The sequence below is a fragment of the Alteromonas sp. LMIT006 genome (assembly GCF_024300645.1).
In the GTDB taxonomy this organism is placed as follows: Bacteria; Pseudomonadota; Gammaproteobacteria; order Enterobacterales; family Alteromonadaceae; genus Opacimonas; species Opacimonas immobilis.
The window spans coordinates 634,386-865,071 of sequence record NZ_CP101291.1; the positions used below are offsets into that span (position 1 = coordinate 634,386).

213 protein-coding genes, 1 tRNA gene, 3 rRNA genes and 3 pseudogenes (1 of these 220 running past the window's edge) are annotated in these 230,686 nt (G+C 44.3%); 108 read left to right on the forward strand and 112 right to left on the reverse strand.

Annotated features, from left to right (window positions below; genetic code table 11):
- From NLG07_RS02965 to NLG07_RS03000, 8 genes are all read left to right on the forward strand, one after another.
- A complete protein-coding gene (locus tag NLG07_RS02965) occupies positions 1-840 on the forward strand; it encodes an ABC transporter ATP-binding protein (protein ID WP_254856220.1) in 840 nt (279 codons plus the stop codon).
- A gap of 64 nt (positions 841-904) precedes the next feature.
- Positions 905-1,564: a molybdate ABC transporter substrate-binding protein gene (modA, locus tag NLG07_RS02970; protein WP_254856221.1), complete on the forward strand. Its 660-nt coding sequence runs from the start codon at positions 905-907 to the stop codon at positions 1,562-1,564.
- Between the two features lie 9 nt (positions 1,565-1,573).
- On the forward strand, positions 1,574-2,248 hold the full coding sequence (modB, locus tag NLG07_RS02975) for a molybdate ABC transporter permease subunit (RefSeq protein WP_254856222.1): 675 nt from the start codon (positions 1,574-1,576) through the stop codon (positions 2,246-2,248).
- Positions 2,200-3,252: an ATP-binding cassette domain-containing protein gene (locus NLG07_RS02980; RefSeq protein ID WP_254856223.1), complete on the forward strand. Its 1,053-nt coding sequence runs from the start codon at positions 2,200-2,202 to the stop codon at positions 3,250-3,252. The genes modB and NLG07_RS02980 overlap by 49 nt, the downstream gene beginning before the upstream one ends.
- A 31-nt stretch (positions 3,253-3,283) precedes the next feature.
- Positions 3,284-3,814, forward strand: a complete 531-nt coding sequence (gene moaB / locus NLG07_RS02985) for a molybdenum cofactor biosynthesis protein B (RefSeq protein WP_254856224.1) — start codon at positions 3,284-3,286, stop codon at positions 3,812-3,814.
- A 5-nt stretch (positions 3,815-3,819) separates the two neighbouring features.
- Positions 3,820-4,296: a cyclic pyranopterin monophosphate synthase MoaC gene (gene moaC, locus NLG07_RS02990; RefSeq protein WP_254856225.1), complete on the forward strand. Its 477-nt coding sequence runs from the start codon at positions 3,820-3,822 to the stop codon at positions 4,294-4,296.
- Between the two features lie 9 nt (positions 4,297-4,305).
- Entirely contained in the window at positions 4,306-4,554 is a 249-nt protein-coding gene (gene moaD / locus NLG07_RS02995) for a molybdopterin converting factor subunit 1 (RefSeq protein ID WP_254856226.1), read from the forward strand.
- Positions 4,555-4,974, forward strand: coding sequence for a molybdenum cofactor biosynthesis protein MoaE (locus NLG07_RS03000; RefSeq protein ID WP_254856227.1), 420 nt, complete (start codon positions 4,555-4,557; stop codon positions 4,972-4,974).
- On the opposite strand, the gene NLG07_RS03005 is transcribed toward NLG07_RS03000, so the two are convergent.
- The 3 genes from NLG07_RS03005 to NLG07_RS03015 are packed head-to-tail and all read right to left on the reverse strand — an operon-like array spanning position 4,909 to position 9,264.
- The gene (locus tag NLG07_RS03005; RefSeq protein ID WP_254856228.1) at positions 4,909-5,943 is read right to left on the reverse strand and encodes a glycosyl transferase family protein; all 1,035 of its coding nucleotides are present in this window, start codon (positions 5,941-5,943) and stop codon (positions 4,909-4,911) included. The genes NLG07_RS03000 and NLG07_RS03005 overlap by 66 nt on opposite strands.
- Positions 5,944-5,946: 3 nt before the next feature.
- Positions 5,947-8,655, reverse strand: a complete 2,709-nt coding sequence (locus NLG07_RS03010; protein ID WP_254856229.1) for a nitrate reductase — start codon at positions 8,653-8,655, stop codon at positions 5,947-5,949.
- A gap of 3 nt (positions 8,656-8,658) precedes the next feature.
- A complete protein-coding gene (locus NLG07_RS03015; RefSeq protein ID WP_254856230.1) occupies positions 8,659-9,264 on the reverse strand; it encodes an ANTAR domain-containing response regulator in 606 nt (201 codons plus the stop codon).
- Positions 9,265-9,576: 312 nt separating this feature from the next.
- Between NLG07_RS03015 and moaA the strand changes: the two genes are divergently transcribed.
- Together moaA and NLG07_RS03025 are read left to right on the forward strand one after the other, a co-directional pair.
- On the forward strand, positions 9,577-10,575 hold the full coding sequence (gene moaA, locus NLG07_RS03020; protein WP_254856231.1) for a GTP 3',8-cyclase MoaA: 999 nt from the start codon (positions 9,577-9,579) through the stop codon (positions 10,573-10,575).
- 35 nt (positions 10,576-10,610) lie between these two features.
- Entirely contained in the window at positions 10,611-11,192 is a 582-nt protein-coding gene (locus NLG07_RS03025) for a molybdenum cofactor guanylyltransferase (protein WP_254856232.1), read from the forward strand.
- 6 nt (positions 11,193-11,198) lie between these two features.
- On the opposite strand, the gene NLG07_RS03030 is transcribed toward NLG07_RS03025, so the two are convergent.
- The 5 genes from NLG07_RS03030 to NLG07_RS03050 all read right to left on the reverse strand — a co-directional run bounded on the left by NLG07_RS03030 (position 11,199) and on the right by NLG07_RS03050 (position 18,594).
- The gene (locus NLG07_RS03030) at positions 11,199-11,948 is read right to left on the reverse strand and encodes a molybdopterin-synthase adenylyltransferase MoeB (protein ID WP_254856233.1); all 750 of its coding nucleotides are present in this window, start codon (positions 11,946-11,948) and stop codon (positions 11,199-11,201) included.
- A complete protein-coding gene (gene glp / locus NLG07_RS03035; RefSeq protein ID WP_254856234.1) occupies positions 11,948-13,201 on the reverse strand; it encodes a gephyrin-like molybdotransferase Glp in 1,254 nt (417 codons plus the stop codon). The genes NLG07_RS03030 and glp overlap by 1 nt, the downstream gene beginning before the upstream one ends.
- 84 nt (positions 13,202-13,285) lie before the next feature.
- Positions 13,286-14,830, reverse strand: coding sequence for an AbgT family transporter (locus NLG07_RS03040; protein WP_254856235.1), 1,545 nt, complete (start codon positions 14,828-14,830; stop codon positions 13,286-13,288).
- 58 nt (positions 14,831-14,888) lie between these two features.
- Positions 14,889-17,609 carry a UvrD-helicase domain-containing protein gene (locus NLG07_RS03045; protein ID WP_254856236.1) on the reverse strand — a complete coding sequence of 907 codons (2,721 nt, stop codon included), beginning with the start codon at positions 17,607-17,609 and terminating at the stop codon, positions 14,889-14,891.
- A 52-nt stretch (positions 17,610-17,661) separates the two neighbouring features.
- Positions 17,662-18,594 (reverse strand): universal stress protein, encoded by a 933-nt coding sequence (locus NLG07_RS03050; protein WP_254856237.1) that lies wholly within the window; start codon positions 18,592-18,594, stop codon positions 17,662-17,664.
- Positions 18,595-18,816: 222 nt separating this feature from the next.
- Here NLG07_RS03050 and NLG07_RS03055 point away from each other — a divergent pair, with 222 nt between their 5' ends.
- Complete coding sequence (locus NLG07_RS03055; protein WP_254856238.1) at positions 18,817-19,206, forward strand: cytochrome c5 family protein; 390 nt, start codon at positions 18,817-18,819, stop codon at positions 19,204-19,206.
- A 248-nt stretch (positions 19,207-19,454) separates the two neighbouring features.
- A complete protein-coding gene (locus tag NLG07_RS03060) occupies positions 19,455-20,723 on the forward strand; it encodes an MFS transporter (RefSeq protein WP_254856239.1) in 1,269 nt (422 codons plus the stop codon).
- A gap of 16 nt (positions 20,724-20,739) precedes the next feature.
- Here the strand turns inward: NLG07_RS03060 and glpQ are convergent, their stop codons facing one another.
- Positions 20,740-21,711: a glycerophosphodiester phosphodiesterase gene (gene glpQ, locus NLG07_RS03065; protein ID WP_368501275.1), complete on the reverse strand. Its 972-nt coding sequence runs from the start codon at positions 21,709-21,711 to the stop codon at positions 20,740-20,742.
- A 104-nt stretch (positions 21,712-21,815) separates the two neighbouring features.
- On the opposite strand from glpQ, the gene NLG07_RS03070 reads away from it, so the two are divergent.
- Genes NLG07_RS03070 through NLG07_RS03090 form a run of 5 tightly spaced genes read left to right on the forward strand, consistent with a single transcriptional unit; the run spans position 21,816 to position 25,029 of the window.
- Positions 21,816-22,493 carry a HEPN domain-containing protein gene (locus tag NLG07_RS03070; protein ID WP_254856240.1) on the forward strand — a complete coding sequence of 226 codons (678 nt, stop codon included), beginning with the start codon at positions 21,816-21,818 and terminating at the stop codon, positions 22,491-22,493.
- 12 nt (positions 22,494-22,505) lie between these two features.
- On the forward strand, positions 22,506-23,018 hold the full coding sequence (locus tag NLG07_RS03075) for a DUF2058 domain-containing protein (RefSeq protein WP_254856241.1): 513 nt from the start codon (positions 22,506-22,508) through the stop codon (positions 23,016-23,018).
- A gap of 36 nt (positions 23,019-23,054) precedes the next feature.
- A complete protein-coding gene (locus tag NLG07_RS03080) occupies positions 23,055-23,714 on the forward strand; it encodes a nitroreductase (RefSeq protein ID WP_254856242.1) in 660 nt (219 codons plus the stop codon).
- 54 nt (positions 23,715-23,768) lie between these two features.
- The gene (locus NLG07_RS03085) at positions 23,769-24,137 is read left to right on the forward strand and encodes a glutathione S-transferase N-terminal domain-containing protein (RefSeq protein ID WP_254856243.1); all 369 of its coding nucleotides are present in this window, start codon (positions 23,769-23,771) and stop codon (positions 24,135-24,137) included.
- A 10-nt stretch (positions 24,138-24,147) separates the two neighbouring features.
- Positions 24,148-25,029 (forward strand): DMT family transporter, encoded by an 882-nt coding sequence (locus NLG07_RS03090; protein ID WP_254856244.1) that lies wholly within the window; start codon positions 24,148-24,150, stop codon positions 25,027-25,029.
- Between the two features lie 208 nt (positions 25,030-25,237).
- On the opposite strand, the gene NLG07_RS03095 is transcribed toward NLG07_RS03090, so the two are convergent.
- Entirely contained in the window at positions 25,238-25,393 is a 156-nt protein-coding gene (locus NLG07_RS03095) for a hypothetical protein (protein ID WP_254856245.1), read from the reverse strand.
- A 12-nt stretch (positions 25,394-25,405) separates the two neighbouring features.
- Positions 25,406-25,729, reverse strand: a complete 324-nt coding sequence (locus NLG07_RS03100) for a hypothetical protein (protein ID WP_254856246.1) — start codon at positions 25,727-25,729, stop codon at positions 25,406-25,408.
- A 221-nt stretch (positions 25,730-25,950) separates the two neighbouring features.
- On the opposite strand from NLG07_RS03100, the gene NLG07_RS03105 reads away from it, so the two are divergent.
- The 5 genes from NLG07_RS03105 to NLG07_RS03125 all read left to right on the forward strand — a co-directional run bounded on the left by NLG07_RS03105 (position 25,951) and on the right by NLG07_RS03125 (position 31,199).
- On the forward strand, positions 25,951-26,202 hold the full coding sequence (locus NLG07_RS03105; protein ID WP_254856247.1) for a hypothetical protein: 252 nt from the start codon (positions 25,951-25,953) through the stop codon (positions 26,200-26,202).
- A 110-nt stretch (positions 26,203-26,312) separates the two neighbouring features.
- On the forward strand, positions 26,313-27,509 hold the full coding sequence (locus tag NLG07_RS03110; protein WP_254856248.1) for an exonuclease SbcCD subunit D: 1,197 nt from the start codon (positions 26,313-26,315) through the stop codon (positions 27,507-27,509).
- The gene (locus tag NLG07_RS03115; protein WP_254856249.1) at positions 27,506-30,553 is read left to right on the forward strand and encodes an AAA family ATPase; all 3,048 of its coding nucleotides are present in this window, start codon (positions 27,506-27,508) and stop codon (positions 30,551-30,553) included. The genes NLG07_RS03110 and NLG07_RS03115 overlap by 4 nt, the downstream gene beginning before the upstream one ends.
- A 124-nt stretch (positions 30,554-30,677) precedes the next feature.
- Positions 30,678-30,908: a CopG family transcriptional regulator gene (locus tag NLG07_RS03120; RefSeq protein ID WP_254856250.1), complete on the forward strand. Its 231-nt coding sequence runs from the start codon at positions 30,678-30,680 to the stop codon at positions 30,906-30,908.
- On the forward strand, positions 30,909-31,199 hold the full coding sequence (locus tag NLG07_RS03125; RefSeq protein ID WP_254856251.1) for a type II toxin-antitoxin system RelE/ParE family toxin: 291 nt from the start codon (positions 30,909-30,911) through the stop codon (positions 31,197-31,199).
- A gap of 38 nt (positions 31,200-31,237) precedes the next feature.
- Here the strand turns inward: NLG07_RS03125 and NLG07_RS03130 are convergent, their stop codons facing one another.
- On the reverse strand, positions 31,238-31,492 hold the full coding sequence (locus NLG07_RS03130) for a hypothetical protein (protein ID WP_254856252.1): 255 nt from the start codon (positions 31,490-31,492) through the stop codon (positions 31,238-31,240).
- Positions 31,493-31,577: 85 nt separating this feature from the next.
- Between NLG07_RS03130 and NLG07_RS03135 the strand changes: the two genes are divergently transcribed.
- Complete coding sequence (locus tag NLG07_RS03135; RefSeq protein ID WP_254856253.1) at positions 31,578-32,480, forward strand: YafY family protein; 903 nt, start codon at positions 31,578-31,580, stop codon at positions 32,478-32,480.
- Here the strand turns inward: NLG07_RS03135 and NLG07_RS03140 are convergent.
- Positions 32,462-32,818 carry a hypothetical protein gene (locus NLG07_RS03140; protein ID WP_254856254.1) on the reverse strand — a complete coding sequence of 119 codons (357 nt, stop codon included), beginning with the start codon at positions 32,816-32,818 and terminating at the stop codon, positions 32,462-32,464. The genes NLG07_RS03135 and NLG07_RS03140 overlap by 19 nt on opposite strands.
- Positions 32,819-33,039: 221 nt before the next feature.
- Here NLG07_RS03140 and NLG07_RS03145 point away from each other — a divergent pair, with 221 nt between their 5' ends.
- The 3 genes from NLG07_RS03145 (at position 33,040) to NLG07_RS03155 (ending at position 34,560) form a co-directional block, all read left to right on the forward strand.
- Complete coding sequence (locus tag NLG07_RS03145; protein ID WP_254856255.1) at positions 33,040-33,414, forward strand: DUF3127 domain-containing protein; 375 nt, start codon at positions 33,040-33,042, stop codon at positions 33,412-33,414.
- A 96-nt stretch (positions 33,415-33,510) separates the two neighbouring features.
- Positions 33,511-33,942, forward strand: coding sequence for a carbohydrate porin (locus tag NLG07_RS03150; RefSeq protein WP_254856256.1), 432 nt, complete (start codon positions 33,511-33,513; stop codon positions 33,940-33,942).
- Between the two features lie 66 nt (positions 33,943-34,008).
- On the forward strand, positions 34,009-34,560 hold the full coding sequence (locus NLG07_RS03155) for a CIA30 family protein (RefSeq protein WP_254856257.1): 552 nt from the start codon (positions 34,009-34,011) through the stop codon (positions 34,558-34,560).
- Here NLG07_RS03155 and hrpB read toward each other — a convergent pair.
- From hrpB to rpmH, 26 genes are all read right to left on the reverse strand, one after another.
- Entirely contained in the window at positions 34,547-37,030 is a 2,484-nt protein-coding gene (hrpB, locus tag NLG07_RS03160; RefSeq protein ID WP_254856258.1) for an ATP-dependent helicase HrpB, read from the reverse strand. The two genes, NLG07_RS03155 and hrpB, sit on opposite strands and share 14 nt — an antisense overlap.
- 113 nt (positions 37,031-37,143) lie before the next feature.
- Entirely contained in the window at positions 37,144-38,703 is a 1,560-nt protein-coding gene (locus NLG07_RS03165; protein ID WP_254856259.1) for a histidine kinase, read from the reverse strand.
- Between the two features lie 29 nt (positions 38,704-38,732).
- Positions 38,733-39,374: a response regulator transcription factor gene (locus tag NLG07_RS03170; protein WP_254856260.1), complete on the reverse strand. Its 642-nt coding sequence runs from the start codon at positions 39,372-39,374 to the stop codon at positions 38,733-38,735.
- A gap of 97 nt (positions 39,375-39,471) precedes the next feature.
- Positions 39,472-39,807, reverse strand: a complete 336-nt coding sequence (locus tag NLG07_RS03175) for an Ig-like domain-containing protein (RefSeq protein WP_303049218.1) — start codon at positions 39,805-39,807, stop codon at positions 39,472-39,474.
- 145 nt (positions 39,808-39,952) lie between these two features.
- Positions 39,953-40,375, reverse strand: a complete 423-nt coding sequence (locus tag NLG07_RS03180) for a F0F1 ATP synthase subunit epsilon (protein ID WP_254856262.1) — start codon at positions 40,373-40,375, stop codon at positions 39,953-39,955.
- A 41-nt stretch (positions 40,376-40,416) separates the two neighbouring features.
- Positions 40,417-41,799 carry a F0F1 ATP synthase subunit beta gene (atpD, locus tag NLG07_RS03185; RefSeq protein ID WP_254856263.1) on the reverse strand — a complete coding sequence of 461 codons (1,383 nt, stop codon included), beginning with the start codon at positions 41,797-41,799 and terminating at the stop codon, positions 40,417-40,419.
- 33 nt (positions 41,800-41,832) lie between these two features.
- Entirely contained in the window at positions 41,833-42,693 is an 861-nt protein-coding gene (gene atpG, locus NLG07_RS03190) for a F0F1 ATP synthase subunit gamma (RefSeq protein WP_254856264.1), read from the reverse strand.
- A 60-nt stretch (positions 42,694-42,753) separates the two neighbouring features.
- Complete coding sequence (gene atpA / locus NLG07_RS03195; RefSeq protein ID WP_254856265.1) at positions 42,754-44,295, reverse strand: F0F1 ATP synthase subunit alpha; 1,542 nt, start codon at positions 44,293-44,295, stop codon at positions 42,754-42,756.
- A 13-nt stretch (positions 44,296-44,308) separates the two neighbouring features.
- Positions 44,309-44,842 (reverse strand): F0F1 ATP synthase subunit delta, encoded by a 534-nt coding sequence (gene atpH / locus NLG07_RS03200; RefSeq protein ID WP_254856266.1) that lies wholly within the window; start codon positions 44,840-44,842, stop codon positions 44,309-44,311.
- Positions 44,843-44,855: 13 nt separating this feature from the next.
- On the reverse strand, positions 44,856-45,326 hold the full coding sequence (gene atpF / locus NLG07_RS03205; RefSeq protein ID WP_254856267.1) for a F0F1 ATP synthase subunit B: 471 nt from the start codon (positions 45,324-45,326) through the stop codon (positions 44,856-44,858).
- A 47-nt stretch (positions 45,327-45,373) separates the two neighbouring features.
- Positions 45,374-45,595, reverse strand: a complete 222-nt coding sequence (gene atpE, locus NLG07_RS03210; RefSeq protein WP_026376053.1) for a F0F1 ATP synthase subunit C — start codon at positions 45,593-45,595, stop codon at positions 45,374-45,376.
- Positions 45,596-45,643: 48 nt separating this feature from the next.
- Entirely contained in the window at positions 45,644-46,477 is an 834-nt protein-coding gene (gene atpB / locus NLG07_RS03215; RefSeq protein WP_254856268.1) for a F0F1 ATP synthase subunit A, read from the reverse strand.
- A 26-nt stretch (positions 46,478-46,503) separates the two neighbouring features.
- Positions 46,504-46,890: an ATP synthase subunit I gene (locus NLG07_RS03220; RefSeq protein WP_254856269.1), complete on the reverse strand. Its 387-nt coding sequence runs from the start codon at positions 46,888-46,890 to the stop codon at positions 46,504-46,506.
- A 264-nt stretch (positions 46,891-47,154) separates the two neighbouring features.
- Complete coding sequence (locus NLG07_RS03225) at positions 47,155-48,027, reverse strand: ParB/RepB/Spo0J family partition protein (protein ID WP_254856270.1); 873 nt, start codon at positions 48,025-48,027, stop codon at positions 47,155-47,157.
- A gap of 17 nt (positions 48,028-48,044) precedes the next feature.
- Positions 48,045-48,830, reverse strand: a complete 786-nt coding sequence (locus NLG07_RS03230; protein WP_254856271.1) for a ParA family protein — start codon at positions 48,828-48,830, stop codon at positions 48,045-48,047.
- 27 nt (positions 48,831-48,857) lie between these two features.
- The gene (gene rsmG, locus NLG07_RS03235) at positions 48,858-49,490 is read right to left on the reverse strand and encodes a 16S rRNA (guanine(527)-N(7))-methyltransferase RsmG (protein ID WP_254856272.1); all 633 of its coding nucleotides are present in this window, start codon (positions 49,488-49,490) and stop codon (positions 48,858-48,860) included.
- A gap of 2 nt (positions 49,491-49,492) precedes the next feature.
- A complete protein-coding gene (gene mnmG / locus NLG07_RS03240; protein ID WP_254856273.1) occupies positions 49,493-51,382 on the reverse strand; it encodes a tRNA uridine-5-carboxymethylaminomethyl(34) synthesis enzyme MnmG in 1,890 nt (629 codons plus the stop codon).
- A 525-nt stretch (positions 51,383-51,907) separates the two neighbouring features.
- On the reverse strand, positions 51,908-52,723 hold the full coding sequence (locus tag NLG07_RS03245; protein ID WP_254856274.1) for an ATP-binding protein: 816 nt from the start codon (positions 52,721-52,723) through the stop codon (positions 51,908-51,910).
- Positions 52,724-52,734: 11 nt separating this feature from the next.
- Positions 52,735-53,388, reverse strand: a complete 654-nt coding sequence (locus NLG07_RS03250; RefSeq protein WP_254856275.1) for a DnaT-like ssDNA-binding domain-containing protein — start codon at positions 53,386-53,388, stop codon at positions 52,735-52,737.
- Positions 53,388-53,825, reverse strand: coding sequence for a flavodoxin domain-containing protein (locus NLG07_RS03255; RefSeq protein ID WP_254856276.1), 438 nt, complete (start codon positions 53,823-53,825; stop codon positions 53,388-53,390). Before NLG07_RS03255 ends, NLG07_RS03250 begins: the two co-directional genes overlap by 1 nt.
- A 10-nt stretch (positions 53,826-53,835) precedes the next feature.
- Positions 53,836-55,212, reverse strand: a complete 1,377-nt coding sequence (gene mnmE / locus NLG07_RS03260) for a tRNA uridine-5-carboxymethylaminomethyl(34) synthesis GTPase MnmE (protein WP_254856277.1) — start codon at positions 55,210-55,212, stop codon at positions 53,836-53,838.
- A gap of 6 nt (positions 55,213-55,218) precedes the next feature.
- On the reverse strand, positions 55,219-55,701 hold the full coding sequence (locus NLG07_RS03265) for a YajQ family cyclic di-GMP-binding protein (protein ID WP_254856278.1): 483 nt from the start codon (positions 55,699-55,701) through the stop codon (positions 55,219-55,221).
- Positions 55,702-55,732: 31 nt separating this feature from the next.
- Positions 55,733-57,421 (reverse strand): membrane protein insertase YidC, encoded by a 1,689-nt coding sequence (yidC, locus tag NLG07_RS03270; protein WP_254856279.1) that lies wholly within the window; start codon positions 57,419-57,421, stop codon positions 55,733-55,735.
- Between the two features lie 8 nt (positions 57,422-57,429).
- Positions 57,430-57,711, reverse strand: a complete 282-nt coding sequence (gene yidD / locus NLG07_RS03275) for a membrane protein insertion efficiency factor YidD (protein WP_254856280.1) — start codon at positions 57,709-57,711, stop codon at positions 57,430-57,432.
- Positions 57,666-58,037 carry a ribonuclease P protein component gene (rnpA, locus tag NLG07_RS03280; protein WP_254856281.1) on the reverse strand — a complete coding sequence of 124 codons (372 nt, stop codon included), beginning with the start codon at positions 58,035-58,037 and terminating at the stop codon, positions 57,666-57,668. The genes yidD and rnpA overlap by 46 nt, the downstream gene beginning before the upstream one ends.
- Before the next feature lie 24 nt (positions 58,038-58,061).
- Positions 58,062-58,196, reverse strand: coding sequence for a 50S ribosomal protein L34 (gene rpmH, locus NLG07_RS03285; RefSeq protein WP_014290886.1), 135 nt, complete (start codon positions 58,194-58,196; stop codon positions 58,062-58,064).
- A gap of 397 nt (positions 58,197-58,593) precedes the next feature.
- Between rpmH and dnaA the strand changes: the two genes are divergently transcribed.
- From dnaA to arfB, 5 genes are all read left to right on the forward strand, one after another.
- Positions 58,594-60,003: a chromosomal replication initiator protein DnaA gene (gene dnaA, locus NLG07_RS03290; RefSeq protein WP_254856282.1), complete on the forward strand. Its 1,410-nt coding sequence runs from the start codon at positions 58,594-58,596 to the stop codon at positions 60,001-60,003.
- 36 nt (positions 60,004-60,039) lie between these two features.
- Entirely contained in the window at positions 60,040-61,143 is a 1,104-nt protein-coding gene (gene dnaN / locus NLG07_RS03295) for a DNA polymerase III subunit beta (protein ID WP_254856283.1), read from the forward strand.
- 70 nt (positions 61,144-61,213) lie between these two features.
- Positions 61,214-62,314: a DNA replication/repair protein RecF gene (recF, locus tag NLG07_RS03300; RefSeq protein WP_254856284.1), complete on the forward strand. Its 1,101-nt coding sequence runs from the start codon at positions 61,214-61,216 to the stop codon at positions 62,312-62,314.
- 3 nt (positions 62,315-62,317) lie between these two features.
- Positions 62,318-64,744: a DNA topoisomerase (ATP-hydrolyzing) subunit B gene (gene gyrB / locus NLG07_RS03305; protein ID WP_254856285.1), complete on the forward strand. Its 2,427-nt coding sequence runs from the start codon at positions 62,318-62,320 to the stop codon at positions 64,742-64,744.
- A 90-nt stretch (positions 64,745-64,834) separates the two neighbouring features.
- On the forward strand, positions 64,835-65,248 hold the full coding sequence (gene arfB, locus NLG07_RS03310) for an alternative ribosome rescue aminoacyl-tRNA hydrolase ArfB (protein ID WP_254856286.1): 414 nt from the start codon (positions 64,835-64,837) through the stop codon (positions 65,246-65,248).
- Between the two features lie 3 nt (positions 65,249-65,251).
- Here arfB and NLG07_RS03315 read toward each other — a convergent pair whose 3' ends face one another.
- From NLG07_RS03315 to NLG07_RS03345, 7 genes are all read right to left on the reverse strand, one after another.
- On the reverse strand, positions 65,252-65,707 hold the full coding sequence (locus tag NLG07_RS03315) for a hypothetical protein (protein WP_254856287.1): 456 nt from the start codon (positions 65,705-65,707) through the stop codon (positions 65,252-65,254).
- A 12-nt stretch (positions 65,708-65,719) separates the two neighbouring features.
- A complete protein-coding gene (gene glyS, locus NLG07_RS03320) occupies positions 65,720-67,780 on the reverse strand; it encodes a glycine--tRNA ligase subunit beta (protein ID WP_254856288.1) in 2,061 nt (686 codons plus the stop codon).
- The gene (gene glyQ, locus NLG07_RS03325) at positions 67,780-68,688 is read right to left on the reverse strand and encodes a glycine--tRNA ligase subunit alpha (protein WP_254856289.1); all 909 of its coding nucleotides are present in this window, start codon (positions 68,686-68,688) and stop codon (positions 67,780-67,782) included. The genes glyS and glyQ overlap by 1 nt, the downstream gene beginning before the upstream one ends.
- Positions 68,689-68,796: 108 nt before the next feature.
- A complete protein-coding gene (locus NLG07_RS03330) occupies positions 68,797-69,243 on the reverse strand; it encodes a DUF2489 domain-containing protein (protein ID WP_254856290.1) in 447 nt (148 codons plus the stop codon).
- Positions 69,244-69,254: 11 nt separating this feature from the next.
- On the reverse strand, positions 69,255-69,755 hold the full coding sequence (gene yihI, locus NLG07_RS03335; RefSeq protein ID WP_254856291.1) for a Der GTPase-activating protein YihI: 501 nt from the start codon (positions 69,753-69,755) through the stop codon (positions 69,255-69,257).
- 63 nt (positions 69,756-69,818) lie between these two features.
- Positions 69,819-70,424 carry a methyltransferase domain-containing protein gene (locus NLG07_RS03340; protein WP_254856292.1) on the reverse strand — a complete coding sequence of 202 codons (606 nt, stop codon included), beginning with the start codon at positions 70,422-70,424 and terminating at the stop codon, positions 69,819-69,821.
- 409 nt (positions 70,425-70,833) lie between these two features.
- Positions 70,834-71,466 (reverse strand): cytochrome c, encoded by a 633-nt coding sequence (locus NLG07_RS03345; protein ID WP_254856293.1) that lies wholly within the window; start codon positions 71,464-71,466, stop codon positions 70,834-70,836.
- Positions 71,467-71,666: 200 nt separating this feature from the next.
- Between NLG07_RS03345 and yihA the strand changes: the two genes are divergently transcribed.
- Both yihA and NLG07_RS03355 read left to right on the forward strand, forming a co-directional pair.
- Entirely contained in the window at positions 71,667-72,296 is a 630-nt protein-coding gene (gene yihA, locus NLG07_RS03350; RefSeq protein ID WP_254856294.1) for a ribosome biogenesis GTP-binding protein YihA/YsxC, read from the forward strand.
- 110 nt (positions 72,297-72,406) lie between these two features.
- Positions 72,407-73,075, forward strand: a complete 669-nt coding sequence (locus NLG07_RS03355) for a LysE family translocator (RefSeq protein ID WP_254856295.1) — start codon at positions 72,407-72,409, stop codon at positions 73,073-73,075.
- Positions 73,076-73,305: 230 nt separating this feature from the next.
- Here the strand turns inward: NLG07_RS03355 and polA are convergent, their stop codons facing one another.
- Positions 73,306-76,104, reverse strand: a complete 2,799-nt coding sequence (gene polA / locus NLG07_RS03360) for a DNA polymerase I (RefSeq protein ID WP_254856296.1) — start codon at positions 76,102-76,104, stop codon at positions 73,306-73,308.
- 442 nt (positions 76,105-76,546) lie between these two features.
- On the opposite strand from polA, the gene NLG07_RS03365 reads away from it, so the two are divergent.
- Positions 76,547-77,998, forward strand: coding sequence for a TrkH family potassium uptake protein (locus NLG07_RS03365; RefSeq protein ID WP_254856297.1), 1,452 nt, complete (start codon positions 76,547-76,549; stop codon positions 77,996-77,998).
- A gap of 26 nt (positions 77,999-78,024) precedes the next feature.
- Here the strand turns inward: NLG07_RS03365 and trkA are convergent, their stop codons facing one another.
- The 4 genes from trkA to def are packed head-to-tail and all read right to left on the reverse strand — an operon-like array spanning position 78,025 to position 82,222.
- Positions 78,025-79,401 carry a Trk system potassium transporter TrkA gene (gene trkA / locus NLG07_RS03370; protein WP_254856298.1) on the reverse strand — a complete coding sequence of 459 codons (1,377 nt, stop codon included), beginning with the start codon at positions 79,399-79,401 and terminating at the stop codon, positions 78,025-78,027.
- 25 nt (positions 79,402-79,426) lie between these two features.
- Entirely contained in the window at positions 79,427-80,755 is a 1,329-nt protein-coding gene (rsmB, locus tag NLG07_RS03375) for a 16S rRNA (cytosine(967)-C(5))-methyltransferase RsmB (RefSeq protein WP_254856299.1), read from the reverse strand.
- On the reverse strand, positions 80,752-81,687 hold the full coding sequence (gene fmt, locus NLG07_RS03380) for a methionyl-tRNA formyltransferase (protein ID WP_254856300.1): 936 nt from the start codon (positions 81,685-81,687) through the stop codon (positions 80,752-80,754). Before fmt ends, rsmB begins: the two co-directional genes overlap by 4 nt.
- Positions 81,688-81,706: 19 nt before the next feature.
- On the reverse strand, positions 81,707-82,222 hold the full coding sequence (def, locus tag NLG07_RS03385; protein WP_254856301.1) for a peptide deformylase: 516 nt from the start codon (positions 82,220-82,222) through the stop codon (positions 81,707-81,709).
- A 202-nt stretch (positions 82,223-82,424) separates the two neighbouring features.
- Here def and NLG07_RS03390 point away from each other — a divergent pair, with 202 nt between their 5' ends.
- The 8 genes from NLG07_RS03390 (at position 82,425) to aroE (ending at position 88,772) form a co-directional block, all read left to right on the forward strand.
- Positions 82,425-83,444 (forward strand): LysM peptidoglycan-binding domain-containing protein, encoded by a 1,020-nt coding sequence (locus NLG07_RS03390; protein WP_254856302.1) that lies wholly within the window; start codon positions 82,425-82,427, stop codon positions 83,442-83,444.
- A gap of 59 nt (positions 83,445-83,503) precedes the next feature.
- Complete coding sequence (gene dprA, locus NLG07_RS03395) at positions 83,504-84,628, forward strand: DNA-processing protein DprA (RefSeq protein ID WP_254856303.1); 1,125 nt, start codon at positions 83,504-83,506, stop codon at positions 84,626-84,628.
- Entirely contained in the window at positions 84,621-85,097 is a 477-nt protein-coding gene (locus NLG07_RS03400; protein ID WP_254856304.1) for a DUF494 family protein, read from the forward strand. The genes dprA and NLG07_RS03400 overlap by 8 nt, the downstream gene beginning before the upstream one ends.
- Positions 85,098-85,127: 30 nt before the next feature.
- Positions 85,128-85,589 (forward strand): topoisomerase DNA-binding C4 zinc finger domain-containing protein, encoded by a 462-nt coding sequence (locus NLG07_RS03405; RefSeq protein WP_254856305.1) that lies wholly within the window; start codon positions 85,128-85,130, stop codon positions 85,587-85,589.
- A 5-nt stretch (positions 85,590-85,594) separates the two neighbouring features.
- Positions 85,595-86,152, forward strand: coding sequence for a Sua5/YciO/YrdC/YwlC family protein (locus NLG07_RS03410; RefSeq protein WP_254856306.1), 558 nt, complete (start codon positions 85,595-85,597; stop codon positions 86,150-86,152).
- 20 nt (positions 86,153-86,172) lie between these two features.
- Positions 86,173-87,102, forward strand: a complete 930-nt coding sequence (hemF, locus tag NLG07_RS03415; protein ID WP_254856307.1) for an oxygen-dependent coproporphyrinogen oxidase — start codon at positions 86,173-86,175, stop codon at positions 87,100-87,102.
- A 123-nt stretch (positions 87,103-87,225) separates the two neighbouring features.
- On the forward strand, positions 87,226-87,882 hold the full coding sequence (locus NLG07_RS03420) for an OmpW family protein (protein WP_254856308.1): 657 nt from the start codon (positions 87,226-87,228) through the stop codon (positions 87,880-87,882).
- A 71-nt stretch (positions 87,883-87,953) separates the two neighbouring features.
- The gene (gene aroE / locus NLG07_RS03425; RefSeq protein WP_254856309.1) at positions 87,954-88,772 is read left to right on the forward strand and encodes a shikimate dehydrogenase; all 819 of its coding nucleotides are present in this window, start codon (positions 87,954-87,956) and stop codon (positions 88,770-88,772) included.
- Here aroE and NLG07_RS03430 read toward each other — a convergent pair.
- On the reverse strand, positions 88,762-89,298 hold the full coding sequence (locus NLG07_RS03430) for a gamma carbonic anhydrase family protein (protein WP_254856310.1): 537 nt from the start codon (positions 89,296-89,298) through the stop codon (positions 88,762-88,764). The two genes, aroE and NLG07_RS03430, sit on opposite strands and share 11 nt — an antisense overlap.
- A gap of 449 nt (positions 89,299-89,747) precedes the next feature.
- On the opposite strand from NLG07_RS03430, the gene NLG07_RS03435 reads away from it, so the two are divergent.
- The 3 genes from NLG07_RS03435 to rrf all read left to right on the forward strand — a co-directional run bounded on the left by NLG07_RS03435 (position 89,748) and on the right by rrf (position 94,761).
- Positions 89,748-91,284: ribosomal RNA gene (locus tag NLG07_RS03435) — 16S ribosomal RNA — on the forward strand.
- A gap of 324 nt (positions 91,285-91,608) precedes the next feature.
- Positions 91,609-94,483, forward strand: a 23S ribosomal RNA gene (locus tag NLG07_RS03440).
- A gap of 162 nt (positions 94,484-94,645) precedes the next feature.
- Positions 94,646-94,761 (forward strand): 5S ribosomal RNA (gene rrf, locus NLG07_RS03445).
- The 16S, 23S and 5S rRNA genes sit together here, the layout of an rRNA operon.
- Before the next feature lie 418 nt (positions 94,762-95,179).
- Here the strand turns inward: rrf and NLG07_RS03450 are convergent.
- Positions 95,180-96,160, reverse strand: a complete 981-nt coding sequence (locus NLG07_RS03450) for a LysR family transcriptional regulator (RefSeq protein WP_254856311.1) — start codon at positions 96,158-96,160, stop codon at positions 95,180-95,182.
- Positions 96,161-96,321: 161 nt separating this feature from the next.
- Between NLG07_RS03450 and NLG07_RS03455 the strand changes: the two genes are divergently transcribed.
- Positions 96,322-96,861 (forward strand): hypothetical protein, encoded by a 540-nt coding sequence (locus NLG07_RS03455; protein ID WP_254856312.1) that lies wholly within the window; start codon positions 96,322-96,324, stop codon positions 96,859-96,861.
- Positions 96,861-97,802, forward strand: a complete 942-nt coding sequence (locus NLG07_RS03460) for an NmrA/HSCARG family protein (RefSeq protein WP_254856313.1) — start codon at positions 96,861-96,863, stop codon at positions 97,800-97,802. Before NLG07_RS03455 ends, NLG07_RS03460 begins: the two co-directional genes overlap by 1 nt.
- On the opposite strand, the gene NLG07_RS03465 is transcribed toward NLG07_RS03460, so the two are convergent.
- Both NLG07_RS03465 and NLG07_RS03470 read right to left on the reverse strand, forming a co-directional pair.
- Complete coding sequence (locus NLG07_RS03465; RefSeq protein ID WP_254856314.1) at positions 97,799-98,335, reverse strand: hypothetical protein; 537 nt, start codon at positions 98,333-98,335, stop codon at positions 97,799-97,801. The genes NLG07_RS03460 and NLG07_RS03465 overlap by 4 nt on opposite strands.
- 92 nt (positions 98,336-98,427) lie before the next feature.
- Positions 98,428-99,189 carry a glycosyltransferase family 25 protein gene (locus NLG07_RS03470; protein WP_254856315.1) on the reverse strand — a complete coding sequence of 254 codons (762 nt, stop codon included), beginning with the start codon at positions 99,187-99,189 and terminating at the stop codon, positions 98,428-98,430.
- A gap of 143 nt (positions 99,190-99,332) precedes the next feature.
- Here NLG07_RS03470 and NLG07_RS03475 point away from each other — a divergent pair, with 143 nt between their 5' ends.
- Positions 99,333-101,396, forward strand: coding sequence for a glycoside hydrolase family 97 protein (locus NLG07_RS03475; RefSeq protein ID WP_254856316.1), 2,064 nt, complete (start codon positions 99,333-99,335; stop codon positions 101,394-101,396).
- Between the two features lie 60 nt (positions 101,397-101,456).
- Here the strand turns inward: NLG07_RS03475 and NLG07_RS03480 are convergent, their stop codons facing one another.
- From NLG07_RS03480 to NLG07_RS03505, 6 genes are all read right to left on the reverse strand, one after another.
- On the reverse strand, positions 101,457-102,956 hold the full coding sequence (locus NLG07_RS03480; RefSeq protein ID WP_254856317.1) for a tryptophan halogenase family protein: 1,500 nt from the start codon (positions 102,954-102,956) through the stop codon (positions 101,457-101,459).
- Complete coding sequence (locus NLG07_RS03485; RefSeq protein ID WP_254856318.1) at positions 102,956-104,446, reverse strand: tryptophan halogenase family protein; 1,491 nt, start codon at positions 104,444-104,446, stop codon at positions 102,956-102,958. The genes NLG07_RS03480 and NLG07_RS03485 overlap by 1 nt, the downstream gene beginning before the upstream one ends.
- 128 nt (positions 104,447-104,574) lie before the next feature.
- Positions 104,575-107,526 (reverse strand): TonB-dependent receptor, encoded by a 2,952-nt coding sequence (locus tag NLG07_RS03490; protein ID WP_254856319.1) that lies wholly within the window; start codon positions 107,524-107,526, stop codon positions 104,575-104,577.
- 277 nt (positions 107,527-107,803) lie between these two features.
- A complete protein-coding gene (locus NLG07_RS03495) occupies positions 107,804-108,784 on the reverse strand; it encodes an alpha/beta hydrolase (protein WP_254856320.1) in 981 nt (326 codons plus the stop codon).
- Positions 108,785-108,806: 22 nt separating this feature from the next.
- Positions 108,807-110,540, reverse strand: coding sequence for a DUF885 family protein (locus NLG07_RS03500; protein ID WP_254856321.1), 1,734 nt, complete (start codon positions 110,538-110,540; stop codon positions 108,807-108,809).
- 62 nt (positions 110,541-110,602) lie between these two features.
- Positions 110,603-110,926, reverse strand: coding sequence for a DUF1820 family protein (locus NLG07_RS03505; protein WP_254856793.1), 324 nt, complete (start codon positions 110,924-110,926; stop codon positions 110,603-110,605).
- Between the two features lie 127 nt (positions 110,927-111,053).
- Between NLG07_RS03505 and NLG07_RS03510 the strand changes: the two genes are divergently transcribed.
- Positions 111,054-112,730, forward strand: a complete 1,677-nt coding sequence (locus tag NLG07_RS03510) for a M28 family metallopeptidase (RefSeq protein WP_254856322.1) — start codon at positions 111,054-111,056, stop codon at positions 112,728-112,730.
- Between the two features lie 73 nt (positions 112,731-112,803).
- Here NLG07_RS03510 and slmA read toward each other — a convergent pair whose 3' ends face one another.
- Together slmA and coaBC are read right to left on the reverse strand one after the other, a co-directional pair.
- A complete protein-coding gene (gene slmA, locus NLG07_RS03515; protein WP_254856323.1) occupies positions 112,804-113,397 on the reverse strand; it encodes a nucleoid occlusion factor SlmA in 594 nt (197 codons plus the stop codon).
- Between the two features lie 15 nt (positions 113,398-113,412).
- Positions 113,413-114,648: a bifunctional phosphopantothenoylcysteine decarboxylase/phosphopantothenate--cysteine ligase CoaBC gene (coaBC, locus tag NLG07_RS03520; RefSeq protein WP_254856324.1), complete on the reverse strand. Its 1,236-nt coding sequence runs from the start codon at positions 114,646-114,648 to the stop codon at positions 113,413-113,415.
- Between the two features lie 104 nt (positions 114,649-114,752).
- Between coaBC and radC the strand changes: the two genes are divergently transcribed.
- The 4 genes from radC (at position 114,753) to mutM (ending at position 116,915) form a co-directional block, all read left to right on the forward strand.
- The gene (radC, locus tag NLG07_RS03525; protein WP_254856325.1) at positions 114,753-115,403 is read left to right on the forward strand and encodes a DNA repair protein RadC; all 651 of its coding nucleotides are present in this window, start codon (positions 114,753-114,755) and stop codon (positions 115,401-115,403) included.
- 179 nt (positions 115,404-115,582) lie between these two features.
- Positions 115,583-115,819 carry a 50S ribosomal protein L28 gene (gene rpmB, locus NLG07_RS03530; protein WP_254856326.1) on the forward strand — a complete coding sequence of 79 codons (237 nt, stop codon included), beginning with the start codon at positions 115,583-115,585 and terminating at the stop codon, positions 115,817-115,819.
- Between the two features lie 12 nt (positions 115,820-115,831).
- The gene (rpmG, locus tag NLG07_RS03535; RefSeq protein WP_254856327.1) at positions 115,832-115,987 is read left to right on the forward strand and encodes a 50S ribosomal protein L33; all 156 of its coding nucleotides are present in this window, start codon (positions 115,832-115,834) and stop codon (positions 115,985-115,987) included.
- A gap of 115 nt (positions 115,988-116,102) precedes the next feature.
- Positions 116,103-116,915, forward strand: coding sequence for a bifunctional DNA-formamidopyrimidine glycosylase/DNA-(apurinic or apyrimidinic site) lyase (gene mutM, locus NLG07_RS03540; protein ID WP_254856328.1), 813 nt, complete (start codon positions 116,103-116,105; stop codon positions 116,913-116,915).
- A 21-nt stretch (positions 116,916-116,936) separates the two neighbouring features.
- Here mutM and coaD read toward each other — a convergent pair whose 3' ends face one another.
- Both coaD and NLG07_RS03550 read right to left on the reverse strand, forming a co-directional pair.
- Positions 116,937-117,422: a pantetheine-phosphate adenylyltransferase gene (gene coaD, locus NLG07_RS03545; RefSeq protein ID WP_254856329.1), complete on the reverse strand. Its 486-nt coding sequence runs from the start codon at positions 117,420-117,422 to the stop codon at positions 116,937-116,939.
- A gap of 78 nt (positions 117,423-117,500) precedes the next feature.
- The gene (locus NLG07_RS03550; protein ID WP_254856330.1) at positions 117,501-118,262 is read right to left on the reverse strand and encodes a 3-deoxy-D-manno-octulosonic acid kinase; all 762 of its coding nucleotides are present in this window, start codon (positions 118,260-118,262) and stop codon (positions 117,501-117,503) included.
- Positions 118,263-118,405: 143 nt separating this feature from the next.
- Between NLG07_RS03550 and NLG07_RS03555 the strand changes: the two genes are divergently transcribed.
- From NLG07_RS03555 to ubiA, 8 genes are all read left to right on the forward strand, one after another.
- Entirely contained in the window at positions 118,406-119,407 is a 1,002-nt protein-coding gene (locus tag NLG07_RS03555; protein ID WP_254856331.1) for a glycosyltransferase family 9 protein, read from the forward strand.
- Positions 119,408-119,509: 102 nt separating this feature from the next.
- Positions 119,510-121,987, forward strand: coding sequence for a bifunctional diguanylate cyclase/phosphodiesterase (locus NLG07_RS03560; protein WP_254856332.1), 2,478 nt, complete (start codon positions 119,510-119,512; stop codon positions 121,985-121,987).
- Positions 121,988-122,083: 96 nt separating this feature from the next.
- Positions 122,084-123,277 carry a glycine C-acetyltransferase gene (locus tag NLG07_RS03565; protein ID WP_254856333.1) on the forward strand — a complete coding sequence of 398 codons (1,194 nt, stop codon included), beginning with the start codon at positions 122,084-122,086 and terminating at the stop codon, positions 123,275-123,277.
- Positions 123,274-124,302 carry an L-threonine 3-dehydrogenase gene (gene tdh, locus NLG07_RS03570; protein WP_254856334.1) on the forward strand — a complete coding sequence of 343 codons (1,029 nt, stop codon included), beginning with the start codon at positions 123,274-123,276 and terminating at the stop codon, positions 124,300-124,302. The genes NLG07_RS03565 and tdh overlap by 4 nt, the downstream gene beginning before the upstream one ends.
- 23 nt (positions 124,303-124,325) lie before the next feature.
- On the forward strand, positions 124,326-124,655 hold the full coding sequence (gene glpE, locus NLG07_RS03575; protein ID WP_254856335.1) for a thiosulfate sulfurtransferase GlpE: 330 nt from the start codon (positions 124,326-124,328) through the stop codon (positions 124,653-124,655).
- Positions 124,656-124,658: 3 nt separating this feature from the next.
- A complete protein-coding gene (gene glpG / locus NLG07_RS03580; RefSeq protein ID WP_254856336.1) occupies positions 124,659-125,507 on the forward strand; it encodes a rhomboid family intramembrane serine protease GlpG in 849 nt (282 codons plus the stop codon).
- A 213-nt stretch (positions 125,508-125,720) separates the two neighbouring features.
- Positions 125,721-126,263, forward strand: a complete 543-nt coding sequence (locus NLG07_RS03585; protein WP_254856337.1) for a chorismate lyase — start codon at positions 125,721-125,723, stop codon at positions 126,261-126,263.
- The gene (gene ubiA / locus NLG07_RS03590; RefSeq protein WP_254856338.1) at positions 126,260-127,117 is read left to right on the forward strand and encodes a 4-hydroxybenzoate octaprenyltransferase; all 858 of its coding nucleotides are present in this window, start codon (positions 126,260-126,262) and stop codon (positions 127,115-127,117) included. Before NLG07_RS03585 ends, ubiA begins: the two co-directional genes overlap by 4 nt.
- Here the strand turns inward: ubiA and NLG07_RS03595 are convergent.
- On the reverse strand, positions 127,103-127,354 hold the full coding sequence (locus NLG07_RS03595; protein ID WP_254856339.1) for an accessory factor UbiK family protein: 252 nt from the start codon (positions 127,352-127,354) through the stop codon (positions 127,103-127,105). The genes ubiA and NLG07_RS03595 overlap by 15 nt on opposite strands.
- An 89-nt stretch (positions 127,355-127,443) precedes the next feature.
- Between NLG07_RS03595 and rep the strand changes: the two genes are divergently transcribed.
- Positions 127,444-129,468 carry a DNA helicase Rep gene (gene rep, locus NLG07_RS03600; RefSeq protein ID WP_254856340.1) on the forward strand — a complete coding sequence of 675 codons (2,025 nt, stop codon included), beginning with the start codon at positions 127,444-127,446 and terminating at the stop codon, positions 129,466-129,468.
- Positions 129,469-129,488: 20 nt separating this feature from the next.
- Here rep and nfsB read toward each other — a convergent pair whose 3' ends face one another.
- From nfsB to cyaY, 7 genes are all read right to left on the reverse strand, one after another.
- The gene (gene nfsB, locus NLG07_RS03605; RefSeq protein ID WP_254856341.1) at positions 129,489-130,145 is read right to left on the reverse strand and encodes an oxygen-insensitive NAD(P)H nitroreductase; all 657 of its coding nucleotides are present in this window, start codon (positions 130,143-130,145) and stop codon (positions 129,489-129,491) included.
- Positions 130,146-130,217: 72 nt separating this feature from the next.
- Positions 130,218-131,378, reverse strand: coding sequence for a heme biosynthesis HemY N-terminal domain-containing protein (locus NLG07_RS03610; protein ID WP_254856342.1), 1,161 nt, complete (start codon positions 131,376-131,378; stop codon positions 130,218-130,220).
- A gap of 2 nt (positions 131,379-131,380) precedes the next feature.
- The gene (locus tag NLG07_RS03615; RefSeq protein WP_254856343.1) at positions 131,381-132,622 is read right to left on the reverse strand and encodes a uroporphyrinogen-III C-methyltransferase; all 1,242 of its coding nucleotides are present in this window, start codon (positions 132,620-132,622) and stop codon (positions 131,381-131,383) included.
- 12 nt (positions 132,623-132,634) lie between these two features.
- Positions 132,635-133,375: a uroporphyrinogen-III synthase gene (locus tag NLG07_RS03620; protein ID WP_254856344.1), complete on the reverse strand. Its 741-nt coding sequence runs from the start codon at positions 133,373-133,375 to the stop codon at positions 132,635-132,637.
- A gap of 1 nt (position 133,376) precedes the next feature.
- On the reverse strand, positions 133,377-134,330 hold the full coding sequence (gene hemC / locus NLG07_RS03625; protein ID WP_254856345.1) for a hydroxymethylbilane synthase: 954 nt from the start codon (positions 134,328-134,330) through the stop codon (positions 133,377-133,379).
- Between the two features lie 36 nt (positions 134,331-134,366).
- On the reverse strand, positions 134,367-135,038 hold the full coding sequence (locus tag NLG07_RS03630; protein ID WP_254856346.1) for an alpha/beta hydrolase: 672 nt from the start codon (positions 135,036-135,038) through the stop codon (positions 134,367-134,369).
- Entirely contained in the window at positions 135,031-135,369 is a 339-nt protein-coding gene (cyaY, locus tag NLG07_RS03635) for an iron donor protein CyaY (protein ID WP_254856347.1), read from the reverse strand. Before cyaY ends, NLG07_RS03630 begins: the two co-directional genes overlap by 8 nt.
- Before the next feature lie 100 nt (positions 135,370-135,469).
- Here cyaY and gmk point away from each other — a divergent pair, with 100 nt between their 5' ends.
- The 7 genes from gmk (at position 135,470) to NLG07_RS03670 (ending at position 142,722) form a co-directional block, all read left to right on the forward strand.
- Complete coding sequence (gmk, locus tag NLG07_RS03640; protein ID WP_254856794.1) at positions 135,470-136,120, forward strand: guanylate kinase; 651 nt, start codon at positions 135,470-135,472, stop codon at positions 136,118-136,120.
- A gap of 89 nt (positions 136,121-136,209) precedes the next feature.
- Positions 136,210-136,479, forward strand: a complete 270-nt coding sequence (gene rpoZ / locus NLG07_RS03645) for a DNA-directed RNA polymerase subunit omega (RefSeq protein ID WP_254856348.1) — start codon at positions 136,210-136,212, stop codon at positions 136,477-136,479.
- 86 nt (positions 136,480-136,565) lie between these two features.
- Positions 136,566-138,686, forward strand: a complete 2,121-nt coding sequence (spoT, locus tag NLG07_RS03650; protein ID WP_254856349.1) for a bifunctional GTP diphosphokinase/guanosine-3',5'-bis pyrophosphate 3'-pyrophosphohydrolase — start codon at positions 136,566-136,568, stop codon at positions 138,684-138,686.
- Between the two features lie 9 nt (positions 138,687-138,695).
- The gene (locus NLG07_RS03655; protein WP_254856350.1) at positions 138,696-139,079 is read left to right on the forward strand and encodes a RidA family protein; all 384 of its coding nucleotides are present in this window, start codon (positions 138,696-138,698) and stop codon (positions 139,077-139,079) included.
- 4 nt (positions 139,080-139,083) lie between these two features.
- On the forward strand, positions 139,084-139,764 hold the full coding sequence (gene trmH, locus NLG07_RS03660) for a tRNA (guanosine(18)-2'-O)-methyltransferase TrmH (protein WP_254856351.1): 681 nt from the start codon (positions 139,084-139,086) through the stop codon (positions 139,762-139,764).
- 65 nt (positions 139,765-139,829) lie between these two features.
- Positions 139,830-141,887 (forward strand): ATP-dependent DNA helicase RecG, encoded by a 2,058-nt coding sequence (gene recG / locus NLG07_RS03665; protein ID WP_254856795.1) that lies wholly within the window; start codon positions 139,830-139,832, stop codon positions 141,885-141,887.
- Positions 141,880-142,722 carry a class I SAM-dependent methyltransferase gene (locus tag NLG07_RS03670; RefSeq protein WP_254856352.1) on the forward strand — a complete coding sequence of 281 codons (843 nt, stop codon included), beginning with the start codon at positions 141,880-141,882 and terminating at the stop codon, positions 142,720-142,722. Before recG ends, NLG07_RS03670 begins: the two co-directional genes overlap by 8 nt.
- Before the next feature lie 18 nt (positions 142,723-142,740).
- On the opposite strand, the gene pmbA is transcribed toward NLG07_RS03670, so the two are convergent.
- Positions 142,741-144,075, reverse strand: a complete 1,335-nt coding sequence (gene pmbA / locus NLG07_RS03675) for a metalloprotease PmbA (protein WP_254856353.1) — start codon at positions 144,073-144,075, stop codon at positions 142,741-142,743.
- A gap of 83 nt (positions 144,076-144,158) precedes the next feature.
- Here pmbA and yjgA point away from each other — a divergent pair, with 83 nt between their 5' ends.
- Positions 144,159-144,677 carry a ribosome biogenesis factor YjgA gene (gene yjgA / locus NLG07_RS03680; protein ID WP_254856354.1) on the forward strand — a complete coding sequence of 173 codons (519 nt, stop codon included), beginning with the start codon at positions 144,159-144,161 and terminating at the stop codon, positions 144,675-144,677.
- Here yjgA and tldD read toward each other — a convergent pair whose 3' ends face one another.
- From tldD to NLG07_RS03730, 10 genes are all read right to left on the reverse strand, one after another.
- Positions 144,678-146,126: a metalloprotease TldD gene (tldD, locus tag NLG07_RS03685; protein WP_254856355.1), complete on the reverse strand. Its 1,449-nt coding sequence runs from the start codon at positions 146,124-146,126 to the stop codon at positions 144,678-144,680. It lies immediately after the preceding gene.
- An 8-nt stretch (positions 146,127-146,134) separates the two neighbouring features.
- Complete coding sequence (locus NLG07_RS03690; protein ID WP_254856356.1) at positions 146,135-146,968, reverse strand: carbon-nitrogen hydrolase family protein; 834 nt, start codon at positions 146,966-146,968, stop codon at positions 146,135-146,137.
- Positions 146,961-150,821 carry a YhdP family protein gene (locus NLG07_RS03695; protein ID WP_254856357.1) on the reverse strand — a complete coding sequence of 1,287 codons (3,861 nt, stop codon included), beginning with the start codon at positions 150,819-150,821 and terminating at the stop codon, positions 146,961-146,963. The genes NLG07_RS03690 and NLG07_RS03695 overlap by 8 nt, the downstream gene beginning before the upstream one ends.
- A gap of 33 nt (positions 150,822-150,854) precedes the next feature.
- A complete protein-coding gene (rng, locus tag NLG07_RS03700; protein ID WP_254856358.1) occupies positions 150,855-152,321 on the reverse strand; it encodes a ribonuclease G in 1,467 nt (488 codons plus the stop codon).
- Complete coding sequence (locus tag NLG07_RS03705) at positions 152,311-152,907, reverse strand: nucleoside triphosphate pyrophosphatase (protein ID WP_254856359.1); 597 nt, start codon at positions 152,905-152,907, stop codon at positions 152,311-152,313. Before NLG07_RS03705 ends, rng begins: the two co-directional genes overlap by 11 nt.
- Before the next feature lie 9 nt (positions 152,908-152,916).
- Entirely contained in the window at positions 152,917-153,390 is a 474-nt protein-coding gene (mreD, locus tag NLG07_RS03710) for a rod shape-determining protein MreD (protein WP_254856360.1), read from the reverse strand.
- Complete coding sequence (mreC, locus tag NLG07_RS03715) at positions 153,387-154,244, reverse strand: rod shape-determining protein MreC (protein ID WP_254856361.1); 858 nt, start codon at positions 154,242-154,244, stop codon at positions 153,387-153,389. Before mreC ends, mreD begins: the two co-directional genes overlap by 4 nt.
- 58 nt (positions 154,245-154,302) lie before the next feature.
- Positions 154,303-155,346 carry a rod shape-determining protein gene (locus tag NLG07_RS03720; protein WP_254856362.1) on the reverse strand — a complete coding sequence of 348 codons (1,044 nt, stop codon included), beginning with the start codon at positions 155,344-155,346 and terminating at the stop codon, positions 154,303-154,305.
- A 306-nt stretch (positions 155,347-155,652) separates the two neighbouring features.
- Positions 155,653-156,165, reverse strand: a complete 513-nt coding sequence (gene ssb, locus NLG07_RS03725) for a single-stranded DNA-binding protein (RefSeq protein WP_254856363.1) — start codon at positions 156,163-156,165, stop codon at positions 155,653-155,655.
- 14 nt (positions 156,166-156,179) lie between these two features.
- The gene (locus NLG07_RS03730; RefSeq protein WP_254856796.1) at positions 156,180-157,529 is read right to left on the reverse strand and encodes an MFS transporter; all 1,350 of its coding nucleotides are present in this window, start codon (positions 157,527-157,529) and stop codon (positions 156,180-156,182) included.
- Between the two features lie 148 nt (positions 157,530-157,677).
- Between NLG07_RS03730 and uvrA the strand changes: the two genes are divergently transcribed.
- Entirely contained in the window at positions 157,678-160,503 is a 2,826-nt protein-coding gene (gene uvrA / locus NLG07_RS03735; RefSeq protein ID WP_254856364.1) for an excinuclease ABC subunit UvrA, read from the forward strand.
- A 24-nt stretch (positions 160,504-160,527) separates the two neighbouring features.
- Here the strand turns inward: uvrA and NLG07_RS03740 are convergent, their stop codons facing one another.
- Together NLG07_RS03740 and NLG07_RS03745 are read right to left on the reverse strand one after the other, a co-directional pair.
- On the reverse strand, positions 160,528-160,986 hold the full coding sequence (locus NLG07_RS03740; RefSeq protein WP_254856365.1) for a DUF3299 domain-containing protein: 459 nt from the start codon (positions 160,984-160,986) through the stop codon (positions 160,528-160,530).
- A 65-nt stretch (positions 160,987-161,051) separates the two neighbouring features.
- Entirely contained in the window at positions 161,052-162,023 is a 972-nt protein-coding gene (locus tag NLG07_RS03745) for a class 1 fructose-bisphosphatase (protein ID WP_254856366.1), read from the reverse strand.
- A gap of 151 nt (positions 162,024-162,174) precedes the next feature.
- Between NLG07_RS03745 and mpl the strand changes: the two genes are divergently transcribed.
- The 11 genes from mpl (at position 162,175) to uvrD (ending at position 172,601) form a co-directional block, all read left to right on the forward strand.
- Complete coding sequence (mpl, locus tag NLG07_RS03750; protein WP_254856367.1) at positions 162,175-163,533, forward strand: UDP-N-acetylmuramate:L-alanyl-gamma-D-glutamyl-meso-diaminopimelate ligase; 1,359 nt, start codon at positions 162,175-162,177, stop codon at positions 163,531-163,533.
- 4 nt (positions 163,534-163,537) lie between these two features.
- On the forward strand, positions 163,538-164,164 hold the full coding sequence (locus NLG07_RS03755; RefSeq protein WP_254856368.1) for a flavin prenyltransferase UbiX: 627 nt from the start codon (positions 163,538-163,540) through the stop codon (positions 164,162-164,164).
- Positions 164,165-164,201: 37 nt separating this feature from the next.
- Positions 164,202-165,026, forward strand: a complete 825-nt coding sequence (locus NLG07_RS03760; protein WP_254856369.1) for a S1/P1 nuclease — start codon at positions 164,202-164,204, stop codon at positions 165,024-165,026.
- 86 nt (positions 165,027-165,112) lie between these two features.
- A complete protein-coding gene (locus NLG07_RS03765; protein WP_254856370.1) occupies positions 165,113-165,628 on the forward strand; it encodes a phosphatase PAP2 family protein in 516 nt (171 codons plus the stop codon).
- Positions 165,629-165,635: 7 nt separating this feature from the next.
- Positions 165,636-166,703: an MJ1255/VC2487 family glycosyltransferase gene (locus NLG07_RS03770; RefSeq protein WP_254856371.1), complete on the forward strand. Its 1,068-nt coding sequence runs from the start codon at positions 165,636-165,638 to the stop codon at positions 166,701-166,703.
- A 90-nt stretch (positions 166,704-166,793) separates the two neighbouring features.
- Positions 166,794-166,949: a lipoprotein gene (locus NLG07_RS03775; protein ID WP_254856372.1), complete on the forward strand. Its 156-nt coding sequence runs from the start codon at positions 166,794-166,796 to the stop codon at positions 166,947-166,949.
- A 1-nt stretch (position 166,950) separates the two neighbouring features.
- Positions 166,951-168,210 carry a diaminopimelate decarboxylase gene (lysA, locus tag NLG07_RS03780; RefSeq protein WP_254856373.1) on the forward strand — a complete coding sequence of 420 codons (1,260 nt, stop codon included), beginning with the start codon at positions 166,951-166,953 and terminating at the stop codon, positions 168,208-168,210.
- Between the two features lie 46 nt (positions 168,211-168,256).
- Entirely contained in the window at positions 168,257-169,066 is an 810-nt protein-coding gene (gene dapF / locus NLG07_RS03785) for a diaminopimelate epimerase (RefSeq protein ID WP_254856797.1), read from the forward strand.
- Positions 169,063-169,704 carry a DUF484 family protein gene (locus NLG07_RS03790; protein WP_254856374.1) on the forward strand — a complete coding sequence of 214 codons (642 nt, stop codon included), beginning with the start codon at positions 169,063-169,065 and terminating at the stop codon, positions 169,702-169,704. The genes dapF and NLG07_RS03790 overlap by 4 nt, the downstream gene beginning before the upstream one ends.
- 47 nt (positions 169,705-169,751) lie before the next feature.
- The gene (locus NLG07_RS03795; protein WP_254856375.1) at positions 169,752-170,432 is read left to right on the forward strand and encodes an HAD-IA family hydrolase; all 681 of its coding nucleotides are present in this window, start codon (positions 169,752-169,754) and stop codon (positions 170,430-170,432) included.
- Positions 170,433-170,435: 3 nt separating this feature from the next.
- Positions 170,436-172,601 carry a DNA helicase II gene (uvrD, locus tag NLG07_RS03800; protein WP_254856376.1) on the forward strand — a complete coding sequence of 722 codons (2,166 nt, stop codon included), beginning with the start codon at positions 170,436-170,438 and terminating at the stop codon, positions 172,599-172,601.
- Here the strand turns inward: uvrD and NLG07_RS03805 are convergent, their stop codons facing one another.
- The 3 genes from NLG07_RS03805 to rarD all read right to left on the reverse strand — a co-directional run bounded on the left by NLG07_RS03805 (position 172,602) and on the right by rarD (position 174,145).
- Entirely contained in the window at positions 172,602-172,925 is a 324-nt protein-coding gene (locus tag NLG07_RS03805; protein WP_254856377.1) for a type II toxin-antitoxin system RelE/ParE family toxin, read from the reverse strand.
- Positions 172,915-173,169, reverse strand: a complete 255-nt coding sequence (locus NLG07_RS03810; protein ID WP_254856378.1) for a type II toxin-antitoxin system Phd/YefM family antitoxin — start codon at positions 173,167-173,169, stop codon at positions 172,915-172,917. The genes NLG07_RS03805 and NLG07_RS03810 overlap by 11 nt, the downstream gene beginning before the upstream one ends.
- Before the next feature lie 67 nt (positions 173,170-173,236).
- Positions 173,237-174,145 (reverse strand): EamA family transporter RarD, encoded by a 909-nt coding sequence (gene rarD / locus NLG07_RS03815; protein ID WP_254856379.1) that lies wholly within the window; start codon positions 174,143-174,145, stop codon positions 173,237-173,239.
- 124 nt (positions 174,146-174,269) lie between these two features.
- Here rarD and recQ point away from each other — a divergent pair, with 124 nt between their 5' ends.
- On the forward strand, positions 174,270-176,060 hold the full coding sequence (gene recQ, locus NLG07_RS03820) for a DNA helicase RecQ (protein ID WP_254856380.1): 1,791 nt from the start codon (positions 174,270-174,272) through the stop codon (positions 176,058-176,060).
- Between the two features lie 5 nt (positions 176,061-176,065).
- Here recQ and NLG07_RS03825 read toward each other — a convergent pair whose 3' ends face one another.
- Positions 176,066-176,776, reverse strand: coding sequence for a glutathione S-transferase N-terminal domain-containing protein (locus NLG07_RS03825; RefSeq protein WP_254856381.1), 711 nt, complete (start codon positions 176,774-176,776; stop codon positions 176,066-176,068).
- 76 nt (positions 176,777-176,852) lie between these two features.
- Between NLG07_RS03825 and NLG07_RS03830 the strand changes: the two genes are divergently transcribed.
- A complete protein-coding gene (locus tag NLG07_RS03830) occupies positions 176,853-178,292 on the forward strand; it encodes a YdiU family protein (RefSeq protein ID WP_254856382.1) in 1,440 nt (479 codons plus the stop codon).
- Between the two features lie 67 nt (positions 178,293-178,359).
- Entirely contained in the window at positions 178,360-178,965 is a 606-nt protein-coding gene (gene ribA / locus NLG07_RS03835) for a GTP cyclohydrolase II (protein WP_254856383.1), read from the forward strand.
- Positions 178,966-178,968: 3 nt separating this feature from the next.
- Here the strand turns inward: ribA and NLG07_RS03840 are convergent, their stop codons facing one another.
- Positions 178,969-179,835 carry a RimK family alpha-L-glutamate ligase gene (locus tag NLG07_RS03840; RefSeq protein ID WP_254856384.1) on the reverse strand — a complete coding sequence of 289 codons (867 nt, stop codon included), beginning with the start codon at positions 179,833-179,835 and terminating at the stop codon, positions 178,969-178,971.
- Positions 179,836-180,143: 308 nt separating this feature from the next.
- On the opposite strand from NLG07_RS03840, the gene NLG07_RS03845 reads away from it, so the two are divergent.
- Positions 180,144-181,358: an ammonium transporter gene (locus NLG07_RS03845; protein WP_254856385.1), complete on the forward strand. Its 1,215-nt coding sequence runs from the start codon at positions 180,144-180,146 to the stop codon at positions 181,356-181,358.
- A 144-nt stretch (positions 181,359-181,502) separates the two neighbouring features.
- Here NLG07_RS03845 and NLG07_RS03850 read toward each other — a convergent pair whose 3' ends face one another.
- From NLG07_RS03850 to trmB, 5 genes are all read right to left on the reverse strand, one after another.
- Complete coding sequence (locus NLG07_RS03850) at positions 181,503-182,699, reverse strand: NAD(P)/FAD-dependent oxidoreductase (protein ID WP_254856386.1); 1,197 nt, start codon at positions 182,697-182,699, stop codon at positions 181,503-181,505.
- A 71-nt stretch (positions 182,700-182,770) separates the two neighbouring features.
- Positions 182,771-183,478 carry a two-component system response regulator ArcA gene (gene arcA, locus NLG07_RS03855; protein ID WP_254856387.1) on the reverse strand — a complete coding sequence of 236 codons (708 nt, stop codon included), beginning with the start codon at positions 183,476-183,478 and terminating at the stop codon, positions 182,771-182,773.
- 105 nt (positions 183,479-183,583) lie between these two features.
- Complete coding sequence (glgA, locus tag NLG07_RS03860; RefSeq protein WP_254856388.1) at positions 183,584-185,023, reverse strand: glycogen synthase GlgA; 1,440 nt, start codon at positions 185,021-185,023, stop codon at positions 183,584-183,586.
- Positions 185,024-185,050: 27 nt separating this feature from the next.
- On the reverse strand, positions 185,051-186,064 hold the full coding sequence (gene rsmC, locus NLG07_RS03865) for a 16S rRNA (guanine(1207)-N(2))-methyltransferase RsmC (RefSeq protein ID WP_254856389.1): 1,014 nt from the start codon (positions 186,062-186,064) through the stop codon (positions 185,051-185,053).
- A complete protein-coding gene (trmB, locus tag NLG07_RS03870) occupies positions 186,065-186,781 on the reverse strand; it encodes a tRNA (guanosine(46)-N7)-methyltransferase TrmB (protein ID WP_254856390.1) in 717 nt (238 codons plus the stop codon). It abuts the gene before it with no gap.
- 85 nt (positions 186,782-186,866) lie between these two features.
- Here trmB and mutY point away from each other — a divergent pair, with 85 nt between their 5' ends.
- From mutY to NLG07_RS03890, 4 genes are all read left to right on the forward strand, one after another.
- Entirely contained in the window at positions 186,867-187,937 is a 1,071-nt protein-coding gene (mutY, locus tag NLG07_RS03875; RefSeq protein ID WP_254856391.1) for an A/G-specific adenine glycosylase, read from the forward strand.
- Between the two features lie 34 nt (positions 187,938-187,971).
- Positions 187,972-188,244, forward strand: coding sequence for an oxidative damage protection protein (locus tag NLG07_RS03880; RefSeq protein ID WP_254856392.1), 273 nt, complete (start codon positions 187,972-187,974; stop codon positions 188,242-188,244).
- 156 nt (positions 188,245-188,400) lie between these two features.
- Positions 188,401-188,476, forward strand: a tRNA-Phe gene (locus NLG07_RS03885).
- Positions 188,477-188,744: 268 nt separating this feature from the next.
- A complete protein-coding gene (locus NLG07_RS03890) occupies positions 188,745-189,395 on the forward strand; it encodes a hypothetical protein (protein ID WP_254856393.1) in 651 nt (216 codons plus the stop codon).
- 139 nt (positions 189,396-189,534) lie between these two features.
- Here NLG07_RS03890 and NLG07_RS03895 read toward each other — a convergent pair whose 3' ends face one another.
- On the reverse strand, positions 189,535-190,830 hold the full coding sequence (locus NLG07_RS03895) for a primase-helicase family protein (protein WP_254856394.1): 1,296 nt from the start codon (positions 190,828-190,830) through the stop codon (positions 189,535-189,537).
- 490 nt (positions 190,831-191,320) lie between these two features.
- On the opposite strand from NLG07_RS03895, the gene NLG07_RS03900 reads away from it, so the two are divergent.
- Both NLG07_RS03900 and NLG07_RS11900 read left to right on the forward strand, forming a co-directional pair.
- Positions 191,321-196,264 carry a M4 family metallopeptidase gene (locus NLG07_RS03900; protein ID WP_254856395.1) on the forward strand — a complete coding sequence of 1,648 codons (4,944 nt, stop codon included), beginning with the start codon at positions 191,321-191,323 and terminating at the stop codon, positions 196,262-196,264.
- Positions 196,265-196,598: 334 nt separating this feature from the next.
- A pseudogene (locus NLG07_RS11900) lies at positions 196,599-196,796 on the forward strand (hypothetical protein); the annotation flags it as partial.
- 29 nt (positions 196,797-196,825) lie between these two features.
- Here the strand turns inward: NLG07_RS11900 and NLG07_RS03905 are convergent.
- From NLG07_RS03905 to NLG07_RS03915, 3 genes and pseudogenes are all read right to left on the reverse strand, one after another.
- Positions 196,826-198,307: a hypothetical protein gene (locus NLG07_RS03905; protein WP_254856396.1), complete on the reverse strand. Its 1,482-nt coding sequence runs from the start codon at positions 198,305-198,307 to the stop codon at positions 196,826-196,828.
- 423 nt (positions 198,308-198,730) lie between these two features.
- Positions 198,731-199,330 (reverse strand): annotated as a pseudogene (locus NLG07_RS03910) (IS3 family transposase); the annotation flags it as partial.
- Positions 199,331-199,388: 58 nt separating this feature from the next.
- Positions 199,389-200,009, reverse strand: coding sequence for a TetR/AcrR family transcriptional regulator (locus tag NLG07_RS03915; RefSeq protein WP_136249857.1), 621 nt, complete (start codon positions 200,007-200,009; stop codon positions 199,389-199,391).
- A gap of 208 nt (positions 200,010-200,217) precedes the next feature.
- Between NLG07_RS03915 and NLG07_RS03920 the strand changes: the two genes are divergently transcribed.
- Both NLG07_RS03920 and NLG07_RS03925 read left to right on the forward strand, forming a co-directional pair.
- Complete coding sequence (locus NLG07_RS03920; RefSeq protein ID WP_254856798.1) at positions 200,218-201,291, forward strand: efflux RND transporter periplasmic adaptor subunit; 1,074 nt, start codon at positions 200,218-200,220, stop codon at positions 201,289-201,291.
- 3 nt (positions 201,292-201,294) lie between these two features.
- Positions 201,295-204,336 carry an efflux RND transporter permease subunit gene (locus NLG07_RS03925; RefSeq protein ID WP_116369200.1) on the forward strand — a complete coding sequence of 1,014 codons (3,042 nt, stop codon included), beginning with the start codon at positions 201,295-201,297 and terminating at the stop codon, positions 204,334-204,336.
- Between the two features lie 92 nt (positions 204,337-204,428).
- Here NLG07_RS03925 and NLG07_RS03930 read toward each other — a convergent pair whose 3' ends face one another.
- Entirely contained in the window at positions 204,429-204,608 is a 180-nt protein-coding gene (locus NLG07_RS03930) for an HPP family protein (RefSeq protein WP_254856799.1), read from the reverse strand.
- Positions 204,609-204,987: 379 nt separating this feature from the next.
- Here NLG07_RS03930 and NLG07_RS03935 point away from each other — a divergent pair, with 379 nt between their 5' ends.
- Positions 204,988-205,251 carry a hypothetical protein gene (locus NLG07_RS03935; RefSeq protein ID WP_254856397.1) on the forward strand — a complete coding sequence of 88 codons (264 nt, stop codon included), beginning with the start codon at positions 204,988-204,990 and terminating at the stop codon, positions 205,249-205,251.
- Positions 205,252-205,337: 86 nt separating this feature from the next.
- Here the strand turns inward: NLG07_RS03935 and NLG07_RS03940 are convergent, their stop codons facing one another.
- Positions 205,338-205,736, reverse strand: coding sequence for a hypothetical protein (locus tag NLG07_RS03940; RefSeq protein WP_254856877.1), 399 nt, complete (start codon positions 205,734-205,736; stop codon positions 205,338-205,340).
- A gap of 82 nt (positions 205,737-205,818) precedes the next feature.
- A protein-coding gene (locus NLG07_RS03945) for an IS3 family transposase (protein ID WP_254856061.1) occupies positions 205,819-206,972 on the reverse strand; the annotation gives its coding sequence in 2 pieces (ribosomal slippage) (positions 205,819-206,732 and positions 206,732-206,972; 1,155 coding nt in all).
- A 42-nt stretch (positions 206,973-207,014) separates the two neighbouring features.
- Between NLG07_RS03945 and NLG07_RS03950 the strand changes: the two genes are divergently transcribed.
- Entirely contained in the window at positions 207,015-207,551 is a 537-nt protein-coding gene (locus tag NLG07_RS03950) for an HNH endonuclease domain-containing protein (protein WP_254856398.1), read from the forward strand.
- Positions 207,552-207,572: 21 nt separating this feature from the next.
- Here the strand turns inward: NLG07_RS03950 and NLG07_RS03955 are convergent, their stop codons facing one another.
- Entirely contained in the window at positions 207,573-208,301 is a 729-nt protein-coding gene (locus NLG07_RS03955; protein ID WP_254856399.1) for a hypothetical protein, read from the reverse strand.
- A 156-nt stretch (positions 208,302-208,457) separates the two neighbouring features.
- On the opposite strand from NLG07_RS03955, the gene NLG07_RS03960 reads away from it, so the two are divergent.
- Entirely contained in the window at positions 208,458-208,949 is a 492-nt protein-coding gene (locus NLG07_RS03960; RefSeq protein WP_254856400.1) for a hypothetical protein, read from the forward strand.
- 24 nt (positions 208,950-208,973) lie between these two features.
- On the opposite strand, the gene NLG07_RS03965 is transcribed toward NLG07_RS03960, so the two are convergent.
- A protein-coding gene (locus NLG07_RS03965) for an IS3 family transposase (RefSeq protein ID WP_254856401.1) occupies positions 208,974-210,058 on the reverse strand; the annotation gives its coding sequence in 2 pieces (ribosomal slippage) (positions 208,974-209,797 and positions 209,797-210,058; 1,086 coding nt in all).
- Positions 210,059-210,576: 518 nt separating this feature from the next.
- Here NLG07_RS03965 and NLG07_RS03970 point away from each other — a divergent pair.
- Both NLG07_RS03970 and NLG07_RS03975 read left to right on the forward strand, forming a co-directional pair.
- Positions 210,577-212,547, forward strand: a complete 1,971-nt coding sequence (locus NLG07_RS03970) for an LTA synthase family protein (RefSeq protein ID WP_254856402.1) — start codon at positions 210,577-210,579, stop codon at positions 212,545-212,547.
- 34 nt (positions 212,548-212,581) lie between these two features.
- Positions 212,582-213,406: a hypothetical protein gene (locus NLG07_RS03975; RefSeq protein ID WP_254856403.1), complete on the forward strand. Its 825-nt coding sequence runs from the start codon at positions 212,582-212,584 to the stop codon at positions 213,404-213,406.
- Positions 213,407-213,451: 45 nt separating this feature from the next.
- Here the strand turns inward: NLG07_RS03975 and NLG07_RS11905 are convergent.
- The 4 genes and pseudogenes from NLG07_RS11905 to NLG07_RS03990 form a co-directional block, all read right to left on the reverse strand.
- Positions 213,452-213,592, reverse strand: a pseudogene (locus tag NLG07_RS11905) (MvaI/BcnI family restriction endonuclease); the annotation flags it as partial.
- A 39-nt stretch (positions 213,593-213,631) separates the two neighbouring features.
- Positions 213,632-213,997, reverse strand: a complete 366-nt coding sequence (locus NLG07_RS03980) for a diacylglycerol kinase (protein WP_254856404.1) — start codon at positions 213,995-213,997, stop codon at positions 213,632-213,634.
- Positions 213,998-214,000: 3 nt separating this feature from the next.
- Positions 214,001-215,683, reverse strand: a complete 1,683-nt coding sequence (locus NLG07_RS03985; RefSeq protein ID WP_254856405.1) for a phosphoethanolamine transferase — start codon at positions 215,681-215,683, stop codon at positions 214,001-214,003.
- 9 nt (positions 215,684-215,692) lie between these two features.
- Positions 215,693-216,202 carry a hypothetical protein gene (locus NLG07_RS03990; RefSeq protein ID WP_254856406.1) on the reverse strand — a complete coding sequence of 170 codons (510 nt, stop codon included), beginning with the start codon at positions 216,200-216,202 and terminating at the stop codon, positions 215,693-215,695.
- Between the two features lie 249 nt (positions 216,203-216,451).
- Between NLG07_RS03990 and NLG07_RS03995 the strand changes: the two genes are divergently transcribed.
- The 3 genes from NLG07_RS03995 to NLG07_RS04005 all read left to right on the forward strand — a co-directional run bounded on the left by NLG07_RS03995 (position 216,452) and on the right by NLG07_RS04005 (position 219,451).
- Positions 216,452-218,257: a DUF5666 domain-containing protein gene (locus tag NLG07_RS03995; RefSeq protein WP_254856407.1), complete on the forward strand. Its 1,806-nt coding sequence runs from the start codon at positions 216,452-216,454 to the stop codon at positions 218,255-218,257.
- A gap of 50 nt (positions 218,258-218,307) precedes the next feature.
- Positions 218,308-218,802 carry a LuxR C-terminal-related transcriptional regulator gene (locus NLG07_RS04000; RefSeq protein ID WP_254856408.1) on the forward strand — a complete coding sequence of 165 codons (495 nt, stop codon included), beginning with the start codon at positions 218,308-218,310 and terminating at the stop codon, positions 218,800-218,802.
- 106 nt (positions 218,803-218,908) lie between these two features.
- Positions 218,909-219,451, forward strand: coding sequence for a cytochrome b (locus NLG07_RS04005; RefSeq protein WP_254856409.1), 543 nt, complete (start codon positions 218,909-218,911; stop codon positions 219,449-219,451).
- Between the two features lie 12 nt (positions 219,452-219,463).
- Here the strand turns inward: NLG07_RS04005 and NLG07_RS04010 are convergent, their stop codons facing one another.
- Both NLG07_RS04010 and NLG07_RS04015 read right to left on the reverse strand, forming a co-directional pair.
- Complete coding sequence (locus tag NLG07_RS04010) at positions 219,464-220,051, reverse strand: hypothetical protein (RefSeq protein ID WP_254856410.1); 588 nt, start codon at positions 220,049-220,051, stop codon at positions 219,464-219,466.
- Between the two features lie 507 nt (positions 220,052-220,558).
- On the reverse strand, positions 220,559-224,494 hold the full coding sequence (locus tag NLG07_RS04015) for a response regulator (RefSeq protein ID WP_254856411.1): 3,936 nt from the start codon (positions 224,492-224,494) through the stop codon (positions 220,559-220,561).
- Between the two features lie 330 nt (positions 224,495-224,824).
- On the opposite strand from NLG07_RS04015, the gene NLG07_RS04020 reads away from it, so the two are divergent.
- The 4 genes from NLG07_RS04020 (at position 224,825) to rplI (ending at position 228,363) form a co-directional block, all read left to right on the forward strand.
- Entirely contained in the window at positions 224,825-227,113 is a 2,289-nt protein-coding gene (locus NLG07_RS04020) for a carbohydrate binding family 9 domain-containing protein (protein WP_254856412.1), read from the forward strand.
- A 154-nt stretch (positions 227,114-227,267) separates the two neighbouring features.
- Positions 227,268-227,657, forward strand: coding sequence for a 30S ribosomal protein S6 (gene rpsF / locus NLG07_RS04025; RefSeq protein ID WP_254856413.1), 390 nt, complete (start codon positions 227,268-227,270; stop codon positions 227,655-227,657).
- Between the two features lie 11 nt (positions 227,658-227,668).
- Positions 227,669-227,896, forward strand: a complete 228-nt coding sequence (rpsR, locus tag NLG07_RS04030) for a 30S ribosomal protein S18 (RefSeq protein WP_254856414.1) — start codon at positions 227,669-227,671, stop codon at positions 227,894-227,896.
- A 14-nt stretch (positions 227,897-227,910) separates the two neighbouring features.
- Entirely contained in the window at positions 227,911-228,363 is a 453-nt protein-coding gene (gene rplI / locus NLG07_RS04035; protein ID WP_254856415.1) for a 50S ribosomal protein L9, read from the forward strand.
- A gap of 345 nt (positions 228,364-228,708) precedes the next feature.
- Here the strand turns inward: rplI and NLG07_RS04040 are convergent, their stop codons facing one another.
- Positions 228,709-228,924, reverse strand: a complete 216-nt coding sequence (locus NLG07_RS04040; protein ID WP_254856416.1) for a hypothetical protein — start codon at positions 228,922-228,924, stop codon at positions 228,709-228,711.
- Positions 228,925-229,122: 198 nt separating this feature from the next.
- On the opposite strand from NLG07_RS04040, the gene NLG07_RS04045 reads away from it, so the two are divergent.
- Both NLG07_RS04045 and dnaB read left to right on the forward strand, forming a co-directional pair.
- The gene (locus NLG07_RS04045) at positions 229,123-229,362 is read left to right on the forward strand and encodes a hypothetical protein (protein ID WP_254856417.1); all 240 of its coding nucleotides are present in this window, start codon (positions 229,123-229,125) and stop codon (positions 229,360-229,362) included.
- Positions 229,363-229,442: 80 nt separating this feature from the next.
- Positions 229,443-230,686, forward strand: partial view of a replicative DNA helicase gene (gene dnaB, locus NLG07_RS04050; protein WP_303049219.1) — the start only. The gene runs 1,642 nt beyond the window's last position; 1,244 of the gene's 2,886 nt are visible here — the first part of the coding sequence; the start codon lies at positions 229,443-229,445; its stop codon lies off the right edge, out of view.

Consider the following 230,686-nt stretch of genomic DNA (forward strand, 5'->3'; position numbering starts at 1 on the left):
ATGGAACCATTATTAAACATCAGCAAAATCGACATGGTATTTCCCACACCTAAAGGCAATTTTACCGCGCTAAAAGACGTTGACTTACAAATCCAAAAAGGCGAGTTCATCTCGTTAATTGGTCACTCAGGGTGCGGTAAATCCACTGTGCTCAATGTGGTGGCAGGTCTCTATAACGCGACCAAGGGTGGCGTCATTTTGAGTGGTCGGGAAGTGCTTGAGCCCGGCCCCGACCGAGCTGTGGTGTTTCAAAACCACTCTTTGTTGCCATGGCTGACCGCTTATCAGAATGTCGAACTTGCCGTGGACCAAGTGTTTGCTAACAGCAAAACCCCAGCTGAGAAAAAAGACTGGATCGAACACAATCTTAAGCTAGTGCACATGGATCATGCGATGCACAAACGTCCCGATGAGATCTCAGGCGGGATGAAACAACGTGTGGGTATTGCCCGTGCTTTGGCCATGCAACCCGAAGTGTTACTCATGGACGAACCGTTTGGCGCACTCGATGCGTTAACCCGGGCGCACATGCAAGACTCGTTAATGGAAATTCAAGAAGAACTGAACAATACCGTGATCATGATCACACACGACGTGGATGAGGCCGTGTTACTTTCAGATCGCATCGTGATGATGACGAATGGTCCAGCGGCGACTATAGGTGAAATTCTCCATGTGGATTTACCCAGACCGCGTGAGCGATTAGCGCTGGCAGAAGATCCACAATACAACCACTATCGCTCTGAGGTATTAACCTTTTTGTATGAAAAACAGCGTAAAGTGGAGCCTATTGCTTCGAAAATAAAGTCAACGGACGCGAAAAAGGCTGATGTGGCATAACCTTTATATTGGCTTATTCCTCAGTTTCCTTTTGGCAGGGAATGCTTGCGGTCGATCACTCAAAGTGGCGGTCGCAAGCAATTTTCAACAAGCTGCACATATCATCGGTGAAGAATTTACCCGTCAACACGGGATTGACGTTGACCTGATACCAGGTGCAAGCGGTGTGTTGTATGCTCAGATCCAACAAGGCGCGCCCTATGACGTGTTTTTGTCCGCGGATATGGCCTATCCTCAGGCATTGAGTGATAGACAGCTTGCTTCAACCCCTCAGATCTACGCCGTTGGGCAACTGGTGTTGTGGACACCAAAGCGTCCACCCGTTGTAAATCATCAACAAACCAAAACCTTGGTGATTGCCGATCCTCAACTCGCTCCTTATGGGCGCGCGGGGCAAGCCATTATTACTGCTCAAGATCATTCCAATATCCGCATTGTCCACGCACACAATATCAACCATGCGTTTAAGTTAATTGAAGGCGGGCATGCTGATGGTGGCTATATCGCTTTAAGTCAGCTGCGTTTCGCCCAAGCCCAAGGTAATACAACCAGCACCACCGAGTATTTCAGCGTGATCGCAGCAGAGCATCACCCCTCTCTTGAACAAGGTGCGACCATTGTCGCAAACAGCAAACAGCCAAAACTGGCACAAAAATTTCTTACTTTTCTACTCGCGCCTGAACAACAGGCATATTTGTATCGCATGGGATACGCACAACAGTAGAGAAATATCATGGTAACCCCGCATTCTGCCTTACTTGTGAGCCTCACGCTTGCTGTTTGCACGGTGGTGATTTTGTTGATCATCTGCCTACCCGCTGCGTGGTGGCTTGCACAATATCGGGGCAAAGCCAAATCTCTATTGCAAACATTGATTACATTACCTTTGGTCTTGCCACCAACGGTATTGGGATTTTATCTATTGGTATTATTAGCACCCAACAGTTATTTGGGTCAATTTTGGCAAACTCTGACTGGCTCAACTTTGGCGTTTAGTTTCAGTGGGATATTATTAGGCTCGCTCATTTACTCTTTGCCCTTTGTCATGCAACCCTTAATTCAAGCATTACAACAAACGGGGTTGGCTTATTATCAGGTAATGCAAAGTCTAGGGGTGCCTCGTTGGCGTTGCATCTTATTCCACGTACTGCCTGTCTGCAAAGCCAGCATTATCACCGCTGCTACTTTAGGTTTTGCTCACACCATGGGCGAGTTTGGCCTCATTTTATTAATTGGGGGCAATATCCCCGGTGAAACGCGTGTGTTATCCGTTGAGCTATATAACCAAATTATGGTGCTAGATTATGCCAGTGCGCATCAAAGTGCCCTATTACTGCTGGTGACCAGCGCCTTGAGCTTATGGCTATTGTATTGGTTAAACCCCCAACATTCGATGGTCAAGCTATGATGATACGAGCTCGATTAGCCATAACCAGCAACGAAGGGATCAGTCTTGAGTGGGATTTGGAACCTGGGATCATGGGGGTGTTCGGTACGACAGGTGCAGGTAAATCGACCTTACTCAAAGCCATTGCAGGACTCAGCAAAGGCCAATTAATTCATTTAAGCGTCGGACACAAAAGCCATTCCCCAGCCGACATAGTACATAACCCTTGTGTGTATTTATCACAACAGATCACCATGTTGCCGCATTTAACCGTGCTAGAAAACTTAACCACTGTGATGCGTCACACACAATGGCCAAATAACCTGAGCCTAGAACAGATTATTTCCCTGATAGGCATTGCACATCTTAAACATCGAACCTATGACCAACTCTCTGGCGGTGAATTACAGCTATTTGCTTTAGCTCGCACACTGGCTAGCGGTAAGCCTATCTTGCTGTTGGATGAGCCCTTTACCGCGTTAGACCATCCTCAACGCCAACGCTTGTTGTGCACATTACATGAATTGCAACACACCCATCGTCGGCGCATTGTCATGGTCAGCCATCAGCTCAGTGATATTGTGCAGTTCTGCGCCACGGTGTTGTTTTTAGATCGTCATCGCATATTGGCTTATGGGCCAACGCATAAACACTTGGCAAAAATTCAAACTCACATGCAATTGCCCCGCAGCAACAGCTTGTTGTTAACAAAAGACGAGGAACGAAGAGAAATCACTCTGCAACATTCAAGCACTGGCCTTTATGTCAGCTCGACAATTGCCATACAAACTGGTCGAGCAGAACTTGCTGCTGACAAAATCACCTTGAGCAACCAAGATTTATCAGCTTGCTTTCCCAACCGCCTAAGTACGACTGTGAGCCAAATACAACAAGAAGACCATTGTGCCTATGTCACTTTAACCCATCAGACTAGCTATTTTGTCGCATCGATCACGACAAAACAGTTAGCAGCGTTAGAGCTGAATGTGCAAAGTGACATTGATGCCTATTTTGGCCCCCTTTAACCAGATACAGACACCTAATGAGATAAACAATATGTCCGCCACCAAAACATTTATACCATTACACATCGCCATTTTAACCATTAGCGATACCCGCAATGACGACACAGACACCTCGGGTAACACCTTGGTGGATTTGGTGCTCAATTCAGGTCACCATTGTGCAACCAAAGTCATCGTGCCCGATGATATTTATCAAATTCGCGCAGTGAGTTCGCAGTGGATAGCGGATCCCGATATCGATGTGATCATCACCACCGGTGGCACAGGGTTTGCCGGTCGAGACTCGACGCCAGAGGCCATGCAAGTGTTGTTTGATAAAACCATAGAAGGGTTTGGTGAACTGTTTCGTCAGCAGTCTTTTGCCGAAATTGGCACCAGTACTATTCAATCTCGCTGTTTAGCGGGGCTTGCCAATCACACGGTAATCTTTTGTTTACCTGGCAGCACTGGTGCGTGCCGTACCGGTTGGTCATTGGTCGCGCCACAACTCGATGCCACCCATCGCCCGTGTAATTTTGTGGCGCATTTACGCCCTGTAGACCAGTGTACTAGTCGAGGATAGAACGAATGAGCTTAACCCATCTCAACGCCCAATCTGAAGTGAATATGGTCGATGTCAGTGACAAATCCAGTACCTTGCGAACCGCGACAGCCGAAGGCTTTATTTACCTCAATGCCACCGCATTAGAGGATGTCATGCAAGCCAATCATCGCAAAGGCGATGTGCTCACCATTGCCAAAATTGCCGGTATTCAAGGCGCCAAACAATGCGCGAGCTTGATCCCATTATGCCATCCATTGGCCTTATCCAAAGTGGAAGTCAACATCACTTGTGAGCCCGAACAAGGACGCATTAAGGTCGATAGCTTATGTAAGTTACAGGGCGTCACCGGCGTCGAAATGGAAGCGCTCACTGCCGTTAACGTCGCCTTATTGACCTTATTTGATATGGTCAAAGCCGCTGACCCTGCCATGGTCATGCGAGACATTAAAGTCATCAGTAAAACCGGTGGCAAAACCGGCGCTTGGCGCCACTCTCAATAGGAATCGATTATGCTTACTGTATTATTTTTTGGCCAACTAGCTGATATCTTAAAATGCCGCTCGCTGAGCATGCCATCGCAACGTATCACTACGCTCGAAGATTTATTGTCTATACTACAAGACAGGGATCCAAAATGGGCCGATGCCTTTAGCGATGACAAACTAATGATGGCGGTGAACCAAACCCTTGTTCAAGCAAAACATCCGGTGCGCGCCGGAGATGAAGTGGCTTTTTTTCCACCCGTAACAGGAGGTTAAATGCTCAATATTGCCGTGCAACAAAAAGATTTTGATACTTTAGCTTTGTATCAACAACTCACTCAAGACAATATTCAAGACGGAGCGATTGTGACCTTTGTTGGCCGAGTCAGGGAGTTCAATCAAGGGCACGATATCAAAGCGATGGCGCTAGAACATTACCCTGGCATGACTGAGGCAGTGCTACATGAACTGGCTGAAACCGCGGTTGAGCGGTTTGCAGTTAATCACATTACTATTGTGCATCGCGTCGGTGAGTTGCGCTTAGCCGATCAAATCGTGTTTGTCGGAGTCTCAAGCCCTCATAGACAAGACGCGTTTGCCGCGTGCCAATGGATCATGGACACGCTCAAATCAAGCGCGCCGTTCTGGAAAAAAGAAATCACCGCGCAAGGTACTCGTTGGGTGACAGCCGACTAAATGGCGTTGACGCGCATGCCACATGGCCTTAGCCCGCAACGCCGCTTCATCAAATTCAAGGTTGTGTAGACACATGAGATACTGAGCCAAAGTTGCAAGTACCGCGGCATTGCCATAGAGATTGCTCTCTTCACCCTGCCACACATCTAGTAGGCTCTCTACCTCCATGTGTCGTGGCTTGATTTGCCATTGACTTAGCGTTTCTGGCACATCGGTTTGAGTGATTTTTCCAGCACAAAACTGATGCAGTTCCGTCACCCGCTCAGGATTGACTTCCGGCTCACCACCTTCGCCACGAATACACGCCACATGAGCATCATTGAGAAGTTGGGCCGTCGCTACATGCCGTGCATCAAAGTGTCGGTGATGTACCCCATGAAAACTAACGGGCGCCTGACAAGGGTTCAGCATCCGCGCAATCGTATTAGCACTTGAGCGCAAACCTAACTCATCGCGCATGCTGATGACCTCACACAGTTCGGGCAATATCGTTCCCAAAGGCATATAACAAAATCCACTGACATCAAGCTGGCGTTGTGCTTCCATCGCATTATTAGCAATCGGCAAGCCCAACTGCGCCAATACTGACTCAACATACAAGCGCTGTGATGCTGATTCAGTATGACCATGCAAAAATATTCGATAGCCATTTTGCGCCAAACACCATACCGCCAGTAAATACCATGGCAGGTGACGCCTTTTACCCGCATAACCTCCCAAATCTAACGACACCTCTAGACAGCTGAGTTTTGGACTCACCATTGCCCGAGCCGCGGACACAAATCCAGCGAGTTCAGTCTCACTCTCCTCTCGCATTCGTAATAACATCAAAAACGCGCCCCCTTGAGCCTGTGTGGCCTGTCCCGAGAGCAGTAATGCATAAGCATCGTGCGCCTCTTGCATCGTCAGATAACGTCCCGCGCGTTGCCCACGGCCGATGATTTTGATGTATTGAGTAAAGGGATTCATACGTTATACCAAAGTGTTTGTGGTGTGGATAATGTGTTCAAGGCTGACTTTAGGTGCCTGTACACGTTCAATAATTTGTTTGAGCTCAGGACGGCACGAGCCACAGTTGGTACCGCATTGTAGCGCTTTGCCCAAGTCTTCTAAGGTGGCATTGGGGTGTTGTGATAGATGCGAGGTGATGGTGTTTTCGCCCACTTTAAAACAGGAACAAATGGTTTGACCCTGACTGAATTCCAGCGGCACATCGCGCAACAATAAAACTCCTATTGCCTCTTTTGCTGATATCCCTGCTTGCCCTAACGAGGAGAGCCATGGCCATGGCACAAGTTCTTTATTGGGTTGCCCAAATACCATCATTTGGATCTGTCCGTCTTTGAGCAACACGGCACTAAACTGACCCTTGGGCTGATTTGATAGATGCACCCATTCGCCATCGCTCGATAAAGTATTCATAAAAGACACCGGTTCGACCGCCTCGATTGATACAGCGACATAGCCAATACCCGACTCCGCAACTGGCAATTTTGCCCAATAAGGCAAATCTAAACTGATTTCATGGCGTGAGAATATTTGCCAATGCTGAGTGGGAGTGACTGGCGCAATGCTCACCCTGACATATTTGCTGTCGGGTTGCCCAGAGATCGCATCTTTTCGAGGGCTATAGCAACGCGCCACATTGGCACTCGGCGCCGTTTGTGCTGTCCAGTGGATCGGAGCAAAACACGTTCCTTCTCGTTGTCCTTTGGCCTCGGTAAATGGCATTAATATCTTCCCATAAGGGCTCTTAACCTCTGCCAAATCGCCTTCGACTAACCCTAACTCAGCAATATCTTTAGGTGCTAATGCAAGCATTGGCTCAGTTTGATTCGCCGCTAGTGTGGCACTTCGGCCAGTGCGGGTCATCGTATGCCATTGGTCGCGATACCGACCACTATTTAAGATCCAAGGATATGCCTTATCTGCTGGTTCTTGATGTTGTTGCAACGTCACTGGGATGAATCTGGCTTTGCCAGTCTCGGTAAAAAAACGCTTATCGGCAAACATGCGTTGTGTGCCATAGGGATGCTCTTGATTCACTGGCCATTGAATGGGCGCTAAGGCATCATACTGAGCTCGAGTTAGCTCAGCCAAACCTGAAATATCAAAATCCCTACGTGGATAATCATCTCCATTACACCACCCAGATAAGCGAGCATGTTCAACAAAAATGCCGTGCGGGTGGGTATAATTAAATCCTTCGGTAAAGCCCATCGCTTGTGCAACCTGAGTCAGCCATTGCCAATCGTGTTGGGCCTGACCAGGAGGTGCAATCAATCCGCGTTGACGCGAAATACATCGTTCTGAATTGGTCACTGTGCCGTTTTTTTCACCCCAGGTAGACGCAGGCAATATAATATCGGCGTATGCTAGAGTATCGTTTTGGGTAAAACACTCAGACACCACCACGCATTCACATGAGGCCAAAGCCTGTTCGATGGCGTTGCGATTGGGCAGACTCACCACAGGGTTGGTTGCCATAATCCATACGGCTTTGACTCGTCCTGAGCCGATGGCTTCGAACAAATCCACCGCTTTTAATCCCGAGGTGTGACACATAGTCGGAGATTGCCAAAAATCCTGTACCCAATCTCGATGTTGCTTGGTCTCGATATTCATATGTGCGGCGAGCATATTTGCGAGTCCGCCGACCTCTCGTCCCCCCATCGCGTTGGGCTGGCCAGTGATTGAGAAAGGCCCCGCACCGGGCTTGCCGATTTGCCCTATCGCAAGGTGGCAATTGATAATGGCATTGCATTTGTCCACGCCTTGTACGGACTGATTAACGCCTTGGGAGTAAAAAGACAATGCACTTGGAGCTTCCACAAACCATAGATAAAATTGTCTTATCGCCTTTTGACTGACTCCACATATCGCACTGACTTCGGCCAGTGAGTAAGCTGAGGCAGACACTGCAGCCTGCGTGAACTGCTCGGTGTGATGCGCAACAAACACATCATCCACAGCACCATTTTCAATTATAAAATTCAGCAAACCATTAAATAAGGCAATGTCACTACCTGGCTTGATCGGGAGATGCAAATCAGCGATGTCACACGTGGCGCTCTCGCGAGGATCGATAATGACAATTTTGAAAGAAGGATTGTTCGCCTTGGCTTGTTGCATGCGCTGGAACAAGATCGGATGCGTCCACGCGGCGTTTGAGCCCACGAGCACCAGCATTTGTGTGAGATCGATATCTTCATAGCATGTAGGCACCGTATCACTGCCAAAACTGCGCTTATAGGCGGCCACGGCAGATGACATACACAAACGAGAATTGGTATCGATGTTAGCTGAGCCTATGTATCCTTTCATCAGCTTATTGGCGACATAATAGTCTTCTGTCAGGATTTGCCCAGAGACATAAAAGGCCACAGCATCTGGACCGTGCTCTTGAATGATTTGATTAAATCGCTCAGCAACCGCAGCGCTCGCAAGTTCGTTCGAAACTGGTTCGCCATCGACAACCGCATTTAATAATCGGCCGTCTCTACCCACAGTATCGGCCAGATGCGTGCCTTTCACACACAGTTTGCCATGATTAGCAGGATGGTGTTGCGTGCCTTTAACGGCCGTAATTTTGTCATTTATGACGGTTGCATCGACCCCGCAGCCAACGCCACAATAAGGACATGTGGTGCATTCTACCGATTGCTTAAAGTGCGTCTTCATGGGTTAACCCAAACGCTTAGATTGATTGAGCCAAAGGTGCGACATGTCGATGATGGTTTTGGCTACTTCTTCCATCTTTTGTCCCTTATCCATGGCCATCTTCCGAATGGTTTTGTACGCCTCTGCTTCAATCATCCCTCTTTGCTCAATTAAAATGGCTTTGGCTTGCTCAACAAATTTTCGCGACGCTAGAGCGGCCTTCGTATCTGCAAGTTCCTTGTGCAAGCTTTGAGCGTGATCAAACCGAGCGATGGCGGTGGCTAACACATCAGGTGCGCGGTGCCATTCGGCATCGCCTGTCACATAGGCGCTGATATCAAGCGCGATAAGCTTTTCCATCAGCACGGCGTTGTATTGTCGTGCAAATATCACCACAGGAATAGGGTGTAACTCACGTAAGATGTGCAAAGCATCTAATGCACTGCCCAGGTCAGTATCCGAAGCAATCATCAAAGCGTCTGGCGATTCTATCTGTATTGCCTTTAACATCTCAGCACTGGCTCCTGCAAAGGTTTTTACGCGATAAGGTGAAGTGGTTAATGCTTCAGATAATTGGGTCAAACTCAGCTCATCTTCGGCGCATACCAGTACGCATGTGGGTTGACTCATTAGGCATCCTGTCTGATTAAATAAAATAGGGTGTCTTAATAAATCAAGTATCATACCAATAAGGCAATTCATTGATTTTATTGATATTAAACAATGTGTTTACAAAATATATTGTTGGTTTTCGTGCAGATTGAAACAAAATGGAGCAGATTTTTCATTGAATGCACTCTATTAGGTCATTTCTTGTAAATACACTAAAAAAATTCATATTGTGCTTAATTATCTTATTGTTTTATATGGCTTTACTACATTGGTATGGTTATTGAAAGGCCAATCAGATGAATACGAACAACCTTATTTAAGAAGCCCTTTATGCTTGTTGATGGCTATCAGCGCAAATTTGCTTACGTGCGATTATCAATCACCGATGTATGTAATTTTAAATGCAATTACTGCTTACCGGATGGCTACGACTGCAGTGATAATAAAGTCCAGGGCAATGGTTGTGCACAGCAAGCTGATTTAAGTGTGGCCGAGATAAAGCGTTTGGTGAGTGCTTTAGCTGCTGAAGGCGTCAGTAAAATTCGTATCACAGGTGGAGAGCCGGGATTACGCAAAGATCTGACAAAGATCATAGAAGTCATCGCGCAGACTCCAGGGATAAAAGAAATCGCCTTAACCACCAACGGCTTTAACCTAAAACGCAATATCGAAACTTGGCAACGTGCCGGATTGACCCAACTCAACGTCAGCATTGATAGTCTCATACCAGAGCAGTTTCAGCTCATTACCGGCTCTCGTCAATTTACACGCGTCATGGATGGATTACAAAAAGCCATTGCGTTGGGCATACCCTGTAAAGTGAACACCGTCATGTTGGCTCAATATAATTTAGGTCAGTGGCATCAGTTTTTGCAATGGATCAAAACAACGCCGGTTTCTTTGCGTTTTATCGAACTGATGCAAACCGGCGACAATACAAAATATTTTCATGAGAACCATGTTAATGCAGAGCATTTTTATCGGCGTTTACAAGCACGTGGCTGGTCACTGCAAGCCAAATCCGACACAACGGGGCCAGCCCTGACCCTGACGCATCCAGATTACGTGGGATCCATCGGCTTTATCATGCCATATAGCAAAGATTTTTGTGCAAGTTGTAATCGCTTACGAGTTACTTCGCGTGGCGCCATGCATCCCTGTTTGTTTGCGGATGAAGGACATTCTCTGAGACACCTGTTGCAAGACGATTCACAACAAATGCTGTTGCAACATTGGCTCAGACAACAACTGCTCACTAAAGCAAAAGCCCACCAGTTACACGAACAACAAGTGGGTGCAACCAAACATCTCGCCATGCTCGGTGGCTAGCAAGAAAAGGTATTAAGTCAAATTAGGGAGCACAGATGCACATTACAGGCGTTATATTAGCGGGCGGTTTAAGCCAACGCATGGGACAGGATAAGGCGACCTTACAGCGCAACGGACAATCCATGTTGGCCTTTGGCTGTGAATTATTACAAGCACTGCCTATTCAAGATATTGTGATCAATGCCAATGTGTCACACCACACCCCCTATGAGGTGATAGGTGACGACTATCCCAAGTGCGGTCCGCTATCAGGCTTGCATACGGTGATGAAAGCATTACAGCACCGCACAGATGCCCTATTATGTATTCCAATCGATCAGCCGCTAATGACCACTGAGCCTTTGTTAGAGCTGATAAAAGCAGGTCAGTCGTCACACCATGTCGTGCATTTTGATCAGCAACCTTTACCTATCTGGTTGCCGATGCAAATTGCCGTACTGTCCGAATTAGAATCAAGACTCACCCAACCACAGCAAAGCAAAGGTCAGTATCGTCTCGGGGATTTTTGTCGCTGGGCCAAGGCAATGATTTTACCAGTTTTAGACCCTAGCATTTGGCTCAATACCAATACCCCAAAACAGTGGCAAGAGGCTCTGAATGCGGCACCTAAAAATTAAAGCGTGTCACTTCGAGCACACCTGACAATCAGGGTGGTGTGATATATCAAAAATGCGACTTTGCATGGTCGCCCCATCAAATAACAACCATTGATTGTGTAGTGGTATAGCACATTGACTGATGATCTTGAGCGCCTCCGTAGCTTGCATCGAGCCGATGATCCCAACCATTGGAGATAAGACACCGGCTTCACTGCAACTCATCTCTGGTGCACGAAAGTGGCTCGATATACAGGCATAACACGCCGAATCATCACGGGTAAAAAAAGTACCTAATTGCCCTTCATAACGGATGACCGCGCCACACACCAATGGCACCTGCGCTTGATAACAAGCTGCGTTGATCGCGTTGCGCGTCACCAAATTATCAGTGCAATCCACCACACAATCATACTCTTTCACGTCGTGCCCAGAAACAAATGGCATATGCATAGCCTTGATGTGACAACTTGGCGCGAGCGCCTTGAGCGTATTTTTGGCAGAATCTACTTTAGCTTGTCCAACCGAATCGGGCTGATGCAAAATTTGTCTGGGTAAGTTACTCGCTTCAACGTCATCCAAATCTTGCAACGTCAACTGGCCCACACCTGAGGTCGCCAAAAACTGTGCAACGGTGCAGCCTAGTCCGCCTAAGCCAACAATTAATATATGTGCTTGTAACAGTCGCTCTTGCCCTTCGAGATCAAACGATGGCAGCATGATCTGACGCGAATATCGCAGTATTTCAGAGTCACATAAGACTTCGTTCTTCTCCATTAGCCCTGTACTGCCGGGTGAAATAACGAAATCTGTACTTGTTCACCGGGCATAATGTCCTCTCGGTCAGATTCAAGTAACAGCAAGCAGTTGGCTCGACTGATCCCAGATAAAATCCCCGAACCTTGTCCTTTTAACGCCGATACATGCAGATGCCCGTTTTTATGAACTTCATAATACCCGCGTTGAAAATCCTTGCGTCCCGCTCGTTTGCGAATGCGCTCTTTGGCAATCGCCCAAAACGAGGGTAACTCGGTCGGTGTTTTGCCTTGCATCATTTCAAGTGCGGGGATGACGAGTTGTTGAAACGTGATCACTGCAGACACTGGATTGCCTGGTAAGCCAAAAAATACACTGTTGCTCAAGTGCCCAAACGCGAAAGGTTTACCTGGTTTCATGGCCACTTTCCAAAAGTCCACCTCACCCAGCTCCGCCAATGCCGTCTTAACAAAATCGGCATCGCCGACTGACACCCCACCAGAGGTAATAATCACATCGCAATGACGATTTGCTTCCATCAGCATTTCTCTTATTACATTTAAGTCATCTTCGACTATCCCATAGTTCAGGACTTCACAGCCTAAAGCTTTTAATGCTGAGCACAGAACATGGGAGTTGGTATCATAAATCTGTCCTTCCGCCAGAGGTCTGCCAACTTCTTGCAATTCATCACCAGTGGCAAATAGGGCGACTTTTATTGGCTCTATCACATTGACTTGAGCAATGCCCAATGACGCTAACAGCCCAATGTCCACAGAAGATAACTGATGCCCTTTCACAAAAACCGGCGCGCCAAATGCGATATCTTCGCCACAACGACGTATGTTACTCCCTTGTCGCGGAAAACTCTCAAGTCGGATCATATCTCCTTTGCGCTCGACTAACTCTTGCATCACGACTGAATCGGTATTGGGTGGCAGCATAGCGCCAGTCATGATCCGAGCGCATTGCCCAGGCTCTAAAGCTTTATGTGGCACATCGCCCGCTAGGACGGTCTCAACCACGATGTATTCTAAGGGATTATAGAACTGACTGCGTTGCGCCAAAGCATAGCCGTCCATCGCTGCGTTATCGTGCGGAGGTACAGACATGGGTGAAATCACATTCTCCGCCAAAATCAAATGATGAGCTTGTTCTAGGGGAACGGATTTTGATAGACCAGAATCAGTATAAATGCGCTTGATCTGGGCAAGCACTTGTTTTTTTGCACTATTGTAGGGCATCATCCGTGATGCAGTATCACATATCGTCATGTTTCCTTTACTCTTGTTGTTATACCAATATCACTAGAGCAAAGGTTGTTCCAACTTTTGACTATAAAAAGTAATTACCGCCAATTATGATGGTATGTATTCATAACTCGCGCCCACACCCAAAGGAATACCAAGGCTCCAGTAGATGAGGAAAAACGACGTCCACAACACCAACAAACATATACTATAAGGAAGCATTAGGGAGAGTAATGTTCCAATCCCAGTACCTTTAACATAGCGCTGACAATACACCACGACCAATGGGAAATAGGGCATTAATGGGGTGATAATATTGGATGAGGAGTCACCCAAGCGATATGCCGCCTGCGTCAAATCGGGTGATATACCCAGCTGCATCAGCATGGGGACAAAAATAGGCCCCAACAGCGCCCATTTTGCCGAGGACGAACCCACAAATAAGTTCACAAACGCCGTCAACAAAATGATCCCAACAATTGTCACCATTGCCGGTAATGCAAGCCCTTTTAAGAAATTCGCGCCATTCACCGCCAACAACACGCCCAAGTTCGATTTGCCAAACGCATCAATGAATAAGGCACAGAAAAACGCCATTACGATGTAATAGCTCATTCCCTGCATTGCTTTGGTCATCGAATCAATCATGTCCTTGGTGCTTTGGTACGTCCCCGACAAATAGCCGTACACAATACCCGGTAGCAAAAATAACAAGAAGATAATCGGCACTATCGACTGCATCACTGGTGCGGCAAAGGTCGTAAGAGAGCCGTTGGTGTCACGCATCGGGGAGGATTCAGGGTAGAGGATGGCAAATAATGCCACCAGACCTGCTAATAATGTAAACGACGCCCAGCGCAACGCACGGATTTGTGTCGTATCGAGTTCTTCAAATGTAGGAATCTCATTCGGGTCGCCATCTACCTTGGTATCGGCCAACCTAGGTTCAATTACTTTGTCCGTGAGATACCAAGCAATTCCAATGATCACCAGCGAAGACGCCGAGTTAAAAAAGTAATTGTTGAGCGTATTGACCTGAATATTGGGGTCAATGAGTTGTGCAGCTTCTTGCGTAAATGACTGCAGCAACGGGTCAATCGCCGACGGAATGAAGTTCGCGCAAAAGCCACCACTGACCCCAGCAAAGGCCGCTGCTATTCCCGCGAGAGGATGTCGCCCCATCGCATAAAAAATCACACCAGCCAATGGGATCACTAATACATAACCTGCATCGGTTGCCGTGTGCGACACAATCGCCACAAGCACGACCATCGGTGTGAGCAAGGTGCGCGGCGTCGAGTCTAAGATGCGTTTGAGTCCTGCGCTAATGAACCCAGAATGCTCGGCAACGCCAACCCCTAGCATGGCCACTAGCACTACTCCCAACGGCGCAAACCCAGTAAAAATGGTCACCATGCGACTCATAAAGTCGGCTAATGCTGCGCCAGTTAGGAGGTTATTGATCTCAACTGGCTGGCCAGAACGCGGATCGATAGCCTCAAAAGTCATCGAAGAAAAAATGGCAGAACATGCCCAGACCACGGCCAGACAAATGGCAAATATAATGGCGGGATCGGGAAGCTTATTACCTGCGCGTTCGACTTTATCGAGCGCACGCATGACCCAAGTGGATTGGTTGGTTGCAGTATTCATGATGCCTTCCTGTCTTGTTATTGTTATTGCTCATCAATCTTATAAAAAGAATACCAACTTATCGCTGATATGCAAAGTGCGCCACGCTATTGGCTAAAAAGTCCGTCAATCTTTGGTTAAAGCGCCCGTCATATTGATGATAACTGACGATGAGTTTGTTTTTGGGACGGCTCAAGGCAACATACAACAACCGCTTACTCTCAGCAATTGCCGCTTCGCGCTCCGCTTGAGGGAGGTTATCGGGCATCCAGCGCGGATATTGATTGGCCACACAACAGGGCAAATACACGGTATCAAATTCTAAACCTTTGGCGCGATGCACGGTGGATACGACTAACTTATCGCGTTCTGGGTCGATGAGATCCGTTTCTTTTAATGTCCCAAGTTGGCCGACCATTTGTGCTTTCTGTTGTTCGATTGGTCTTTTTGCATTGGCATAGACATTCACATCAATCAGATGGGATAAAATCCCCTGTAAACCGTGTTTATCCAACCACGGATAGAGCTTGCGCTGCGCTTGTTGTTGCACATTGGCCAAGGATTCGGGTTGATACCAGTGGTCTTGTCGACTAGCGTAATTAAGATAATCATCGATGCACTTTGCTAAGGTGAGATTTGAGGAGAGCCATTGAGAATCGATCAACTCCTGTGAAAGATGGTGCCAAGCATGGCGGAACGGTTTGATAAGCTCAGCATACTGATCCAACAGTGCCTCAGCACTGGCAAGGTATTTTGGCAAAAACGTCAGCAGCAGATTAAATAACGATGCGGTGGCTTTCACATCATCCAACGCATTGTGACTATTTACTCCATCTAAGCCAAATGCATCGAGTAAGGATTCCAAACGATAGCTGGTTTGCTTGGGTAAAAGCACTCTGGATAAGGTCAGGGTATCAAAACATGGACGGCGCAACATGCGATACAAATCATGCTCAAGTGTACCGAATAAACTCAAGTCAACACTGTTGGATTTGAGCATTTCGGCGTCGAATTTTAAGTTATGTGCTAGGAGTGGGCACTCACCAACAAAAGCAATAAACCGCGCCAGAACATTCGCCCAAGTATCGCCATTTTGCACCTGCTCGAGCGTGATATGATGGACGTGCTGACTGTCCAAAAAGGCCTGCTGTAGATCGGAATTGTTACCTCCAAACTCAATACTGACGTACTCATCAAATTCAGCCACTATCTGTCCGTTGACCACTTTGACCGCGGCCAGCTGAATGATTTTATCAGACATAAAATCCAAGCCCGTAGTTTCAGTATCAAAGATGACCACGCCGGTTTCACTCGCGTGCAGCAGTTGTTGATAGGGGTACTTAAAGACTTCCGTTTCACCGAGCAGCACGTGTTCGAGGGGCAAGCGCTTTTGGGCGAACGCATTGACCATCGCGATAATGTGTTTGCGCGTGTAGCGCGACCCAGCTCCAAATCGAGTCAGACGATATACTACCGACCACCAATCCACGCGCTGCCCCGAACCGTTTAGAATACGCAGCAGTGAAAAAGCATCTTGCAACGCAACCTGTTGCATTAAATCATTTTCACTTACCCGAAAAAAGTCCAGTCCCATCGATAAAAAGCGCCCACAATACACGTCGATTAGCTTATTGGTTGGTAACAGCATACCGATATTGCGTGAAGGATCGGCCAGAATTTGAGAGATTCCACGCACAGCCATATCCACCTCATCGACCACATTTGCTGCACCAATCAACAAGGTACTTGCCGGATCAGTAATGGATTGCTGAGCTTGAATCGGCGGTAGTTGCCAGTGTTGTGCTCGGTAAGCATTGAGAATATCAACTAGGGGAGGCTGAGCGCGATAATTGTTGACTAATCTATGCGAGGTAAAAGCACTGGTACGCGCATGCAGATGCGCAACATCCGCACCCAAAAAGGCATAAATCGATTGCAGTTCATCGCCCACCGCAAACACATGCGTGGTCTCATCGCACAGCGTATCCAAAATTGCCCATTGCAATGGATTGAGATCTTGCACTTCATCGACTTGCACAAATCTCAACCTTTTGGGCTCATTTAACAGCAACGCAAAGCCATGCACTAATAGATCATCAAAATCGATCGCATTCGATGCGCGTTTTTGCTTCGCATACGCTTGAAACACTCGATAAAGCAAAATAATCGCATGCTCGTAATTGCCAAAGGTAATGCCAGTGATTCGACAGATATCGGCAGCATACTGCGCCATGTTGGGTGCTAGCATAGCACCTCCTATGGCTTGAGCCTCAGGCTCCGCTCGAGTCAGCAAGGCCAGTGCCGTATATGCTCCGCGCATGACCTTGCTCCAACTAGGCTGGTAGACATTGCTCGACGCGATAGCTTGGGCATCGCACAGCTCGAACATTACCTCCGGCACATCCGTGTAATCTGGTGCGACATCTTTGGTGTCGCCTACCGCAAGTGCCACAAGCTCTTTGCAATACTCCTCAGGCAATAGCGTTGCAAAGCGCACATGACGAAATTTGGGATGCCCGGTTTTGCGCAATAATTCCATGCAATAGGCGTGAAAATTACCGATAAACGGTTGTCTATCAACCAGCACTTGCTCCGCGCGCTGTTGCATCTCTAGTGCCGCACGCACCGTGAAGGTCAGACACGCAATGTCCTTGTCCGCAAAGTGCTCGGTTGCGGTGTTCAGCCTTGCCGTGAGCAAGGCAGTTTTGCCTGCACCAGGGGGGGCGGACACAAAATGCTTGCCAGAATTAATGGATATAAGTTTGGCTTGGGTGCTGTCAAACTGGACAGATTGGGTCATGCAGAATCGCTGTATTTCCGTGAGATATACAGAAAAACATAACACAAATTTTTCATGCAACCAATGGGGGCTGCTCCACTCGTTGCGGCACTGGTACGCAATATATATCACAATCGACTTTGCGCAGGATTTCTTCAACGGTATTACCATGTAACCATGCATCAATGCCTTGCCTAGACGCCGTGCCAATCATCAGTAAATCCGTGTGTTGTTCCGTACAATACTCAGCAATCCCTTGCTTAACATCCCCTGCCAACACGCGACATTGGAACGGGTTGATCTGATAACGCTGGGCAAAGTTGGTCATTAGGCATTCGTGATGGGCGTCGACATTTGTCATAAATTCAGCATAATCCCGAGCGCCCATATCTAGCACATCGAGTTGCATCGGCGATTGGTAAAAATGCACAAACTGTACATCACACCCCCATGCCCGTTGCATAGTTTTCGCTTGTTCAATCAAGGCATCGAGTTGAGCCTGTTGCTGTGCACTCATGACGAACGGATTGATTGCGACCATGATTTTTTGGTAATCAGATTGTGGTCTTTTGACCAATAACATCGGGGCATACGCCGAACGCAGACATTGCCGGTCGATCGCTGTTGCAAATGGATTGTGTGTTTGACCATCTTCACTGCACCGCTTTATCACCACACATGGTTGCATGGATTGGGTAAGTACGTGAATAGCATGCGCAATAGAAGGCGCCCAACGCACGTGGGATTGAGCAAAAATACCTTCTTTTTCTAACTCAGCTTGAATGGCATCCAGCCTGCGTTCTTGATAACGCATAAGCTGTTGCTCAAGTGACGCATAAGTAGTATCAGACAAGTATTCTGCATATTGTGCAATCGAATCGTAGACGGACGTCACCAAATGCACTCGTCCTGAAAACGCTTGCATCCATCTTTTTGCCGTTACCAGAGATGGATGCTCATCATGCTCAGTATTAATTGTGACAATAAGGTTGGTTGGAACGGACATTATCGGTTCTCCATAATTGTCTTGCTGTATCATCGCTGTGACTGCTATGTGCTTTTAGTCTAGGACACCTTATACATAAACGGATTGATCCGCATCAAGGAAAGCCACCATCCGCAGATTACAACTAAAAGCTATTGTTCAACGCAAAATTGTCGTTATAATGGTGAAAGTTTGTTTTTTCGGCATTACTATTCGATTACTGCCGTATTTATGGAGAAGCTCGTGAAAGTTCAAAAGTTATTAGCCATCGCGATTGCTGCCGGTACTTTATTCATGGTGCAAGCCAATGAAGACGTTGCTGAGCGCATCAAACCTTATGGCCAAGTAAAAGTTGCTGGTGCGGTTGCCGCGACAGCAGCAGCCGGTCCTCGCTCAGGTAAAGATATCTACAACCAAGCCTGTACTGCCTGTCATTCTAGTGGTGTGTTAGGCGCCCCAAAGACCAAAGATGCGGCGGATTGGAAACCTCGTTTAGACGCCAAAGGCTTTGATACAGTATGGCAAAATGCCATCAATGGTATCAATGCAATGCCGCCAATGGGTACCTGTGGCTCATGTTCTGAAGACGACATTAAAGCAGCCATTGAATATATGATTGAAGGCGTAGAATAAGCTTTTATCTTCTTACAAACCTCGAGCGATGCGAATTCCTCGAGGTTTTTTTGTGTCTTTTGTGCGATATCCACTATATTTAATGAAAAGTTAAATTTAGTTGTACATGCCCCATAATTCTGTAGAGCGTCTTGCACTCTATGGTGGACCTCACAGATAACACCATCTGGATATATCAATACACGATTCATTGCAGTCTCCCAGCGCACTGATATACTCAGCCCATATACTTTCATCTAGATATTTACATGAGCACGACTTCAACCACCTCGTATCAATATGACCGCTTAATGCACCCCATCCTTATTGCAGGCTGTTTGATTATTATGATCAGCTTTGCGATCCGCTCTTCTTTTGGCTTGTTTCAGATACCAGTCGCAGGCGAGTTCGGTTGGTTGCGCAGTGAGTTCTCACTTGCCATAGCCATCCAGAACTTGTTTTGGGGTATTGGCCAGCCGATGTTTGGGGCCTTGGCGGAAAAATACGGCGATCGCAAAGCCATCGTTGCAGGGATCTTTTGTTATGCATTAGGCTTGTTTTTGTCTGCTTTTGCCATTACTCCTGGGCAACATCAGCTACTGGAAATGGTCATAGGTTTTGGTATTGCTGGGACTGGATTTGGTTTGATTTTGGCGATTGTAGGACGGGCTACTTCAGATAGACATCGCTCAGTAGCCCTCGGTATCACCACTGCTGCGGGCTCTGTCGGTCAATTGATTGGCCCTCCAGTGGCGCAGTCGCTGCTTGCCAGTATGCCTTGGCAAGAGGTCTTTATGGTGTTTGCTGGGATCATTTTGGTAACCTTGCTCTTTGTCAAGAAGCTTAAGGTGCCCAAACCCACAGTTACATCTAATACTGCAGCGGATGAGCCTCTTGGTGTGGTGGTCAAACGTGCCGTCAAAGATCCAACTTTTATCTTTTTGTTTGTGGGCTTTTTTAGTTGCGGATATCAACTGGCGTTTATTACCGCGCATTTTCCAGCATTAATCACGGAAATGTGCTCAGCGATCAGCCCTGCTAGCTTGATTCAGTCGTTGGGTGTGACTACGACATCGGGCTTGGGCGCCATGGCCATTGCCTTGATTGGTCTTGCCAATATTGGCGGGACCATTTTGGCTGGTTTGCTTGGCAATCGCTATTCGCGCAAATACCTTCTAGCGTCAATCTATGCCTTACGTACTTTAATCTCTGTTATTTTTATTATGAACCCGATCACCCCAGAAGCGGTCGTCTTGTTCTCGATTTTGATGGGTGCACTATGGTTAGCAACGGTGCCTTTGACGGCTGGACTTATCGGTCATATCTATGGCCTAAAATACATGGGCACCTTGTATGGCTTGGTGTTCTTATCCCACCAAATCGGCGGCTTTCTAGGCGTTTGGCTCGGTGGCGCGTTATATGATTATTACGGCGATTATATTATGGTGTGGTGGATTGGGATCGCGGTCGGCTTGTTCTCAGCTCTGATTCACTTGCCGGTAAACGAGCGTCCCCAAACAGCGGTTGCAGTCACTTAACCAGACAAGCGTAAGTTTATTTATTTAGAAATAGTACCGTCGTAACGGGTTGGTCGGTAAACACACCATCCACTTTAAGCGTTTCAAATATCAGTTGTAACTGCTCTTTTGGTGAACTTGCCAAAATCAACGCATCATCGCGGTGGGTATACGGGTGAACCACCAAGTTTGTTGTTTGTAATGCGCTCCAAAAAGCGGTTGGCTTTTGCGTATCCATATCGTACAACTGTGGCAACCACGGTCCGATTCCATCAATGATTTTCGCCATTTGAGCAACACCTTCTTCCGTCTTTAGCGCATCATAATCGGTGCTCGATTCCGTCCAATCATTTTCGGCAATAAGCTGAACCAACTTGGTTTGCAAACCGTATTGCTGTCGCAAAGCTTGAGTCGCGATCCAATCAAAGCACTGCGTAATCACTGGTGCTTCCTTTGTATTCATGCCAGCTTGATTTAATGACTCTACATATATTTTAAGGATGTCTTGGCCCTGCTCAGCATGCCAAGCGGGGGCTTTTAGTTCGGGATACCAACCTACCTGACGGCCAAATTGACGATTGAGCTCAGTGATTAATTCAACTTGCTCATCCCAAGTGCTGATCTGGAAACCTTGCTTGGCGCGATATCGTTGCGGATAGACTTGTTGCAGCTGAGCGTCTTGACGCTCGTATTTATTGAGTCGCTTGATCTCCGCCAAAGTAAAATCAATCGCGTAAAATTGTCCGTCTTCGCGCGCTCTATCTGGAAACACCTGGGCCACATTGGTCGTCGTTTGTAACACAATATCGTGCAGAACAATGAGCTGACCATCTTTTGTTAAAACCAAATCTTGTTCTATGTAATCGACACCTTGCGCATACGCTAAAACTGCAGCTTCCAAAGTGTGCTCAGGCAAATACCCTGATGCGCCACGATGTGCAATAACCACCGGTTGTGCAAAAACATTCGCTACATACCCGAGCAAGCATAAAAGAAGTATCGCGCGCATAATGCCCCCTAATGAAACAAACCATCGTAGAGACTACAAAAAATGTATGACATTTTTGTGATTTGATTTATTGTATATTCATAATACGGATACGGATGGAACGTATGATCATTCGACACGCAACGTTAAAAGCCAAACAACGCCAAGAGCGTGACAAGTTTCCCAGTGCAGTGGGCACCCGCATCCACCGAGCGTTGAGCTGGCTCGATCGGGCTGAGCAAAGTGACGGGGATTTAGACAGTCAGTTTATCTTTTTGTGGATTGCGTTCAATGCGGCCTACGGTCAGGAGCACGAAAACTTCTACAACAACGAAACCGAGTTATTCAGTCGCTTCATCGCTAAATTAGTCGAGTTGGATAAAAATAAAGCTTTATATGAATTAGCCTGGCAGCAATTTTCCTCACACATCCGTGTATTGCTCGACAATCAATACGTGTTTCAGCCTTTTTGGGAGTTTCAAAAAGGTAAAATAGAAGAGAGCGCTTGGCAACGACAATTTGCTCAAGAAAAGGGGCTGATTAATGTTGCCTTATCCACAGAGCGTACGGACAAAGTGTTGAGTATTATTTTGCGACGTCTTTATACCCTTCGCAATCAGCTGATGCATGGTGGCGCGACGTGGAATGGTCAGGTGAATCGAGCTCAAATTACTGACGCGGTGGCGATTTTGGAATGCTTAGTCCCGATTGTGATAGACTTAATGCTCGATCATCCTTTGAAGTTTTTGGGCGCGCCAAGTTATCCGTTGATCGGCGAGTTCGATGTTGATTTTAAAAAATAAGCGAGTTTCCCTGTGTCATTAAAAGACCAATTGTTAAAGGCCGGCTTGGTCAATCAAAAGCAAGCCACCAAGGCCGCCAAAAAGAAGAAAAAATCCCGTACCCTTGCCAATGAAGTCAAGGCGGAGGTTGAAGCCAAACGTCAAGCGGAGCTCGAACGCTCCAAGGCGCTTAACGAGGCACAACAGGCTGAGCGCCGCGAGCGCGAAATCGCTGCGCAAATCAAACAACTGATCAACGTGAATATCGTGGCGCACAAAGGCGATGAAAAATACAATTTCGTCGTCGATGGCAAAATCAAAACCATTTACGTAACCGAAGCCATTCGCAAATCGCTGCTCAATGGACAACTGGTTATTGTTGTGGCTGACGGTGTGTACAAGGTGATCCCCGGTGGTGTGGGCAACAAAATTGAAGAGCGCATGCCAGACCTTGTGATCCGCCCTGCACCCGAGGATGCAGTGGACGAAGTAGACGAAGATGACCCATACAAAGACTTTGTCGTGCCCGACGATTTGATGTGGTAATGCAGTCAATACAATAATAAAGAGAAGCCTAACGACATGAACATAAATTCCCTACTCAATGAGCGACACTCTTGTCGCGCGTTTTTAGACAAACCAGTACCAGCGGAGACGTTGGAACAGATTTTTGCTTTAGCTCAGCGAGCCCCGTCCAACTGCAACGTGCAACCTTGGCAAACGCTGGTGGTTTCAGGCGAACAAAAAGATGCCCTAAGCCAAGCTTTAGTCCATGCGGTGATGCAACAACAACCGCCGAATCCTGATTTTAATTGGGCGATTGCTTATCAAAATGAACACCGCGAACGTCAGTTTGGCTCAGCTAATGCCTTGTATAGCGCAATGGGCATCGCCAGAGAAGACAAGCGCGCTAGACAGATGGCGATGCTCCGGAACTGGCAGTTTTTTGATGCGCCGCACGTGGCGATTTTTACCATGGATAAATACCTCGACATTATGGGCGCGGTCGATATGGGCATTTATGCGCAATCGCTGTCTTTGATCATGCAGCAGCACGGCATCAGCAATTGTATGCAGGGTGCGTTAGGTCAATTCCCAGATCCCATACGCGAGATGTTTGGGCTTCCCGAAGAACGAGGGGTGTTATTTGGCATGTCATTTGGCTATGCCGACCCGGATGCGCCAGCCAATCAAGTGCGCACAACACGCGAAGACCTCAAGACTAACGTACAGTTTTTTTAATCCTGATTGTGCGTGTATAATACGGCCTCTTTTTAAGGTCGTTTGAGGCGAGATATGTTGGTCAAAATAGTGCGCAATGCGCTGGGTTACGTGTTTGTATTGCTTGATTTGCTGACTCGAGGCTTGCCTCGTAAGCGCAGTGTGGAAGAACAAAACGCCATTGCCGAGCAAACGTCACACCTGACTTTGTATCATTTTCGCGCGTGTCCATTTTGTATTAAAGTACGCCGGGCGATGTTCAAACTCAGTCTTCCCATTGCCAAAAAATCCGTCACCGAAGGCTCCCCTTATCGCACTGAACTCGAACAAGGCGGGGGACGAATCAAAGTGCCCTGTTTGCGTATTGACCAAGCCGATGGCACCACTCAATGGATGTACGAATCAAACGATATCATTGCTTACTTGCGTCAACATTATAGCTAGTTGACCTGATGTGACTTGGGTCTTTTTTACCTTTCTTGCCGCGTTTAGCCAAGCGTGGCGCAACGCTTTTCAAAGCCAGCTCAGCGGCACTTTATCCGTTTGTGGAGTTACACTGGCCAGATTTTTGTGGGCAGGACCACTTGCGATTGTCTATGTCATCGCACTTGAACAAACAGAGCTTGGTGTCATCCGTGAATTCCCGTTTGCCTTTTGGCAGTTTTGTGTTTTGGCTGGGGTCATGCAGATTGTCGCGACGGGGCTTATGGTGGTGCTGTTTAAACAAAAAAACTTTGCCATTGGGGCAGGGCTTGCCAAATGCGAGGCGCCCGTCTCGGCTGTATTGGGGATCTTGTTTTTTGGTACGACGTTGTCCTTGTACGGTTGGGTGGGTGTCGTGATAGGTGGCATCGCGGTCATGATGTTTTCGCTGTCCGGTGGGATTCGAACCATCAGTTGGAAAACCGCAGGCATCGGCTTAGCCTCAAGTACTGCGTTTGCGTTGACCTCTTTATGGGTTCGCGAGGCAAGTTTAGTGCTGGAGGGGCATTTTTTGGTGCGAGCCTCATGGGTATTACTCGTGGTGATCCTATTTCAAACGGTGGTCCTAGTCGGATATATGTGGCAACGTGAACGCACCCATTTGGTCTTGATGTTTCGTCGCCCGAAATTGGTTGTTTTTACCAGTGTGGCGAGCTTTCTGGGTTCGTTTGGCTGGTTCCATGCCATGGCATTAATGGCCGTTCCTTTGGTCAAAACGCTCGGGCAGGTTGAAATATTTTTTATGATGCTGGTCTCGGTCGTGTACCTCAAAACCCCTATCCCCAAAAAAGACATGCTCGCGCTCATGCTCGTCGCCATTGCAGCTATTCTGGTTATGTGGCCACAGGCGTAATTTGCTAATTCCCTATTTTGTTATACAGTTAACCTTGCCTCCATTGCGGGCATGTTTATTAGCTTTGGCTATCAATTTGTTTCCGAGGCACCGGCGGATTTGTACTCAGGCGCCGCGTTAGCTTTTACTATCGCAATTTTTGTTGTGGCTTTTTTGTTACTGTGGTTTGCTTCGAGTATGCTTCAAAAGGGCTTGCTGACATAGCGTTTTATACTTTTACAATCACCAGCGTCAGTGGTTGTATGCTTAATGGCCTTTGCGTAACAAACGTCGCAAACTCTTCAGTATCACTGTGCCAAATACTGACTTTGGTACTACTCATAAAACCCAAAGGGAAGGGGATTTGATGAGTATCAAAGGACAAATTGACTATCACCTATACTCGCGCATTGGGTGTTTTGTACACATAGCCTAATAACTGTTTTGTCTCATCAAGTTGGTAAATTTCAGGTTCCACAAAACCAAAAATGCGATGTTTTTTTTGAAAATCTTCTACGGTACTTGGCAACAGATTGATTGCTTGCCCAGTCAAGGTAAAACTGACCAGCTCCATCAGTTCTTCTACTGAACTATTTGGGTATTCGCGCTTAACCTCTATCCTTACCACGGCCACTTCTTGCCCTGTAATGACACTCGCGACTAAATCCACAGATCGTTTGCTCTCGGGTAAAAAAGCGATTTGGTTCAGCGAGTGGTGCATAGCTTGTGCTTGGTGAGCGCTATACAAGAGTGGAGTTGTACGCTCAGTCTGAGGCGAGCAGCCAATGCAACACGCTAAGCACAAAAAAGTTAAGAATGGGGAGTTGTATAAATTCATCCTACATATACGGAAAGATATGTAGAGCGGTTTGTTATTTGCTGCGCAATGATCTTTGTAACGGCCAAACCTTTATAAATATAAAACATTGCATAGATAAGCTTATGACCAGAGTCAATTTTATTACACAGCTAAACGCCTTACTGGAACAAAACGAGATCATCGACTTGTCTCCCGTTATTGATCACCTGATCATGGTGATGGGGGATAATTTACAAGATATGGCGGCGTGGCTAACAGTTCCTCGACAGGAATTTGGTAACCAGTCGGCTTTGGCACTCATCCAAAAACAGGACGTTGTGCCCGTCAAAGAAGCTCTTCGCAAAATCTTGGAGCAAGACAGTCGAATCGGATAATCTAATCATCTGTTGCCAAAAGCAACATATCTTTGTCCTCAAAAATTTTCAGTCCTTTTACTCCCGACTTCTCATGCTATAGTTAACTTTCTCTTACAACTGGGATCAGCATGTTTCGATTTATTCACACCTCAGATTTGCACATTGGGCGACACTTCAACTACATCAGCCTGCATGACGAACAAGCGCATATGCTTGATCAGATCTTAGCATATTGTGAACAAAACCGAGTCGATGCGCTGATCATCGCTGGCGATGTGTACGACAATTCAACACCCGCCCGTGAAGCTATTGCGCTGTTTGAATCGTTTCTCGACCGCTGCCGAGATGAGCTGAATATCCCTGTCGTATTGATTTCAGGTAATCACGATTGCCCCGTGCGTTTGGGGATGAACAAAAAGGCTGTGAGGCGGGCCGGTTTGTATTTACTCACTGACTTAAAAGACGTCACTCAGCCTGTGATATTGGGCGACGATGAGCCGGTGTATTTTTATGGCATTCCTTTTTGTGATCCAATCTCCGTGCGAGCTGCGACAGGTGACTCGGTCAAAACCTATGACGAAGCCCACACCTTGTTGGTAGAGCAAGTCAAAGCGGCGCATACATCAAACTCGCCCAAAGTGTTGCTGAGCCATTGCTTTGTACAAGGCGGTAAAGTCACTGATTCAGAGCGTACGTTAAGCGTTGGGGGAAGCGATCAAGTGAGTGCCGAGCCAATGATGGATTTTGATTATGTCGCGCTAGGGCATTTGCACAGCGCTCATCACAAAGGCGCAGAACATATTCGCTATTGTGGCTCTCCATTAAAATACTCGTTATCCGAAGCGAACCATGATAAATCCGTGACCTTAGTGACACTTTCCCAAGGGGAATCCCAGTATGATCTGCTCCCTATTTCCCCTTTACGGGATGTCCGAATCATAAAAAATACCTTTGAGGATATTCTTAAGGATGCGCCAAGCGATCCCAATCCAGATGATTTTATTCGTATCGAATTAACGGATGTCAAACGCGCGCACAATCCATTAAGTCGCTTGCGTGAGTATTACCCTAATATCGTGGAGCTGCGTAATACGGGGTTAGAACAAAGTAAGTTATCAACGGGGCACGCTCAATCTCAGGTGGCCAATATCAAACAGCGTTCCGCACAAGACATCGTTCAAGATTTTTATACAAGTGAGGGGCTTTCAAACATGGATGATACACAAACCCAATTACTTAACAACGCAATTAACTCGGTTAGCTCAGGGAACATAGATGATGCAAAAGAGATGGCACATACTGAGAACACAGAGGATCTAGTATGAAGTTATTATCCTTGAGCGTGCGCAGCATTGGTCCTTATGCAGATGAGCAAATCGTTGATTTTACCAAGTTTGGACACAACCCGATCTTCTTGATTGAAGGACCCACAGGAGCGGGTAAATCCACTATTTTAAACGCCATCACATTTGCTTTTTATGGCGAAGCCGGTATCGATACGAGTCAAAATAAACGCTTGCTGTGTGACCATTGTATTCCGGATGGCACAGCTTCAGTAATATTGATGTTTGAAGTGCGTGGGCAAGCCTATCGGATCATCAGAAAACCCAAATATCATCCACCTAAACTCAAAAACGAAAAACCCGAAACCGTTGAGCTTTCGATACTAAACGACGAGGGTGAGTGGGCAGATTTTGCCGAGCAAAAGCGAGAAACCGACCTCAAAATCAAACACATAATTGGACTGACCGCTGAACAATTTGCGCAAGTCATTGTATTGCCTCAAGGTCAATTTCGCGAAATCATCACCTCATCATCTGCGGTACGTGAAAAAATCTACGCAACCTTGTTTAGCACCACTATGTACCAAGATATTACCAATCATCTTCTTGAGCAGTATAAGAAACTCAAATCAGACAATGCGCATGGGCTTACTCAACGAGCGAATCTTTTTGCCAGTGTCGAGGTGCAAAATAAAGAAGCCCTCAATACGAAAATAGAAGCCGCCACCACTGTGCAACAGGATGCAGACAGTGCATACAAAACGGCGGTTGCCGAACAAACCAAAGCGCAACAAACCTTTGATAAAAGCAGTGCGCTTGCTGAGCTGTTCACCAAGCACGAACAGGCGCTGGCAGAACAAGCAAGGCTCAATGCATCCACAGCATCCATTGCGCAACATCAACGCACAGTCAAACAAATTGAAGCTGCGCTATATTTAGCGCCGTTTGCGCAACAGCGCATCCAAGCAAACGGTCGTCTTGACCACGCGGTGAGGGATAACGAGCAAAAGCAAGCTGACCTTGAGACTCGTCACAAACAACTGGAACAAACATCGACTGCGCTTGCTCAAGCCACTCAATCTGCCGCACAAATTCCAGCATTGAATACTGAAAAAACCACGTTAGACACCGCCCAAAAACAGCTCACTCAACTCGAACAAATAATCACTCAGCAAACGAGCAAGCAACAACACGTCGGCTCACTACAACAAGGGCTAACGCAAGCCACGCAACAAGTTGAAGCAGATGAAGCACGTTTGACCAAGCTATTGAGTGATATTACGACCCGACAAGATATAGCAAAGACTGAATCGTCGTGGTTAACCAAGCTTCATGCTGCGCAACAAGTCAAAACCCAAATCGTCGAGCGGGATAAGGTCGCTACCAACATCAAAGAGGCTGAAGCCAGTATTGCCAAAGGGAAAACGGCTATTGCTGAACAAGAGCAAGTGGTCTCAAAGGAGGAGCAGGCAAGACAAACTTTGCAAATGCATTGGCACCAAAACCAAGCATATGTCTTGGCTCAAACACTGCAGTCCAATGCCCCGTGTTTGGTGTGTGGGAGCACAGAACACCCCGAGCCAGCCAAAGCCTTGGTCGGAGTACCCAATGTCACTCAAGAGGCCATTGATGATGCATTGAAAGTAGAACAAGACGCGCGTGTAAAATTAGAGCAGTATCACAATCGATTTGAAACGGTACAAACCGAGCTTAAACAGGCACAAGTCACCTTGCAAACCTGCCTTGATGCCTTAGGCGAACACCGCTCATTAAGTGAATCCGACATTGACACAAGGATCGGTCAGCTCCAAACACACATTACTCAAGCCCAGCAAGCCAGTCGGTGCGTTGTGACGCTGCAACAACAGGCCAAAACGTTGCAGCAATCTATTGATTCCCAACGTACACAAATACAAACATCGGTGAATACGATAGAGGGATTAAAAGGTCAGCTTACCCAGTTACAGCAGGATCACGATGAGTTGATAACGCAGATACCTGACTCGATGCGAGATACGGCGGCCGTCAATGCACGTCTGCAAACTGTGACAAGTACTATTTCTAGGTTAGAACACGCGCTCTGTGAAGCGCAAAAAGCAGAACAAAATGCAACCAATACACTCGCTGCCGCACAAGCTAACGCGGAAAATGCCCAGAAACAGCTTATTTTAGAGCAGGAGGCTTTGGATAAAGCAACAAAAGAGTGGGAAACACAACTTGCCAAGAGTCCATTATCTGATGAGGCGGCTTATCAAGCAGCAATCCAGCAAACTGAACAGTCAGACACTCTGAAAGAGCAGATAACGTCTCACGACAATGCGCTCACTGCCAATACGGTGTTACTCGCCCAACTCGATGAGCAACTGCAGGATAAACAGCGCCCCGACTTAGAAGCGCTACAAACAGTATTGGAAAATACCCAGGCTAAGGTGACTGAAACATTAGCACAACGTGATGATGCCAATCGTGAGTTACAACGCTTAACTCACGTCGCTGATGAACTCACTAAGCTAGATGCGGCGAATCACAATCTGCGTGCACAGCTCGATGCGATTGAACCACTGGCCAAAATTGCCAATGGCGATACGGACAACAAAGTCAGCCTACATCGCTATGTGTTAGGCGTCATGCTAGATGATGTGCTCAGTGTCGCCTCGGACCATTTGACCCATATGACGCGAGGACAATTTCATTTTGAGCGACTCACCGACAGCAAAGGGCGGGGCGGCAAAGGACTCGACTTAGGGGTAGTCGACAATCACACCGGTACGTTGCGCGAGGTGAGTTCACTATCTGGAGGCGAATCCTTCATTGCGTCGATGGCCTTAGCGCTCGCACTTTCACAAGTCGTGCAAGAGTATGCTGGCGGTATTCAGCTGGAAACGCTGTTTATTGATGAAGGCTTTGGCTCATTGGACAGTGATATTTTGCAACTTGTGATCAATGTCTTGAGTGACTTACAAGCCAGTGGGCGAGCGGTTGGCTTGGTCAGTCATGTCGAGCATATGAAAGATCAGTTCCCCAACAAAATCTTGGTACACAAAGACAGTCAGGGAAGTCGTTTGGAGGTGGAGTGTGTGGCGTAGAATTTTTTACTGCGGGAACTGAACATAGATACATAGCCAATTTTTTAAACAACACGATTTTTTGGTAACTCCACACGGCTGGTGTATAATTACACCAGAGATTAGCTTAATTCGAGTATAAATTATGCCACGTCAAAGTATCACATTAACTGAAAAAAATGATGCATGGCTAAAGAGTCATGTTGAAAATGTAGGAGACTATTCCAACAAAAGTGAGATCGTTAACGACCTTATTCGACGTGCTAGACGCGCCGAAGCAATTAATCAAAAACTTGCAGAAGCTGAAATGAGTGGATTCGTCTCTCAATCACCACAAGAAATATTAGATGAATTCAAATCCGAGTTAAAAGGATAAATGGTCTCCTACGAAATATCATCTAATGCCAAAGAAGATTTGAGACGAATTTATCGTTATGGGTTCAATTCATTTGGAGAGTTACGTGCTGACCAGTATTTTTGGGGGTTCTTTAAAACTTTCGAAAATATATCTTTAAACCCTCTTAATTATCAGTCAGTCGACCATATTCGTTTGGGTTATAGAAGATGTGTCTACGGTTCAGACAGTATTTATTTTAGAGTTAAACAAGATGGTATGGTAGAGATAATGGCCGTACTAGGAGGACAAGATACCGATGAGTGGCTGTGATCGAGCAATACTTTGTACTTAATTTACCAATGTTGGTATTACCCAAAATCCTCCGGACATTTTAAAAACTTACACACCAAAATCGCTTGTTCCGTTTGCTCATGGGTGATTTCAAGCTCTTTGCTGATCACGTCCATCACCCGCTGATGCTCACCCATGACCAGTGTATTCGTAGCTGAGGTTTTGACATACAACTCAGGATATTGATTGAGTCGCTCGATGAAATCTTTGATGGGTGGAATATACTGATTATCGAGTGGATATAATGATAGTTCGGCAAGCAATTTTTTCATAGGTTGTCTGTGGGCTGATTAATTCATAGAATGATTTCATCATACCTTACGCAAAACCGCAATCAGACCATTAAGGATGCCGTCCATGACCAAATTTGAAACCCTCCAACGCTACCAGCTCATCGAAGTGTTGTTGCAATGGGAAGGCGAGTTTTGCAGTAATCATTTGTGTGAGTATTTCGGTTTAGGTCGTCCTCAAGTATCGAAAATCGTCAAGACCTATCAAAAGGACATTAGTGATACGAATTTTACGTATTGCAATACGCGCAAGCGTCACCTTGCGAGCGCTACGTTTACGCCATATTTGACCCAAGGGAAGGTAGATGAGTACCTTGATTTTGTGCAGCGCTTGAGTGCACACAACAAAACGGCGGCGCATAACGTATTTTGTTTGCCTAATGCTGAGTTTCTGCCAATGCCTCGTTTTGCGATTGAGCCTGAGATTTTTAAAGGGATCAATCGCGCCATTGCCAATAATTTGCGTATTGATGTGGATTATCGATCAGTCAACGCGCCCAATAAAGATGGTCGAATCATCGTGCCACACGCCATTGCCCACTCGGGAGTGCGTTGGCATGTGCGGGCGTATTGCGAAAAAAATCAAGATTTTCGGGATTTTGTATTAACGCGATTTGTCGGAGAAGTGATTGAAGAAGGCCCGGCCACAATCGACTCTACTGAGGATATCAATTGGCATACTATGGTGGACGTGGTGATTGTCCCACATCCGTATTTGACCGAAGCACAACAAGCCGTCGTTGCTCGGGATTATGGCATGACAGATGGGCAACGCGTATTAACAGTGCGAGCCTCTTTGTTGACCTACCTGCTCAAGATGTTGCAGCTTAATTTAACCGATGACATCCCAGATGCAACACAGGGGGAGACTGAAGGGGAAGCACTGAGTGATGAGGATAAACAACAAATAGGAAAAGCGAAGCAGGTGATGGTGGCGAATCGGGAAGCGCTTCAGAAGTGGGGGTTTTGATTAAATCTTGTTAAACCTACAAGCAACTTACGATCTCTGGCAAGTCGAGCAACACTATTCGGCAGATGATGTGGAAGTGATTTACGCGCCAGAATAACAAGTGCTGAAAGACTTAACAGATTCACTAAGGTTTCGTTTAGCACTTGGATACTAATGTGCCCACCTTGTTTAAGCAATGACTCAGCAATCTCTGCTTTGTGGCTATTATCATCTAATAAGTAAAGAATGATATAAGTATCAAAAAAACTATCGCGCATTCGCGTCATCTCGAGATAACCAAGCGTTTTTCGATAGTCGACCTCGATATTATCGCCTTCTTTAAGCCCCAATTGTTTCACGAGTTTTTTGGGTAATCGAACTGCGATGGAGTTGCCCTATTTAGCAATTTGCATGGTAATGGGTTTGTACAGCATCTTCTGCGACCATGAGTTCAGCTTTTTGATGTGCAATTTGCCACAAAGGTAATATTTTTTTAATTTCTGAAGCCTCAAACACCTGTGCTCAGCAAACCGTGTATAATAAGCACATTAGATAAACCCCCCGAATAAAGGAAAACGCAATGAACTATGAATTAACCGGTACAGTTAAAATCATTCAAGAACCACAAACCTTTGCAAGTGGGTTTACTAAGCGTGAACTTATTGTGACCGTACCCGATGGGAGTTATCCTCAAGACATCTCATTGGAGTTTTTGAAAGATAAAGCTGATTTGCTCAACGATCTCAATGTGGGCGATGACGTGACTGTGTCATTTAATCTTCGTGGTCGCGAGTACAACGGCAAGTATTATAACAACCTCACAGGCTGGAAACTGCAAAAAAACAATGGACAGAGTGCGCAACCATCACAAAGTTATCCGCCGCAAACTTCTACGCCATCCAATCAAGTGTCAGAACCGAATTTTGACGACGATATGGACGATATCCCCTTCTAGATAAGTCTGAGAAAAATCTATTTACACACCAACCTCTTAATACTACAGTGAAGTTGTCGATAAGATTTAACACTCACTTAACACTAGGCAATGGATATGCGCACACCACTTTTTGTGTGCTTGCTGTGTGGCGTATGGATTTCGCCCGTTCAAGCATTCAGCACAGACTCTGATGACTTACAAACCACGTTTCACGTGGAACCAGTAATTGCTGATTTCTCTTTATCTGACACGTCTGAAGCCAACATTCAACATTGGCTACATCGCAGTGCTGTGCAGTGGGCAGGAGAGTGGAAGATCATTGACACGCCAACCACAGAAAGCATCATTGGTGTCGAAGCCACGTACCTAGAAACACTAAGCCCCATCATAGAAGACGCGCCTGTCATTTATGAGTTGTACTATCAACAACAGTGGCACAATCGCTATCTGGTCAAACCGCAAATTCAGTATATTCAACCGCAAAACAGTACGCTTTCGACCAAAGAAGCGCTCGTGTTTGGATTGAGTACCGAAATTTCATTTTAAATCTCTTTTCTAAACGTCTATTTCAAACATCGATGAACTTATTTTTCCGGTTAGCGTAAAAATGACATGATCCTATCTCTTTATCTATTCTTATCTGTAATGACAACTGGAGCATGGCAATTGAGTTTATTTGACAAAAATATGCCATGGTTTAGCGTTGACGATCGCGTTATGGGTGGCATCTCACAGAGTTATATAGCAACCAATGACAATTTTGAGTTGGTGTTTTTGGGTGAAATGTCCGTTGAAAACAACGGCGGTTTTGCCTCCATTCGTCGTGAAGTCTATTTACCACAGGATAAGATCCCATCAGATGCACAGCTAAAGCTCACCGTCACGGGGGATGGTCGTACCTATCAGGTTCGTTTTCGTACCTCAACGCAATGGAATGCCATTGCCTATTTTGCGCGTATTGATACTGTGCCGAATCAAACCGTGACCCATATTTTGTCTCTTGATGATTTTAAGGCTTCATGGCGTGGTCGGGCAGTCCCTGACGCTAAGCCTTTACGTTGGCAAGACGTCAAACAAATGAGCTTCATGTTAACGGATAAGCAACCAGGCGAGTTTGGCTTGCTTGTGAGTGAGATATATTGGCAAAACGTTAGCGGCGTTTAATCGACGCCCCAGCTGTGGCAGATAATGGATCGTCTGGCCAACGATGCTTAGGGTAGCGACCGCGCATGTCCTTGGCGACATCTTGATAGGATGATTGCCAAAACCCCGCCAAGTCTTGTGTCGTCTGAATAGGTCTGCGAGCAGGCGACAAGAGCTCAAATCTCAACGGTACTTTGTCACACCCCAACCTAGGTGAAGCAAGCTCTCCAAAGACCCATTGCAGTGGCAAGCTCACCGTCGGTGCATGCTGATGACTATAGCGAATACTGACTTGTTGACCACTTGGAGCGAGATAACTTTCCGGTGCTTCCTTGGCCAACAAAGATTGTTGCTCATACTCCAACACGGCATTTAACAAGGGCATCAACGCGACTTGCTGTAAGGCTTTGATACTGATAGTAGGCGTTTGATACGCTAACAACCAAGAATCGATGTTTTGTAGCAAATACGCTTCATCAATCTGAGGGAATCTATCAGGGCAGGTTATGCCTAGCCATTTGACCCGTGACAGCCAGCGCTCACAAGCGTCATCCCAGCGCAAAAAACCTAGTCCTTGGGTGTGAATAACATCGCATAGGGCTTTTTGATAGGTTTCAGGATTGGGCTCAGCAATCACTTTGTCCTGTATGGTCAAGGTGCCAAAACTCGTACGCTCAATAATATTCAATGTGTTGTTAGAATATTTAGCCTGCACAATCGTGTGCACAGGAAGGCTCGCTAAGATCGAGTCATCCATTACAGGCATGGCTAAAAACACTCGACCATGGCTGTATTGCGCATCCGCATCAAGCACAATACACCATGTAAAACGACTGACACCATCCACATCGTCAAGTACGACGCCTCGTCCCATGGCCATGGTATACCCCTTGCCTGATCGTTTCGCCAACCGCTCTGCAAACCCTATAATACAGGCTTCCAAAACCGCACCATCGGCCAACTTTTTAGGAAGTGCTAATGACAACTTTCGGCATAAACGCTGTACCGTGCGCGCAATATTCTCCATCGCCCCATGATGATATTTTTTCATCACTGGTTCGTCATTACAGAACGCCATGACCGCCGCAACCCGCAAACGAACATCCACAGTATCAGCGTGGAGTAACACATCGCGCTCTCCTAGGAGTGCAGCCAACACCACAGCTGCCACAGCGGTATCTGATGAACGATTCAATGAGCACAAAATCATATGCGCACTGCGCCAATCCAAACCAAAACCCAGTAGCGCTTGACCGTGAGCAGTGATCTGTCCCTTGCGACTGATTGCATTAATTCTTTGTAAGCCATCACGAGCATATCCCAAATGATGCATCGGCGGTGCATCAAGCCAATCCACGTCAAGCCATGGTGCATCAGACAACACAGAATATCCCCATGCCGTCAACTCAAGCATTAAGTCGGTCGGATCAACACGCGCAATCTCTACAGGTGTAAATGGCACGAGCTGTTGCGACTGTACCCACAGACGAATGCAACGGCCAGCCTGAACTCGCCCAGCGCGTCCCGCTCTTTGCGTCGCATCGGCAGCGCTGATTTTTTGTGTCACCAAGCGCGTCAATCCGCTTTTGAGATCGAACTGTGCCATTTTGTGCAATCCTGTATCAATCACACTCGTGATATTCGGGATCGTTAAACTCGTTTGGGCAATGTTCGTTGCCAATATCACCCGCCGAGCAGAATCTTTTGTGGGCCGCATCAATCTCTGCTGTGCTCTGAGATCCATTGCCCCATACAAAGCATAAAACTCCGCTGCTCCGGCAACATTATCTTCACACCATTGCTGTACCCGTCTGATATCGCTTTGACCCGCTAAGAAAACCAAAATATCACCCGATGTACGATTTAGTTCTGCGGCGATTTTTTTGCCTATTTGCGGAGAAGGAGCACTATCTATCGCTAATGGCTGATACTCAATGTCTATGGGAAAACTTCGCCCTTCACAGGTAATAACTGGCGCATCATCAAGATATTGACTAACCTGTTCACTGTCTAAAGTCGCTGACATTACAAGTACCGCCAAGTCTTCTCTGAGACCTTGTTGGATCTCTCGGCACAACAACAAACCGAGATCGGCATGCACGCTGCGCTCGTGAAATTCATCAAAGATTACACAAGCGACACCCTCTAGTTCGGGATCGGATTGGATCTTGCGCGTCAAAATCCCTTCAGTCACAATCATCAAGCGTGTACTCGAACTGTGCTTCGCTTCATTACGCACTTGATATCCAACTGTTTGGCCGACTACTTCACCTAAACTCGCAGCTAGAAATTCTGCCAACGCTTTGACCGCAACTCGGCGAGGCTCCAGTAAGATAATTTGCTGCGAACCAAACTCCGGCTCGGCTAACAATGCCAGTGGTACTTGGGTCGATTTACCCGCTCCAGGCTCCGCACTTAATACCAAACGCCGCTCTTTGACGAGCGTTTGACAGATATTTGAAAGCTTAGGTGTGATGGGTAAATCAGACATGCATTGCTGCAAAGCCAGGGGCGGCTTGAATGCGCTCAACCATTGCCGCAGTTAACTGGCATTTGTAACAGTTACCCGAGCGTGTATCGCCATACAAAATCATTTATTCTCCTTTATCTCATTTCATATGGTAGTTGGACATCAATCAAAAAGCCATCTGAATCACTGATTATGCAAAAGCCATTGAGTGCTGCGACACGAACATGTATACCTTCTAAACCAAATTTACCCGTATTTGAGGCACTCGAAAGATGTTGTTTATCGCCATCGTCTTTTAATATCAACCGGACGGAGTGACCTTCTTGAAACAAACTCAGTCTAAAGGTCGTCGCATTAGAATGTTTAATCGTGTTGGTAATCGCCTCTTGTACAATACGAAAAATAGCGGTTTCCATTAACGCAGATAATGCCAACTCTTCGAGACGATCGACTTGATATACAATGCCAACACTGTCTAATTTTTCCCTAAAATAGGTTCCTCCTAACGTGTTGTACAAACCAAAATCATCTAAGACGACCGGTCTAAGCCAATGCATTAGATGATAAACACTGCTGTAGATATCATCCGCTCGGACCTTAAGCGTATCAATGGCTTTTTGGGGATGCAGGTTGTTTACCTCTAGCATCCGAATAGTGGTTTTCAATGCGATGATATTTTGCCCGACTTCATCATGCAGCTCTTGCGATAAATACTGCCTCTCCCGCTCCTGATTATTCAAAATATTACGCCCTAACACTTGAAGGCGCTCAGTCATTCGTTCTAACGAGCTGTTTTGCTTTTCTAATGCATACTGCGCATTATCCTTTTCATACAATACTGCACCTATCAGTAAGGCAACCAAGCTGTAACTGAGCATATAAGGCTGATATTCAATCAGCAAAGCCCCTTCTGCTTGCCACAAAAACACCAATAAACTGGTCTTAACGACTATGGAGGTCAACATCACGCCATACCATCCAAACCGTGCCGCCATCAGAATGAGTGGAATAAACAACGCAATCCTTAACAGATAATCTAAGTGCGGCGTGATATGCAAAAAGCCCAGGATAGATAACGCCAAGACACTGACCACAAAAATCACGTTTTTTTGTGAGGTGCGATGTCGTGTATCGTCGCATTGTGAATGCCACAACCAAAGGAGATGACAAGTGAAAAAATAAAATCCCACCAAGTACCCAGAGAGTTGCTGCGCGATAAAGTATTCTATGTACACATTGCTAGGGATGTTGGCATAAAATCCAAGCTCCAACAGTGCTGCCGCTGAAAGGTACATCAACCGATAGGCAAGCGTCAGCAATATAAGCCACATAATGCTGTGCAAATGAAACCATGAACCTTTGACAAAATATCTTGCTAACTTACTGATGACGACACCGGTAACCATTTCCAACAAGGTAAAGCTTATTGCGCCTTGCAACAACGTCACCATAGAGTTTGCGGCGGCATCCACAACCATATATAAATAGGTGTTGTCTCCGGTATTACACCCCAATAAAAAGATTAACCAATAGCGAAATGGTAAAATAAACAACGCAACGAGCTTTATTCCATGAGGCACATACCAACTCACCATGCCTGGAATAAGTTCGTATTGTAACGTGATGAAATAACCGATAAAGCCAAACAGGCAACCGAAAATAAAAAGTGCAATTGGGTATATTAGCGTCCGCATTACTCAGCCATTGATTTGTTGATTGAATATCAACATAATTCAGTATGCTGGATAATGCCGTGTTTTAACGCAAATTTGGTGATTTGAAAAGTAGAATTGTATTGAAATTTGTTCATGATGTTACGTCTGTGGGTATGAACTGTTTTGACGGCAATATCTAAGATGCTCGAAATATGTTTTACTTCATACCCTTTGGCTAAAGCCAAAAATACTTCTTGTTCACGGGTAGTCAACTCATTGAACTGTTGCAATGTTGCTTCAGCTTGTGGCATTAATTGTTTGATGTCATTGCTAAAATAGACACCGCCTTGGTTAATTTGGTGCAGTGCAAAGATGAGAGAATCTGATGCCTCGCGCTTACTCACAAAACCTTTCACACCTAAATTACGGGCTTGATTGACGTAATGAGTATTTTCGTACATGCTAACCAGAATGGTTTTGCAATAACTGTTATGAGTATTGACATATTCAACCAAAGCAAACCCAGTGTCATCACCTTGCATAGATATATCTGTGATAAGGATTTCAGCTTTGTCTAAATCACCAGAAGCTATTGCTTCCTCTACACTGCCATAACTTCCGACTACGTCAAAACCGGGCTCAATATCAATTAATTGGTGAAAGCCATCCCTGACCATTTGATGATCGTCAACTAATACAACTGAGGTCACATCATTTTCCTAAAAATAGTTAACAGTCTTTTATAATAACAATCATTGAATCCGCAATTCAATAGCGGTATCTAAGCTTTTTTCTTAGATTAATACACTATTTAATGACTTTAATAGTAATTGTTTTTGGCTCGCTTTGCGCGATACCGTCTGACACACTATACGTAAAGTGATCTTCACCTGAGTAATCGTCTTTGACGCGATACGTTACAATATTATTCTCAATGGTTACAATGCCATGAGATGGTTGGGTGACAATGTGATAAATTAACGCATCACCATCATCATCCTTTCCTAGCAACCTTATTGTTAAAGGCATCCCAGAATATACGGTTCGTACCAAATTATAACCAACAGGCACATTATTGGCTAAGGTAGGAGTAGAAAATACCCAACAGCAAAAAAGGAAAATATAGACAACTAAATATTTCATTGTAAACCTATTTTAAAATTAGAATTTCATTCTAAATAAGTTTCTTTATTTAATCTCTAAGCCTTTTTCTTAGGTTTTTTTCTTAATGATTAAACATAAAAAAACCCAGCACAAAGCTGGGTCTTTATTATCAATATTGTCGAGCTTATTTGCGTAATTGTGACATCTGTTTGATGAGACGTAACTGCGCAATGGCTTCTTCCAACTGCAAGGCAGCAGTTTTATGGTCGAAGTCAGCACCCGGATTCGCAATTTGTTCTTCTGCGTGACGCTTAGCTTCTTGTGCCGCACCTTCATCTAGGTCTTCTGCACGTACGGCTGTATCAGCCAGTACCGTAACAGCTTGTGGTTGTACTTCTAAGGTACCACCAGCAATATAGATAAATTGTTCTGCACCGTTCTCAACTAAACGAACCATTCCAGGGCGCAAGGCTGTCAATAGTGGCGCGTGACCAGGATGAATACCTAGTTCACCTTCACTACCTGTCACTTGAATTGCAGAGACATCGCCATGGAAGATAGCGCCTTCCGCCGATACTACACTCAAGTGTACTGTTGCTGTTGCCATATAACCCCCTTATACGTGGTGTCAGTAGTTAAGCAAAAGCCTTACGCTTTTGCTTTTTCTACTGCTTCTTCGATTGAACCAACCATGTAGAAGGCTTGCTCTGGTAAATCGTCGTAATCACCGTTTAAGATGCCCTTAAAGCCAGCAATAGTGTCTTTAAGAGAGACGTACTTACCAGGAGAACCGGTAAAGACTTCTGCTACGAAGAATGGCTGAGATAAGAAACGTTGAATCTTACGAGCACGTGATACCACTTGCTTGTCTTCTTCAGATAATTCATCCATACCAAGAATCGCGATGATGTCTTTTAGTTCTTTATAGCGCTGAAGTACTGATTGAACGCCACGTGCTGTATCATAGTGCTCTTGACCAATAACTAATGGGTCAAGCTGACGTGAAGTAGAATCTAACGGGTCAACCGCAGGGTAAATACCCAAAGACGCGATATCACGTGAAAGTACTACGGTTGCATCTAAGTGAGCAAACGTCGTTGCTGGTGACGGGTCAGTCAAGTCATCCGCAGGTACGTATACGGCCTGGATAGATGTGATTGAACCAGTCTTAGTTGACGTGATACGCTCCTGAAGTACACCCATTTCCTCCGCTAGCGTAGGCTGATAACCTACCGCAGAAGGCATACGACCTAGAAGTGCTGATACTTCAGTACCTGCAAGCGTGTAACGATAGATGTTATCAACGAAGAAAAGTACGTCACGACCTTCGTCACGGAATTTTTCTGCCATTGTCAAACCAGTCAAAGCAACACGCAAACGGTTACCTGGTGGTTCATTCATCTGACCGTATACTAGTGATACTTTGTCTAGTACGTTCGAATCTTTCATTTCGTGATAGAAATCGTTACCTTCACGAGTACGCTCACCTACACCAGCAAATACTGAGTAACCGCTGTGCTCGATCGCGATGTTACGAATAAGTTCCATCATGTTTACGGTTTTACCAACACCCGCACCACCGAATAGACCAACTTTACCACCCTTAGCAAATGGGCAGACCAAGTCGATTACCTTGATACCAGTTTCAAGTAGTTCAACCGCGTTTGATTGATCTTCATAGCTAGGTGCTTCACGGTGAATAGACATACGCTCTTCTTCACCAATGTCACCCGCTTCATCAATTGGGTTACCTAATACGTCCATGATACGGCCTAGTGTGGCAGTACCCACTGGAACCTGAATAGCTTCACCCGTGTTTTCTACAGTAAGTCCACGACGTAGACCATCAGTAGTACCTAGTGCGATACCACGGACAACTCCGCCACCTAGTTGCTGTTGCACTTCTAGGGTTAGACCCGCTAAGTCACCATCGGTCACTTTTAGTGCATCATATACACGCGGTACGTTAGTTTGTGGGAATTCAATATCCACAACCGCACCGATGATTTGGACGACCTTACCTTGACTCATAATTTGTCCTCTTTAAACCTTAATAAACCTTGCCTACACCGCTGCTGCGCCGCCAACAATCTCAGAAATTTCCTGAGTAATCGCTGCTTGACGTGCTTTGTTGTATACCAACTGTAATTCGTCGATGAGATTACCTGCGTTATCCGTTGCGGCTTTCATAGCCACCATACGGGCAGCTTGTTCCGCTGCAGCATTCTCAACAACCCCTTGATACACTTGAGATTCAATGTAACGAACCATTAATGTTTCCAAAATTTCTTTTGGATCTGGCTCGTAAATGTAATCCCAGCGATGCTGTAAATCTTCGTCTTCCGACTTTGGCAAAGGTAATAACTGATTGGCCACAGGTACCTGTGACATGGTAGATTCGAAGTGGTTATACACCAGATAAATGCGATCTAAATCACCATTATCGTAAGCGTCTAACATCACGCGAACCAAGCCCACGATGTCGGCTAATTTAGGCTTATCGCCCAAACCAGATTCCGCTGCTAGGACTTTGCCACCAAAGCGTGAGAAGAAACCCACTGCTTTGCCGCCAAGTGCTGCAAAAGAAACTTCAACACCTTGTTCTTGCCATTTTGCAACATCTTTAGCAACCAATTTGAACTCGTTTGAGTTGAGGCCACCACACAGACCGCGGTCTGTCGATACTACAATATAACCAACGCGCTTGACTTCACGTTCTTCCATATAAGGATGACGATATTCCAAACTACCATTGGCAATATGACCAATCACTTTTAGCATGTTTTGTGCGTAGGGACGGGTAGCCGCCATCCGGTCTTGCGCCTTTTTAATTTTGGACGCAGCCATCATTTCCATCGCACTGGTAATCTTTTGAGTATTCTTGATACTCCCAATCTTACCTTTTATCTCTTTACCGCTAGCCATGACTATTTCTCCGTTACTAAACGATTAGCCTTTACACGTTACCGCGTAAAGGCACATTGATTACCACGTTTGCGTCTCTTTAAATTTAGTGATCGCTGCATGGATTTGTTGCTCAATGTCGTCGTTGTAGTTACCGGTTTCATTGATAGTCTTAACTAGTTCAGCTTGCTCTGCATTCATGTATGAATGAAGTGCCGCTTCAAAGTCTAGGACTTTGGTTAAGTCAATGTCTTTTAGGAAACCTTTTTCAATCGCGAACAATGAGAAAGCCGTTTCTGCAACCGATAAAGGTGCATATTGGTTTTGCTTCATTAATTCAGTCGCACGCTCACCATGCTCTAACTGAGCACGTGTTGCATCATCAAGATCCGATGCAAACTGAGAGAACGCCGCTAATTCACGATACTGAGCAAGTGCTAAACGGATACCACCACCAAGTTTCTTGATGATCTTGGTTTGCGCTGCACCACCAACACGCGATACTGAAATACCGGCGTTAACCGCAGGACGAATACCTGAGTTAAACAAGTCAGTTTCTAGGAAGATCTGACCATCGGTAATTGAGATTACGTTGGTTGGTACGAATGCAGATACGTCACCCGCTTGCGTTTCAATGATTGGTAATGCAGTTAATGAACCTGTTTTACCTTTCACTTCACCGTTAGTATATTTCTCAACATAGTCCGCGTTCACACGAGCAGCACGCTCAAGTAGACGCGAATGGAGGTAGAATACGTCACCAGGATATGCTTCACGACCTGGAGGACGTTTCAATAGCAATGATACCTGACGATACGCAACTGCCTGCTTAGATAAGTCATCATAAATGATCAACGCATCTTCACCGCGGTCACGGAAATATTCACCCATAGTACAACCAGAATATGGTGCTAAGTACTGAAGTGCTGCTGATTCTGAAGCAGATGCAGCTACCACGATGGTGTTTTCTAATGCACCGTGTTCTTCTAACTTACGTACTACGTTGGCAATCGTTGATGCTTTCTGACCAATCGCCACGTACACACACTTAATGCCTGTGTTTTTCTGAGCGATGATGGCATCAACGGCTAAAGCTGTTTTACCTGTTTGACGGTCACCGATAATCAACTCACGCTGACCACGGCCGATTGGGATCATCGAGTCAACAGACTTATAACCAGTTTGTACTGGTTGGTCAACTGATTGACGTTCGATTACACCTGGTGCGATTTTTTCAACTGGCTCAAAGCCGTCTGCGTCAATCGCGCCTTTACCATCAATTGGCGCACCTAGCGTGTTCACAACACGGCCTAGTAATGCATTACCAACAGGTACTTCTAAGATACGGCCAGTTGCTTGGACCTTTGTACCTTCTTGTAGGTCCGCGTAAGGACCCATCACTACGGCACCAACAGAATCTCGTTCTAAGTTAAGTGCGATAGCGTAACGATTACCTGGAAGCTCGATCATCTCACCTTGCATGACATCGGCTAGGCCGTGAATGCGGATGATACCGTCGGTTACACCAACGATAGTACCTTCGTTTCGAGCTTCACTTACTACTTCAAACTTCTCAATTCGTTTTTTGATCAGTTCTGCAATTTCAGTGGAATTAAGTTGCATGCTCTTATCCCCGTTATGCTTGCAACGCGTCTGATAGACGGTTCAATTTAGTATGGACGGAACCATCAATGATCATGTCGCCGGCTTTAATGACTAAGCCTGCCACAACACTTGGATCCACGTTACAATTAAGCTTCACTTTACGTGCCAAACGTTTCTCTAAGGCTTTACCAAGCGCATCTTGCTGTTTAGCGTCTAACTCAAGCGCAGATTTGACATCGACTTCGATTTCTTTGTCATAATCAGCTTTGAATTCGTTAAACAACTCAGCGATTGCTGGTAAAGCTTGTAAACGTTGGTTCTCTGCCAAAACTTTAATTAAGTTCTGACCGTTCTCGTCGACTTGTTCGCCGCACACACCGATGACAACTTCGGCCAGTTTGTCTGCGCTCATTGCACTGGTGATGATGTTATTAATCGCATCATCCTGGGCAACGGCTCCAGCAAACACAAGCATTTCTTGCCATTGTGCTACGACGCCTTTGTCGACTGCAAAATCAAAAGCCGCTTTGGCATAAGGGCGAGCAACTGTAGTCAATTCAGACATGGCTCAGACTCCCTTATAGTTCTTCGACAAGTTTTGCAACAATGTCGGCTTGAGCTTTTTCATCGATTTCGCGCGCTAAGATTTTCTCTGCACCTGCAACGGCTAGCGCAGAGACTTGCTTACGCAATTCTTCCTTGGCACGGTTGCGTTCAGCTTCGATCTCGGCATTGCCTTGAGCAATGATTTTCTCACGCTCGGCGTGGCCGCGTTGCGTTTCTTCGTCTACGATTTGAGACGCACGCTTCTTGGCCTGGTCGATGATTTCCGCTGCTTGCGCTTTGGCATCTTTTAATTGCTCAGCAACTTGTGCTTGAGCTTCTTCTAGGTCTTTTTCAGCTTTTTCAGAAGCTTCCAAGCCATCGGCTATCTTCTTCTGACGCTCTTCAATTGCGCCTAAAAGCGGTGGCCATACATGTTTCATACAGAACCATACAAAGACCGCAAACGCAATTAATTGACCTATTAGAGTGGCGTTGATATTCATTTGACCGCTCTCCTATTTAAATTCGCTAAAGAATGTTCGTAAAAAAATTAAGCACCAACAGCGAATAATAGGTATAACGCGATACCAACACCGATCATTGCGATCGCATCGATAAGACCCGCTACGATGAACATTTTCACCTGTAACTGAGGCGCTAGTTCTGGTTGACGAGCAGCAGATTCTAGGAATTTACCACCTAATAAACCGAAACCGATTGCCGTACCTAAAGCACCCATACCGATTAATAGAGCAACTGCGATATATAACATTTTGTTCTCCGAGTTAAGTTAAAGTTAAAAAATTAAAAGTTAAAAAAATTAATGGTCTTCACATGCCAAGCTTAAATACACGATGGTCAACATCATGAAAATAAACGCTTGTAATGGTAAAACCAAAATGTGGAATACTGCCCAAGGGAAATGCAGCGGAAGCTGGAAGAACCCAAGAGTAGCAATCAAAATAAAGATCAATTCAGACGCGTACAGGTTACCGAACAGACGCAGTGCAAGAGACACAGGACGTGCAAGTAACGTTACTGATTCCAAGATGAAGTTCACCGGAATAAACGCAGGGTGATTGAACGGCTGTAACGTTAGTTCTTTCATAAAACCTGAAACGCCTTTCATTTTGATAGAGTAATAAAGGATTAGGAAGAACACACCAATCGCTAAGGCGAAGGTCAAGTTCAAATCCGTAGTTGGTACCGCTTTCATGTATACGTCATGTGGGTCCATACCAAAGAAAGTAGAGCCAATCAAACCAGCAATCGTCGGTAAGATGTCAACAGGAACCAAATCCATCAAGTTCATTAATAGTACCCAAACAAAAATTGTCAGGGACAGTGGTGCGATGATGGCACTTTTACCATGGAAAGTATCGCGGACGTTTTGATTGACAAAATCAACCACTAATTCGATAAACGCTTGGCCTTTTGTCGGCACACCCGTGGTGGCTTTTTTAGCTGCGCTGGTGAAAATCCAAAGGAACAACACCCCTAAACCAATCGACCATGCTAAGGTGTCCACGTGCCAAGCCCAAAATCCAGCGTCTTTACACGCTTTATTAAAGGCAATGCCATTTTCGGTGGTACACATCACGGCGTTAGTTAAATGGTGATTGATATAATCGGTAGTACTATATTCAGATGCCATTGTTTAACCCATATGTAATTTAAAATTCATCCTTTTGCGCTCAACCACATGACAGAGATGGTGTGAGTCGCAGTTGTGATCGCAAAGCCTACAAGTAATGCCACCGGGCCGGTAGGTAACAGCTGATATGCCATCACAAATAATATAATTGTTGCCGCCAGTTTTAATTTGGAGCCCTGGCTCATGCTCTTCATGACTAAGTGTTTTTTGGTTGCGCCACTATAACGAAACGCAAAATAGGTAAACACTAGATTAGGTAAAATACTGATACATGCGCCTGCTGCATAGTTCAGTACTGTGGGAAATGAAAAAAAAGGCAGACTTGTTATTACTATTAATAGTGCAATCACGCTCTGAGCAATCAATGCTCGTTTGGCTAATACGACGCCCTTACTGATTATCGCGATAGCCACTGTTGTCTCTTTCTTTCTTACCTATGTTTAGCGATGATGAGTATACTTGTCAGGATTTTTTTTGCAACAATAATCATTTCTATATACAAGTTATGGGGTTAATTGTTTTGGTGAATGATCTAGGGAGAATATAGGCTAAGGGACCATCGCTATTCAGATTTCCTACCAAGTGCTTAGTGCCAAAGTCGTAACAGAGGGTTTAAACAGATGTTTACATGTAATGTTTTGCTAAAAAGTCATTAACAAAATTGCTACGCATCTGGGCTATTTAGCAATGTGAGCCAGGATCCCATCCAGTTGGTCAAGATTGCCAAAATCGATCGTCAACTTACCTTTGCCTTTGGCATTATGACTAATTTTTACAGCTGCACCGAGCTGTTCAGATAAACGCGTTTGCAATTTTTCAACATCTGGATCGATGGTAGGAATGGGTTTGTCTTTTTTGGGCTCATTGAGACGTCGTACATAGTTTTCCGTCTCACGGACATTTAACCCTTTACCGGCAACATGTTGTGCTGCGTCGACCTGAATCTCACCGGTGAGCGAGAGTAAAGCTCGGGCATGACCCATTTCAATATCACCGTGTTCAAGTAAGGTTTTAACTTCATTTTCTAATGAATTTAACCTCAATAAGTTAGTGACCGTAGAACGTGATTTGCCGACGGCTTCTGCCGCTTCTTGTTGGGTGAGTTGGAATTCCAGAATCAAACGATCTAACGCTTGAGCTTCTTCCATCGCATTGAGATCTTCGCGTTGAATATTTTCAATTAGGGCAATGGCTACGGCCGCTTCATCCGGTACATCTTTAATAATGACGGGGACTTCATGCAGTTGTGCCATCTGCGATGCTCGCCAACGACGCTCACCAGCAATGATTTCGTATTGCTCAACTCCAACCGGACGCACCACAATAGGCTGAATAACACCTTGTGCCGTAATGGAACTAGCAAGCTCTTCTAGTGCTTCTGGTGACATATCTTTGCGCGGTTGATACTTTCCCGGTTGCAACCACTCGATGGGTAAAGACGTTAAGTCACTATTATCAGATCGAGATTCGCTAGTCGGCGCTGGTACGGCACGTGACGCCGTTAATAACGCGTCCAATCCGCGTCCTAAGCCTTTGTTTTTTCCTGACATAATAGTTACCTATACACCTATGCAGATTGTTTACTGGCTGCTTGAGTTCGTCTTAAAATCTCACCGGCCAGTGCCAGATAGGCTTTTGCACCGGTAGAAGTCTTATCGTAATACATGGCAGGGGCACCATAACTTGGCGCTTCTGCTAATCTGACATTGCGAGGGATCACAGTGCGGTACACTTGCGTGCCAAAATGTCGTTTTAATTGTTCTGAGACATCATTGGCCAGACGATTTCGTGGGTCGTACATGGTGCGCAAAATGCCTTCGATACACAAATCTTGATTAACCACAGAAGCGAGTTTTTCGATGGTGCCCATTAGCTCTGTTAGCCCTTCTAATGCATAATATTCACATTGCATCGGGACTATCACCGAATCTGCAGCGGCAAGCGCATTGACCGTCAGCTGTGACAGAGAGGGAGGGCAGTCGATAAAAATATAGTCGTAGTGCTCTCGTATCGGCTCTAATGCTTTGCGCAATCTAACTTCGCGGGCAAAAAGCTCCATTAATTTTACTTCTGCAGCGGTATTATCACTGTTGCCAGCAATCAAGTGATATTTGCCAGTCGTTTCTTTAATGATGACATCCTTGGCCGGCATATCCTCAATAAGCAATTCATAACAGGTAGCGGGGGCATCGTGTTTGGTGATCCCACTCGCTGTGGTCGCATTGCCTTGTGGGTCAAGATCAATGAGCAATACACGGCGTTTTGTCGCTGCCATCGACGCAGCCACATTCACAGCGGTGGTGGTTTTGCCGACACCGCCTTTTTGATTTGCAATTGCTATAATTTTTGCCACTGTTCTGTCACTACCTGTGATTTATATTTATTTTGGACGAATTATGAGCACATGTCGTTCAGCATTTAAATTTGGTATAGTAAGCGCATACTTACTTGAAACCTCATATTCTTGTTGACACTCATTAATTTCATCAACAGGATCTTGGCCTTTTAATGCCAAAAACTCACCCTTAGAATGTATCAGATGTGCACACCAGTGCAACATATCTTTAAGACTCGCAAACGCACGTGAGATCACGACATCAAATTCGTTATTTTCGGTATATTCTTCGACTCTTGCCTGAACCGGTGTCACATTCTTTAAGCCTAAGGCGTAGACCACTTGGTTCAAAAAACGCACTCGCTTACCCAAAGTATCGAGAAGGGTAAATTCTTTGTCAGGGCACATAATGGCTAAAGGGATCCCTGGTAAACCCGGTCCAGTGCCAACGTCAATACACTGCTGACCTGTTAGATACGGCATCACCATAATGGAATCCATGATGTGCTTGACGACCATCTCTTTGACATCACGCACTGCAGTTAAATTATAGGCTTTATTCCACTTGTTGATGAGCAATACATACTCTATGAGAGCATCACGCTGAGAAAAACTCACCTCAAGGTCTGTTTTAGCAATGAGCGAATCAAGAAAGTCGAGTAACTGTGCTTTTTCCATGTCTATGCGCTCTTGCGCAACATGTTGTGTTTTTTGAGATACACTAACAATAATGAAATTGCCGCTGGGGTGATACCTGAAATACGAGACGCTTTGCCAATGGTTTCTGGTCTAGACTCACTCAGCTTAGCTACCACTTCGTTGGATAACCCAGAGATTTGGCTATAATCAAAATCCGCTGGCAACAAAGTTTCCTCATGACGCTGAGTTTTGGCAATCTCGTCTTTTTGACGCTCAATGTATCCAGCGTATTTGATTTGTATTTCAACTTGTTCCGCCGCTTGAACATGATTCAGACCTGGACCCAAACTCTCAATGCCCATCAGCGTTTGATAAGTCATTTCAGGACGACGGATCAATTCTTCTAATGAATGTTCACGCGTCACAGGATTGCGCAATACTTTATTGAGTTCACTTACCGAAGCGTGTTTAGCATGGATATATTGGCCTTTTAAACGCTGTTTTTCACGCTCAATGAGTTCTATTTTTTCATTAAATGCCGCCCATCGCACATCATCAACTAAGCCAACTTCTCGGCCAAGGGCGGTCAAACGCAGATCCGCATTATCTTCACGCAATAACAAACGGTATTCAGCACGTGAGGTAAACATCCGATACGGTTCTTTAGTACCTAATGTCGCCAAATCATCAATTAATACACCGATGTATGCTTGATCGCGACGTAAACTAATCGCTTCTTTATCAGCTGCTTGTAACGCAGCGTTGGCACCTGCAAGCAAACCTTGTGCACCGGCTTCTTCATAACCTGTAGTGCCATTAATCTGACCAGCAAAGAACAAGCCATCAATATATTTCGTTTCGAGTGATTGCTTCAAATCGCGTGGATCAAAGAAATCGTATTCAATCGCATATCCAGGGCGAATAATGTGTGCATTTTCAAAGCCCGCAATGGAGTGAATCAAGTCACACTGCACATCAAAAGGCAACGAAGTACTGATCCCGTTAGGATAAATTTCTATCGAGTTGAGACCTTCTGGTTCAACAAAAATCTGATGCGAAGTTTTATCTGCAAAACGGGTGATTTTGTCTTCAATACTTGGGCAGTAACGTGGACCAACCCCTTCAATCACACCCGTAAACATTGGCGAGCGATCCAGACCACCACGGATAATGTCATGGGTCCGTTCGTTGGTATGAGTAATGTAACATGGGATCTGTTCTGGATGATCGGCAACACTGCCCATAAATGAAAATACCGGAAGTGGTGTATCACCTGGTTGTTCCTGCATCTTGGAATAATCCAAGGTGCGTGAATCTAGGCGAGCCGGAGTACCGGTTTTTAGGCGATCTACTCTAAATGGTAAAGCCCTTAAACGCTCAGCAAGAGCGATGGATGGTGGATCACCTGCCCGACCGCCTTTGTAATTTTCTAATCCAATATGGATCGTTCCACCTAAAAACGTACCAACAGTCAATACGACCGTTTTGGCTTTGAATTTTAACCCCATTTGGGTAACAACCCCAGTGACACGGTCATTTTCGACAATCAAGTCATCACAAGATTGCTGAAAGATAGTCAAGTTATTTTGATGCTCTAATGTGTGTCGAACGGCATTGCGATACAAACTGCGATCAGCTTGCGCACGCGTAGCACGTACCGCTGGCCCTTTTGAAGCATTCAAGGTACGCCATTGGATCCCAGCTTTATCAATGGCATGTGCCATGACGCCGCCTAACGCATCGATTTCTTTGACTAAATGACCTTTTCCGATACCACCAATGGCTGGATTACAGGACATTTGTCCAAGTGTTTCCATATTGTGGGTCAAAAGCAAAGTGGTTGCGCCCATCCGTGCGGCAGCAAGCGCAGCTTCGGTGCCAGCATGGCCACCACCCACGACTATGACGTCATACGCTTGTTGATAATACATAAGGATACCTTGAATTTTTTAATCGGGTATATTTTAGCCTAAAGGTGATGTTGTGCCTAATTTTTTTGTCTTTGTAAAAGAGAAAAGAGGTTTGTGCGAAGTGCGAGGATAATTATATAAAACATACTTTATGGATCTTAGTTTATTATTGTTATTATTAAGTGAGACGTTTTCTTGGGATAACTGTTTTTTATTTAATAAAAACAATCTACTACAGAGATCATAACTCAACTTAAGATCGGTTTGTAACTGCGTACATCCTGTGTATAAAAAGCTGATTTATCCACAAGTGGTTTTTGATGCAAAGTTATGATCGATTCATACCGAACATAGCCCCAAACAAATACCGATCTTATCCACAGAACTGTATGAGCTGTGAATAAGTCGGTATAGTTCAATAATTATCGAGATTCAATTTTGTGATTAACTTTTTTTGATGTTGACACTGCCACCTGAGGCACGCAGCACAAGTTTTGGCCCACCACCGAATCTGGCACCGGCGCTTATTAATAGTAGGCTTATTAATTATTTTACTTGGTTGGGTTGATATCCAGTGACCGGAGTATGCGAGACCGCATCGTCCACAAATTCTTCTCGTCGGGAAGGGCCTTGGAATTGGATTTTGTAGGTATCGTATTCTTTGATGGATTCGGTACAGTATTTGCCCAAAGCAATGCTCAAATCTTTGAGTGAGTGATTGGTGATCAGGATGCAGTTTTTCTTAGCGGCTTGGCGCAGACGCAACAAATTACCAAGCCAGCTTTGCGCGTTTTTCTTGAGCATGGTTTCATTCACACAGACTTCATCTAGGATGAGTAAATCCACATTCAGTAAGTCTTGCTGGATCTCTCTAAATTGTTCAGCCACACCGTCTTTGGCATCGTAATCATAAGAATAAAAACGCATTTCAAGTAAACTGGATAGTTGGCGATACAGTACACTGGTTTCAAAGTGTTCAATCAAATGATGTGCAATAGCACCGGCTAGATGCGATTTGCCACGCCCGTAGTCTCCATAAAAAATAAACATGTGCGATGATTGCTCACGAAAATTTGGATCGTCGTAAGCACGGATAAAGGATTGCGCAAAACTAATGGCTTCACTCATGTCATCCGCATCATTGACTAGCGTGTCAAAACGCCAATTCGGATTGAGGTCGGCTTGACCAAAAATCGACGCGATACGTTGCTGCTTACTTTGTGCTTGTAACGCGGCAATATCGCGATTGGCTTGAGCTTGATATTGGGCACGGAGTTCATGATATGGCGTGACGGTTTCCGGTGTAGTGAGTTTGCCCAAACGCTTGCCGAGACTGGCGATTTTGTCTTGTAAATTGTCCACGCGACCCTCGTTTATTTGATTGATTTGTCTTTATAACGCTCTATGAACGCTTTGGTTTTGTCATCAACCTGTATTTTGCCATCTTGTGACACACTTTGATAGCCCACAGTGTGTGTTGCAGGCTGTGCCTGTTGTCCCATTTTGGTTTTGCGTTGTAATACGAACTTTTGCGTCCACTGAAATTGACTAAATTGCTTATCCGGACGACCCATCCAATAACTGATAAAATCACCTATATCTTCTTGGATATATTGCTTATCAAGTAATCCAACAAGTTGCGCTAATTCTGAAAATAAACGCTCATCAGGTGTCCACTGCATGTGCATACCAAAGCGCTTCGTGTGCAATTCGATATAGGGTTCGTTCGCAACGATCATCATGGGTAAGACAAGGCGTTGCTCGCGCAGAGAATGCTCGATATCTTGCCCTGTACCGAGCTTGATTAAACCTTGTTTGAGCAAGTGTTTGAACAATCGATTGATTTGACGTCCTTGGGTAAAAGGCTCGTCTTTGGTGTTAACGATTTTGCACAGAGAAGGATAGTGAATCGGTTGTGTCGCTCCAGTCACTGCATGAGCATTAGGACGTAAACCTAACACATATAAACTTCGCGCAGCATTGGATTCTACTTCCAATAGCGCTGCGTATTCTGCATCAGTTAGCATTAGGCGAGTTGCTCAGCAAACCAATCCACTGCAATGTCTTCAGGGATCGGGTGTTGTAACACATCAATCAGTTTGGGCTGGGCTAATGCCGACGCGCCGCATTGTTGCATGGTTTTGTGCATGGTTTCAGCACCACCACAATAGGTGTCATAAGACGAATCTCCTAACCCTATCACATAATAGGTATTGCTTAGCGTAATATTAGTAAGCTCATCGTGAAAAGGCTGAATATTGTCTGGCAAATCGCCTGCACCGTGAGTAGAAGTACAGATTACCCAAGTGGTGTTGCGATCAATTTCGGCCAACTGAGGTTGAAAATACACTTCAGCGGCATAACCTAGTTCATCGCATTTGGCCTTGATTGCATCCGCAACATATTCGGTTGCGCCTAACATGGAGCCAACAATGATTGAAAATGGAGAGGTAATGTGCGCCATGTGATAAACCTTATTTACCAATACAAAAGGATGAAAAGATTTTGCCAAGTAAATCATCAGAAGTAAATTCTCCGGTGATTTCATTAAGTGCTTGTTGCGCTAGACGCAATTCCTCGGCCAATAATTCGCCTGCAAAATGCCCCATCAGTTGTTCGTAACCAATATGCAAATGTTCACCAGCAACCGCAAGGGCGTTGATATGACGTCTGCGTGCTAAAAATTGTCCTTCAGTATTGGTGACAAATCCCATACAGGCTTTTAGGTGTTCGGCAAGCAAATCGATACCCGCTTTATTGGCTGCGCTGAGCGACAGTACCGGATAACTGTTTACTTCGGTTTGCTCGACGGGTAACCCGCTTAAGTCAGCCTTATTGCGGATGACACTGACTCCCATATTCGGTGGGAGTTTCGCCATAAACTCTGGCCAAATCTGATGTGGATCAGCAGCGTGTGATTCGGTTGAGTCGACTACAAATAAGACTCTATCCGCGGTTTCGATGGCTTGCCAAGCCCGTTCGATGCCAATTTGTTCTACTTTATCTGGACTCTCTCGCAGACCTGCGGTGTCAATCACGTGCAGAGGCATACCATCGATGTGAATATGCTCAGATAACACATCTCGGGTCGTACCAGCGATATCGGTGACGATCGCTGTTTCACGACCGGCTAGGGCATTGAGTAAGCTGGATTTGCCGGCATTGGGTCGTCCAGCAATCACGACTTTCATCCCTTCGCGCAAAATAGCCCCTTGTTTGGCTTCGCGCTGCACCGCGGCAAAAGCATCAAGGATGGTCTCCATATCCTTTTGCACCTTACCATCGGAGAGAAAATCAATTTCTTCTTCTGGAAAATCAATGGCCGCTTCGACGTACATCCTAAGACCAATAATATCGTTAACGAGTGCGTGAATTCTCGAGGAAAATTCCCCTTGCAGTGAGCGCAAGGCAGAACGTGCAGCCTGCTCAGATGATGCATCAATCAAATCCGCAATGGCTTCAGCTTGGGCGAGATCTAATTTGTCATTGAGAAATGCGCGTTCAGAAAATTCACCTGGATGGGCTAGTCTTACTTTATTGTGCGCGGTAATCGCCTTGAGCAATAAATCGATAATGATTTGACCGCCATGCCCTTGAAACTCAATGACGTCTTCTCCTGTGAAGGAATTTGGACCACGGAAAAAAATAGCGATGCCTTGATCGAGCACCGTTCCATCATGGTCTTTAAAATCGCCATAGTAGGCATATCGAGGTGCAGGGCAGTGGCCCAGGATTGCGACAGCAACGTCATGACTGAGTGGCCCAGAAACACGCACGATCCCAACGCCACCTTTGCCAATGGCAGTGGCTTGGGCAACTATGGTATCGTGTTGTTCTGGCAAATTTGCCATGCTGAATTAGTCGCGAAAGTTGGTAAACTGGAATGGTTGGCCTAGATTAGATTCTCTGACCAACGCCATGACTTGTTGCAAATCATCACGTTTTTTACCAGTTACTCGCAATTGCTCACCTTGGATAGCCGTTTGGACCTTTATTTTGGCGTCTTTGACGAGTTTGACGATTTTCTTGGCGACGGCTTGTTCAATGCCTTCCTTGAAAACGACATTCTGCGTGTAGGTTTTGTTAGTGTGGTCGCTGTCTTTGAGTTCAAGTGATGCAGTATCCACGCCCCGCTTAACACAGTTGTTGCGCAAGATATCAATCATCTGCTGGATTTGAAAGTCCCCTTCGGCTTTGACTTTGACTACGCCATCATTGTATTCAAATGACGCCTCGACACCGCGAAAATCAAAACGCGTTGCAAGCTCACGTTTCGCGTTTTCTACCGCGTTGGCGACTTCTACTTTGTCAATTTCTGAAACAATATCAAATGATGGCATAGTTCTGTCCTCGTATTATTTTTCTAATAAATTAGCTAGATTTTAAGCCTTTCTTTTCCATAGCGGCATAGATCATTTTCGCTTGGACTAAGGTGATGATGTTACTGATCAACCAATAAAGAACTAAACCTGCAGGGAAGAACATAAAAAAGATGGTCATCATGATAGGCATGAATTGCATGATTTTCTTTTGCATCTCATCGGTCATAGTCATCGGTTGTAATTTTTGCAACGCCCACATGGATACACCTGTCAAAATAGGTAAGACAAACCAAGGATCTTTTACTGATAAATCTGTTATCCATAAGAAAAAGGGTGCTTGACGTAACTCGACTGATTCTAAGAATACCCAGTAAAGCGCTAAGAAAATCGGCATCTGTAACAAGAGAGGGAAACAACCACCCATCGGGTTGACCTTTTCTTTTTTGTACATTTCCATCATGGCTTGAGACATCTTCTGGCGATCATCACCGTGACGGTCTTTTAACTGCTGGATCTTAGGAGTCAGTTCACGCATCTTGGCCATAGATACATATTGCGCTTTGGTCAGCGGATACATTAGGCCCTTAACAATAATGGTGATAATGACAATGGCCACACCCCAGTTATTGACAAACCCATGAATGATTTGCAGTAACCAGAATAACCATTCTGAAATAAACCATAAGAAACCATAATCCACAGTGAGTTGAAGTCCTTTGGCAAATTCTCTCAACGTATCTTGGTCTTTTGGTCCAAGGTATAAAATATTATTTAATACAGCGGTTTCACCTTGAGCGATACTGACTGGTTCAGACGTGTAACCAATGGTCGCAAAGTCAGTTCCAATCGCACGTGTATAAATTGTGTTGGTTCTATCTTGCGGGGGTACCCATGCGGATAAAAAATAGTGTTCGATCATAGCAATCCAACCTGCAGGGGTCGGAGCACGCAAGTTTTCGTCTTCGATATCTGAGAAAGAATATTTGCTATATTGCTCTTCTTCTGTACCGTATGCTGCACCGCGATAGGTCGGCATAATCGCAGAGCCTTCTGGCATATCAAAAGTTTGTTTTAATTGCGCATAAGGTTGGACGACAGCAGTACCGGATGTGTTATTACTGATACTCTGTTCTAATGTGATTGCATGACTGTTGCGAGTAAAAATAAACGTCTTGGTAATACCGATGCCATCATTACCCACCCAAGTTAAAGGGACGCGTAAGGTCTCACCTTCCAACACAAATTTGCTGGCGTGAACGTTGTATAAAGGACGACCTTCGGGATTGGCATCCGGTCCATTTGCGCCAATCAATCCGCTTTGTGCCACATATAAACCATCCACCGTGGGTCGCAATAAGCTGTATGGTTCTTCAGAACCCTGTTCAACTGGGTATTTTAATAAATCCGCTTTAACCACATCGCCACCAATGCGGTCGATTTGCAAAGATAATGTGTCAGTGATGACGCTGATGTAACGATCATTCTGCGCTTGCGCTGCATCTGCCACAGGTAAAGCGCTGGCTTGCGTTTGAAGTTCCTTGGGTACATCTGCACCGACTGGCACGTCTTGGCCAAGTGGTTGTGGCCCCGCGACTGAGGCGACGGCATTACTTGGCAGTTCAACTTGCTGTTCGGCACTGACCACAGGCTGAGGACCATAGGCATTTTGCCATTCTTGCCACAATAAAAAACTGACCAAGGCCAGGCCGATAAGAATAAAACTGCGTTGGGATTCCATACGATTATCTACTTACTATCTTTATCATTATGTTTTTCAGGTACAGGATCGTTCCCACCTGGATGAAATGGATGGCATTTGCTAATCCGTCTTATGGCTAGCCACAAGCCTTTGATGCACCCATGATTTTCTAACGCACGTATTGTATAACTTGAACACGTTGGATGAAAGCGACAATTATGACCTAAAAAAGGCGATAATACTAATTGGTATATTTTTACCAGTAAAACGAATGGCCAAGTGGTTATAGTGCGCCATGTTTGCGACAGCGTTTCACGAGTTTGCGCCATAAATGTTCCAACTGTTGATGCATTTCACGATTAGATAATTGGTCTAAACCACTTTTACCGATCACGATTATATCAATATTTGGTAGGCTGTGTTGATGTAGCCGAAAACTTTCGCGAATAATCCGTTTACAACGATTCCTGTCATGTGCCTTACGTACACGATTTTTGGCAATTGTAACGCCGAGTCTAGGATGATTGTGATCTGGGTTGAAGCGAGCGAGAAGGGTGATTTTTGCTGATGGAGCAGGGATTGCATCAGCAAACACATTGCTAAAGTGGGCAGGCGTTAATAAACGCATTGCTCTTGGGTAGGCAAACTGACCCACTTTAGTAACGGTCTGTGCGGCACATTAAGCTGATAAACGAGCACGACCTTTAGCACGACGAGCAGCTAAGACCTTGCGGCCATTCTTAGTTGCCATACGCGCACGGAAACCGTGTGAACGCTTACGCTTTAAGTTGCTTGGTTGAAATGTTCTTTTCATGACCAACACCTTTTGGTAGTTAAAATTAAAGGACGCAGAATAATAGAGATGAATCCGTTGTATGTCAATCTTTTTCTGTGTTTAAGCATGTTTTTATCAAACTTAAGCGAGAAAGTCCCGTGATCAGAGTTTGCTCTGTCGCGCGGTAATTCATAGGTATACAGTGATACTCATGGTTTATTAACAGACTTATCCACAAAATGTCTTGTATTGGTGCTGAAAAACCGCTGTGAAAAGCTTAAATAAAACTGTTTTGGATGAAAGTTATTCACAGGCTGTTTTCCAGATAAATGCATTTAAATCAATTGCTTGTGATTATTTTTGATTTTTTTATTGAAGCTTATCCAAGCATGAGTATACTTAACGGTTACATAAGAACAAACAAGGCCCTTGCACGATGCAATTATGGGAGCAATGTCTACAAAGACTCCAGGACACGGTTGGCGCACAGCAATATAATATGTGGATCCGACCGCTTCGCGCAGAGGAATCTGTCACGCCAAAAGGCGAAGTGATAATATTATTTGCTCCAAATCGGTTTGTACTTGACTGGGTAAAAGATAACTATCTGGACACAATTGCGGGATTGTTGGAAGAGTTTCGCGGTAATAATGCACCTCAGATCTTGTTTGATGTTTTTCCCAAACGCATGATGCCGATTAATGATTCCAATGTGCGTGCCTCAGTCAATACCTCTATTGATCCACCTAAGCCATCTAGCGTTCCGGTTTCTTCGTTTAAATTAAAGAAACCAAGCAACCCTGCAAAGCCCATCGCAGCGGAACACAAAAGTAACATTAACAAGACATATTTATTTGAAAATTTTGTCGAAGGTAAATCTAATCAATTAGCACGAGCTGCGGCGTCATCCGTTGCCGATAATCCAGGCGGTGCATATAATCCATTGTTTATTTACGGTGGTACAGGTTTAGGTAAAACTCACTTGTTGCATGCGGTGGGGAACGGTATCGTTGCAAAAAAGCCTGATGCCAAAATTATTTACATGCATTCTGAACGTTTTGTGCAGGACATGGTTAAAGCGTTACAAAATAATGCCATTGAAGATTTTAAGCGTTTTTATCGCTCTGTGGATGCGTTATTAATTGATGATATTCAATTTTTTGCACATAAAGATCGTTCTCAAGAAGAGTTTTTTCATACCTTCAATGCCTTGTTAGAAGGTAATCAACAAATAATATTGACATCGGATCGCTACCCCAAAGAAATTGAAGGGGTTGAAGATAGATTGAAGTCTCGTTTTGGTTGGGGGTTAACGATTGCGATTGAGCCACCAGAATTAGAAACTCGCGTTGCGATCATCAAGCGTAAAGCCGAAGAGAATAAGATCAATCTAGCTGACGAAGTTGCTTTTTTTATTGCAAAGCGTTTGCGTTCAAATGTTCGAGAATTAGAAGGCGCATTGAATCGAGTCATCGCTAATTCTAATTTTATGGGGGTAGAGATCACAATTGATTTTGTGCGTGAAGCCTTGCGCGATTTACTGGCTCTACAGGACAAATTAGTCACAATTGAAAACATACAAAAAACCGTTGCAGAGTATTATAAAATTAAAATATCTGATATTCTGTCGGCACGAAGAAGTCGCAGTGTGGCTCGTCCTCGCCAAATCGCCATGGCATTGGCAAAAGAGTTAACTAACCACAGCTTGCCAGAGATTGGCAATCGCTTTGGTGGCCGTGACCACACTACCGTATTGCACGCTTGTCGAAAAATCGAACAGCTAAAAGAAGAAAATCATGATATAAAAGAAGACTATAAGAATTTAATTCGCACCTTGTCTTCATAAATAACAATAATGCTTAGGTAATTTGGGGAACCTGCAATGAAATTTCGCATCAGTCGTGATCAATTTTTAACACCATTACAACTTGTTTCTGGTGCCATTGAACGTCGCCATACTCTTCCAATTCTATCTAACATCCTATTAAAGGTTCATGAAAATTCATTGTGGTTAACGGGTACTGATCTGGAAGTAGAATTGATTTCTCGTATTGATTTGTCTGAGGACGCTGAGGAAGGCGAAATCACGGTACCTGCCAAGAAACTTGTTGATATTTGTCGTGGCTTATCTGAAGGCGCTGAGATTGAATTTTCGGTTAAAGATAACAAAGCATTGATTAAAGCCGGTCGTGGTAAATATACGCTTTCTACTTTGAGTGCAAATGATTACCCAAATCTTGAGGAATGGTCGGGTGATGTTGAGTTTGTGATTTCTCAAAAAGAACTCAAGCATTTGATTGATTCCACTAGCTTTGCTATGGCACAACAAGACGTTCGGTATTACCTCAATGGCATGTCTCTAGAAACGGAATCGCATTTAGTGCGCACCGTTGCAACGGATGGACATCGCTTGGCTTTATGTAACCTTGATTATCAAACCGCAGAATTACCGGCTCGCCAAGTGATTATTCCGCGTAAAGGGGTAATGGAAATCTCCCGCTTGATCGAGGCAGATGACACTGCAGTAAAAGTTAAAATTGGTACTAATCACATAAGTATCAAAGCAACGCATTTTGTATTTACCAGTAAGCTTGTAGATGGGCGCTTCCCAGATCACCGTCGTGTTATCCCGAAAGAAACTACCAAAGAAGTCGTTGCGGACAAAGTTGAGTTGAAGCAAGCTTTTAGTCGTGCTGCTATTTTATCAAATGAAAAATTCCGTGGTGTTCGTTTAAATTTAGCATCTGGTTTAATGAAGATCACCGCCAACAACCCTGAGCAAGAACAAGCGGAAGAAGCAGTAGATGTCACTTATGATGGCGAGGAATTAGAGATAGGGTTTAATGTCGCATACCTAATAGATGTGATGAATAACATTGAAACTGACCATGTTAAGTTTCATTTATCCGATTCAAACGCCAGTGCATTGATTGAATCTGCACACAATCCTGATGCTTTGTACGTCATTATGCCAATGCGCCTATAGCATTGGCATTGCCCAATTTTATGAGTTGGATACTGTTTCGGTGTACTCGTATTTCGTTGGGTAAATCAAAATGAAACTGGAACAACTGCAACTTACTCAGTTTCGCAATATTGTTCAAGCTCACGTTCAACCATCTCATTCGTTAAACATTATTATCGGTGAGAATGGTTCTGGAAAAAGCTCCTTTCTTGAAGCCATTCATTATCTTGGATATGGTCGTTCTTTTCGAACTAATAAGCATCGGTCTGTCATTCAATCAGAAACCAAACAGTTTTCCGTGTTTGCCCAATGCATTGATGAAAATGAAAATAAGCATAAAATTGGCCTATTGCGAAATCAAAAAGATGAGTTTTTGTGCTCGATTAATGGGGAAAAATCTCAGCGTTTGGCGGACTTAGTTTCTTATATACCCGTTCAAATATTTACACCACAATCTTCGGATGTGTTATTAGGTGCGCCAAATCAAAGACGTCGCTATATGGATTGGGGATTGTTCCACGTGGAACCATCCTTTTATGTTATATCCTTACACTATATAAAAATTCTAAAACAACGCAACGCACTACTAAAACAACTACAAAAATCGAACTCCACCGATGAGGCACAATTTGCTTACTGGAATGCGCAGTTGGCTCAGTACGGGGAAAAAGTACATGTAGCCAGGCAGGGCTATATAGATTCAATAAAAAGCGATTTTACTCGCATTTCAAAGCAATTTTTACCTGAGTTTTTGGTTGAAATATCGTATAATCTTGGGTGGGATCAGTCGATGGATTTGCATACTGCGCTTAACAGTAGGATGGCATATGACAAAAAGGTCGGGTACACCTCAGTGGGTGTGCATAAAGCTGATTTGAAAGTTTTGGTAGATGGAGTAAACGCGGTCGAACGTTTATCTCGCGGTCAACTAAGAATGCTAGTTGCAGCACTGCAATTAGCACAAACGTTACATTTGAATCATCATAGTCAAAAGCAAGGCGTATTCTTGTTGGATGACATTGGTGCTGAACTTGATGTACAAAAACGCGAATTGTTCATAGACGAACTACTCAAAACGGAAACACAATTGTTTGTAACCGCCATTGAGCAAGACCAACTTTCCTTTACACATAAATATAATGATAAAAAAATGTTTCACGTGGAACATGGCCAGGTGAAAGAGGAGCCGTAGCATATGTCTGAAGAAAATAACTATGATTCGTCCAGTATTAAAGTCCTAAAAGGGCTCGATGCAGTTCGTAAACGTCCAGGGATGTACATTGGTGATACAGACGATGGTACAGGTTTGCATCATATGGTGTTTGAGGTAGTTGATAACTCAATTGATGAAGCACTAGCTGGCCACTGTAGTGATATTAAGGTAAAGATTCATACAGATGGTTCTGTGTCGGTAAGCGATGATGGTCGTGGTATTCCAACGGAAATTCACCCAGAGGAAGGCGTATCCGCAGCAGAAGTTATCATGACAGTTTTGCATGCTGGTGGTAAATTTGATGATAACTCATATAAAGTATCTGGCGGTTTACACGGAGTGGGTGTTTCTGTTGTGAATGCGTTATCACATAAACTGCGTCTTCGCATAAAGCGCAATGGCAAGACGCACGAGCAAGAATACAAGCATGGTGAGCCAGTAGCGCCATTAGCTGTGGTAGGAGAAACGTCATCTACAGGAACTGAAATCCGCTTCTGGCCGAGTCCTGATACCTTCACCAATACAGAATTCCATTACGATATTCTAGCGAAACGCTTAAGGGAATTATCTTTTCTAAACTCTGGTGTTTCAATCATTCTAGAAGACGAACGCGATGGAAAAAGCGATCACTACAAATACGAAGGTGGTATTCAAGCATTCGTTGAATATTTGAATGACAAAAAGACTCCAATACATCAAAAAGTATTTCATTTTAATAGCGAGCGAGATGATGGTATTGCAGTTGAAGTAGCGATGCAATGGAACGATTCATTTCAAGAAAGTATTTTCTGTTTCACCAATAACATACCTCAAAGAGATGGTGGCACCCACTTAGCAGGTTTCAGAGCCGCATTAACTAGAACCCTCAATAACTACATGGAAAAAGAAGGACTCAACAAGAAAAATAAAAACGCAACGAATGCAACTGGCGACGATGCTCGTGAAGGCTTAACTGCGGTAATCAGTGTAAAAGTACCGGACCCTAAATTTTCATCGCAGACCAAAGATAAACTTGTATCATCTGAAGTGAAATCTGCGGTAGAGACCGCTATGGGTGAGTTGTTAACAGAATTCTTGCTTGAGAATCCAAATGATGCCAAAACGATTGTTGGTAAGATTATTGATGCAGCTCGTGCGCGTGAAGCTGCACGCAAAGCAAGAGAAATGACACGTCGTAAAGGCGCCTTAGACTTAGCTGGTCTTCCAGGTAAGCTAGCGGACTGCCAAGAAAAAGATCCGGCTTCATCAGAACTATACATAGTGGAGGGTGACTCTGCGGGTGGTTCAGCTAAGCAAGGTCGTAACCGTAAAAATCAAGCTATTTTGCCGTTAAAAGGAAAGATCCTGAATGTCGAAAAAGCGCGGTTTGATAAAATGCTATCTTCACAAGAGGTAGCGACCTTAATCACCGCTTTGGGATGTGGAATTGGCCGAGACGAATACAACCCTGATAAATTGCGTTATCACAGTATTATTATCATGACTGACGCAGACGTCGATGGCTCGCATATTCGAACTTTATTATTGACTTTCTTCTATCGTCAAATGCCCGAGATCATTGAGCGTGGCTATGTTTACATTGCACAACCACCCCTTTATAAGATCAAAAAAGGCAAACAAGAGCAATATCTTAAAGACGACGACGCGTTAAATGCTTACCTTACTGCTATCGCAGTGGACAACGCAGCCTTAATCACGGAAGACGGTGCGCCTGGTATTTCAGGCGTTGCACTAGAAACTTTAGTTAAACAATATCAAAGTGTTGAGAAGATGATTGGGCGTATGCAGCGCAAAATGCCACTTGCTATCTTGAAACAGCTTATCTATAGCCAAGTGCTAACGACCCAGGATCTGAAAGATGAAAATACCCTAGTATCTTTTGGTAAAAATCTTGTTGATACGTTAACTGAAGATGAAGTTGATGGTGCAACTTATTTAGCTGAGGTGGGTAAAGACGAAGAATTAAATAACTATTATTTAGCCATTACTATGCGTATGCATGGAATAGATTACACCTATCACATTGGTCAAGATTTTGTTGAATCGAGTGAGTATCAAAAAATAGCACAGTTGAATGCGGCTATTAATGGGATGATGGGTGAGGGAGCCTATGTGCAACGTGGAGAAAGAACCAAGCCTGTATCTGAATTTGTTGAGGTAGTGGATTGGTTACTGAATGAAGCTAAACGCGGTCAGTATATCCAGCGCTATAAGGGATTAGGTGAAATGAACCCAGAGCAGTTATGGGAAACTACCATGGATCCCGAGACTCGTCGTATGCTGCAAGTTACTATTGAAGATGCAATTGGTGCCGACCAGTTATTTACCACTCTAATGGGAGATCAAGTTGAACCGCGTCGCAACTTCATTGAGGAAAATGCATTAAACGTTGAAAATCTTGACGTTTAATTGTGTAAACTAATTAAGAAAACTGTGCTATTGCACAGTTTTTTTTTGCCAAAATTGTTCTATGATTGTGATTAGTTATCGAGGTGATACATGATCAAAATTACGCCCAATCTAGAAATTAGTGAAGATGAGATAGCGTTGTCTGCCATTAGATCGATGGGCAGCGGCGGGCAAAATGTCAATAAAGTATCGTCAGCGATTCATTTGCGATTTGATGTGAATAACTCCTCATTACCCGAAAAATATCGAAAGCGCTTACTGGAACTCAGTGATTCAAGGATTACAAAAGATGGTATTGTTATCATTAAAGCTCAAACGGAACGTACTCAGGAACGTAATAAACAAGAAGCAATAAAAAGGTTAGTCGCACTAATAAGTTCAGTGACAATTGAGCAGAAAATTAGGAAGGCGACGAAACCTAGTTTTACCGCTAGAAAGAAAAGGCTAGACAGTAAAAAACGCGCAGGCCTTACAAAGAGCTTGCGCGGTAAAATTGACTATTGAGATTTAAAGTTGTGAAATCGTGATACTTGGTGTAACACCAGGACTGATCGTAAAACGATAAGTCCCCGTTTCACTGGGGGTGAACTGAAGGTTATAAATAGCGTCCCCGCAATGTAACGTGAATGCCTCGTTTGCAGTTAAAATGCCTAAAGAAGAAAGCGAGCCGCAATTATGTTCACTAGAATAAACTGCGTCCGCCAGCTTGAAGTCATAAGGTTGGCCATCTGCAATCAATTCAATATCAACAATATAGTTTGATTCAAATACACGTAATTGATGTTTTGCGTCAGCTTCCCACCAATTAAATACACCACGTAAATACATGGACGAATAATCTCGAGTATCTGACTCCACTGGCAATGGTAAGTATTCACGAATGTTCAGTGAAGAACTACAACCAACTAATGCTATAGCGGCAATTGATAGAGTGCCAATCAATTTTATGCATTTCATCATCATAGTTAAACCATATTACTTTTGTGCTAATAAAGAGATATCTGCAGTCGTCAAAAATAATTCACGTAAAGCCTGCAATAAGGCAAGTCGATTGTTGCGTAATTTCTCCGCGTCAGCCATTACCATCACATTATCAAAAAACTCATCTACTGGCGCTTTCAACGTGGCAAGAGACGCTAGCAGTTCAGAATAATCAGCTGAATTATTAAGTTTAGACTGCTGTGCTTGTATCGCTAAGAACAAGGCGTGCTCAGCCTCTTCTTCAAGTAACATTGGATCAATTGAACCGCCAGTAAATGATTGCTTGCTTAAAATATTAGCAACTCGTTTATTTGCAGAGGCAAGTGAAGCCGCTTCTGGTAAAGTAATAAACTGTGCAACCGCCGCCACTCGTGCAGCAAAATCGGCTGGTTTGGTTACATTACGTGCTTCAACTGATTGTATTACTTCTGTGGAGAAGCCTTGGTCTTGATACATGGCTCGGAAACGTGCAATCACAAAATCTGTAGCATCTTGTAACGCGTTTGCATGAGATAATTTATCACCATAAAGTGCGATGGCTTTATCAAGTAAAACCGAAATGTCTAAAGCATAATTGCGCTCAGTAATGATACGAAGCACGCCAATCGCAGCACGACGTAATGCAAATGGATCCTTGTCACCTTTAGGTAACATACCAATACCAAAGATACCCGCTAAGGTATCGAGTTTATCAGCTAATGCTACACAAGCAGACACATCGCTAGAAGGAATCACATCACCCGCACCACGAGGTAGATACTGTTCCTCAATGGCTAACGCAACCAATTCTGATTCTCCATCGTGCAGGGCGTAGTATTTGCCCATAACACCTTGAACATCAGGAAATTCCATGACCATTTCCGACATTAAGTCGGTTTTAGATAAAAGGCCTGCACGAGCGGCATCTACTGTATTGGTTTCAATTTCTGAGGCAATAAATTCAGCAAGTTGACTAATACGATTTACTTTCTCAGCCATAGTACCAAGCTGCTTCTGGAATAAAATACTTTCCAGTTCAGGCAAGCGATCCGCTAGTGATTTTTTCTTATCTGTATTAAAGAAAAACTCTGCATCTGCTAGGCGAGGACGAATGACTTTTTGATTGCCCTCAATAACATGTTCAGGTGCACTTGAAGCGATGTTACTGACGAATAAGAAGGTATTCGACAAAGAACCATCTTCGTTCAGTAAAGGAACATATTTTTGGTCGTCTTTCATCGTATAAATTAATGCTTCTTTCGGCACCTCTAAGAATCGAGCTTCAAAAGAGGCTTGCATGACAACAGGATATTCGACCAGTGATGCAATTTCCTCTAGCAAATCTTGATTATAATCTGCACGTAAACCAAGTGACGCTGCTTGCTCGTCTAATCCATCCGCAATGGTGGCACAACGCGCTGCAAAGTCTGGGTAGACATAATGCGCTTCACATTCGCTTTGATATGCATCTGCATGAGAAAGGGTAAAGAGTGATTTACCATGGAAACGATGACCTTGTATTGTATTACCCGAGGTGATATCTAGAACGGTAGCAGGCAAAACCTTATCACCATACATGGCCGTGAAAGTATGGGCTGGACGAATAAACTGAACATCAGAACTGCCCCAACGCATGGGTTTTGGAATCGGTAACTTTGCGACGGCTTGTTTAACTAAATCTTCAATCAGAGCTGCAATCGGTTGGCCAGACACTTGTGCTTTATGTAGCAGCCACTCTCCTTTATCTGTAACTAATCTTTCTGCTTCAGACACGTCAATGCCATTGCCACGAGCCCAACCTAGCGCGGCTTTTGTTGGTTGACCGTCAGCATCAAATGCTGCGCTCAACGCTGGACCACGTTTTTCAACAACTTTGTCGGGTTGTTGTTCGGTAAGATCAAATAATTGTACGGCTAAGCGACGTGGCGCTGCATACCATTTTATTTCGCTATAGGTGAAATCGGCATCGCTAACTGCTTGAGCAAAATGTTGCGCAAAACTGGAACCTAGATTTTTTAATGCTTTCGGTGGAAGTTCTTCTGTGCCGATTTCAACAAGTAAGGTATTGGTTAACATTAGGCATCATCCTTTGGGCACATTGGGAAACCTAGCGCTTCTCGCGCCGCATAATAATTCTCTGCTACCGCTTTGGCGAGGGTGCGTACACGCAATATGTAGCGTTGTCTTTCGGTAACCGAAATAGCATGACGTGCGTCGAGCAAGTTAAAAGCATGAGAGGCTTTCATAACTTGCTCGTAAGCTGGCAGAGGTAGATTTTGCTCTATCAGATGCAGAGCGTCTTTTTCGTTTTGGTCAAATGCAGCAAACAACGCGTCCACATCAGCATGCTCGAAGTTATATGCCGATTGTTCTACCTCGTTCTGGTGGAACACATCGCCATAGGTTACTTTGCCAAATGGCCCCTCTGTCCAAACGAGGTCGTAGATACTATCTACGCCCTGAACATACATCGCTAGGCGCTCTAATCCATAAGTAATTTCACCCGTCACCGGTTTGCACTCAATACCACCTACTTGCTGGAAATAAGTAAACTGAGTGACTTCCATACCATTAAGCCAAACTTCCCAGCCTAGGCCCCACGCCCCAAGGGTTGGAGACTCCCAATTGTCTTCAACAAAACGAATATCGTGTACCAGTGGATCAAAGCCTAGTTCTTTAAGCGAACCAAGATACAATTCTTGTATGTTAGCCGGGGAGGGTTTTAACATCACCTGGAACTGATAGTAATGTTGTAGACGATTTGGATTTTCGCCATAACGGCCATCTGTCGGTCGACGACAGGGCTGAACATACGCGCTGGAAATTGGTTCTGGACCAAGTGAGCGCAAGAATGTCATAGGATGAAATGTCCCGGCACCGACTTCCATATCTAAAGGTTGAATAATGACACATCCTTGACGTGCCCAATAATCTTGCAAGGCGAGAATGAGGCCTTGAAAAGTTTTTACATCATATTGAGACATAACAGGTAATAATCTATGTGTTGCTCTTAAAAATTTGCTCTAGAGTATACCTTGAAGTGACTTATCTGAGTAGCCTAAATGTGTGAGAAAGCTCACAAAATCCACGAATTATGGTTGTGGATAATATTTTTGTAGCCGTTCAACCTCATCCATAATTTTACTTTCGTATTGCGCTTCGATAGCTTCTCTTGCCTTGTCTTCTAAACGTCTTTCTTTTTTGCTCAGTGCCGAACGTTTCTCATGGGTAGCAAACTGTGCAATTTCATCATGTAATGTATAAATGGCTGGGTATTCTTTCCGAAAATCTGGTGCAGGTAATATTGGTAAAGCATTTAACAAGTTCGTTAAGCGTATTACGCCTTCAGACAGGTCACATTGTTGCTGTGCCATGGCCATAGCAATTGTGCGCACTGAAACCATTATGTTTTCGATACGTTCGGTACGCATTTTAGCTTGTTTGCTGTTTTGTTGTTTGAGTTGAAATAACAACTTACCGGCATAAAAGCCCAATCCTAAGATGATCAGTAAGCCCAATACGATACCAACTTCAAGCACGCTTTATTCCCTTATCTAAAATCATTTATATCAATAGCATCAAACTGTGCAAAGGGATCATCAGAATTCGTATCCTCATCTTCCGCATCGTTATTGATACCAAGCAAATCACATAAAATTTGATGGCGAGACATACAGTTATCCAGATATTGTTGGTCGTCGTTATTGAGGACTTTTCCAGAGTCGAACTGATCGAGTAACGCTGATAATCTTTGATCAGCTTCTAACGCAGCAAGTTCTTGCGCAGGTGTTGCATATTTTGGCTTCACTGGTTTAGGTGCTGAGGCTTGTTTAGGTGTTAAATCTATTTTCTTTTTACTGCCAATACGAGGATCAGTTTTGCTTTGGCTAACATTTTTTTGCTGGTGTTGCGCCACAGAATGTCTAGATCCTGGCTGATTGCCCTTGGTTTTTTTAACTTTGGGAGCGTTTTTACTGCGTGCAGGCTTGCTGGTGTGTGATTTGGCAACACCTATGCTACCTGGTTTACGTGATTTTTTACTATGTGCCATGTGATGCTATATCAGTGAATAACGTGAGCATTATACCTTAAGTCCAGCTCGACTGTTACTTTTTTACCGAGTGAATAACATGATATCTTGCTGAATCAGCTTGAGATGGTAGCCATATTCCTGAGCAATGAAGCGTGCTGTGTTATCTGAATAAAAACAAATATGAGTAGGGTCGTGAATATAGCGCCAAGTGGCAAATGCATCGCGACTCTTGACTCTTTGGGTCATGACGACTAAGCAGCCATCTGATTTGAGCATAGTATGCCACAGAGCCCATGTATTTTTAGCTTCATAGATATGCTCAATAGTTTCTGTACTGACAATAAAATCATGTTCTTGTTCAAGATTGTCAGTGTATGCAGCAAAAAATTTATCATACACGTTCATCGTAAACCCGAGTTCATATAGTTGTACTGCAAGTGCTGGCGCTTTCCCACAACCGAAATCTATGCCAGTAATGTTAGATGTAGGCTGTCTATATTTAGGCGTGATGGCGGTGTTGGCGTGTTTTTCCGTAACGTTTTTTAGCCAAGCCTCAGAGATTGGTTGCGCAACTTTGAAATGCGCAGCAATATGCGGTACCACTTTATTAAGAAAACGCATGTAACCCAGATCACCGATTTGATTAGTGTGTAAGTCGTATTCATTGCGCTCGATTTGTGGTTCCACGTGGAACTTTTCTGGCACCCATACTAATTCACAATCATTACATTGATAGTAATCGCGTTGAAGCGGTTTACTGCTTTGGTGAAAGAGATGAGAACGGGGCGATGAACATAAAGGGCAGAGCATGATAATATTTTCTTCCGGCCAAGAAAAAAGGTGATAACGAATTATCACCTTTGTAAACTTGCTAGACAACACTTCTCCCGTATTTACCCGAAGGTAAGGGTGCTACCTGCAACTCTTCTTTTTATTATTTTTGACAGAGTATAGCTTGTTGTTCTGGGTCTTCCTAGACGCTTTATCGTAGTCATCCGTCAATGGAATGACAGATTACACGAAAATTTCACAATGACAAGCTTTTTTGTAAAAAAAATGTAAAAGTTGCTAAAAATGTTGTTTTCTTAATCAATACTTAATATAAGCCAGCCAAGTATTGAGATAGAATCTCAATATCTTCGTCAGTTAGCTTCTTAGCAATGTCTCGCATCATGGCGTTCATATCGTTGTTGCGATCGCCAGAACGAAACATTTTAAGTTGGGCTGCGGTGTAATCAGCGTGTTGACCACTGATGTCAGGGAAACCAGCTAAGCCCATGCCGTTACCACGTGGACCATGACAAGCGATACAAGCTGTGATTTTGCGTTCTGCGTCACCGCCGCGATATAACGCTTCACCAGCAGGAATGACATCTTCAGGAGCCGCGCCGATCTTGCTTTCTTGACTTTGGTAATACGCAGCAATGTCTAACATATCTTGTTCAGATAGAACGTTAGCCTGCATACCCATAATGGCATTATTACGACCTTCTTTGCCACCTGTTTGCATGGCAAGTTTGAATTCTTGCAATTGTTTCACTATGTAGTTGGCATGTTGTCCTGCTAATTTTGGATTCATTGGTATAGAACTGTTGCCATCGGTACCGTGACAAGCCGCACACACAAGAGTTTTTGCTTTCCCTGCTTCTGCATCACCAACCGGTGCATCGTTCGCGGTTGCGAAAGCACTAACAAGTGATAAACAGAAGAACAAACCTAGTTTTTTCATATTGCTTCTCTTAAAACGATAAAATTAAAAATTACGCAGCCACTACGCATGGTTAAAGTGCCGTGTTATTATGCATATATTACACGCTTAGCTTTCGATACAAAACATTTGCGCGCGAATATTAGCATGAAATTCTGATATTTGGTACATACTATGTCGGCAACCTAGTGTTCGTCGTTAGCAAAAATCAAAAGAGATCAATGAGTTATTATACAAAAGCCAAGTTTTTAACCAGTGCACCTGACATTCGTCATTTAGACCAAAGTAGCGGTATTGAAGTTGCATTTGCCGGGCGTTCCAACGCTGGCAAATCCAGTGCATTAAACACGTTAACCAGACAAAAAAACCTGGCCAGGACCAGTAAAACTCCTGGTCGAACCCAAATGATCAATGTCTTTGAGCTAGAAGAAGACAAGCGTTTAGTAGACTTACCTGGGTATGGTTTTGCAAAAGTGCCACTGGCCATGAAAATCAAATGGCAAAAGGCGCTTGGCGAGTATCTAGAAAAACGAGAATGTCTAAAAGGGTTGGTGGTCTTAATGGATATCCGTCATCCACTCAAAGATCTAGATCAAGATATGATTCATTGGGCGGTTTCTGCCAAGATCCCGGTTCTGTGTTTATTGACTAAGGCCGATAAACTCAAATCCGGTAAACGCAAAGCTCAACTGATGATGGTTCGCGAGGCTGCTTTAGCGTTTATGGGGGATGTCACGGTTCATGCCTTTTCATCACTCAACCGTTTGGGCCTGCCTGAACTTGAAAAGACGTTGAATTCCTGGTTGGATGTCGCGCCAATAGCCAATAAAAAACCCCTAGCAGAAGACTAGGGGTTTGGACATACTACAAAGAGAAACACACAAAAACTATATAGATAGAGTGTGTTTATTTGTATAAGTTCCATTGAGTTAAACTTTTTTTCACTAGAAAGGACAGCGATATGCCACCGATTGAAATGCTAATTCCATTTATTGTAGCTGCTTTTTTAATGAATATCTCACCAGGGCCATCCAATCTATATGTTATGGCACGCTCAATTGCTCAAGGTATTTCTGGTGGAATTGCTGCTACAGTTGGGCTTGCAGTCGGAGGTCTAGTGCATGTTGTGGCAACGGTTTTAGGTTTATCAGCCCTCTTTAAATACTCTCCAGCACTCTATATGGCAATGAAACTTCTAGGTGCTGCGTATTTGGTGTATCTCGGTATTCAATATTTTTTGACTAAATCTGTCAGTGACACTATTCCTTCTTCTGAAGGGCATTTAGCCCAAAAGACACGAACAAACATTTTTTACGAAAGTGTAATAGTAGAAGTCTCTAATCCAAAAACTGCCTTATTTTTTCTGGCCTTTTTGCCACAATTTGTGGTTCCTGAAGCCGGTCCAATTGAAACGCAATTGTTGATATTAGGAGGTATCGTCGTCGTTACTGCAATACCATGTGATTTGCTTGTTGCGTTTTTTTCTACAAGGATGACACGTTGGATCAAGGACAACCCAAAGGCTCAAATTATTCAAAACAAGGTATCTGGTACTATCTTAGCCGGCATGGGACTATTCATCGCAGGTGAAGAAGTGGTAAATCCATCCGAACAAAACGTTAATCCATAAAAAAAGCCCCAGCAAACGCTGAGGCTCAAAGCAAAGGTTTAAACAAACCTCTGTACCCTACAAGAGCAAGTTTAAACGAAATTAAGCGTAACGCAAGTTTTTTGTAATAAAATTACGAAAAAACCATCAAAAAAAGACTAAATCTGTGCCTTTGCAACATTTTATGTTGATAAATTTACAACAATGATGACATTCATTGATGTTTTTCTATGTTTTCATCTTGTGCTCAATTAATGGGCTTCGTCCCAGTTATCACCCACGTCGGCCTCCACAATCAAGGGGACAGAGAGCGATACGGCATTCTCCATAATTCGAATAATGTTAGGAACGTGCGTATCAAGTGAATCCTCTTTGATTTCAAACACTAGTTCATCGTGTACTTGCATTAACATGTAGACGTCTTGGTTGTCTAATTGCTTGATGTAATCGGCCACCGCGAGCATCGATAATTTAATAATATCCGCAGCAGTTCCTTGCATGGGTGCATTGATTGCCGCACGTTCAGCTCCTGCTCGTTGTGCGCCATTGGAGGATTTGATGGCTGGTAAGTATAAACGTCTGCCGTAAACTGTTTCCACATAACCTGTAATTTTTGCCGCTTCCCGTGTCGATTCCATGTAATGTTTTACACCCGGATAGCGCTCGAAATAGGTGTTGATGTATTGACCAGCTTCACCACGCGGAATATTGAGTTGTTTAGCCAGTCCAAATGCGGACATACCGTAGATCAAACCAAAGTTTATGGCTTTTGCCGCACGACGTTGTTCGGTTGCAACGTCCTCTAAAGCCACGCCAAATACTTCGGCAGCTGTAGCCCTATGCACATCAAGCCCTTTGGAAAACGCATTCAACAACCCTTCGTCTTGTGATAAATGCGCCATGATCCGCAATTCAATTTGTGAATAGTCTGCCGCAACCACTTTGTAACCTGGACGAGCAATAAAGGCTTTGCGCACTTTGCGTCCTTCCTCATTGCGGATGGGTATGTTTTGCAGATTAGGTTCCGTGGAAGATAAGCGACCAGTTGCTGCCACGGCCTGCTGATATGAGGTGTGCACACGCCCACTGCGATGGTCGATCATCTGTGGTAATTTATCGGTATACGTGTTTTTGAGCTTGGTTAAGCCACGAAACTCCATAATGGCTGCTGGCAGTTCATACTGCATAGCCAGTTCTTGAAGTACTTCTTCAGCGGTAGATGGGGCACCTTTAGGAGTCTTTTTGACAACGGGCAGCCCCATCTTTTCAAATAAGATATGCTGAAGTTGCTTGGGAGAGCCTAAATTAAATGATTCACCAGCCAGTTCATGTACGTGTTTTTCGAGCTCCATGATCCGAACTGCCAACGCTTGAGAGTGTTGAGCTAGGCGCTGTGAGTCGATCAACACACCGTTTTGTTCCATTTGCGCAAGTACATTAGACAATGGCACTTCGAGTTTGTGTGCCACATTCGCTAGTGCTGGAGTGGCAACCAGCTGAGGCCAGAGTACTTGATGTAAGCGATACGTAATATCCGCATCTTCTGCAGCATAAGGTGCAGCTACCTCTAAATCAATCTGATTAAACGTTAAGGCTTTCGCGCCTTTACCGGCAATATCTTCATACTTAATGGTTTCATGACCAAGCTGGCTCAACGACAAATCATCCATGTTGTGTTTTTGTACACTATTGAGTGCATACGACTCCAGCATGGTATCAAAGGTGACACCGCCTAGAGCGATGTCGTAATTGGCCAGTACATTTTGATCGTATTTGATGTTGTGGCCGATTTTCTGTGGCTTGGGGTTTTCCAGTAATGGCTTTAACTGTGCTAACACTTGCTCTCTTGGCAATTGCTCCGGGGCTCCAGGATAATCATGCGCAACGGGTATGTAGCAGGCTTGATTGGGACCAACACACAAAGAAATACCAACTATTTCAGCTTCGCGATAATGCAATGATGTGGTTTCCGTATCAATGGCAAATAAAGGCGCTTGCTCACAGCGCTCAATCCACTGTTGTAAGTGTGCTTCACTTAATACCACTTCATACGCATCGCGATTGATTGGTGGTTGCTCTACCGTTGGTACGGTCGGAGTAGACGTATCGGCATGGGTGGTATCTGGTGAAGTCACTGCGATTACTGGTGAGGTTACTTTTGGAGTGAAATTGTCACCACTGACTTCCTTGTACCAGCGCTTGAATTCATATGTCTGATATAGCTCAGCAAGCGCATCATTATCCGGTGCTTTGATATCTAAATCGGTCACTTCGTAAGGTAGGTCAAGATCCACCGCGATCGTGGCAAGCTCGTATGACAATCTTGCTTCTTTTTCATACTGCAACATTTTAGGTGCAAGTGTTTTGGCCCCGCGAAACGCCAACGTCTGAATTTGATCTAAGTTGTTGTAAATATCTTCAATCCCACCAATACCCTGCAATAGACCTAATGCAGATTTGGCTCCTACCCCAGGGACTCCAGGAATGTTGTCGACCTTATCACCTTGTAACGCTAATAAATCAATAATGAGTTCTGGACCAACGCCAAACTTTTCAACAACGCCAGCTGGATCCATCACGACATTGGTCATGGTATTGACTAGAGTAACGTGCTCATTAACCAACTGTGCCATATCTTTGTCACCCGTACTTACAAGAGTTGGGATCCCCTTGGCCGAGGCTTTTTTACACAAGGTGCCAATCACATCATCTGCTTCAACGTTCTCTTCTACTAACAAGGGTAACCCCATTGCTTTTATAATTGCATGTAATGGCGCAATTTGACTACGCAAGTCATCTGGCATAGGAGGTCGGTTCGCTTTGTATTCAGGATAAATGTCATCGCGGAATGTTTTACCTTTGGCATCAAAAACCACCCCAATATGCGTTGGCTGATAAGTGTTTAGAAGACTTTTGAGCATGTTGATCACACCATAAATGGCATGAGTGGCTTGCCCTTGCGAGTTGGACATTGGCGGCATGCCGTGAAATGCGCGGAATAGGTAAGATGAACCATCGACAAGAATGAATGGAGCAGGACTGTCTGACATGTGAATACTTATAGTTATGATGTATGGCTACATGATGCCACACCTTGATTTTATTGGCTATAGGGGAAGATCGTTAGATTTAAAAGCTGTGGATAACTTTGTGGTTAAACTTGGATTTTAGGCATGTAAAAGAGTTCAATTATTATGAACAAGCGAAAAATGAGAATTTAAATTACGGTCCGATGTAAAGGTGGTTCTAGTTTTTATAATACGCGCAATGATGCGGTTGCGACCCCAAACAAGAGAATTCTAGTCGAAAATGTATTACTAAATCATCCTGATCTACTGATTGAAATTTAGCAAGCTATCAATTAAAACACAACTACAAATTCAGAAGATTTTCTAAAGTTCTCATTTTATTAGAAAAAAATACCGGTAAGGGGTTTCGCTTTTGTGTCGACAGGCACATAATAGGGTAAATTCATCATTACCACTTACAAATATGCAATATCAATCTATTATTCGCATTTTAGGTTTGCTCGCAGCCTTATTCAGTGTGACGATGTTGCCCCCTGCATTTGTATCCTTATTTTATCAAGATGGCTCAGGTTTACCCTTTGTCCTTGCTTTTTTCACTTGTATTATTACCGGCTTGGTGTTTTGGTATCCAAACCGTCATCACAAACGCGATTTGCGCGCCAAGGAAGGTTTTTTGATCGTGGTGTTGTTTTGGATCGTGTTAGGTAGTTTTGGTGCGGTGCCTTTTGCGTTGCTTGAACAGCCAAACATGTCACTCACGGATGCGTTTTTTGAATCCTTTTCCGGATTAACGACAACCGGTGCCACCGTGATTGAAGGCATCGAGTTTTTACCCCAATCGATGCAGTTTTATCGACAGCAACTACAGTGGCTAGGAGGTATGGGGATCATTGTATTGGCGGTCGCTATTTTGCCGCTTTTAGGTGTGGGTGGTATGCAGCTGTATCGCGCCGAAACCCCTGGACCGGTTAAAGACACCAAAATGACCCCGCGAATTGCCGAAACCGCCAAACAATTGTGGTTTATTTACCTAGGTTTAACGACGGCTTGTACCGTTGCGTATTATATGGCGGGAATGGACTGGTTTGATGCCATATGTCATGCGTTTTCCACTATCGCCATTGGTGGATTTTCTACTCATGATGCGAGTTTAGGATATTTTAACTCACCGCTGATTAATTTTGTGTGCGTGATATTTTTGTGGATCGCCGCGCTGAATTTTGCGCTTCACTTTGCCACGGTTTCAGGTCGTTCGCTCAAACACTACTGGCGTGATCCGGAGTTTAAAGCGTTCTTTGTCATTCAATTTGCTGTCATTGCGGTATGCTTCTTGGTGCTCATACAACACAGTTATTATGAGTCTGCCGAAATTGCTTTTGACCAAGCCATGTTCCAAGCTGTATCTATTAGTACCACGGCTGGGTTTGCGACAACGGATTTTTCGGCATGGCCGGTGTTTTTGCCTTTGTTATTGATATTTTCGAGTTTCATTGGTGGCTGCGCCGGTTCAACGGGTGGCGGCCTCAAAGTGATCCGTGTGTTTTTGCTCTACCTGCAGGGTAAGCGTGAGGTGAATCGCTTGATTCACCCCAAGGCCATTTATTCTGTCAAACTTGGCCAGCGGGCGATGCCTGATCGCGTGATTGAAGCGGTGTGGGGATTTTTTGCGGCCTATGCAATTGTGTTTGTGGTGATAATGATTGCATTACTTGGCACCGGGATGGATGACATTACTGCATTTACCGCTACAGCGGCGACGCTAAACAATTTGGGCCCAGGCTTAGGTCAAGTGGCAAGCACGTATGCAAGTGTGACCGATTCAGGTAAGTGGATCCTAGTTTTGGCCATGTTGTTCGGCCGCTTAGAGATATTCTCTTTATTGGTTCTGTTTTCTCCGACCTTCTGGCGCTCGTAAATTCGTATTTCGTATACTAAGAATGCTTAGAAGAAAAATGCCGTCGGTTGGAACAGCTTTTCCACATCTGGAATGTATTTTTTATCCACTAAGAACATGATGACATGGTCATCCGCTTGAATGACTGTATCTGAATGAGCAATGATTACAGCATCATCCCGCACTACCGCGCCAATGGTTGTGCCCGGCGGGAGTTTGATATCACCGATGGCTTTGCCAACCACTTTTGAGGTTTTTTCATCGCCATGGGCAATGGCCTCAATGGCCTCTGCCGCGCCACGCCGAAGTGAGTAAACATTAACGATATCGCCTTTGCGCACATGAGTCAGCAATGCGGAAATAGTGGCTTGCTGCGGTGAAAACGCAATATCGATATCGCCCCCCTGCACGAGATCCACATACGCGCTCCTTTGAATAAGCGTCATGACTTTTTTGGCGCCCATGTGTTTGGCTAACATGGCCGACATGATATTGGCTTCATCGTCATCCGTCACCGCGATAAAGGCATCAATGTTGTCGACGTTTTCCTCATCCAATAGCTCAAAACTCGAAGCATCGCCATTGAGCACAATCGTATTGTCCAAATTACCGGACAAAAACTTGGCGCGTTTTTCATTAAATTCAATCAGTTTGACGTAATGATTGTGCTCCAAACGTCGAGCTAGACCAGCGCCAATCAAGCCACCCCCAGCAATCATGATGCGTTTGTAGTTGGTTTCGAGCTTTTGTAGCTCAGACATGACCGCGCGAATATGTTTGGTATCCGCAATAAAAAAGACCTCATCATCGGCTTCAATGACGGTTGTCCCTAATGGACGAATTGGGCGCCCACGACGATAAATCGCTGCAACTCGGGTTTCCACATTGGGCATGTGCGCTTTTAAGGCGGATAATGCATGACCAACCAATAGTCCACCGTAATAGGCTTTTACTGCAACTAACGAGGCCTTGCCTTCGGCAAATTCAACGACCTGCAATGCACCAGGATAATCAATCAAGCGTTTGATGGCTTTGGTCACTAGCTGTTCGGGCGCAATAATGTGATCAACGGGAATATCTTGGTGTTTGAACAATTGGTCTTTGTAGACCACGTATTGTTCGGAGCGAACTCGGGCGATTTTGGTTGGTGTACTAAAGATGCTGTGGGCAACTTGGCAGGCGAGCATATTCGATTCATCCGAATTTGTTACCGCAATCAGCATATCCGCATCTTCAGCCCCCGCTTGGCGTAACACGTCTGGGTGCGACCCTATGCCTTGCACGACTTGGATGTCCAATCGATCTTTTAGGCTACTCAACGCACCTTCATTTGCGTCAATTAAAGTAATGTCGTTTTTTTCGCCGACTAGGTTCTCTGCAAGGGTGCCACCGACTTGGCCTGCGCCAAGAATGATTATTTTCATGCCAGTTTACGCCATGTTGTATACGTCATGCATCACTGTGTTTGTGCAGTAGTGCGTAATAAAATCCATCACATTGTGCCGTATTGGGGGTAATTTGCAATCCTATCGCCCCATAATTAGTAAAATCGTTAAGTATTTCAGTCGGTAATGCTGCCAGCGTCGCATTTGAGTGACGGCCTAAAAAGGCTTGGATCTGCTCAGCATTTTCGCTTTGCAAAATAGAGCAGGTGGCGTATAACAGACGCCCGCCAGGTTTTAAGACCTGCCAAAGTTGCTCGAGGATATGCTGCTGTGTGACGATCAGTTGGTCGATATCTGAGGCTTTACGCAGCCAACGAATATCAGGGTGTTTGCGGATCACACCCGTAGCAGAACACGGGGCATCACATAAGATAAAATCATACTGCCCACAGGCCTCATCACCCCACTGCTGAGGGTTACCTGCATCGGCACATAACAAAGTCGCATTAAGACCTAGACGAAATAAATTGTCAGATACTCGCTCAAGACGCTTAGCATCATTATCTAAGGCAACGAGTTGACTTAAATCGGGTTGCAACGTTAATAGATGTGCAGTTTTACCACCGGGTGCGGCGCAAGCATCTAAGCCTCGTTCCCCCGGCTTAGGTTGTAAAATGTGCGCCGCTAATTGCGCTGCACCATCTTGCACCGCAAACCAGCCAGCATGGTAACCTGGAAGCTCTGTCACCACCACTGGGGTCGCTAAACACAAACCATGAGGCAATGCGTCTACAGTGGTGCTATCAATGCCTCGATCTTTGAGCATTTGTTGGTATTTCGTCACTGAAACATAGCGCGGATTGATGCGTAACCACATCGGTGCGGTTTGCTGCATGGCGCTGAGAATATCTTCTAGCTGTTCAGGATATTGCGATTGTAGTTGCTTGTAGAGCCATTTCGGTAATCCAGCTTGTGCGGCATCACCAGTGACTTTTTGTTGGGCTAAATCGTCTCGGACAAAGCGCCGTAGAACCGCATTGATTAATCCTTTTAACCCTTGTCCTCCTAAAATAGAAGCCGCTTCAACGGTTGAGCTGACGGCTGCATGATCCGCTACACGCATGGCATAGAGCTGGTAAAACCCAACCATAAGCAAGTGTTCTAAAACTTTTTTATTACCTTTGAGTGGTTTATCGAGACTGGTTCTGACCCAATGCTGGTACTGAGGTAATTCACGCAAAACCCCATAAACGGCATGTTGTAACCAAGCTTTGTCTTTTTGGTTGAGTGCTTGTTGGTATTTGGGTAACACCTGACGAGCAGATTGTCCTTGCTCTAAGATATCGAATAAGGCTTTGGCACTGTTGGCGCGCAGTTTCGCTCCGGGCGTCATAATATGGTTCCTGGCGCAAACCAATCTTGTCTGGCATTGAAAACATCGGCAAAGGGCATGGCTTTTTTATTTGGGATCTGGCACTGAGTGATACGTAACGCTTGATCCCCAGTTTGCACGACTAAGCCAGTTTTGTCCGCACTCAAAATCGAACCAGGTGGTGCGGTTGACGAACTATAATCTACTACTGCAGACCATACTTTGACGGCTTGATCTGCGCATTCAAAAAATGCAACCGGCCATGGATTAAACGCGCGTACATTGCGGGCTAACTGCTCAGCACTCTGTTTCCAATCAATCAAGGCTTCGGCTTTGGACAGTTTTTTAGCGTAGTTGGCAAGCGCATCGTTTTGAGGCTCAGGGCTAAATTCACTTAAATTATTCAATACGTGAACAAGTGCCTTTGGTCCCTGTTTTGCCAGTTTGCTATATAAGGTGGCACTGGTGTCGCTGGCCTCGATAGGGCAATGGGTCTTAAATAGCATGTCGCCGGTATCAAGTCCTTCATCCATTTGCATAATAGTGACGCCAGTGGCGTCATCACCTGCCCAGATGGCTCGCTGGATAGGGGCGGCACCGCGCCATCGAGGTAGTAGTGAACCGTGCACATTGAGACAGCCAAACCGAGGCGTGTCCAAAACGATTTTGGGTAAAATTAACCCGTATGCGACCACAACCATGACATCGGCATTGAGTGCACCTAGTTCGTCGATGCTTTCTGGTGATTTAAAATTATCCGGTTGATATACGGCAATATCATGTTGTAGAGCGAGGCTTTTTACTGCGCTAGCAGTGAGCTTTTTGCCTCGTCCCGCGGGGCGGTCGGGTTGCGTGTAGACTGCAACCACATTGTGTGATGAATCCAGTAGCGCGTCTAGATGATCGGCGGCGAATTCTGGCGTTCCCGCAAAAACGATGTTTAAAGGTGTCACTAAGAGTTCCTGTAATGAATTACGCGTTTGCTCGAGCCGCAAGCCGAGCTTCTTTTTCAAGTTTTTTCATAATGCGTTGGCGTTTGAGTGGGGATAAGTAATCCACAAACAACTTTCCTGCCAGGTGGTCCATTTCATGTTGAATACAAATCGCCAAGAGACCGTCAGCCTCTAATATGAAGGTATCACCTTTTTCATTCAATGCTTCAACTGTGATGCGCTCAGCGCGCTCGACCTTGGCGTAATTTCCAGGTACAGACAAGCAGCCTTCTTCATTGATCATGACGCCTTCTTTAGCAATGATCTTTGGATTGATAAATACCCTAGGCTCGTCTTGTCCTTCAGACACATCCATTACGATAACTTGCTTATGAACGTCTACTTGTGTTGCAGCAAGGCCTATTCCGCGCTCTTCTTTCATGGTCTCAAACATGTCAGCGATTAGCGTTTGGATTGTTGCATCGACTGTCGCAACTGGTTTGGCAACCGTACGTAAGCGTTCATCAGGGAAGGTAAGTACTGTTAATACCGCCATGTTCCGTCCTTCAAATTGGTTTCACTGTAAATTAATTAAAGTATAACACTGGATAACCAAGCATAAAAAAACTGGACTCTCCGTATTGTGCTTTTGGGCTATTCTAACACCATTCAAAACAAATAGGCGAACGGATAGGTGAGCGGTTATGCCGAATTATAGGTGGCGATACAATATAATCTTATGTCTGATAGGCGGGGGTATGACGTTTAATCTCACGGCGCAAGTTCGTCCAACTAAGGTCATAATTCGCAGCGATGCGCCAACGGTTTATACCGCAGTGAAAGGCGATACGCTGTGGGATATTTCCGAGTTGTTCCTCAATGATCCATGGCTCTGGCCAAAACTTTGGCGAAATAATCCCGAAATCATTAACCCGCACTGGATTTATCCAGGTGACAGTATTCGCATTCGCTATATTGATGGCGAACCTCAGTTACAGATCCAACGAGCCAAACCGAGCCTGACCTTATTACCTAAGGGAAAGCGCACAGTCAAAATGCCCGAGCCAATTCGGAATTTTGATTGGCAAAAGGTTCTGGCGCATCTTAATCAAGACCGGGTACTCAATTTATCAGAGCGAGGACACGGGCGAATATTAGGCAATCAAAACGGCAGTTTATTGTTTGCCAAACACGATATACTATTTGCGCAATTACCCCAAAACTGGTCGGTAGGTCAGTTACATGCGGTGCGTGAGTCACATATACTCTATTCTATTGATGGTGAGCCACTGGCCACAGTGGCCCATCATATTGCAGATGTTGAAGTTGCTGAGTTGCATAATAAACAACGAGGGTTGGTGAGAGTCTTTGAGCAAAACAAAGAAATCATGCAAGGTGACTGGCTGTTGCCTTCTCAGACAATATTGCCAGAAGATTTGTTTTTGCATCTAGCGCAAGAAGAAGTGGGTGTTGTGATCGGTGGTCTAGAGCCAAGAGAGATATTCGCACAAGGAGATATTGTGATTGTGCAACATGCTGAGCCTTTGTCCTTGGGTTTAATTATGGGGCTGTATCAAGCAGGACTGGATATTCAACACACTGTGCATCGTACAATCTATGTGGATGAATCAAGTTGGTTAGTGCATGGCGGTATGCCTCAACCTGATTTGAAAGTGGGCGAGGTGGTCATCGTGCATTCACAAGCGAATTTAAGTTATGGCTATGTGCTCAATGCACAATCTGCTATATCCATCGGAGCGCTTTCAGGCCGCCCATAAGTTGAATCAAAAACGTGGTCGGCTCGAGCATATAGGCTTCATTTATTCGGAGTCTTACCATGAGCGATACATATAACACATCCATAGCGTCGTATTTGGGCTTATACGAATGTCCTAATATAGGTTTAGCCACGATTTATCAACTGGCGCAATTGCTTGATGAACCAGTGCATCGATTGGCATTCGTTGCGGATGACCGATTGAGCAATATGGGACTGGCTCACTCTCAGATTCATTGCATTAAGCGTTACGTAACGGGTACCCCAATACCTTTTAAGTTGCCAAAAGACACTCATTTTGTGCCCTTACATGACAGTCGATACCCGTGCTGGCTCAAACAAATCAGTGATCCGCCTCTGTTTCTTTTTGTGCAAGGTGATGTGCGAGTATTAGAAAGGGTGGCCATCTCAGTGGTAGGCAATCGTCATCCAAGCGAACCGGCTAGAAAAGTGAGTGAGGCATTATCTCAAGGATTGGCCAAACGTGGTTGGGTCGTCGTTTCTGGTCTTGCTCAAGGTATAGATGCAGCAGCCCATCGTGGCGCGTTATCGGTTGGTGGGACAACTGTGGCGGTCTTAGGGCATGGGATGAATTATACTTATCCACAAGCGCATCAAGCACTTCGCCAAGAAATTACAGCAAAAGGGGGATGCGTCATCAGTGAGTTTTTACCGCATCAATCTGCCAAACCTTATTTTTTCCCAAGGCGTAATCGCATTGTCAGTGGCTTATCTCATGGTGTCTGCATAATTGAGGCTGGCCTGCGTTCTGGCACTATGGTGACGGCGCAACACGCCATCGCGCAAAACCGAGATGTGTTTGCTTTGCCGGGAAACGTGCTGGATGAGCAGAACTGGGGCTGTCATCAACTTATTCAACAAGGTGCCATGCTACTGAATCATGTTGACGATGTGCTCTCTTTTTATCCAAATGTTGAAAACCTAAAGGAGAGACCCAATGTTGACATTATAGAAGAAAATCGTAAAACACTCACACAAGACTTGGCAAATCCACTTTTGTTAGATAGTGTAGGACTAGATGTAACGTCTGTGGACGACATTGTGAGCAGAACGCAATTACCCATTGCCGAAGTGTTGAGTCAGTTAAGCACGTTAGAATTGTCTGGATACGTACAGCAAAGAGCCGGTGGCTATACCAGAATAAGAGGGCGCAATCATGTTTGATATCTTGATGTATTTATTTGAAAGTCTGATTCACAATGAGTCGGAATTTCATTATGACCAAGAAGAGCTGACCGAAGAACTCGTCAGAGCCGGCTTTCATCACGATGAGATTTACAAAGCGTTATTGTGGTTAGAGAAACTAGCAGCCTTACAAGAATCAGAGCAAACCCCTTATCTCATTGGTACTAATAACACAGCCATAACACGTGTGTATTGCGAACCGGAATTAGCGGTTTTGGATGCCCAAGCTCGAGGCTTTATCATGTTTTTAGAACAGATTAATGTTTTGGATAATATTACGCGTGAGATGGTTATTGATCGGGTTATGGAAATCGAAAGCAAAGATTTTGGTCTAGAAGACCTCAAATGGGTTATTTTGATGGTATTGTTTAATGCCCCGGGTCGTGAAACCGCTTATGCACAAATGGAAAACCTGCTGTTCGATGTTGCCGAAGGGCCAGTGCATTAAGCGCTATTTTGGGGATTTACATTACCGCTCATGAGTAAAATAGACACAACGCTCTTTAGCAACATGCCGAGCCAGGCACTGGCTCAAGCTTATGGTGATTGTCCTCAGTGCAATGCTCCGTTACAGCAGAAATTCAGCAAAAAACAATCTTTCATCGGTTGTTCCAATTATCCACAGTGTGAATACATTCATAACCCTAAGAGTGATGATGACAGCACGATTAAAGTCATGTCAGGCACTCCTTGTCCGGAATGTGCCAGTGATTTGGCAATCAAAAAAGGTCAGTACGGTATGTTTTTAGGATGTACCGCATTTCCTGATTGCCATTATATTGGCTCACTTAACCCACAAGCTGACCCAGTAGAGACTCAGGTTTTTTGTCCGAAATGCAAAACGGGGCATTATGTTGCGCGGATGAATAAATCAGGCAAAACCTTTTGGGGATGTAGTCAGTATCCAAAGTGTGACCATATAACCAATCAACAACCATAATACCTATGAAAGATCTCAATTTATCTGAATTTTGTGAAGCATTTCAGTCCGGACAAGTGATTGCTTATCCGACTGAGGCTGTGTTCGGGCTAGGGTGTGATCCAGACAATTTGGATGCGGTGCAACGAGTGCTGGATACCAAGACGCGTCCTCAAGACAAAGGCGTTATTTTGATCGCCAGTCATTTTGCACAGCTTGAAGCGTATGTGGATAAAGATAAATTGACTGCTGAACAGTGGCAAGCGGCTTGTGATACCTGGCCTGGTCCATATACGTGGATCATTCCCAAACGACCTGAGATATCGGATTTATTAAGCGGTGGACGAAATAGTCTAGCCGTTCGGGTATCTGCTCATCCAACCGTTAAGGTATTGTGTGACGCGATAAATAAACCGATGGTGTCCACCAGTGCCAACCCTTCAGGGAAAGAACCCGCAAGAGATCTGGCCCAAATCAAAGAATACTTTGGTGATTCAGTTTATAAAGTCGACGGAGAGGTTGATCGTACCGCCAGACCAAGTAAGATAACGGATGCTCTCACCGGTGTGGTGCTGCGCGATTAAACACAAAGCTAGGAAAGAATATGCAAGCGGTGACCGCCCAACAGATCGAACAAGTCAAAGCGTTTTTACTCAAGTTACAAGACGATATTTGTCAAACCTTAGAATTGTCAGATGGTAAAGGCAGTTTCAAAGAGGATAACTGGGCGCGCGCAGAAGGTGGCGGTGGTCGCACGAGAGTGCTTACCCATGGCGCCGTGATTGAGCAAGGCGGGGTGAATTTTTCACATGTGTTTGGTTCGCAAATGCCCGCGTCGGCAACGGCCGCTCGTCCTGAACTGGCTGGGCGAAACTTTCAAGCAATGGGTGTATCACTGGTGATTCATCCACACAATCCATACATTCCAACCTCTCATGCAAATGTGCGATTTTTTGTTGCTGAAAAAGAAGGCGAGGATCCTATCTGGTGGTTCGGGGGCGGTTTTGATTTGACCCCTTTTTTTCCATTCAAAGAAGACGTTGTGCATTGGCATACGGTAGCCAAGGATTTGTCAGAACCGTTTGGTGAGGATGTGTATCCAAAATACAAGAAGTGGTGTGATGAGTATTTTTACCTTAAACATCGCAATGAAACTCGCGGGGTAGGTGGATTGTTTTTTGATGATCTCAATGCGCCGGATTTTGCGTCATCGTTTGCTTATATGCAGGCGGTTGGCAAGGGGTACCTAGATGCGTATATTCCGATTATTGAGCGTCGCAAGAGCTGTGAATACGGTGCAATGGAGCGCGATTTTCAGCTCTATCGTCGTGGGCGCTATGTGGAATTTAACCTGGTCTACGACCGCGGTACCTTATTCGGGTTACAAACCGGTGGTCGCACCGAATCCATTCTGATGTCGATGCCGCCATTGGCGCGTTGGGAATATAATTATCAGCCTGCTCCAGATTCTGCACAGGGTAAATTGTCATCCTTTTTGACCCCACAAGATTGGTTATCGTCAAACAATATCTGATCTATATCAATCTTTGGAGCCGATAATGCGCAGCGCATACTGCGCATTGTTCTAGATCAAATCAAATATATGGGTTCTTTAGCATACTGTGTTTAGTTTAATTACACATAGAGAACACATATTATGAAAACTACATTACTGCCACTTGCTCTGATAGCTGCATCTTCTCTTTCTGCTCCGGCGTTGGCTTATGAAAAGGGCGATATTGTTGTACGTGTTGGCGTGACACAAGTATCCCCAGACGATTCATCTTCTCCAGTATTGGTTGGTGGCGATGCAAGCGTCTTAAATACCAGATTGGCAGTTGATAGTAATGCTCAACTTGGTCTGAACGTTGCTTATTTTGTCACAGATATCATCAATGTCGAACTACTCGCTGCGACGCCGTTTAAGCACGATGTCAACCTAACCGCTAATGGCGCAAAATTAGCAGAAGTCACGCATTTACCCCCCACGGTGACAGTGAATTATTTCTTTGCTGAGCCGTCAGCTGTATTCCAGCCATATGCTGGAGTTGGCTTAAACTACACAATCTTTTTTGATGAAGAATTTACGCAAGCCAATCAAGATGCATTAGGTGTGGATGACTTGGAATTGGATGCATCGTTTGGCTTGTCGGCTCAGGTCGGTTTTGATTATATGTTCAGCGATAACTTGGGCTTAAATGCCTCTGTTCGCTATATTGACATTGAAACAGAAGCCACGTTTAACGCAGGTAATGTCGAAACCGTTACGATTGATCCTATGGTCTATACCCTGTCATTAGCTTATAAGTTTTAATAGTTCATCGGTATTAATTACGGTAAAGTACGGGCATTACCATTGGCATTCGTTGAACGGAGTATAATGCGATGCAGTACTTTGCTGTGATGGGCAATCCCATTGCTCAATCTAAATCCCCTTTTATTCACCACATGTTTGCAGCTCAAGCTGGTGTGGATATTCAATACGATGCAATCCTTGTTGAAAAGCATTTATTTAAAGAGGCGGTGGCGGATTTTTTCAGTAAAAAAAATCACATTGGCCTCAATGTCACGACGCCATTTAAAGAGGAAGCGTTTGCGCTTGCGGATGAGTTAACCGATGAAGCCAAAACGGCAGGAGCGGTGAATACCTTATATAAAACCGTTAATGGTTTGCTTGGACACAATACGGATGGGCCGGGATTGATGCAGGATATTTTGCGCCAGGATCAAGCATTAAAAGACAAGCGGATATTATTGATTGGAGCTGGTGGAGCAGCGCGTGGTGTCATTATGCCTTTTATTAATCAACATGTTGCATCTATCCACATAGTGAATCGCAATGTACAAAGGGCTCGTGAGCTGGTTCAAGCGTTTTCACATAAGAAGCTAACAGCCGGTGGTTTTGATAGCGTGCGTAATGAACGCTATGATGTGATCGTCAACGCAACCACCTTATCCTTACAAAAACAGCTTCCTGATATGCCAAAAAATCTTTATCAAAATATTGAGATGGCATACGACATGGTATATCTGCCAGGGCAAACTGCATTCATGCAACAGGCGATGAAAGCCGGTGCAAAAACCTGCAGCGATGGTTTGGGTATGTTAGTTGGCCAAGCGGCAAAGAGCTTTGAATTATGGACGGGGCAGCGAGTGAACACAACCCCAGTATTAGAAGCATTACGCTTAGAGCTTAATCGGTAGTTTTACCTAAGTAGACATCCTTTAAAGCGACATAGTTCTCGGCGCTTTCTTTTAAGAATGCCATTTCACTCTCCTTTAAAGGGCGTCTTTGCTGAACTGGGTTACCGACGTACAGGTAGCCAGACTCTAGCGTCTTGTTAGGAGGAACGACTGACCCGGCTCCGATGAATACATCGTCTTGCACTGTAGCACCGTCTAAGACAATAGCGCCCATTCCAACTAATACGCGGTTACCAATGGTGCAGCCATGCAACATACATTTATGGCCTACAGTCACATCCTCGCCAATAATAAGCGGAAAGCCATTCGCTAAAGACTTAGTTTTACGAGTTACATGAAGCACGGACCCATCTTGTACATTAGTGCGTGCGCCAATACGGATATGATTGACGTCGCCGCGGGCAGCGACTAATGGCCATATACTGACATTATCTCCTAGAGTAATGTCCCCATATAAAACTGCACTTTCGTCAACAAAGACCCCTTTACCTAATGAAGGGGAGATGCCATCGAACCGTTTGAGCATAATAAAATCCTTGTGGTTGTTAACTAACAGTAATCATTGTAAAGAAAACTAAGGAGTTATGCTTGTGAATTAGACTATTTGTGTGTGTGACAGAAAAAAATCAGAAATATTGCAAAAAAATGACTATATTTAGTTGACGGCATAAATTAAGTCTGTACAATGCGCATCTCGCTTGAGGGGGTAACCACTTAAAGCGACAGCAAGACTAGATTTTATCTGGGTTTGCGGGATTTTTGGGCAATCTGTTTTGAGTGAAAATAATCACAAAAAACATAAAAAAAAGATTGACACTGAAAATCAAAAGCGTATCATACGCATCCCGCTTGAGAGGAACACCTCAACAAGCACGAAGCTCCGGCTTCAACGTTCTTTAACAATCAGATAACAAGACAATTTGTGTGGGCACTCATTAAGAGTGTCACAACGACAATTCATATTTCGATATATTTTAATTGAAGAGTTTGATCATGGCTCAGATTGAACGCTGGCGGCAGGCCTAACACATGCAAGTCGAACGGTAACAGGAAGTGCTTGCACTTTGCTGACGAGTGGCGGACGGGTGAGTAATGCTTGGGAACTTGCCTTTGCGAGGGGGATAACTATTGGAAACGATAGCTAATACCGCATAATGTTTTCGAACCAAAGTGGGCTTAGGCTCACGCGCAGAGAGAGGCCCAAGTGAGATTAGCTAGTTGGTAAGGTAAAGGCTTACCAAGGCGACGATCTCTAGCTGTTCTGAGAGGAAGATCAGCCACACTGGGACTGAGACACGGCCCAGACTCCTACGGGAGGCAGCAGTGGGGAATATTGCACAATGGGGGGAACCCTGATGCAGCCATGCCGCGTGTGTGAAGAAGGCCTTCGGGTTGTAAAGCACTTTCAGTGGTGAGGAAAAGTTAGTTAGTAGTTAATACCTGCTAGCCGTGACGTTAACCACAGAAGAAGCACCGGCTAACTCCGTGCCAGCAGCCGCGGTAATACGGAGGGTGCGAGCGTTAATCGGAATTACTGGGCGTAAAGCGCACGCAGGCGGTTTGTTAAGCTAGATGTGAAAGCCCCGCGCTTAACGTGGGATGGTCATTTAGAACTGGCAGACTAGAGTCTTGGAGAGGGGAGTGGAATTTCTGGTGTAGCGGTGAAATGCGTAGAGATCAGAAGGAACATCAATGGCGAAGGCAGCTCTCTGGCCAAAGACTGACGCTCATGTGCGAAAGTGTGGGTAGCGAACAGGATTAGATACCCTGGTAGTCCACACCGTAAACGCTGTCTACTAGCTGTATGTGTATTTAATACGTGTGTAGCGAAGCTAACGCGCTAAGTAGACCGCCTGGGGAGTACGGTCGCAAGATTAAAACTCAAATGAATTGACGGGGGCCCGCACAAGCGGTGGAGCATGTGGTTTAATTCGATGCAACGCGAAGAACCTTACCTACACTTGACATTCAGCGAACTTAGCAGAGATGCTTTGGTGCCTTCGGGAACGCTGGGACAGGTGCTGCATGGCTGTCGTCAGCTCGTGTCGTGAGATGTTGGGTTAAGTCCCGCAACGAGCGCAACCCTTGTCCTTAGTTGCCATCATTTAGTTGGGCACTCTAAGGAGACTGCCGGTGACAAACCGGAGGAAGGTGGGGACGACGTCAAGTCATCATGGCCCTTACGTGTAGGGCTACACACGTGCTACAATGGCGAGTACAGAGGGAGGCAAACCTGCGAGGGTAAGCGGACCCCTTAAAGCTCGTCGTAGTCCGGATTGGAGTCTGCAACTCGACTCCATGAAGTCGGAATCGCTAGTAATCGCAGGTCAGCATACTGCGGTGAATACGTTCCCGGGCCTTGTACACACCGCCCGTCACACCATGGGAGTGGGATGCAAAAGAAGTAGTTAGTCTAACCTTCGGGAGGACGATTACCACTTTGTGTTTCATGACTGGGGTGAAGTCGTAACAAGGTAACCCTAGGGGAACCTGGGGTTGGATCACCTCCTTACTAAGAAAGTCGTAGACTTCTTAATGTAGTGTTCACACAATTTGTTTTGTTTATCTTAATAGAACAATGTTCTTTAACAATTTGGAAAAGCTGATATTAATTATATTCTATAACGATATAGTAACTGAGAGAGTTTGATAGTGTTTCTTAGCAATAAGATAATGTTATCCAACGTCTAAACTACTTTATCTGACGAACTGTGATTAGCTTGTCACCATGCAACGAAGCTTGTGCATTTATGCTCAAGTGGAATGAATAAACCGAATGCTTAAACATGCCAACTCTCATGTGTTGGCGCATACAAAAGGCGGTTTAGGGTTGTATGATTAAGTGACTAAGCGTATACGGTGGATGCCTTGGCAGTTAGAGGCGATGAAGGACGTGTTAATCTGCGATAAGCTTTGGGGAGCTGATAAAACGCGTTATACCCAAAGATTTCCGAATGGGGAAACCCACCACTTGTTGGTATCTTGCACTGAATACATAGGTGTAAGAGGCAAACGCGGGGAACTGAAACATCTAAGTACCCGTAGGAAGAGAAATCAATTGAGATTGCCTTAGTAGCGGCGAGCGAACGGGCAACAGCCGATGGATATTGTGTTAGTGGAACAAGTTGGAAAGCTTGGCGATACAGGGTGATAGCCCCGTACATGAAGATGCAATGTTCACATATTAAGTAGGTCGGGACACGTGTTATCTTGACTGAAGATGGGGGGACCATCCTCCAAGGCTAAATACTCCTAACTGACCGATAGTGAACCAGTACCGTGAGGGAAAGGCGAAAAGAACCCCTGTGAGGGGAGTGAAATAGAACCTGAAACCGTATACGTACAAGCAGTGGGAGCACCTTCGTGGTGTGACTGCGTACCTTTTGTATAATGGGTCAGCGACTTATATTTAGTAGCGAGGTTAACCGATTAGGGGAGCCGTAGCGAAAGCGAGTGTTAACTGCGCGTCTAGTTGCTAGGTATAGACCCGAAACCCGGTGATCTAGCCATGGGCAGGTTGAAGGTTGAGTAACATCAACTGGAGGACCGAACTCACTAATGTTGAAAAATTAGGAGATGACTTGTGGCTGGGGGTGAAAGGCCAATCAAACCGGGAGATAGCTGGTTCTCCCCGAAATCTATTTAGGTAGAGCCTCGGACGAATTCCATTGGGGGTAGAGCACTGTTAAGGCTAGGGGGTCATCCCGACTTACCAACCCTTTGCAAACTCCGAATACCGATGAGAACTATCCGGGAGACACACGGCGGGTGCTAACGTCCGTCGTGGAGAGGGAAACAACCCAGACCGCCAGCTAAGGTCCCAAAATATTGCTAAGTGGGAAACGATGTGGGAAGGCTAAGACAGCTAGGAGGTTGGCTTAGAAGCAGCCACCCTTTAAAGAAAGCGTAATAGCTCACTAGTCGAGTCGGCCTGCGCGGAAGATGTAACGGGGCTAAGCAATATACCGAAGCTGCGGCAGCGTACTTGTACGCTGGGTAGGGGAGCGTTGTGTAAGCTGTTGAAGGTGTGTTGAGAAGCATGCTGGAGGTATCACAAGTGCGAATGCTGACATGAGTAACGATAATGGGGGTGAAAAACCCCACGCCGGAAGACCAAGGTTTCCTGTCCCATGCTAATCAGGGCAGGGTAAGTCGGCCCCTAAGGCGAGGCAGAAATGCGTAGTCGATGGGAAACGGGTTAATATTCCCGTACTTGTATAATCAGTGATGGAGGGACGGAGAAGGCTAGGCCATCGTGGCGTTGGTTGTCCACGTGAAAGTGCGTAGGGTTGATTACTAGGAAAATCCGGTAGTCTATATGCCTGAGACACGAGACGAGGCTCTACGGAGCTGAAGTGGTTGATGCCCGGCTTCCAGGAAAATCTTCTAAACTTATGATTATATGAACCGTACCCCAAACCGACACAGGTGGTCAGGTAGAGAATACTAAGGCGCTTGAGAGAACTCGGGTGAAGGAACTCGGCAAAATAGTACCGTAACTTCGGGAGAAGGTACGCCCCTGTCTGTGATGGAACTTGCTTCCTAAGCGGATGGGGGTCGCAGTGACCAGGTGGCTGGGACTGTTTATTAAAAACACAGCACTGTGCAAAATCGAAAGATGACGTATACGGTGTGACACCTGCCCGGTGCCGGAAGGTTAATTGATGGGGTTAGCGTAAGCGAAGCTCTTGATCGAAGCCCCGGTAAACGGCGGCCGTAACTATAACGGTCCTAAGGTAGCGAAATTCCTTGTCGGGTAAGTTCCGACCTGCACGAATGGTGTAACCATGGCCACGCTGTCTCCACCCGAGACTCAGTGAAATTGAACTTGCTGTGAAGATGCAGTGTTCCCGCACCTAGACGGAAAGACCCCGTGAACCTTTACTACAGCTTGGCACTGAACATTGAACCTACATGTGTAGGATAGGTGGGAGGCTATGAATCATTGTCGCTAGATGATGTGGAGCCGTCCTTGAAATACCACCCTTGTATGTTTGATGTTCTAACATAGGCCCCTTATCGGGGTTGTGGACAGTGTCTGGTGGGTAGTTTGACTGGGGCGGTCTCCTCCCAAATAGTAACGGAGGAGCACGAAGGTTAGCTAATCACGGTCGGACATCGTGAGGTTAGTGCAATGGCATAAGCTAGCTTAACTGCGAGACAGACACGTCGAGCAGGTACGAAAGTAGGTCATAGTGATCCGGTGGTTCTGAATGGAAGGGCCATCGCTCAACGGATAAAAGGTACTCCGGGGATAACAGGCTGATACCGCCCAAGAGTTCATATCGACGGCGGTGTTTGGCACCTCGATGTCGGCTCATCACATCCTGGGGCTGAAGTCGGTCCCAAGGGTATGGCTGTTCGCCATTTAAAGTGGTACGCGAGCTGGGTTTAGAACGTCGTGAGACAGTTCGGTCCCTATCTGGTGTGGGCGTTGGAAGATTGATGGGAGCTGCTCCTAGTACGAGAGGACCGGAGTGGACGAACCGCTGGTGTTCGGGTTGTTTTGCCAAAGGCATTGCCCGGTAGCTACGTTCGGAACGGATAACCGCTGAAAGCATCTAAGCGGGAAGCCGGCCCAAAGATGAATCTTCCCTAGACCTTTAAGGTCTCTAAAGGGTTGTTGTAGACGACGACGTTGATAGGCAGGGTGTGGAAGCGTTGCAAGGCGTTAAGCTAACCTGTACTAATTGCCCGTGCGGCTTAATCATACAACGCCTAAGCTGCTTGCGAGTGAGTAAGTGGAAGGTGTGTGACAAGCCAAGTGTAGAAATACACACAATTACAGAACAAAGATAAAGTAGTGTTACTTATCAATAGAGAATAGAGCGATATCAGATTTTTCCAGATAGTTAAAGCATAACCAGTTTATGCTTGGCGACGATAGCAATACGGAACCACCTGACTCCATCCCGAACTCAGTAGTGAAACGTATTAGCGGCGATGGTAGTGTGGGGCTTCCCCATGTGAGAGTAGCACATCGCCAAGCTCCTAATTACACACAAGGCTCACCCTAACGGGTGGGCCTTTTGTGTTTATAGGGTTTAGTCATGTGCTACTCGAACGCAGTGACTAAATCGTCGGGAACGATTTAGAACGACCGCAGGTCGGCCCGAAGGGCGGAGGGCAAGATGCCCGGAGTAATGTAGCACATCGCCAAGCTCCTATTAACGAAAAAGCCCACCTTGTGTGGGCTTTTTTGTTTATGCAGCATAGCAATATGATGTGCTGGCATTGGAGAGTAGCATATCGTCCACCGTCGGTAGACCTTGCCGGGACGGAGCTCCTATTTATACACAAGGCTCACCCTAACGGGTGGGCCTTGTGTGTTTCTGGGGTTTTTAAATTAATGCGACAGAAGCAAGAAGGGCTAAATTGTCAACGCATGTGGCCTTTTCGTCGAATATTTAACCCGCATTTGGTTCTGCTAACGACGTTTGTAACTGACTTAACTCTTGTATAATGATGTTACGAAACCACGCTTGTTCCTCTTTTATATCATTTCGATAGTGCCATGCCATCATTAATTTGGAGCTAATACCTTCAAGGGGATGAATATAAATTTCAAGAGGATAGTGCGTAGCCATATCTAACGCTGTTTGCTGTGGTACGGTGGCGATGAGTTCGGTATTTGCGATTATTTTGGCGAGACTGTGAAATGTTGATGTCGTCGCCGTAATAGTGCGTATTTTGTCACGTTTTTCCAGTTCAATATCCACCCAGGTACGTGATTCGCCGCTGGGTGAATACAAGCCGTGTTGAGCGCCACAATATACATCAAGGGGTATTTGTGCCCCATTAGCTAAACCGCACTGTTTGAGCATCGCATTATCTTTGCGTGCGATAATTCTAAATTGGCTCAACATAACGTCCTGTGAACGCATCCAGCTTGGTATGGGTGTTGAAAGGAAAATGATTGCGTCGCTTTGAAATCGCTCAAGCGAATTAACGTGATCGTGCGGATCAAGTGGGATTAGCTGTATTCTTGCCAACGGGGCTTCTCGTTGCAGACGGTTGACTAAGCTGGGCATCAAATAATCAGCGTAATAATCCGATGCCCCTAATCTAAAATTGAGGCGAGATTCTGAAGGCACGAAGGTTTGCCCACTATTTAATGTACATTCTAACCGAGTGAGTAATTCTCTAAGTTCACCCTCTATGCTGCTAGCATAAGGAGTAGGTGCAAGAGCTTGTCCTTTTCTTTCAAATAGCTGATCATCCAAAGTTGTACGCAAGCGCCCTAAAGCCGCCGATACAGCGGATTGTGACAAATGTAATCGCTCTGCTGCACGAGTGGTTGAGCGTTCAATTAACAGACAATCCAACACCTTCAAGAGGTTCAAATCTAGCTTAGCAAAATTAATAGGCTTCATAGGATATATCAACACTATTTGTTTCCTTAATAAAGGATACGCCATTAAAGTGTATTTAGTTTTTATTTCTGGACGGTTATTCCAATTTGGTGGTTAAAATGCAAAATCAGCGAATCAACATCTATACATTTCCTCATAAAGGCTTAAGAAATGGATTGTCACAACTTCTTGTAAATATGGGAAACGTTAATCATAATGACGAGAGCGACATCCAAGATCTCAAATCACAAAGCCTCGAATTAATCCATCTTTTGCAACTACATCAGGAGTCTGAGCACAACCATGTGATGCTGCCCCTGTCGCAACGAGTACCTGATGCGGTGATAGATTGTCATAAAGAACATCAGTCATTACATACAACCTTGTTAACAATAGAACAAAAATTGAGAGTGTTATCGAGTAATGATTCGGCTTATGCATTGTCTGCATTGTATAGCGAGTTGGCCATATTTTTTGCTCACTACTTACTGCATATGCACCATGAAGAAACCACAATAAATGAAGCAATCTGGGCGCATTTTACAGATGAGGAAATATTAGGTTGGCAAGATCGAATCATGTCCTCACTCAGCATTTCAGATCAAATGCTGTGGTTTAAATACATAATCCCAGCTTTAGATCCAATGGAACGACAAATCTTAATGGGTGGAATTAAAGCAAATGCCCCAGCTGATGTTTTTGAGCAAATAAGTGATGCATTTTCGGAGTATTGTTAATGAAAAAAATATTAGTGATTGGTGCAACAGGTGCACAAGGTGGTGGTGTTGCAAGAGCATTACTCACTCGTGGTGAATTTGCGGTAAAAGCAATGACTCGTAATCCAGAAAGTAAAGAAGCATTGGTTTTATCTGAGCAAGGCGCAGAAATATGCAGAGCGAACCTTGATGATATTGATAGCCTGATCGCAGCAATGGAAGATGTGTATGGGGTTTTTGGCATTACTAACTTTTGGGAAGTGCTATCGGTCGAGCGAGAAAAACAACAGGCCCAAAATATTGCTTTAGCAGCTAAACAAGCCGGTGTGAAACACGTGATATGGTCAACGCTTGAAGATACCCGTTCTTATATTCCAAAAGATTTTACTGGTATGCCGATGTTGGAAGAGGTTTATCGCGTGCCGCATTTGGATGCTAAAAATGAAGCAAATGCCTATTTTGTCGATGTACCAACTACTTATTTAATCACCTCATTCTTTTGGGACAATTTGATTAACTTTGGCATGTGTCCGAAGCAAAATACAAATGGAAATTATGATTATGTCATGCCATTTGATGATAAATTGTTAGCAGGGCATGTTGCAGAAGACATCGGAAAAGCGGTATCCCCTATGTTTGAACAACCTGATCGCTTTATCAATAAAACGGTTGGCATTCAAACTGATGCACTGACACTCGCGCAGATGAGTCAAATTATCGCAGAAGAACTTGGTGTAACCGTAAATTATATACCGGTAGATGCGGATACATTCCGCAGTTTTCCGTTTGATGGGGCAGAAGAAATTGGGAATAATTTCCAATATTTTCGAGATTTCAATGAGACCTTTTTAGGATTGCGCAGCAAAGCACTCATGCATGAATTAAATCCTGATGCGATGAGTTTTCGCGCATACGTCAGAACAAATAAAGACCTCATTAAAACCATCATGGATAGCGCTTAATTTCTAAGCGCTTTCTTCTCAAGATACTGCTGTTGTTTCGCTTGCATCGTATAAAGCTTTTCCATCAAATCTGGATTGTTTGATACGAGCTCTTCTGCATAAGCCAGTGAAGCTTCTTTGTCGCGCTGCACTAAAAACTCAACTTCTTCCCATGTTGGATATGGTTTACCAGATGACAGCGCATCTTGTGTTTCTAGAGACATACGTTGCAACAAGTATTGCGGATAACAACGAGTTTCTTTAATTCGACTACCGACGCGCGCTTCTTTGCGACAACGCATCTTGAACCGTTCTTGGTCAGCAATGGCGTTAAATGTCTCGTAAAAGTCGAGCTCAGCGAGCATCGCTTCACGTTTAAAATATAGTAAAGGCACCTTGCTTCTCACATCAATACGTTCAATGTCATCATTTAATACTTGTTGTTTGGTTTCTTCAGGTGCAACGTATTCTTTGGTGACGTCTGTGCTATCTGCATACCCAAAACTACTTAAGGTGAGAGAACCAATTAAAAGGGATAATTTAAATAGTTTCATAGTGCATTCCTTACTCATGACAAATCAATCTACACACAAAATATGGCATAGGAAAATGTTTCCTGCCGATGCAAAGTGTAAATTTTTGTAATTTATGGACGCAATTTTTGTTTTAGTCTCTCGATGGATTTATTCGTGGCTTGTCGGTTTTTCCAATATGCATAAATTTGTTGGGAGAGTCGGCGCAAGCGATGTGACTGACTATGTTGTTTACGTGTAGTACCAATATCACTGTCATACGCCATGTCTTGATGGATGGCAAACGGAAGTAGAGCATAGATATCAATGTTATGCTCCCAAGTGTGTTGCAACTGGGAATCTACAGGCCGTCCGAATGGTTGCGTACTAGCGAGTAATTTAGCAGCACCAGATTGTGAAATAGCATAGCCCGCACAACCAGTTAACGGTTTCTTGTGAATGACAAGCTCTAATGCCTTGGCAATAAAATGTCGAAACACGATTGGTCTACTACGATTTTGATAGGGTGCGAGTTTTATCAAATCCCAATCAAAAGACAGTGTCCTTAAGGCCTCAATCACCGATGGTAAATGTGCCGATACAGATATATCGTCTTCCACCACGATGCCAAAAGGGTGTCCACTATCGATAACGGCTTGCCAAGCTTTACGGTGACTAGCAAAACAACCGATTTCACCCAATGAAAGAGGACGGTGATATTGATGGCGATTTAATGATGAACTGTACAGTGCATCGATTTCAGTATCATTTAGGTGAGCACCATACACTGCGTTTAATCGCTGTACGTCTAACCCATATTCGGCAAAGCGTGCTTGGGTATTTTGCCAGCGTATTTGGCTATCGGCTAAATTAATAACGAAGATGGGTATTGACATGTTTAGGACTCGAACCTTTTTAATCAGTATATCGTGCTTGAATTAGATGCTCCATAAAAAATAACTTAATCGATTAAGTTTTTTCTTGTAATACGTTGTTTTAATGTTAACATCAAGTTAACTTAGCTAAATTGGATGTACATATGAAACTCTTCTTAAGCCTTCTTGCCTGTTGCGTGTGGTTCAGTCATGCGACAACGGTCAGCGTGAGCTCACCGGATAAAAATATTGTTTTTTCTTTTACGGATGAGAATACGCTCGCTCAATACACCATCGACTACAAACAAGAACGGTTGATCAGACACTCGAAACTAGGATTTACTTTTGAACAATCTTATCCATGGTATCGCGATTTTAAAGTCGAGGAAGTCAGCCGTCAGCAATACGATAGAACATGGGAACAACCCTGGGGGGCAAAGCGTTTTATTCGTGATCATCACAATGAATTATTGGTTCGCTTTACCAATACTGTACAACCTGATGTGCAGTTTGATGTTCGAGTGCGTGTATTTAACGATGGTGTCGGCTTTCGCTATGAATACAACGGCTCGGAAAACATTAACATCACTCGTGAGCTAACCGAGTTTTGGTTTGCGGACTCGCATAAAGCAGATGCGTATTGGATCCCGGGTCAAATGCGCGAACGCTATGAGTATTTGTATCGCTCAACGCCAATGCAGCAAGTGGAAGGGGTTGTGCATACACCATTTACGGTTGTCTATGATAACGGCACCCACGTTGCGGTACATGAGGCGGCGTTACTCGATTTTGCGGGGATGAGTTTAGAGAAAGCCCAACAAGGGCGTTTCTTTGCTAATTTAGCGCCGCGTTCTGATGGTCTTGCTGTCGTTAAACAAGGTGCGTGGACATCCCCTTGGCGGACTTACACGATTGGTGACAATGCGCCTGATTTGGCAAACTCGTATTTGACCTTGAATCTCAATGAGCCGAATGCGCTAGGGGATGATTTGAGCTGGATTGAACCGGGTAAATACATCGGTATTTGGTGGTGCATGCACATTGATGTGTGCACATGGGGCAGTGGTGATAAGCATGGTGCGACCACTGAACGTTCCTTGCAGTACATGGATTTTGCAGCAAAATATGGCTTTGATGGCGTATTGATTGAAGGTTGGAACGAAGGTTGGGATGGCGACTGGATTGCGAATTCTGAACTTTTTGATTTTACCAAGCCATATCCTGATTTTGATATTAATAAAGTGTCTAAGTACGCTTTAGACAACGGCATTCGCTTGATTGGCCACCATGAAACCTCAGGTGGCATCACGAACTATGAAACCCAGTGGGATAAAGCCTTCCCGTATTACGAAGCATTGGGGGTTCGTCAAATCAAAACGGGATATGTCGCACATGGACAAAATCTTAAGCGCAAAGATGAAAATGGCATTATGCGTTATGAGTTCACCGATTCTCAGCATGTGATCAATCACATGACGCGTAATATCCAAAAGGCCGCGAAGCACAAGATTTCGATTAACAAACATGAAGCAGTCAAACAAACCGGTTTGCATCGCACTTATCCCAATTGGATCGCAACAGAAAGCGCACGAGGTCAAGAATATAATGCTGGTTGGTCGACCCCCAATCCGCCTGAGCATGAAGCGATGTTGATTTTTACACGCATGTTGGCTGGTCCAATGGATTACACACCTGGGATATTTGATTTTGACTTTGTGCGAACTGGTGGTGGCACCGAAGAAGATGGTTTACACAAATATCGTCGTCCACACAGCACATTGGCTAAACAACTTGCCCAGTATGTGGTGTTTTACAGCCCGATACAAATGGCTGCTGATATTCCTGAAAATTATCTAGAAAAGCCTGAAGCGTTTCAGTTTATTCTTGATGTACCGACAGATTGGGAAGACTCAATCGTGTTGCAAGGCGATGTCGCGGACTTTGCAGTGACTGCGCGTAAAGAAAAACAGCATCGTCATTATTCAGGTAAAGATTGGTATTTGGGTGGTGTTACCGACGAAAATGCACGCAGCGTGACGGTTCCGTTGGATTTCTTAGATGATGGTCAGCGCTACGAAGCACACATTTATCGCGATAGCAAAGACACCGATTGGCGTGAAAATCCATACGCCTTAACAGTGGAGAAGAAAACCGTAAGCGCCAAAGATACACTGATTATCCGTATGGCCGAGTCAGGTGGTTTTGCGGTGAGGTTTAAGGCGCTATAAAGGGATATACTTTTCTATTAGACCGTTTATTGAAGGCATTAAGGTTTGTATTTGAACGCACTACAAACCTGATAATGCCTCTTTTTGTGTTTGAAAGTTCAACATACAGCCGGCAAAAAACGACTCCAACTCACGCTCGGCATACTGACATCCAGTGCCGGGCTGTTTGCTTGAAAGAGGAGGGAATGTACCATACCCAGCGAGCAAACAATGCCAAGACGTAGCGCCAAAGTGACTCACGAGGTTTTGTCTGTGGATCTCTTGAGTCAAATCGCCTTTGCGGAACCACACATCTAACAATTTCAACAATGGCTCAGATAGGTTATTGTTATTCCGATTGTCTTTCCAATACTGAGAATCATTGCGTGTATTGAGTTTATAGTGGGCGACAATATAATCACGCACTCTATCAAATCGCTCGGTGATCGTCGCGTTGTAGTTATCTCGCTGCTGCGAAGTAAAACTTCCTTTCTCGTATTCATCCATAAATATTTCGACACTGGTTTGCACTAAATGCAAAGCGGTCGCTTCTAAGGGTTCGATGAATCCTTGAGATAAACCTAACCCAATACAGTTATGCGCCCAATGCTGTTCAACTTGTCCAACCCGCATGGTTAAATGACGTGCTTGTGCGTCCTGTCCAAGCCCTAGATGTCGTCTTAACTCGTCTTCGGCCTCTTCGCTAGTGATGTATTTGGATGAATATACATAGCCGTTACCTGTGCGATGGGTCAGAGGGATTTGCCATGTCCAACCAGCGGAGAGAGCGGTTGCACGAGTCTCAACGGGTAAGTCACTCATCACTTCGGTTGGAAAGACAACCGCTGAATCGTTGAACAAATTATCTGAAAAAGACTGAAACGGCACACCTAATGTATCTTGCAGCAACATGGATTTAAAACCAGTGCAATCAATGAAAAAATCACCATAGATATCATCGTGATCTTTACAAGATATATGATCGATATTGCCATTGGCTGCGGTCATGACCGCTTTAACATTGGCTTGAATATGAGTGACGCCGAGTTTTTGTACGGCGTGTTCGGCTAAAAACTGTCCGAGTAAACCAGAATCAAAGTGATAGCCATATTCGATATTAAATGGAAAATGAGGCGGCGTGACAGGCGCCAATTGATAGTTGGCGAGCCAGCCATTAAATAGGAGTTTTTCTGGTGTGGTTTCCACATCCAGCCCCAATCGACGAGTCAGGCAATTAAGATAAAACGCGCGCTCAGAGAACGTATCCAGCTGACTGATAAACGGGTGTGAATAACTGTCAATACCAGACTCTGGCGACCAATCAACAAAACGAATATTGGTTTTATAGGTCGCATGGCAACGAGGCATCCATTCTGATTCCGCAATGCCTAAATCGGAAAAAAAACGTTTTAGGGTTGGCGTCGAGCCCTCGCCAACTCCGATAATGCCAATATCAGGAGACTCGACCAAGGTCACAGCAACTTTATCTCGCCAATGGTGCGCCAAAAGACACGCCGCCATCCAGCCAGCAGTACCACCTCCGACTATTACAAAATGTTGCTTGTCTGATGTGACTTGCATTAGGCCGCTCCTAAAAAGGCTTTAATATAATCGTCATGCGGTAACATTTTTGCCAGTGGTTGTTGCTTGGCCGCAAGTACTTTGTCTAAGGTTGCTTTGAGATCATCAAGGCCCATCGCGTTTGCGGCTGGATGATAGTCGGCTGGGGATAACCCTTGGCCATACATAACCTGGATCCAAGAGGCATCACGGAAAATATCATGTTGGTCATTAAAGACTTCCCCCACAGATTTGAACAAGTCGATTTTGTGCTGCAGGCGTTCAGGCACCTCTAAATTGCGCATCGCATTCCAGAACTCACTGTCATCACGCTCGGTGACCTTGTAGTGCAAAATAATAAAATCGCGAATGGTTTCGTACTCAATCCGGCCTTCTTCATTAAAGGCTTCTACTGCACTGGCTTGGATGCCTTGATGAGGGAACAGTTTTAATAAGCGCACCACTGCAGATTGAATTAAATGAATTGAGGTGGATTCTAACGGCTCTAGGAATCCTGAGCTTAATCCCACCGCGATGACATTTTTGTGCCACTGTTTGGTGGTACGCCCGGTATTAAAACGGAGTTGTTTGGGGTCGGCCAACGGTTTCGTATCGAGGTTGCCCATCAAGTTTGCAAGTGCGGCTTCATCTGTCGTGTGTTTCGTACTATAAACAATCCCGTTCCCATTGCGATGCGTTAACGGAATACGCCATTGCCAGCCGTTGTCATGAGCAATCGAGCGTGTATAGGGTGCAGTTTTTTCATGTCGCTCGGTCGGTACGGCAAGGGCGCTGTTGGCGGGTAACCAGTGTGACCAGTCTTCATAGGCGACGCCAAGGGTTTTTTGAATAAGCAGTGCGCGAGAACCGGTACAATCGACGAATAGATCCGCATCTAACTGACGGCCATCGGTTAATTGCACGCCTGTGATATACCCTGTGTCAGGGTGTTGCGCAACATGCTCGATAATCCCCTCATGGCGAATTACGCCTGATTTTTCAGCAAGGCCACGTAAAAATTTACCGTAGAGTGCCGAATCAAAATGATACGCATATGGCATATCGAAAATTGGGTTTTGAGTATTGATTTTGTTAAAGGTGCCTTGTTTACAAGCAAGGTAATTAAGGTCGTAATCCCAGATAGAGCCTTGTACACCTTCACGTTTCGCCCGCTCCCAATAATGTTGAAAGTTACAAAAGCCTAAGTTCGCCCCTGGGGCACCAAATGTATGTAGGTAGCTTTCGCCTTTTACTCGCCAGTTCTCAAATTGAATGGCGAGTTTCATGGTGGCATTCGTTTCACGCAAAAACGCTTTTTCGTCTAAACCCAAAAATTTGTTAAACGTTTGAATTGGCGGAATGGTCGCTTCGCCGACACCAATAATGCCAATTTCTTCGGATTCAATTAGAGCGATTTGTACCTGCTGGCCGAGAACCTTGCTCATCAGTGCTGCAGTCATCCATCCTGCTGTACCACCGCCCGCGATTAGGACTTTTTTGATAGCTTGCATGAAACGCATACCTAAATATGTAATATAAAAACTATACCGCAAAACAATAGCGGTAAAAAGAAAAAGGTCTCTCTAGCCGAGACTAAAGAGACCTTTTGTGTTGCGTTGCTCTTACAACGTTAGCGTGCTTACCAGAAAGAGTAGTTCACGTTAACCATGTAAGTTGGACCAAATTCACGACGTGTCGTAACGATGCCGTTACCGTCACGTGATACTTGGTCAGCATCATCAAGGATGTTAGTCCCTTGTAGTGATACACGTAGACCTTCTAAGCCTTCGATACCCGCATTTTCGAAGTCATAAGAGATTTGCGCATCCACTACTTGAGTGCCGTCACGAGTTGCTTCAGCAATCTTGTTTGAACCACCACGCTCGTACGTTGTGAAACCGTCACGGTCCGTCATCGCGATACGTGCTTCAAAACCTTCGTTTTCGTAGTAAGCAACGACTGACAAGATCTCATCAGATTGACCTGGGATAGAAGAACCATCGTCCAGTTCAGCGTCGATGAAAGTAGCTGTAGCAACAACACCGAAACCGTCTAGAGAGTTATCAATAATGCTTAATGGAACGTTAGCTGTTAATTCAAGACCAGATACTGAACCTTTCAATCCGTCTTCGAAGAACGAGAACTGACCAAGATCAGGTGGAGTAACATAAGTACCTGCAACAAACGTATCGCCACTAAAGTTATTGATTACGTCTTCTGGTAATGTGCGGTCATGGAATCCTGGTACAAAGTAATCCGCGCCGTTATTGAACTCATCATTACGGAAGTTGATTTGTGGGCTTGCAGCACGAGTGTAGTTTACGATGTCTTTGTAGAAGAACGTACCCGCAACATAACCTTCATCGTCAAAGTATTTTTCGATTGAAAGGTCGAAATTATTTGATTCAAGTGGCTTAAGTTTCGGGTTACCGGCTACTTTTGACCAAGGTGAACCTGCACCGGCATCCACATCCTCGTTAGTTAAGGTAATAAATTGATCGTTTAGATCGAATTTCACGAAACCGGACGCGCGCAATTGGTCAACACGTGCACGAGAAATTGTCTTAGACGCTGCAAAACGTGCAAATGTATTGTCAGCCACTTCAGCGTTGATGTTGAATGAAGGTAAGAAGTGTGAGTAATCATTACCGTCTTCTACTTTACACTCATCGTCTACAAACTCAGATAAATCAACAATAGATGTTAATGGATCCGCACCTTGTGCAAGTGAAGATGAAGAAGGGCCGTCACCGTTTACGTCACACACACGGAAGTTCGCACCGATAACACCTAGAGTACCAGTAGAGCTTTGTGATGTATCTACATATTGAGCACCAAAGTTACCAAATACTTCTAAGCCGCCGATTTCAGTTGCGAAGTCAGCTTGGAAGTATAATGTAGTGACTTCTTCTTCGATGACGTACGAGTCACCAAAGCGGTCTGGTTCTAACCACTCACCGTCATATTGAGTGTAGTAGCCATTGTTATAAGGTGCAGCGCCATCATAGGCGACAACATAGCCTAAACCAGCCCAGGTCAAATCTGTTAAGCCGTACACTGGCACGTTTGCGGCAGTCACCGACTCAGTAGATGGGAAAGTGGACGCTGTGGCGAAGTTCCCGTTATTGATCTTGTCTTTATAACGGTCTGTGTACGCTAAGCCGAATGTGACTTTTTGTACCATCTCGTTGTCTAAGTTGCCCTCAACTTCAACTTTGAATTGTGTTAACTCTTCAGCGATGCTGAATTTGTTGTTAAAGCCGTCTTGCGCAAATAAGTAATCAGTATCACCATCAATTAATGGAGTATCGAACTCTGACGCTAAGTTAGCAAGACCACCACCCCATACTTGTGGGCCAGTTAGTTGTAATGTATTCGGGTCAGCAAAAGCGTCTAGACCAGTTTGACCTGTAAAAAACACACCTTCAGAAGACATTTCAAATGTACGGCTACCAAATAATTGATTGCTTGAACGAGCTAAGCCTGCATAAGACTCTGCACGTTGCTCGAACTTGTCTGCTTCAGAGTAAGAGTAGTCAACCGTTGCGGACCAGTCGTCGTTCAATGCATATTCAAGTTTGATACCGTAAGAATCCAACTGACCGTCTTTGTTTAACGGGTCAGTACGTAATACTGGGTTAGCTTGGATTTGTGTACCAGAATTGTTAACACCAGAACCAGTGACATTATCACCATTAAACGGTTCGATGAAACCACGTAAAACACCTGAGTCTTGATAATCAATGGATAAATAATCAACAACAATATCTAAATCATCATTTGGCTGGAATTGTAATACAGCAGAGATTGTGTCACGTTCTAAACGAGTAGACTGAGAGTTCAAATCTAAACCGAACGGTAGGAATTGACCGTCAGGGTTGGCACCGTAACCCCAAACACCATATTTACGCTGGTTGTTTGGTGATTCAGTAGAAGCGATTGCGACCGCTAAACCGATTGTGTCATCAGCGAATTTTTCAACAAATGATAGTGAATAACGATGACCTTTGTCGTCAAAATCCGGGTTATCAGCAGGCGCTTGTGACGCTTCGTAGATACCAGTAACCGTCAACGTTTCTTCAGCGTTTAATGGGCGAACCGTTTGTAAATCAACCGTACCACCGATACCTTGAGTTAATAAAGTACCAGACGCTGATTTGTGAATCGTTGCACCAGTCATAATTTCTGATGGGTATAAGTCGTATTCAACACCACGGTTATCACCGATAGAGATTGCTTCTCGGCCATTGATTGACGTCCCAACGAAATCTTCTTTAAAACCACGTACAGAAATACCTGAAGTACGTCCGTTCACACGCTCACCGGCTAGACCAGGTAGACGTGCAAGTGATTCTGCGATAGATGAATCTGGTAATTTACCGATGTCTTCAGCAGAGATTGCTTCAACAATTGATGTTGAATCTTGTTTAACCGCTTGAGCACGGATAAGTGAACCACGGATACCTTTAACCGCGATTACTTCTACGTTATCGGCCTGTTGATTAGCATCTTGTGCTAAAACAGCGCCTGAAGTGAAGGCTGAAGCAACAGCCAAAGACAGCAAAGCTGGCTTAAATAGTTGTGTTTTCATGTTTTTGTCCCCGTTGTCATCACATGAATGTTCTAAGTGTGCTATGTAGCAGTGTCGTAACATACGTTAACGGAATGTAAAATGCAAGCGTTCTTGTAAAATTTTCTTAATTGATTAAGTTTGATTATAGTTGAATTCAATATAAAAAATTATTGAAATGACTTAAAAGATTAAGGTGTTCTGCGGGCAGGATTGAGTTAACATCATGTTTACATTGCCCAATGTCAGCGAATTCGCACAAAAAAAACCTGTTAACACGTATAGCTGGATCGAAAAATTAATCACTGTTTTGCTGATGAGAAAAAATATACATCAGGCCGAGAGGTAATTGCTTTTGCCAAGAGCTTTCGGAATGGTCGTCTCCTACAAAAAATTGAATAGTCACTGTTTCAGGATCAGCATCCCATTGTGTAAAGTTCTTTTGCAGAGCCTCGTGATAGGGAGGGTAATATTGATCCAGAGTTTGATCACCATAGGCAAACCACAGGCGGTGTTCACCTTTCATTGGCAAGTGCTTGGCCATGTAATCGGCAAAAGCATTAAATACGGTAAAATCTTGTAATTCATATCCACCAGGAAAATGCGTTGATAAACACAAGCAACCGCCAAAAACATCCGGATACTCTGCCACAGCATACCAACTTATTAATCCACCCATGCTCGCCCCCGCCACAAACGTATTTTCAGGCGTCGTGATAGTGGCATATTGCGTATCGATAAATGGTTTTAACTCTTCAACAATAAAGCGTAGGTACGCATCAGATTGGATCTTGTTGTCATGCTCTTGGCGGGTAAAGATTTGATTTTGAATCGTTTTTGGTAGGGCTTCAAAGGGTTTTTGTGGCATGTATTCGACATAGCGCAATTGATCTCCACCATTATCAATCCCGACAACAATAAAGGGAATAACTTGGTGCTCATTTATTAGTGTTTGCGCCGTTTCATCCACGCCCCATTCTTGTTGGTTCCAGGTGACCGAGGCATCAAAGAGCATCTGACCATCGTGCATGTACAACACAGCAAAGCGCTGGCCTTTCGCAGTTAAGGTTTGATATTGTTTGGGTAACCAAACACTCACTCGTCTTGAGGCAACGAAATCAGAGTGGAAGTTTTGATAGGTATCTATCGTACCCGCGCTAGGCGTCATAACGTTCGGCGGATTTGGCTTGGTGGTCGGCATCGATGTCGGTTCAGAGCAAGCTAATAAGATTTGGCCTAAACAACATATAGCGAACAAAGATACTACTCGATTGACCATTGAACCCACCTACTCCTTAACGTTATTTGATACGAGCTTGTTCATCTGCAATAAACTGCGTAAGTTGTTGTTCGAGCATGTGCAAAGGCACGCTACCATTTTTGAGCACGGCGGTGTGGAAGCGCCGCACATCAAAATCGGTTCCAAGCGCATCTTCTGCTTTCATGCGCCATTCTTTGATGAGGATCTCCCCTAACTTATATGCAAGTGCCTGTCCCGGCCACGAAATATACCGGTCAATTTCCGTTCTGACATTATGGGCGCTCAGAGCAGTATTTTCCAGCATGTAATCAAGCGCTTGTTGGCGCGTCCAGCCCAACATGTGCATTCCGGTATCAACCACCAGACGACAGGCTCGCCACATTTCGTAACTCAAGCGGCCGAATTCTTCATAAGGCGTTTGATAAAAACCGACTTCCACACCCAAATATTCGCTATACAAGCCCCAGCCTTCACCAAATGCTGAAATGTAGGTTGAGCGACGCACGTTGGGTAAGTCTTCCATTTCATTGGCTAAAGATATTTGTAAATGATGCCCTGGCACTGCTTCGTGCAAAGTCAGAGCAGGAAGCGCATACAATGGACGCTTGTCCAACGCATAAGTATTCACCCAATAATAGCCGGGTTGTTTGTCATTGCGCGGAGATATATAGCGTCCCGTTGTATATTTGGGAGCGATATCATCTGGTACTGGCGCCACGCCATACGGCGTTCTTGGCAAATGTTCGAACAACTGAGGCAACAGAGCATCCATGCGTTTTGACATGACCATCGCAGCCTCAATTAACGCTTTTGAGTTAGCGGCATAAAACTGCGGGTCGCTGCGCAAAAATTCAATGAACTCATTGATACTACCGGTGTAGTTCAGCTCATCGAGTACCTCTTGCATTTGTGCGCGAATACGAGCCACTTCTTGTAAGCCGATCTCATGAATGGCTTCGGCACTCATATCTAAGGTCGTATAATAACGGACTCGGTTTTGATAATAGGCAGCACCATTTGGCCAGTCTTTTGCGGCAATACTGATTTTTGCGTTGGGTTTGTATTCTTCGACCATAAAATCGTAAAACGCCTGGAATGCAGGATTGACCGAGGTCAAAATAACTTGTCTTGCTCGAGCTTGCAGCGCCTCGTTAGCAATGCTTTGAAACGGTGCATAAAATGCGCTTTGGGTTGGGTCGTCTTTGATGATGGTTGCAATGCTTTGTTCAAACCCTTCAAGCACAACTTGAGGCTGTGTTTTGCCTAGCGCAATACCACGACGCATATAATCAATTTGCTGTGCCATGTATAAAGGGATCTGCTCTAACACATCCAAATACTGTTCAAAATCAGAAGACTCAGTAAAACCAAACCGATAGCGCACATTCAGCAAGCTACTGTGAAAGCCATATTCAGAAGTAATTGGCATTAGGTGGGCATTGTAGATGTATTCATCCACATAGTTTTGCAAACGATATAACTGGATCGCTTTACTGATTTGTTGTTGTTCGGTTAGCTCAGTATCACTGAATGCATTGACCCGTTCAATAAAGGAGATGTATTGCGCGTGACGCTCGGCTTTGTATTCGGGCGTAATGTTGGGCAGAGAAGGTACCGCTGACACGCCGCGTCCACCCGATTGCGAAGTTTGTTCGTACTGCCAGATTTCTTCTAATAACGCATCAAATGTGGTTTCTATCGAGGCGGACGTCGTGCTTTTACAGCCGCCTAGAGTCAGGGTCAAAAAGACAAAAAAAATGAAAAAGATGCGCATAAAATATTCCGTTGACTGCGTTAAGACTTCAGTCTAACAAAGAATACAAGCCCCTGCTATCCTTACTTTTTTGGGGTGTAAATTGGGCTAGGAAAGGTCGCTACTTTATCAGAAAGCTCTGTGATTTTGGCAGTGCCGTGCTTTTTGACAGTATCGATGCGCAGGACATTATGCATCGGGATAAAGGTCGAGGTAACGTCGGCAAATTCATCTTTGAGACGCTCATGGCTTGGATCTAAGACGAGCTCGGTATGCGTGTTCCAGACAAAATCACCCACCTCGACAAAACCATACAAAGAATCTTGACGCAGAGTTTTTACGAACAACTCATAGCGCTGGCCGTTGCTGACAAATTGGATTTTGTATAAAGGATTGTTGTTGTCCATATTCGAACTCATCATTGTGTCTTTCATTATGTAATATTGGGGAGCAGAAAAAAATTTCAAGCAAGGTTTCTGCATCTCAGTTAAGATATTTAGTGATGTATCATTTTAAAAACAATAAGGATAGAGCATGTCGAGTAGATTAGGCCGGGTCAGTACTCTCGGGCTTGTAGGGTTGTTGGCGCTCGCTGGGTGCAGTTCAACTCAAAAAGAACCTTTAGCGCAGGTACAAATTGGTAAAGCCAGCACGGACAACATTCGAGCGCACATGGCATACTTGGCTTCCGATGAATTAACGGGACGTTTTCCAGGCACGCCAGGACACGAAGCCGCGAGTGAATACATCGCGCAGGAATTTGCTCAATATGGACTCAAACCAGCTGGGACAGATGGCTTCATGCAACGCTTGGTGCTACGCAAAGGCAAATTAGATCAAACCTCGCCACAGTTGACCATTCGCACGCCCAATGCCGAAACTGAACTGGACTATCCAAAACAATTTATGACCAGCATCAGCATGAATGACACTGAAGTGGACCTTACTGCTGAGGCTGTTTTTGTAGGATATGGCATTGTGGCACCAGAATTCGGGATAAACGATTTTGCGAATGTGGACGTGCAAGGCAAGATCATTGTGAGCTTATCCGGTAAACCCAAAGCCATGTTGACAGATGTCGGCGCACATCTAGCGTCGAGCTCGATGCGCCGCAAGTACGCTGAAGATGCCGGTGCCATCGGGGTGATTGTAATATCCGATCCGGAGCAAGAAGAGACGCGTCCTTATTCTCGACAACTCAACTATATTCATTCTGAGCGTATGGACTGGCTCAATGCCGATGGCAATGCATCAAGTGCTTCGACACAGATATTAGGCGGAGCGTATCTACCCATACCAAGTGCACAAATCCTGTTTGCGAATGCGCCACAATCACTGGATTCTGTGTATGAAAAAATGGCCAATGACGAGGCAATTGATGGTTTTGCATTGAATGCGAGCGTTACGATCAAAGCGCGCTCGAGCCATGAAGATATCACTTCACCGAATGTAGTGGGTATGGTTGAAGGCAGCGATCCAATACTCAAAAATGAATATGTTTTGTATAGCGCCCACTCAGATCACTTAGGTGTCGGTAAGTCCGTTAAAAAAGACAAGATCAATAATGGTGCGCTCGATAACGCCATTGGCACGGCGGTGATGTTGGAAACCGCGCGATTGTTTGCACAACTTCCGCAAAAACCCAAACGCTCAATGTTATTTGTAGCCGTTACGGCCGAAGAAAAAGGGCTTCTGGGCTCGGATTACTATGCGCAAAATCCAACGGTACCTCTAGAGAGTATTGTCGCAAATGTGAACTTGGATATGCCGTTGATCACGTTTAATTTTGCCGATGTGATTGCGTTTGGCGCAGAACACTCGACCATGGGGCAATACGTTGAACGCGCAACGGCCAATGCGAATATAGCGCTCACTCCTGATCCTTGGCCTCAGATGAACCTGTTTACGCGCTCGGATCACTATAGCTTTGTCAAACAAGGGATTCCGGCGATTTTCTTGATCACTGGTATTACTTCCTTTGATGCAGATGACGACGCTGAGAACGTGTTGATGAACTTTTTGAAAACCAATTATCACACGCCACAAGATGATATGAATCAGGAGTTTCACTGGGGCGCAGCGTATAATTTTACGCAAGTGAACTTTAATATTGGGCTTGAGGTCGCGAATGCCGATGATAGACCGCGCTGGTATCCGGATAGCTTCTTTGGACAAACCTTCGGTAAAGCATATAATCAAATTGCTCAGTAATATCTGATGCTAACAAAAACCCCGTCAACTGATTGCTAACGGGGTTTATTTTTTGGCTTAGGCGCTTGTTTCGTTAGGCAAAGTACTGTGCTTTGAGGCTCGTCCAAATCTCAGAAAATTGCTCGGTGGGCCGACGTTTAAACTCGCTGCGAATGTAGGCGTTGATTCGGCCATCAACATAGCTGGTGAGCAAGGCGGCCAATGCGCTCTCGTCAACGCTAAACGTTTTACCATCGCGCACTTTGCGCTCGCGTAAAATTTGTTTGATTTGGGTTTCAAGGCGCTCGAAAATTTTGGCCACTCGACTGCGCAAGCGCTCGTGTTCGCCAGTCAGCGCATCACCATGAAGGATCCGTGCAATACCTGGGTTCTTTTCGCTAAAACCCAAAAACAAGTGCAAGACCATTTGGATGCGCACAGCAGTGTCTTTTTCATCATTGATGATTTTGTTGATACGCGAAAACAAGGTGTCTTCCACAAAATCAATCAGTCCTTCATACATCCGAGCTTTACTGGGGAAGTGGCGATACAAAGCGGCTTCGGATACGCCGACTTCGGCAGCTAGCGCAGCAGTAGTGATGCGCTTGCCGGAGTTGTTTTCAAGCATGCTGGCAAGGCATTGGAGGATGTGGGCGCGACGATTGGGCTTGCGTTTTTGCTCAGCCATGGAACGATCCTTTTGTTAGTTAGTACTTACGTGTCTTGAGATTATTGTAAGAAGTTGCTCGGCAATTGCAAGCTTATCTTGTTGCGGAAGTTGTATTTTCTCATCGGCACTAAAGACCGTAATGGCGTTTTGATTTTGATTAAAGCCAATATCGGTATTGGATACATCATTGGCGGCAATGAGATTGAGTTTTTTACGTTTTAGTTTGTCTTTGGCATAGTGCTCCACATCTTGAGTCTCTGCGGCAAAGCCTACGGTAAAAGGGGGATTTGGTAAATGCGCCACATCGGATAGGATATCTGAATTCTTGACCATGGTGAGCGTCATGGTATCGCTGGATTTTTTGATTTTTTGGTCAGGTACATCCGCCACGCGATAATCCGCAACCGCTGCACAACCGATAAAAATCGTCGCTTGGTCAATCACATCCATTACCGCTTTATGCATTTGAGCCGCGGATTGCACTTGAATTGTGGTCGCACCGAGTGGCTCCGGAAGACTGACCGGACCAGATATTAATGTCACGTTTGCCCCGAGTTCTAACGCTTTTATCGCAAGCGCATACCCCATCTTGCCTGAACTGTGGTTAGAAATATAACGCACTGGATCAATTGCTTCTCGGGTCGGGCCTGCGGTTAACACAATGTGTTGATTGGCCAGTGGGAGGGCACTTTGTGCAGTGCTTTCAGGTTCAGCAGCCAGAGGCGTTGCAGTGTGTGCAAGTAATTCTGCGATCTCAAGTGGTTCGAGCATACGACCATAGCCGATGTCTCCACAGGCTTGCTCACCTGCAGCTGGGCCTAATATCTGAATGCCCCGTTGTTGTAAAATAGACAAATTGGCTTGAGTTGCTGTTGCTGCCCACATGTGTTGATTCATCGCTGGCGCGATCGTAACTGGTGCAGTTGCTGCCAAAACACACGTCATCAACAAATCATCCGCTAGACCATGGGCTAGTTTTGCCATGACATGCGCAGTAGCCGGAGCAATCAAGATCTGATCAGCCCATCGCGCAAGTTCAATATGTCCCATCCCCGCTTCGGCTGCTGGATCGAGTAAATGCTCACTTACCGGGTTGCCACTGACAGCTTGCAAAGAAAGCGGTGAAACAAATTCTCGAGCGGAGGCGGAAAGAATAACTCTTACCTGTGCGCCTTGTGCGACGAGTTTGCGCACAAGATCAGGTGCTTTGTAGGCGGCGATGCCTCCAGTAACACCTAGCAACACTTTCTGGTTTTGTAAATTACTCATGATTTTGGTTCACTTACCTGTGGCGCGTCATTTTCGCAGTTCAAAAATGGCATTATCAATACTTTCTTGGCATTTGCCAATATAAAACTCGGAAATTCATATTAATGCACAATTCAATTCAATCACAATCGGTAGCGATCGCACAGCGTAGTGATGCCGCTTTATTAGCACTGTGTTTACGACATCGTGAATCGACCCATACCGCAGAAACCATGGCTCAACAATTACTGGATCGCTTCGGCTCCCTGTACGGAGTTTTCGGTGCGACGGATACACAAGTGCAACAAATTAAAGGCATGGGTCCAGGACGAGTAGCCAAAATCCGTGCTATGCACGAAGTACAGCAACGCATTGTCAGCCAACCTATTTACAACTCACCTGAGTTAAATAGCAGTGAAGCGGTCGAAGTATTTTTACAAAGTCGATTGCAATATGCTCAAAATGAGTGTTTTGCGGTGATATTTTTGGATAGTCAGCATCATTTTTTGCATTACCAACAAGTCTTTCAGGGTACCATTGACCGTTCACCGGTCTATCCACGAGTCATCGTGCAACTAGCAATGCAATACAATGCAGCGGGCGTGATTTTGGCGCATAATCATCCTTCCGGTAACGTCGAACCGAGTGAGGCGGATCTGCATATCACACAGATACTCAAGGATGCGTTAGGCTTGGTCGATGTAAAGATATTGGATCACTTTGTGATAGGTGCGGGGCAAGCCGTTTCGTTTCGTGCCCGGGGATTAATTACCTGAGCATCAAGATATTGACAAAAAGAGATAAAAAATATCGCTTAAATATTATACATTTACAGAATTGGATTCATAAAAAGTTTGCAATAAACGTACAAATGCTGTATAAAATGCGCCCTCTTATTCACAACAACTGAATGAAACAGTTTTGTGAGATGTTATAGTTTAGTGGAGACATTGTCATGGCAAAAGTATGTCAAGTAACAGGCAAGCGCCCAGCGGTAGGTAACAACCGTTCACACGCTCGCAACGCGACTCGTCGTCGTTTTTTACCAAATTTACAAACTCACCGTTTTTGGGTTGAGTCTGAAAACCGTTTCGTTAAATTACGCCTTACTACTAAAGGTATGCGTATCATCGATAAGAAAGGCATTGATGCAGTATTAACTGATATCCGTGCACGTGGCGAAAAAGTATAAGGAACCTAGATCATGCGTGATAAAATCAAATTAGTTTCTTCTGCGGGTACAGGTTATTTCTACACCACAGACAAAAACAAGCGCAACATGCCGGGCAAAATGGAAATCAAAAAGTACGATCCCAAAGTCCGTAAGCACGTTATGTTTAAGGAAGCCAAAATCAAATAATCCTATTTGGTGATGTCTCCAACAAAGCCCGACCTTGTGTGTCGGGTTTTTTGTGTTTGATCCATACCACAGCCTAACGCATACTAGGTGCATCATTTCACTTTAATATAGAATCATGCCAGAACTCCCAGAAGTCGAAGTCTCTCGTCAGGGCGTCGCCCCTAAAATCACCGGTCAAGTTATTTCACAAGTCATCGTGCGTACCCCAAAATTGCGCTGGCCTGTCCCTGGTGAAGTCACGTTAGCACAAGATTTGTCGATCGATAGTGTGACGCGAAGAGCAAAGTATATTTTTATCAACACCCGAGCCGGTAGTATTATTATTCATCTGGGAATGACTGGGTACTTGCGCGTATTTGATGCAAAGACTCCACTCAAAAAACACGATCATTTTGATATTGTTCTGGCAAATGGTCAGTGTTTAAGGTTGAACGATGCGCGTAAATTTGGCGCGGTATTATGGCAAGGCATCGAGGAACCTCCCCATGTTTTATTGCAAGCGTTAGGGCCTGAGCCATTAACCGATGATTTTACAACAGAGACTTTGTTTGACAAAAGTCGAGGCCGCAACTGCACAGTAAAGCAGTTTATAATGGATAATCACATTGTGGTCGGCGTGGGGAATATCTATGCGAATGAAGCCTTGTTTATGTCTGGGATCCATCCTTTGCGCAAGGCTGGCAAAATCAGTAAAGCACGCTATGAACGTTTAGTGCAAAATATTAAAATTGTACTGGCCGCGGCAATCCAGCAAGGCGGTACTACGTTACAAGACTTTTCCAATGTCGATGGCAATCCGGGGTATTTTCGACTTCATCTCAATGTGTACGGTAGAGCGGGGGAGCTTTGTTTTAAATGCAAGACGCCCATCAAGTCGCAAATGGTCGGTCAGCGCAACACCTTTTATTGCAGTGTGTGTCAGCGCTGAGTTTTGCTGTTGGTTAAAGGGCTAATTGCCGTGCAGGCGCTCAACTAAGGCGTCTCTGATTAGCGGATGCACAAACTCACTCACATTACCGTTATGTAGTGCAACTTCTTTGACTAGGGTCGATGAGATAAAAGAATTTTCTTCGGCAGGGGTCAAAAAGACACTTTCCAACTGCGGATTCAAGCGACGATTCATGTTGGCTAGCTGGAATTCGTATTCAAAATCTGAGACCGCTCGCAGTCCGCGAATCAGCACAGTCGCGTTTTGTTGCTTGGCAAAGTCCGCTAGTAACCCTGTAAAGCCCATCACTGACACATTGGGTAAGTCTGCGGTAATTTTGGTAATCAGCTCAACCCTTTCTTCTAAACTAAATAATGGCTTTTTGGAGGGGTTAGACGCAATGCCTACAATAACATGCTCAAACATATCAGCACCACGGATGATCAAGTCGTGATGGCCGTTGGTGATAGGATCAAATGTACCTGGGTAAATAGCGCGGGTTTTCATTAGCTAAGTCCGTGTAATGAGCAAAAATGCACGATAACAATGCGCAAGGGGATATGCAAGGAAAAAGCCTTCCACACTTTACTCATGATACCCCGACAAAAACGCCTGCCATTGCGACTCGTCCATATAATATTCGTTTATACGCACTTGCTCCTTGTCCAATGAGCGTTTCAGTCGAGCAATATTAGCCGCTTTCCAAAGCTCTGCTTGATTGTCTTGCGGACGGTGTTCACAGCGGTCAAAATCGATGAGCCAGACTGCTTGCTGGGCATCCACTAGGATATTGTGAATATTGAGATCATGATGGTAGATAGCCAAATCATGCATCTTTTTAACTATACGTCCAGCACGGCGCCATAGGTCTTCCGCTAAGGGTTCTTTACACAAGTGATGATGAAAGTCCCGAGCATGTGGAATCGCTTCCAACAATAAGGCATTGCGATAGGTAAGCATCGATTGCTTACACCAGCCGGCAATAGGATTGGGGACATTTAACCCTTGTGTGCGCATGTACAAAAGCAAATCAATCTCGCGTTGCACTCTGGTTTGGTCGAGACCGCGATAAAAGAACTTATCCTTGGTCAGATGGCGCACCATGCCACCCCGCAAATAGCGCCGCAGCACCATCGTCCGGCCTTCATGAGCAATAAAGTAGGTTTTACCTCGACCCACGCGCACGGCCATCACTGCATTTTGCTCCTGCCAATAATGCGGCTTGAACCAACGACTATGAATGTGTTGATTGCATTGCGGTACATACACAAATTGCTTAGGTTGTGGCTCCGCTTGCCATTCCCATGCACCAGTATGATTGAGTGAATCGCTGTGTGGTTCCGCCATAAGAATTGGGTTTCTTGGTTTTTTTCTTGTACTTTATAGCAGATTGTAATCAAATACAGGTATTAAATCTGAAAAAAATCGCTTTGAGCTCTCAATTTACCCAATTTATGTCAAAAAATGCTCCTCCTCAATCTGTTTGTTTAATGCGTCTTTCCGCAATCGGCGATGTGACTCACGCTTTAGCGATGGTGACTCGGATAAAAAATGCTTGGCCGGAAACCAAGCTCACTTGGATCATCGGTAAAGTAGAATATCAATTGCTCAAGCACACCTCAGGTATTGAATTTATTGTTTGTGATAAACGTGCAAAAAATGCACGCGCGGAACTCAAACGTGTGCTAAAAGGCCGAGAGTTTGATGTCCTACTGCAGATGCAAGTTGCGTTTCGGGCGAATTGGTTAGGCTCTGTAGTGCGTGCCAAGCGTCGTATCGGTTTTGATAAAGCTCGCAGTAAAGAACTGCATTCTTGGTTTATCAATGAACGAATTCAAGGTGACGCGCGAGTCCATGTGTTGGATGGATTTATGCAGTTTGCGGATGCGATGGGTGTGCCGGAGGCGCCAGTTAAGTGGGATTTAGGTATCCCACAGGCAGAATTGGAATGGGCACAGGCGCAAGCCGCAACACTTGATCGCTTTATCATCATCGCTCCCGCTGCGTCCAAAGCTCAACGCAATTGGCTCAATGAATATTACGCCAAAGTAATCGATTGGTGTGCGGTACAAGAGATCAATGTCGTGCTATGTGGTGGGCCTGGTCCTTTAGATAAGGCTTGCCAGAAAGGTATCCATGCGCACACTCAGAATGTTACGTTAGATTTGATTGGACAAACATCCTTACTGCAAATGGCAGCACTGATACAACAGTCGGTCTGTGTCATTGCTCCAGACACCGGTCCTGCGCACATGGCATCAATGATGGGTATTCCCGTATTGGGCTTGTATGCTCATTCTAACCCATTACGTACTGGCCCGTATGGTTATGTTGAACTCACTGTTTCGGTGTATCCTGAAGCGATTGAGGCCGAGTATGGCAAGCCATGGCAAGCACTTGGCTGGGGGAAACGGGCGCACGGTGACGATTTGATGGGAAAAATCACACCAGACAAAGTCATAAAGCGTTTGCAAAATATGCTCTCAATATAAATTTTTTATTTTATTCACAGTAAATATCAGGCAATTCCTACAAACTTTTCTATATTTATAAAGAGAAATTTTTTTGAATGGCTATGGATGGCGCCAAGGAGTATGATTTTTGCCATCATTTGCCTCAAGCCTTTACACTATCTTGGTTTGCCCATGACCAAGTATCTGAGTATTAGCCAAAAAATCTTTATTTTGATGGTCGCATTGTTGTGTATGATCCTTGTCTTTGTTATCACGATGACCTTTTCTGAATCTCGCTCCAGTATACAGCGCATGGAACAGGATTATCTGGACATGCACTTTGCAGAGTTTATGGTGGTCAAGAGACTTCATAGTAAGAATTTGTCAGTCTTACTCGAAGCAGAGATAGAGCAATCCAATAATTCATTAACTAAACTTTCCGAAGCTTTACAGTCGCAAATGTCGTTTTGGCAGTTAAATGAGTTAGTCACGCAGGCATGGATTTTTGATGCCCGTGGCGAAACGGTTTATGAATCAAGTCAGCAAAGGCTTCCCTTCAAACATTATGATATAACTCGGCAGTCATTAGTGAACCAAGCGCCACAGATTTGGTGCGTACAAGATTGCTTGATGTATGTTGCAGTTCCGTTTACAGATAGTCTGGGTCAGCGCTACATCGTCTATGTTGCACAAACTATGACGCAAATTATGGCGGATTTATATTTGACGACCGGGGCATTAATTTCACAAGTCAGTGTGATTTCGGATAAGCAATTACGGTATCGTTTGAATCACCATGTGGAAACATCGTACAACACAAAAAAACTTTACACCCCAGTAACCGAAGCCTTAGCGAAAGTGAAAGATGACACGTTTTTGCAAAGTGGCATGACACTAAACCATCAAGGACAGATGTATTTTATCAGTTTTGTGCAACTCAACCCGACTCAAGAGCACCATCATCAGTATTTGGTCTTTATGCAAGATGTACAGTCGCAGGTACAATCTCGCGAGGCTTTTGCGACCAGTATCGTCATCGTGGCATTAGTGATTCTCACGTTGTTCAGTCTTATCTTTTACTCTTTTACCGCTAAATATCGCAAGCGTTTAACCAATCTAGTTGAACGCTTCCCTATGATTAAAGACAATAAATTTGAAGCATTCAGTTCGCAGAAACTGAAAGTGCATCGCTCGTTCGCTGATGAGCTAGACATGTTAGACGACGCAGCAATGCATCTGGCAAAAGAACTAGCGGAACTCCATCAAAAAATGTCTGATGATGAATCTAAACTGCGCTCATTGGCTATGTATGATGAGCTCACTCAGCTGGCAAACCGCAACAAGTTGAATGATTTTTTACATGATTCGATCATTCGGATGCGCCGGGATAAAAAACCTTTTGGTGTGATCTTGATTGACTTGGATGACTTCAAAAAAATTAACGACGGGCAAGGTCATACGGTCGGTGACCAACTCCTTCAAGAACTGGCAAAGCGCCTACGAGGGTTAGTTCGTGAAGTCGATCTCGTATGTCGCTTTGGTGGTGACGAGTTTGCGATTGTAGTAGAAGACATTGCCAATGTGCGCGATGCGAATATCGTTGCGGATAAAGTGTTAGCGCTATTTGAAGTGCCTTTTGCGATCAATGATTTACAATTTTTTGTTTCGGTGAGTTTGGGGATGACAGTGTGCAACTCAGCCGTACTCAATGGTGATGAAATCATCCGTCAAGCGGATATGGCAATGTATAGAGCTAAAGAGGTAATGGGAAACAGTAAGCGCTTATATGACGCAGTACTCAATAGTGAAGTGATCCGTAAGATTGAATTGGAGCATGAAGCGCGAGAAGCGTTGGAACATGAACATTTTTACCTCGCTTTACAGCCGATTATTGACATCCGTACCAATGATTTACATGGATTTGAGGCTCTATTGCGTTGGCGCCACCCTGAAAAAGGGTTGATATCACCAACAGAATTTATCCCAATTTTGGAAAACTCAACCTTTATGCTTAACCTTGATTACTATGTGCTTGAACGCAGTATGAAAACGTTACAGTTTTTGAAAACACTGGGTTATGAAACACAAACCATTGCGATTAACCTCTCAGCCATGCAATTTTTGGATCGCAATTTAGTCCCGTATCTTGAGCGTATGTTCAACAAGTATCAAATTGAACCTGAGCGCTTAGAGTTAGAGCTGACGGAACGCACCCTAGTGTCAGATGTGAAACATACGTCAAAAGTCATGCTCGACTTGCGCAAAGTCGGGGTGAAAATTTCCATTGATGATTTTGGCACGGGCTACTCTTCTCTGAGCTATCTCAGTACCATGCCGGTGACAAAAATCAAGATTGACCAGAGTTTCGTCAACGGTATGCTAGAAAACAAAACCGACGATCAAATTGTGACCTCGACCATCGCCATGGTGCGCAATATTGGGATGACGGTTGTGGCAGAAGGCGTCGAAACGCTTGAACAATATATGTTTTTGCGAGACCTGGATTGTGACTTCGCCCAAGGTTTTTTAATCGCCAAACCGATCCCTGAGCATCAATTACGAATGAGCCTAGATCAATGCATACTCGATCAAAAATGGGTCCCACCTCGAACAAGTTAACTCTTTGAATTATTTACCTTAGCATCTGTACTGCGATGGCTGTCTGAATTACACTATTTGCATAAAAAGAAAAATCGACGACAGAGATACATAAATATGAGCAGTGCATTTATAGCGCATCTGCGTGCGCAAATAGATGAGGTAAAAGCTAACGGGCTTTACAAATCCGAGCGGATCATCACCTCTCAACAACAAGGACAAGTGGCGGTTGGCGAGCGCGATGTTCTGAATTTTTGTGCGAATAACTATTTAGGCCTTGCCAATCATCCCGATATTATCGCAGCCGCCAAAGAGGGTTTAGACAGCCATGGCTTTGGTATGGCATCAGTGCGATTTATTTGTGGCACTCAAGACATTCACAAACAATTAGAGCAGCAAATCAGTGAGTTTTTAGGCATGGAAGATACGATTCTGTATCCATCCTGTTTTGATGCGAATGGTGGCTTGTTTGAAACCATTTTAAGCGCAGAAGATGCCATTATTTCAGACAGTCTCAATCATGCCAGTATCATTGATGGTGTGCGCTTATCGAAAGCACAGCGTTTTCGCTATGCCAGCAATGACATGTCTTCTTTAGAGGAGCAACTAAAAGCAGCTGACGCTGCAGGGTCGCGCTTTAAGCTCATAGCTACCGATGGTGTATTTTCGATGGACGGGGTTATCGCCAACCTGAAAGGGGTCTGTGATTTAGCTGAGCGATACAATGCGATGGTGATGGTGGATGATTGCCATGCAACGGGATTTGTTGGCAAAGATGGCCGAGGCTCACATGAACATTGCGATGTCATGGGGCGGGTAGATATTTTGACTGGCACTTTGGGGAAGGCGCTCGGTGGTGCTTCCGGCGGTTATACCAGTGGCAAAAAAGAAGTGATTGAATGGCTACGTCAGCGTTCTCGTCCGTACCTATTTTCTAATTCAGTGGCGCCACCGATTGTGGCTGCAGCACAGAAAGCCTTTGCGATGATGGCGGATGGCGCTGAGCTTAGAGCGTCATTAACACGCAATGCCAAACATTTTCGTGCGCGGATGTTGGCAGCGGGGTTTACCTTGAGTGGTCAAGATCATGCGATCATTCCAGTGATGTTAGGTGATGCCCAACTTGCGGCGACGATGGCCGATAACATGCTCGAAAAAGGCGTGTACGTCGTTGGGTTTTCTTACCCGGTCGTACCGCAAGGCCAGGCACGGATCCGTACGCAAATGTCTGCAGCGCATACTCTTGAACAAGTTGATTATGCCATTGATTGCTTTATTGAAGTCGGTCGTGACCTTGGGGTCATCCAATGAAAGCGCTGGCCAAATTAAAATCAGAACCGGGTATTTGGTTAACCGATGTACCTAAGCCTGAGGTCGGTCCCAATGACCTACTGATTAAAATTCGTAAAACCGCAATTTGTGGTACAGATATGCATATTTACAACTGGGATACTTGGTCGCAAAAGACCATTCCAGTACCCATGGTGGTAGGCCATGAATACGTGGGTGAAGTGGTTGACATGGGCTCGGAGGTCAGAGGCTTTGCCGTCGGCGATCGCGTCTCTGGTGAAGGCCATATCACCTGTGGGCATTGCCGAAACTGTCGTGCTGGTCGTCGTCACTTGTGTCGTAATACTGAGGGGGTTGGGGTGAATCGCGCTGGCGCGTTTGCAGAGTATTTAGTGATCCCTGCATTTAATGCGTTTAAGATCCCAGACAATATCAGTGATGACTTGGCTGCAATTTTTGACCCGTTTGGCAATGCGGTGCATACCACATTGGCGTTTGACTTGGTTGGCGAAGATGTTCTGATCACAGGAGCCGGTCCCATTGGTATTATGGCGGCGGCGGTTGCCAAACACGTCGGGGCTCGACATGTGGTGATCACCGATATCAATCCATATCGATTAGCGTTAGCTGAACAAATGGGTGCGACACAAGCGGTGAATGTTGCGCAAACTAACTTGTCTGATGTGATGGATGAGTTGGGTATGAGCGAAGGCTTTGATATTGGATTAGAGATGTCAGGTGTTCCGCAAGCCTTTACCAGTATGCTCGATACCATGAATCACGGCGGTAAGATTGCCATGCTTGGTATACCTCCAGATTCGGTCGCGATTGATTGGAATCAGGTGATTTTTAAAGGGCTGACCATCAAAGGCATTTATGGCCGTGAGATGTTTGAAACTTGGTACAAGATGGCCAGCTTAATTCAAAGTGGCTTAGATTTATCGCCAATCATCACGCATCAAATGCCTGTAGAAGAATATTTATCAGGGTTTGAGACCATGCAATCAGGACAATCGGGTAAAGTCATATTAAACTGGCAAAGTTAACCATTTAAGTTAGGATTACATTAATGACCACCTACAAACATATTGACGTTGCCCAAACCAAAGCTCGATTGGCGAATGACGAAGTCGTTGTTGTCGATATTCGCGATGAAAACAGCTTTGCTCAAGCTCATATTCCGGGTTCTCGCCATTTGGATAATGGCTCTCTGAGTCGTTTTTTGGCTGAAGTGGATTATGAGACACCAGTAGTAGTCACTTGTTATCACGGGATCAGTTCACAACCTGCCGCGGCCTATATCGCCGAGCAAGGCTTTGATGAGGTATATAGCATGGACGGTGGGTTTACCTTGTGGCAATCTACCTTTCCAGAGGATGTTGCATCAGACAAGGAATAAATAATGGATGACCCAGTGCGCTTAGTGTGTTTTCGACAAGCGTCTCACGGCCAAGTGCTGGTTGATTACTTGTGTGCGCAACAACTGCCTTGTGAGCTGAGACAAGAGGCTCAGCAGTTTTGCGTCATGCTTCAGCACGAGGCAGACCTGGCCAAAGCGCAAGCTATCCTCAATCACTATCTTGATGCGCCTCACGATCCCCGCTACCAAGCAGCAAGCTGGGACTCAGGTAAAGTACGCTCGATTCGTTCAGGCTCTGTGACTGTACCGTCAGGATGGTTTGATGAAGCACTTAAAACCCCACTGGTGACAAGTGTACTGGTGCTGAGTTCGGTTATTTTTATGTTGATGCCGTTGCGCGACACGGGTATGTGGATCTATTCACATTTGTTTATCGCTCCGTTAAATGAGTTAGCGGTCACCCACGAGTGGTGGCGGTTACTCACACCGGCGTTTATTCATTTTTCGTTTATGCACATCGCCTTTAATTTGTTGTGGTGGTGGATCTTAGGACAGCAGATTGAACTGCGCATGGGACGCTCTACCTTATTGCTTTTACTGATGTCAATTGGCGTGATTTCTAATGTAGGACAATTAATGGTGTCGGGACCTAATTTTGGTGGTCTTTCCGGTGTGGTTTACGGTTTGCTCGGGTTTTACTGGATATTGGGCTGGCTCAGGCCGCAGTGGGGCTTTGTGCTCAACAAAGGGGTCATTGGCCTCATGCTGGCTTGGTTGGCCTTGGGTTATGTCGATATTTTACCGGTTAATATGGCCAATACAGCGCATACACTCGGATTGCTAGCGGGTATGATCTGGGCGGTGGTTTTTGCGCAGTTGGGTAAGCGTTAATTACTGCTGATAAAGATATTTGGCAAATAATACATCTCTCAATGGGTTTTCGAAACCGGTGATAACATTCCCGCGGCGAATAAAAGGGTAAGTATGAGCTGTTGCATAATGACCATTGGATTTATGCAAAATTATTTACCACTGTATTGGCAAGTAAGGTAAGATCTGCACCGAATTTTTTATGACTTGAGTCAGCACTAAGGATTCTGTTACGTGACATTGCCGACCCATCTGACATCGCTATCTGAACACTTAGCCGACCAATCGTGGCATAACGATTTGGTATTGAGTTCTCATGCGCGCGAATGGTTGTTGGCAACCGAGTCATTAACCGAACGTTTAGTGTCGGTGACCGATGGCTTTGCTGTGCAACTTGTGCAGCAATCGGATTTGCCATTGCACGCGAGCGAAAGAGCCGTGTTGCAAGAAGACCAATATGTTGTGCGCGAGGTCGTGTTGCATGACGCGGGCATTCCCTTGGTATTTGCGCGTTCTGTGATCCCTCAATCGCTTTGCCAAGGTGAGTTTGTGGGACTAGGCAATCAGCCATTGGGCAAAATTTTGTTTAACGATACGCGCTTTGTGCGCCAGCCATTTACGTTGACGCGAATTACTCAGGATTCTGCTTTTGCTCAAGCGTGGGATGCGACAGCGGATTTGTTTGGTCGTCGCTCAGTGTTTGCGTTTGCTGATTCACAACTGCTCGTCGCTGAGGTTTTTTTACCTTCATCACCAGCATACGGAGCATCGCAATGATGCGTTTGGCTAAAGGATTTTGGTTCATCACGCGAATGGATAAACCCATCGGGATCTATTTGTTGTTATGGCCCACTTTATGGGCAGTGGTTTTAGCTTCATTAGGGCAACCGCAACTGGATGTATTATTGATTTTTGTTGCAGGTGTGCTGGTGATGCGCGCAGCGGGATGCGTCATCAATGACATCGCTGATCGCAAAGTGGACGGTCATGTGAAGCGAACCAATGCGAGACCTTTGGTTTCAGGTCTGTTAAGCACCAAAGAAGCCATCGCCATGTTTGTTGGACTTTTGTTGGTGGCCCTTCTCTTAGTATTGCAGTTGAATCTAGCCACATTTTATCTGTCGTTGGTGGCCTTGGTACTGGCCAGCAGTTATCCCTTTATGAAGCGCTATACGCATCTACCTCAGGTGGTTTTAGGTGCCGCATTTAGTTGGTCGATTCCGATGGCGTTTATGGCAATCAATCAAAATATTCCAACTTGGGCATGGTATTTATATATTGCGAATTTGGCATGGACCGTTGCGTATGACACCTTGTATGCGATGGTGGATCGTGAAGATGACCTGAAGATTGGGGTCAAATCCACGGCGATACTCTTTGGTCGTCACGACTTGACGATCATAGGTTTACTGTATGCCGTGATGCTTGGGATGTTGGCCTTGCTTGGGTATGAGCTGATTTTCGGCACGTGGTATTTCGCTGGCTTGAGTGTGATGGCAGCAGTGATTGGTTACATCATGTGGCAAGTAAGAGAGCGTGATCTCACCCGGTGTTTCGCTATGTTCAAAGCCAACCACTGGATTGGCTTGATCTGTTTGTTGGGACTATGGGCCGAGTTACTCAGCGTTTGAGTTATTCTCTAACGCATCTAGGCGCGTTTCCAGTGCTTTGAGTTTTTCGCGGGTGCGCAATAATACCTGGCTTTGTACGTCAAACTCTTCTCGTGTCACTATATCCATCTTAGCAAGTTGGGCTTGGATCACTTGTTTGACCTTGGTTTCCGTTTCATTGGCCATGGATTTGATGCCTTCTGGCATGGCGTCGGTGATCTGCTTGGCAAATTGCTCTAATTTTTGGGGATCTAACATGCTGATTTCTCCTTTTAGACAGTTTTTATTGTAACTGAGCCGTGTAAAGTTTCAATGCAAAGCATGCAAATTCAGGTAAAATACTCTTTATGAAATTAAATCCTGCGCAACACGACGCGGTCACCTACATTTCTGGCCCTTGCTTAGTGTTAGCGGGCGCAGGCAGTGGCAAAACTCGTGTAATCACCAACAAAATCGCTCATCTTGTGCGCGAATGCGACGTGCCCGCTCGGCACATCGTCGCCGTGACGTTTACCAATAAAGCGGCGAAAGAGATGAAAGAGCGAGTGGCACAAAGCCTTGACAAGCGCGAAGCGCGTGGCCTAAAAGTGTCTACCTTTCACACCCTCGGTTTGAACATTATTCGCAAATACACCCATTTATTGGGGCTTAAAGCCGGTTTTTCGTTATTTGATGACAAAGACAGTTTTGCTCTGCTCAAGGATCTCACCGAGGAAGTATTTGAAGGTGACAAAGACCAAATCAGGCTATTACAAAATTGCATTTCCAATTGGAAGAACGACTTGATTTTACCTGAGCAACTTGCCAAACGCGCAGCCAATGACGGAGAAAAACAGTTCGCGCATTTTTATGAGCGCTATCAATCGCATCTAAAGGCTTATAATGCGGTGGATTTCGATGATTTGATTTTGCTGCCCACCTTGTTGCTCAAACACAATGAAACCGCGCGTCAGAAAATCCAATCCAACATTCGATACCTATTGGTGGATGAGTATCAAGATACCAATACTTCACAGTATATTTTGGTCAAGCTATTGGTTGGAGAGCGCTCGCGGTTTACCGTCGTGGGCGATGATGATCAATCCATTTACTCATGGCGCGGCGCGCAACCGAAGAACCTACAGTTGTTGAAGCAGGATTTTCCACGTCTCAAAGTTATCAAATTAGAAGAAAATTATCGCTCGTCCGGCCGTATTTTGCACTGCGCAAACATCTTGATCCAAAACAACCCGCATATTTTTGATAAAACCTTGAGAGCCAATTTGCAGTACGGTGAGCCGCTTAAAATTGTCATCGCACGAAACGAAGAACACGAGGGCGAGCGCGTGGTAGCAGAACTGCTTGCGCACAAGTTTATGAATGCGACCTCGTTTGGCGATTATGCGATATTGTATCGTGGCAATCATCAGGCTCGCGTGTTTGAAAAAATTCTCATGAACAACAAGATCCCTTATAAGATCTCTGGTGGCACTTCGTTTTTTGATCGCACCGAAGTCAAGGACATCATGGCGTATTTTCGGGTGCTAGTGAATGCCGATGACGATAATGCTCTGTTGCGGATCATTAATACCCCCAATCGCGGTATTGGCAGAACATCTTTGGAGAAGATTGGCCAGTTTGCTAATGAGAAACAAATCGGTTTGTTTGCGGCTATTTGTGACAGTGATTTGCAGTCTGTCTTGACCCCTCAAGCGTGGCAGGCAACGAGTCAGTTTGCTCGGATGATGGTCGAAGCGTCGGACAATGCTGATCGTGGCGATACCGTTGCGGTGATCCGTGACCTCATTAAGCAGATTGATTATGAAGCTTGGCTGTTCGAGCATGCTGCATCGCCAAAAGCGGCAGAGATGGGTATGGCGAACATCTCCACCTTGTACGGCTGGGTCACGGATATGTTAAAAGGGTCTGAAACCGATGCACCGATGACGCTTTTGGAGGTTGTAAACCGGTTGATTTTGCGCGATATGATGGAGCGTGGTGAAGATGAGGGCGCTGGCAATCAGGTGCAGTTGATGACCTTGCATGCGTCCAAAGGCTTGGAATTTCCTTATGTTTTCTTAGTCGGCATGGAAGAAGGCTTGTTGCCACATCAATCGAGTATTGATGAGGACAATGTCGAAGAGGAACGAAGATTGGCGTACGTGGGGATCACCCGCGCTCAACGCGAATTGACCTTTAGTATTTCTCGAGAACGCCGTCAATTTGGTGAAATTATCCAGCCTGAACCTTCTCGCTTTTTGTATGAATTACCCCAAGACGATGTCGAGTGGGAGTTCAAAAAGCCCACCAAAACCGCTGAGCAGCGCAAAGCGGTCGGCGCAGTCGGCATTGCAAACCTAAAAGGATTATTAGGCGACTCTAGTGAGAGTTAGTCGTTCTATTTGGTTGCTGGTTACACTTCTGTCACAATATCCGACAGAGGCCAGCGTGATTTGGGTAAATCCGCATTAAAATCCGATTCTGCGCGATAGCCCAACGCAATCACACAAATCGCAGATAAGTTTTGTGCCGGCAAAGCAAATTCTTTATCAAGGGCAGGTAAATCGAACCCTTCCATTGGTAGGGCGTCGATTCCCATCGCCGCTGCTGCGGTCAAAACGGCACCGATGTTAAGGTAGGTTTGTTTTTCCATCCAATGCTGAGTGTCTTTGAGTTGATAGCGATGTAGGTTCACAAACGTTGAACGGATCCCGTGATAGGTTTGCTTGAAGCTTGGGTCTTTGGCAAAGCGTCCATCTTGCTCCTCGCGCTCTAATAAAGAGAGAAGATAGTCGTCGTCCATGTGGATCTTTGAGCAAACGACCACGACATGCGAGGCGTTTTGGACTTTAGGTGCGTTGTATGCGTAAGGCCCTTGCGCACCTTGATTCACTCGGGCTTTACCGACATCTGTGGAAGCCACAATAAAATGCCAAGGCTGGACGTTGACACTCGAAGGAGCAAAGCGCATCACATCCAGTAATGATGACATGTCTTGTTCTGAAATGGTACGGTTTGGGTCAAACGCTTTGGTTGCATAACGCGTCTGCATAGCTTGGGCAATATTCATTAAAAATCCATGTTGTCACGATACTGAACATCGGCATCGGCTATGCACAATGTTCATTCATTTTCAAAAAACTTAGCTGGCTTTGTAGCCTTGCTGGTATAACGCGAGCGCTTCATCTGGATGCGCTTGACGGGCTTTGATTTCGGCAAGCAGAATCACATCCTCTTGGCGCTTTTCAATGGCGATGGCTGTCTCTGCCTCGCTTTGCGCTAATTCATCATTTCCGGCGTGGTACGCAAGATGTGCGAGTGTGGAATGCAATAACACGTTATCGCTGTCGCGCTTTAGCCACTTTTGCAATAATTTGGTTGAGGCTTTGGGCTCGGCTAAATGCAGCTTTTTAAACAGTGGCAACAGCTGTGTGTGCGGACCTGATTTTTGTGCTTCAACGAGCGCTTTTTCGGCTTCACTGTGCATATCTTGGGCGATCAGCTGTTCAATATAAGCTTTTTGTTGGGCAGGAGATTTGCGTTGGGCGCGCGGCAGTTTTTGCCATTCTTGAATTAACTCATTGCCACCTTCATTGCACGCAATCAAAGCAAAATCGCCCTCTGCTGCCAAATCTTGCCAGTGTTGGTAACGACCGCCCAGGGGTTTTTTCCAACCGGTTAAGCGTTCACGCAGTTCGTGCCACTCGTCCGCCGCAGCTAAGGCCTCAGCCCAGACTTCGATAACGTTGGCTTTGGTTTTTTGGGCAATGGTTAAGCTTTCGATGATATCTAATGCCGCCTTGCTGTCATTTTGGCTGATCAGGAAGCGCGCTTTGGTCAATTGTGCGGCCAGTGCACTGCCTTCGTTGAGCGCGGCTTCGTCCCAATACCCTAGCGCGGCTTGGGCATTGCCGAGTTTGGCTTCGACATCGGCTAGAGCGAGTAAATTAAGACCATTGAATTCGGCATTGCGGATTTTGAGAAGAGCTTTACGTGCAGGCACAAAATCCCCTTCCGCAAGGGCTTGCATGCCTTTATTGAAAAACGATTGGCGACGACGCGAGCCCCAACTCCCTAACCAGTCTCTTGATCCAGTTAACATCCCTACAATGCGCTTGATGAACCATTCCATGACCAAGAAGCCTATGACCGCAAAGAACACCATCACGCCCAGGCTGATCACACTCATCTCTATGGTGGTGTTTTTGAGGGCAATTAGGACGTAGCCTTTTTCGCCGACTAAATTCGGTCCAACAATCAATCCGACGACCAAAATAACCAATAACAAAATCACTCGGATCATGCTTAGTTCCTCCCTGCAAAGAGGGTCTTGATTCGGGCATCAATGACCTCTGTCAATGGGACTTGAGAATCAAGCTGTGCCGGGATGTCTTTACTGGTATCTACGGCAATCAAATCCTGAATTGACTGAATGTAGGCTTCTACGCCTGAATTATCCAATTGGTAATGTGCGACCACAGTATCTAATGCGGTTTGTAAGCCTTGGATATACAATGCTGGTTCTTCTTGCAAAATCGCCTGTTGTGCATTGAGCAGTGCATATTTGAGCTGTTCACGAGCAAGCCATTGTTGTTTACCTGACATAAATGGAGTGACATCGGTAGTGCGTTCTTCAACGGAGATAAAGTCTTTGACAATGGCATCCCAGCTCGCCTTGAGATTGGCTTTCCAATTCGCTACATCGGCGCTGACGGTAGTTTGCTCCTCAGGAGCAACCGGATCAGGGAGTTTCAAGGTATCTAATGGCAGCGCATCCACTTGGGCAATCAAAGCAGAAATGCTCAGCGCGATAGAAGTTGAAGGTACCTGGTTAACTTGTTGCAAGGTTTGAATATCTTTTGCCAGAAGGGCTCGGATCGGCAAAAGTGAAGTATCCGCTAAATCGGCAATGCGCACATCTGCAGATTTCAACAACATTATGGCAGATTGCACATCTTGCTCAAGATAGAGTTTTTTGCCTGCGAGCTTGACCAGGTAATCGGCTTCAGCCAGTAACCAATCTGATGGACGACGACCAGCAACATCAGCAATGCGCTTGGATAACCCCTCATTGGTCAGTTCATTGAGTTCAACACGCTGGGTTAATTGATTGAGCGCTTCAGCTGTTTGGCTATCATCGGTTTGTAAATTCGTTAAGGTTTCAGTTTGGCTATCAAGGACTTTTTTGACCGCAGCAACCTCTTGTGACACGCCATTTAAGCCTGTTTCCAGGCGAGAGTAACGTTGTTCCAGCAACTCGATTTGGGGATTGGTGCGCTCGACTTTGATGTAGTTGAGCCAGTACCAGTAACCCGCTGCAAGCAAAGCAATGATAATTAAAAAGTTAACAGTCGTGATGAGCCACAAACCTTTATGACCGTGTTGTTTTATCACTTCTACTTCGATTTCATTGGGGTGTGTAGCTGGTTGAGATGAAGCAGGTTCTTGCGTGGGATCGCTATCTATCTTGTCACGTTGCGCGGATGAGCTATCAACGACTTCTCCTTCAATCACGTCGTTTTTTACATCCTTATCGTCTGCTGCCATGAGCTACTCCATTTATATATTTTGTAGGGTACTAATTAAATCGGTGTCCGATGCACCATTGGTATTGAACACGGATGCGATACCGCGTTCATGTAATATCTTAACAATGCGCTGACTAGGTGCCAACCAAGTGCAACTTTTTAGCCACTGACTTGCAAAATGTGCAAAAGCTAACTCTACTTGTTCGCCGCTAGTGACAATAATAGTCTTAATATCGACTGGTTGCCAAGCATGTGTAGCCACTGGCTCAGATAAATTTAAGCGCTCATAGCTGCATAGAGTGACCACATCCGCACCACGATCGGTTAATGTGTCGGCTAAAGCAGTTCGACCGCCTTTACCTTTTACAATGACTACTTTTTCTTGCAATACACGTTGTAAATGGTGAAGCTCTAGCAATCCTTCTGAGTGCTCAGCCCCTTTGGGCGCACGAAAAATTCTATGACCATTACACCAAAAAGGATCTTTACTTGTCCATTGGGCTAAGGTCTGAAAAGTACCATTTCCTATCGCATAAATCAGGCATGAGCTATGCAGTTCCGGAAGCAGTGGCAGCGTCCATTTAGCCGCGACGCTTGAGGTAAAAACCACATGCTTAACCCTCTGCCATTCAATCTGTTTGATCTTAGCAACTAGATCATCGCAAGGTAAGCAACGCTGTAGAGCCACTCCAACACATTCAATTCCGGCTTGAGCAAAAGCGTACTGAGATGCTGCAATCTTATGTTCAGGTCGCAACAACAGCACACTCATGTTAATCAATGCTCACATTGGCAAGGATGTCACCAGCACCTTGTGCAAGTAGGTCTTCTGCAATGGATACGCCAAGCGCAGCTGCTTGCTCGCGTCGGGCATCAAAGTCACCAATCAGACTCACCGTTTGCTCACTTTGACATACCAATTTGCCATCGACAGAAGCCACTAATCCTCGCAAGCGCAATTCGTCATTATTTAACTCAGCAAATGACCCAATTGGAATTTGACAACCCCCTTCTAGTTTGGCATTCATAGCGCGTTCTGCACTCACTCTAATGGTCGTTTCAGGACAGGCTAGGGCTTGCAGTAAAACAATTACATCCGGCTGGTCGTTGCGACATTCTATGCCAACCGCTCCTTGACCTACTGCGGGTAAAGAGATTTCAGGAGCAATTTGTTCTTTAATGCGAAAACCCATATTTAAGCGAATTAACCCTGCACAGGCCAATATAATCGCATCGTAATCACCAGCGTCTAGTTTTGCCAAGCGTGAGTTGACGTTGCCACGCAGATCCTTAATGACCAAATCTGGACGTTTGGCTCGAAGTTGTGCTTGGCGACGCAATGAACTGGTGCCGACAATCGCCCCTTGTGGTAATTCGGCAAAACTATCGTAGTTATTTGAGACAAACGCATCATAAGGATTTTCGCGAGGACATATTGCGTGTAAGCCAAACCCTTCGGGGAATTCCATCGGTACGTCTTTCAGTGAATGCACGGCAATATCGGCACGTCCTTCCATCATGGCCACTTCGAGCTCTTTAATAAATAGGCCTTTGCCACCCACTTTGGCAAGTGGTGTATCTAATATACGGTCGCCTTTGGTGGACATCGGGAGTAACTCCACTGCCAAATCTGGAAACGCACGTGACAAACCTGCTTGCACATATTCGGCTTGCCACATCGCAAGGGGGCTTTTGCGTGTGGCGATGGTTAGGGTTTTACTGCTCATATTTCATCCGTTGTGTTGCGGTATCCAAAAGCCGATTTAATCGGCTAAGCGAGCTTGTAACCACGCGCTGATATCTTTGATTTGATCTGGGTGCACATTGTGTTGCATCGGGTAGGTTTGCCAGCTGGCTGCAAAACCATTTTGCAAAGCCGATTGGTAAGCCGCTTCACCCATACTCATAGGCACCACATCATCATGCGTACCGTGCGCAGCAAAAATAGGCGTATTGACACCGGCGTCGGTTTTTTCTGAAGGCAATAACATTGGCTCTGCCATATACGTAGATAAACAAATCAAACCACCGAGAGAATGCTCATAACGCGCACCAAGGTGATAAGTGATCACGCCACCTTGAGAAAACCCAGCAAGAATGATTTTGTGCGCTGGAATGCCCGCTGCAATCTCAGCATCGAGTAACGCTTTGACTGATTCTGCAGACTCGCGTACGCCATCAATGTCAGCACGTGAACCAAAATCCATACTTTTGATGTCATACCATGCACGCATTTGCATGCCATTGTTGATCGTTACTGGACGCACCGGAGCGTGCGGAAAAATGAACTTGATGCCTAGTTCATCGGGAAGTTGAAATGCGGGCACAATCGGCGCAAAACCGTTACCTGAATCTCCTAAGCCATGCAACCAAATGACAGTGGCTTTGTGTTCGCTTGGCGCTTCTACGACGACTGAGGGTAACAAATCAAGCATTGCCTAACCCTAGGCGCACTTCGACACCGGCCTGTTTGCTAATAGCAGCGTCTAAAAACGCCCAAAATTCACCTGCGCCTCGCTCATCGATCCATTGTCCATTTTCGTAATTAAAATGGTGTCCGTTGTAACGGGTAGCAACCCATAGTTGGAGCAGAGGCTCTTGTTTGTTCAAAATGATTTTGGTGCCGTTTTCGAACACTAAAGTGATGATGCCATCGGCGCTCTCGGCCTCAATATCAGGCTCTTCAAGGGCGTCGATTTTTTCTTCAATAGCAATAAACGCTTCATCAATCAGGTTGTGATATGCCAATTCGGTTAATTCTGCCATGAGCTCTCCTGTACGTGGCCAGTGCATAGTGTTTTATTGGTTGATTATGTTACCATTGAGCGCAGTGTGCAATCCAATGTTAGTTCAGTCTTTTTTACCTATGTCTATTACACCAAGTTCATCTGCTAAAGGAAATCTCTTTGTCGTATCAGCGCCTTCTGGTGCCGGTAAGTCGAGTCTGATCAAGGCGCTATTAGAGCAATACAGCACCGACAACCACCCTCTGCAAGTTTCAGTATCTCATACCACTCGGGCGCCACGACCCGGTGAAGAAGATGGGGTGCATTATCATTATGTGAACGTGAATGAATTTAAAGCCTTGATTGAACAAGGTGGTTTTTTTGAATGGGCGGAAGTCTTTGGCAAATACTATGGCACATCAAAACAAGCGATTGCGGATACCTTGGAGCGCGGAATTGATGTGTTTTTGGATATTGATTGGCAAGGGGCAAGACAAGTCAAAGCCCAATTTCCAGGTGCGCAGACTGTGTTTATTTTACCTCCTAGTGTTGCTGAGCTTGAACGACGCTTGACTGGGCGAGGGCAGGACAGTGCAGAAGTGATTGCCGGTCGGATGGCGCAAGCAGTAAGTGAAATGTCGCATGTTGATGAATTCGATTACGTGCTGATAAACGATGATTTTGAACAAACGTTGAGGGCGTTTTGGAGTATTGTTCAAACCCAACGTCAGACTCAGACGTACGTCAATAGCGCTCATCGCGCGCTGATTGATGCATTACTAAACAAATAATTTATCGTCCAAAATATAGCAATATCGATGTTTATAGGATAAAATCACGCCCCTTTTACGAAATTTTACTATTTTACACGGAGAAGACCATGGCTCGAGTCACTGTTGAAGACGCAGTTGATCAGGTAGGCAACCGCTTTGATTTGATTTTATTAGCAGCTAAACGTGCACGTCAACTTGCCATCGAAGGTAAAGATCCTCTTGTTGATAACGTTAACGACAAGCCAACGGTTGTTGCATTGCGCGAAATCGAAAAAGGTTTAGTGACTCAAGAATCATTAGAAGAAGCGGAAGTTGCAGAGCAAGTTCGAGCGGAATCTGCAGAATTTGCATCAGTTGCTAATATCCTTGCTGAATAAGCTTTTTTCCTTTTCTAACACTAGCATCACACCTTAATAAGACGTATTCTATAAACGTTATAATCAATTAAACGTGTGATGCATTAGTGTATTTATTCGAACCCTTACAAAAGACCATTGAAACCTATTTACCTGCTGATAAGATTCAGTTGGTACGTAATGCATTTGTCTTAGCTCAAGATGCGCATGAAGGACAGATGCGTTCGTCTGGCGATCCGTATATTACACACCCTGTCGCAGTGGCTAATATTTTGGCCGAAATGCAATTTGACCACGAAACTCTGATGGCTGCTTTATTACACGATGTGATTGAAGACACCAGTTATACCCGTGAGGATTTGGCTGAGCAGTTCGGGGATACGGTAGCTGATTTGGTTGAAGGCGTCAGTAAACTCGACAAAATAAAATTCTCAAACAAAGAAGAAGCTCAAGTCGAAAATTTTCGAAAAATGATGCTTGCTATGGTCGAAGACATCCGCGTCATCCTAATTAAACTAGCCGACCGCACTCATAACATGAGAACGCTTGGCGCGTTGCGTCCGGATAAGCGCAGACGAATTGCCAACGAAACGTTAGAGATTTACGCACCACTTGCTCATCGCTTGGGTATCCATGACATGAAGAATGAGCTTGAGAATCTGGGATTTGCAGCAAAGCACCCAATGCGGGCGCGCGCATTATCAAGCGCGATAAAACAAGCGCGAGGCAATCGCAAAGAAATCATCGATAATGTGTTTACCGAAATTTGCACTCGACTTGATTCAGTGGGCCTGCCTGCTTTGGTCAAGGGACGAGAAAAGCATCTTTATTCGATTTATCGCAAGATGAAAAATAAAGAACTGCAGTTTAATGAAGTCATGGACATCTATGCATTTCGTCTGATCTTTGACACCATCGATGATTGTTATCGGGCATTAGGGGTGATGCACGGCTTGTATAAACCGATTGAAAACCGGTTCAAAGATTATATTGCCATTCCGCGTACCAATGGTTATCAATCGCTACATACTTCGTTGAAAGGGCCTCATGGTATTCCGGTTGAGATCCAAATTCGCACCAATGAAATGGATCAAATGGCAGACAAAGGCGTTGCCGCGCATTGGCTTTACAAGGATAACGAAGATACGGATTCCAGTGCGCATTTAAAAGCCCGCAAATGGATGCAATCCATTCTCGAGTTGCAACAAAGTGCCAGCTCGTCGTTTGAGTTCATCGAGAACGTCAAATCTGATTTGTTTCCAGACGAAATTTATGTGTTTACCCCCAAAGGCTCGATCATTGAATTGCCGATGGGGGCATGTGCGGTGGATTTTGCTTATGCCGTGCATTCAGATGTTGGGAATCGCTGTGTGGGGGTCAGAGTCGATAAGCGCAACTCGTCATTGTCACAGCCATTAGAAAACGGGCAAACCATCGAAATTATTACTTCTCCACGCGCTAAACCGAATGCCAACTGGCTAAATTATGTCGTATCGGCAAAAGCACGCAGTGCGATTCGTCACTACTTGAAGCGCCAGCAAACCGAAGACGCAGCGAACATGGGCCTTCGCTTGTTGCGCCACGCTTTAGGCTCGGTCAAATATGACGATATTCCAGCCCTGGATCTGCAACAAATCGCGTTAGATATGGGGCATAACACCTTTGATGAGCTACTCAGAGAAATTGGTTTAGGCAACGAATTAGCGGGTGTCATAGCTCGACGTTTGGTTGGGGAAACTGAAGGGTTAACTGAGTCAGATAAGCGCGGTAATGTGGCGATTAAAGGGACTGAAGGCTTATTGTTACATTATTCTCGCTGTTGTTACCCAATCCCAAATGATGAAATCGTCGCAGTTCTCAATCCAGGTAAAGGTATGATGATCCATCAGGTAGGCTGTACCAATATTCGTAAGCTCGCCCGAGATGAACCGCAACGGGTCTTACCGATGGAGTGGGATGGCGAAGTCAATGGCGATTTTAAGGTTTCATTGCGTATTGAACTGATCAATCATCAAGGCATACTGGCCAAATTAACCAACACCATTGCAGCATCGGATTCTAATATCATCTCGATGAATTCAGACGAAAAAGAGTCCAATATTTATAATGTAGATTTGGTGTTAACCACCCATAATCGTATTCATTTTGCTGATATTATGCGTAAAATTCGCAATATCGAAGAAGTTCAAAAAGTCTCGCGACATTCGCAGAGCAAAACCATAAATTAGGAAATAACTATGTCTCGACAAATCATTCATACTGACCGTGCGCCCGCTGCTATAGGTACTTATAACCAAGCGGTTAAGGTTGATAACACCACATATTTATCTGGTCAGATCCCACTGGTACCAGAAACCATGGAAATGGTATCGGATGATTTTGCTGAGCAAGCCCATCAAGTGTTCAAAAATCTTTCAGCGGTGTGTGAAGCTGCCGGTGGCACACTCAATGATATGGCCAAAGTGAATATATTTGTTATTGATTTAGGACATTTTGCTACCGTGAATAGCATTATGGCTGAGTATTTTAGTGAACCTTACCCCGCTCGTGCGGCAGTGCAAGTTGCAGCATTACCCAAAGGCGCACAAATCGAAATTGATGGTATCTTGATCACTGAGTAAGCTTATGTCACCGGAACGTTATCAGCGCATCCGCCAAATGTTGGCGATGCGTCAAACGGATTTGACGGTGCTCATGGAAGAAGTACACAAACCTCACAATGTCTCTGCAATTCTGCGTACCTGTGATGCAGTTGGGATCCATCAGGCGCATGCGATTTGGGAAAAAAACCCTGGCATGCGTCGTGGCACCTCAATGGGCGCAACGGATTGGTTGTCGGTACAAGCTCATGACACGATTGATGATGCGGTGTCTCATCTCAAAGCGCAAAAAATGCAAGTCCTGGTAACGAACTTGTCTGATTCAGCTTTAGATTATCGCGAAATCGATTACACACGCCCTACGGCCATTATTATGGGACAAGAAAAAAACGGTGTAACACCAGAAGCTTTAGCGCTTGCGGATCATGATATCGTGATCCCTATGGTGGGCATGACGCAATCTTTGAATGTTTCTGTAGCGGCGGCCTTAGTGTTGTACGAAGCTCAGCGTCAACGGCAAAATGCCGGTATGTATCACACTCAACAATTGAGTGAGGAAGAATGTCAGAAAGCTCTGTTTAAAGGTGGTCATCCAACGATTTACAAACAGTGGTTAAAACACGATTTACCTTTGCCTCATATTAATGAGGAAGGACAAATTGATGCCTCACAAATATGGTGGGATACGCTACAATATTCCAAATAACAAGTGACGTTTACATAACGATAATAACAAAGGGATTACGAGTGACGCAGACGACATTAGGCAGTATGCCAGTGACCAAGCTCAAAGGAGTCGGCCCTAAAATGGCAGACAAACTCCACGATTTTGGTTTGCGCACGGTGCAAGATGTGTTGTTTCACCTACCCATTCGCTATGAAGACCGCACGCGTGTTTACAATATTGCCGATGTCCATCATGGTTTGCATGCAACCGTTGTGGCGCAAGTTATCAGTGCCGAGATCAAATTTGGTAAACGCCGCTCTTTGGTGGTCAAAGTCTCAGATGAGACGGGCGGTTTGAGCTGTCGTTTTTTCTTTTTTTCGGCGGCACAAAAAAAACAACTTATACCAGGTACTCGTCTGAGAATTTTTGGTGAAATGCGCCGTGGCTTAAACGGACTAGAAGTGGTTCATCCCGAGTACAAAATTGTCCACGACGATGCCCCAATTGCAGTGGCCGAAAGTCTTACCCCCGTCTATCCCGCGACCGAGGGCATCAAACAAGTCACTCTGCGAAATCTCACCGAGAGTGCCTTACAAGCTCTTGACCAAGGTGCGTTAGCAGAGTTATTCCCAGCGGGTCTGTATGATCAGCAAGTGTCTTTGCGTGAAGCGTTGTACCTCGTGCATCGCCCACCACCGGACGTCACGATGGAGTTGATAACGGAAGGTAAGCACCCTGCACAGCATAGATTAATTTTAGAAGAGCTGATCGCGCATCATCTGAGTATTTTGCAGGTTCGTCGAGATCATGCACAAGACCCAGGGTTTGCGATTGAGGAACGAGATCCCTTGTCTCGGGCTTTTTTAGAGCAACTGCCTTTTTCCCCGACCAATGCCCAAGCGCGCGTGGTTGCTGAAATCAAATCAGACTTAGCTCAAGGCGTACCTATGTTGCGCTTAGTGCAAGGCGATGTGGGTTCGGGCAAAACCTTAGTCGCCGCTCTGGCGGCGTTACCCGTTATCGCTCAAGGGTATCAAGTTGCCCTGATGGCACCAACTGAATTGCTAGCAGAGCAACATGCGCAAAATTTTGCCAACTGGTTTGCTCCGCTTGGTTTAAATGTAGGCTGGCTAGCTGGTAAACTCAAAGGCAAAGTACGTGAGCAAGTGCTTACCGAACTGCAAAACGGAACCATCAATATGCTGGTCGGTACTCATGCCGTGTTCCAAGAAAAGGTGGAATACGCCAATCTTGCTTTGGTTATTATTGACGAACAACACCGATTTGGGGTGCATCAACGCTTAGCTTTACGCGAAAAAGGCGAGCAACAAGGGCGTTTCCCGCATCAATTAGTGATGACGGCGACGCCGATTCCACGAACTCTTGCCATGACTGCTTATGCTGATTTGGATACTTCAATTATAGATGAATTACCACCTGGTCGCACGCCGGTCAAAACAGTCGTCATCCCCAACGCCAGACGCGATCAAATCATCGAACGGGTACGCCAGGTGGTGACTACTGAGCGCCGTCAAGTGTACTGGGTTTGCACCTTGATTGAAGAGTCGGATGTCTTGCAAAGCCAAGCGGCAGAAGACACCCACGCGGCATTGCAAACACTGTTGCCTGAGCTGCGTATCGGCCTAGTGCACGGCCGACTTCACGCCAAAGACAAACAAGCACGAATGCAGGCATTTAAAGAAGCTGAAATTGATTTGTTGGTCGCGACCACCGTCATTGAGGTTGGCGTAGATGTACCGAATGCTTCGCTTATGATCATAGAAAATCCAGAGCGCCTAGGCCTAGCACAACTGCATCAACTCCGAGGAAGAGTGGGCAGAGGGAGCGTGGAAAGTCATTGTGTGTTGTTATATGAAGGGAATTTGTCAAAAACTGCCGAGCAACGCTTACGGGTGTTACGAGAGTCCAATGATGGATTTTATATTGCTCAAAAAGACTTAGAAATTCGAGGTCCGGGCGAGATCTTGGGGACTAAACAAACGGGTATCGCGGATCTCAAGATTGCCGATTTGGTTCGAGATGGCCACATGCTCGGCCAAGTCCATCAATTGGCTGAACATTTGTTCGAGCATTATCCCAAGCACGCCAATGCCATCGTACAGCGCTGGCTAGGATATAAAGGACACTATTCCAATGCTTAAACAAACGCATATTCAACAATATAGTGACTTGCGTATTATAGGCGGTGTGCCCTTTCCGATTCGTCTAGCGGATACCATAGTTCAAGAAGCAAAACCAGAATATTTGGCACGGTTACAAGACCTTGCTGACACCTGGCAGTTACAAGCCTGGCCGAAATCGGCAGGCAATCCGGCTCAAGGCTTATTCTTATCGTTAAGCGAAAATGGCTTGGGTTTAGTGGATATCAACCTGCCAAAGGTACTGCCATTGATGGTTGATTTTGCCAGTGAGGCACTTGCGTATCGCAAAGACAAAGGCGGTGGCAAAAATGAAGCGATTGCCAAAGCGGTTGGTATCAAAGGACAATCTGATTGGCATGTAGTAGATGCTACCGCAGGCCTGGGAACGGATAGCTTTATCTTGGCCAGTGTTGGATGCCGAGTCACTATGTTAGAGCGTGCTAATGTGGTGTGCGCGTTGTTAGCCGATGGGCTCGCTCGGTTGGCATGGCGCGATGACTTGGTTTGGTTGGCAGACGCTCTTTCACTCAAATCAGGCAATGCCCATGAATCGTTGCAAAAGCTTGCTCAAGAAGCAGCGCATGTGGATGTGGTGTATTTAGATCCCATGTTCCCCCATAAGAAAAAATCCGCCGCCGTGAAGAAAAACATGCAGTTTTTGCAACAACTGCTTGGTCATGATACCGATGCGGATGATTTGTTGACACCAGCCTTGGCGTTAGCGCATAAACGCGTGGTCGTAAAACGCCCCAACTATGCACCACCGCTCAACAATCAGGCTCCGAGTATGGCGATTAAGGGCAAAAAACATCGCTTTGATGTGTATTTGCTGTAATAATCAATTTATTGAAGATTACTCGCCTCCCACCTGCATCTCGCTCAACAAAATCGAACCTGTGTGTACTGAGCCTCGGATTTCTGTATCTCGAGCAATGCCTTGGATATTTGCCAGCATGTCCTTTAGGTTAGACGCCAGAGTGAACTCATGAACTGGGTATTGGATCACACCATTTTCGACCCAGTATCCTGCAGCGCCTCGCGAATAATCGCCGGTCACCCCATTAACGCCTTGTCCCATCAGTTCTGTGACTAAGATTCCAGTACCCATTTGCGCGAGCAAATCGGACTGTTCGGCATGCGTCGTGGATACTTGCCAGTTGTGAATACCCCCAGCATGGCCTGTCGTGGTAAGTCCCATTTTGCGCGCAGAATAACTGGTTAATAGGTAGGTCTGTAAGACGCCATCTAGGACGATATCTCGTGCAATAGTGGCTACGCCCTCGTGGTCAAAGGGAGAGCTAGCCAGTGCGCTTGCTAGATGTGGCGCTTCTTGTATCGTTAACCATTTGGGTAAGATTTGGGTATTGATACTATCTAGTAAAAAGCTAGACTTGCGGTAGAGACTGCCACCGCTGATGGCGCTCACTAGATGGCCAAACAAGCTTGAGGCGATGGTGCGATCAAGTACGACGGGGTATTTACCGGTTTTGACCTTTCTTGCATGTAAGCGATTGAGGGCATTATTTGCAGCCTCCACACCAATGGTTTTGGATTCGGGCAGTAAATTTGCTTGGCGATTGATGCCATAAGCGTAATCGCGCTGCATGTCATCGCCATCGGTTGCAATCATGACACAGCTTAACGCATAGCGAGAACTTGGATATCCAGCTAAAAAGCCATGTGAGTTGCCATAGACTCGACAACCAATATTGGCGTTGTACGTTGCGCCATCCGAATTTGTGATTTTGTCAGAGACCTCGAGTGCAGCTTGTTCGGTTTCAAGTGCTAACGCGAGAGCCTGTTCCGTATCAAGTGCAACAGGATGATACAAATCACAATCGACGATCTCTTTGGCCATTAGCTCTGCATCTGCCAAACCATTACAGTCATCGCGTTCAGTATGTTTAGCGATGGCTACGGCTTTTTCAACAGTAAGTTTGAGCGCGTCTGGTGAAAGATCTGAGGTGGAAGCTGAGCCTTTTTGTTGGCCGACATAGACGGCAATCCCTAAGCCTCCGTCATTGGTGAATTCAACCGTCTCAACATCTTGCATACGAGCTGTGACACTGATCCCTTGTACTTTTGACATGCTGGCTTCAGCCGCGGTGGCACCTGCCGCTTTAGCAAAATCCAATACTTGTGAAACTGCGTCTTGAATGTCGTTTAGCTGTTGCTGTATAGGTTGCATATAAAACTTCTATCCATTATAGGGCCGGTCTTGATACAATAGCACTCAATTAACAAGTACCCACTGTGACAGGCAATCAATCTATGTCCGAATTTGATGATGTTCAAGACAACAACGAACCCGAATTTGTCAGTAAAACCCAACTCAAGCAAGAAGCCAAAGAGTTAGTTGATTTGGGCAAAAAACTCACCGAGTTGACGCCTGCCAAGCTCAAAGAGTTTGATCTGGATGATGAATTACTAGAAGCGATCACCCTCGCTCAAAAAATCAATCGCAAAAAAGACGGTTATCGTCGCCAGTTATCGTTTATCGGCAAACTCTTGCGTCAGCGTGATAATACACCTGAGATTGCGCACCAAATGACGATGTTGAATGTCGCTCAGCGACAAGTTGTCCAAGCTTTTCATGCATTAGAGAACACTCGAGATGACATCGTCGCGCGTGGTGACGACGCTATTAACGAGGTGTTAACCGCACATCCTCAACTTGACCGTCAACACCTTCGCCAGCTTGCGCGTCAAGCTAAAAAACAAGCTGAAAAAAATAAGCCACCTAAGGCCTCTCGCGAGATATTTCAGTATCTCAAGGCGCACATCAAATAATTATTGCGTACCGCCGACGGTCAACTCATCAACCTTGAGGGTCGGCTGGCCAACGCCTACCGGCACGCTTTGTCCATCTTTTCCACAGACGCCGACACCGCGGTCAAGGCTCATGTCATTGCCGATCATCGAAATCTTACCCATGACATCTGGGCCATTACCAATTAAGGTTGCACCTTTGATTGGTGTGGTGATTTTACCATCTTCAATTAAATAAGCTTCTGAGGTCGAAAAGACGAATTTGCCAGACGTGATATCGACCTGACCACCACCAAAGTTGGGTGCATAAATGCCTTGCTTCACACTGTTGATGATCTCATCAGGCGAGTGTTCGCCACCCAACATATAGGTATTGGTCATGCGCGGCATGGGCAAATGCGAGTAAGACTCACGTCGGCCATTACCAGTGGGAGCCACCCCCATCAGTCGCGCATTGTGTTTATCTTGCATATAGCCACGCAAGATCCCATCTTCAATCAGTACGTTGTATCCGGACGGCGTGCCTTCATCGTCAATACTGAGAGAACCTCGGCGGTCAGGGATCGTGCCATCATCGACGACAGTGACACCTTTGGCGGCCACTTGTTCACCAATCCGACCCGAGAACGTCGATGCGCCCTTGCGATTAAAATCACCTTCTAAACCATGACCAACGGCTTCGTGCAACAATACCCCAGGCCAGCCGGCGCCAAGCACCACTGGCATGTTGCCAGCAGGGGCCGCTTCGGCTTGTAAATTAATTCGAGCCATGTGCAAAGCATCATCGGCAACACTTTGATAAAAGGGTACGCCGTCTTCTTCCGCAGTAAAAAAGGCATAAGCATAACGCCCACCAGCACCGGAACCACCACGTTCACGACGGCCATTTTCTTCTAATAATACAGAAACATTCAGGCGGATTAATGGACGTATATCAGAAGCCAAGGTACCATCGGTAGCGATGATCAGTATTTCCTCATACACACCTGTGATGGATACACTCACTTGTTCCGCATTAGGTGCTTGAGCGCGAATATATTGGTCACAGGCTTTTAATAAGGCGATTTTTTCTTCTTCAGCCATTGCCAGTAAAGGGTTGTCGCGCATATATTTTTGCACAACATCACGACTCTGGAGGTGTTTGCGAGCAGGCGTTACATCAAGTTTTGGAGCAATGCCACGGGCTGCTTTAGCCGCATCCTTTAGTGCAGTAAGATTAATATCATCTGAGTAAGCAAAACCGGTTTTTTCCCCACTGATTGCGCGCACCCCAACGCCGCGTTCGATATTGTAACTCCCGTTTTTGATGATCCCATCTTCTAATACCCAGGCCTCGTGCTGAGAAGATTGAAAATACATATCCGCATAATCGACTTGATGGGTATCAAACAGCGCAAATGTCTGTTCAATCTGGTGCAGACTGATATCGGAAGCGTCTAACAGATTGTGTTGTACGTCAGCTAAACTCACAGCGTCTCCTAAAATACTTTGCGGTGCTGTGCCATTGGAATGGCTTGGCGAATGTGTTCTTGAGCTTCATGGTCGAGGTGACAACTGATCCAGCCGCAGCCTTGCTCGATACATGCGATGCGCTCGCCCCATGGCGAATAGATTACGGTATGGCCAAATGTTTCTCGGCCATTAGCGTGAACGCCGCCCTGGTTCGCCGCAACCACATAACTTTGGTATTCAATAGCACGCGCAGCCAGTAAGCTATGCCAGTGTGCTTTACCTGTAGTGTAGGTAAAAGCGGCGGGCAACACAATGACATCTAATGGTTTTTTTGCACTCATTGCGTTGAATAAAGCGCTAAATCGTAGGTCATAACAGACCGCCATGCCAATGTGCCCAATTGCGCCAGTGTAAGTAATTGCTTGCTCACCTGCTACTGTTGTAGCCGATTCTCGATAAGCGCGTGTATTATCTGCAACATCGACATCGAACAGGTGCACTTTTACATACTCAGCACACATCTCACCAGCAGGATTGATCAACCATGAAGTTGCTTTCAATTTATTGGGTTCACAGCTTGGGGTAGGAATAGAGCCAGTCACTAGCCAAATGCCAAATGTTCTAGCGGTATCACAACACCATTGTTTGAGATATGCTTGCGCAGAGGGCTCTAGTAACGCAAGTTGCCCTTTGTCATTACCACCAAAAAACGCAAAGCATTCTGGTAACACCACCAAGGCGTTATGAGATGAGGTACGCTGAGACTGCCATTGTTCAAGCTGAGATGTTACCTCGATAAAGTTAGCATCGACATCGGGCACAGAGATCAGCTGAATGGCAACGAGTTCGAGATTATCCACCGTTGTTGCTCGGAGGTTCAGCGAGAGGTATGCCTTGCTTATCTAATTCACTGATAGGACGATCAGTTTCTTCTGGTAGCTCCGCACCAAGACGCGCAGGCAATTGAATATCAGCACTGGTGCGCCCAAGCTCTTCAATTATAGGTTCAGCAAAGGTTCCGGTAACGGAATAATTGATATTTGAAAATACTTTCGCTTCGGTCAGTACTTGGTTTACAGCAAGGGCTGCAATAGCGGTTGGCGGATTCACCATAAAATACATTAATGCAGGTAAATTCCCGGTTACATCAGGAGTAAACGACACGTTATAGTTCAGCTCTTGAGCGACCAAATCGGTAAAGCCAGTGATTTCGATCTCGCCTGCACCGCCATCAACCAATGTGTCTTGAGTACTTGCGACGCCTTGTTCAATTTTCATGGTGCCACTGATTTCATCATAAAAAAAGCCCTGAGCAAAGACATCACGAAAGTCCAAGCTGAGTTTGCGCACCAACGAGTCGAGAGACACGAGGGTAAAAATTCGAGAGCCCTTGTCGCTGACTTCGGTTAAATACCCATCAGAAAGTGACCAATCGACCTGCCCGTAAAGATTTTCAAAATTAAAGTCCATTGGTGTATCTGTCCAGCGCATAGCGAAATCAAAATCCGCACTGGAATCGACAATACCTGAATCAAAATTGAAACGTTTCAAAAATTGTCCAAAATCTTTTGCATCCAACACACCTTCCAATTGTGTCTCTGCGAGACGCTCGGCGCCAGAAAAACGCCATTGGCCAGAGGCGAATAATTTACCCTCGGGGTGTTCTATGCGAAACTCATCGATAGCAACACCTTCTAAGTTTGGTGAGGTATGCATCACAATTTTGCCAAAGTCATTACCTAAGATACGGCATTTGTTACAGTTGAAACGAATCGGTGGAAGATTCATTGCCTGCCATTCAATTTGAGCCGATTCTGTTGCCGAAGACCAAGTGGGCAAATCAACATACTGTGCGTTAATGACCACCCCAGTTCCGAGCCAGTCGTTGTACAAACTAGCTTCTGCACGAGTTTCATCGGAACTGAGCTCAATTTGCCAATTATTATCGGATTGTTTGACTGTGGCGCCAACATTGTGCAAAGTCTGGCCGGCAATATGCAAAGCGTCAGTTTCGATAAAGATCCGTTCTGGTGGCGCAAACAAGCTATTGCCTCGGGCTTGTTCGCTATCGAGTAAGTGATTGATCGCGCTGTACCAGTTCAGCACATCAAGCTCATCTAAAGCTGCCGAGATACTAAATCCTGTCCCCATATTAACTAAAGGAGATGCATTGCCTAAACGCAGATGGGCTCTAGAAAACTGCATCTCAGCATGGGGTAATGCACCAGTGAAATGCACCGAGTTATCTAACCGGGTGGTAACCTGAGAAAACTTTGCATCACCGGTTAAAGTGAGCATTAATTCTCTTGCATTAGCAAAAGGTGGCGGCAAATACCATTCACTTGATAGTAAATTAGCGTCAAGTTGTACGGCGTATGCAAAATCACCATTAGTGGGAAACTCCAAATCCACATGTGCTTGCCATGGTACGGAGCCTGACGTTAATTGTGCATAGCTAGGATTGAGCTGTTCGGCAAGTAGAGCGCTATCAAAATCACCGCTGAGTCCAATTTTTGCTTGATAGCCGCTATCCTGCTGAGACAATGATAGGTCTAAATCGATCATTTGTTCGAGGAGTCTAGCGGTTAACGTCGGAGCTGATATGTTTGAATTGTCAAACGCCAAGGTACCGCTGACATTTTTGAGTTGGGTATCAATATTTTTGATAAACACATAATTATCATCAAAAGTAACCGAACCTTGAGCGTCCACTTTGGACCCGGATAAAGGAATTGAAAGGTTTAACTGTGTAGATAATACATTGGATACAATGATATTTTCAGACAATACTTTGCCTAAAGAGCCAGCTAAACTTGATTGTTGCATGACTTGAGAAACCGCAAAGCCAGAACCACTGCCTTGTGCATCAATGGTCAATACCGATTGACTGTTCAACCCTGGAATGGATGCGTACATATCAGAGACGGCGACATCACCTAAGGTCGCGCTAGGTGCATACATAAACAAGTCTGCATTAACAAAATCCAGTGTCAGCGCTAAGTTTTCCAACATTGGCCAATCAGGCGCAAACACAAAGTCTGCCTCTTCTATCACGACTTGTGCTTGAAACACGCCAGAGTTATCGGCGAATGGAAAATCCGTCGGCACACCATCCCACAATAAAGTAGCGGATTTGACTTGGCCGGTTTGATTCTCTGTATCTAAAGCGCGCATCAAATATCGGTAAGTCTGCTTACCCATCAGCTGAGTGGGCAAAAGAGCCGTAATGTTCTTGACGGTATCTGGCTCTAAACTTGCGTGCAGTTGCAAGCGCGTATTGTATTGCGCAGATACAAATAGGTCCGTTAATTCACTTTTCAATGTTAAAGTACTTGGTGCTAAGACAAACGTATCTTCGACAATGTTTGCAAAAATATCTGCCGATAATTCACTGTATTCCAAATCTTCAGCAAGAGTATGGGGGCCGGTAAATAACATACCATCAACCGCATCAATGGTGCTTCTGATAGCTGTTAGCGCCCCTAATCGATGCCAATAAGTGTCGAGGTTAAGATTGTTGATGCCAACGTGCTCTTGGGCTTCCCAACCCGCATTAGCAAAACGTAGAAAACCGGCTTGCTCTTTGTCTGAAAGCCAATATAAACCGACTTCTGCAAGTTCTCCAGTCAGTTCTATGGGGGCGGCTTTAGGGTTGATTATTGCCAATATGGGCGCAAACATCGCCATAGGGATTGGGGTTGTTAGGACAAAATCACTTTGTCCATTGGTGTATAAGCGCCCCGCTAAAGTAGTGCTAGTCGCAATATCATTCACACTTAGGTCGATCTCATTGAGCGATACCGACCAATAGTCACGCTCAGGACGCATTACCCAATTAAATTCTTCATTTTTAACAATAATACTTTGTTCGTTATTTTGAATTTGGATATCAGTTGGTGCTACGTGACCAGTAACTTGAATTATCTGATTACTTTGAATGTCGACCCATGCTGAGCTGGATAAAAGACTCGTTTCAGCAACGTGTTCACGAAATTTGATGGGTAACAAATCACGCACAGGTAAGGTATCTGCGGCAAAATAAATTTGTCCCTCTAGAGCATGGGCGCCACCGGTCAAAGCGATAGACAAAGTCGCAAGCTCAGACTGTGAATCGGCACTCAAAATGCGCCCTATACCAGTGTGTTGATTGTTGCGGTTGAGCCATTTTAGTTCCGCGATGCGGTAGTTTTGTTCATAGCCCTCTGCAAGGAACTGGATATTGAGGTTGTCGATAGAAAAGTAAGTTAATTGTTCAATAAATAAGGTTTTTAGTAAGGGAACTAAAGCAGCAACATCATCATTTGATGTGGTTTGATCTTGTATGGGTTGAGGTAATAACGTCACCGCAGCATTGCGCAGCGCAAACTCGTGGGTGATGAGGGTCATCTGGGCAAATGATTCAAAGACATCTACGCTGATCGTAAGATGCTCGACCATAAACGCATTTTGAGAGTTATCTAAAATTGATAAGTTGACCAATTCTAACGTAGGCCCTTGGTTGTCCCAACTTCCTTTTAGTTGCTCAATGGTTACCTGCGCGTTGAGTCGCTCAGAAAGGTGCTGTGAAAGCTGAAAATTGATACTGTCAACATGAGGTAGACTTAAGCGTATGGCAGAAAGCAAAACTGCGACCAAGACCACACATAGCGCAAAACTTTGCCACATAAAGGCAATGCTTTTGCGCAAAAAATGGCTGGTATTACTTTCGCTCACTCAAACGTACTCACTCTACTTTTGTGTATGGTATCACATCATAACGACGTCAAATTTGTCTTGGCTATACAAATGTTCGGTTTGTACTTTGATTTGCTTCGTCACAAATGCCTCAACCTCCGCCAACATTGGAAACTCTTCACCCATTAATGCATCCGCAACCGCGGGTGCTGCATACACCACAAATTTGTCGGCATCATAAGCGCGATTAACTCGAACAATTTCTCGCATAATTTCAAAACAAACTGTTTCGATGGTTTTGACTGTGCCTCTACCCTGACACACTGGGCATTCATCACACAAAACGTGCTCAAGACTTTCTCGAGTGCGTTTACGGGTCATTTCGACTAAACCTAAAGAGGTAAAACCCATAATATTAATCTTAGCGCGGTCTTTAGCACATGCCAGAGTTAATGATTGTAAGACACGTTTTTGATGCTCAGGTTCCTCCATATCAATAAAATCGATCAAAATCATGCCACCTAAATTGCGCAATCTAAGCTGTCGAGCAATGGCTTGAGTCGCTTCTACGTTGGTGTTAAATATGGTTTGTTCCAAATTGCGATGCCCAACAAAGGCACCGGTATTAATATCTACCGTGGTCATCGCTTCTGTTTGGTCGATGATGAGGTAACCCCCGGATTTAAGATCAACCCGTCGTTTTAGTGCGCGTTGCGTTTCATTTTCGACATCATACAAATCAAAAATAGGCCTATCACCCGTGTACAACATTAATTTGTCAGTTAACTCAGGGACGTATTCGGCAACAAAATCAACGAGCTCTTGATAAGCAAGTTTCGAGTCAATTTGGATTTTTTCTATTGGTGTGCCAGTAAAATCTCGAATCACACGACGTGCTAAGGGTAAATCCTCAAATAAAACATAGCGTTTTTTGTCACTGTAGCGACTTTTGATCTTATCCCACAGACGTCTTAAAAAAGCAGCGTCTTGCTCTAATTCATTACCTGCTACGCCTTCAGCTGCTGTGCGTAAAATGAACCCACCTTGTTCGTCACACAAAGGAGCAACGAGCTCTTTTAGGCGTTGTCGTTCGGTTTCATCTTCAATTCTCTGAGAGACTCCGACATGCGTCACTGAAGGCATAAATACCAAATAGCGAGAGGGAAGAGTGATATCTGTTGTCAGACGTGCGCCTTTGGTACCGATAGGATCTTTGACCACTTGCACAACAATGCTTTGTCCTTCTCGCACGAGCTCGCGGATATCTTTTGTAGCAATATTACTTGGCGCTACATCCTCAGCAACTTCAGAGTGAATTGCAATGTCTGATGCGTGTAAAAAAGCGGCCTTATCCAAGCCAATATCAACAAAAGCCGCCTGCATACCAGGTAAAACACGGGAAACTTTTCCTCGATAAATATTGCCAACCAGTCCTTTTTTGGTGTGACGTTCGATGTGAATTTCTTGCAAAATACCATTTTCAATCAAAGCCACACGTGACTCAGATGGTGTAACGTTAATTAATAACTCAGCACTCATCGATAACTCCTACTTTACGCAATAACGCGATACTCTCTACCAATGGTAACCCAACAATCGCGCTATAACTACCTTCGCATGATGCAACAAATGCCCCTCCAATACCCTGTATAGCATAACTTCCAGCCTTATCTGCAGGTTCGCCAGTGCGCCAATACGCTCGGGCTTGTGCTTCAGAGATCTCTGTCAGAGTGACATTTGCGATATTCAAAATAGCGTGACGCTCAATATGTTCCGGGTTATACCGTACTAGGGCAGTGGCTGTATAAACTTGGTGGGTCTCCCCGCTCAAAGCCGTCAACATCGTCACGCAATCAGCTTCATCGCAAGGTTTACCCAAAATTTGGTTCTCAAACCCAATACTGGTATCACTGCCCATGACCCAAGTGTTTGGATAAGTGTGAGCAATCACTTCGGCCTTAGCTATTGCTAGCCGATTAACGTAGTCACTGGCAACTTCATCGGGCAAAACAGATTCATCAATATCCGGCGTCGCGGATGTAAAGGTAAGTCTTTGTTGGGTCAGAAGGTCTATGCGTCTTGGTGAAGAAGACGCTAGCACAAAATCAGATCGTTGTTGCCACATCGACTGTCCTTAATGTCGCAAGCGTTCTCTGCGAACGCGATTGAGCAACCAAAAACACCAAGGCCATAAAAACATTGTCGTGGCAATTGGCCAAAAATAATTTAAGTGAAAAAAGGCATCGTTGAGCCAATGTTGTAACCAAAATAACACCATATTATAAAAGGCGGTATAGAGCCCTAAAATTCCACTTTGTTGCCAGATTGAATAATTTTTGAAACGCAAATGATGAATCGATGCGACATACATAACCAGCGAAAACGCCAAAGCATGCATACCCAAGGTATAGCCTAATAAAACATCTAAGACTAGCCCATATAAAAACGCTATGCCAATATTCATATTTTGCGGATGAAACATATTCCAAAACACCAAACCCATCAACAACCAGTCTGGTCGATAAGTACCAAAGCTAATGGGCATTGGAATGATTTCAAGTACCGTACACACCAGTAAGGACAAATGAATGTGAATGCGATTGATCATTGGCCATCCATGCGTTGGGCTTGATCGCTTAAGGTCGCTTGAGTATCAAGGAGTAGCAAATAGCGGATCCGGTCTAGACGTGCAAGAGGCGTCGCGTTGACTTGAGCGAAGGGTTTGGATTCATCGCGCACGATGTCAGAGACAATACCGACAGGGTAACCGGCAGGGAACACTTCACCTAAACCAGAACTCACTAACAAATCACCAATTTCAACATCTGCACTGTGGGCGACGTATTTGATATTCAAACGATTGGTATTACCTGAACCGTTGGCGATAAGGCTCACGTTGTTGCGCAGTATTCGCACTGGGATTGCATGCGCAATGTCGGTGATCAGCAAAACTCGGCTATCAGTAGGGGCGATATCACTTATTTGCCCAACAATGCCTTGGTCATCAAGTACGGGTTGCGACAAAAACACGCCGTCAAGGGCTCCCTTATTAATCAATACTTGTTGTGAATAGGGGCTATTGTCAACAGCAAGCAGCTCTGCAATGGTTTTTTGAAATTCTGGGGCCAAAGGCGCATCCATCAAACTTCGCAGCTGGGCGTTTTCTTCCTTAAGGATCTCAAAGCGCTGAGATTTTTCACGAAGTTGCATTATTTCGGAAATCAAAATTTCTCGTTCGGCTAACAAGTCAGCTTGAGTCACAAACAAGTCAGAACTTTCTTCCAAAAACTCACCTGGAAGTGATGCGATAAACTTGATTGGGTAGACCAGTGAATTTAAGGTCACTCGCATCGGTTTAGAGAATTGATAAAGTCCATCAGCGATAAGTAACGAGACCGCACAAATCACCGCTACAAATAAGCGTAATTCTAGAGAGGGGCCAATGTTAAATATCGGTTTCATATCAACTAACTATGCGATTAAAAAAGCAAAAAAGGCAACTTGAGTTGCCTTTGCGTATTTATTCGTAACTGAACAAATCACCACCGTGCAAATCAATCAAGTCAAATGCTTGGCCACCCCCGCGAGCTACACAGGTCAGCGGGTCATCGGCGATCACGACAGGTATCCCAGTTTCTTCCATGAGCAAACGGTCAAGGTCTTTCAAGAGAGCGCCACCGCCGGTTAGGACCATACCGTGCTCAGAAATATCTGACGCGAGTTCTGGTGGAGACTGCTCCAACGCGACCATGACAGCGGAAACAATGCCAGTGAGAGGCTCTTGTAGAGCTTCTAAAATTTCGTTGCTGTTAAGTGAAAAGCTCCGAGGTACGCCTTCAGCAAGGTTCCGCCCGCGAATTTCAATTTCTTTGACTTCTTCAGCAGGGTACGCAGCACCAATTTCGTGTTTGATTCGCTCAGCCGTTGCTTCACCAATTAATGAACCAAAATTGCGGCGCACATAGTTGATAATGGCTTCATCAAATTTGTCTCCGCCGATACGGACGGAAGATGAATACACCACGCCGTTCAAAGAGATAATGGCCACCTCTGTGGTACCACCGCCGATATCCACTACCATTGAACCAGTGGGTTCTGATACCGGTAGCCCTGAACCGATGGCGGCAGCCATGGGTTCATCAATCAAATACACTTCACGAGCACCGGCACCTTCCGCAGATTCCTTTATTGCTCGTCGTTCGACTTGCGTTGAGCCACACGGGACACATACTAACACTCGCGGCGATGGTAATAGGAAATTATTATCGTGAACTTGTTTGATAAAATGCTGAAGCATCTTTTCTGTGACATTAAAGTCGGCAATGACTCCGTCTTTCATCGGGCGGATGGCTTTTATATTCCCAGGGGTTCGACCTAACATGCGTTTTGCGTCACTGCCGACGGCGGCAACACTGCGAGGTGAGCCTGCACGTTCTTCACGGATGGCGACTACAGAAGGTTCATTTAGGACAATGCCCTGACCTTTCACATAGATCAATGTATTTGCCGTACCTAAATCGATGGATAGGTCATTGGAAAAAATACCACGGAGTTTTTTAAACATGTACAGCCTATTTATAGTTATCTATTGCCAGCAATAACGTTGTATTCTAGGGTAAGTTGCAATGATTTTCATGTGTTTTTTGCTTCGACTCTCAAATTACCCAAGCCACTTCTTAAACTCAGTTAATTTTCGTTTACTTACCGGAATGATCGTGCCGTTGGATGAGGGAACAACTTTTTATGAAATCGGCAGTGTACCTGTAGTGGGGATAAGCATTGGTTACCGCTTTTAACAAAAAGGGCTTGTGTTAACACAGGCCCTTTTTCGTTACAACTAAATGGATTTTCTGTTACTGCCTTCGCTGACTCAGAATGGAATATCGTCGTCCATATCAAAGTCAGGCTCACTGACGGGAGGGGTTGGTTTTTGTGGCGCGGCAGATGGCTTGAATCCTCCGGTATTGCCACTCGCTGGATTGTTCCGTGGCGCACCGCCACCCATATTGCCTCCGCCCATATTGCCTCCACCCATGCTGCCTTCGCCACGGCTGTCGAGCATTTGCATTTCGTTGGCAACAATTTCTGTGGTGTAACGGTCATTGCCGGATTGGTCTTGCCATTTGCGGGTTTGCAATTTACCTTCAATGTAAATTTTAGATCCTTTTTTAAGATACTCACCGGCAATCTCGGCAAGACGTCGATACATAACGATGCGGTGCCATTCGGTTTTTTCTTGAGGTTGACCTTGTTGATCTTTCCAGGTTTCACTGGTTGCAACACTTAAATTGGCGATTGCGTTCCCGTTTTGCGCATAGCGTATTTCTGGGTCGTTGCCAAGGTTGCCAACGATGATAACTTTGTTAATGCCTCTTGATGCCATGACTCACCTCTGTCTTATTGTACGGCTTGTTGTGCTTGCGCGAGATCAAAATGCGTTGTGTCGACTTTGAGATACGCTGCTTGTTCGGTTTCCACAATGGTGATGTCGACTACGCCATCCAATTGGCGCAGTGTATCGCTCAGCTCGGCGACCGACCATTGTGCAATATTGACGCTAAGTGTAACCCTTTTAAAGCGGGTTTGCCTAGGCAGGCGTGACAATAAAATAAGCCATGCGATGCATACGCCAATGACCACAGTATATAGAACGGCGTTAGAAAAGCTACTGGCCAATAGACCAGTTAGGGTGCCGCCTAAAAAAGCACCAAAGAACTGGCTGCTCGCATAGATTCCCATAGCGCTGCCTTTGGCGCCGGCAGGTGCGATACTCGATACCATAGAAGGTAAGTGAGCTTCTAGGTAGTTAAAACCAGTAAAAAATATCACACCAATACCGATCAACCAGAACAGTGAAAATGCGTCATTGTGATGACTCCACCACAAACCGCAAAATGCGCACATCAACAGTATCACCGATAGCAATAGAGTGCTTTTTACCCAATGTTCCCCCATTCGAATCAGGACCAATAACCCAACTAAAGACATTGACAAAACTGGGAGATACACTTGCCACTGATGGGCTAAGTCTAGTCCTTGAGCATCGAGCAACACAGGCAATTGAATGAATAAAACCGTAATGAGTAAATGCAGTATGCACACACTGACGTTCAAAATGGCAAGTTGAGGATGAAATAACATGTGTTTGAGCTGAGTCGTCTGCGGTAAAATATCCCCCATCGGGGCGATGTTTACGGCATTTGGTACCGCAAAAACAACCAGTAACACACCTATCAATGCCAGTCCGGCCGTAAGATAAAAAATCCCTGATAACCCTCCGCTATTCGCTAATGCCGGGCCGATCAACAAAGCGAGGTAGAACGATAAGCCAATGCTAATGCCAATGATAGCCATCACTTTAGTGCGTTGGTTTTCTCGAGTAACGTCAGCGGCTAACGCCATGACGGCACCCGCAATGGCACCAGCTCCTTGCAGCACTCGACCAACGACCAACCACACCATACTGTCAGCTTGAGCCGCTAGCAGCGAACCAATGGCAAAGACGATCAGACCAGCAATGATCACGGGTTTACGGCCAATCTTGTCAGAAAGCATACCGAACGGGATCTGTAAGATAGCCTGGGTCAGACCGTACCCCCCAATGGCCAGTCCCATGTATAGAGGCGTATAATCGTGATATTGCGAAGCCAAAATAGCCAAAACAGGCATGACCATAAATAGGCCTAGCATACGGCTCATATAAATTGCAGCAAGTGAAAAGGCCGCTCTTAATTCAGTTGGATTCAAAATCATTCAAAAAAGAGTAAAAAGTTCGCGAATTCTACCACAGCTTGACCCAATGTGATCAATACACAGTGGATTGCGTAAAAGTCTCTAATAAAACACACATTTATGGCATACTACAGGTTTGCTATTTATACGCATTTGGTTATCCATGGATAAAATCGAAGTACGCGGCGCTCGCACCCATAATTTAAAAAATATTTCTTTGGACATTCCTCGCGACAAGCTTGTCGTGATCACCGGTTTATCCGGCTCTGGTAAGTCGTCTTTGGCGTTTGATACATTATACGCCGAAGGACAACGGCGCTATGTGGAATCGCTCTCTGCTTACGCTCGGCAGTTTTTATCCATGATGGAAAAGCCCGACGTTGATTTGATCGAAGGCTTGTCTCCAGCGATTTCGATTGAACAAAAATCCACCTCTCATAACCCCCGTTCGACCGTAGGCACTATCACCGAGATTTACGATTATTTAAGATTGTTATTTGCTCGGGTTGGCACACCGCGCTGCCCTGATCACGATGTGCCGTTAGACGCTCAGACCATTTCACAGATGGTGGATCGAGTATTGGCGATGCCTGAAGGTGAAAAGCTGATGTTATTGGCACCCGTGGTACAAGAGCGCAAAGGGGAGCATCTCAAAACCCTCGAGGCACTTGCTGCTCAGGGTTATATTCGTGCAAGGATTGATGGTGAAGTATGTGATTTATCGGACCCTCCTTCGTTAGATCTGCACAAAAAACACACCATTGAAGTGGTGGTCGATCGCTTTAAGGTTCGTGATGATTTGCAATTACGACTTGCTGAGTCATTCGAGACGGCAATCAATCTGTCTGGTGGTAATGCCAAAATCGCGTACATGGACGAACCAGACAAAGAAGAAATCATTTTTTCAGCTAACTTTGCGTGCCCACATTGTGGGTACAGTATTGTCGAGTTAGAGCCGCGTTTATTTTCGTTTAATAACCCAGCTGGAGCTTGCCAAACCTGTGATGGCTTGGGCACGAGACAATTCTTTGATCCGTCGCGAGTCATAGTTAACGATGAAATTTCCTTATCGGGTGGCGCGATTCGAGGCTGGGATAAGCGCAGTTTTTATTATTACCAAATGCTACAAGCGGTCGCTGATCACTATGGCTTTGACTTGACGAAACCCCTTAATACCTTAGATAAAAAACACATTGATATTGTATTACATGGTTCTAAAGGAACGGCCATTAATTTCAAGTACATCAATGAGCGTGGCGATATCATGCAGCGCAAGCATCCTTTTGAGGGAGTTATCCCCAATATGGAGCGCCGCTACAAGGATACTGAGTCCAATACAGTGCGTGAAGAATTATCCAAATATCTCTCACAGCAACCTTGCTCGGCATGTCACGGCTCTCGATTGCGTCTGGAAGCTCGCAATGTCTTTGTTGGTAACACTAGCTTACCGACTATTACGACCATGTCGATTGAAAACTCGTTGAAGTTTTTTAATGACTTGGAGCTGCAGGGGCAAAAAGCGGCAATTGCTGAAAAAATCCTAAAGGAAATTCAGGATCGTCTTAATTTCTTAGTCAATGTTGGTCTTAATTACCTCACGCTAGAACGCAGTGCCGATACGTTATCGGGTGGTGAAGCGCAGCGCATTCGCTTAGCAAGTCAAATTGGAGCCGGTTTAGTTGGAGTGATGTATGTGCTCGACGAACCAAGTATTGGCCTGCATCAGCGTGATAACGAGCGTTTACTTAAAACGTTGAGACACTTGCGGGATTTGGGTAATACGGTGTTGGTGGTTGAGCACGATGAAGATGCCATCCGAGAAGCTGATCATGTGATTGATATTGGTCCCGGAGCCGGTGTGCATGGTGGTGAAATCATCGCCCAAGGGACTATGCACGATATTATGGGTTCTCCCGATTCGTTAACGGGGAAATATTTGTCAGGTCGAGAAAAAATAGACGTCCCAACCAAACGCAATAAACCCAAAAAAGGTGGTTGGGTAACCTTAACTGGTGCGACGGGCAACAATCTGCAAGATGTGACGTTAAAAGTCCCAACGGGCTTAATGACCTGTGTCACAGGGGTGTCAGGTTCAGGTAAGTCGACCTTGATCAACGATACCTTTTACAAAATAGCCCAGCGCGAACTAAACAACGCGACGACCAATGAGCCAGCACCGTATAAGTCCATTACTGGTTTGGATAAGTTAGACAAGGTCGTAGATATTGACCAATCCCCGATAGGTCGTACTCCGCGATCTAATCCTGCGACGTATGCTGGAATATTTACGCCGATTCGAGAAATTTTTGCCGGTACCCAAGAAGCGCGGTCACGCGGCTATAAGCCAGGTCGGTTTAGCTTCAACGTCAAAGGCGGTCGTTGTGAAGCATGTCAGGGTGATGGGGTGATCAAAGTCGAAATGCATTTTTTGCCCGATGTATACGTTCCGTGCGACGTGTGTAAAGGAAAACGCTACAACCGTGAGACGCTAGAAATTCGCTATAAAGGCAAAAATATCCACGAAATCTTAGAGATGACGGTCGAAGACGCGCGCGAGTTCTTCGATGCGATCCCAGCAATTAATCGCAAACTACAAACCTTGATGGATGTAGGTTTAAGCTATATTCGTTTAGGCCAAGCTGCCACGACGTTATCCGGTGGTGAAGCACAGCGTGTGAAACTTGCCAAAGAGCTGTCTAAACGCGATACAGGACAAACCTTGTATATTTTAGATGAACCAACGACGGGTTTGCACTTCCATGATATCAAGCAACTGCTTGAGGTGCTGCATCGCTTACGGGATGCGGGCAATACCATGGTGATCATTGAGCACAACTTAGACGTGGTAAAAACAGCAGATTGGATTGTTGATATCGGTCCAGAGGGTGGTTCAGGAGGGGGCCAAATCATCGCCCAAGGCACGCCAGAAGAAGTTGCCGAATCAACCGTCTCACATACTGGTCGGTTTCTAAAGCCTATGTTGCAATAGGGAGTATTTAAGGTGCTATTGGATCTACTCAAACAACTCTACGGCCATACCTTTCATGGAATAGCCAACCGACGCAATATCGCCTTCCCAGCGAGTGGTGGTTAGTTTGCCAGTGATCCATACCGCATCATAAAGACTTTCAATTGGAATGCCTTCTGCAAAAGTCACATGCACGATTTGATTAGAGGGTGGCGGTGGAACATGAATACAGGCACCAAAGTAAGGTACCAACAAAAATTCTTTGGTATGAGTTGCCGTGCCTTCTAACGGGACTACGAATCCTGGGATTTTGACCAAGCGATTGTTCAATGATTCCAACACAGGCGCGTTTGGATCAGCTTGACTCATGTTCATTTGATGATCAATTGTGACATCGGAGGGCACAAAGTCTTGAGGCACCATGTCTTCCCAATACAATTCCACTGGCTCTTGAGCGAGTACAAAACTACTCACTAATATACTTAACACCATTAAAAACCGCATATTAACCCCAACCATTGTTGTTTGAGATATTGTATAACAGTGTTAAGTATAATTCATACAGGTGATTACTTTGCGTAATAGCTCAAGCAGGTTTCTACCTCATCGGCCGAGCCCATCAAAACTGGCACACGCTGATGTATTTCAGTCGGCATGACTTCCAAAATCCTACCGTTACCAGTATTGGCAGCACCGCCAGCGTTTTCCATCAAAAAGGCCATAGGATTGGCTTCGTACAGCAAGCGAAGCTTACCGGGTTTTTTAGGGTCGCGTTTGTCTTGTGGATAAGCAAAAATACCGCCGCGACACAGTACACGATGGATATCCCCGACCATTGCCGCTACCCAGCGCATATTAAAATCGCGACCTCTAGGGCCTTCTTTACCTGCAAGTAAATCGGTCATATAAGCTTGCATCGGTGCATGCCAATGACGTTGGTTCGATGCGTTGATCGCAAATTCTGAGGTTTCGCGAGGCACTTGAATATTGGCTTGGGTCACCAAAAATCCGCCATGGGTTTTGTCTAACGTGTACAAGTGTGTACCGTTACCCGTAGACATCGCCAACATAGTAGAGGGTCCATATAGCACATAGCCGGCGGCGACAATTTGCGTACCAGGTTGCAAAAATGCAGAAGGATCATCCGCGTCTAGCCATTGTGGGGCATGTGTAATAGAAAATATTGTTCCGATCAATGAGTTGATTTCAGTATTAGATGAGCCGTCCAGCGGATCGAAACTCACTAGATACTTACCATCGGGATTGCACGGCACGACATCGTCTTCTTCTTCAGAGGAAATTGCCTTGACATAGCCAGACTCAGACAATGTGTCTTTTAGGATTTGATTCGAGATGACATCGAGTTTCTTCTGGGTTTCGCCTTGTACATTTTCGGATAAGGTTGAACCAAGCACTCCAGCTAGCGCACCTTGGCTGACACGGAATGATATTTCTTTACAGCCGGCTAATAAGGTACGGATCAATAAGATGAGCTCAAGAGGCGCACCATCCTGTTGCAACCGGGAATTGAGTCGTTTCATAAGACGTTATGTCCTTGTATTAATTGTAGATGTAGGGTCAGTATTAAGTGTAACGAAAAACCGAGGTAATGTTAAATCCCAGCTTCGATCTCATACCATTATCTGCTAAAGTATTACCCCATAAATCTAATCATAAAAGCATCCTACTTTCATGCATGTACATATTTTAGGGATCTGTGGCAGTTTTATGGGCGGTATTGCTGCGCTTGCCAAATCGTTAGGCCACACCGTAACAGGCTCAGACCGCAATGTTTATCCACCGATGTCCACCCAGCTCGAGCAATTAGGGATCACTTTAACTGAGGGCTATGATGTCAGTCAGTTTGAACCTGAGCCGGATATGGTGATCATTGGCAATGCCATGTCGCGCGGTAATCCCGCAGTAGAATATGTACTCAATCGCGGCTTACCCTATACCTCTGGTCCGCAGTGGTTGTTGGATAATTTACTTAAAGACCGATGGGTGCTTGGTGTGGCGGGTACTCATGGCAAAACGTCGACTTCCTCGATGCTGGCGTGGATTTTGGAAGACGCCGGTTATACACCTGGATTCTTGATTGGGGGCGTGCCAGAGAATTTTGGCGTGTCTGCGCGTGTGGGTGAAGGCAACTTCTTTGTGATTGAGGCCGATGAATACGACAGTGCCTTTTTTGATAAACGCTCTAAGTTTGTGCATTACCGACCGCGTACTTTGGTGTTGAACAACCTTGAATTTGATCATGCGGATATTTTTGATGATTTGAACGCGATTAAAAAACAATTTCATCACCTTGTGCGCTCAGTGCCACAAAACGGGTTAATTCTTTCCGAAAAACACGACCATAATATGCAAGATGTACTGGAGATGGGGTGTTGGTCAGAGCAAGAGTTTTTGTCTCGCGATTGGGCGGCTGATAAGCTCAGTGAAGACGGTTCGCGCTTTGCAGTATATTATCATGGCGAGCTTCAAGGGAATGTAGAATGGAGCTTAATTGGCGATCATAATGTGCATAACGGTTTGATGGCCATCGCAGCGGCGCATCATGTCGGAGTGACATGTGATGTGGCAATCAAGGCCCTTACATCGTTCGTCAACGTCAAACGGCGTATGGAAATCAAAGGCAAAGTCAACAATGTCACCGTGTATGATGATTTTGCTCATCATCCCACTGCGATCACCACTACGGTCAAAGGTTTAAAAGCCAAAGTAGGCGTTCAGCGCGTATTAGCGGTATTGGAGCCGCGTTCTAACACGATGAAGCAAGGCGTGCATAAAGACGCGCTAGCCTCATGCTGGTCGGATGCAGACGAAGTCTATTTGTTTGAACCGGCCAACTTAGGTTGGTCAATGCACGAAGTGGCCAATGCCAGTACTGTGCCTGTGCATTCTTATCAAGATGTGGACAAGCTCGTTGCCGCTATTGTGGCTGAAGCACAGCCGTCGGATCATATTTTGGTGATGAGTAATGGCGGTTTTGCAGGGATCCACGGTAAACTCATTGACGCACTTAGCGAGAAGTTCGGAGAATAACCAAATGTCTGTACCTACACCATGGGAAAAACGCATCACACTGGCCATTACAGGTGCCTCCGGTGCGCCGTATGCTTTGCGCTTATTGGAGTTGCTCGTTAAAGCGGATTATCAAGTATATGTATTAATCTCCAGTGCAGCCAAAGTGGTATTTGCCACAGAAGAGCAATTGCAATTACCTTCAGGTAAAGATGCTCAAGCAGCATTTTTTACTGAGCGCTTTGCGGCGCAACCTGATCAGATTATTGTCTGTGGAAAAGACGAATGGTTCTCTCCTGTGGCCTCTGGTTCGGCTGCTCCCAAACAAATGATAATTTGTCCATGTTCCACTGGTACATTATCAGCAGTAGCGATGGGCGCTTCGGACAACTTGATTGAGCGCGGTGCCGATGTGGTGCTAAAAGAACGTGGACAGCTCATTCTAGTGCCTCGAGAAATGCCTTTTTCGAGTATTCATCTTGAAAACATGCTCAAGCTTTCTAACATGGGCGCAACGATCATGCCGGCAGCTCCGGGGTTTTATCATGAACCTCAATCTATTGGTGATTTGGTCGATTTTGTGGTGGCGCGTATTTTGGACCATGTTGGTGTGTCACAAGATATTATGCAGCGTTGGGGCTACGGCAAATAGCCTTTTGTGTCGAATAAAATAAAATTAAGAGGCAGTCATGAAATATCTACAGTTAATTATTGCAATGTGTTTGGTGTTAGGTTCGGCACAGGCCTTGGCTTGGGGGCAAATAGGTCATCGAGTATCAGGTGCGATTGCACAAGATTACCTCTCCAAAGATGCACAAGAAGCGTTAAAGGTATTATTTCCGCATGAGTCTCTCGCTGAAATATCCACATATGCGGATGATAATCGCTCTAATCCAGACCCATTTTGGCAAAAAGAAGCCGGTCCCTATCATTATGTCACTGTTCCTAATGGTGAAACCTATCACGATGAACATCATGCACCAAAGCAGGGCGATGCTTATACGGCACTTATGAAGTTTAGTAAGATTGCGACAGACAAAGCACAATCAGTTGAGTTGCGTCGCCGTGCAGTGCATTTTATCGTGCATATTATTGGTGATTTGCATCAACCATTGCATGTTGGCAACGGTACTGACCGCGGTGGCAATGATGTGAAGCTTGAGTTTTTTTGGGAAATGTCCAATCTTCACCGAGTGTGGGATAGTGGTTTGATTGATCGTAAACAGCTTTCGTATACCGAATGGTATCAGTGGCTGAGCCCCAAAATCACAGAGCAACAAAGACAGGCTTGGTCTACATCAGATCCCTTAGTCTATATCAATGAAAGCCAAGCGTTACGCGATGACACCTATCCGCAATCAGGTGAGTATCGTCGTTGTGCTGAGATGGAGCAATGCCAATTATCATGGCAATATCTCTACGATCATTCACCTACGGTCAAACGTCGTTTGTCGATGGCTGGCGTTCGTATTGCTGCCTATCTCAATACATTATTTGCACCTCAATCCAAATAATCGTCACACTAGTTTAAACAAAGTGTCACCGATTAGTCATAAAAGTTAAGTAAGGTTAAATCTATCAAAACGAATTGGTGGATTTGATGAGACTAGCCGCGATTACAGCGATAGACACCCAAATTGTGGTTTGGATTTATCGCTACACGCAACACAAACAATGTCGTCGGATCATCTACTTATCCAGAACGGGTGATGGGCACTTATATCTGCTCATAGGTATCGCTTTGTGGTTGTTTGAACCACAGCATGGTAAAACATTTTTGTATACTGCTTTAATGGCTTATGCATTAGAGATACCCATTTACCTAATGCTGAAAAAAATGTTCAAACGGGCACGGCCTGCAGACTTATTGCAAAATTTTAAGGCGCACATTACGCCATCGGATAAATTCAGTTTGCCAAGTGGCCATACTGCGGCGGCGTTTTTGATGGCTTACATGTTGAGTTACTTTTATCCGGCTGTCATGCCGATAGCGTACCTTTGGGCATACGGGATCGGTATGAGTCGAATCTTGTTGGGGGTGCATTACCCAACTGACGTGATACTTGGTGCAAGTTTAGGAACACTCATTGGGATAATGAGTTTGAAAGGAATCTAAAATAATAATGAAAATATGTTACGGCGTGCAAGGGACAGGGAATGGCCACATTGCTCGCGCTCGAATTATGGCACAAGCGTTTGCGCTCAGGGATGATGTCACGGTGGACTTTTATTTCTCAGGACGAGACGCAGATGCTTATTTTGATATGGAAGTCTTCGGGGAGTATCGCACTTTCCGAGGGCTGACATTTTTCACACACAAAGGATGCGTGGATCCGTGGAAAACAGTTAGTCAAAATAGCCCGATTCAAGCCTATCGAGATATAAAACAATTAGATCTATGCCAATACGATTTGGTGCTCAATGACTTTGAGCCAATAACAGCGTGGGCGGCGAAGAGACAAGGAATAAAATCCATCAGTATCTCGCATCAAGCAGCCTTCCAATATCCTGTTCCACAATCAGGAAAAGGCTTTACTGACCAACTTATCATGAAATACTTTGCCCCTTGTGATATCAGTCTAGGGGTACATTGGTATCATTTTGGTTCCCCGATTATTCCTCCATTTATTCATGAAGAACCCATCATACGACCGAATCGAGAATCAGTTGTTGTCTATTTGCCATTTGAAGATCTAGCCGAAGTGATAGACGTGTTGCAGCCAATTTCCGAGCAGGATTTTGTAGTGTTTCATCCGGATATCAAAGAGGCTTCAAAGCAGGCAAATGTATCCTTGCAACCCCTATCTAAACCCAACTTCAAATACGCCTTACAACACTGCGCAGGAGTCATCGGTAATGGGGGCTTTGAGTTATCATCAGAAAGTCTACGCCTAGGTAAAAAGCTGTTGTTGAAACCACTTAACGGGCAATTTGAGCAGTCATCTAACATCGTTACGTTAAAGGCTCTTGGATTATGCGAAGACATGGGTATTTTGAGTTCAGAAACGATTGAAGATTGGTTATCACTCAAAGATAATCCAATCATTGCTTATCCTAAAACGCCAGAGGTTTTGGTGAATTGGTTACTGGCTCAAGATTATAATGACACACAAACATTGTGTCAGGCCTTGTGGAAACAAGTGACCTTTCCCGCAGACGTATTAAAACGAGCACGTGAATTAATCTATTAGCGTAAAATCTCACTCAGAAGACCTGTTTTTACTTGCAATTTGTAAGCGGGTTGCTGATCATAAGCGCATCATGAATCTGTGTGAAATGTTATGCGTCGCCAACTGATTGGTTTTTTGTGTCTTCTCTGTCTTTGTTTCGGCTTAAGTGCGTGTGGGCAAAAAGGGCCTCTGCGTTTACCACCTGAACCGGCTAAACCCAATCAACAAGTACCATCGATGAGCACTCCCTCCATGCAAGAGCGTTGAAATGGATTATTTTTCTTACCAAAACCAAACTTTATTTGCTGAAGATGTGTCTTTAGCTGAGATAGCAAAACACCATGGCACACCGACGTATGTCTATTCACGTAAGACGTTAGAGCGTCACTGGCTCGCCTTTGACAGAGCTTTGGGTGATCATCCTCATCTGATTTGTTTTGCAGTGAAAGCGAACTCCAATATAGGTGTGCTAAGTGTGCTCGCCAAACTGGGCGCTGGATTTGATATCGTGTCTGGTGGTGAATTGGGACGTGTCATTGCTGCAGGTGGTGATCCGCGCAAAGTGGTTTTTTCTGGCGTGGCCAAAACGCATGATGAAATCCGCTTTGCACTGGAACAACAGATTTTGTGTTTTAATGTCGAGTCGTTCGCCGAATTGGATCGCATTAATGAAGTGGCTGGAGAAATGGGCGTCAAAGCGCCGATTTCACTGCGCATTAATCCAGATGTCGATGCCAAAACACATCCATATATCTCGACCGGTTTAAAAGCCAATAAGTTTGGTATACCGCATCAAGAAGCCATTGCCACTTACGAGTATGCAGCGTCGCTTGCACACCTTGCAATCAAAGGAATGGATTGTCATATCGGTTCACAGTTGACCGAAACGGCGCCTTTTGTTGACGCGCTAGACCGCTTGCTTGGCTTAATTGATAAGCTTGCTGAAAAAGGGATTCATATCAAACACCTCGATGTGGGTGGTGGCCTTGGTGTTACTTACAAAGACGAGTTACCGCCACATCCCAATGATTATGCGTTTGCAATAGCTGACCGTATGCAAGGTCGAGAGGATTTGCAATTGATTATGGAGCCAGGTCGAGCGATTGCCGCTAATGCAGGTGTACTATTAACCACAGTGGAATACCTCAAACAAAACGAAGATAAGCATTTTGCTATTATTGATGCTGCAATGAATGACTTATTACGTCCTGCACTATACAGCGCCTGGCAGGATATTGTCCCGGTCACACCAAGAGGCGAAGATGATCCGACGCCAACGCACAATTTTGACGTAGTGGGTCCGGTTTGCGAAACTGGGGATTTTCTAGGGAAAGACCGTTCACTCAAAATTGCTTCCGGTGATGTATTGGCTGTAAAAAGTGCTGGAGCATATGGCTTTGTCATGGCGTCGAATTACAATACACGGGCTAGAGCGGCTGAAATTTTAGTAGATGGCGATAGCGTTCACGTAGTTCGCAAGCGTGAAGTCATAGAAGATTTATGGGCATTGGAAAGCATCGTTGAATAAACATAATCACCATAGAAATAATAAGAACACGGTTGAATTTGTCAAAATGCACGGATGTGGCAATGACTTTATGGTCATCGATAGCGTCACACAAAATGTGTATTTGTCACCGGAAAAAATCAAACAGCTTGCCGACCGTAATTTTGGTGTTGGCTTTGACCAGCTGTTGTTAGTTGAACCGCCTTATGATCCGGAACAAGATTTTCACTATCGCATATTTAATGCTGATGGCAGTGAAGTCGAGCAATGCGGCAATGGCGCGCGTTGTTTTGCCCGATTTGTCAAAGCCAAGGGACTGATCAACAAAAATCGCATTGCGGTGAGCACCAAATCCGGCAATATTGTATTGTATCTCGAGCGCGATGGGCAGGTCACAGTCAATATGGGTATGCCTAATTTCAAGCCTGAGGCCATTCCGTTGCAGGCGCAAAAACAAGAAAAAACCTACATTATTCGTGATAATGAGCAAACCTTTTTTGTCGGTGCGGTCTCAATGGGGAATCCGCATTGCGTGATCATGGTCGATGATGTGGATGAATATGATGTGCTTGGTGTAGGCGAGCGTTTAGAGTCGCATGAGCGTTTTCCTGCTCGTGTCAATGTTGGTTTTATGCAGGTTATTTCTCGCAAGCACATCAAACTGCGAGTATTTGAGCGGGGGGTAGGCGAGACCTTAGCTTGTGGTACAGGCGCATGTGCCGCGATGGTCGTGGGACATGTGCAAGACAAACTCGATCGTGAGGTCAAAGTCAGCTTGCCAGGAGGAGATCTACTCATCAAATGGCCTAATGCCGATCAGCCAGTCAAAATGACAGGACCCGCGGAAATCGTTTTTGAAGGATGCATACCACTATGAGTCAACACGTATTGACGCCTGAACAAATCGCGGAGTATTTGATTGATAATCCGAGTTTTTTTGTCGAAAATCCAGAAGTATTGCCGGAGCTAAAATTACCAAACTTACACCCGGGCACTGTGTCATTGGTGGAATTACAAACTGACCAACTACGACAACAGTTGCATCAACAACGACAAGAGTTAGCACAATTAATCAGTCATGCCGACCACAATGAGCAGTTATTTCAGATTTTTGCGAGTCTGATGCAGTCTTTGTACGTTTGTGAGAGTATAAATGAGGTGGAAGAGGCACTGTCAGCATCGTTTAGTGGTGAATTGGCATTTACGAATTTTGCTTTGCAAGTATTTGTGACACGGCCTGATTTGGCTGATTTTCAACATCATAAGCTGATTGAAAAGCGCTTCAAAAAAAGCGATTTCTTTTTTGGCCGACTCGCTAAAGACGAAGTAAGACAAATTTTTAATGATAAACAAGTTGGTTCTTGTGCTCTGATTTTATTAGGAACAAAAGAAAAGCTTGGCTTGCTCGCGCTTGGATCAGAGGATCCATCGCACTTTCATCCAGATATGGATACATTGTTTTTGTTGCCTTTAAAACAGTTACTTGAGCAGGTTCTACTCAAAGTCAGAACGTAAGATGTGAATTTATGAGATGCTTTAGACCATTTGCAATGCCCAAGGCCATGACGTTCGACTTGGACGACACGTTCTATGACAATTGGCCTATTATTATGCGGGCTGAGCAAAGTCTAATGCAATTTATTGCTTCATCATATCCTTTGGCCAAACACATCAGTTCAATGCATTGGTTTAGCTTTAAGGCGGAAGCACTACAACAGCACCCAGAGCTCAAACACGACATGGGTAAGCTACGTTTAGCTTCTTTGCGCTTGGGGTTAGCAAGTGCAGGCTATCAGGGCGAAGAGTTAAACACAGCCGTGCAGGCTTGTTTTGAACAGTTTTATACTGTACGCAGTGATTTTACGATAGATGACTCTGTACATGCCGTATTAGAGAGCTTGGCTCAACGTATCCCATTGGTTGCCATTACGAATGGCAACGTCGACTGTGAAGCAATTGGCATTAGTCAGTATTTTTCACATATTTATCATGCAAATACAGAATATCGCTCCAAACCTCATCCCGATATGTTTGATGCAGCAATGGATATTTTAGACCTTCCAGCTAAGCACATTCTTCACGTTGGGGACAATGCATACAACGATGTGTGGGGCGCCCACAAAGCTGGCATGGCAACCGCCTGGTACGCTGCAAACCGCTCTATGTATTTGCGTAAAGAACCTTTTCGAGCTCTGCCATGTGTGCAACTCGACAATCTAAACGAACTACTGCAATTGGTATAAACGATGGATGTTTCTGAACTCTTAGATGGCCTTAATGATCATCAGCGTGAGGCGGTTGCGGCGCCTGAGCAAAATCAACTGGTATTAGCAGGCGCGGGTTCGGGTAAAACTCGAGTGTTGGTACATCGTATCGCCTGGTTAATGAATGTCGTGGGTGTTTCTCCATTGTCCGTCTTGGCCGTTACGTTTACCAATAAAGCGGCTCGTGAAATGCGAGGTCGCATCGAAGCGTTGCAAGGTCAGCCATTACCCAATATGTGGATGGGCACATTTCACGGTATTGCCCACCGCTTGTTGCGCAAGCATGCCAGTGAAGCAAGATTACCCGATGGCTTTACGGTGTTGGATTCAGACGATCAGTTGCGTTTGGTTAAACGCACCATCAAAGCGTTAAACCTCGACGAAAAGCTGTGGCCAGCCAAATCGGCGCAGTGGTTCATCAATGGTAATAAAGACGAGGGTTTGCGCGCTAAGGATGTCGAAACTTTTGGCGATCCCAATCAACAAACTCTCAAGAATATCTATCAAGCTTATCAAGATACGTGCGAGCGTTCTGGCTTGGTCGACTTCGGTGAGTTGTTATTGCGGGCGTTTGAATTATTGCGCGATAACCACACTTTACTAGAGCATTATCAGCGTCGTTTTCAAGCGATCTTGGTGGACGAATTTCAAGACACCAACAATATTCAATACGCATGGTTACGCCTACTCAAATCCGACCAAAATCACACGATGATTGTCGGTGATGACGATCAGTCTATCTATGGCTGGCGCGGTGCCAATGTGAATAACATTAATAAGTTCTTGGAGCACTATCAGGCCACGACGATTCGGCTTGAGCAAAATTACCGTTCTACAGCCACTATCCTCAATGCAGCAAACGCAGTGATCGCTAACAACCAAGGGCGCTTGGGCAAAAACCTCTGGACCGAAGATGAAGAGGGTGAAAAAATCAGCTTGTATGCAGGCTTTAATGAGCTGGATGAAGCGCGGTTTATCGTGTCAAAGATCAAAGAATGGTTTGAGCATGGCAATGCGCTATCTGACTGTGCGATTTTGTACCGCAACAATGCTCAATCACGTGTTTTGGAAGAAGCATTGTTGCACGAGCGGTTGGCTTATCGGATCTATGGCGGCTTGCGCTTCTTTGAACGGCAAGAGATCAAAGATGCATTGAGTTATCTGCGCTTAGTCAATAACACAGCCGATGACGCGGCGTTTGAACGCATCGTCAATACACCTGCGCGAGGCTTAGGTGATAAGTCAATCAGTGTGATCCGTGATTATGCTCGTACCAATAATCTCAGTATGTGGGACGCAAGTAAGCATTTACTTCAGCAAAAGGGCATGAGTCCACGAGCGGCCAATTCTCTCAACACCTTTATTGAGACAGTGGAAAACATCGCTGCGCACATTGAGCCTTTGCCTTTAGAACAAAAAGCCGACCACGCCATGAAGGCCTCAGGTTTGTTTGCGATGTACCAAGCGGAAAAAGGCGAAAAAGCCCAAGCGCGTGTGGAAAACTTAGAAGAGCTTGTGACGGCGTGTAAAACGTTTGAGCCGCCAATGGAAGCCGAAGATATGACCGAACTTTCGGCCTTTTTAGCCCATGCTTCATTGGAAGCCGGTGACAATCAAGCTGAAAAAGACCAAGACGCAGTACAGTTAATGACGATCCATACAGCGAAAGGATTGGAATTTGGGCTGGTGTTTTTGGCAGGAGTCGAAGAAGGCATGTTCCCTTCGAATATGTCCAATGATGAGCCTGGCCGCTTAGAAGAAGAACGTCGCTTGTGCTATGTGGGGATCACTCGAGCGATGCAAAAGCTCTATATTACCCATGCCGAGAGTCGCCGTTTATATGGGCAAGACAAGTTTCATACCGCTTCGCGCTTTATTCGTGAGATCCCAAGTGAGTTCCTAGAAGAAATCCGCCTGCGTCAAAACGTATCGACTCCGGTTTATAATCGCTTTAGTAATAATGCCAGTCATGAGGCATTTGCTGAGACTGGTTTCAGCTTAGGGATGCGCGTTAGCCATGCTAAGTTTGGCGACGGAACGGTTTTGAATTATGAAGGTTCTGGCGAAACTGCTCGCGTACAAGTCAATTTTGATGATTTTGGTACGAAGTGGTTGGTGTTGGGCTTCGCTAAATTGACGCCATTGTAGTTACTTGATCAGGCAGTAGTTGACGATGAGCTTTTCTAGATCTTGCTTCTCAGAGCATATCAGCAAAACATCAATGTACTGCTTGTTGATTTTGTAGATGATCTTGATATGTCCTTTGTTGAATTCGCGATAGGCATTGAAGCCTAAGGAAACAAGGTGTGGTGATAGCGGACACGATTCTGGATGAGAATTTACCTGTTCTGCAAAGTCGTTTATCGTTTTTAAGATGTTCTCGGCAGCTTTATTCGCAGGATAATACGGTGCGAAATGCATCACTAATAAGTCAAACTGTACATAAAACGATTTCGCAAACCTAATTTCCATTTAGTTGGTACTTTTGTTTGATTACATTGTTGAAATCGTCAATTGATACTGTATCCCCATTACTTATCTCATTTTCGGATAAAGTAACAAGCTTAATCATTGCCAAGGCTTCATTCTTGAACTGATGTTGCGCATAGTCTTCTACAACGTATTTAGGCTTTCCATTTTGCGTAATGACTAAGGGTTCTTCTACGCACAAATCAGCTGCATTTTGTTTAAGATAACTTATGGTTTGTATAGGCATATTATATTCCAATCGATAGTGGTTTAAATATAGACTATAAATAGACTAGTTGCAATTTTCCATCAGCTCAGTTTTTACTTGAGCGGGCGTCTCGCCAAGCATCATACGCAAATATACCAAGCGCTGACCAGACCAAGGCAAACGTCACAATCCGGTCAAGGGTAAACGGCTCGTGATATAGGAAAACCGCCAAAACGAACATCAAAGACGGACCGATATATTGGAAGAAACCAAGGGTAGAATAACGAATACGGCGTGCTGCAGCGGTAAAACACAGGAGTGGCGCGGTTGTCACTACGCCCGCCAATATCAGCAAGGTGTTCAATTCAAATGAATTTACCGTAAAATCAATCGTTGGTGAATCAGTATTGAGCCAGAACAGCAGGGCAAAAGGCAACATCAACAAGGTTTCAATGAATAAACCGGGCATGGAATCGACCGCGATTTGTTTGCGGATCAAGCCATAAATACTGAATGAAGCGGCTAGTGCCAAAGCGATGACGGGGACATCGCCGAACGTCAGCACAAGAATTGCTACACCCACCACTGCCATGCCGACGGCAATCTGCTGTAAACGTCGAAAACGCTCACCTAAGAATACAAAACCAAACAACACATTAAACAACGGGTTGATGTAGTAGCCAAGACTCGCCTCAAGCAAATGGTCGTTGTTTACCGCCCAAATAAACAAGCCCCAATTAAAGCCAAGGATCAGCCCTGACAACACGAGAGTGCCAAGAATTTTGGGAGAACGACATGCTTGAACAACTTTGCCTGATTGGGTAAATACGACAATCAACACACCCAATACCACTGCTGACCAAACGACACGGTGCATGAGGATCTCAAGTGCAGGAACTTCGAGTAAGGCCTTAAAATACATTGGGGCAAGCCCCCACATAAAGTACGCAGCAATCGCGAATAATGCTCCAGACTGAGCGGTAGAGGTAGGTATAAAATAAGAACGCGAAAGCATAGAGTGACCTGTGTTGAGTGAGGGCGCATTGTTGTCCAAATCTTAGGCATTTGCAAGCAGATTGATGGGCAGATGATCGGCCTTCTGCTACACTACAGACATTCTGTATTTCCTTGGTTTTCATGTGTTAGACACCACACCACAACTTGTTGATGTGCTCAAGCAACAATTCGGTTACAGTCAATTTCGACCTGGTCAGCAAGGGGTGTTAGATGCCGCGCTCAGTGGCCGTGATGTTATTGTGTTAATGCCTACGGGTGGCGGTAAATCCATGTGTTACCAGCTTCCGGGTTTTGTACTACAAGGCTTGGTAGTGGTGGTGTCACCTTTGATTTCGTTGATGCAAGATCAAGTTGCACAATGTCAAGGAGTCGGTCTCAGAGCGGCGCTCGTGAACTCCGCCCAGGCACCTGAACTAACCGCTCAGGTCTATCAAGATATGCATCGAGAGAGGCTCGATATTTTGTTTGTTGCACCCGAGCGATTATTGCAACGCGATTTTATCCAGCGCTTACAAGAGTTACAGATTGGCTTGATTGCGGTAGATGAAGCGCATTGTGTGTCCCAGTGGGGGCATGATTTTCGTCAAGATTATCGTCGACTAGGGCAACTGCGTCAGGCATTACCAGACATTCCTATGATGGCTTTGACGGCAACGGCGGATTTGACTACCCGAGCCGACATCGAACAACAACTCAATCTGCGCAATCCGTATATTCAGCTATCCAGTTTTGACCGACCCAATATTCGCTATTCGGTCATCAACAAATATAAGCCGCTAGAGCAAATAAAATCGTTCATCCGCAGCCAAGATGGCAGTGGCATTATTTATTGTAATAGCCGCAAGCGCGTGGATGAGGTCAGTAGCAAACTCAAAGAGCAAGGCTACAAAGTCGCTCCCTATCATGCCGGGATGGAGAGCTTCGATCGAGAGTACTCGCAACGATTGTTTCAAAATGACGACGTTGATGTGGTGGTCGCCACAGTGGCATTTGGCATGGGGATCAACAAATCAAACGTCAGGTATGTCATTCATTACGATCTACCGCGCAGCATCGAAGGCTATTATCAAGAAACCGGTCGAGCTGGGCGGGATGGATTGCCGGCAGAGGCGGTCTTGTTGTTCAGTGAAAAAGACGCTGCTCGAATGCAAGATTGGATCACACAATCTGATTCACCAAGGGCAAATGTTGAGTTAGAAAAGTTTTCTGCGATGCATCGTTTTGCTGAAGCGCAAACCTGTCGCAGGCAGATTTTACTCAATTACTTTGCTGAATTCAGCGCCGATAAATGTGGAAATTGTGATGTATGCTTAGACCCGCCCACGCACTTTCCTGCCTTACAAGTTGCGCAAAAAGTCCTTTCATGTGTTTATCGAATGCGGATGCAGGGCACGGCCAATCAAGTGGTGGATGTCTTAAAAGGCCGTGGCGGACAAAAAGCCGTTGAGCAAGGCTACAATCAACTATCTACCTTTGGCATTGGTAAAGACCGCTCAGATGAATATTGGCACAACATCATCCAGCAACTAGTTCATCTTGGGTATTTGCGCGTCGATATTGTTGAGTATGGCGCACTAAAACTAACCGAGCCGAGCAAAGAAGTGTTGCAAGGCAGAGTGTCTCTTGAATTAGCGGTCCCACGCACGAGTGTGGGCAAACCGGTTTTCAATGCGACTCAGAATTACGACAAGGCGTTATTTGCCAAACTTAAAGCCTTGCGCAAAAGTATTGCCGATGAGCACGACATCCCGCCATACGTGGTTTTTTCCGATGCCTCTTTGGTGGATATGGCCAAACAACTGCCGACAACACAGTTTGACTTTTTACAAGTCAATGGGGTGGGGCGCGTAAAGTTAGACAAGTATGGCGATGCGTTTTTGCGTGTGATAGAAACGCATCTAACCAAGGACTGACTGATTTAGGCGGCGTTTTTGGGGCCAAATTGATACTCGCCACCTTTGTCTAGGGCTTTTATATAAGCTGGGCGAGATTGCATTGCGTCAACGTAGCGTTTGATATGAGGCAGAGTTTGTTCATTGCGTGTTGCACAAATAGCCTCTAATGGAAACAGCATCATAACATCAACGATGGTAAACCGGTCGGCAACAAAAAATGTCTCGCCTGCAGCATGCCGTTTGGCAAGGTATGCTTCGACATAAGCAAGATTGGCTTGACCGTTTGGACGGTAATATGCATCCATAATCGCATCAATGACTTTATCCGCGATATTGCGCACTAAAAATGGCTTTTTCTTGGCTTTCGCTTTGCCCATAACCAGTTCCGCAATGAGTGGAGGCATAATCGTACCTTCACAAGCGTGTAACCAATATAAATAATCAGCATGGGCTTCTTCATCAGGGCCTATACGCAGATCCGCTTTGCCATAATGTGTGGCAAGGTATTCAACGATGGCGCCGCTTTCAGCAAGGGCGATGGTCGGTTTATCCGCTTGTTCAATCGTGACAACAGGGGAGCGACCTAATGCAAAAATCTTTTTTAGGCTTTGTGGCGCTAATTGCGTTTTTGGATCTCGCGAATGGGTTGTAATGGAATAATCGAGTTCGAGCTCTTCTAACAGCCATAAAATTCGTTGCGAGCGTGAATGATTAAGGTGGTGCAAAGTAATCATAATATATCCTCAAATAGCCCTGTTACATACGCATGACTTTGGTAAAATGGTTTAGTCTTAACTAAAATAACTCATTATGTCGGCACATTTTACATACACTTATGCGCAGGAACTGGCAGAAACGGCTCCTGCCATTAAGCCAACCCCATTATACAAGCCTCAGTTACAAGTTGTTAACAAGTCTTTTTGGGAGCAATTACAACTTCCTGACAGTTGGTTAGAAGGTAATGAATTAGTCACACAAATTTTTGGTGAAGATACCCCATTAAACAAACATTCAGTCGCACAAAAGTACGGCGGTCATCAATTTGGTCAGTGGAATCCCATGTTAGGTGATGGTCGGGGATTGTTGTTGGCTGAAGTCATTGATACTAATGGCAAAAAAGTGGATTTGCACCTTAAAGGCGCAGGGCCGACACCCTGGTCTCGGCACGCTGATGGTCGAGCGGTGTTGCGCTCCACAATTCGTGAGTATTTAGCGAGTGAATACTTACACGCTATTGGAATCCCAACTTCAAGAGCCTTGTGTTTGTTCACCACGGATGAGCCGGTGTATCGAGAAAAGCAAGAGCGCGCGGCAATGATGATCCGAACCGCACCGAGTCACTTGCGCTTTGGGCATTTTGAGTACTATCACCACACTGATGACCAAACCAATCTCGATGCGCTATTTGACTACGCGTTCAAGTACCATTTTGTCGAGCAAAGCAAAGCAGATAATCCTCATTTAGCCATGTTCAAAGCCATCATTCAATCTACGGCTAAGCTGATTGCACAATGGCAAGTTTATGGCTTTAATCACGGGGTAATGAACACGGATAACATGTCAGTGCATGGGATAACGTTTGATTACGGTCCTTATGCTTTTTTTGATGATTTTGAACCGCATTACATTTGTAATCGTTCAGATCATCAAGGACGTTATCGCTTTTCAGCCCAGCCAGGCATTGGTTTGTGGAACTTAAATGCGTTGGGTCAAGCGTTTCGGCGTTATGCATCGATTGATGAGCTCAAAGAGGCGTTGCAGACTTATGAACCGATGTTGTTAGATACATATCATCGTTTAATGTGTCAGCGCTTAGCCATGCCCTTTAGTCAAGAACATGTTGAAGTCGCGACTGAGTTTTTGACTTTGTTGCAACAACCCGCGAGAGACTATCATTTGAGTTTTCGAGCGCTAGCGGATGCGTCTGATTGGCAAGCGATTAAAGCACTGCGGAATGATTATGTGGACATTAAGCGTTTTGATAATTGGGTAACACGTTATCAAGAGATCATCGGCCCGACGCCATTTTTGGAATTTCAAATCCAGCTACAACAAGTCAATCCAGCTATTGTATTACGTAATCATCATGCGCAAAGCGTCATTACTGCGGCACAAGAGGGTGATTTTTCTTTGTTTCATAGTTACTTAGACGCGTTGATGAATCCGTTTGAGCCGACCAGTGAACAACGCTATTGGGCAAGTGCGCCCGAAGCGGACAATAAAGGGATTGCTTTGTCTTGCTCAAGTTGAGCTTATACTCGCATGTCTGCGTAAAAGTGGGTATTATACTCGCCCATTGAAACTGAGTACCCAAAAGATGCAAAAATACCAATTTGTCAGTGCTGCCAAACTCCCAACTCGAAAAGGCGAGTTTACCATTCATGGCTTTGTTGATACTGAGACGCAACAGGAACATGTGGCTTTGACTTATGGCCAGTGGCAAGCGGATGATGTCGTACCTATTCGCGTACACAGTGAATGCTTGACTGGAGATGCGTTATTTTCAACACGTTGTGATTGTGGTTTTCAATTAGAAAAAGCTATGTCAAATATTGTTGAAAACGGCATTGGGGTCTTGTTATATCTACGTCAAGAGGGACGGGGCATTGGCTTGCTCAACAAAATCCGCGCTTACGAATTACAAGATACCGGCCTTGATACGGTTGAAGCAAACGAGCACTTGGGGTTTGATGCAGATCTGCGAGAATACGGGATGTGTCAGTTTATGCTGGCTCATTTAGGCGTGCAAAACGTCAAACTCATGACGAATAATCCCAAAAAGGTCAAAGCGTTAACGGAACTGGGTATTAATGTTGTGGAACGCAAGCCCATCGATCATGGGATGACAGAAGACAACAAGAACTACCTCAAAACCAAAACCGAGAAACTTGGTCACGAGTTCGATCCGCATTTATTCAAATAAGCTCTATTTTGCTAGATAATCGATGGTCGCCGTGACAAACCGTGAGGGCGAGTCAGGATCCATATTAAAATACAAAGAGGGCTCAATAAGCTCCACTTCCATCAATTGCCATTGACCTTTGTTGTCTACCAAATCAACTCGAGCATAAAGACACTCACTGGGTAAAGCAGTCAGTACCTTCTGCGCGACATCAAGTTGCGCTGGAGTTGGTTGAACCGAATACAGTTGCCCACCGTGTTCTTCTTGGACCCGGAAATCCCCTGTTTTAGGCACCTTCTTAATCGTATGCGAATACTGCCCATTAAAGAAAAATAAAGAGTATTCACCGTCATCCACAATGGCCGACAAAAATGGCTGGACCATACACTCTGTATTAGCAAAAACACTTTTTAGCTCGGCTTCTTGGGTTGGCAATGTCTTGGTTGAAACGCGAAAGGTGTTATCAGAGTTTGCGCTTACTAGGGGTTTAAAGATAACTTCATCGCACGCAAAATCTTCAAAAAACTCATGCAATTCGATACCCTTTAGATTATCTAAAAAAATACTCGGAATGATGGGGACGCCCTGCTGAGAGAGGGTGCGCAGATAGCGTTTATTGATATTCCACAACATCAATGGCAACGGATTGATGAGCTTGGTACCAGACTGCTCGATACGTGCCAGAGATTGAGAAAACTCGGTCACACTGTTTTGATAATCCCATGTCGTGCGAACAATAACGGCTTCGTATTGAGAGTAGTCATGAGTAAAGTTGTGCCAAGAGGCAGTATCTACGGTAAACCCCTTTTCTGCAAATGGTTCTTCGCACAGGCTATCCCAGACAAAGAAGTCTTCGAGGTTATCAGTAGATAAAAAGCATAAATTGCGCATGATAAGTCTTTAAACGTAAATTAACATTAGTCTTTTATATGATACACATTAGTTGATATTTTTGTGTAGAGTAAAATGACAAAACTGCATATAAAATCAGCACTATAACGGTGCCTTTTGCTCTTTTTTGGTGCGCACCTTGACTGTGCAATTACTTGAAAAAATTTAAGTGATTGAAATTTAAGGTTATCCATTTTGGCTCGTTAATTGCTTATCCCACATCACAAGATGCGGATTCACGCACATCGCACCACATAACAGCAAAAAATGCTCGTGGTTAGAGTAATTACAACACTTAGGAAATCCAAATGGACACAGTCAATAGTGCCGTTGAGACCTTGCTTCTCAGTGCAAATACTTTATTTATTCTACTAGGTGCCATCATGGTGTTTGCCATGCATGCAGGCTTTGCATTTTTAGAAGTTGGTACCGTACGTCATAAAAACCAAGTCAATGCGTTGATCAAAATCATGACTGATTTTGGTATCTCGTGCTTATGCTACTTTTTCATAGGCTATTTTATCGCTTATGACACGACTTTTTTTGCTAGCGCAGCGAGTTTGAGTGAAAACTCAGGCTATGATTTGGTGAAGTTCTTCTTTTTGATGACCTTCGCAGCAGCCATTCCTGCGATTGTATCGGGTGGTATTGCCGAACGCGCTAAATTTTACCCATTTTTAATTGCTTCTGGTTTAACCGTCGCTTTTGTATATCCGTTTTTTGAAGGCATTATTTGGAACGGTAATTATGGCTTCCAAACGTGGTTAGAAAGTTCTTTTGGCGCAGGCTTCCACGATTTTGCAGGCTCTGTTGTGGTGCATGGTATGGGTGGCTGGTTAGCTTTGGTGGCCGTTATTATGCTGGGTATGCGCAATGGTCGCATGAAGGGCGGTAAAGTCACTGCGTTTGCACCTTCTAATATTCCGTTTTTAGCTTTAGGCGCATGGATTTTGTGCATAGGTTGGTTTGGTTTTAATGTCATGTCGGCGCAAACTCTTGATGGGATAAGCGGTTTGGTTGCGGTTAATTCATTAATGGCGATGGTGGGCGGCATTTTAACTGCACTGTGGTTCGGTAAAAACGACCCAGGTTTTATTCATAATGGACCATTAGCAGGCTTAGTTGCTGTGTGTGCGGGTTCTGATGTGATGCATCCGATGGGCTCATTGGTTGTAGGTGGTGTAGCAGGTGCGATTTTTGTCTTGTCATTCACTTGGATGCAAAACAAAACCAAGATTGACGATGTGCTTGGTGTCTGGCCTCTACACGGTATCTGTGGCGTATGGGGCGGCCTCGCCTGTGGTATTTTTGGCTTGGAAAGCTTTGGCGGTTTAGGTGGCGTATCCTTTATGTCACAACTTATCGGTTCACTTGCTGGAGTGTCTATAGCTTTAATCGGCGGTGCATTGGTCTATGGTGGTGTTCGAGCGGTATCTGGACTACGCTTGAGTGAAGATGAAGAATACAAAGGTGCTGACTTAAGTATTCACCGTATTGGCGCAACCAACCAAGAAGAATTTTAATTTCCTCTGAAATTATTTAAATTAAGTAAGGCTGTATTGTTGGCATTGATCTCGTCTTGAGCTTCACTTCGACCAAAATACAGCCTTTTTCCTGCCCCTTTAGTCTTACAAATCTGATATGTATTTATTTATACTTCCCACAAATCAGCAGTCCATTCCCGCCACATAGCCACTCGACCACGCCCATTGGAAGTTATATCCCCCGAGCCAGCCGGTCACATCCAGCACTTCACCGATAAAATACAGCCCCTTATGCTCTTTCGACTCCATGGTCTTTGATGAGAAATGATCGGTATTGACCCCGCCAATGGTGACTTCAGCGGTGCGATAACCTTCAGTACCATTTGGTTTTAGCTGCCAGCCATGAAGCTTTTGCGCCACCTCAACAAGTTGTTTACCCTGATATTGTTTCATTGGTTTATTATCAATACCCAAATAGGGCAGTAGGGTATTGGCAAGGCGTTTGGCATAAAAAGGTCCCAAAACAGTAGATAGCTGAGCATTGGGTTGGGATGTTTGAGCTTCAGTTAATACGGTGTGCAAATCAGCATTGGGAGCCAAATCGACTGTCACCGTTTGTCCGGCTTCCCAATAAGAAGATATTTGCAGTATCGCAGGGCCCGATAAACCGCGATGGGTGAACAAGATATTTTCGTTAAACAGGGCATTATTGCATTCAGTTGAGGCATTAACGCTGATCCCGCTGAGCATGCTTAAAACCTCTTTATCTTCAGGTTGCAAGGTAAAGGGCACTAAAGCTGCCCGAGTTGGCACCATGCTCATGCCAAACTGTTCGGCGATTTGATAGCCAAAGGGAGATGCGCCTAGCTTGGGCATTGAGAGGCCGCCGGTTGCAATCACCAAAGATTCGCATTGATATTCGCCCTGATTGGTTTTGATTTGATAACCTGTATCTAGCTTATTTATTGCTAGGATCTCGGTTTGGGTCTGAATGGTTACGTTCCCTAACGCACATTCATCCAATAACAGTTTAACGATGTCTTTTGCAGAGTCATCACAAAACAGTTGGCCAAGGGTTTTTTCGTGATAAGGGATCTGATAGCGATTGATCAAATCGATAAAATCCCATTGAGTATATTGCTTGAGCGCGGATTTGCAAAAGTGCTGATTTTGTGACAAAAACTGCTCATGTGATGCGTACATGTTGGTAAAGTTACAACGTCCGCCACCAGACATCAGGATCTTGCGTCCGACTTTTTTGGCGTGATCTAATACCAATACATCACGTCCTCGTTGGCCTGCGGTCGCGGCACAAAATAAGCCTGCCGCTCCGGCACCGATAACGATCACATCAATTTGTTTAACTTGGGTATCAGACATAAAAAAAGCCAGTTTTAAAACTAGCTTAATTTTATCATTGATTGGCTTTGTCGCGAAATCAATGTATTCAATTAGGCGTCAACACTGCCACAGAAACGATAACCTTCGCCGTGAATGGTGACGATGAGCTCGATCTCACCCGGCTCTGATTCAAAGTGCTTACGAATACGACGAATGGTTACGTCAACTGTGCGGTCATTTGGGCGTAATTCGCGACCGGTCATTTCCATAATGAGTTGCTCACGAGTCAAAATCTTGCCCGGGTTAGATAAGAATAAGTGCAAGGCACGAAATTCACTGCGTGGCAAACGGAACTCATTCCCAGCTGGAGAAACTAAGCAACGACTATCACCATCCAATGTCCAGCCGTTGAATTTAACCTTGCTTGGCAAATCGTCGTCGTCACTGGTATTTGTGGTACGAGAGAGTAAGTTGCGAGCACGAATGGTTAATTCACGAGGATTAAATGGCTTAGTCAGATAATCATCAGCGCCAATCTCAAGACCTAGGATGCGGTCGACATCATTGTCACGGCCAGTTAAGAAGATAAGGCCAACATTTTTGCGGTCACGCACTTCACGGGCTAGGATCAAACCGTTCTTACCCGGAAGGTTGATGTCCATGATCACAAGATTAATGTTGTTATTGGCGAAAAAGTCATGCATTTGCTCACCGTCTTCTGCTTCATAGACGTTGTAACCTTCAGCTTCAAAGAGGCTTTTTAACGTAGTGCGTGTCACTACCTCGTCTTCAACAATTAAGATATTAGGCGTTTGCATGTAAGTGTCTCTTAAAAAAATGTTATAGATTATAGTAATATTCGTTATATTAGCTTAAAAAAAAGTAAAAAAACATACCTTTAGTTTGATTAAAACCAAAGTCGATTATTCTGTTAACATTTGCTTAAACAGTAATTCATATTGCTGGGCTGAGGCATCCCAAGTAAAGCGCACACGCATGGCTCGTTGCTGAATGGCACTGTATTCTTCTGGTGCTTCACGATATAGAAGCAAAGCACGTCTGATCGTGTGCAGCAAGTCCTGCGGTTCAGGGGCAGCAAAACTCAACCCCGTTGCTTCATGCCGTTGTTGGTCTAAGCCTATGACCGTGTCTTTTAGCCCGCCGACGGCTCTAACAATTGGCAAGGTGCCATACGCAAGTGAATACATTTGATTTAACCCACATGGCTCAAATTCCGATGGCATCAAGAAAAAGTCAGCCCCAGCTTCGACTAAATGAGCTAATTCGTGGGAAAAACCTTCGAAAAACGCAAATTTGGTTGGATGCACCGCATGAAAATCTGCGAGCTGTTTGCATACGTAGGGATCGCCTGTACCGACGATGACAAGTTGCATTTTGTGCTGCATTAATTGACTCAGAATCGGCATCAAATAATCGAAACCTTTTTGTTTCGTTAAGCGACACACCATGCCAAACATAGGGACGTTTGGATCTAAAGGTAGGTCAAACGCTTCCTGTAATGATTTTTTACACTGAGTTTTACCAGATAAATCATCGGCAGAATAATGCGCTGGAAGCGTTGGGTCGGTTTGCGGGTCCCATTGCGTATAATCACAGCCATTAAGAATTCCTTTGAGATCCATCGCACGATTTTGCAACTGCAACGCCAAACCATGACTGCCCAAATGAGTCAGTAATTCTTGAGCATAGGTTGGAGAGACTGCGGTGATTTTGTCAGCGTAAATGATCCCCAGTTTGAGCATATTAATAACGTCGTGGTCATGTGCATGCAATTGGTGGCCAAAAGGGGCTAGATGGGGGATTTGGTCATAACCAAACACTCCCTGAAAGGCTGCATTGTGAATGGAGATCACGGATTTAGTGTGCGCAAACACTGATGGAATACTTGCCGCGTGACATCCGGCGTTGTGTTGTTGCAAAAAAAACGGGGTCAAACCAGTATGCCAATCGTGGCAAGATAACACATCGGGATAAAATTCAATGGCTTGTAGAACGTCCAAAACCGCTTGTGAGAAAAACGCAAAACGACTGCCATTATCGGCAAAAGCCTGATTGTTTTGCGCATACAAATCATCTCGGTCAAAATAGTCATGGCCCACTAAATATACCGGAACATCTTCTAATGCCGTAGTGTACAGGTCACACTGTGAGTGCTCATGGACATGAGTCGTGATGGTTTGCGGTGCGTTAAGCCCTGCGATGACCTTGCGATAACCAGGCATGATAATGCGCACATCATGCCCCAATGCTTTTAACGCAAGTGGCAGAGCCTTGCCCACATCTGCTAAACCACCGGTTTTAATGATGTCTTCTACTTCTGATACAACAAATGCGATTTTCATAATGTACCTTAAAGGGTTCCATTTCCATTACCGCTTTATACTAGCATAAACTGAGAATTTATTGTTTTGTGCAATCGTTTGCACATTGCCAAAACATGCTTCAAGTATGTCTGGATAGGGCAAGAAACGATTGGCAACAATTCGTAACTCGCCACCTTTTGCTAGGTGTTGCTGACTTTGTTCGATGAACTTATCGGCAATGCCGTAATCGGTTTTAACCCCTGTGTGGAAGGGTGGATTAGAAATAATGTGTTGAAACTGTCCTTCGACTTTGGCAAGACCATTGCTAGCGATAACCTGAGCCTGAATATTATTGAGTTGTAGAGTCCGTTGCGCCGTCTCGATCGCAATAGCGCTATTGTCGCATAGTGTCATTGTCGCATTAGGCATGGTTTGCTTGATATAGGTGCCGATTACGCCTGCACCGCAGGCAAAATCTAATATTTTCCCTGACATTTTGTTAGGTAAGTTGCGCAACAAAAACTCAGACCCTTCATCAATACGAGCTTGACTGAATACGCCGGGCAAACCCGCAACACGCCACGAGTGGTCCCCTAATGTGTAGGTTTGAACGCTGAGATAATCTTGCATGGCAAATGGTGAGATGTCGTCTTTGACTACGCCAACTAGTAAAGCACAATGCTTGGCTGAGTCTACTTTATTGACACTGGAACAAAACGGCGCAAGCACTTTATCCGCACTTTTGATACCTTCCTTGTTATGTCCAACCAAGGCAATGTGTTGGCCTGATGCTAACAAAGAGGCGACTTTGTGAAGGATACATTGCAGTTGGATTTTGTTTTTTGGCATATAGACAATAGCACCAGTGAGCTCTGCAAAAGTGGCTTCAGGTTCTGGATAGGCGCCAAATATTTCGTTTTCTACACCTTGCTTATGATGATCTATAGTCTGTTGCCAGCTGACGTATTCAGTTGGAAACTCGCTTAAAATAGCTCGCTCTGGCGCGTTGACAAGTAACCATTTACCATGAGTAAACAGTTCAGCGTTGCGCACAATAACTTGGCTTTGTGGTGCTAGCATTTAAATTGCCTCAAACACCAAATCCCACACCCCATGACCAAGCTTTTGGCCACGGACTTCAAATTTAGTGGTGGGTCGGTAATCCGGTCGCTCAACATATGTGCTCGTCGGACTGGTATTGCGATAGTTGGTTTGCGCTTGCATCACTTCAAGCATGTGCTCAGCGTAAGGCTCCCAATCCGTTGCCATGTGTAAGGTGCCACCTTTGGCTAGTCGAGCATGGACATTTTGTGCAAATTCGGTTTGAACAATGCGGCGTTTGTGATGGCGTTTTTTGTGCCATGGATCCGGAAAATACAACTGTAATCTGTGCAAGGAATGTTCAGGAATGCATTTTGCTAATATTTCAATAGCGTCATGCTCGAACACTCTGAGGTTAGTTAGTCCCAACTCACCGGCATCCATCAAGCAAGCTCCTACACCAGGGCGATGTACTTCAATGCCGATGAAGTTCAGTTCGGGGGCGTTTTTCGCCATCTCTACCAATGACTTACCCATTCCGAAACCAATTTCGACCACGACAGGATTATCGTTACCAAAGACGGATTTAAAATCCAGCATACCCATTGTGACGTCTAAACCCATGGTTGGCCAGAACTCTTTTAAAGCCGCACCTTGGCCCTTGGTTAAACGTCCTTCGCGTTTGACGAAGCTCTTGACTTCGCTGATGTAGACACCGGCTGCTTCGGCTTCTTCGCGTGTTTGAAAACGACCCATTGAATATCTCTTGTGTGCTTTTTGCGGAATATATGCGTATTATCCTGCTTAGAGCAACGAATGTAAAATAATAAGAGGTGAGGCGTTGGCCTTTGACTTTGCCCAAACCGTGTTAGCTTGGTATGACAAACACGGACGAAAAACCCTGCCATGGCAGCAACACATCACCCCCTATCGGGTGTGGATCAGTGAAATCATGCTGCAGCAAACCCAAGTGACCACAGTCATTCCGTATTACGAGCGCTTTATGCAGTCTTTCCCCGATGTTGTAGCTTTGGCCAATGCATCGCAAGAGGATGTACTGCATCATTGGACTGGATTGGGGTATTACGCAAGGGCGCGTAATTTACACAAGGCTGCGCAGATGGTGCGTGACCAGCACAATGGTGAGTTCCCTGAGTCGTTTGCTGAGGTGTTGGCGTTACCGGGGATTGGGCGATCCACAGCTGGTGCGATATTGGCGATCAGCATGGGCCAGCGTCATGCGATTTTGGATGGTAATGTCAAACGGGTATTAGCACGCTTTTTTGCGGTGGATGGCTGGCCAGGATTAAGAGCGGTCGAAGAGCAGTTATGGGGATTTGCAGAATCGCTAACGCCAAATGAGCGCTTGCCCGCTTACACACAAGTGATGATGGATTTGGGGGCGACGGTCTGCACTCGTTCCAAACCACGCTGTGATCGTTGTCCAATACAGGATCATTGCTTGGCTTATGCCCAAGGTCGCATGACTGAGTTACCAGCGCGTAAACCGAAAAAAGACAAACCCGAAAAATACACTCATGTATTTGTACCGGTACACAAAGGCCGGGTCTTGATGCACAAGCGACCTGAATCTGGTATTTGGGGAGGACTGTGGTGGTTTGATTCACCTGATGGATTTACTGAGAAGCGTTTAGCGCAGCCCCAATGTAGTGATTACTTGTCACGCGAGGGACTGAAAGCACAAACGAGTGAATTATTGCCGAGCATACGCCATACGTTTAGTCATTTTCATCTAAACATTCAGCCTATATTGGTGCATGTATCGAGTATTATTGAAGTCGCCGAACCCGATTCGGGCAAAATATGGGTGGATTGGCATGAGCCTGAGCAAATTGGCCTTTGTGCGCCGGCAGTGACTATATTAGAATACTTAAGGACACATTTTTCATAGTCAGTAGATGACAGTACAAAGTTAAGGACTAGATATGACTCGCATGGTGCAGTGTGCACGCTTGGGCGTAGAGGCGCCGGGATTGGATTTTCAACTTTATCCTGGTGAGATCGGTAAACGTATTTTTGACACGATTTCAAAAGAAGCGTTTGCTGAATGGCAAAAAAAACAAACTATGCTCATCAATGAGCACAAGTTAAACATGATGGAGCCTGAGGCGCGTAAATTCCTTGAAGAGCAAATGGTTGGTTATTTGTTTGAAGGCAAAGAGCCAGATATTGAAGGGTATACACCGCCAAGTAAGTAAATATTTAGATGTCTTGAGCATTAAGTTTGTTCTTTTTGCTCACTTCATCAGCAAATGACAAATAAATGGATAAAAAAGGTTGACTTGCACCGTAAAAAGCCTTTTAATACGCACCCTCGAAACGCAAGTTTCAGCACAACGCTTACAGCATTTTGTGCCTCGATAGCTCAGTTGGTAGAGCAGCGGATTGAAAATCCGCGTGTCCCTGGTTCGATCCCGGGTCGAGGCACCATTTTCTTTCTCGAGCCACTCAAAACATCAGTAAAATCAACAGTCTCACGCCTACTAAGTTTTTAGGTTACTGTACTTTTGTACCAAAATACAACCTTTTTGTACCAGATTTTGTACCACATAAATTACTTGCAGGGGGCGGGGAGGGGTAACAGTCATTATACCAGTAATTGGTGCTTCATAAATTTACTAGAAGGTAATTTAAGAAAAAGGCTCATAGACAACAATAAAGACATCTTGTAATCTGGAATCGGATTGGAGAGTTTTACATGAAAAACACAAAGCTAATTTTAGTACTATCTGTTTGTTTATTCACGGTCGGATGCTCATCGACAATCAAACGAGTGCAAAACAACATCCAACACAAGAAAAACCTAGAAAACATTGTACAAAGATTTACTTATAAGTATGAAGGCCAATGCCGTAAAGAAGCCTATCAGTATTACCCTGTTGCAATGGTTACGACAACACAAACAAAAAATAAGCCTACAAACTATTACAAGTCTCCGAAAACAGCTACTTGTACATCGATGGGTAATCAAGTGACGTGTAGAGATACTACAATAGATTTATCACCAATGGTTGATGCTTATGGTGGATATGGCAAAACCACAACTAGCACATATGATGCAAATGCAAGTGGTAGGAATGGATATGTTAAGTCATGTGTACAAGATGCCTTGAAACAGGATGATAGCTTTATTAGCGCTGTACGTTATGAGAAAAATAGGCATAGTAAGGCACAAAATAAGGTTAATAACTCGCAGACATACAAACGTTCTATAACAAACAACGGTGAGTTGAAGTTAAGTCATGCGTCCTACGCAACTGGCAGGCTAGTTTGTTATTATGGCGAATATCAAGAAGAGTATGTACCAGAGCGTCCAACCTGTCCGAAAACAATGCGGTTTAAGCCATAGATGCGTAAAAATTCAATAAAAAGGTCAGGCTAATGGCTTTAAAATCCAATAAAATCAAATGCTTATGCGATTTCTAATAATGTAAAAGCAGGATATGCAGCCTAACTGGCACACACACCTGCTTTATCTGCAGTGACTATTATTTGATATACGAAACTTCTGATGCTTTCTGATAATCAAACTCTTCCGCATCTACATGCCTTATCGCCCACCCCTGGTAATGATGGTTATCCTTAAAAAGCGTGTATCCTTTCCTCACTAAAAGTCTTTTACACTGGGCTAATGAATAGCATGATAATTTAGCATTTTTACCCATAGATAGTTCCCTAAGATCGATAACGTTGAGTCCGACTTCATTTGCAATGTGGGTCATTCTATTTTCGTCAATCAGTTCCTTAAAGTGCTTAGGTAAAAATATAATCTTGTCTTCATTTGCCTCAAGGAAGCTTTCCACCTCAATGATGTCAGCCTTAGTTGCTAATCCCATCGCAAGCCTTTTTTCGTCTGTTTCTGGAGGACGGTCACCGATAGCCATATCTTCAATTAAAGATGAACTATTTAGGTAATAGGCTATAGATTCTAGCCCACCATTATCAAGGTACTCATAAAATGTATCAAAGTAAGAACTGTCCTTAGGTTGCATAAATTTAACGTAGTACCTCCGATCATCCTTTTCTAGGTGTGTAGGAGCGTTATTCGATAGCATTATTATGTTTGCTGGGATTTCAAAATTGCTAAATCCTTTACCCTTTAAGTCACTATTCAACTTTGCGTTTGAGATAAGGCTCTTTAGTTTATTTGCTAACTCGCTTCCGATACTTATGTCTATCTCGTCGATTACTAGAATTGTTGCTGTAAGTAACTCAACAACGTTCATGCTTTTAAACTTGCTCTGATCCGCAACAATCTTAACAGCACTATCACCAAATATTTTACGGATTATGTACGCTAGAGTACCTTTGCCACACCCCTGAGGGCCATAAATATAAAGTGCAGTTGGAGGCTTCTCTAATGGTTTCTGATACTGCCAAGCAAGCCACTTAATTATGTATTTAGCACTTTCTTCGCCAAATGCAGAATTCATGAAATCTAGGAAAGGTTTTAACGGCGAGGCTTGTTCAGGTTTGATCTCTGGTTCTCGCCAAGAATTCTTGAAATGATGATCACCTTCTTTTATCACCCGATTACGACCAGGTCTGTATAAGGTAAGGTTTGTCAGTGAATGCCAGTAGGTATATGGAATTGTTCTAAGTTCAATCCTATGAGGCTCAAAGCATCTTTCAACCATCCACTCATATACATTATAAACTGTAAGACCATCAATATCAGAAACAACATCATAAAACCTAATTCCATTTCCAATGCCTGCGCCTTGGATGAAAAACCTTTGCTTTGCTTCTCGCTTTATTGCGAATTCACTCTTCTTTTTTGACATTTTAGACTCCGATACTTTGGGAGTAGCTAGACTAATATATTTTGGAAGTGAACATATATCCCATTCTCATTAACACTGAAGGATCTTTTGTTGAATGTACTACGTTTTTAGTGTTTTTTATGTTTTTCGATTATTCCGGGGAGTTTGTAGGTAGTCAGGTCATGACTATTTTGAACCAAAGTTTACATGGCGTCTCTGTTGGAGACTTGTGCTTCGAACATAGCATGAACAGCGCGTGGTTCTGGAGCTAGCGCTCTAAGCTTGCGGCATAGACCCCTCGATGATGAAGCGGCTCAAAGAGATAGAAGCCGAGAATAAGGGTTTAAGGACAATGCTACTAAATGTGCCGACTCCCGAGTTAACTTGTTGCTACTGGCGCAAATATTGATGTAAAAACTATGGATATAAGTGAAAAGTGACTAAGAAAAAGGCTTAGATTATTTTTCTATGTGATTTGTTACTATAAAGTTGCAAAATTAAAGGATTTATTATGGCTCTTTCTAAAATAATAGGTTTGATTTCGGGAATTGCACTATCTGCATTGCTCTTAGTGACCTTGTATTCACATGATGATGAACAAGATAAAGCGGCTTATATCGCACAGCAAATGATGCAAAAGGCTGCGGAGCAATTAAAATACAGTTCACGTAGCCCTAATCAAGAACCAGAAGTTCAATTCAAATCAGACTTAAATAATCTAGACAGCTCAAATAACAAGCAAACAGACATAAAAGAGCTTGAGCAAAATTTTAAAGATGCATTTGTTAGAGTTCGGTCAAATACGAAAGAGGAAAAAAGTCGTTTACCAAAAGAGAAATTAGATGCGCTAAATGAATTAGATAAAAAATTTGGCGCAGATAAATCTACAACTTATACAGTCAATAACGCTGGTCAGTTATCAGGTATTTACCCTTCTTATAAACAATCATTCAGTGATGCCGATCAATTTATTGATGAATTAAACGATTTATTAGATACAAACGAACATTCAACACTAACTAAAACAAAAGAAGAATGCGCAAAAAACGGTCACTGTGTAAGTCGTTATCAGAGAAAAGTATTTGATTATCCAGTTTTGGAAAATGATTTCGTTGTAAGTTTGAATAATGGGAAAGTTGTTTCAGCAATGGGGGTTATGTCTAAACCCAACATAAATTATGAATACTTAAAAAACAGCGATACATTAAACGATAATGAAATAGAAATATTGCTACAAAATAAATTTGGTGAGCAGTATGTTTTAGAGAAAAATGCTGTTTATGGAATTTATGACGCTAAAGTATCAGCAATACCTGCGTATCAAGCATCTATTTCTAGTGGCTCTGAAGGTTATGATGTCATTATTAATGCGAGAAACCACCAAATTGTCAGTGAAGTGCCTCATGTATTGCATGTTAATGCTCAAGGGCAGGACTTAGAAGGAAATACTTACCGATTTGAAGCAGCAAGTGACGGGTCTCGATACTATATGCAAGATGGTCGTTTTCCGCTAGACAGTTATACCACCTTATTTGATTTACAGGGGGCACTTTATCCTCAACAAGAGCTAAATTATGTTACTTCAAATAGTTTGACTTCAGGATGGGACCCTTCTGCGGTGTCCGTGTTGTCACACTTCGACAGCCTTATTACACTCTTTAGAAAAGATTATAATTATGAATTCGAGACAGCGAACGGAAGACCGGTTTATATATATGTTAATGAAGGTCAAGAAAACGCAACCGCAAACGCTAACATTTTTAAATTTGGGAGGTCTGCAAATCTAAATTATGCAAATGCTAGAGATGTTGTTGGACATGAGTTGACTCATGCAATCATTATGGCGACTAGCAACCTGAAATACGCCAACCAATCTGGAGCACTTAATGAATCGTTTGCAGATTTATTTGGCACATTGGCTTCTGATGACGGAAACTGGCTTTTAGGTGAGGATGCTCGTTATGACGGTGGTTACTTAAGAAACATGAAAAATCCAGGTGATGATAACGTTATAGGTTTTGCTCAGCCGTCGCATTTTAAACAGTATGTATACAATGGTAGCGTACATAGAAACTCTGGTATACCGAATCGCTTTTTCTACCTTGTCGCTGAGGGCAATGTTAACAATAGGATTGGGAGAACTAAAACTGGAGTGATCGCGTTTGATGTATTACGTTCATTAAATAGATACGCGAGTTTTATCGACTTTTATCAGGCTATGAAAGCGCAGGCATCTACGCGTTACGGCACAGATAGTGATGAAGTGTCTGCCATTGTAGAAGCCGGGCAAAAAATTGGCTTCGAGTCTCAAGGTGTCAGCAAAAACGAGGTAAGCACAAACCAACTTGCACCAAGTATAAACGCAACCTTATTTTTAAATTATAACTACCTTTTTGGGACCTATAATTTGAACATGCAGCTGTTTAACTCAAATAACCGCACATATGACAGCGATTCTGTTTTGACTCTTTCTTATTTAGCAAATAACGCTAGGCCTGCAGCGGGTGTTTTTTCTAATGGAGAGGAATCTGAGCTTGCAGTTCTGTATAAATCTTTCGATGGATCGATTGGTTACGTGTTTTACAATTCAGAGACTGGTTATGGACAAGACACCTTTTTAGATAGTAATGCAGCGGCTAATTTCAATAAAATATCGGTTGATAGACAATATAAAAGTATGGCGAGCAGTCTAACTGGCGATAACCAAAATCAAATTCTATTGTTAGATACGGAAAGTTTTGAGATTAACACCGTTGGTCCAACTGGTCCGTCTTATACACAAGCTGAGAGTGGTTTTCCAGTTGAAATAGTTGATGTTGTGGAATTTGATTCAACCGGTCGCTACTTGGCGTTTGATTATTTATCTTCAACTCCAGATGGTCAAACGTTTTGGTCTATCGGTATTTTGGAGATAGAGACAGGCTTTATTAGTTACCCGTTTTCAAGATTACCCACAAACATCTCTGTAGGTAATCCAACATTTAGTAACATTAATAGTGAAATTATTATTTTTGATGCATTGTTTAGCGAAACAAATCAAAGTGCCGTATATGCCTTAAATACTCGAACAGGTAGTGTTTCCGCTATTACAGAAACAAACATTAGCGATACAAGTGGACATTTAGCCTATCCATCATTTACGCAAAACGATAATGCCGCTATTTTTGCATTAAAAGTAGGAAATGGTATTGATGATCAATACCTGGTTAGTATTGGGCTAGACGAGAATTATGAAGGCATTGAAGGTAGCTATGAGTATCTTAACCCTGTAACTCCTGCAAAATACATTAGAACTATTCCAATTGATATTTACCAAGACACACTAACACTGACACAAAACAGAACCACGTTTGATTTTGGGGATGTTACATCGGAACAATCAGGTGAAATTTGCCTTACCAATGAATCAACCCATCCTATTGAAATCAATGAGGTGAGGCATGATGCAGGAGTTTCTTTAAGTGCATTACCTAGCTATTACAGCGGAGGAGAAGAAGTTTGTGCGCCTGTTACTGTAAAAATAGAAGAATTGCCTTTAGGCTTGTTTAATCTTAACGCTGAATTAGATCACAATGGCACAAGTCAGCCTATTATTTTAACATTTACAGGAAATAAACTATCTGATTTTGACAATGACGGCATTCCAGATGCGACTGACCATGATGATGATAATGATGGCACAGCTGATGTGGATGATGCCTTCCCGTTTGATGCAACTGAAACCAAAGACACTGACAACGATGGCATTGGTAACAACGCTGATACCGACGATGACGATGACGGCCTGAGTGACGAAGTCGAGATTGCAAACGGCCTAGATCCATTAAATGCGTCAGATGCCAATGCAGATAACGATAATGATGGTGTATCAAACGCGATTGAAATCGCTAATGGCACCAATCTATCGGTAGATGAGTTCCCGCCTGAATTCAGAAGTTTGGGCGGTCCTATTACCGTTGTTGCAACGGGTGAATTAACCCAAATTAATAGCGTCACCCCGCCTTTGGCGTTCGATAATGGCGTAAGAATGAATGTTATTTCCTCTCATTCGGGAGGCTTTCCAGTTGGTGTCACCACCATAACATATACGGCAACGGATAAAGCAGGTAACAGTGCTACCGCAGAGCGTATGATTACTGTCATCCCCTATATCAGCGCTGGTGCAGATAAAACGGTGGCCGAAGGCCAAACCATCGATATACGGTTAACATTGAATGCAGAAGCATTGACATACCCCGTTACGGGTACGCTGATCCTATCTGGTACGGCAGTAAATGGTGAAGATTACACCGTTTCAACCAGTGACGTGATGATTGAAGAAGGAACCGAACAAACCGTTCAATTCACAATCCTAGACGATGGCTTGGGTGATAATAATGAAACCCTTAGAATCACGTTTGATAATTTAGTGAATGCTGGGACCAGAGCGCTTGAAAGTACTGATTTAGCGATCAGCGAAGACAATTTACCACCTACCCTTACCATGTCTGTGTCTCAAAACGACATCGTGTCACGCACAGTCAATAAATCCACCATAGTGTACATCTATGTGGAAGCAAACGATCCAAATGGGATGACTGAGCTGCCTTTGACTTTCAGCGGGATAAACGGCTTGGTAAGAGAATCTGGCTATGACTTAAGTTTTAACCCAATCAATTTAGATGCTGGCGTTTATGAGTTGTTGGTTGGTGTTCGAGACGATCAATACTCGGTAGAAAAGAGTCTCATCATCAATATATTGGATGGTACGACCTCTCGAACTGCGCAAGATGCGGACTCGGATAACGATGGCATTGCCGATAGTGTTGATACAATTAGGCAACCTAATATACAGGCCGTTGGTAATGGTTTTGCAACTGCTCAGGAAGGTGTCACGCTTGCGCTAGGTTTGCAAGCAATGAGCGCAGGCAATACAGGCATCGTTATGACTGAGTCGCAAATAGGAGAAGATCTGCAATTTGATTACTCGTTGATTATGGATTTCATGCTATCTGGGTTGGATAACGGCGCAAGCTATGAGCTTGTTATACCGCTATCAGAATCACTTCCGGGAAATGCAGTATACCGCAAAAATAATGGCACTCGTTGGTTGGATTTTGTGATCAACGCAAACAATGCTGTGTTCAGTGCCAATACAACCGGTGATTGTACTGATTTAGCAGAAAATGAATGGGTGTCTGGTCTGAATACTGGGGCTAATTGCTTGAAACTGCTCATCGAAGACGGTGGTCCGAACGACATGGACGGACGTGTGAATGGACAAGTACAAGATCCGTCTGGCATTGCCACGCCAATCAGCACGAATACCAACACAAATACGAACACCAACACTAATACCAATAGTGGCGGTAATAGCTCTAACGGAGACAGTGGAGGTAGTGTGAGTATCTGGTGGTTGTTGCTGTTGTTAGTTATTTTTAAACGCAACCTTATGGTGAAAAGTGGAGTTGTTTAAAATGAAAGAACAATGTCGAGCTGAATTTTGATTATGACAACATGAAGCCTATGGACAAAATCAATGCAAAGCGCCCCAAGCAGATAAGTGGAATATTGAAAAAGACCTAATGACAGCGCATCATCAATGTTTAATGCCGCACATAAACAAAGCAATAAGCTGAACACGGATAATAAGAAAGTGCTTCAAGCTTATAACTTACGTCAACCTCCAAAAGCCTAAGTGTTTCACTTTGGCAAAGGGTCACAATATACCAGCAAAAATTATCGTTAACAGTTAGCTGATTAATGGTATTGGTGCTAGTATGGGCGATGTTTGAGCTTGTTGGAATAATGGTATTGTACAGAGGTTCTTCGGCAATTTAAAACATGATTGGTTACTGAAAGTGCCACAGACAACTCGTGGGCATATGAGAAATGATGTGGCAGAGTATATGCGCTATTATCGCTTAGAACGACTTCATACAGCTAACTGTGATCATATTTATCTATTGGTAATTCTTGTGCTTGATACCCATTTATACAATAATTGACTAATAGTATTAAGTTGCTATACAGCCTCTCACATCACTCTTAACATACTGTTTAGTTCCACTACATTATCCACAGGAGTATCTAGTAGATGCTTATGGATAATCCTACTTGTATCTCTTAGTCCGACGATGAAATCACTTTCAGCTAGACTTTCAGAACCATAATGCAACATATGTCTACTTACTCCAGCTTTACCAGCTCCCCATCCAGCAATTAGCGCAACACTCTTAGAGTCGACATTGCAACTATTAGCGTTTGCTGCCAATGAATGTCTTAAACAATGACCAGTGAAGGTGTGTGTGCTATGTGGAAGGGCTTTGGCAATGAAGCGCTTGATGTAGACGTAATGATTGCCGTTAGAAGTCTTATGACACCATGCTATAGTCTGTTCAATGTGCTGCTTGATAAACTCTAATGCAAAGACGATTGGAACCACTCTGGCTCTAGCAGTCGTTTTACCCTTGGGGATCACGATATGAGGTATGTCTGATGCCAAACCACTTAAGACATCCTCAACATTTAAAGAACTCACCTCACTTGGCATAACGCCGCCTTGTAAATACAACAGACACAGACATGCGCTAAATGATTGCAGGTTTTGACCTTCCTGCTCGGTACAGTAGCGAACCAGCTCAAGTTGTTCCGTTTTATTAAGTGGATATCTTGTTTTTGCGTCTTGACCGACAATCTCAGGTTTAATCAGATTCCAGTTCAGTTTCCACTTGCGCTTGATGTAATTCAGGATGCGGAATAAGTCTGTCACCTCCCTCTTAATTGTGTTTCTACTCAAAGGGGTTCCTTTAGCAGTGGTGTGCTTAAGACGTTCATCTCTATAAGAATCAAGGCTCCAATTGATTAGCTCTGCAGTACCTGTTGAACACAAGTGATCACCGAGGTATTTGTAAAACCTATTCCAGTTGGTGATGCAGTCACGTCTACTTTTAGCCGTAAGCGTATCTTTTTTATCCTCTAGATAGGTTTTGAGTATTTCTGAAGTATGTTGCTGCTCTAGCTTGGAAGCATCAAGTAAAGCCTGCCATGCTAGGCTAGTCGCTTTGTCATGGAAGGATTCAGTATCTTGTTGATAGGCCTGATATGCCTCCTCAATGTCTGGTATGAGCTCGTCAGCTTTCTCTGCCGCAGATTTGTAGATACTGTGGGTGTATTGATGATTCTCGTCAAACTGTGGCTCGCCACGCTCTTCATAGTCCTTAAGAAGACCTGGCGTAAGCTTTTGAGAGCGAAGTATCTTTTTGGCTGCAGCGATAAGCTGTGAATGACTTGCGTCGTCAGGATCTTGTGTTTTACAGAACTGTATCAGCTGTTCATAATCTTTGGACAGCTCGAGATATTTCTCGTCAAAATCCAGCTGTGATGTTGCTGAAACATGAAGTTTCATTGGAGCAACATACCGAGTTTTATTTGCTATTGCTTGATATTGTTGCGGTATTCCTCGTGTATAGTAATACAGATCATTTTTGACTGTAACGTACTTTTTCTTGAATGACATAACTCACCTCCAATGTCTAAGGCATTTGTACCATGTTTTGTACCACATGGTGTAGGACATTGGCGTTAACGTCTGATTTTTAAGTGTTTTTTGTGTTTGTTATATCCCGGGTCGAGGCACCATTCTCCTCTCAAGCCACCATTTAATCACAGTATTTATGCGACTTTTATCGCCTAGACTATCAAAACGCTACCAGTTTGGCTACCACATTGATTTATTTATTACCCAGTGATTTTCTTGTAGGGGGCGGGGAGGGGTAACATCACTTCTATTGTTTATAGGTGCTTCTCAAATTTACAAGAAGGTAATTTAGGAAAAGGGCTTATAGACACTAAGGCTGATATCTTGTAGTGTAAATTAGGATTGGGAGATTGTAATGAATAAATTTCCAATAGCACTGCTGTTTGAATCGCCACCAGTAATCTAGACACTTCCCAGCCTTTCTTGGTAACGGTTTTCATACTCTACTGGTGACAGCAGATTATTGGAACCATGTTTTCTTTTGCAGTTATAAAACATCTCGATGTATTCAAAGATATCGCTTCTGGCATCGTCTCTTGTTGAGTAGATTTTTCGCTTGATGCGTTCACGTTTCAGTAGTTGGAAGAAACTCTCAGCAACAGCATTGTCGTGACAGTTTCCTCGTCTGCTCATGCTACCTTCCAGGCCATTAGCTTTGAGGAATGCTTGCCAATCATGGCTGGTGTACTGGCTTCCCTGGTCGGAATGCACCATCACTTGTTGTTTAGGATTACGCCGCCAGACAGCCATCAGCAGCGCATTCAGCACAATGTCTTTGGTAATGCGTGACTGCATTGACCAGCCAATCACTTTGCGTGAGAACAAATCCACGACCACTGCCAGATATAACCAACCTTCGTGAGTGCGGATATGTGTAATATCCGTTACCCAGGCTTCATCTGGCGCCGTAGGATTAAACTGACGCTGCAACCGGTTGGGAACAACAATGTGACTCTCACCACCACGATGACGTGGCCTGCGATAGCCCACCTGAGCCTTCAGATCTTCTGAGCATTACTTCAAACAGCTACGTATGATAATAGATTCCCCGTTTAACACGCTATTTACTCTCTATTGCATATCGACTCAAAATTAGTGCAACAATGTTCTTGGCAATATTCTTTTTAGCCTCGTCACTTAGCGCATCTTCAATTTTAAAAAGCTGTGGCCAGAAACACTGCCCTTTTACCAAACTGTCTATTTCATTCACCACGTATTTAACATCATCAAAAGCCAATCTGCCATCAGCCTTTGCATCATTGAGCCATCGATGCATGGCCGTTTCCTGAGCTTTTAACTGCGCTACTTCGTCTTTGAGTTTATCAGGTTCATAAAAGAAGTAGCCAATCGCTACACGGGCTAAATCAAGATGACTTTCACTTACCATAAACTCGATGTCTTTGAGAATGATGCTTTGCAGCTGTGTATCGAGAGGTTCGTTAGGTAAGTAATGCGCTGTGATATTCATTATGGCACTTTGCCACTGCTCGGTGACAAGATGCATAACTAAATCTTCTTTCGTAGAAAAGTGATTATACACAGTACGCTTAGACACATTAGCCAACTCAGCAAGCTTATCCATGCTAGTACCTTTCACGCCAAATTCTTGAAACGCTTGCGTCGCTGCTTGAATAATCGCTTCGCGTTTTAAGTCGCTAAGGGTTCGTGTATTGCCAGCCATTGGTCTACTATCTTAATCATATAAAACTTCTTTTTACACCGACCAGTTTACTTTTCAATGCAGATGAACCATAATGCACTCGCCAGTTTACTTTTGTATTAGCATACTATAAGGCGCACAATGTTTGCAACGTAGGTTGTTTTTAAATGCAACGATACTGGTTATCTATGTTCAACATATTACTAATGGATGGCATACGACTATGTCCTTGAAACACTACTCACATACTCTAGCGCTAAGTCTCTTTTCTATTTCTATTTTTATTTTCACCGCTTGCTCACCTGAAAAAGCTCAGCAGCAACAATCGGAGGTAGTGCGGCATGTGAAGTTTGCTGAAGTCTCACCTATTCCCAATTTTGACGAATTTACGTTTCCTGCCGTCGTATCTGCTGTGAAAACTGTTGATTTGAGTTTTGAAGTCTCTGGCCGATTAATACAAACCGATTTAGTTACCGGCAGTGATATCACTAAAGGCAAGCTGCTTGCCACAATAGAAAGAAAGCCCTTTGAGCGCAGAGTTGAAGAGTCTAAAACCAGATTAGAACAAGCAAAACGAGAACTCGATAGAATTGAAAAAATGTTCGCACAAAATTTGGTATCTCAAAGCGCACTGGATTCGGCAAAAACATCCTATGAATTATCTGTTATTGACCTTAAAAACGCAGAACAAGACTTAAGTTATACTCGGCTTTACGCGCCATTTGATGCGAAAGTATCCCAACGTCTTGTAGAAAATAACAGTTTTGTAAAATCAGGGACTGCTATCGCCCGTTTGCAAGATGTGTCGAAAATCTACTTTAATATCAATGTGCCAGAGCGCTTACTTACCGCCAACATAGGGCGTGGCATTAAGCAAGCGAGTGCCACATTGGCGACAAACCGCAGTCAGTGGTACCCAGTAACTTATGTTGAGCATTCCACACAACCGGACCCCGTATCTCAAACCTACGAAGTAGTATTCGCCATGGAGCCTCGAAAAGAATTACCACTCACTCCTGGTGCTCGAGCAGTGGTTAAAGTAAGCCTTCAAGGTAGTTTATATTCCGACGGCTTAGTCGTGCCAGTGAAAGCACTAGTCGGTGATGAGAACGATGGCTTTGCCGTTTGGGTACTTGATGACAGTCTACAAACAGTGAAACAACACAGCGTTGATGTCAAACATATCGAGGGGGATATTGCTGTAGTAGAAGGGCCAATTTCACTTGGTCAAAAGGTGGTTGCCGCTGGAGCAGCACAAATGCGAGAAAACATGAAAGTGCTTCCGTATAAGGGAGAAAAATAAACCATGGATATCGCCCGCTTTTCAATCGACAAACCCGTAAATGTTTGGCTGATGGTCATCATACTGCTACTAGGTGGTGTGCTGGCTATGACCAAAATTGGTCGACTTGAAGACCCTGCTTTTACCATCAAACAAGTTAAGATATACACTGCTTATCCTGGCGCTAGCGCGGAAAAAGTTGAACGTGAAATCACAGAACGTTTAGAAATCGCTATTCAACAAATGCCCCAATTAAAAGAAGTGACTTCAATATCTTCTCCAGGGCGTTCTGAAATTACCGTAGAGGTAAAGAGTACTTACGATAGTGATGTGTTACCTCAAATTTGGGACGAATTGAGGAAGCGCCTTCACGACACCGCCAGTTCGCTGCCCACGGGCGCTCAAGACCCCGTAGTATTTGATGACTTCGGTGATGTTTATGGGCTTTATTACGCTCTCAGCGCTCCAGATTTCGACACCCATGAGTTACGTGAGTTTGCCCGAATTATTCGTCGAGATTTACTTACCACTGAAGGTGTGGCAAAGGTCAACGTAACCGGTATTCAAAAAGAGCAAATTGTTGCTTACATCAACCCATATCAACTCGCTGGGTTGGGTATTTCTTTCCCAGATTTGACCTCATTGTTCCAAGACAATCTTCGACCATTCAATGGTGGGCGCGTAAAGGTGGATGAAAAAAACGTGCGCTTGATTGTCAAGCGTGCACCAGACAGATTAGATGAAATTTCAAATCTATCACTGGTGATCCCTGGTACAAACCGTTCTTTGCGTGTTGCTGATGTTGCGACCTTAAAACTCGAACCTGCTGATATTCAGCCTGTATTAGTGCGATATAACGGTGCAGAAGCCCTTACGCTAAGTGTGTCAGCATTAACGGATGTGAACATCGTAGATGTCGGCGAGCGAGTAAATGCAAAAGTGGAGGCCCTGCTCAAACAACTTCCAGTTGGTATTACCCTGACTCCCATTTACGATCAAGCCTCAGTAGTTGATGATTCGGTGGACGGCTTTATCAATAACCTTGTGATGTCTGTGGCCGTGGTAACATTAACCTTGTGTTTATTCATGGGATGGCGCTCTGGGGTTGTGGTAGGCACTGTATTACTTGTTACCGTACTCGGTACCATCCTCATCATGTGGTTGATGGATATTCAGCTTCAGCGTATTTCATTAGGGGCAATGGTCATCGCCATGGGTATGCTGGTCGATAATGCAATAGTGGTAGCAGAAGGCATGATGCTGCGAATGGCAACAGGTGCCTCAGCAAAAGATGCAGCCAGCTTCATTGTTAAGCGCACACAATGGCCGTTATTAGGCGCAACCATAATAGGTATTGCCGCCTTCTCTGGCATTGGTTTATCTAACGATGCAACCGGCGAGTTCCTTTATTCATTGTTTGCCGTAGTGTTGGTTTCATTGATGATCAGCTGGATACTTGCCGTAACGTTGGTCCCCGTATTAGGCGCACATTTTTATCGCAAGGGCATGTCGCAATCACAAAGTGATGCGCCCTCCGCTGCACAACAGTGGTTTAAACACACACTTATCGGCGCACTGAAACTGCGTTGGGTAACCATTGCAGCACTCCTCGTTATTACCATTGTTGCCTATGGCAGTTTTGGTATGGTCAAACAAGGGTTCTTTCCACCATCAAATGCACCGGTATTTTTTGTGCACTATTGGGGGCCCCAAGACCGCGACATTCGCGCGACAGAGCAAATTGCCAAAGAAGCAGAGAAACGTATTTTAGCGCTGGATAATGTCAGTGCCGTAACCACATTTATTGGGCAAGGTGCTGATAGATTTACGCTGACATACGCGCCAAAAAGCGCTAATGAAAACTATGCATTCTTTATGGTCCGTGCCAGCGAATTAGAGCACATTCCTGCCATTCAACGTGCATTAACCAGCAAGCTAAGTGATTTGGATTTAGATGCCAATTTCTATATGGAGCGCATGCAATTTGGTCCAGGCTCAGGCGCTAAACTCGAAGCGCGTTTCTCAGGTCCAGATACTGAAGTGTTACGCCAACTAGCAGAAGAAGCCAAAGCCCGTTTATTTGAAGATGGTCAGGTGATTGATGTTCGTCATAACTGGCGAGAGAAAGGGTTTGCAATAAACACACAGTTCGACAACTACAATGCGGGAATTGCTGGGGTTTCGCATTCAGATTTTAGTCAAACCGTACAGTACGCAAGCAGTGGTGTGAAACTGGGCACCGTGCAAGATGGTGATTATGCCTATAATATCATGGCAAAAATGGGGAACGCCGATGACACGGCTCTTCAGTCTATTCGCGAGTCTCAAGTATGGTCTTCTCAGCAACGTCAGTATATTCCTTTTACCCAGGTATCACATGGCTTAGACCTTATGACTGAAGAGCTGCGCATTCATCGCAAAGATCGCCTGCGCACCATAACCGTTGAAGCAGAGCCTGGCGAACATGAAACCGCAGGCAAAGCGCTGGCGCGTATTCGCCCGTTAATTGAAGATATTGATTTGCCTGCGGGCTACAACCTTGAATGGGGTGGTGAGTTTGAAAGCGCTAGCGAAGCTCAACAGGCCTTAGGTGCAGGTTTACCCGCTGGTTTCTTAGTGATGTTCATTATCTCGGTGTTATTGTTTGGCCACGTACGCCAACCGCTTATTATATGGCTGGTTGTCCCCATGGCGGTAGTAGGTGTAGTCACGGGCTTGTTGTCTACTGATATGCCATTCGGCTTTATGTCGCTACTGGGCTTTTTGAGTTTATTCGGGATGCTGATTAAAAATGCCATAGTACTTATTGAAGAAATTGATCTTCAAATTGAAGAAGGATTGGCAATAAAAAGCGCCATCGTTGAAGCCACACTAAGCCGCGTCAGACCCGTAGCACTTGCGGCCGTGACAACTATATTGGGGATGGCTCCATTGTTGTTTGATGCTTTTTTTGCCGATATGGCTGTGACCATAATGGGCGGACTCACATTCGCGACAATTCTAACGCTTATTGCCGTTCCCGTTTTATATAGCCTGCTATTTAAAGTAAGTTATAGAAAAGCCTAGCAGCTTCTGAATAAATGTAACGTTAATTTGGCGCTTGCTCGATACGCTCTATCACCTTTGATAAAACGCTCGTCAAAGGTGCTAGCGCCATTTTAGCGTTTTGCTTCTACCCTTTTCTGCATAAACTTCATCACATTTCGCCACGACACTATACCCACTGGGTGATAATGTATGTCGACTATGGGTATGCACGATATCTTATTGTTATTGAACAATTCGATGGCAGTAAAAACGGAATCCTCCGGGGTTAAGGTGATGACTTCTCGGGTCATGATTTGATGGGCACGCTTATCTAAATGTTGCTCTGTCTCGCACTCGCTCACCAACGGTATCAATAAACGGACTTATCGCAATTTAAAGAAAAATGCAGAGGGCGAGTGTTTTACTAATACATCGTTCCAATCGACGGATTTCTCGTTTTTTAAAGGCACAGGCGGAATATGGTCGATAACGGGAACGCCATGTTTTTCCATACGTCGTCTGAATGCCAGTGCAGTTCGCTCTCCCGTTTGAGACTTATCTTTATCTACCCAGTTATGGATAGTGCGGACTTGTTTTGAGTGGATTACACAATGAATTCTATATATGTTAAATAGTGTGTAATTTTGACATTGTTAGTAAAAACTATCAGGAGGTTATATAGATTTGAGAGTGCTTTTAGTTATCCTATTTTTATGTTTTTCACCATTTTCTTATGCTGACGGCAACGAATTTTTATCTAAGTGTAAGAGTACTTTAGGATTATTAGACTTAGAATCGCCTGAGCGTGAGGAGAATTTTATTGTTGTCGGATATTGTCTAGGTAAAGTTCAAGGTGTGCGGGATATGAATTTTGTTTATGAAGTATTAAAGGGTAAAGATAATGTGTATTTCTGCATTCCGGAACAAGCGACTGTATCGCCACCAGTAATCTAGACACTTCTCAGTCGTTCTTCATATTGCTTTTCAAATTCTATCGGTGAAAGCATATTATTGGAACCATGTTTTCGTTTTTTGTTGTATCAAGCATCTAGTAGATGCGAGTTAATTGTAAGAGATGTTTTATAGAGCGCTTCAACAATCTCATTATTTTGCATGTCAGCCATTCCATAGCGAAGCATCCTCTCAGAAAGTCCTATTTGCTTTCCAGACCAGCCAGCAATGAGAGCGGCATCTGCTGGGTTAGCATTCGTACATACAGAATTGTGTTTAAATGAGTGTCGTAAACAATGTGCAGTTTGTCCTGGCATATGCGGAACAAGTTCAGCTAACATGATTTTCATTTGTCTAGAGCAATTATCAGTGCTGGTATTGTTTAGCCATTTGATAAGCTCATTGATGTTATCCCTAACAAATTGAAGCCCGACAGTTATTGGTATAACCCTCTTTCTTGCTTGTGTTTTAGTTTCTCGGTTAACCACTAGGAAAGGGTATTCCTTATCAAGGTAAATATCTTCAGTTCTGAGCCTCTTTACCTCAGAGGGCTGGTAAGGCCTGACTTCTCTAGACACTTTCTACCCGTTTAAAATATTCACGCTCAAAGTTATTTGGCGATACCCTATCATTTTTTGTATGTCGGCGAGTGGGATTATAAACCATCTCAATATAATGAAACACAGCTTGCTTAGCTTCAGCTCGGTTTTGATAAATTCGACGACGTATTTTTTCTTTCTTTAAATTGCTGAAAAAACTCTCTGCGACGGCATTATCATGACAGTTACCACGACGACTCATACTGGGTACAATATTGTATGCATCAAGTAGCTTTCTAAATTGCCGACTGGAATATTGAGAGCCTTGGTCTGAGTGCAAACTGACCTGCTGTTGAGGCTTTCGTCGCCAATATGCTGCTGTAATCGCTTGCATTGCTAAGTCCTCTGTCATTCTATCGCTCATGGACCAACCAACAATATTACGTGCGAATAAGTCCATGACGACGGCCAGAAAAAGAAAGCCTTCATGAGTTTTAATATAAGTAATGTCGGTCACCCACCATTGGTTAGGTCGCTCAACATTGAATTCACGATTCAACTTATTTTCGGCTACAATATCACTTTTACCGCCGTAATAACCTCGTGGCACTTTGTACCCTCTTTGCGCACGAATGCCTGATTTTCGCATTAAGCGTAAGATCCGATCACGGCCACAATATTCATTGGCATCACGAAAGTCCATGTAGATGTTACGGTAGCCATGAAAACCACCGCTCTCTATCCAAAACTGCTTAATTTTTTGTGCAAGCTGTTGGTCTGCCCGCTCTCGCTTACTGATTGGCGATTTAAGCCAGTCATAATAACCACTGGGATGAACCTCTAGCACTCGACACAAAACTCTCACGGGATAACGTGAACAACGAGACTTTATAAACCGGTATCTTTCTTTGACTCGCCGGCAAAGAATACCGCGGCTTCCTTTAACAGGTTCCTTTCTTGCTCAAGGCGCTTCAACTCACGTTTTAACCTTGCATTTTCAGCTCGTAAGTCCTGGTCTTCTACTCGTGCTTTAGTTGGCTTTGAAAATCTTTTAAGCCACGCATAAAGCGTCTTAGTGCTTATACCGAGACGTTCTGCAACATCGTTAACAGCGTAGCCATGGACAGCAACTTGATTCACTGCTTCTTGCTTAAACTCGTCTGTATATCGGATACCTTTACCCATGATTTACCTCTTATGGTTATAGTTACATTTTTACCATAAAAAGTGTCGGGAAGTCTCAGGCCTTACCACAAGACGATTACTATCAAACATCCACAAATTGTTAAAGAGTACTCAGACATTCTGTTTGAACTGATTAATTACCGATGGACACAGAAACTCGAGGAGTTTAATCACTCTCCACGCATTTCAAAGAAAGTTCTTGGGACTGATAGAGAAAGAGTGAGAAGAAACAATCTTTCAAAATTCAGAAAGTATTTAGATATTGAAAATCCACAGAGGAGATGTTTCTTTACGGATAAAGTGCTGACAGATGATGAACTATCGATTGATCATGTATTGCCTTGGTCGTATTTGTATTCAGACGATTTGTGGAATTTAGTTTATGTTGATCGAGGATATAACTCATCTAAAAGCAATCACATACCAAATGAAGAAGTCATTGAGCGACTTGAAGAAAGAAACATAAGGTTATTAAGTTTGCTTACGGATAGTGGTTTTAAAGATAAACAGACCGAAGAACTAGCATTGTGTGTAGAAAGAGATTTACTTCGCAAGTTCTGGGTTGGGTGTAAGGGATAATAGATGTTGACTAGTCAACATCTATGGGAATGTTCCATTCTCAATGTTTTTAAAAATCTGCTTAACTTGCTCAACGTGACGTTTCACTTTTTTCACACGATTGTCTAAATGCTTCTGATACTCAAAACCAATTAAACCGACAGTACCGTCTGCATGCTTGTATTGCGTTCGATACCACTCTCTATTTCCCTCTAACCATCCTAACTGTAATGCAACTTCTTTAAAGGGAAGTGTTTCTGCTAACAAGAAAGTTGTTCTATATTGAGATAGTTTGTTTTGTCTCTTAAAGTCGCCAAAATCACTGTCAGTTGCACCGATTGAAATATGCTTCATAGAGCGACTAGGTTGAAAACGAGCATTGGACTCGTAATCATCGTTTATATCTTTTGTCTTCAGTAATGAGTCAATTTCTCGTTTAATAATATCTAAATCTGCTTTGAGATTTATCTTAAGAAGTATCTCATTCTCTTTGATTTTGCTTCGCTTACCAGTAACGTCAGTGACTAAATTCTCTTGTGGTTTCTCACAGAACAATTCAAAACCATATCTCTCATCTCTCCACCAATCTTCAAAGTTATCAAACAATGCAAGATTGCCGAATGCTTTTGGGATCTTATACTTTCTTTCTTGTGCTAGTTTTGCGTATGTAAACCATTCTTCATAGACTTTCTTTCTCCACAATAATGCACGTGGTTCTCTGCCTTTGAACTTGACAGTTAGTAACTTACGTTTCTTCCAAGAATTTTTCATAAAAAGTCAACTTTAAAACAATTTCAGACAATTGTACCTAATATAAATTGCGAGGTCTATTTGTCTGTCATTGCTGTAAAATTGTATTTGAAGTTTGGGGAGAGAGTGTTTCTCTTTTCAAAAAAATCAAAACATTAATTATTAAAGGTGAAAATTATGACTAAGCAAGAAATAAAAAAATACGCAAAAGAAAATAAATGTTCAATTAGAGAAGCACAGAGACGATTAGGTTTTGAAGTAACTGGTAACTTTGATGACTGGCGAGCAATTCGAAACCGAGTTAAAACAATTAAACTTTCAGAAATCAAAACTCCAAGTAATGTTGCAGAGTTCAGAGAAAATTTGAAGACATATTTTGCAGGGTTCTCACAAGATGAACTTTATGTCAGAACAAACAATAGTGAAGAACCAATTGGTATTAAATATGAATTGATCAGTTCTTTTCAGGACATTATTGAAATAAGCGGCGACTATAACCCAAGTATTATCCCATTAATTAATTTTGATATGGATGACGTTTTTGACCACATGATTAGAACAAATCAATCTTATTCATCTGATGGTTTCTTTCATGATAACTATGAGGTTTATAAGAACGTTCCTGGCATCCTTATGAAGATCAAAAAGAGTGTAATCCCCCCATTTTAAACAGCAATCATTCGTAGAAATTCATTAAGCTGCCTTTAGCACAGCAGTTGGCGGTATACCGCCAACTGCTGTATTGGGTCGTTCATTATTGTATAACCATAACCACTTCGTTGCCAACTCTTGTGCTTGAGCAACACTTTCAAACATATGCATGTTCAGCCATTCGTGTCTTACGGTTCGATTAAAACGCTCGACATAAGCATTCTGAGTCGGTTTGCCAGGTTGGATGTAAAGTAACGTTATGTGGCGGTTATTCGCCCAAATTACGAGTTCATTCGAGATGTATTCGGGGCCGTTATCGCATCTAATGGCACTTGGTTTGCCTCGCCATTCAATTACTTGCTCTAGCGAACGAATAACTCGTGCGCTTGGCATAGATAAGTCCACATCAATCGCTAAGCCTTCACGATTGTAGTCATCAATGACATTAAACGTTCTTAAGCTGCGGCCATCAGCCAAGGTATCTGACATAAAATCCATTGACCACACTTGATTTTTCGCCAGCGGCACACTTAAGGCATCTGGTCTATCTCGTTTAATGCGTTTTCGCGGCTTTATCCGTAAGTTAAGTTCAAGCTCTCGGTAAATACGATAAACACGTTTGTGATTCCAACTAAATCCTTTGACGTTGCGCAAATACAAAAAGCACAAACCGAAACCCCACTGCTTGTTGGCTTCGGTCAATCGCAATAGCCAGTCTGCAACCAATGCATTTTCGCTTGATAGCAAAGGCACATAGCGGTAGCCACTTTCACTGATGTTGACGCAGGCACAGGCCAAACGAATACTAAACTGTCTGTCGGATACGAGTTTTTTCGCCATCTCGCGTCGCAAGAATGGCGTTACAGCTTTCCCTCAATGATCTCCTGTCGAATGTCTGCCTTAATACACTCTTCAGCATACATCTTTTTAAGACGCTTGTTCTCGTCCTCAAGTTCTTTAAGTCGCTTCAGCATCGAAGCGTCCATACCGCCAAACTTTGCACGCCATTTATAAAACTGAGCGCTACTCATGCCATGCTCTCGACACAAATCAGGCACCGACACTCCGGCTTCGTTTTGTTTGATCATTGCCATTATTTGGCTATCACTATATTTTGATTTACGCATTAGAAAACTCCTTCATTTTATTTTATTGGAATTTTCTACTTATGACTACTGTGGTTTAGTGGGGGGATTACAAGAGTGTAATCCTCCCGAAAAAAGAGAGCAGTTTTAACTAGAAAATTCCGCTACACTATTGAGCTCCGTAATTATTAATGGCTATAGAGTTATAACAAATTCCCAACTTATCAGCCCAATACTTACTTCTTCTATTCAGATAAATGTAAGCTTTATCGTTATTTCATTTAACTAGATTGCGCCTTATTAGAGCCTCTGTATCGCATTCTAAGAGGTTATTGCCCATATGGACTACTACTTTAATCTTTGCATAGATATACTCTTATCTTGAGGTTTAGGTCGCTTTAGCCTGTGGGGTATGAAAGGCAACATTAAGAACAGCTAAGAAGTGTCTAGCTTATTGGTGTTGATTCAGACGGTTACACTTTATGTACGTTTAAGGTTAGTTTAAGCTAAAAATGTTAAGTTTTGTTTTATCTTGTAATGGGAAGATTATAAAGATCTTAATGAACATAAGCAGTACGCAGCCATTTTTATCCAGCACCGGCCCCTACATTTATATCGCCCGTATGGTGTTAACTGGTCTTATCTTACTCAGTATTTCACGCCTAGGGTTAGTTACCTTATTCTATGACCGCGTTGCCGCTACCGATGAATTATTCACTATCTTTATTCAAGGAGTGCGCGCAGACATTATCTTAATGTCTATTCTCGCGGCCGTCCCCATTTTGCTATCGTTATTATTCGCAGGGCCTCTAACACACAAAGTCTGGTTCAACTTCACCTACCTGTGGGCCCTGGTTGGGCTGTGTGTGGTGGCATTTCTAGAACTCACAACCCCAATGTTCATTCAGCAATATGACATTCGCCCTAACCTATTGTTTGTCGAATATCTCAAATATCCAAAAGAAGTATTTTCAATGTTATGGGTCGGCTTTAAAGGCGCCATTGTGGGTGTCACCATTGGCTGCGTTATTGTCTTTATCGCGGCCAAACGCATTTTAACTGTCCCGCAATCGTTACAACATTCCTGGGGCTTAAAAAAGCGTCTACTAGTATGGCCTTTATGTGTGCTCTTAGTATTTGCCGGTATTCGCTCTACAACTGAACACCGGCCAGCAAATCCATCCTTGTTTGCTATAACCGCGGATTCAATGGTCAATTCACTGGTCATCAATTCAGGCTATTCATTGATTTATGCGTTATATAGCTTGCGCCATGAGAGCGAAAGCAGTGATGTCTACGGTGAACTCCCCGTTGATGAAATGACGCACCTCACGCGCGATTGGCCGTGGCTACAACACTATCAATACGACAGCGAACAACCCACCTTGCATTTTCAACCCGCGACCATTGAGCAAGAAACACCGCCTAACATAGTAATTATATTGCAGGAAAGCTTAGGCGCGACTTTCGTTGAATCTTTAGATGGAGTACCCGTGACACCTGAGCTAGAAAAGCTCAAATCAGAAGGGATGTGGTTTGATAATCTATATGCTACCGGTACCCGTTCGGTGCGCGGCATTGAAGCGGTCATTGCGGGGTTTATGCCTACGCCTGCGCAAAGTACGGTTAAGCTATCTGGCAGTCAGCGAGACTTTTCTACATTAGCTTCAATATTATCTCCCCACGGTTACCACACTCAATTTATCTACGGCGGCGAAGCCCATTTCGACAGTATGAGGAGCTTTTTTACTGGAAACGGGTTTGCCCAAGTGATCGACATAGCTGATATTAAATCCCCTGCTTTTGTTGGCAGTTGGGGAGCCAGTGATGAAGATTTGTTCCGCACTGCGCACGATAACTTTGTTGAACTCAACCAAGCAGGGCAACCCTTCTTTTCATTGGTATTTACCTCGAGTAACCACGAACCGTTCGAATTCCCGGATGACAGAATTGAGTTATATGAACAACCTAAAGGCACTGCTAACAATGCGGTTAAATACGCCGATTGGGCAATGGGGCAGTTCTTTGCACAAGCCAAGACCAGTGAATACTGGCAAAACACGATATTTTTAGTGGTGGCGGATCATGACAATCGTGTCTATGGCAGCAACTTGATCCCAGTAGAAAAGTTCCGCATTCCGGGTTTGATTATTGGGGGGCTAATTGAGCCTGAAGTTATTGAGCCAGTTGCTAGCCAAATTGATCTTGCCCCTACGCTATTAAGCCTAGCCGGTATATCAACCTGTCACGTGATGGATGGAAGAGACTTCACTTTGGATAACCACAGTCCAGGTCGCGCTTTACTGCAATTTGAAAATCTATTCGCGTTAATGCAAGAACAAGAACTCACGATTTTACGGCCAGACTCAACACCTTTACACGCGCATTATGAAAAAGGCACTAAAACTTTGAGCCTTACCGACAAGGGGATCACCGAGCAAGAGTACAAACGTGCAGTCGCTCATGTACAATTGCCGTCTTATCTATACCGCCAGAAGCTTTATCATCCAGCGGATAATTGTCAGCACTAGGTATTGATTAGCATAGGTTACGGAAATTAGTTTAATGAAAAAGCACTATATTGCACTCGGCTTGTTTATCGCATGCATTGCTAGCTATCAGATTACAGTGGCCTATGTTGATAACCAACTAGCGCTGCGACAATCAGCACTTTCACTGGATTATTGTGACAAAGCTTGGTCAACCCGCGGCTTGGTCACCGACTCAAGTATTCGATTACAGCAAGCCAATTCGATTGAGGCCATCAATTTGGCTATCGATAACGGCGCTCGAGGCGTTGAAGTTGACGTGTATTTTGATGTGGAGATGGGGCAGTATGTTGTCAGTCACGATAAGCCCTATAACCTTAAAAATGGTGAGCTGTTATCACTGGAAAAGCTTTTCGCGCAATTACAGAAGCCTATTTATATGTGGCTAGACTTTAAAAAGCTTACGCGCCTAAACACAAAAGAAGTGGCACAAGCCGTTGCGCGGCTAACGGCGATTACGGTAAATACTGCGATGGCAAATAAAGTGGTAATAGAAACAGAGCACCCGGTTAAACTGGCCGCCTTCAGCGACGCAGGTTTTATGACCATGCTGGATACTCAGCCGCTACCGGAGTCGTATATCGGCACCGCGTTTGTGCACAACTTCTATAAATTAGTGTATTACTTCTTCGATTTTACCGTAATGGGCACTAACTTCGGCAAGCTAGACGATCCGGTTTATAACTCTGTCAGTGAAGACGTACTGCGTGATGTACCGATGTTTATTTACCATGTCCCCAATGACAAAGCGCTAATTACCCGACTTGCGCGCATGGGGAATGTGCAGGTTGTGTTGAATACCGATGAAACTGCAAACGCTTTTGTATTGCCCGGCTGTTAGGTAATTAATCAGCTAACACCGGATTTTTAATAAACAAAATATCCATCAGAATCGCCGGATCCCACTCGTTGTTTCATTGTATTTGAGTATCAGACCTTGGGAGTTTGCTCTTTGAGAAGTGACGGTACAATAAAGCTTAAAATCCTCTCCTCTTTCATAGCCAAACGCATCTAAAATTTCCGCGCTCTTCTTTTTCGAGCTGAATTCCCTCTATCTAGGATGCCATTAAAAAAGAACTGCTAACCAGATGCATATGGCTATCACTATACTCACTAATACTGCGGCAGACCCTAAATCTTTCGCTAAACCTGACAGTGGATGTATTTCTAATCCAACACGGTCAACTACCGCTTCAATCGCAGTATTTACTATCTCGGTAAACATAATGAACAGTACCGCAATGATAAGTATGAGTTGTTCTTTCAGTGTGATATTGAACAAGAAAGTTACGGGGAACGACATTATAAGCAACAGTAATTCTTGCCTAAATGCGGCTTCATTCTTTAGGAGCCACTTGAACGCTCTGGTTGAATTCAATGTTGCGAGATACACTCGTTTAAGACCTTTTGGTTTGTTTTTACTATCAAACACGGATTAATTTACTCCTTGAGCAGTTGTTGGTGACTTTGCTTTTGCGACCGAAATATCATTATTACACTGGTTAAAAGGGTTCTTTTCAGGTTGATAAACTTTTGAATTAACCTGCATTTCAGCTAATAAAATATCGAACACATTGTCATGAGATATAGGTTGTTCTTTAATATCCTTCAAACAATCTAACTTGGCTTTGTGATGCAACTGATCTCCCCAGTAAATCAATGGTACTTTTGTTTGTTCTTCTGGTGCAAAAGCATAAGGTAAGCCATGTAAATAGACGCCACTTTCGCCCAAAGATTCTCCGTGATCAGAGACATAAATCATTGATGTTTTGATATTGTTCTTATTGCTCAATGCCTCAAGTTCTGTGATGATTTCTGACAAGACCAAATCGGTATAAGCAATCGTGTTGTTGTAGGTATTAACCAGTTCTTCTTGACTACAATTTTGGATATCACTACGTTGACAGTCAGGAGAAAATACTCGTTTGTTTTTGGGGTAGCGTTTGTAGTAAGTTGGTCCGTGAGAGCCAATCATATGTAACACAATCAACGTATTGTCGCTTTTTAACGAATGTAGTTTATTTCTTAATGCTTCAACCAACACCTCATCAAAGCAATATACACCATCACATAATGGCTTATTACTATTTGTTGAAATTTGCTCAGTTTTGACACGAGCGCAGACACCCTTACAGCTACCATTATTGTTACTAATCCAAAATACTTCAGCCCCAGCCAAATGAATTAAATCAATAGCATTCTGTTGGGCTGTAGCCGCTCGTTTTTCATAGTTTTCTTTGTTTAGTCTAGAAAACATACAGGGAACTGATACTGCTGTTGCTGTGCCACAGGAGGTAACATCTTTAAATGAAACAACGCCTAAGTCTTTGGTTTGGCTATTGGTCGGTTTGTCATAACCATTTAGAGAAAAGTTTTGGGCGCGAGCTGTTTCACCAAGCACCAAAACGGTAATGCTTTTAGTGTTTTTCGGACTAGAAATAGTTGGTGAAGTATCTAGTAAAGTAAACTTTAAAGGCGGATAGAGATAATTTTTGTTTGCATATTTCACAGTAGAATCAATTAACGCATAGGGAGTTAAATAGCCGATCAAATCACGGTTATTTCTTCCAATTGATGCATAGCTAGAATAAAAAACGATTGTTATTAAAAAAATGGTTGCAAAACTACCAATGATTAACTTTGCTCTGGATAGCAACTCTCCCATAAAGGATGAATATGTGAGCTTTACTTTCGCAATCAGTATTGATGGCAGAATACCTAAGACAACAAAAAATACACAAGCAGAAAAATTAACATATGAGAGTGCTTCGGCTCTGTCAGTTTCAAATGTGTTTTGTATCATCCCATAATCAAAAACAATGCCGTAGGTCACTGTGCTATAAAAAACAAGGGAAGATGTGAGTACTAGTAGTATTAGTATAGGTTTAGTTATCCAGCGAAATGCAAAGAAACATTGAATGATTATCGATAATGACAGGAGAAATATTGGGACAGATAGTAAAAAGAAAATATTATATTCACTAAGTGCCACTATTGCAGAAGACGTTTTTAAAATAAACGGAGAGTTCAACACCAATGTTACATACGCACAAGTGAACATTACTAACTGATTGGTGGTTAGTGTGATATTTTTTAGAAAAACTAAAGCCTTGTTCATTATTACACCTTAAAATGAATACTGCTCATTGGTAAACGATTCAAGCTCAGCGTCTATACCCAAGCCTAAGAAATTCCTGTCTTTGATGCCAATAGCGTATTTATTCTTTCCCCCCTTACGGCCAAAATCTACTGTAGGCATTAGTGACCAGTTATCCCATGTTTCAACTGTGATTTTGTCAGAGTTCTCGTTTCGAGATACTCGTGTATCTCTTATGTATTTTTTACCTCTGAGGTGGCGTTCCAGTTCCTCAAGATCTGCTTGGCTTACATCGCACTTTTTGATGAAAAATGCAGCTTCATTGTAAAGCGTTTTATTTTTGGTTTTGATATGAAAAAAGTTAGCCCAGCGATGGAGAAAAATGGTGTCGGGGTCTTCTAGATTAAAAATATCGTTAGTCTTTAATTCTATTTTATCTTTTTGATTACAATTATCGTAAGTTACATCTGCTGCTTGTACTCTATAAGTTAAACAAATTAGCGATGTTGCAAATAGGCTGATAACAAAATGCTTATTCATAAATCTACCTCTTCTGAGTATGACTTTATGGTAATTTTGTTAACTTAAGATTTGCTTAGATTAAACTGATAATTGGCAAAGTTTTGCATTTTGTGCTATTTGAAATGGGGGGGATTACCTCCTCAAATACCTCCTCAAATACCTCCTCAGCTCTTTATTTCTCTATATAGGGCTATTGCCCTATGGTTTTTTCTCAGTTCACTTCTATACTTAAAGCATAATTTAAGTAGTAAAAAGGACCCGTAGATTATGCGATTACATAAAATTACTTTAGCCGTGATTAGTTCTCAGTTGTTGCTTGCCTGTGGCGGAGGCTCAAGCAGTACTTCACCCGCCCCGGTGGTGCCCGCTCCGACGTCGCCCGCCCCGACGTCGCCCGCCCCGACGTCACCAGAAACCAGCACAGTCGTTAAAACTGGTGTCATCTCGGGTTTTGGGAGTGTCTATGTTGATGGACAACGCTTTATCACGGACAATTCAACGTTCAATGTCAATGGTCAAGCAGGACAAAGTATAGAGCAACTGCAAGTGGGCATGAAAATTTCCATGAGTGTGCAAGAATCGGATGATGACTCACCCGCAACGGTAAGTACGGTTCATTATGATAATGATATAGAAGGTTTAGTGACCGCAATTGATCGCAATAATCAGCAGATTGAAGTAGCAGGTATTACGGTACTCTACAATGATTTGACCCACTTCATTGGCATTACTGAAGTCTCTTTATCAGTGGATGACCGCATTGAAATCAGCGGCTATCTCAACACTAATGGCGTGTTGGTTGCCACTTACATTGAACTTGATAACGATGTGACCAATGATGCAAATCAATATGCATCAGGTATTGTGAGTAATTTGGATGTGACTCAACAAACATTTACTTTGCAAGGGTTAACGGTTAACTATGCATCAGCAAATATTCAAACTATCGAAAATGGTCTTAAAGTTAAGATTGAGGGGAGTATCAATGCCGGCGTTTTTCTTGCCACAGAAGTGGAAGCGATCGATGAAACCTTTTATTTATCTTTAAGTGATGATGATATTGCAAGGGTAGAGAAAGACGGGATAGTAACCGCTATTGATCTAGCTGCTAACAGCATAACGGTAGATGGATTAACATATCAACTTGCAAGCGATGTGGTGTTTGAAGGCAGTAGTGATATTCAGGTTCAAGATTTTGTTGAAATTTATATTGAACCTGCAACGAATCAAGTCACTAAAGTCGAAACACAGAACACTCGTATTAGCACTGATGGAAAGATCAAGGGCACAATAGAGGCCATTGATACAGTCAATCAAACAGTGACAGTGAACGGACAGACTTATGCATTCACCAACACAACTCGTGTGGAAGATGATGATGACAGGTATTTTAATTTTGCATCGCTTAACATAAATGATCGCGTTGAAATTGCTTTTGTTATCGATACGGCGAGTAATAATATTATTCAACGAATCGAGCGCGAAGATGAGGTGGAATACAATGAAGAATGGGAGCTTGAAGGTCGTGTGTTCGAGGTTGATCTGGCCTCTCAAACCATTACAGTAAATGGCGTAAGTGTGGTATTGAACGATGCAGTAAGATTAGTTTTGAATGACGTCGTAACCGATTTATCTACTTTTCTGGCCGCAGCTAATAACACCAGTACCTCGGAGATTGAGGTTGAAGGGGCATTTGATAGTGATGGCCAGTTTGTCGTGAAAAAAGTTGAATTGGAACAAATGGGCCAGGACGATCAAGATGATGATAATCAGAGCGATAACGATAGTCATGATGACAACGATGACAGTCATAATGATAAGAAGCAAGAAATTGGTTATGTTGAGTTAGAAGGGAAAGTGACCAGTGTAATCAATGATACGAGTTTCACTCTGAATGGACGTGAAATTAGAATCGATGCCAACACTGAATTAGAACTAAATGATCAGCGTGTGTCAGTCTCTGAATTTATGAGTGCTATCCAAGTTGGAGTGACGGTCGAAATTGAAGGTGTTTGGGTAAATAGTACTTACATCTCCGCTTATGAAGCTGAAATTGAAAACGACGATGATTAATTAATCACTATATGTTATAAAAACCATATCTTCTACGATATGGTTTTTTTATGAATAGAGACAAAACAATCGCGCTGCTCCTGATCTTGATTATCCTTTTCAAACTAGGTGACTTGTACGTTGATTTTGCCAATCAGGTTGAGACTCATCATTTGTTCCAAGAAGGGATTCTCATCCTGCTATCTTCTAGTATTTTCATATTTTTGATTCGGGACATTAGACAGCGCAGTAAACAGGCTCAACTGTTGGCCCAACAGCTAAAAGTCAGTAAAGCTCGCTCGGATAGTTTGTCAAAAAAGGTGATTGAGACTAAGGCTCAGTTTTTTAATGCTATTGCCGAGCAGTTTGAGCAATGGGGACTTACTTCAACAGAGAAAGAAGTTGCTTTACTTTTGGTCAAGGGATTGAGCAATTTTGAAATTGCGGAGGTTCGAGGTAAATCAGAAAAAACCATTAGCCATCAAGCATCCGCGATCTATAAAAAAGCAGGTGTTACGGGTAGGCATGAACTTGCAGCATTATTTTTTGAAGAGCTAATTAGTTAATGAAATCAATGGTTTTTCTCTTTTTGGGGAAAAACCCTATAGCTGAAAGTCAGTATAATAATATACTTATTCATGTTTGTACTTATTTGTCTCAAGGATACTCAAGATGAAATTGACTTCTATAAATCGCTATCATCCCCTCATCAGTATTTTGCATTGGCTTATGGCCTTCACGTTTGTTTTTATGATTGTGAGTGGTGAGTTTATGGACGATACACTCGAATCAGAGTTGTTTCACTGGCATACTCAAATTGGTTTTACCATGCTCATTTTAATTTTCTTGCGACTGAGTAGTGCTTTACTAACGCACCGAACGCATAATGCTTCGCTCTTTTCAAAAAACGAAGAGAGGCTCGCCTGTGCAACAAAAATTGGATTGTATATCGTAATGTTCTTAATTCCATTCACTGGCTGGCTCATGACAATCTTTGAACCGCGATTACAGCCAACGGAATATCTTGGACTTGTAAACTGGCCCGTACTGCAAAGTGTTTTGAGTAATCATGAGCAATTTGAAGTGTTAGAAGAGGTTCACGAATTTTGTGTGAAGGTGCTAATAGGTCTCACGGCACTACATGTCGCTGGATATTTCAAACACTTAATAGTGGATAAAGTGAATCTATTAGCGGTATTTCGTTTTAAACCGTGAACACAGACTCGTTCAATAAGCACTGGACTCTGTGGTAATAAATGCACCATCCTGAACCAGTGAAGTACAAATTTGCTCGGCTATTATATGCGTCGCACGATGGCATTCATTATCGACTTTATGCCCCAGAGCAGTGACATGCCAAGAGAGTTCAGGATAGGATGATGTATATGCCAGTAAAGCGGTTAACGATACAATCCGTCCAAAACCTTCAAAATCAAACATTATTTCAAGCTTAATTTGTTCTGCCCAATCTTGAGCTTCTTCCTCAAACATTGAGATGTACGTTGGTGGAGTGTAATCATTATAGAATGCGTCCAACGCATGGTGGCCAATTTCATGCAAGATAACATCAGATAAGGCGTTCACAAATATCGTTTGGAAAGCTTGTTCATGTTTAGGCTGAAGATGTTCAAGAATAAAACTTGCCAAAACATCAACGTAAGCACTCGAGATTGATATTAAACGGTTTTGATCAATGGATGAGAATGCGATGTCAGTGGCGTCCATTTCATCAGAAAATACCATTTGGGTAGTTTGTAAGATGCTGTATAAACGAGCATTTTCTTCCTCTTGAGCAAGCGCTATTAATTGACTCATGATATCTTGACTGTGAGCTTTAGCGATCTCGATTGGACTTTCGTTATGAGTCCATTTTTCCAATGTGGTGAACGCGCTTGCTTGCACAAATAAGGAGGCGCCGAATAAACACAGGATAAGCAGTCTCGATTTTGATTTATACCACATTGAATAAATGTCATTGAGTGAAACGATACTATTTAAACGTACGGTATTCGAAAATGGATTGATTGTCAGTTAGGCAGCAATCGTCTAATATCTCTTATGCTACCTTCGTAAAAGACCGTTGCACCGACAGCATTCATGGACAATGCCTCTGATGGCAAGGTAGAACGCATTCTAGTTACCGCAAACGTATTTGCACAAGATGTGCAATATCTTGCTACAGACAACCTTACATGCTGAAAATATCATCTATAGTGGTGATAATGACAGCAGTTATCATTCCTCGCATGGCCCTGTGGCAGGTAAATCAGTACAATGGAGAGAGTCTGAAATTGCAAGAATGGACCGTGTTTGATGAGTTATCTATTCTGACTCAGATGTATCGTCATCGCTTGGCGCAGACCACTGCTGAGTAAATTGTCTAGGCGTCATGTTGTAATATTTTTTAAATCGGGTGGTAAAATGAGACGGACTCCCAAAGCCTGTGGCATATGCGGTGTTTGTGACATTTTCCCCTGATTTGAGCATTTCAGCCCCTTTCATGACTCTAAAATTGAATAAAAAATCACGTGGACTGTTATTCGTTTCGGCACGGAATTTTCGCAACAACTGTCTATCTGACAAACCAAGCGCATCACGTAAATCATTCAATTCAAATTCACTATCGTCAAAACGTTCTTCGCAAATTTTTAATACGGTTGACATGAAATCGGACAGTGATACAGGTTCATCTGCAGATTGTTGGACGTTCGTTGAGATTTGCTCGACCGTTTTTGTGCGAGTTTTTTTCTGGATATTGATGAGGTTCAACGCTTTTAAGCGCAACTCTTCATTGTCAAAAGGTTTGCAGATGTAATCAGCAGCATCATTGCGCAATCCTTCTAGAATATCAGATTGGCTAGTACGGGCGCTGATCAAAATGACAGGGACATGACTTAACAACACATCCTCTTTAATCATACCCATCAAAGTAATCCCATCGATATTGGGCATCATAATATCGCTGATTATGATATCTGGCAGCATATCTCGGGCGATTTCAATGGCGTGTTCTGGCGAGTTTAATGTTGTTAGGTCAAAAGAAGGTTGTAACGCTATTTTGAGATACTTAAGGATCTCTTCGTTATCATCAATACACAGTGCTTTAGGTAACTCATCTTTATTGTCGTGAATAGGGATAATGTGTTGTTCATATACATTTGGGAGTGATAATTTTGCAGTAAACATCCCATCTTTTGAACTTTTCAAAGCGATATCGCCGTTTAACCGGTCAATAATATTTTTTACTATGCTCAAGCCTAGTCCAACCCCATCAGGGTTACCAATGCCCGCTTCTGGACCACGGTAGAAGCGGTTAAATAAGTGATTCAACTCTTTATCCTGCAGTGGGATAGAACTGTTTATAATCGTGATTTTTAAGAGCTCAACATTAGCCTCTATATGGATATCTACGAAACCATTTTGGTGGTTGTACTGCAAAGCATTTAAAATAAGATTACTCAACAACGTTTGCATTTCAGTTAAGCTGGCGTTGACCTGAAATGGCTCTATAGGACTGAAACGAATGTCAATCTTACGCTCTTTGGCGAACTGCTGTGTGTTTTCCAAGACAGTGCGTAAGCACAGGGCTAAATCGGTAGCGTTATTTTCATCAGATTTAGACGATATAAAGGTCGCTTGTGATAGTTCAAAGATTTTTTGGTTAAGGCTCTTTAATTTGTAAGCATTGCGCTTGATCGCTAACAGGCGCTCTTGTGAGTGTGTTTGCAATTCACTCTGCAATAATTCATCCACCGGGTCGAGTAAAAGACTTAAGGGGACATTGAATTCTGAGGCAATGTTGGCAAACATCTGATTTTTTTCAGAAGCATTTTGCTCTAATTGTTCGCGTTTATTCTTTTGAATAAAATGTTCTTTCGCAAGTTGCTCATTGCGCAAGGTGAGCGTTTTATCTTTTGTTTCAATTATTTTTCGGGTCTGGCGCAGACGAACATAAAACACGCTAATAGGTATAAACAGAAGGATAAAGATTATGCCAAGTTGAATATTAGATTGCTGATGCCAAGGACTGGGCTGAAAAACGTCGACAATGACATCATTTGCAAAGTTATTATCGATCTCGCCATGAAGACTGATTAACAATCGATTCTCCCCATAACTTGGAGAGAATGAAAAGCGAAAATCATCATTGACAAATTCACTCGTCCCGTCTTTGATAGCCAAGCGATCATTAGCATGGGTAGTGAAATTACTATCACCAAAAAAGAGCTCAATTGCACTGATCGTTCGAGCTGAGTTGTCATTAAACGTATTCTGAGAAGGATGTATGAAAAACTCAGATGAACCATCTGCATAAAACACTTCAGCAGCAGATAACAGCAACTTTGGTATCGTTTTGTTAAATTCATTTGGTTGAAAAACCGAAATTCCATTGAGCCCAGAAAATACAAAATTTCCACGAGAGTTCAAATACGCCACACCTGGATTGAACTCATTTCCTTGTAAACCGTCTTCTTCAATAAACCAGTCGATCATTTCTGAATCGAGTCTATACTTGAGCATTCCTTGTTTTGTAGTAGACCAAATATCGCCATTGTCATTAACCATTGTGGCTTGTAGGTTGATTTGTTGAACCTGCTGAGGTACTCCTTCATTACTAAATGTCTTACTCAACGGATTAAATACATATAGGCCAAGATTGGTTGATAATACAATTTCATCATCGTTTGCAATCATATGATTGATGAGATTTATTTTTAAATCTGTCTCAAATAAGAAATTGTCAAAATCGCCTGTTTTTGGATTAAATGCATGTAAGCCCCGGTTGGAAGCGAGCCATGCGTAGCCTTGATGAACCAAACCATAACTAAAAAAATTAGTCGGTAGATTGGAATTATCACGGTCAAAGTGTTGAAATGATTGACTCTCTTTATCAAAAAGACTAATGCCTTGTTTGCGATGTAACAAAAATACTTGATTGGGAGACAATTCAACCCATTTAACCAATCCCGAAGCAGCTAAACCTGAATTTTCTGGAGTGAAAGTACGGATGACATGGAGACCCTCTACTGAAATTTGTGTGATGCCAAAATCATCTAGTACCCAGGCGTGTTCTTCGTCGATATAAATATCCGATACCCTCACACCTGCAAGCCCGGAATAAATAAGCTGACTTTCACGCTTCACTGGGTTGTAAATGGAAAGCCCGTCCGAGTTCGCTGCCATCCAACCGCGTAAGTATTTGTCGGCAGCAATGGCCGTCACATTATTGCCACTGAGAGGCGAGTTGTCTGACATTTCGTGTTTGAGGTGATAAATGTACTGCGTGTTGCTGCGATAGTGATTGAGTCCACCGCGTTCAGTGCCAAACCACATATCACCATTTGTTGTTTGTAATACTGAGGTTATTCGATTTGCGCCGATGGAATGCGGGTCATTGTATTCGTAGTATGCCCTGTAAGCTTGTTTGGGACCTTGATACCAGATGCCATTAGCATAAGAAATTGCCCAGATATGTCCATTTTCATCAATTACTGTCTTTTTGATATTATTAGAGCCAATGGCATGAGATTCATCAGTATAATGTTGAGTCAATTCAAATTCTTGGTTGTATACCAAAATCCCTCTTTTTCCCGAACTGACAAAAATATGCTCATCTGAGACCGTAATATCTTGAATACTGCATCCGATATTTATACTTTGGGACGACTTAAATTCCCCTGAAGGGGTCTTTCGGTACCTCACCAGATCACAGTTGTGGCCGACTAGATAAGTGTCACCAAGGATATCTATTGCATCAATGGGACGATAAATGCGGAATCGTTGGTAGATCGGTTGAGGCAAGCTGGTATCAATGAGCAACAGCTGATCATCGAAATACACGGCAAGTTCGCCGTTACGCAATTGTGTGACATGACGCTCGTCAGCATAATCATCTTCAAATGAATAAAATTTTTCGAAAGTTTGGGCGTTTGGGCGCAAAACGTAAATACCATCGGCAAATACAACCCACAAACGTTGCTTTTGTCCAAGTGCTAGGCCGTAAACATAAGGTGAACTAGGATTCAGCCCCAGTTGATTGCGCAAGTTCAGAAAGCGCCGACCGTCATAACGAACGAGGCCTTCTGGAGTACCGACCCAGAGCATGCCATAACTGTCTTGGGTTAAAGCCGTAATGGTAGAGTCAGGTAATCCGTCAGAAATATTGTACTGAGAAAAAGGTAACGAGTAATAGTTGTGCGCAGAGGTGTTGAAACCTATGAATAAGACGATGGATAAAAAAACGACGTGTCGGAACATTTAATGTCATCAATACTGCTTTGATGAGGTAATAATGCCTTAGCGGTGAAAAAAAGTCATGCAAAAAGGCCAAAATGTCCGTTTGGTGATAGTTTTTGTCCGTTTGGTGAAAGTTTTTTCTGTGCGCTGTGTGTATCTTAAGTATGTGGCTTTTGTTAAAAAATCACACTCTAACACACGAAAGACAAGGATCGTCAGTTTGTAAGGATGCAAACGAATCAAGGACGATCCTTTTTCCTTTATATCTGCTTACATCTTTTTTGCCCAACATTCCTATTGCAAATTAATTCTTTGTGAAATAATGCCCAGCATTGTTGCTTGGGAGGATGTGTGCGAGCCTTTTTTTGTTTATTACTAATTGCTGTATTCAGTTGTTCAGTATGTGCAAAGTTAGATGTGCCTTTTAATGTCGATCACAACGTGGTGATTGATGGACACATTTCTGATAAAGAATGGTCTCATGCCAACCGCATTGATGTGAACAACGTCATGCGTCCCTTTAACAATCTCCCCGCACCAGTCAATACCACCGTCAGCTTTTTTGAGGATGGGCAACAGTTATATATACTCTTTGAAGCCTATGATTCTTCACCAAACGATATACAAGCTCGACTTGTTGACCGCGACCTGATTTGGGGTGACGATATCGTTGGCGTCAAAATCGATACCTTTAATGACGGACGCTTAGCCTATCAATTTTTTGCCAATGCCTTGGGTATTCAATCCGATGCGATTCAAAACGAGATGACCGGGAATGAGTCAGACAGTTGGAATACAATTTGGCAAAGCCAAGGTAAAATCACAGAGGATGGCTATATTGTTGAGTTTGCGATTCCGTTAAGCACTATGAACTTTTCGCAATCTGATGCAGAGAAAACTTGGGGTGTTGAGTTTGTGCGTTTTTATCCCAGGGAACACATGTATCGGATTTCTCATATTCAGTACGACCGCAACAACGCTTGTGACTTATGTCAAATGATGCCAGTGACTGGCTTTGCTAAAGCTGAGCAAGGCAAAGCCTTGGAGCTTGTGCCGACTATAATTGGTGGGTACTCACAAACACGAGAGGTTTCACCAACAAGCGACTGGGTTGGTGAGCGGGGACAAGAACTCGGTCTCGATATTAATTGGGGGATTACTCCGGAGATATCTTTACAAGGCACCTTGAATCCGGATTTTTCACAGGTCGAATCCGACTCAGCTCAAGTGTCCGTGAATAATACGTTTGCGTTATTTTTCCCAGAAAAACGTCCGTTTTTTGTCGAGAATGCCGATTACTTTACTTCTATGCTCAATCTCATTTATACACGAAATATCAATGCGCCAGAGTACGGTATCAAATTGACAGGCAGGTTAGCGCAGCATTCATTAGGCGTATTCTTTGCCAATGATGAAACGACCAATTTCCTAGTGCCAGGTAATCTGGGTTCAAGAGTGGGCACATTAGAGAACAAATCCAACAATATGGCGCTACGTTATCGTTATGATGTCAATAAAGACCTCTCTTTGGGTATTGTGTCTACCTTGCGTGAAGCGGATGATTATCACAACTACGTATTTGGGGTGGATACCAAATGGACACCGACGGATAAGGATAATATTCGCATTCAGTATGTATATTCAGACACAGAATATCCGCAGGACTTGTATCAGCAATTCTGTGACGATGAGTTGTGTAATGAGCGAGATGCGTTTTCAGAAGCGGCCTTGCGCACACAGTATGGCGATTCGATTGGCGGTGGCGCGTTTCGCTTAGAATATCGCAGAGATACCGAACATTATTTTATCCGAGTAGGGCATTTTGACCACGAGGCTGATTTTCGCGGAGATTTGGGGTTTGTCTCGAGAGTGGATCGCAGGACATCTGTCATAGGTGGCGGGTATATCTGGCGCAGTGAAGAAGCGTGGTGGAATCGTTTGCGCTTGCGCGGGGACTGGGATATTCATCACGATGACAATGGCGATTTGTTAGAAAAAGAAATCGAAACGTTTTTCTCAATCGATGCCAAATATGATACTTACATTGATTTTGGGCAAACTCGGCGACAACGGGTGGGTTTGAGACACGATCCAAGTGTATTAACTATTGCCAGCAATACCACATTATTTGACGAGTATTTTAATCGCTTGATCATTGAAACGCGTCCAACTGCCGATTTGGAGTTATTTCAGCGTTTCTCACAAGGTGAGCAGATTGATTTTGCTAATAATCGAGTGGGTGAACGCTTTGTTTCCGATTCATCATTTGAGTATCAGTTTAATCGTCATCTAAAGCTCAATGCTGGGTATGAATACGTCGAACTCGACGCGAGCGGCGCAAACGTATTCACGGCAAAAGTATTGCAAGGGCGCATGACCTATCAGTTTGATGCCAAACAATTTGTACGCCTCATTGTGGATGTATCAGAAGTCGAGCGCAATGTGGATAATTACATTGATGATGTAACGCCGTATTACAAAGATATGGGCGTGCAGCTTTTGTATTCTTATAAAGTCAATCCATTGACCAAGTTTTTCTTGGGTTATTCGGATGCGGGTTTTCAAGATGAAACAATGGAACGACTGACGAGCAACGAGCGTTCGGTGTTCTTCAAAATCTCCTTCGCCTATACTCAGTAGACAGGCCAATATTTTAGCATAATCACAATTCGATAAATGCTTGCTTTTTGGTCAAAACCTGCGTAATATTCGCGCCCTTACAGCCAATCCCATTTATTCCTTGTCTTAGCGCAGCAGGCTGTACTGCAAAGACTACAAACCATAAGGAATCACGATGCGTCATTACGAAATCGTATTCATGGTTCACCCTGACCAGAGTGAACAAGTACCAGGTATGATCGAAAGATACACTGGTATCCTGACCCAAGAAGGCGGTCAGATCCACCGTTTAGAAGACTGGGGCCGTCGTCAATTGGCATACCCAATCGAAAAACTACACAAAGCACACTATGTTCTAATCAATGCCGAAGCCACTGCTGAAGCGGTTGAGGAACTAGAAACTGCATTCCGTTTCAACGATGTTGTCCTTCGTAACTTAGTTATCCGCACTAAAGATGCAGTAACTGAACCTTCACCTATGAAGAAAGAAGAACGTCGTGAACAACGCTCAGAGTCAGCGCCTGCTCCAGAAGCAAAAGCTGAATCTACTAACGAAGAAGCATAAGGAGAGTACTCATGGCTCGATTTTTTAGACGTCGTAAATACTGCCGCTTCTCAGCCGAAGGCGTTGCAGAGATTGATTACAAAGATACTGCTACTTTAAAGAACTACATTACTGAATCAGGTAAGATCGTTCCTAGCCGTATCACAGGTACTAGTGCAAAGTATCAGCGTCAGCTATCAACTGCTATCAAACGTGCGCGTTTCTTAGCGTTGTTACCTTACACTGATGGCCACAAATAAGCGCGGAGTTAGCAATGGATATTATTTTATTAGATAAGATCGCTAACTTAGGCGGTTTAGGCGACCAAGTTTCAGTGAAAGCCGGTTATGCTCGTAACTTCTTGTTCCCACAAGGAAAAGCAGTACCTGCAACCAAAGACAACGTCGCTAAATTTGAAGCACGTCGTGCTGAATTAGAAGCGAAAATTGCAGAAGCATTAACCGCTGCTCAAGCGCGTGCTGACCAGTTGGCGGCTTTTGAAGCGGTGACTATCGCATCACCCGCGGGCGACGAAGGCAAGTTATTCGGTTCTGTTGGTACGCGTGACATCGCTGATGCCATTACTGCTGCAGGCGTTGCCGTTACTAAAGCTGAAGTTAAATTACCTACTGGTACTTTACGTGAGCTTGGTGAGTACGACATCGACGTACAACTACACTCTGACGTTACTGCAACTGTGAAAGTTGTGATTGTTGCTGAAGCGTAAGCACTAAATACGAAACGTTTTTAGTAAAACACCACCTTAGGTCACTAAAGTGGTGTTTTTTTTATGTCTTTTTATTGCTAATTTGTCCAATGCGAAACAATGCCATTGAAAGTAAACAAAACCAGCAAAGCCTCCAGTGATCAGCGATTGAATGATGATGGATAAGTCAACTAGATATTGATTGCAAAGGATAATAATAACTATCACACATACGATGCCGATATATGGTGGTATAGTCCGAAAAACAGTTAGATAGTTTTCCTTAAAAAAATCTAACTTGCTCTCGGAATCCCCTCCAGCATAAGCTGAGAGGGAGTGGTGACTTAAATATAGTTTCATGATATTTTATTTGCAATCCTCGTAAACAATAGAGGCAGCTGCATTACCAATCATATGGCCAATGAAACCGCCAAAAACTGCGCCAGCACCAAGTGTGGTGGCACCACCAACTAATGTTCCAGCGGTAGTGAAAAAGCCTACAGTACCGTCTCTTACGACTTCACAAAAACCGTATTCACCGCCATTTACCGCTAAAATCTCGTTAGTATTAAGTGTCTTCATATTGAACTCCAAAAAAAGTATAGATAGAAATAATGTCTTTGAACTAAGACTATAGAATGATAAGTTGATTTAATTCTGAAGTAAGCTGACCAAAAGTTGAGATTTACATTGTTTTTTTTTATGTCTGGTAAACCTTTTGCCCTTCACATACGACATACTTTATAACACCAAACATATGTACATATTTCGGTAGGGATCATGACAGTACAACCAGTAGCTTCCGTGTCGCATCAGATGACGCCGCATTACTGCGCCTTATCCGTTCGCATCAATGTCGATGCGCATGCTGGGGGGCGAATCAACAATGAGTTATCGACAGACAAAGTGGAGAAGCAAAAATATGGACCTGCAAGTTCGCTCAATTTTACAGCAGGTGAAGGGGATGGCCGGATCAATATTGATACAGTGAGTGGACGAATTACGCTGAAGCACGATTAACAGCCAAAATTAGCAGTTGAAACTGACATGCAAAAGGGGATAATGACTATCCTCTTTTTTTTGGCAAATGGCTTACGGTTGTGGCAGATAATAATAAAAAACCTGACTCTCAAATCGAAAAACTCAAGATACCGCCACATTCGGTAGAAGCTGAGCAGTCGGTATTGGGGAGTATGCTGATCTCTCCTGATACTTGGGATAAGGTCACGGACATTGTCATTGCTGAAGATTTTTATTTGTTATCGCATCGTACGATTTATAGTGCGATCCTTAAACTCCTTGGCGCTTCACAACCTGTAGACGTTATAACTGTTTCTGAGCATTTAGAGCAACATGATAAACTCGAAGAAGCGGGTGGTTTGTCTTATCTTGGAGAGCTCGCCAACAATACGCCGTCTGCGGCAAACGTCATAACATACGCCAGTATTATCAAAGAACGCGCCATTACTAGAGAGCTGATTGGTGTTGCTCATGATATTGCCGAAGTAGGCTATCATCCTGAAGGACGAGACAGCAGAGAAATTTTGGATCTGGCTGAAAGCAAAGTCTTTGAAATAGCCGAAAAACGCACCGGGCAGTCTGAAGGGCCGCAAAGTGTCACCAATGTTCTTGGCAAAACGGTTGAGCGATTAGATGCTTTAGTTAAGAGCAACAAAGAAGTGACCGGTGTGACGACTGGATTTACCGACTTAGACAAAAAAACCAGTGGTTTGCAGCCGTCGGATTTGATAATCGTTGCCGCTAGGCCGTCGATGGGTAAGTGCATCGTGAGCGGGTCTGAAATCATTGATCCGATGACTGGAGAGCTGAACACTATTGATACTCTGGTAGCGCAACAATCAGCATCACTTCTTAGTATCAATGATGCGTTTGAAGCCGTGAATGCGCGAGCAAGCGAATTTGTGGATGATGGGTTAAAACCTGTCTTTAAAGTCACAACGGCACTTGGTAAATCAATAGAAACAACGATTACACATCCATTCTTAACCGGTCGAGGATGGTTACCATTAAGTGAAATTGCAGTTGATGAGCAAATAGCCGTACCAAGAGCATTGCCTTATTTTGGTAATGAACAACCGCAAGAGCACAAGGTAAAAGCTATTGCTTACATGGTGACAGATGGCTCTACTCGCAATTCAACACCTCAATTTACCAATGAGAATTCCGCGATTGTGGATGACTTCATCTCTGCAATGATTGCGTTTGAAGGCATTTCTGTTAATCCAGTTAAGGCAAAAAACAAAACCCCAAGCTATCGCATAAGCGCTAAATCTTCCACTTCCGGGTTATGTCGAGAACGCTTTGCTAAATACTTAAATCGAGC

Coding starts and splice junctions, on each gene's coding strand:
- NLG07_RS03555 (WP_254856331.1), top strand. CDS start 118,406: ATGCGTCTTTCCGCAATCGGCGATGTGACTCACGCTTTAGCGATGGTG.
- NLG07_RS03030 (WP_254856233.1), bottom strand. CDS start 11,948: ATGGAGAAGAACGAAGTCTTATGTGACTCTGAAATACTGCGATATTCG.
- NLG07_RS03830 (WP_254856382.1), top strand. CDS start 176,853: ATGTCGGCACATTTTACATACACTTATGCGCAGGAACTGGCAGAAACG.
- polA (WP_254856296.1), bottom strand. CDS start 76,104: ATGTCAGACAGTCCTGCTCCATTCATTCTTGTCGATGGTTCATCTTAC.
- glyS (WP_254856288.1), bottom strand. CDS start 67,780: ATGTTAACCAATACCTTACTTGTTGAAATCGGCACAGAAGAACTTCCA.
- NLG07_RS03255 (WP_254856276.1), bottom strand. CDS start 53,825: ATGGCGCACATTACCTCTCCATTTTCAATCATTGTTGGCTCCATGTTA.
- cyaY (WP_254856347.1), bottom strand. CDS start 135,369: ATGGCAGAATTAACCGAATTGGCATATCACAACCTGATTGATGAAGCG.
- rplI (WP_254856415.1), top strand. CDS start 227,911: ATGGATATTATTTTATTAGATAAGATCGCTAACTTAGGCGGTTTAGGC.
- NLG07_RS03105 (WP_254856247.1), top strand. CDS start 25,951: ATGACCAGAGTCAATTTTATTACACAGCTAAACGCCTTACTGGAACAA.
- NLG07_RS03990 (WP_254856406.1), bottom strand. CDS start 216,202: ATGAATAAGCATTTTGTTATCAGCCTATTTGCAACATCGCTAATTTGT.
- NLG07_RS03355 (WP_254856295.1), top strand. CDS start 72,407: ATGCCACCGATTGAAATGCTAATTCCATTTATTGTAGCTGCTTTTTTA.
- NLG07_RS03250 (WP_254856275.1), bottom strand. CDS start 53,388: ATGCTAACTGATGCAGAATACGCAGCGCTATTGGAAGTAGAATCCAAT.
- NLG07_RS04045 (WP_254856417.1), top strand. CDS start 229,123: ATGACAGTACAACCAGTAGCTTCCGTGTCGCATCAGATGACGCCGCAT.
- yihI (WP_254856291.1), bottom strand. CDS start 69,755: ATGGCACATAGTAAAAAATCACGTAAACCAGGTAGCATAGGTGTTGCC.
- NLG07_RS03400 (WP_254856304.1), top strand. CDS start 84,621: ATGTTTGATATCTTGATGTATTTATTTGAAAGTCTGATTCACAATGAG.
- moaD (WP_254856226.1), top strand. CDS start 4,306: ATGCTTACTGTATTATTTTTTGGCCAACTAGCTGATATCTTAAAATGC.
- NLG07_RS03745 (WP_254856366.1), bottom strand. CDS start 162,023: ATGAAACGACTCAATTCCCGGTTGCAACAGGATGGTGCGCCTCTTGAG.
- glgA (WP_254856388.1), bottom strand. CDS start 185,023: ATGAAAATCGCATTTGTTGTATCAGAAGTAGAAGACATCATTAAAACC.
- NLG07_RS03490 (WP_254856319.1), bottom strand. CDS start 107,526: ATGAAAACACAACTATTTAAGCCAGCTTTGCTGTCTTTGGCTGTTGCT.
- NLG07_RS04010 (WP_254856410.1), bottom strand. CDS start 220,051: ATGAGTCAATTAATAGCGCTTGCTCAAGAGGAAGAAAATGCTCGTTTA.
- mnmE (WP_254856277.1), bottom strand. CDS start 55,212: ATGGCAAATTTGCCAGAACAACACGATACCATAGTTGCCCAAGCCACT.
- NLG07_RS03175 (WP_303049218.1), bottom strand. CDS start 39,807: ATGAAATATTTAGTTGTCTATATTTTCCTTTTTTGCTGTTGGGTATTT.
- dnaA (WP_254856282.1), top strand. CDS start 58,594: ATGCAATTATGGGAGCAATGTCTACAAAGACTCCAGGACACGGTTGGC.
- NLG07_RS03845 (WP_254856385.1), top strand. CDS start 180,144: ATGGACACAGTCAATAGTGCCGTTGAGACCTTGCTTCTCAGTGCAAAT.
- NLG07_RS04005 (WP_254856409.1), top strand. CDS start 218,909: ATGAAATTGACTTCTATAAATCGCTATCATCCCCTCATCAGTATTTTG.
- NLG07_RS03130 (WP_254856252.1), bottom strand. CDS start 31,492: ATGAAAAAATTGCTTGCCGAACTATCATTATATCCACTCGATAATCAG.
- NLG07_RS03100 (WP_254856246.1), bottom strand. CDS start 25,729: ATGCACCACTCGCTGAACCAAATCGCTTTTTTACCCGAGAGCAAACGA.
- NLG07_RS03900 (WP_254856395.1), top strand. CDS start 191,321: ATGGCTCTTTCTAAAATAATAGGTTTGATTTCGGGAATTGCACTATCT.
- NLG07_RS03005 (WP_254856228.1), bottom strand. CDS start 5,943: ATGAATCCCTTTACTCAATACATCAAAATCATCGGCCGTGGGCAACGC.
- NLG07_RS03470 (WP_254856315.1), bottom strand. CDS start 99,189: ATGTCAATACCCATCTTCGTTATTAATTTAGCCGATAGCCAAATACGC.
- hemF (WP_254856307.1), top strand. CDS start 86,173: ATGCAAGCGGTGACCGCCCAACAGATCGAACAAGTCAAAGCGTTTTTA.
- NLG07_RS03225 (WP_254856270.1), bottom strand. CDS start 48,027: ATGTCAGGAAAAAACAAAGGCTTAGGACGCGGATTGGACGCGTTATTA.
- NLG07_RS03455 (WP_254856312.1), top strand. CDS start 96,322: ATGGGAAACGTTAATCATAATGACGAGAGCGACATCCAAGATCTCAAA.
- mpl (WP_254856367.1), top strand. CDS start 162,175: ATGCATGTACATATTTTAGGGATCTGTGGCAGTTTTATGGGCGGTATT.
- NLG07_RS02980 (WP_254856223.1), top strand. CDS start 2,200: ATGGCTATTGTATTGGTTAAACCCCCAACATTCGATGGTCAAGCTATG.
- NLG07_RS03985 (WP_254856405.1), bottom strand. CDS start 215,683: ATGAACAAGGCTTTAGTTTTTCTAAAAAATATCACACTAACCACCAAT.
- NLG07_RS03390 (WP_254856302.1), top strand. CDS start 82,425: ATGACGTTTAATCTCACGGCGCAAGTTCGTCCAACTAAGGTCATAATT.
- trmB (WP_254856390.1), bottom strand. CDS start 186,781: ATGGGTCGTTTTCAAACACGCGAAGAAGCCGAAGCAGCCGGTGTCTAC.
- tdh (WP_254856334.1), top strand. CDS start 123,274: ATGAAAGCGCTGGCCAAATTAAAATCAGAACCGGGTATTTGGTTAACC.
- atpA (WP_254856265.1), bottom strand. CDS start 44,295: ATGCAACTTAATTCCACTGAAATTGCAGAACTGATCAAAAAACGAATT.
- NLG07_RS03765 (WP_254856370.1), top strand. CDS start 165,113: ATGAGACTAGCCGCGATTACAGCGATAGACACCCAAATTGTGGTTTGG.
- gyrB (WP_254856285.1), top strand. CDS start 62,318: ATGTCTGAAGAAAATAACTATGATTCGTCCAGTATTAAAGTCCTAAAA.
- dnaN (WP_254856283.1), top strand. CDS start 60,040: ATGAAATTTCGCATCAGTCGTGATCAATTTTTAACACCATTACAACTT.
- glp (WP_254856234.1), bottom strand. CDS start 13,201: ATGACGATATGTGATACTGCATCACGGATGATGCCCTACAATAGTGCA.
- NLG07_RS03080 (WP_254856242.1), top strand. CDS start 23,055: ATGAACATAAATTCCCTACTCAATGAGCGACACTCTTGTCGCGCGTTT.
- NLG07_RS03430 (WP_254856310.1), bottom strand. CDS start 89,298: ATGCTCAAACGGTTCGATGGCATCTCCCCTTCATTAGGTAAAGGGGTC.
- rpsR (WP_254856414.1), top strand. CDS start 227,669: ATGGCTCGATTTTTTAGACGTCGTAAATACTGCCGCTTCTCAGCCGAA.
- NLG07_RS03560 (WP_254856332.1), top strand. CDS start 119,510: ATGATTTTTGCCATCATTTGCCTCAAGCCTTTACACTATCTTGGTTTG.
- NLG07_RS03890 (WP_254856393.1), top strand. CDS start 188,745: ATGAAAAACACAAAGCTAATTTTAGTACTATCTGTTTGTTTATTCACG.
- NLG07_RS03060 (WP_254856239.1), top strand. CDS start 19,455: ATGAGCACGACTTCAACCACCTCGTATCAATATGACCGCTTAATGCAC.
- pmbA (WP_254856353.1), bottom strand. CDS start 144,075: ATGCAACCTATACAGCAACAGCTAAACGACATTCAAGACGCAGTTTCA.
- recG (WP_254856795.1), top strand. CDS start 139,830: ATGCCAGTGACCAAGCTCAAAGGAGTCGGCCCTAAAATGGCAGACAAA.
- glpE (WP_254856335.1), top strand. CDS start 124,326: ATGACCACCTACAAACATATTGACGTTGCCCAAACCAAAGCTCGATTG.
- hemC (WP_254856345.1), bottom strand. CDS start 134,330: ATGAGCAGTAAAACCCTAACCATCGCCACACGCAAAAGCCCCCTTGCG.
- NLG07_RS03125 (WP_254856251.1), top strand. CDS start 30,909: ATGGTCTCCTACGAAATATCATCTAATGCCAAAGAAGATTTGAGACGA.
- arcA (WP_254856387.1), bottom strand. CDS start 183,478: ATGCAAACGCCTAATATCTTAATTGTTGAAGACGAGGTAGTGACACGC.
- ribA (WP_254856383.1), top strand. CDS start 178,360: ATGCAAAAATACCAATTTGTCAGTGCTGCCAAACTCCCAACTCGAAAA.
- moaC (WP_254856225.1), top strand. CDS start 3,820: ATGAGCTTAACCCATCTCAACGCCCAATCTGAAGTGAATATGGTCGAT.
- NLG07_RS03720 (WP_254856362.1), bottom strand. CDS start 155,346: ATGTTTAAAAAACTCCGTGGTATTTTTTCCAATGACCTATCCATCGAT.
- NLG07_RS03405 (WP_254856305.1), top strand. CDS start 85,128: ATGAGTAAAATAGACACAACGCTCTTTAGCAACATGCCGAGCCAGGCA.
- rpmB (WP_254856326.1), top strand. CDS start 115,583: ATGGCAAAAGTATGTCAAGTAACAGGCAAGCGCCCAGCGGTAGGTAAC.
- yihA (WP_254856294.1), top strand. CDS start 71,667: ATGAGTTATTATACAAAAGCCAAGTTTTTAACCAGTGCACCTGACATT.
- rpoZ (WP_254856348.1), top strand. CDS start 136,210: ATGGCTCGAGTCACTGTTGAAGACGCAGTTGATCAGGTAGGCAACCGC.
- atpE (WP_026376053.1), bottom strand. CDS start 45,595: ATGTTATATATCGCAGTTGCTCTATTAATCGGTATGGGTGCTTTAGGT.
- NLG07_RS03345 (WP_254856293.1), bottom strand. CDS start 71,466: ATGAAAAAACTAGGTTTGTTCTTCTGTTTATCACTTGTTAGTGCTTTC.
- lysA (WP_254856373.1), top strand. CDS start 166,951: ATGGATTATTTTTCTTACCAAAACCAAACTTTATTTGCTGAAGATGTG.
- NLG07_RS03895 (WP_254856394.1), bottom strand. CDS start 190,830: ATGTCAAAAAAGAAGAGTGAATTCGCAATAAAGCGAGAAGCAAAGCAA.
- NLG07_RS03825 (WP_254856381.1), bottom strand. CDS start 176,776: ATGATTACTTTGCACCACCTTAATCATTCACGCTCGCAACGAATTTTA.
- NLG07_RS03070 (WP_254856240.1), top strand. CDS start 21,816: ATGATCATTCGACACGCAACGTTAAAAGCCAAACAACGCCAAGAGCGT.
- NLG07_RS03760 (WP_254856369.1), top strand. CDS start 164,202: ATGAAATATCTACAGTTAATTATTGCAATGTGTTTGGTGTTAGGTTCG.
- ubiA (WP_254856338.1), top strand. CDS start 126,260: ATGATGCGTTTGGCTAAAGGATTTTGGTTCATCACGCGAATGGATAAA.
- moaA (WP_254856231.1), top strand. CDS start 9,577: ATGCTTGTTGATGGCTATCAGCGCAAATTTGCTTACGTGCGATTATCA.
- NLG07_RS03840 (WP_254856384.1), bottom strand. CDS start 179,835: ATGCGCAATTTATGCTTTTTATCTACTGATAACCTCGAAGACTTCTTT.
- uvrA (WP_254856364.1), top strand. CDS start 157,678: ATGGATAAAATCGAAGTACGCGGCGCTCGCACCCATAATTTAAAAAAT.
- dapF (WP_254856797.1), top strand. CDS start 168,257: ATGCACGGATGTGGCAATGACTTTATGGTCATCGATAGCGTCACACAA.
- def (WP_254856301.1), bottom strand. CDS start 82,222: ATGGCGGTATTAACAGTACTTACCTTCCCTGATGAACGCTTACGTACG.
- NLG07_RS03165 (WP_254856259.1), bottom strand. CDS start 38,703: ATGCGGACGCTAATATACCCAATTGCACTTTTTATTTTCGGTTGCCTG.
- NLG07_RS03770 (WP_254856371.1), top strand. CDS start 165,636: ATGAAAATATGTTACGGCGTGCAAGGGACAGGGAATGGCCACATTGCT.
- NLG07_RS03550 (WP_254856330.1), bottom strand. CDS start 118,262: ATGGCGGAACCACACAGCGATTCACTCAATCATACTGGTGCATGGGAA.
- NLG07_RS03615 (WP_254856343.1), bottom strand. CDS start 132,622: ATGGCAGCAGACGATAAGGATGTAAAAAACGACGTGATTGAAGGAGAA.
- NLG07_RS03045 (WP_254856236.1), bottom strand. CDS start 17,609: ATGACCCAATCTGTCCAGTTTGACAGCACCCAAGCCAAACTTATATCC.
- NLG07_RS03610 (WP_254856342.1), bottom strand. CDS start 131,378: ATGATCCGAGTGATTTTGTTATTGGTTATTTTGGTCGTCGGATTGATT.
- NLG07_RS03755 (WP_254856368.1), top strand. CDS start 163,538: ATGTCTGTACCTACACCATGGGAAAAACGCATCACACTGGCCATTACA.
- NLG07_RS03670 (WP_254856352.1), top strand. CDS start 141,880: ATGCTTAAACAAACGCATATTCAACAATATAGTGACTTGCGTATTATA.
- NLG07_RS03365 (WP_254856297.1), top strand. CDS start 76,547: ATGCAATATCAATCTATTATTCGCATTTTAGGTTTGCTCGCAGCCTTA.
- NLG07_RS04015 (WP_254856411.1), bottom strand. CDS start 224,494: ATGTTCCGACACGTCGTTTTTTTATCCATCGTCTTATTCATAGGTTTC.
- moaB (WP_254856224.1), top strand. CDS start 3,284: ATGTCCGCCACCAAAACATTTATACCATTACACATCGCCATTTTAACC.
- trmH (WP_254856351.1), top strand. CDS start 139,084: ATGTCACCGGAACGTTATCAGCGCATCCGCCAAATGTTGGCGATGCGT.
- rsmC (WP_254856389.1), bottom strand. CDS start 186,064: ATGCTAGCACCACAAAGCCAAGTTATTGTGCGCAACGCTGAACTGTTT.
- NLG07_RS03905 (WP_254856396.1), bottom strand. CDS start 198,307: ATGTCATTCAAGAAAAAGTACGTTACAGTCAAAAATGATCTGTATTAC.
- NLG07_RS03135 (WP_254856253.1), top strand. CDS start 31,578: ATGACCAAATTTGAAACCCTCCAACGCTACCAGCTCATCGAAGTGTTG.
- NLG07_RS03500 (WP_254856321.1), bottom strand. CDS start 110,540: ATGCGCATCTTTTTCATTTTTTTTGTCTTTTTGACCCTGACTCTAGGC.
- recF (WP_254856284.1), top strand. CDS start 61,214: ATGAAACTGGAACAACTGCAACTTACTCAGTTTCGCAATATTGTTCAA.
- coaD (WP_254856329.1), bottom strand. CDS start 117,422: ATGAAAACCCGCGCTATTTACCCAGGTACATTTGATCCTATCACCAAC.
- NLG07_RS03850 (WP_254856386.1), bottom strand. CDS start 182,699: ATGTCTGATACCCAAGTTAAACAAATTGATGTGATCGTTATCGGTGCC.
- NLG07_RS03960 (WP_254856400.1), top strand. CDS start 208,458: ATGACTAAGCAAGAAATAAAAAAATACGCAAAAGAAAATAAATGTTCA.
- NLG07_RS03180 (WP_254856262.1), bottom strand. CDS start 40,375: ATGGCAACAGCAACAGTACACTTGAGTGTAGTATCGGCGGAAGGCGCT.
- NLG07_RS03040 (WP_254856235.1), bottom strand. CDS start 14,830: ATGAATACTGCAACCAACCAATCCACTTGGGTCATGCGTGCGCTCGAT.
- NLG07_RS03015 (WP_254856230.1), bottom strand. CDS start 9,264: ATGAGTCAACCCACATGCGTACTGGTATGCGCCGAAGATGAGCTGAGT.
- NLG07_RS03495 (WP_254856320.1), bottom strand. CDS start 108,784: ATGGTCAATCGAGTAGTATCTTTGTTCGCTATATGTTGTTTAGGCCAA.
- dprA (WP_254856303.1), top strand. CDS start 83,504: ATGAGCGATACATATAACACATCCATAGCGTCGTATTTGGGCTTATAC.
- rpmH (WP_014290886.1), bottom strand. CDS start 58,196: ATGAAAAGAACATTTCAACCAAGCAACTTAAAGCGTAAGCGTTCACAC.
- rsmG (WP_254856272.1), bottom strand. CDS start 49,490: ATGGAAAAAGCACAGTTACTCGACTTTCTTGATTCGCTCATTGCTAAA.
- atpH (WP_254856266.1), bottom strand. CDS start 44,842: ATGTCTGAATTGACTACAGTTGCTCGCCCTTATGCCAAAGCGGCTTTT.
- NLG07_RS04040 (WP_254856416.1), bottom strand. CDS start 228,924: ATGAAGACACTTAATACTAACGAGATTTTAGCGGTAAATGGCGGTGAA.
- NLG07_RS03565 (WP_254856333.1), top strand. CDS start 122,084: ATGAGCAGTGCATTTATAGCGCATCTGCGTGCGCAAATAGATGAGGTA.
- NLG07_RS03930 (WP_254856799.1), bottom strand. CDS start 204,608: ATGACCCGAGAAGTCATCACCTTAACCCCGGAGGATTCCGTTTTTACT.
- NLG07_RS03995 (WP_254856407.1), top strand. CDS start 216,452: ATGCGATTACATAAAATTACTTTAGCCGTGATTAGTTCTCAGTTGTTG.
- slmA (WP_254856323.1), bottom strand. CDS start 113,397: ATGGCTGAGCAAAAACGCAAGCCCAATCGTCGCGCCCACATCCTCCAA.
- yidC (WP_254856279.1), bottom strand. CDS start 57,421: ATGGAATCCCAACGCAGTTTTATTCTTATCGGCCTGGCCTTGGTCAGT.
- NLG07_RS03460 (WP_254856313.1), top strand. CDS start 96,861: ATGAAAAAAATATTAGTGATTGGTGCAACAGGTGCACAAGGTGGTGGT.
- NLG07_RS03010 (WP_254856229.1), bottom strand. CDS start 8,655: ATGAAGACGCACTTTAAGCAATCGGTAGAATGCACCACATGTCCTTAT.
- uvrD (WP_254856376.1), top strand. CDS start 170,436: ATGGATGTTTCTGAACTCTTAGATGGCCTTAATGATCATCAGCGTGAG.
- NLG07_RS03740 (WP_254856365.1), bottom strand. CDS start 160,986: ATGCGGTTTTTAATGGTGTTAAGTATATTAGTGAGTAGTTTTGTACTC.
- glpQ (WP_368501275.1), bottom strand. CDS start 21,711: ATGCGCGCGATACTTCTTTTATGCTTGCTCGGGTATGTAGCGAATGTT.
- NLG07_RS03155 (WP_254856257.1), top strand. CDS start 34,009: ATGATCCTATCTCTTTATCTATTCTTATCTGTAATGACAACTGGAGCA.
- trkA (WP_254856298.1), bottom strand. CDS start 79,401: ATGAAAATAATCATTCTTGGCGCAGGCCAAGTCGGTGGCACCCTTGCA.
- NLG07_RS03805 (WP_254856377.1), bottom strand. CDS start 172,925: ATGGAAATTAGGTTTGCGAAATCGTTTTATGTACAGTTTGACTTATTA.
- atpG (WP_254856264.1), bottom strand. CDS start 42,693: ATGGCTAGCGGTAAAGAGATAAAAGGTAAGATTGGGAGTATCAAGAAT.
- ssb (WP_254856363.1), bottom strand. CDS start 156,165: ATGGCATCAAGAGGCATTAACAAAGTTATCATCGTTGGCAACCTTGGC.
- rpsF (WP_254856413.1), top strand. CDS start 227,268: ATGCGTCATTACGAAATCGTATTCATGGTTCACCCTGACCAGAGTGAA.
- glpG (WP_254856336.1), top strand. CDS start 124,659: ATGGATGACCCAGTGCGCTTAGTGTGTTTTCGACAAGCGTCTCACGGC.
- NLG07_RS03970 (WP_254856402.1), top strand. CDS start 210,577: ATGAACATAAGCAGTACGCAGCCATTTTTATCCAGCACCGGCCCCTAC.
- atpB (WP_254856268.1), bottom strand. CDS start 46,477: ATGGCATCTGAATATAGTACTACCGATTATATCAATCACCATTTAACT.
- NLG07_RS03595 (WP_254856339.1), bottom strand. CDS start 127,354: ATGTTAGATCCCCAAAAATTAGAGCAATTTGCCAAGCAGATCACCGAC.
- aroE (WP_254856309.1), top strand. CDS start 87,954: ATGCAGTACTTTGCTGTGATGGGCAATCCCATTGCTCAATCTAAATCC.
- NLG07_RS03475 (WP_254856316.1), top strand. CDS start 99,333: ATGAAACTCTTCTTAAGCCTTCTTGCCTGTTGCGTGTGGTTCAGTCAT.
- NLG07_RS03150 (WP_254856256.1), top strand. CDS start 33,511: ATGCGCACACCACTTTTTGTGTGCTTGCTGTGTGGCGTATGGATTTCG.
- NLG07_RS03775 (WP_254856372.1), top strand. CDS start 166,794: ATGCGTCGCCAACTGATTGGTTTTTTGTGTCTTCTCTGTCTTTGTTTC.
- NLG07_RS04000 (WP_254856408.1), top strand. CDS start 218,308: ATGAATAGAGACAAAACAATCGCGCTGCTCCTGATCTTGATTATCCTT.
- NLG07_RS03510 (WP_254856322.1), top strand. CDS start 111,054: ATGTCGAGTAGATTAGGCCGGGTCAGTACTCTCGGGCTTGTAGGGTTG.
- NLG07_RS03810 (WP_254856378.1), bottom strand. CDS start 173,169: ATGCCTATACAAACCATAAGTTATCTTAAACAAAATGCAGCTGATTTG.
- NLG07_RS03410 (WP_254856306.1), top strand. CDS start 85,595: ATGAAAGATCTCAATTTATCTGAATTTTGTGAAGCATTTCAGTCCGGA.
- rpmG (WP_254856327.1), top strand. CDS start 115,832: ATGCGTGATAAAATCAAATTAGTTTCTTCTGCGGGTACAGGTTATTTC.
- nfsB (WP_254856341.1), bottom strand. CDS start 130,145: ATGAATATTGCCCAAGCTATGCAGACGCGTTATGCAACCAAAGCGTTT.
- NLG07_RS03790 (WP_254856374.1), top strand. CDS start 169,063: ATGAGTCAACACGTATTGACGCCTGAACAAATCGCGGAGTATTTGATT.
- NLG07_RS03880 (WP_254856392.1), top strand. CDS start 187,972: ATGACTCGCATGGTGCAGTGTGCACGCTTGGGCGTAGAGGCGCCGGGA.
- NLG07_RS03655 (WP_254856350.1), top strand. CDS start 138,696: ATGTCTCGACAAATCATTCATACTGACCGTGCGCCCGCTGCTATAGGT.
- yjgA (WP_254856354.1), top strand. CDS start 144,159: ATGTCCGAATTTGATGATGTTCAAGACAACAACGAACCCGAATTTGTC.
- NLG07_RS03480 (WP_254856317.1), bottom strand. CDS start 102,956: ATGCAAGTCACATCAGACAAGCAACATTTTGTAATAGTCGGAGGTGGT.
- NLG07_RS03315 (WP_254856287.1), bottom strand. CDS start 65,707: ATGATGATGAAATGCATAAAATTGATTGGCACTCTATCAATTGCCGCT.
- mutM (WP_254856328.1), top strand. CDS start 116,103: ATGCCAGAACTCCCAGAAGTCGAAGTCTCTCGTCAGGGCGTCGCCCCT.
- NLG07_RS03620 (WP_254856344.1), bottom strand. CDS start 133,375: ATGAGTGTGCTGTTGTTGCGACCTGAACATAAGATTGCAGCATCTCAG.
- NLG07_RS03485 (WP_254856318.1), bottom strand. CDS start 104,446: ATGCAAGCTATCAAAAAAGTCCTAATCGCGGGCGGTGGTACAGCAGGA.
- glyQ (WP_254856289.1), bottom strand. CDS start 68,688: ATGTCTCAATATGATGTAAAAACTTTTCAAGGCCTCATTCTCGCCTTG.
- NLG07_RS03915 (WP_136249857.1), bottom strand. CDS start 200,009: ATGGCTGGCAATACACGAACCCTTAGCGACTTAAAACGCGAAGCGATT.
- NLG07_RS03705 (WP_254856359.1), bottom strand. CDS start 152,907: ATGTGGCAACAACGATCTGATTTTGTGCTAGCGTCTTCTTCACCAAGA.
- NLG07_RS03955 (WP_254856399.1), bottom strand. CDS start 208,301: ATGAAAAATTCTTGGAAGAAACGTAAGTTACTAACTGTCAAGTTCAAA.
- NLG07_RS03085 (WP_254856243.1), top strand. CDS start 23,769: ATGTTGGTCAAAATAGTGCGCAATGCGCTGGGTTACGTGTTTGTATTG.
- NLG07_RS03265 (WP_254856278.1), bottom strand. CDS start 55,701: ATGCCATCATTTGATATTGTTTCAGAAATTGACAAAGTAGAAGTCGCC.
- NLG07_RS03975 (WP_254856403.1), top strand. CDS start 212,582: ATGAAAAAGCACTATATTGCACTCGGCTTGTTTATCGCATGCATTGCT.
- NLG07_RS03420 (WP_254856308.1), top strand. CDS start 87,226: ATGAAAACTACATTACTGCCACTTGCTCTGATAGCTGCATCTTCTCTT.
- NLG07_RS03795 (WP_254856375.1), top strand. CDS start 169,752: ATGACGTTCGACTTGGACGACACGTTCTATGACAATTGGCCTATTATT.
- yidD (WP_254856280.1), bottom strand. CDS start 57,711: ATGGCGCAAACTCGTGAAACGCTGTCGCAAACATGGCGCACTATAACC.
- mreD (WP_254856360.1), bottom strand. CDS start 153,390: ATGATCAATCGCATTCACATTCATTTGTCCTTACTGGTGTGTACGGTA.
- NLG07_RS03050 (WP_254856237.1), bottom strand. CDS start 18,594: ATGTCCGTTCCAACCAACCTTATTGTCACAATTAATACTGAGCATGAT.
- rep (WP_254856340.1), top strand. CDS start 127,444: ATGAAATTAAATCCTGCGCAACACGACGCGGTCACCTACATTTCTGGC.
- gmk (WP_254856794.1), top strand. CDS start 135,470: ATGTCTATTACACCAAGTTCATCTGCTAAAGGAAATCTCTTTGTCGTA.
- NLG07_RS03505 (WP_254856793.1), bottom strand. CDS start 110,926: ATGGACAACAACAATCCTTTATACAAAATCCAATTTGTCAGCAACGGC.
- NLG07_RS03465 (WP_254856314.1), bottom strand. CDS start 98,335: ATGAAACTATTTAAATTATCCCTTTTAATTGGTTCTCTCACCTTAAGT.
- arfB (WP_254856286.1), top strand. CDS start 64,835: ATGATCAAAATTACGCCCAATCTAGAAATTAGTGAAGATGAGATAGCG.
- NLG07_RS03115 (WP_254856249.1), top strand. CDS start 27,506: ATGAAGTTATTATCCTTGAGCGTGCGCAGCATTGGTCCTTATGCAGAT.
- rarD (WP_254856379.1), bottom strand. CDS start 174,145: ATGCTTTCGCGTTCTTATTTTATACCTACCTCTACCGCTCAGTCTGGA.
- coaBC (WP_254856324.1), bottom strand. CDS start 114,648: ATGAGTAATTTACAAAACCAGAAAGTGTTGCTAGGTGTTACTGGAGGC.
- mreC (WP_254856361.1), bottom strand. CDS start 154,244: ATGAAACCGATATTTAACATTGGCCCCTCTCTAGAATTACGCTTATTT.
- rsmB (WP_254856299.1), bottom strand. CDS start 80,755: ATGACGCCCGGAGCGAAACTGCGCGCCAACAGTGCCAAAGCCTTATTC.
- NLG07_RS03120 (WP_254856250.1), top strand. CDS start 30,678: ATGCCACGTCAAAGTATCACATTAACTGAAAAAAATGATGCATGGCTA.
- NLG07_RS02965 (WP_254856220.1), top strand. CDS start 1: ATGGAACCATTATTAAACATCAGCAAAATCGACATGGTATTTCCCACA.
- radC (WP_254856325.1), top strand. CDS start 114,753: ATGCACAATTCAATTCAATCACAATCGGTAGCGATCGCACAGCGTAGT.
- atpF (WP_254856267.1), bottom strand. CDS start 45,326: ATGAATATCAACGCCACTCTAATAGGTCAATTAATTGCGTTTGCGGTC.
- NLG07_RS03630 (WP_254856346.1), bottom strand. CDS start 135,038: ATGCTTGATTTGTTACCCTCAGTCGTCGTAGAAGCGCCAAGCGAACAC.
- atpD (WP_254856263.1), bottom strand. CDS start 41,799: ATGAGTCAAGGTAAGGTCGTCCAAATCATCGGTGCGGTTGTGGATATT.
- NLG07_RS03925 (WP_116369200.1), top strand. CDS start 201,295: ATGGATATCGCCCGCTTTTCAATCGACAAACCCGTAAATGTTTGGCTG.
- rng (WP_254856358.1), bottom strand. CDS start 152,321: ATGAGTGCTGAGTTATTAATTAACGTTACACCATCTGAGTCACGTGTG.
- NLG07_RS03000 (WP_254856227.1), top strand. CDS start 4,555: ATGCTCAATATTGCCGTGCAACAAAAAGATTTTGATACTTTAGCTTTG.
- hrpB (WP_254856258.1), bottom strand. CDS start 37,030: ATGTCTGATTTACCCATCACACCTAAGCTTTCAAATATCTGTCAAACG.
- modB (WP_254856222.1), top strand. CDS start 1,574: ATGGTAACCCCGCATTCTGCCTTACTTGTGAGCCTCACGCTTGCTGTT.
- NLG07_RS03145 (WP_254856255.1), top strand. CDS start 33,040: ATGAACTATGAATTAACCGGTACAGTTAAAATCATTCAAGAACCACAA.
- mnmG (WP_254856273.1), bottom strand. CDS start 51,382: ATGTATTATCAACAAGCGTATGACGTCATAGTCGTGGGTGGTGGCCAT.
- NLG07_RS03025 (WP_254856232.1), top strand. CDS start 10,611: ATGCACATTACAGGCGTTATATTAGCGGGCGGTTTAAGCCAACGCATG.
- NLG07_RS03110 (WP_254856248.1), top strand. CDS start 26,313: ATGTTTCGATTTATTCACACCTCAGATTTGCACATTGGGCGACACTTC.